We start from the raw sequence: 224,108 nt of genomic DNA, 5'->3' as shown, positions 1-224,108 counted from the left end.
GCATCTTCCCGAAGAGCTCCCACGTCTCGCCCCGCACCCGTTCGTCCTTCGCGAGGTCGTAGTTGAACATCAGCCGCCCCGCGACCCGATCGAGGTACTCGTCGTCCCAGTCGGGGACGCCGGCCGCGACCGTAGCGATCACCTCGTCGTCGACCGTCTCCCGCACGTCCCGGGGAACGTCACGCGTGCGGTCGACCCCGTCGTCCCCGCCGAGCGGGCCGTCGCCGCGCCGGCTGTCGTCGCTCGCGGTCATGACGGTCGGCTCTCGTCGTCGGGGTCGTACGCGTGGACGTCGCCCGACGCCGCTGGCGCGCCGACCGCGATGAGTTCGACCGCCGCGTCGGCCTCCGCCGGGTTGTACGCCCGCTGGGGACTGCCGGGGTCGACGGCGAACAGGCTCCCCGCGGGCACGACGTACTCCTCCTCGGGCGTCTCGACGTGGAGCGTCCCCGAGAGAACGAAGAACGCCTCCTCCTGCTCGTCGTGGTAGTGGTATGCCAGCGGCACCTGCTCGCCGGGCTCGGCCTCGAACCGGTTGATCGCCATCCGTTCGAGCCCCGCCCGCTCGGAGAGCCGCCGTAGCGTACACGGCCGGTCCGGGGTCGGCTCGACTGTCTCCGTCTCCACGACTCGGTAACCCATACGGTCTCACATCTCACGGGCGGACAAAAAAGCACGTTGACCTCGCTCGGCGACCGGGTGGAGGTGTCGGGACCGGTCGGCGTCGGTGGTCGGAGGCCGGTGCGTCCGCCGCACACGACGGTAATACTTAATCATCGACAGTGCATACTCCGTCGCATGGGTGGAACCGGCAGCGAGACCTGCGGGCGGTGCGCGATGACGTCCGTCGTGGACACGGCACAGACCGATCAGGACGACGACGAGCGGAGCGCGCGCGACCCGTTCGCACGCGGGCGCATCGAGGTGAGCGACGCCGAGGCACGCCGCGTGTCACCGGCCGCGTGGCTCGGGGGGATCAAGCGGAAGCTCGACGATGTCGCCACTCGACTCACCTACGGCGGACGCTGATCGACGCGGGTGCCGGCGCGGTCGTGCCAACGGCTACCGCGGTGAGTTTTTTACGCAGTAGCGACTGTGGGTTACGGTAAGGAATGGAAGAGAGCATCTCGGGGTTCAAACACCGTGGCTCGTGGGGGGATATCGTCGAGCACGGCGAGCGCATCACCAGTGCCCTGCGCGACGCCGGTGTCGACGGGGAGGCGTTCGAGGAGTGGGACGAATGGCGGCCGAAGTCCCACGAACGACTCTCCCAGGACGTCAACGAGAAGACGGCCGCACAGGCGAGTGTCGCCGAGGGCGAGGGGGAGAAGGCGGGGAAGAAGCCCGAGGAGGACCTCCAGAGCGCGGGTCGGAAACTCTCGGAGTCGTACGACAAGGTCGAGGAGGGCGACAACGAGGGGGCCGTCGAGCGGTGGCAGGACTCCATCGACTACGTCAAACGCGCCGCGGACTCGGCGAGTCGGAAAGCACTCCGCGCGGTCGAAGACACCGTCTACCGGAAGGTGATGACCCAACTCGCGCCGTACTACTTCGACAACGAACTCATCAGCGCCAACGTCCAGCGGGCCGCTCGCGGCACCGGGGAGGAGGACCAGTTCATCTTCGAGGTGAACGTCAACGACGACGACCTCAAGGGGGCTGTCTCCGACCGACTCTCGGAGTACGAGTCGGAGGTGGATCGCTGGCACATCGACACCCAGAAGGAAACCGCCACGGTCGAGGCCGCCGAAGGCGTCGAACCACCGCGAAACGACCCCGAATCGAAGTCGACCACCAACTGAGCCGCGGGCGTCCCCCGCGGCACCCGTTCGGTGGCGACCGCCACCGTTGGCCGTTGCCCCCGATTTATATTACCCGCGCTTCACTCAATACGTATGCCCGAACTGCTTCGTATCGACTCCGGCGAACTGACCACCGAAGAGATCCTCTCGGCGCTCCGGGAGGGACGGCGCGTCGTCGTCCAGACGGAGATGCTCGGTGGCACGTACGAGGTCACGCTCCGTCACGACGGCTCGACGTTCTACTGCGACACGCCGACGACGCTGCACAAACACGACGACGAGGACGGGATGCGGACGTGCATCACGAAGATGGGCTACGCCCGGACCGACGCGGCCGAGGACTGACCACCGCCCGCTCCCGGCTGTGCGGCGGCGTTGCACACCCGCTGGGGGACATTTAATCACGGCTCCCCTCGTTCCGGCCACATGGCAGACTCCCCAGACATGGCCAACCTGCTGGAGACGGACGACCCCGGGTTCCAGCACGTCCTGTCCTGTGTGTTCGGCATCCAGGACCACGAGAGCCGGACGTATCTCGTGCTCTTACGGAACCCCGGCAGCACCGTCGCCGAACTCGCCGACGTGCTCGACCGCGACCGGAGCAACGTCAACCGCTCGTTGACGACGCTGATGGAGAAGGGACTCGCCGAGCGCCAGCGTCGACTGCTCGACCCCGGCGGCTACGTCTACCAGTACACCGCGACGCCGCTGCCGGAGGCCAAGGAGATGCTCCACGAGGCGCTCGACGCGTGGGCCGAGACGGTCCACAGCCGCATCGACGACTTCGGCTCCGAACCGGCGGCGTGAGGGTCAGCCGCGGTAGGCGACCAGGTGATCGGTAAAGGGATTCACCACGTAGAGGTGGCCGCCCCCGACGGCCGGCGGCACCGTTTCCGTCGTCTGGTTCGGGAGGGTCCAGCGAACGCGGCTCCCGAGGCCGAACCCCGGGCGTTCGTGGGAGAGCGCGGCGGAGCGGTTTCCGAGCGCGACCACCGTCCCGTCGGCGGTCACGGGCGCGGCGCCGACCACGTCCGTCCGGAGGTCCCACCGCCAGCGTTCGTCCCCCGTGGCGGCGTCGAGCGCGACGAGGTCACCGTCGACGACGAACGCCACGTCGTCGGTCGCCGCCGGGGCCGACAGGCCCCCGACGGGCGCGCGCCACTCTTCTCTCCCCTGGGGCGTCAGCGCGACGGTCCAACTCTCACTGGAGTACCCGCGCGCGTACACCCGATCTCCGTGGACCGCCGGGGCCGACAGACAGTACGGGAGGTCGACCGTCCACCGGTCCGCCCCGGTGTCGACCGACAGCGCGCGCAGGCGATTCCGATCGGCGACGTAGACGGTCCCGTCGCCGACCGTGGGGGCGACGCCGACGCCGAACGGTTCGTGCATGTTGAACGTCTCGTAGCGCAGCGGCTCGAACCCCTCACGCCGCCACTCGATGTCGCCCTCGGCGGCCGAGAGCGCCAGACACTCCGTCGACGTCCGCAGGTACGCCGTCCCGTCCGCGACGCGGACGCTGTAGGCGTACCGGCCCGCGGGGGTGCGCTCCCAGCGCCGCTCGCCGGTCGCCGCGTCGTACCCGGCGACGCGTCCGCCGCGACCCTCGCGTCCGCCCTCGTACGTCGTGACGACGAGGACGTCGTCGGTCGCGGCGTAGGCCGGGGACCCGGCGACCTCGGGTGGCGCCACCCCGTTGGCGTCCCGCTCCCGGAGGCGGCTCTCCCACAGTTGGCTCCCGTCGGCGGCGTCGACCGCCCGGAACCGTCGGTCGGTGCCCACGTAGACGGTTCCGTCGACGACGACCGGCTGAGTGATCGGCCAGCCCCCGACGTCGGTCCGCCACGCTTCCGTCACCGCCTCCGGGAACGTCCCGTCGACGCTGGACGTGTTCCGTGGTCCGCCGCCGGCCATCGGCCAGTCCGCGTCGGGAAACGACCGATCGGCGGACTGTGCACAGCCGGCGAGGCCGGCCGTCGCGCCGAGCGCCGCGGCCGACCGGAGGACCGCGCGTCGCGTCGGCGTCGCCGTCGTCGGGCGGGTGGCGGGCATCGCTCCGGTTTGGGTCACCGCGGCCAAGTGTTTTCCCCCGCGGCCGGGACCGCCCTCCTTTTTACTCCACGGCGCAAGCCAACCGACAATGAGTCTGGAGTTGACCGGCGAGATCCCGACGGCACCCGACGACGCCGACGACGGCGTCTGGTTGGAGTGTATCGAGTGCGGCGAGACGTTCGCCCCCTTCGCCGACATCCGCTACACCTGTGACGACTGCGACGGCCTCCTCGAAGTGACGTACGCCGACCCGCCGACGTTCGACGACTTCGAGGGTCGCGGCGTCTGGCGCTACGCCGCTGCGCTCCCCTTCCAGGAGGGCGTCACTCTGCCCGAGGGGGCAACGCCGCTCCACCGCGTCCCCCGCTTGGAGAAAGCGATCGACGTCGACACGCTCAGAGTGAAACACGAGGGGATGAACCCGACGGGGAGCTTCAAAGACCGGGGGATGACCGTCGGCGTCCGCGTGGCGAAAGCGCTCGGCGTCGGGCGACTCGCCTGCGCCTCGACGGGCAACACGTCGGCGGCGCTCGCCGCCTACGGCGCGCGCGCGGGCCTCGAAACGCTCGTCCTCCTCCCCTCGGGGAAGGTCGCCGCGGGCAAGATCGCACAGGCGGCGCTCCACGACGCGCGCATCCTCGAAGTCGACGGCAACTTCGACGCCTGTCTCGACATCGTCCAAGAGCTCGCCGCCGCCGGTGAGGTGTACCTGCTGAACTCGCTGAACCCCTTCCGCCTGGAGGGACAGAAGACGATCGGGCTCGAGATCTTAGAGGAGTTCTCCGACGACTACGGGACGTACCCCGACCGGATCGTCCTCCCGGTGGGGAACGCGGGCAACACCGCCGCGCTGTACAAGGCGTTCCGCGAACTCGTCCAGTCGGGGGCGCTCGACGCCGACGACGTGCCGAAGCTGACGGGCGTGCAGGCCGAGGGTGCCGCGCCGATGGTCGAGGCGGTCGACGCCGGTGCCGACGAAGTCCGGCGCTGGGACGACGTCGAGACCATCGCCACGGCGATCCGCATCGGCAACCCGGTGAACGCGCCCAAGGCGCTCCCCGGCATCCGCAACACGGGCGGCACGGCCGTCTCGGTCTCCGACACGGAGATCACGGCCGCCCAGCGCGCGCTCGCCAAGGAGGGCGTGGGCGTCGAACCCGCCTCCGCCGCGAGCGTCGCCGGCCTGAAGAAGCTCCGCGACCGCGGCGACGTCGACGCCGACGAACGGGTTGTCTGTCTCACGACCGGCCACCTCCTCAAGGACCCGGACGCGGCGTTCGAGGCGGGCAACGAACCCGAACCCGTCGCCAACGACACCGATGCCGTCCTCGATCTCCTCGACCGATCCCCCGGACAGTCCCCCGGTCTGCTCCGCCGACTCCTGCCGTTCTGACCGCCCCGCGTTCTCTCGTCGCTTCCGACCGTCGGCTCGGACACTCGTTCACGTCGTCGTGAACGTGCGTGACGTCCGTCTGACGCACCCTTTTGATCGTCGCCCGAGTAGTCGGTACCGTGCCCCCGAGTCTTCCAACAGGAACCGTCAGCAGCACGTCGGCGGGCACGCGAACGTTTCCGCCGGAGTCGGATCGCGAGCGTGCTCCCGCCGCGTCGGCAGGTCCCAGTCGACACCCGCAGGTGCAACCGCTCCCGACGACGCCGAGACCGGACCTCGGACCTGCCACGGCCTCGCGACGCGACCACGACCACGTCACGGAACTGAAACAGGAGAACGAGGCGCTCCGCGAGTACATCGAGACGCAGGCCGCCGAACGGCAGGCGGTCATCGAGCGCTACGAACGACTCCTCGAACACCGCGAGGCCGAGGTCGAAGCCGAGACCACGGCCACGACACGGTCGACATCCACGCCGACGGCGGGCGACGATCCGCGCCTCGGGGTTCGGACGGCCCTCTCGTCGCTTCGGTCCCGGATCGCACGTCGTCTCGGACTCGACTGAGTACCGAAAGCGCCGTCCCCGCGGCGCTCCCCGCCGGGGCGACCGGCCCGTACACTCTTGACTGTGCACTCCTATCCCTCGACTATGCCTTGCTCGTCTAGGTCACGCACGGAACGCAAAGAGGCGACGAAAGGTGCGGCCGCGGGTGCGACGGTCGGCGCACTCGTCGGCTCGCCGCTCGGCCCGCTCGGTGCCGGCATCGGCGCGGGCTTCGGCGGTGCCTCCGGCTTCATCGCCGGCACCGCCAAGGGGAAAATGCGGTCGAAACTGAACCCCTGCCGCCGTTGACGCCGCCGGCTACTCCTCGTCGCCGTTGTCGAGGGTGATGTACTTCACCTCGGTGAGCCGCTCGTCGGCGAGCAACTGGTCGCGGACCGACTCGGGGACGGGGTCGTCGAGGTTGTAGACGGTGAGTGCGGCGTCCTCGCCGGGTGCGCGTCGCGCGTTGAACATCCCGGCGATGTTGATGTCGTTGTCGCCCAGGACCGTCCCGATGAAGCCGATGACGCCCGGCCGGTCGTAGTTGCGGGCGACGAGCATCCGGCCGTGGGGGATGGCGTCGACGCGGTAGCCGTCGAGGCGGACGATGCGCGGGTCGTCGCCCGCGAAGAGCGTCCCGCAGACGCCGAGCGAGTCCTCGTCGTTCTTCACGGTGACCGTGACGAGGCTCTGGAAGTCCTCCGACTGTCTGCTCTTGGTCTCGACCACGTCGATCCCGCGCTCTTCGGCGATCTTCGGCGCGTTGACCGCGTTGACCTGCCACTCCAGCGGCTCGAAAACGCCCTTGAGCGCCGAGGCGGTGACGAGTTCGACCTCCTCCTCGGCGATGTCGCCCTGGTAGCTGACCTCGACCTCCGAGATGCGCTGGTCGAACACCTGCGCCCCGACCTTCCCCGCCGTCTCGGCGAGTTCGATGTACGGCCGGATCCGCGGGAACGCGCTCCGGTCGACCGACGGGGCGTTCAGCGCGTTGATGACTGGTTCGTCGGCGAACGCCGCGAGCACCTGGTCGGCGATGCTCGTCGCGACGTTCTCCTGTGCGGCCTCGGTCGAGGCACCGAGGTGGGGGGTGACGATGACGTCCTCGACGGTCAACAGCGGGCTATCGGGCGAGAGCGGCTCCGCCTCGAAGACGTCGAGTGCGGCCCCTTCGAGCGTGCCGTTCTCGACGGCCGCCGCCAGCGCCGCCTCGTCGACGACGCCCCCGCGGGCGCAGTTGACGAGGTAGCCGCCGCCCATCAGCTCCAGTTCCTCGGTCGAGATGAGCCCTTCCGTCTCCGGCGTGAGCGGCGTGTGGACGGTGAGGAAATCGGCACGCTCGAGACACGTCTCGAACGCCACGAGTTCGGCTCCCAGGCGTTCGGCGCGCTCCTCGCCGATGTACGGGTCGTAGGCGACGAGATCCATGCCGAGCGAGTCGAGCCGCTTCGCGACCTCCTGGCCCACGCGGCCCAGGCCGACGATGCCGAGCGTCTTGCCGTTGAGCTCCGTCCCGAGGTACTCCCCTTTCGCCCACTCGCCCCCGCGGAGGCGAGCGTGCGCCTGCGGGATAGAGCGTGCGGTCGCAAAGGCCATCGCGACCGTGTGTTCCGCGGCGGCGCGGACGTTCCCCTCCGGCGCGTTCGCCACGACGACGCCGTGGTCGGTCGCGGCGTCGATGTCGATGTTGTCGACGCCGATGCCTGCCCGCCCGACGATGACCAGATCCCGTGCGGTCTCGAACACCTCGCGCGTCACCTGGGTCCCGGATCGGACCACGAGCGCGTTCGCGTCGGCGATCGCGTCGAGGAGGGCGTCGCCCTCCGAATCGTAGTCCGTTACGACGTCGTGGCCCGCGTCGCGCAGACGCTGTATGCCCGCGTCCGCGATCGGGTCCGTGACGAGTACCTTCATGAGCGTACGGTTCTTGGGCGCGCGTTTAAGCGTTATCTTCACCGGGCGATTCGCCCGGGACCAATGTGCTCACACGACGCACGAACCGGCGCGAACGGACGTTTCAGACCACTGAAACCGCGGTCCGGTTTTCGACTCATCCTCCGCAGACGGCCCCCTCGTCTGGAACGCGACCGGAGATGGGAAGCTTTCAAAGTCACGGCGTCGTTGATCGGGTATGAAACTGATCGCGTTCGACTTCGACGGGACGCTCTCGGACTCGGAGATGACGGTGCTGCTCGGCGACCGGGAGGGGGTCGCCGACGAGATGGCGGAGATCACGGAGCGGGCGATGAACGACGAGATCTCCTACGCGAAGAGCTTACGCGATCGCGCGTCGCTCCTCGAAGGGCTGGAAGAAGAACGCGCCGACGACGCGTACGGCGAGGTCGCGCTCCGACCCGGCGCGGCGGAGTTGCTCCGCCGCCTCGACGACTACGGCCACCACGTCGCGATCCTGACCGGGGGGTTCGAGCGCGGCGTCGAACGCGCACTCGACAAGGAGGGCGTTCGCGACGCGGTCGACACTATCGTCTCGAACCGGCTCCCGATCGAGGGCGGGCGACTCACCGGCGGGGTCGAGGGGCCGCTCATCGAGGGGACGAAAGACCACGAACTCGAACGGCTCGCTTCGGAACTCGGCGTCGCGTCGGACCAGACCGTCGCGATCGGCGACGGCGCGAATGACCTGCCGATGCTCGAAGTCGCCGGACTCGCCGTCGGTTACCTCCCGAAGCCGGCCGTCGAACCCCACTGCGATCTCGTCGTTCCGACGATGGAGCGCCTCGCGCAGGTCTTCGAAGAGCGCGGCCTGCTGCGGCCCACCGAGGAGTGAGCGGTCGCCGGCGTCGGCGGCGTCAGTCGCTCCGGCCGGCGTCGGCGGCGTCAGTCGCTCCGGCCGGCGTCGGCGGCGTCAGTCGCTCCGGCCGGCGTCGATTTCGCGGCTCAGCCGCTGCAGGTGGACGTAGCCGACGCCGCTGATGACGAGCAGGACCAGGGTCAAGACGGCGTAGCCGACGAGGAGCACGTCGAGGGGGACGGGTGGGGCGACGCCCGACTCGCCCGTGCTCGTCGCGGTCCACGTCCGCACCGAGAGGACGACGAGGCCGACGTAGCCCGCGGCGACCGAGACGACGAGCGCGATCGTCGGGATCTCGTTCAGGTCGAAGTCGGCGACTTCGATCCGCGGGAGGTCGCCGAAGACGCCGTGGCGCGACGCCCAGTCGTACAGCGGTTCGTGACCTCCGAGGCCGTCTTCGACCCGGATGAGGTGACGGTTGAGGTAGAGGATCTTCACCGTGGATTTCAGCCCGTCCATCGCCACCACGCCGTACAGCACCGGCGTGAGCGCGATGAACCGCAGGTCACCCGTGACGACCGCGTACCCGAACACGGCCGCAACCAGTAGGCCGCCGCGCGTGGCTCGCGTCATGCGTGCGGTTCGTTCCCGATCGACTTTCCGATGGAGGAGTTCGTACAGGCGAAGCCGAAGCTCCACCGCAGTCCCTGTCTTTCGACTCTCACCCGACATGATCACGCGTTCTCGTGGAGGGGTCGTTAAGTTCAGGGTCGGCTCTCGGCCGGTGAGAAGCCGCGTCGCCGCCGACGCCGGCGTCCCCGCGAGCCCTCGTGAAACCGGACACCGAGCCGGCAGTTCACGAGATCCGACGGGTTCGACACTCATATCTCCGTGTCAATGCTCAAGCCGGCTACCGCCTAACACCTGTTCGAGGAACCGTCAAACCCTCTCCCCCCATCACATCGCCGGGTTCAGCGGTCCCTCGATAGGGAACTCCCCCCCTTTTGTCCCGCGTGCCACCATCGGAGCGGACGCGACCGTCGTGCGGTCGATCGGTGTCGGTAGCCAGCCCCGTCGATCGGCACGCGCCGTGACGACGACACGAACCGAGGCCGGTCGACGTGTCTCGCCCGCGACGGCTCACCGGTTCAGCGTGTGGATCGCCTGCCCGAGCGCGTTCTCGCAGGCTTCCATCGTCGCCTCGGCGAGCGTCGGATGGGTGTGGATCGTCGCCGCGACGTCCTCCAGCGTGGCTCCCATCTCGATCGCGAGCGCGAGTTCGGCGACCAACTCGGAGGCCTCGGGGCCGACGATCTGCCCGCCGAGGACGAACCCCGTCCCCTCGTCGGCGACGACGCGGACGAACCCCTCCGTGTGGCCGGTTGTCAGCGCCCGCCCCGACGCGTTGAACGGCATCTGCCCGACGACGGGCTCGAAGCCAGCCTCCTCGGCCTCCGCCTCGGTCATGCCCACGGTGCCGATCTCGGGGTCGGTGAACACCGCCGCGGGGATCGCCTGGTAATCCAGCCCCACGGGTTCGCCCGCGGCGACCTCGGCGGCGACGATTCCCTCCTTCGAGCCGACGTGCGCCAACATCGGCTCGCCCGCGACGTCGCCGACGGCGAAGATCGACTCGACGTTCGTCCGCGCCTGGTCGTCGGTCGTGATGAAGCCGCGGTCGTCGGTCTCGACCCCCGCCGCGTCGAGGTCGAGCGTGTCCGAGACGGGCTCGCGCCCGACCGCGACGAGCACCTTGTCCGCGTCGTACTCGTGTCGGTCCCCGTCTTCGGTCTCGGTGGCGACGACGATGCCGCCGTCGTTGCCGTCGCGCCACTCCGCCGCGCCCTCGCCGAAGTGGAAGTCGACACCGAGTTCCTCCGCCCGCGTGCGGACGACGCGCGCCACGTCGTCCTCGTACCCCGGGAGGACGTCGTCGAGCATCTCGACCACCGTGACCTCGCTCCCGAGTTTGGCGAACACCGTCGACAGCTCCATGCCGATGTAGCCCGCGCCCACCACCACGAGTCGGTCCGGGACCGAGCCGAACGCGAGCGCGTCGCGCGAGGAGGCCACGGGGTCGTCGGCGTACGAGAACCCGGGGATCTCCATCGGTCGCGACCCCGTCGCGACGATGCAGTGCTCGAACTCGATGCTCTCCGACCCCTGCCCCTCGCCGCCGTGGGCGACCCGTACCCGGTTCGGGCCGTCGAACCGAGCCGTTCCCTCGACGAGGTTGACGCCGTTGGCCTTACAGAGCTTCTCGACGCCCCCCGTCAGCTGATCGACGACGCCGTCCTTCCAGTCGCGCATCCCGGCCATGTCGACAACCGGGTCGGCGTGGATCCCCATCTCCGCTGCGTTGCCGGCGTCGTGGGCCAGCCCCGACGCCGTGATGTACGCCTTCGACGGAATACAGCCGTGATTGAGGCAGGTCCCGCCGTACGCGTCACGCTCGACGAGCGTCGTGTCGAGCCCCTTCTGGGCGGCGCGGATCGCGGCGACGTAGCCGCCCGGTCCCGCGCCGATCACCAGAAGCTCCGTCCCTGTCGAGATGTCTCCGACGACCATGTGTCGGTTCTCACCGTCTGTGGTGTTAAATGGACACCACGCGGCAGAACGGGTCGTTCTCGTTCACGCTGGTCACTCGCTCCGATCGCTCACGAAGACCCCGCGCGAGTCGTTCACGACGTCCGCTCCCGCGCGCCGACCGCTCCGCCACCGACCGCGGTGCGGTGGCGCGTGCCGTCGCCGGCTCCGTCCGGCGACAAACGCGCGAGGGATGAGGACCGCGGTCGTGAGCGGAGCGAACGACGAGGACCGCAATCGGCTGGGGAGGACGTGGCCTCACCGCCCTGGTGGCCGCCCTCGCTCGCTGTCTCCCTCGTTCCACCCGACGCGAGCACGACCTACCCGACCGTCCACACCACACCGGGGCAGTCCGTCCTCCACCGTCGAGCGGTTCGGTCGCGCTCGCTCAGCGAACGCACTCGCTTACAGCGACACACCCGACTCACGACAACACACCCTGCCTACAACGACACACCCGCTCACACCAACAGCAGCCGGTGGTTCTCCGGAAACTCGACTCCTCGTCGGCGGCGTCGATGTCGTGGCCGCGTGAGTGTACTCGCCGGCGAGCGTCCGCCGCGGTCTTCGGTTCGAGCCAGTGCCTCTCCCGCACACGACCGCGAGAGCGCTATGATCCGAAGCGCCGAACGAGTGCTATGCACGAGGTCACTGTCACCCGAACGATCGACGCACCGACGGCTGCCGTCTGGGAGGTCCTCGACGACTTCGGCGGCGTCGCGACGTACAACCCCGGCGTCCTCGAGTCGGGAATCATCGCCGGTCCCGACACCGGCGAGGGTGCGACCCGCGAGTGTGTGCTCGACGGGAGTGGTCGCATCGAGGAGCGAATCGTCGACTACGAACCGAACACCTCCTACACCGTCGAGTTCATCGACATGGGTGACTTCCCGCTGAAAGAGAACGTCGTCACCATCTCCGTGGACGAACAGGTGGACACACAGACGGCAGTCACCATGGCGGCACGGTTCACGCCGAAGTTCGGCCCCCTGGGCTGGGTGATGGCGAAAGTGATGATGGAATCGAAGTTCGAGGAGACGTTCGGGGAGACGCTTGACGGACTCGCGTCGCACGTCGACTCTCGAGTCGCCCGCGGCGACCCGGCGTCGGAAGCCGCCTCGGACTGACTCGCTCCCGAGCTCACAACAGCAACAGCCGGGGGTTCTCCAGATACTCGATGAGCGTGTTGGCGAACCGTCCGGCGTCCGCCCCGTCGACGACGCGGTGGTCGATCGACAGCGACAGCGGGAGGGTGTGTCGTGCGACGACCTCCCCCTCTTCGACGACGGGCCGCTGTTCGATCGCGCCCAACCCCAAGATCGCGACCTCGGGGTAGTTGATGATCGGCGTGGCGTACTCGCCGCCGATGGCACCGAAGTTGGTGATGGTGAACGTGCTGCCCCGCATCTCCTCGCGGGCGATGCTCCGGTCGTGTGCTCGTTCGACGAGGCCGCCGAGCTCCGAGGCGATCTCCACCGCCCCTTTCCGGTCGACGTCCCGAACCACGGGCACCATCAGCCCCGCGTCGGTGGCGACGGCGACGCCGACGTGGTACTCCCTTTTACGGAGGATCTCCTCGTTCTCCTCGTCGAAGACGGCGTTCAGCTTCGGGTGCTCTTTCAGCGCCTTCACTACGGCCGTCATCACCAGCGGCGTGTAGGTGAGCGAGACGCCCCGCGCTTCGGCGTGCGGTTTCAACTCCGACCGGAGCGCGACGAGGTCGTCGACGACGGCGGTGTCGTGGTGGGTGACGTGCGGCGCGGTGAACTTCGAGCGCTGCATCTGCTCGCCGATGGTCCGGCGGATGCCGCGGTAGGGGACCCGCTCGTCCTCCTCCCCGTCGGTGACGGGTTCGGTCTCGACCGTCGCGGGCGGTCCAGCCACGGGCTCGCGACTCGCCGCCTCCCCATCCCCGGCCTCACCGATCTCACCCGCCGACACGGCGGCCGCGTCGGCTTCCTGTGCCGCCCGCTGGGCCTCGGCGTACGCCCGGACCGCGTCGGGCGTGACGAACGCCTCGCCGTCGCGCCGTTCGGTCGCGGGCACGTCGTCGATGTCGACCCCTTCGTCGGCCGCCAGCTTCCGGGTCGCGGGCGCGGCGAGCGTCCGGTCGCGGCCGGCCGCCTCGGTCGCCTGCGTCGGCGCCCCGCTCGCCGCGTCGTCGGCTTCGCCTCCCTCCGCCGCGTCGCCACTCGTCGCCGACGGCCCGCCGAAACTCACCGCGGCGGGCCCCTCGTCACGCTCGGCGGCGTCCGCGCTGGCTCCGGGCTCGGCTTCGGCCGCCGCCCGGACGTCCCCCTCGGTGATCCGCCCGCCCGGGCCGCTCCCGTCGATCGTCGCGAGATCGACGCCCTCCTCGCGGGCGAGCCGACGGACGCTCGGCGGGGCGAACACCCGCGCGTCGGGTTCGTGGTCTGCGTCGCCCTCGCTCTCCGCCCCGGCGGCGCTGTCGCCCGACGCCGCCGGCTCGGTCGCCGCTGGGGCGTCGCTCGGCCCTGTCGTGGTCTCGGGTTCGGACGCGGACGCGGACGCGGACTCGGGTTCGGCCTCCCCTTCGGCTCCGGCTTCGTCGGGGACGTCGAACGTGATGATGACGTCGCCGACCGGGACCATCTGGCCCGCTTCGGCGCGGAGCTCCGCCACGGTCCCGTCGTAGGGGGAGGGAACCTCGACGAGCGCCTTGTCCGTCTCCACCTCGGCGACGACCTGATCTTCGACCACGCCGTCGCCGGGCTTGACGTGCCACGCGACCAGTTCGCCCTCCGCCACGCCTTCGCCGACGTCGGGGAGTTTGAACTCGCGGATCATGGGTACTCCACGGCCTCCCGGATGCCGTCCTCGATGCGCGCGACCGAGGGGAGGTAGTAGTCCTCCAGGGCGTACAGCGGGTAGGGAACGTCGTACCCGGTCACGCGGACGACGGGCGCTTCCTGGTACAGCAGCGCCTCCTCCTGGATCGTCGCAGTGATCTCACCCGCGAGCCCGCCCGACCGGGGGGCCTCGTGGACGACGCACGCCCGCCCGGTCTTCGTGAACGAGTCGACGATAGCCTCCCGATCCAGCGGCGAGACAGTCCGGAGGTCGACCACCTCGACGTCGACCCCCTCCTCGGCGAGGTTCTCGGCGGCTTCGAGGGTTCGCGGCGTCATCGCGCCGTAGACGAAGACCGAGACGTCTTCGCCTTCCCTTCGAACCTGTGCCTCGCCGATCGGGACGGTGTGTTCGCCCTCCGGGACGTCACCCCTGAACGCGCGGTAGATGAGCTTCGGTTCGAGGAAGATCACGGGGTCCGGATCGCGGATGGCAGAGATGAGTAGCCCCTTGGTGTCGGCCGGCGTCGACGGGATGACGACCTTGAGCCCGGCCTCGTGCGCGTAGAACGCCTCCTTCGACTCGGAGTGGTGTTCGGGCGCGCGGATGCCGCCGCCGTAGGGCGCGCGAACGACGAGCGGACAGGTAAAACGACCGCGAGACCGCGTCCGGAGCCGGGCGGCGTGAGAGACGATCTGGTCGAACGCCGGGTACATGAAGCCGGAGAACTGGATCTCCGGGACGGGTTTGAGCCCGTAGGCGGCCATCCCGATGGCCGTGCCGACGATGCCCGACTCCGCGAGCGGGGTGTCGATGACCCGATCGCCGCCGAACTCGTCGTACAGCCCTTCGGTCGCGCGGAAGACGCCGCCGTTCTTCCCGACGTCCTCCCCGAGGACGATGACGTCGTCGTCGCGCTGCATTCCGGTGTGGAGACCGTCCCGTACCGCCTGGACCAGGGTGAGGTTCTGTGTTTGTGACGTGCTCATTGTGAGTTACTCGTTGCGGAACGCCTCGTCGCCGAGTCGCTCGCGCATGGCGGCGAACGCCTCGTGTTGCGCCTCGATGTCCGGGGTTCGCTCGGCGAAGGTGTGGTCGAACAGTTCCTCGGGGTCGGGCCGGGGGGTCGACTCCGCCGTCTCGATGGCGTCGGCCACCTCCTGCTGGACCTCGCGTTCGATCCGCTCGACGTCGTCGTCGTCGAGTCGGCCCGTCTCGCGGAGGAACGTCTCCAGCCGCGGGATGGGATCTTTCCGTTTCCACTGTTCGACCTCGTCGCTGTCGCGGTACACCGTCGGGTCGTCAGCGGTCGTGTGCGCGCCGAAGCGGTACTGAACCGCCTCGATGAGCGTCGGCCGGAGTTCGTCGGGTGTGTCGGCCTTGGCCTTCTCGACCGCGGCGCGCGTGACGTCGTACACCGCCAGCGGATCCATCCCATCGACCTGGATCCCCTGAAAGCCGTAGGCGTCGGCCCGCTGCGCGATCGTCTCGGCCGCCGTCTGTCGCTCCCGGGGGACGGAGATCGCCCACTGGTTGTTGTTGCAGAAGAACACGGTGGGGGTGTCGAACACGCCAGCGAAGTTCATCGCCTCGTGGGTGTCGCCCTCCGAGGAGCCCCCGTCACCGAAGTAGGTGATGAACGCCTTCCGCTCGCCTTTGTGTTTCGAAGCCCACGACGCGCCGACCGCGTGGAGGGTCTGGGTGGCGATCGGCACCGCGACGGGGAACGTGTTGACGTCCGGCGGCGCTTCGTTGCCGCGCTCGGTGCCCATCCAGTACAGCAAGATCCGGTCGAGCGGGAAGCCACGCGTGTGGAGCGCGGCGTGCTCGCGGTACGACGGGAAGAGCCAGTCCTCCTCGTCGAGCGCGTGGGCGCTCGCCACCTGTGCGCCCTCCTGTCCCGACAGCGGCGGATAGGTGCCCATCCGCCCCTGCCGCTGGAGGCTCACCGCACGGGTGTCGAAGTGCCGGGCGAGTTTCATCTCGCGGTACATCGACACCAGCGTCTCGTCGTCCACGTCGGGGACGTCGCCGACGACGCTGCCGTCCTCGTCGAGGACGCGGACCTGATCCCGTGGATCGCGCTGTAGCACGCTCACGGTGTGACCCTCCCGTGCATGAGCAGAGGGTCACCTCCCTGTCGTATAGTGTTTTCGTAGAACGGGATCGCCGGTCGCGTACCGAGGCGCTCGACGGTGCCAGCGGGCGGTTCGCCGGAGCCAGCGGTTCGTCCTTCGAACCGTCGGCCCGGCACGCACGGCGGGGGCGTGGCTCGCTCAGTCGGCGGCACGCGCGGCCCGTCGCGCCTCCTCGACCGTCCGGCCCTCGCGGACGAGCGCGTCGACGAACAGCTCCCCCGCTTTGTACGACGAGCGCACCATCGGCCCCGAGGCGCAGTAGAGGAAGCCGAGTTCGTCCTCGGCGACCCGCCGCCAGGTGTCGAACGCGTCGGGGTGGACGTAGTCGTAGACGTCGAGGTGTGACCGCGACGGCTGGAGGTACTGCCCGAGCGTGACGACGTCGACGTCGGCCTCCCGGAGGTCCGACAGCGTCTGGTACACCTCGTGGGCGTACTCGCCGAGGCCGAGCATGATCGACGTCTTGGTGTGGATGTCGGACTCGGCGGTGACCTGTTCGAGCACGGACAGCGACTGCTCGTAGCCCGCGCGGCGGTCACGGACGGGCCACTGCAGGCGTTCGACCGTCTCGATGTTGTGCGCGATCACGTCGGGGCGCGCGTCGATGATCTCCCGCACGAGTTCCGGTTCCCCTTGGAAGTCGGGGATCAGGACCTCGACGAGGATCGAGGGGTCGCGCTCTTTGATCGCGCGGATGGTCCGCGCGAAGTGCCCCGCGCCCTGGTCGGGGAGGTCGTCTCTATCCACGGAGGTGAGGACGACGTAGTCGAGGCCGATCTCGGCCACCGCCTCGGCGACGTTGTCGGGTTCGTCGGGGTCGAGCGCCTCCATCCCTCCGGTCTGGACGTCGCAGAAGTTACAGCCCCGCGAGCAGCGGTCGCCCATCAGCATGAACGTCGCCGTTCCCGGGCCGTCTTGTCCCGACCAGCACTCCCCGAGGTTCGGGCAATTGGCCTCCTCGCAGACGGTGTGGAGGTTTCTGTCCCTGAGTTCGCGCTTGATCTCGGTGAACCGCTGGCCCGACGGCGGTCGCATCTTCAGCCAGTCGGGTTTTCGACGGTGCCGGCGACTCCCGCTCATACCGGACGGTAGGCGGCTGTCGTGAAAAACGTGCGGTCGAGTACGGACCGACCGGGGCGTCCCCATCGTGACAGTACTGCCCGGGAGAGGGGCCGCGCGGTCGCCAGGGTGACGACGTCTCGCCCTCCCCGGCCGACTCGCTTCCGCCGGTCGCTCGTTCGCCGCACGTCGGCCGTATGTGACGCCGTGAGGTGCTGTTCGCGGCTCCGGCCGCGACCAGACACGAGCGACGCGGCCGCGTTCACCCGTCGATCGGACAGGTGTCGACGCCGAGCAGCGCGTTCAGCGGACACCGCTGGACCGCGCCGGTCACTGTCAGGATCGCCCCGACGACGAGGGCAGCGACGGCACCGAGCGTCCCGAGCGGCAGCAGTTGAACGAGTGCCGTGAGTCCAACGACAAGCAAGACCGGACCGATGATCAGGCGCGCGTTTCGATCGATTCCGCCGACGTTTTTATTCATCGTACTCACCGCGTTTCTCTACGGCGCGAAAGGTATTGTATCTTGTTCACAATCTCTCTTCTCAGGAACGGGCCGTTCGCACCGTCCGGACGGCGGTCACCGGAAGTTTTTGGTCGAGCGAGCGCCCCCCTCCGAGCATGACTGTCCCCGGGAACCGGCTGCGAGCGGGAGGACGCCACGGGTGAAAGTGGCCGAGGCCATCCCCGAGTTCGCCGACGCGTTCGGCTTCGAGGAGTTCAACCGGATGCAACGCGAGGCGCTCCCGGCGATCATGGAGCGCGACGAGAACGTGGTCGCCGCGGCCCCGACGGCGTCGGGGAAGACGGCGCTGGCGGAACTGGCGATGTGTAAGACCCTCGGGGAAGGAGGAACGGCGCTCTTTATCGCCCCCTTGCGCGCGCTGACGAACGAGAAGGAAGCCGAGTGGGAACGTTTCGAGGATCTCGGCTACTCGGTGTACGTCGTGACGGGCGAGCGCGACCTCAACCCTCGCCGCGCGGAGCGGGCGGACATCCTCGTGATGACGCCCGAGAAGACCGACTCGGCCACGAGGAAACACGACTCTCCCAGATACGGCTTCGTCACCGACGTGGACTGCGTCGTCATCGACGAGGTCCACCTCCTCGACTCCGACTCCAGAGGCGGGGTGCTCGAAGTGACCGTCTCCCGCCTTCGGCGGCTCTGTGACCCGCGAATCGTGGCGCTGTCGGCGACGATGCGCAACGTCGCCGACGTCGCCGCGTGGCTGGACGCGGTCGAAGAAACGACGTTCGAGTTCGGCGACGACTACCGCCCGGTGAAGCTCCACGCGGGAGTGAAGACGTACAGCCACGGCGAGAACAGCTTCGCCGACAAGTACCGTCGACTGTACAGAGCGTTCGACCTGGCCGAACCGCACATCCGCGAGGCGGGCCAGGCGCTCGTCTTCGTCTCCTCGCGGCAGGACACGGTGCAGGCCGCGGCGAAGGCGCGCGACGAGTTCGCCGAACGCGACGTGCCGATGGGTGCCCGCGGCGACTACGACTTCCACAACGAGGCGAAGGAGCTGTCGAACGATTCGTTGCGAAACTCCGTCGTCGACGGCATCGGGTTCCACCACGCGGGGCTCGGGAAGGAGGACCGCGATCGAGTGGAGAGATGGTTCCGCGAGGGGAAGATCCAACTGCTGTTCTCGACGTCGACGCTCGCGTGGGGTGTGAACCTCCCCGCCCGGTGCGTCGTCATCCGCGACACGAAGTACCACGACCCGCTGGAGGGCGACGTGGACATCTCCCCGCTGGACGTGATGCAGATGCTCGGTCGGGCCGGCCGGCCGGGCTACGACGACGTCGGCTACGGCTGGGTGGTGTGTGACCGCTCTGACGCCGACCGCTACCGGCGACTCATCAGCGATGGAAAAGACATCGAGTCCCACCTCGCCGCCGAGTTGGACTCACATCTCAACGCCGAGGTCGCGATGGGCACCATCGACGACCTCGACGACGTGCTCTCGTGGCTGGAGACGACGTTCTACTACGTGCGCGCGCAGTCCCGTCCCCAGGAGTACGCCTTCGACGGCCTCAGGGATCGAGTCCGGGAGACGCTCGAATCGCTCGTCGACCGCGGCTTCGTCTCGATGGACGGCCTGGGGGTCGAGCCCACCTCGCTCGGCCGGCTGGCGTCGAAGTACTACCTCGATCTCGCGACCGCGCGGCGCTTTCACGACCTCTCCGAGCGCGAGTACATCGACGCCGACGCCGTCCTCGAGAGCGTCGCGGGCGCGTCGGAGTTCCACTCCGTCTCCTGCCGCTCGGCCGAGACCGACGCGGTCGACTCCGTCCTCACGGGGATGGACAGCTCGCTCGACGGCGGCAACCGCAAGGTGCTCGCCATCTGCCGGGCGTCGATGACTGGCTCGACCCCGGCTGACCTCCGGAGCGACGCCTGGATCATCAGGCAGAACGCCCTCCGGCTGTTGGCGGCGCTCCGGGAGTTCCTCGACACCTTCTCGGGCCCGCGCGCGGCCAACCTCGCCCGCCGGGTCGAGGCGCGCGTCGAACACGGCGTCTCCCGCGACGCGGTCGGGCTCACCGCCGTCGACGGAATCGGCTCGCGTCGGGCGGGGCGGCTCTCGTCGGCCGGGCTGCGAACCCCGTCCGATCTCGTCGCGGCCGGCACGACGGCGCTGACCCGGGCGGACCTCTCTGAGGGGGTGGCCGAGCGGGTCGTCGAGTCGGCGCAGTCGCTGCCGGCGATCGAGATCGACTGGGGGCCGTTCCCCGAGACGGTCGAGCGCGGGACCAGCGCGGTCAGGGAAGTCTCCGTGCGAAACACCGGGGGGAGCGGCCGTACCGGGATCCGCGTCACGGTCAACGACGTGGAGATGACGACGAAGACGACGTACCTCTCGGACGCGACGCACGTCCCCGTCGGCGTCTTCGGCGCGACCGACGACGAACTCACCTTCCGCATCGAGGTGTCGTTCCCCGACCTCCCGCTGCTCCCGGTCCACGAGGAACGAACCGTCGCGGTCGTCGACTGACACCGGAGTCAGGGGTCGCCGTCGACCAGCCGCATCAGCGCTGCGCGCAACGCCGCAGGCCCCTCGACAACCTCGTCTGCGGCGGAGTGGTCGACGCCCCGGTTCTGCGGCGTCCGGTAGGCGATACAGTACGCTCCGGCCGCGACGGCCGCCGCGACGCCGTTGTACGAGTCCTCGACGACGACGCAGCGCTCGGGGTCGAGGCCGAGCTCGGCCGCGGCGTGTTCGTAGATGTGCGGCTCGGGCTTGCCGGGGTCGTCGATGTCGTCGGCGCTCAACACGAGGTCGAGCGGGTCGAGGTCGAACCGCTCACGGACGACCGCGATCCAGTCCTGTGGCGCGGAGGAGACGATCGCCAGTTTCGCGCGAGCGCGGAGGCCGTCGAACAGCTCCTCGGCACCCTCCATCAGCACGACGCCGTCGCCGTATACCACGTCCATCGCGTGTTCGTCGTACCGACCGACGAACTCCTCTTTCGAGACCGTCGTTCCGTATTCCGTCGAGAGGTAGTCGTACATCTCCCGGTAGTTCCGCCCGGTCACCTCCTCGCGCGTCGGCGTTCCCTCGGTCGCCTCGGCGAAGACCCACTCGTCTTCGAACGCGTGCCAGAACCGTTCGGAATCGACCAGTACACCGTCCATGTCGAAGAGTACAGCGTCCACAGTGCGTGTCGTGTCGGGCGGCCCGAGTGAAAGCTCTGCTGACGGGACCGCCACACGCATCCGAAACTGACATTCACGGATTCGTGAATAAATTACGGACATACCGTGAGTGATTTAAATTCCGCACGGAGACAGGTCGGTACGACCGACTGTCGGGGTCCCCGACTCGGGCGGTCCACCACACCACCATGATCAGTCGCACGTCCGTCGCGGTCGGACTCGTCGCCGTCGTCCTGCTCGCCAGCGCAGCGTTCAGCTTCCCGGGAGGTGCTTCGACCGACGCCGCGAACGGCTCGACACGAATCGACCAGGTCGAACCGACCGAAACAGAGACCGAGACCCCACCACCGACAGCGACGCCAACGGAGACAGAAACACCGACTGAGACGGAGACGGCGACACCGACGGAAACACCAACCGCGACACCGACCGAGACGGAGACAGCGACACCAACAGAGACGGAGACGGTGACACCAACAGAGACGGAGACGGTGACACCGACCGAGACAGAGACGGCGACACCAACAGAGACGGAGACGGTGACACCGACCGAGACAGAGACGGCGACACCAACAGAGACGGAGACGGTGACACCGACCGAGACAGAGACGGCGACACCGACCGGAACGGAGACAGCGACACCAACAGAGACGGAGACGGCGACACCGACCGGAACGGAAACAGCGACACCGACCGGAACGGAGACAGCGACACCAACAGAGACGGAGACGGCGACCCCGACCGGGACGGAGACAGCGACCCCGACAGGAACCACGACGCCGACATCGACCCCGACGGCAACGCCGACAGCGACGGAGACCGAGACAGTGACGCCGACGTCGGCGGTGGCGGGGACGGAGACTCCGACGAACGCCACTACGACGCCGACGCCGACGGACGGGTCGAACGGGACAACAACGGCGACCGAAACACCACAGCCCGAAGCTCCCGTCGGCGGTGGTGGTGGGAGTAGCGGTGGCGGAGGCGGCGGTGGAGGCGGAGGCGGCGGCAGTAGCGACGACGGGAGTGGTGGTGGCGGCAGTAGTGGCGGTGGGCTGTTCGGCTTCCTCGACAGCGGCTCGGGGACGGCCACCGCGTCCGCGACGCCCTCGCCGACCCCGGTCAACACCAGTTCCGTCCTGACGACCCGGTCGAACGCCTCGGACGCGGACGTGCTGGACGTCGACGACACGGTCGTGACCGACGTCTCCGTCCGGTCCGAACGCGTCGCGGTCGGCGAACCGACCGTCGTCGTCGTGACGGTACGGAACCCGACGACGACAGCGGACGATCACACGGTCGAACTCGAACTGTTCGAGCAGATCGTCAACTCCCGTGAGGTCAGGGTTCCGCCCCGGGGTGAGGTGCAGGTCGAGTTCACACACAACATCGTCGCGCCCGGAACGTATACGGCGCGCGTCGGTGCCGAGACTGCGACAGTCACGGTCGTCGAAGCCGACCGTGGGTCGGACACGCCCACGACGCCGACAGCGACGTCGACGACGTTTCCCGGGTTCGGCCTCTTCGTCGCGTTCCTTTCGGTTCTCGCCGGGGGACTCCTCCTCGCACGGCGTCGGGCCTGATCGCTCTCGACCGGATCGTCCGACGCCGGAGTCGGCGAGTCCCGTTCGGCGGATCGCGTGTTCCCGACCAGCGTATTTTTGTGACCACGAACGTACGTAGAAGCTGAATTGCTGGGCACACTACACATCGCACCGGGTCGGTGGCAGCGATGAGCCGACCCGCCGGACGGCCCCGATGAACGGTCGATCGCTCGTCGCGCTCTGTCTGGTGCTCTGTACGCTCACGGGAACGGTGACGGCACCGGTTGGAGCGCTCGAGACGGCGCACGCGCCGCCCGTCCCGTCGGACACCGAACGCACGACCCTCGCCCACGGCACGACGTGGCCCGTGGGAACGGCAGCGTCGACCCGCGCCGCCGGCGTCGGGGCGGCCGACCGGAACGTCTCGCTCACGACCCCCGGTCCGAACGTCTCGCTCACGGCGACGGGCGCGACGAACGGCACCGTCTCGGAGTACGAACTGTCGAGCCTCGACGGCGTGGGGAACCTCTCGATCGAGGTGACCGGCGTGGCGACGACCGAGGTCGACACGGTCTCGACACCGCTCACGCCGGGAGCCATCTGGGATCTGCGTATCGCCGGCGACGTCGAACCGGCGGGTCCGGACGGAACCGGCAACCCCGAGGTGTCGTTGACGGCCCGTCAGGGCTCGTGGAACACCGGCTACGCGTCGAACGACCTGCCGAACGGGACGCTCTTCGGCGACGACACTCACTCGGCGCACACGATCCGTTCGGTCCCGGCGAACGTGGAACTGCACCGGCTGACGATCCCCGAACTGTCGTCCGTCGACGGCGGCTGTGCCGACGTCTACGTGAACGAGGACGGACAGAACGGGGCGTACAGCGAGGGCATCCAGGTCGCGTCCGGCCTCTGCCCGACGGGGACGGGGTCGACGACCATCCAGTTCGACACCCCCTACACTACGACGTCCGACGGGGTGACGGTCGAGTTCGTCTCGACGATCGGCGGGCCGGTCCGCGCCCCGCTGGACGAGACTGCCGCCGACCGGGACGGCTACGAGAACAGCGAGCGCGGCGACGCGGGTGACTTCGTCGCGAACCTCACCGTCTCGACGGGCCTCCCGGCGAACGTGTCGCTCAGGGACTCCGCCGGCGACGTCGTCTCGTTCGGAACCTTCGACGACAACGAGACCGTGACGGAGACGGTCGACCTCCAGACGGGTGATTCGTTCAAGCCGTCGTTCGCGGCGAACGGTGCCGACCTCGTCGCCACCGTTCGGTACCAGGAGATCTCCCACAGCGCGAACCCGGCCGTCACGGTGAACGGCAACCGAACCGAGTACGCGGGGACGCTCGCCCCCGGCGAGACCGCGTCGCTCCCGGCGAACGCGGAGTGGCTCCGGCCCGGACGCAACACGGTCGCGGTCGAACTCGACACGGCGTCGACGTCTGACGAGCCCGAACCGGCCGTCGACCTCCGCTACCGACACGGTGCGCCCTCCTCTCCGGCACTGTCGCCCGCGACGCCGTCGACCCCGGCGGGGAGCGAGACGTCCCCCGAGCCGGACGACGCGGCCACTGCGGTCACGACCGGCGACCGTGGCACGCCCGAGCCCGGCGCGACCACCGCCGCCGACGCGCCCGGCGACGGGGTCGTCGTGACCGACGTCTCGTTCGAGAAACAGGAGATCCGCCCGTCGGAAGAGGCGGTGGTCCTGGTGACGGTGCAGAACCCGACCGACCGCCCGAGAACCGACACGGTCGAGCTCGAACTGTTCGGACAGCTGGTCAACTCACGGGAGGTCACCGTTCCAGCCGGGGGGGAGACGACGGTCCGGTTCGTCCACAACATCGTCGCGCCCGGGACGTACACGGCCCGGGTCGACACCGAGACCGCGACGGTCCGCGTCCGCGCCCCCCGGTCGACGACGGCGTCCACCAGTTCGAGTTCGACGTCGACGACGTTCCCCGGTTTCGGGCCCCCCGTCGCGCTCGTCGCGGCCGCCGTCGCGGCACTCCTGTTCGTCCGCCGGGACTGACACCCCTCACGGTACGAAAACCCTTGGCCGGAGGTTCATACCGGAGGGGGCAGCCACCCCGTCGCATGGACTCGACCCGTGTCTTCGCCGGCGACTGTACCACCACGTTCGAGGGCACCCGCGACCGCACGACCCGCGGCCACGTCGTCGTCGTGGTCAAGCCCGACCGCACCGTCCTCGTCCACGACGCCGACGGCTACCAGCCCGTGGCCTGGCTCACGCGACCGGATTCGCTCTCCGTCGAGGAGGACTCCTCGGGGTTCGGCCTCACCGCTCGAGCCGGCGAGCAGACCCTCCGCGTCGTCTCTCACGCGGTCGCCGGGCGCGCGGCATACCCGGTCACCGAGGCGGGCGTTCCCGTCGGCCACCACCCCGAGACGGGCGAACCGCTCGTCCGCGCCGGCGGGAGCGTCGTCGGCCTCGACTCGGGCGTTCGCTACCCGCTCGTCGCGGGCGCTCGAGTGCTGGCGGAGACGTGTGACGACTGCGGGCTCCCGCTGATGCGCGCCGAGCGCGGGGCGGTGTTCGAGGTGTGTGTCGACCGGTCGTGCGACCCGCTCGACGACGCGGTCCGCGCGCGGTTCGACGGCGTCTGGTCCTGTCCCGACTGCGGCTCGCCGCTCCGGATCATCAGGCGCTCGGGACGGCTGCTCGCCGGCTGTGACGACTACCCCGCCTGCGAGACGGCGTTCTCGCTCCCCGCGGGCGTCGTCGTCGACACCTGCGGCTGTGGGCTCCCCGTCTTCGAGACGGCGACCGGGCGGCGGTGTCTGGACGGGACCTGCGAGCCGTTCCGGGCGCGGGACGACCACCCCGACGAGGCCGTCGACCACGCTGGCGACGGGCACGGGAACGACGTGCTCGACGGTGACTCCCGCGACGCGGACACCGACAGCGACGGTCGCGGCTGACTGCACGCAACCGGTGGGCCTTTGACGTCCCACGCCGGCAAGCGGGTATGCAAGGGACGCTCGATCCCGGCGGGACGGTCGCCCTCGAGGGCAACGCTCGCCAGCGGTTTTACGACTCCCGCGGGTACGGCCGCCCGACCGGCGGCGACGGGCTCGAACTCGCCTCGGTCGAGGCCGCACACCTCCTTCAGCGCGGCGACCTCGACGGTGTCGTCGCCGACGGCGACGAACTCGGCTTCCGTGCGTTTCTCGCCCGGACCGGCGTCGTTCTCGAGTTCGTCGTCTACAAGGACCTCCGCGACCGCGGCTTCTACCTCTCTCCCGCGCGCGAGGACCACCCGGATGACGCGGACTTCGTCGTCTACCCCCGCGGCAGCGGCCCGTGGGACGACGAGGTGGCCTACCGCGTCCGCGTCGTCGGTGAGCGCGAGTCGCTCCCGGCGCGGGCGCTCGGCGACGTCACCCTCGCGATCGTCGACGAGGATGGCGACCTGACGTACTTCGAGACGGCGACGGACGTCCCCGGGGGAACGCTGGATGCCGACCCACCGACCGACCTGGAAGGGACGCTCCTGGCCGACCGCGTGCTCGTCTGGGAGCCACCCGAAGCGTTGTACGAGGGCCACTTCTACGGCCAGCGGCTCTACGGCCGCACCGCCGACGCCGGTCCCCTCCAGCTGTCGCTCGTCGAGGCGGCCTCGCTCGCGCGCCGTGGGTCGCTGACGGTGATGGACGCCGACGGCGACCGTGAGGTCGGCGAGGCGGGCGTTACCGCCCGGGGCCGCGACGTGGAGGGTGAGCGCTTCGACCGCCGCCTGCGGACGTACGCCGCGCTCCGCGGTGCCGGCGGCGTTCCGAAGTCCGGCTTCAAGTTCGGTGCGGACTTTCGCGTGTACGAGTCGTTCTCGACCGTCTCCGACCTCTCACACTCGGACTCGCTCGTCCGCGTGGTCCCGCGGGACCACACCACCTTCCCGCGCGACCTCTCGCTCGACGTCCGCCTCGCCGGCGGGGTCCGCAAGCGAATGGTTTTTGCGCTGACCGGCGCCAACGGTGGCATAGACTGGCTCTCCGTAGCCCGCTTGACCCCATGACCGACGACACACCGACGGACGCCGACGAGCACGACCCCCGAGCCGACAGCACGAGTCGCACCGATGGCGGCACGGCGACCGGTGCCGACGACGTGACGCTCGACCCATGGGGATCGTCGACGATCGCCGACTACCGCAAACTGTTCGAGGAGTTCGGCATCGAGGAGTTCGATTCTATCCTCGAAGCGGTGCCGAACCCCCACTACCTGATGCGCCGAGGGGTCATCTTCGGGCACCGCGACTACGGTCCCGTCGCGGAGGCGCTTCGGAACGGCGATCCCGTCGCCGTGCTCTCGGGGTTCATGCCGACGGGGGATCCGCACATCGGCCACAAGCTGGTGTTCGACGAGATCATCTGGCATCAAGAGCAGGGTGCGGACGCCTACGGCCTCATCGCCGACCTCGAAGCCCACGCCGCCCGGGGGCTCACCTGGGCGGAGATCGACGAACACGCCCGCGACTACCTGCTGTCGCTCCTCGCGCTCGGCTTCGATCCCGACGACGGAGTGCTCTACCGGCAGTCGGGCAACGAGGAAGTCCAGGACCTCGCGTTCGAACTCGGCTCCAAGGCGCGGTTCGCGGAGCTAGAGGGCATCTACGGCTTCGACGGCGAGACGTCGGTCTCGCACATGCAGAGCGTCGTGACGCAGATGGCCGACATCCTCTACCCGCAGATGGACGAGCCGAAGCCGACGGTCATCCCCGTCGGACCGGACCAGGACCCACACGTCCGCCTCGCGCGGGATCTGGCGGCGCGAATGCGTTTCTTCAAGATCACCGAGGCGTACTTCAGTCAGGAACTGGACGACGACGAGCGGGTCGTCGTCGCCGAGGCGTACGAGACGCTCGCCGACCGCGCGGACGACGACCAGGACGTCCGCTGCGTCCACGGCGCGCAGTACCTCCTCGACCCCCAGACGGTCGACTTCGACGCCGACCGGCCGACGGTCGACAGCCCCGCCGTCGGCGACGGCGTCCGCGCCAGCGCCGCGACGAAGCTCCAGAACGCCGGAATGGAACCGCTCCGCCCCCGCATTCGGTTCCTGTCGCGTGACGCCCCCGATCGGGCGTTCGAAGCGCTCGTCGAGCGGATCCCGGGCGAGAAGCGGCGCTACGACGAACACGTCGACGCGTTCGACCTCTCTTTCGAAGAAGCCGAAGAACTCGCCCGGCAGGTCGAAGTCGACACTGGCGGCTACGGCTTCTACCCGCCGTCGTCGATCTACCACCGGTTCATGACCGGTCTCACCGGCGGGAAGATGTCTTCGTCGATCCCCGCGAGCCACATCTCGCTGTTGGACGACCCCGAAGACGGCTACGCGAAGGTCAAATCGGCGACGACGGGCGGACGAGACACCGCCGAGGAACAGCGCGAACTCGGCGGCGAGGCGGACAAATGCCCCGTGTACGAACTGTACGCGTATCTCCTCTCCGGCGACGATGACGACTTCGCGAAGGAAGTGTACGACGAGTGCGTCGGCGGCGAACGGCTCTGTGGCGACTGCAAGGAGCAGGCGGCGCAGTTGATGAAGGAGTTCCTCGAAGACCACCAGGCGAATCGGGAGGAGGTCGCGCCGATGCTGGACGACCTCGACATCGAGTTGGAGTCGCCGCGGCGGACGGTCGCGGGCGAGGCCGACGACTGAGCGCTCACTCCTCGACGACCGTTCCCACCCCGTCCGCCGCGGCGCAGTCGAGGACGTGTTCGGCGGCCGCCGCGTCGAGCACCGCGCTCCCGACGCTGTCGACGACGAGTCGCTCGTCGTCGCGGTCGCGGCCAGCGCGCCCCTCGAACACCTCCGAGAGCGCGACGAGTTCGTCAGCCGTGAGCCGGCCCTGGAGATCACCCGTCTCGGCGACCTCCGCGGGCACGTCGGCGAAGACGCGCGCCGCCCGCTCGATCGTCGTCTCGTCGAGCTCGCACATCTCCTCGGTGTAGGCACCGACGGCGACCACGAGCGTCCCGGCCGCGAGCGCGCTCCCCGGAAAGACGGGGTCGGTCGCCGTCGTCGCCGTCACGACCACCGAGGCGTCCGCGACAGCCTCCTCGGCCGTGTCGACCGCGGTGGCATCTATCCCCTCGGCCCGGAGGTCGGCTGCGCACTCGGCCCGGGAGTCGGGCGTCGGGGAGTAGACTCGAACCCGTTCGAGATCGGTCGCGGCTGCGACCGCGCGCGTCTGCCACCGCGCCTGTGCGCCCGCCCCGACGACGCCCAGGCGGACCGGCCCCTCGGGCGCGAGTTCACGGGCGGCGAGCCCGCCGATACAGCCCGTCCGGGCGTTCGTGAGCCGGTTTCCGTCCATCGTCGCCAGCGCCTCGCCCGTCGCGGCGTCCGTGACGTGGACCTGCGCGCGGACGGTCGGCAGGCCCGCGTTCGCGTTGGACTCGTGGACCGTCGCGACTTTGGTGGTGAACGTCGACGCGCCGTGGATCGCCGCCGGCATCACGAGCGCCGTCCCTTCGGTCGCCCCGTCACCGACGGGGAAGTGGGGCCGTGGCGGTCGTTCGACGTCGCCGCGTCCCTGCTTCACGAACGCCCGCTCGACGACGGGAAGCAGGTCAGAAAGCGAGAGCACGCGCGCGACGTCCGCGTCGGTGAGGACACGCATGGACGGTCGGTCGCGTGGCGGGGTGGTGAACGTTTCTCTGACTCCTTGCTTCGGTCACCAGACCGCGCTGCTGCCGGAGCGGTGCGGCCGCGGACCTCCCCACCCGGCTCGGACACTCGGTCACTCCGTTCGCTCGTCTCCTCGTCTCTCGCGCCGGGGCTGGCGACACCTCCGCTCGCGGCTTCCCACTCGCTCTACTCGTTGGGAACGCGGCCGGAGCCGCGACCGCCGCGCCACCGCAGGGCCGGCGGGTACTCGGACGCACGGCTCGGCCGCTCCCGCACAACGTTCTTCACCTCTGCCACGCGACATCGACCGTGCACGTCGTCGTCTGCGGCGGTGGGATCGTCGGACTCGCCGCCGCGTACTACCTGGCCCGTCGCGGTGCGGCGGTCACCGTCTGCGAGGCGGGCTCGCTCGGCAGCGGCAACACGGACCGCTCCGCCGGCGGGATCCGCACGCAGTTCTCGACGCGCGTGAACGTGCGGCTGTCGCTCGCCTCGCTCGACGTGTGGGACTCCTTCGAAGAGCGGTTCGGGGTCGACATCGCCCACCGCCGCTCGGGCTACCTCTTCCTCGCGCGGCGCGAGGAGACCGCGGCGCGCTTCCGCGAGCAGGTGGCGATGCAGAACGACCTCGGCGTCCCGAGCGAGTATCTCTCGGCGGACGAGGCCCGCGAGTACTGCCCCGAACTCCACGCAGCGTCGTTCGTCGGCGCGACGTACTCGCCGACCGACGGCTTCGCGGATCCACACCTCGCGTTGCAGGGCTTCTCGCGGGCGGCCAGCGAGGCCGGGGCGGAGATCCGGACGAAGACGCCCGTGACGGGGGTGACGGTCGCGGACACCGGCGACCCGGTGCGGGCCGACGTCGCGGTCGATACGCCCGACGCGACGCTCGACGCGGACGTGTTCGTCAACGCCGCGGGGGCGTGGGCCCGACGCGTCGGCGCGATGCTCGGGCAGGATCTCCCGATCGCGCCGCGTCGTCGGCAGGTCGCGGTCGTCGCGCCCGAGACGCCCGTTCCGGAGTCGGTTCCGCTGACGATCGACCTCGACACTGGATCGTACTTCCGTCCCGAGCGCGAGGGGCAGGCGCTCGTCGGCGGCCACTTCGCGTCCACGGACCCCGATGTCGACCCCGACGACTACGACACGACGATGGACCTCGACTGGGCCGTGACTGCGGTCGAACACGCCGGCGAGACGGCGGGCCACTTCGGCCCCGAGAGCGGCATCGTCCGCGGCTGGGCGGGGCTGTACGCCGTCACGCCCGACCACCACCCAATCGTCGAACTGTCGCGCCCGGGGGTCGTGACCGCGGGCGGGTTCTCGGGCCACGGCTTCCAGCACTCGCCCGCCACCGGCAAACTCGTCACCGAACTCTGTTTCGACGGCACGGCGTCGCTGCTGGACGTCTCACGGCTCTCCGGCGCGCGGTTCGACTCCGGCCGCGACGGGGGCGACGACGAGCGGAACGTCGCCTGACATGCCTGCCTTCGGTCGGTACTGGCTGTCGCCGCCCCCGGGGTCGGGACGACCCGTACGCAGTGAGAACAGGCCTCGTGAGCCGTCTTCTCGGCCGGTGAGAACGACCGCGCGCTTCTACCGTGGTGTCGGTCCAACGGTCACCGGGTGACCGAGATGACACTCAAGGACATCGCGATCAGAACCGTCGAGACGGCCGCGCCCGAGGCGACCGTCGAGACGCTGGCACGGACCATGGACGACGCGGGCGTCGGGAGCGTCGTCGTCACCGAGGCGAACCGCGTGGTCGGCATCGTCACCGACCGCGACGTCGCGCTGACGCTGGCCCGCGACGTCGATCCGGCCGAGTTGACGGCCGCGGACGTGATGGCCGCCGAACCACTGACGCTGCCGTCCAGCGCCGGCGTGCTGGAACTCACCGAGGTGATGGCCACGGAGAGCGTTCGCCGGATCCCCGTCGTCGACGACAACAGCGTCATCGTCGGGATCGTCACGCTCGACGACGTCGTCCGACTCCTCTCGGTCGAACTGACGAACCTCGCGGCCGTCGTCGAGGCCGAATCTCCCTGATCGCGGCTCGACTCGCTGTTCGTGTTCTTCCGTGGCCGCGTCTCCTCTGAACCGACGGTACGACGTCGGCGTGCGAGCGGTCGCGTCGTGCTTTCGTCGTCCGTTGGTCGTTCGTTGGTCGTTCGTCATCCGGCCGTCGGACCGGACGTGGTGCCCGAGCGGTCCCCGGTGAGCGGCGAACCGCCTCGCGCCTCCCCGGCCGACTCCATCACTCGCTCCGGTACTCCATCACTCGTTCCGGTCGCTCGCTCCCGCGCGCATGAGCCATCACACGCACTCACAACGCTTTTGTCCGCGGGACCGACTCCCTCAACCATGGCTCCCGAACCCCACGCGCGGCGTCCCGCTCCCCAGCTACCGGCTCCGGGGTTCGGCTTCTTCTTCGCGGGCTGATCGTCGATCGTCGGCGAACCCCGACCGCGTCCGAGGGGACGCGGCGGGCGAAACCGACGCGCACGGCCCCGTCGACCGCCCCGCGGCGGTCACGACCCGCAACGGCTAACTGACGACCGGACGCTCCACCATCCAACGAAGACGCGACACATGACACGCACACTGCCGAAAGCCCAGCACGCGGTCCTCACGACCGCGTCGGCCGACGATGCACAGACGATCGACGAACTCGCGGCGGCGACAGGACTGAAGCCCGAAACCGTCACCGGGGCCGCCTTCGAGCTCGAAGACGAGGGGCTCGTCACCATCTCCGAGGAGGTCGTCGTCGACTACGCCGTGACCGAGGAGGGCACGCGCTACGTCGACGAGGGCCTCCCCGAGCTCAGACTCTACCGCGCCGCGGTCGACGCCGGCGCTCGCGACGATCCCGTCTCGATGGGCCAGGTCATCGGGGCCGCCGACCTCGACGGGAACGAGGTCGACGTGGCGCTCGCGAACCTCGCCCGGAAGGGGTACGGCTCCATCGACGCGGGACAGCTCTCGGCAAGCGACGCCAACCCCGACGCCGACCCCGAGGCGGCGGCGCTCGCGGCGCTCTCCGCCGGTGACGCGACCGACGGGATCGACGCGGCGGTGCTCGACCAGCTCGAATCCAGGAGCCTCGTCGACCGGACCGAACACACCGTTCGCTCGGTGCGGCTCACGGACGCCGGCGTCGACGCGCTGATGGTCGAGGGGGTCGCGGTCGCGGAGACGGTCGATCGGCTCACCCCCGAACTGCTCACCTCCGGCGAGTGGCGCGACGTCGAGTTCACCGCCTACAACGTCGAGGCGGACGCCCCCCGCGTGCAGGGCGGGAAGACGCACATCCTCAGACAGACCGCCGAACGAGTGAAGGACGTGCTCGTCGGCATGGGCTTCCAGGAGATGGACGGCCCCCACGCCGACGCCGAGTTCTGGATCAACGACTGCCTGTTCATGCCGCAGGACCACCCCGCCCGCACCCACTGGGACCAGTTCGCGCTGGACGTCCCGCCCATGCGGGACCTCCCCGAAGACCTGGTCGCCCGGGTCGAAGACGCCCACCGCAACGGTGAGGGGGAAGACGGCGACGGCTACCACTCGCCGTGGACCGAGGACGTGGCCCGAGAGGTCGATCTGCGGGGGCACACCACGTCGCTGTCGATGCGATATCTCTCGGGAGACGCCGTCGGCGACCTGGAGCCCCCACAACGATATTTCTCGGTCGAGAAAGTGTATCGGAACGATACGCTCGACCCCACGCACTTATTGGAGTTCTTCCAGATCGAGGGGTGGGTGATGGCCGAGGACCTCTCGGTACGCGACCTGATGGGGACGTTCACCGAGTTCTACAGCCAGTTCGGCATCACGGACATCCAGTTCAAGCCCCACTACAACCCGTACACGGAGCCGTCCTTCGAGCTCTTCGGCAAGCATCCCGAGACGGGCGAACTCATCGAGATCGGGAACTCAGGAATGTTCCGCGACGAAGTCCTCAGACCGCTGGGCGTCGAGTGTGACGTGATGGCGTGGGGGCTCGCCCTCGAACGGCTGTTGATGCTCATCTACGGCTTCGACGACATCCGCGACGTCCACGGGACGCTGTGTGATCTGGACCTGCTGCGGGAGACGGAGGTGCTGTACTGATGCCCGTCGTCGACGTCGACCCCGAGGAACTGCGGCGGCTCACGGGGAAGGACAAGTCCGACGAGGAGTTCAAGGAAGACCTGTTCGCGCTCGGGCTCGAGTACGAGGGCGAGACCGAGGACGGCGAGATGCAACTGGAGTTTGGACCGGACCGCCTCGACCGCCTCTCGGTAGAAGGGGTCGCCCGCTCGCTCCGCTACCAGTACGGCCTCGACCGCGGCGTCGCCGTCCCGAAAACGAACGACCCCGACTGGACGTTCGAGGTCGACGCGAGCGTCCCCGACGAGCGGCCGTACGTCACCGGCGCAGTCGTCCGAGGCGTCGACCTCGACGACGCCGGCCTCGACTCGCTCATCCAGCTCCAGGAGAAGCTCCACGCGACGATGGGTCGCAAGCGGGCGAAGGGTGCCATCGGTATCCACGACCTCGCGATGATCAAGGGAGAAGTCCTCTCGGAGGAGGGCGGCGACAACACGATCACCTACCGCGGGGTCGACCCCGACGGCGATCGGTTCGTGCCACTGGACGCCAACAGGGAGTTGACCCCTGCAGAGGTACTTCGAGAGCACCAGACGGGCAAGCAGTACGCCGACCTCGTCTCCGAGTACGACCGCTACCCCGCGATCTACGACGAACTGGGACTCTTCTCGTTCCCGCCCGTGATCAACGGCGCGCGGACGGAGGTCGACACCGACTCCCGGGAACTGCTGGTCGAACTCACGGGCACGGACCAGTGGACCATCGACCGGATGTGCGCGATCATCTGCTACGCGCTGTCGGCGCGCGGCGCGACGATCGAGGAGGTCACCGTCGAGTACGCCGACGGGACGACGGCACCGGACGACGGCTCACGGCTGGTGCGTCCCGACTTCTCGGTCGACGAGAAGACGGTGTCACACGACCGCATCGAGTCCGCCCTCGGGATCGACCTCGACCGCGAGGAGGTGGTCGACCTCTTCGAGCGCTCGGGGCTGGACGCGACGTACACCCTCGGGGAGACGGTCGAGTACGAGGTGGAGATCCCACCCTACCGCGTGGACGTGCTTCACCCCCTCGACCTCATCGACGACGTGGGCCGCGCCTACGGCTTCAACGACCTCGACCCCCGGTATCCGGACGTCTCGACCGTCGGCGGCCGCCACGAGCGGTCCCGCCTCGAAAACGCCGCCCGCACCTCCCTCGTGGGGCTGGGCTTCGAGGACCTCCTGAACTTCCACATGATCTCGGGCGCGGAGAACTACGACCGGATGCGACTCGACGAGGGCGAAGACGTCCTCGGTGGGCAGGCGGCGGTGACGATCACCGAACCCTACAGCGAGGACTACACCATGCTCCGGACGTGGGCGCTCCCCTCGCTCATGATGGTGCTGGAGAACAACACCCACCGGTCGTACCCCCAGGACCTCACGGAGATCGGCCTCGTCGCCCACAAAGACCCGCTGGAGTCGACGCACGTCCACGAGTCCAGACACGTCGCGGGCGTCCTCGCCCGACACGACGCGACGTACGAGGACGCCAAGGCACGGCTCGCCGCACTGTGTGGGGAGTTCGGCGCCGACCTCGAAACCCCGGCGACCGACCACCCGGCGTTCATCCCCGGCCGCGCCGCCGGGGTCGTCGTCGACGGGGAGCGCGTCGGCGTCGTCGGCGAGATCCACCCCGAAGTCCTCGTCGAACACGACCTGGAACTGCCGGTGGCGGCGTTCGAGTTCGCGCTGGACGCGCTCGAGTAGCGGCCCCCGCGGACCCGACTCGCGGGCCTGTCGCCCTGTCCGCGCTCCCGTGTCACGACAGAAGTTAAACCCATTGACACGAATGGTACGGACGGCGTACCCGACGACCGACACGGTCGCGGTGGATCGGTGCGCCCCCACGAGGTGAACACAATGGCAACATCGGACGAGGCACACACGGAACTCGTCAGGCGCTACCTGAACGCGTTCAACGACCGGGACCACGACACGCTCACGGAACTCCTCGCGGCGGATGTCGTCGAGCACGGGATCCACGACGAACTGCACGGCGTCGACGAGGTGATCGACTTCCTCGAGGCACACTTCGAGACGTTCCCGGACTACTCGGGAACCACCGACGCGATGATCGCCGAGGGCGACGCCGTCGCGGTGCGGTACCACGTCAGCGGGACGCACACGGACGAGTACCGAGATGTCGAGCCGACCGGCCACACGGTCGACTGGTCGGGGATGGCGATGTACCGGATCGAGGACGGCCGGATCGCGGAGATCTGGCTCGAAGAGGACCGGCTCGGGCTGCTCGAACAGCTCGAAGCCGTCGACCCGCCCGCGCACCTCCGCATCTGAGGGCGCCACTCGCGCGATTCCGGGGGATCAGGGAACGCGTCCCGTCTTCCCCTCGCATCCCCGATTCACACGAGTAATAATTTTACATAAAGATATTATATTGCACCATTTATAAAATATTTCAGAAATAGTTAGGAGGAAGGCCCGTGTACGTTCAGCTATGTCCCGTGACCTGCACTTCGACACGCGCTCTGTGACGCACGGCGAGGGGAGCACGCCGATGGTCGCCGAGGACGTCGTGGTCCCGATCCACCTCACTTCTACCTACGAGATCGACGGGATCGACCCCGACGCGAGTTTGGAGGATCTCGACCCCGACGCGGGCGAGTACCTCTACTCGCGGCTGTCGAACCCGACGCGGAACGCGCTCGAACACAGGCTGGCGACGCTCGAAGGCGGCCAGCACGCGATGGCCTTCGCGTCTGGAACCTCGGCGATCGTCTCGTCCATCCTGGCCTGCGTCGAACCCGGCGACCACGTCGTCGCGTTCGAGGACCTCTACGGCGGGACGAAGACGATGCTCTCGCGGCTGTTCGCGGAGCGTCTCGGCGTCGACGTCTCGTTCGTCGACGCCCGCGACCCCGCGAACGTCGCCGCCGCCCTCACGGAGGAGACGCGACTCGTCTGGATGGAGACGCCGACGAACCCGCTCATGCGGCTCTGTGACGTCGCGGCCATCGCGGACCTCGCTCACGACGCGGGCGCGGTGCTCGGGGTCGACAACACGTTCGCCAGCCCCGTCCTCCAGCGACCGCTCGAACTCGGTGCGGACCTGGTGGTCCACTCGACGACGAAGTATCTCAACGGCCACTCCGACTCGCTCGGCGGGGCCGTCGTCACCGACGACGCCTGCCTCGCCGAGGAGGTCGGCTTCCTCCAGCAGGTCGGCATGGGGAACGTCCTCTCGCCGTTCGACTCGTATCTCACGCTCCGTGGGATCAAGACCCTCTCCCTCCGGATGGAGCGTCACGAGGCCAACGCGCAGGAGGTCGCGGCGTACCTCGCCGACCACCCGCGCGTCGACCGGGTCCACTACCCGGGACTCCCCTCGCATCCCCAGCACGATCTCGCCGCGCGGCAGATGGACGGCTTCGGCGGGATGCTCTCGTTCGAACTCGACGCGGATCTCGACGGCGTCGCGACGTTCCTGGGCTCCCTGTCCGCGTTCCCGCTCGCGGTGAGCCTCGGCGGGGTCGAGAGCCTCATCGAACACCCGGCGACGATGACGCACTCGCCGCTCACCCCCGAGGACCGCGCCGCACTCGGCATCACTGACTCGCTGGTCCGCGTGTCGGTCGGCGTCGAGGCCGCCGCGGACCTGATCGCCGACCTCGACGCCGGGCTGGCCGCCCTCCGCTGACCCCTCCGGCACGGAGCAGTTCGACGGCGTCGTCCCCGAACTCCCGCGAGCGGGCACAACCGAGTTGTTTAACAGTCGCGCACGCGGTAGACCCACGCGAGAATGCCGAGCGGAGAATACGATCCGGACACCGTCGAGGCCGAGTGGCAAGACCAGTGGGTCCGCGAGGACACCTACGCCTACGACGGCGAGGCGGTAGACCCGGACACCGTGTTCTCCATCGACTCGCCGCCGCCGACGGTCTCGGGGAGCCTCCACTGGGGGCACGTCTACGGCTTCACGCTCCAGGACTTCGTCGCCCGGTTCAACCGAATGCGCGGCAAGGACGTCTTCTTCCCGTTCGGCTACGACGACAACGGCATCGCCTCCGAACGGCTGACCGAGGACGAACTCGACGTGCGCCACCAGGAGTACGACCGCCGCGAGTTCCAGCGGATGTGCCGCGAGGTCTGTCAGGAGTACGAGGCCGAGTTCACCGAGAAGATGCAGAGCCTGGGCATCTCGATCGACTGGGACGAGACGTACCAGACCATCTCGCCCGAGGTCCAGCGCATCTCCCAACTGTCCTTTCTCGACCTCTACGACCAGGGTCGCGAGTACCGCCAGCGCGCGCCCACGATCTGGTGCCCGGAGTGCGAGACGGCGATCTCGCAGGTCGAGACCGAGGACGACGAACAGGACAGCCACTTCCACGACATCGCGTTCGAGGTCGTCGAGGCGGGCGGGGGAGAGGAACTCCCCGAGACGTTCACGATCTCGACGACGCGGCCCGAACTCCTCCCCGCGTGCGTCTCGGTGTTCGTCCACCCCGACGACGACGCGAACCAGCATCTGGTGGGCAATCACGCCCGGATCCCCCTCTTCGGCCAGGAGGTCCCCATCCTCGCGGACGAGCGCGTCGACATGGAGACCGGGTCGGGGGTCGTGATGTGCTGTACGTTCGGCGACCAGACCGACATCGAGTGGTACCAGGCGCACGACCTCGACCTGCGGATCGCCATCGACGAGTCCGGCACGATGACCGACGAGGCCGGCGCGTACGCCGGCGCGTCCTCCGAGGAGGCCCGCGAGGCCATCGTCTCGGACTTAGACGACGCCGGCGCACTGCGCGACCGACGCGCGATCATCCACACGGTCAACGTCCACGAGCGCTGTGGGACGAGCGTCGAGTTCCTGGTCGCCGAGCAGTGGTACATCGAACTCCTCGACAAGAAAGAGGAGTACCTGGGGGCCGGACGGCAGATGGACTGGTACCCCGAGAAGATGTTCACCCGGTACAAGAACTGGATCGAGGGCCTCCAGTGGGACTGGTCGATCTCCCGACAGCGCTCGTCGGGGATCCCGTTCCCCGTCTGGTACTGCGCCGACTGTGACCACGCCGTGATGGCCGACCGCGAGCAACTCCCGGTGGATCCGCTCGAAGACGAGCCGCCGGTCGACGCCTGTCCGGACTGCGGGCACGACTCGTTCGTCCCCGAGGACGACGTCTTCGACACCTGGGCCACCTCGTCGCTCACACCCCTGATCAACGCCGGCTGGGAGTGGGACGACTCGGCGGGGGAGATGGCAGTCGAGCGCGAGGAGCTCTACCCCGTCAACCTCCGGCCGCAGGGCCACGACATCATCTCGTTTTGGCTCTTCCACACCGTCGTCAAGTGCTACGAACACACTGGCGAGGTGCCGTTCGACAGCGTGATGATCAACGGGATGGTGCTCGACGAGAACCGAGAGAAGATGTCCAAGTCGAAGGGCAACATCGTCGCGCCCGACGAGGTCGTCGAGAAGTTCCCGGTCGACGCCGCGCGTTACTGGGCCGCCGGCAGCGCCGTCGGCGACGACCTGCCGTACAAGGAGAAGGGGCTCCGGGCGGGCGAGAAGCTCCTGCGCAAGCTCTGGAACGCCTCGAAGCTCGTCGACTCGCTCACCCCCGCCGACCGGGTCGAGGTCGACCACGACGACCTCCAGGAACTCGACCGGTGGCTGTTGGCCTCGCTCGACGACGAGATCGAGTACGTCACGGAGAAGTTCGCGGCGTACGAGTTCTCGAAGGCGCGCGATCGGCTGCGGAGCTTCTTCTGGCACACGTTCTGTGACGACTACCTTGAGATCGCCAAACAGCGACTCCGCGAGGGCGAGGACGCGTCGGCGGCGTACACGCTCCAGGTGGCACACCGTCGGTTCCTCAAACTGTTCGCGCCGTTTCTCGCACACATCACCGAGGAGCTCTGGCGCGACATGTACGCGGACGAGAGCGTCCACCGCGCCGCGTGGCCGGACCCGCTCGGGCTCGACGCCGACGTCGCGGCCGGCGAGACGGCCCTGTCGGTCGTGAGCGCCCTGCGGCGGTACAAGTCCGACAACCAGCTGTCGATGAACGCGGCCCTCGACACGGTCCGGGTGTACGGGAACATCGCCGGCTTCGAGGGCGACGTCCGCCGCGTGATGCACGTCGACACGCTGGAGACGACCGACGAGGAACCGCCCATCGAGTCCGTCGTGACGGGCATCGACCTCGACTACTCGCTCGTCGGCCCGGAGTTCGGGAGCACGGTCCCGGAGATCGACGCCGCCATCGAGGCCGGCGACTACGAGATCGCGGACGGGACGCTCCGTGCGGCAGGCGTCGAACTCGCCCCGGAGATGTTCTCGGTCGAAGCGGAACGCCAGTACGCGGGCACGGGCGCGATGGTCGAGGCGGAGCACGCGGTCGTCATCGTCCAGGACTGACCGAACCGGGGCCCCGTTCACGGAGGGGAAGTCGACCGCGTCTCTCTGTTCGCCGATCGAGAAAGCACCCCCTACTTGAATCACCTTCCAGCGTCGGGAGAAGAGATACCCGTTCGCTCCGACTATGACTTGCTGTCCCGAACCCGTGGGACACATGAAGAGGACCCCTGTGCGGGCCACAGACCCTCTCTCTCAGGCATCCCCATTGGCCCGACATCCCCCCTTTCCCCTTTCCCTTCCGAACCCGTCGTCAGCGATCGGTTTCGCGCGCCACGCTTCACACACGTAGACGTCTAGACGTTCCTTCGCGCGTCGACAGAGTCACAGATCGGCGCCGACCGCGTCCGAGACGTGGTCGAAGCCGTCCCGCTCGAGCAGCCGCCGGAGACCGAGATTGATATCGCGGGCGACGGTCGGCCCCTCGTAGACGAGGGCGGTGTACAGCTGGACGAGGCTCGCTCCCGCACGGATCTTCGCGTACGCGCTCGCCGCGTCCGAGACCCCGCCGACGCCGACGACCGGAACGTCCGTCCGCCGGGCGACGCGCGAGACGAACGTCGTCGACGCGGACTCGATGGGACGGCCGGAGAGGCCACCACGCTCGGCCCGATGGGACGAGTGGAGGCTCGCCGGTCGCGACGTGGTCGTGTTCGTCGCGATGACGCCGTCGAGGGCGAGGTCGTCGACGACAGCGAGCGCCTCGTCGACCGCTCTTTCGGGGAGGTCCGGCGAGAGTTTCACCAGGAGCGGACGCGCACCGGCGTCGAGGAGCGCGCCGAGTATCTCCTCGAGTGCGTCGCGGTGCTGGAGTTCGCGGAGCCCGGGTGTGTTCGGGCTGGAGACGTTGACGACGGTGTAGTCGACGGCGTCACCGCACCGCTCGAACGTGTACAAGTAGTCGCTCGCGGCCTCCTCGAGCGGGGTCGACTTCGACTTCCCGATGTTGAGCCCGACCGGAACGTCGGGGAGGCGCGCGGCCGCGAGCCGCTCGCCGACGGCGTCGGCACCGTGGTTGTTGAACCCCATCCGGTTGACGATCGCGCGGTCCTCGCGGAGGCGGAACAGCCGGGGCTTCGGGTTCCCCGGCTGGCGTTCGGCGGTCACCCCGCCGATCTCGACGTGGCCGAACCCGAGCGCGGCGAGCATCGCCGGGACCTTGGCGTTCTTGTCGAAGCCGGCCGCGACCCCGATGGGGTTCGGGAACGACTGACCGAACGCCGTCACCGCGAGGCGGTCGTCGTCGACGCGCAACCGCGCACGCGTGGCGGACTCGATCGGCGTCCCCTGTGCGGCACGCAGGAGCGTCGTTCCCGTGGTGTGTGCCGTCTCCGCGGGTAGCGCGAACAGCCCGTGACGGACGAGTTCGTAGAGACTCATCGGTGTCGTTCCCTCGGTCGGTGGGTGTGACCACCCGATCTCGTTCCGTCGTGAGTGGATGTCACCACTGGTTCAGAAGTCGTGTTCGACGTCGTCCGGGTCCGCCTTCTGGATGATGATCTTCCCGTCTCGGACCCGCACGAACACCTCGTCGCCGATCTCCATGCCCGCAACCGTGAGTTCGTCCTCGTGGAGGTTGACGTGAACGTTGTGATATTCGCCGTTCTCGTCTTTGGCACCACTCGGACTGAGCTTCTTTTTCCGGACCATCGGGCGTGTCTACCCGATGCTTCGACATAGGATCTACATAAGTGTTGTCTACGTGGCGAGCGAACGGTCCCGACAGTTAGGAAAGTCACGCTGACGACGACGCTTGGCCGATACCTCCTCGGTTTCTGACGGGACGCCTCCGACGTCGTCCTGATCATCGACGGGCCCGCCCGGACTCGCGCGGACGCTGGTCGGTTCTTCCCCCGAGTGAGTCCGCCTCCCGGTTCCCACATTCCCCGCTTGCGCCGTCGAGGCGGAGCCGGGACTGGACCCCGGCGGACGATCACAGAGCAAGCGTCATATCCCTCGCGCGAACACTCACGTACGCGCGGCCACCACTCGGTCCGACCGCACGCGCGACGCGTGGAATGACCGACCGACCTCCAGCCGCGCGATAGTTCCTCCCCGAGCCGTCGGGTTTCCGTCGAGGCGGAGTCCCACTGGAGTCGTGTTCGCGGAGTTTCGGCTCCCGCGAGATCGTGCGAACACCTCCCACCCGCTTATGAGGGTGCCTCCCATGAAACCGCCTGACGAAGTCGCTCCGCTTCGACGGCCTTTTATGTGTACCCAGCCTCGGACGTAATGCGAAGAACGCACCCGGGAGCGCCCGGGTGTGTCACCCCATCCACCCGCGCTCACACGCTCGAGCCCGTCGCGGTTCGACGGCCTTAAGTGTCCCAGCGCGTTTCGATGGAACGCGAACGCGAAACGCAGACACCGCGACTGCGGGCCGTTCAACCCGGCCCGCGATCGCACTCGCGCTCGGACCTCCCAAACAGGTTCGACGGGTTTATACCCGTCCGCCTGTTTGATTCAGGTCCGAAAAACCCGTGAGGATTCCACCCCTGCGGTCCGCCGTAAGACGGAATCTGATGTTAGCCCTGGTAGTTCGGTGACACCCGGTCGGTCGTCGACCAGCGTGTGTCACTGGACGGACCTTGCAATGCAACGATATTGGTGATTCGTGCTCTGTATAGAGCACAGAATCCCGCCACCCCCTGTCCCCTCTCCCACGAGGCGACAGGAACATTCCGGTTGATCCTGCCGGAGGCCATTGCTATCGGGGTCCGATTTAGCCATGCTAGTTGTACGTTTACCGTAGCGAAAAGCTCCGTAACACGTGGCCAAACTACCCTGTGGAGGACCATAACCTCGGGAAACTGAGGCTAATAGTCCATACGACACACAAGTTGGAATACTGCGTGTCCGAAACGCTCCGGCGCCACAGGATGTGGCTGCGGCTGATTAGGTAGACGGTGGGGTAACGGCCCACCGTGCCGATAATCAGTACGGGTTGTGAGAGCAAGAGCCCGGAGACGGACTCTGAGACAAGAGTCCGGGCCCTACGGGGCGCAGCAGGCGCGAAACCTTTACACTGCACGCCAGTGCGATAAGGGGACCCCGAGTGCGAGGACATACTAGTCCTCGCTTTTCTGTACCGTAGGGAGGTACAGGAACAAGAGCTGGGCAAGACCGGTGCCAGCCGCCGCGGTAATACCGGCAGCTCAAGTGATGGCCGCTGTTATTGGGCCTAAAGCGTCCGTAGCTGGCCACGCAAGTCCGTCGGGAAATCCATCAGCTCAACTGATGGGCGTCCGGCGGAAACTGCGTGGCTTGGGACCGGAAGGCTCGAGGGGTACGTCCGGGGTAGGAGTGAAATCCCGTAATCCTGGACGGACCACCGATGGCGAAAGCACCTCGAGAAGACGGATCCGACAGTGAGGGACGAAAGCTGGGGTCTCGAACCGGATTAGATACCCGGGTAGTCCCAGCCGTAAACGATGCCAGTTAGGTGTGGCACAGGCTACGAGCCTGTGCTGTGCCGTAGGGAAGCCGTGAAACTGGCCGCCTGGGAAGTACGTCCGCAAGGATGAAACTTAAAGGAATTGGCGGGGGAGCACTACAACCGGAGGAGCCTGCGGTTTAATTGGACTCAACGCCGGACATTTCACCAGCTCCGACTACAGTGATGACGGTCAGGTTGATGACCTCGCCACGACGCTGTAGAGAGGAGGTGCATGGCCGCCGTCAGCTCGTACCGTGAGGCGTCCTGTTAAGTCAGGCAACGAGCGAGACCCGCACTCTTAATTGCCAGCATCAGGTTTCCTGGATGGGTACATTAAGAGGACTGCCGCTGCTAAAGCGGAGGAAGGAACGGGCAACGGTAGGTCAGTATGCCCCGAATGAGCTGGGCTACACGCGGGCTACAATGGCCAAGACAATGGGTTCCAACCTCGAAAGAGGACGGTAATCTCCGAAACTTGGTCGTAGTTCGGATTGTGGGCTGAAACTCGCCCACATGAAGCTGGATTCGGTAGTAATCGCGTTTCAGCAGAGCGCGGTGAATACGTCCCTGCTCCTTGCACACACCGCCCGTCAAAGCACCCGAGTGGGGTCCGGATGAGGCCTGGCTCCCAGGTCGAATCTGGGCTCCGCAAGGGGGCTTAAGTCGTAACAAGGTAGCCGTAGGGGAATCTGCGGCTGGATCACCTCCTAAAGACCGGGACTTCCCTGCACGGGAAGCCCACCTTCCGCATTGCAACACAGTCCACCCACCGACACACCACCCGACCACCGACCGGGCACTCTAGAACTACCAGGGCTAACCGGGCCCGTAGCTCAGTGGTAGAGCGCCTCCTTTGCAAGGAGGAAGCCCTGGGTTCAACTCCCAGCGGGTCCACTCCCGGGACGCACCAACGAACCGTGTTCCTTATAAGGAAGACGGCGATACGGTAAGTCCCGAACCGAACCGATGCACCAACCCGCGAAAGCGCGGCTGGGAAGGGTCGAACGCGCTCCGCCGTCACGGAGAGCGTGATGAGATCGTGTGTACGTGCAATCCAGGCGTCCACTGGACTCGTTCATCGAGTCACAAGTGCGCCCACATTATACTGATCAGACTTGACGTTCGATCGTGAAGTCAGATCCAACTGGCTACTGTACTGGCTGGTGAATGGCTCGGCTCGAGAGCCGACGACGGACGTGCCAAGCTGCGATAAGCTTCGGGAAGCCGCATGGAGGCGAAGAACCGAAGATCTCCGAATGGGAATCCCTTCCACAATTGCCTCGCGCAATAGGGAACGCCCCGAATTGAAACATCTTAGTAGGGGCAGGAAAAGAACGCAACCGCGATGTCGTTAGTAACGGCGAGTAAACGCGACACAGTCCAAACCGAATCCCTCACGGGACATGTGGTGTTCGGACTGACTTTCATCGCTGGAACCATCCCGAGAAATCTCCTGGAACGGAGTACGATACAGGGTGACAGTCCCGTATCGGGATCTACTACAGCGTGCGTCAGCTCCAGAGTAGCGGGGGTTGGATATCCCTCGTGAACACCTCAGGCATGACCTGAGAAGACTAAACACTCCTCGAGACCGATAGCGAACAAGTAGCGTGAGCGAACGCTGAAAAGCACCCCGAGAAGGGCGGTGCAATAGGGCCTGAACTCAGTCAGTGATAGAACGACGGGGCATACAAGGCCTCTCACCAAACGACCCACGCGCGAGCGTGCAGTAGAACGTGAGAGGAGCCGGTGTCGCGTCGTACGTTTTGAAAAACGAACCAGGGAGTGCAATTGTCTGGCGAGTCTAACACGAGAACCGTGGAAGGCACAGGGAAACCGATACGAGCGCAGTCTCTTCGAGACCAGGCTCACCGTGTTCAAGCGCGGGGAGTCAGACAGTTGCGACCCGAAACCGAGTGATCTACGCGGGGGCAGGGTGAAGCGTGGCGAAAGCCACGTGGAAGCCCGTTAGGGTTGGTGTCCTACAATACCCTCCCGTGACCCGCGCGTAGGGGTGAAAGGCCCATCGAACTCGGCAACAGCTGGTTCCAGTCGAAACATGTCGAAGCATGACCTCAGCAGAGATAGTACGCGGGGTAGAGCGACCGATTGGGAGACCCGCCTCCGAGAGGAGTCGGCCTCCCTGTCGAACTCCGAACCTGCGTACGTCGCAGAAGCTGGGAGTCCGGTACTCCGGGGTAAGCTTGGGTACCGTGAGGGAGACAACCCAGAGGTAGGTTAAGGACCCCAAATGTGGATTAAGTGCGACCGAAGATTGTCTCGAGCCCTAAACAGCCGGGAGGTGAGCTTAGAAGCAGCTACCCTCTAAGAAAAGCGTAACAGCTTACCGGCCGAGGTTCGGGGCGTCGAAAATGATCGGGGCTCAAATCCACTTCCGAGACCTACCAGTCCGAAAGGAATCTCGTAGACTGGCGTTCTGCACGGGCGGAAGCACGGGTGAGAACTCGTGTGGACCGTACAGAAACGAAAATCCTGGTCACAGTAGCAGCGAAAGTCGGGTGACAACCCCGACGGCCTCAAGAGCAAGGGTTCCTCGGCACTGCCAATCAGCCGAGGGTTAGTCGGTCCTAAGACTGACCGCAACTCGAATCAGTCAAATGGGAAACTGGTTAATATTCCAGTACCACCACCACTCAAAGTCGACGCTTTGGGAACCACCGAACCGGGCCTTCGCCCGGTCGAACCAGAGAAACTCGTGGAAGCCGTAATGGCACGAAGCGAGCGAATCCTGGGACAGCGCAAGTCGGTGTTACCCAGAGCCCGTGAAAAGACGAGGTGTGTGTCCGTACCGAGATCCGACACAGGTGCTCTCCCGGAGAAAGGGAAGGCCTGTCGGGAGCAACCGGCGTTAGGGAATTCGGCAATTTAGTCCCGTACGTTCGCAATAAGGGATGCCTGCCTCGGGAGAGGCAGGTCGCAGTGACTCGGACGCTCCGACTGTCTAGTAACAACACAGGTGACCGCAAATCCGCAAGGACTCGTACGGTCACTGAATCCTGCCCAGTGCGGGTATCTGAACACCAGGTACAACTGGACGAAGGACCCGTCAACGGCGGGGGTAACTATGACCCTCTTAAGGTAGCGTAGTACCTTGCCGCTTCAGTAGCGGCTTGCATGAATGGATCAACGAGAGCGTCGCTGTCCCAACGCTGGGCCCGGTGAACTGTACGTTCCAGTGCGGAGTCTGGAGACCCCCAAGGGGAAGCGAAGACCCTATAGAGCTTTACTGCAGGCTGTCGCTGAGACGTGGTCGCTGATGTGCAGGATAGGTAGGAGTCATTACACAGGTACCCGCGCTAGCGGGCCACCGAGACAACACTGAAATACTACCCGTCAGTGACTGCGACTCTCACTCCGGGAGGAGGACACCGGTAGCCGGGCAGTTTGACTGGGGCGGTACGCGCTCGAAAAGATATCGAGCGCGCCCGAAGATGTCCTCACGCGGGTCGGAAACCCGCAGAAGAGTGCAAGAGCAAAAGGACGTCTGACAGTGATCTTCCTAACGAGGATCGCTGACGCGAAAGCGTGGTCTAGCGAACCTACGAGGTTCATTCATGGGACCCGTAGATGACAGAAAAGCTACCTTAGGGATAACAGAGTCGTCACCGGCAAGAGCACATATCGACCCGGTGGCTTGCTACCTCGATGTCGGTTCCCTCCATCCTGCCCGTGCAGAAGCGGGCAAGGGTGAGGTTGTTCGCCTATTAAAGGAGGTCGTGAGCTGGGTTTAGACCGTCGTGAGACAGGTCGGCTGCTATCTATTGGGGGTGTGAAGACACCTGACGGGAACGCTCGTATAGTACGAGAGGAACTACGAGTGGTGGCCACTGGTGTACCGGTTGTCCGAGAGGGCAGTTGCCGGGCAGCCACGCCACACGGGGTAAGAGCTGAACGCATCTAAGCTCGAAACCCACCTGAAAAAGAGGTGTCACCGAGGTCACTCCTAGAAGAGGAGTTCGATAGACTCGGGGTGTACGCGACGAGGCAACGAGTCGTTCAGCCCGCGAGCACTAACAGACCGAGCCACAGTCATATCATACCGAATGTGGCCCGCACTGAGACTCGTTTGAACGAGTCCAGGCGCAAACTGGATTGCACGTTCCTACACACGATCAGACGACCCGAACGATCGACGTTCGGTCATACCGACAGTGGTCAGACGATGACGACGGTTCGATTCCGTCGGTCGGCGTTGAGGCGGCCAGAGCGGCGAGGCAACACCCGTACCCATCCCGAACACGGAAGTTAAGCTCGCCAGCGTATCAGCAAGTACTGGGGTGGGCGACCCCCTGGGAACAGTGATTCGCCGCCTCCCATTCATACTTCATACTTCATCCACTCTGCTTCAGTATCATCTATCAGTTTTCACCAGTCGTTCCCCCGTAGTCGAGACTCCGATCACGAGAGTAACGGGTCACCAGGCGACAGCGACCACGCGTTGGGGATCGGCTCGGCTCGGTTCTGGCTCGCACGGCGATCATCAGTCGTCGGTCGTCGCTCTGCAGTTATGAGCCGTCGCTCGGCGACGGGACACGGAAGAGTGCCACCCGAGAGCGCAGGGCCGATCAAGACCGGTTCGTTCTGACCGTCTCCGGCGAGGCACTCGGGACTCGCGGGGTTTTTGACTGCTTTTGGAATTTTGGGATTTTGAGGGTTTGTAGTTCCGGGGTTTTGGACATCCGAGACGCGCCCGGGGGGTGTCCGGCGTGTCAGTACGCACGAACGAGAGCGTCCCGATCCGCCGTGTCTGTCGCGGGCGCGCACTGGTTTTCACTCGGGGATACAGACTTTCACTCGGGGATACAGACTGATTCGAGAGAGTCACCGGACCGCGTTCGCGGTCCCGCCGGAGAGTTCCGGGACGGACTACTGTTCTGAGTTCAGCTCCGAGCGACAGCGACACCCTCCGTGAACCCTGGGGAACGGTGTGCTAGTCGGGCCGACTCGACGCAGTGACCGCGGTGTCTCTGTCCCGAGCGAAGCGTGAGGCTTAAGCGGTTCTCCGGAATAGTTCCGGTCGCGCCAAGGTGGCAGAGTCCGGCCTAACGCGTCCGCCTGCAGAGCGGATCATCGCCGGTTCAAATCCGGCCCTTGGCTTCTTTCGTCTGATATCCCCCGACCAGCCGACGCCATCCGTCGGGCGTTTCGAGAATAGGTCCTCGTACGCCCGCCGACCGCACGACACCTTTTGTACCGTGAGGCCGATGTCTCGCCAGACATGGCTCGGGCACCGATCACGGCGTCGTTGCACTCCGAGCGACACGACGGGGTGGCTGATGACTGACACCGACGGTGACGGCGACGGCGACCGCCTCCTGAACGTTCTCGGGGCCGTCCTCGCGCTGTTCATCGTCGTGGGCGTGGTCGGCGTCGTCCTCGCCGGCGTCAGCGGGCCGTCGTCCACCGGTGCCGACGCTCCGGACGCCGATTGGACGCTCGACCGGGTCAACGGTTCGCACGTCCGGATCGCCCACACTGGCGGCGACGCCGTCTCGGCGGCCGATCTCGTCGTGACCGTCGACGGCGTCCGCCGTCGTGTCGCGTGGGACGGCCTCGTCGCCGAGGGGGACACGGGAACCGTCCGCGCGGACAGCGGGATGATCGTCGAACTCTACTGGACGAACGACGTGGGCGAGCGGATCAAACTCCGGGGCTGGCGGGACACGTGACTGTGGACATCCGGGAACCGGCCCTCAGGACGTGAGCGAGTCGACGGCTTCGGCGGCGTCGTCGTCGCCGTCGAGCCACGTCTCGGCCCAGCGCTCGATCGCGTCGAACACCGGCGAGAGCGAGCACCCCTTCTCGGTCAGCGAGTAGTACGTCGCGACCGGGGCGTCCTCTTCGAGCCGACGGTCGACGAAGCCCATCTCCTGGAGGTCGTCGAGCACGCGCGAGAGGGTCCGTGCGCTCGATCCCGTCGAGCGCTTGAGTTCGTTGAACCGCTTTTCGCCCTCCTGGAGGTCGTGGAGGACGATGAGTCGCCACTGCGAGCCGATCTGTTCGAGCGAGTCGATGACGACGCACGCCTCCTCGCTGTAGCGCTCGTCGGGATCGGGGGTTCGATTCGTTGCCATACGCGACGTACGCGGGCGGGTGGTATAGTGGTTCGTTTTCGCATCAGCTATCGCTCTGTTACTGATGTTGTCACCTCGGCGGTCCTGACGTGGACCGGCGCGCCGGCTTTTTGTCCGTCTGGTCCTCCTTCCCGGTATGGCACACATCGACGCCAGCGTCCTCCTGCCGAACGATCGGGTCGAACAGATGGCGCTCGACGACGAACTGACGCAACTGCACCGTGGCGACCGCTACGCCGACGAGGGCGACACGTTCGAGGTCGACGGCGTCGAGTTCGTCGTGACGAGCGTCGACGAACGGACGCTGGGTGACCTCACCGACGCCGACGCTCGCGCGGAGGGATCGGCGGACCTGGCGGCGTACCGCCGCCGCCTCGAGGCGGTCCACGACTCGTTCGAGTGGGACGACGAGTCGCCCGTCGTCCGCCACCGGTTCGAGCGTCGTGACGACTCGGCGTGACGACGGCCGCCGGGGCCGTGGGTTGCGCTGGTCGTCCGCGAGAGTTCAGTAACCGTTATACACCGCGTGGTCTTTGCTCCGACTATGCAACGACGCGCCGCGGCAATCTACGTCGCGTTCTTCCTGGTCGTGGGGGCGGCGTCGTACTCGCTCATCGCGACCGCAGAGGAACCGACGATCGGTTTCGAGAACCCCGAATACTCCCTCTCACAGGGCGATACGTTCAGGCTCGGCGGCCAGCAGTACACCGCGACTGAGGTCGTCACCGAGGAAGAAGAAAGCGGCGGCGGCGGACACGGCGGTGGGGGCGGCGTCACGGTCACCCACTCCGCGACCATCGCCTGGACGAACCAATCCGCGCTGTACACCGAGACGTGGGACAACGACTCGACCGTGACCTACGAGGGTGACGACTGGCAGGTCGTCGTCCCCAACGAGTCGGATCCCTCGTCGTTCACGCTGCGTGAGTCCATCGACCGCTCTGGCATCCTCGCCAACGACACCGCTGCCGACAACGAGACCGTCACCCGGGACGGACAGGAGTTCGTCATCGTCACCGAAAACAACTCCTCGACGCTCGTGCCGGCGAACGAGTACTTCCCCACGCCCGCCGAGCAGCAGTACTCCGAGAGCGACTCGCTCCCGCTCGACGGTAACCAGACGCGGATCGACGTCGCGAGCGACGCGGTGACGCTCTCGTGGAACGCGCCGCAACAGAACACCGTCGAGGTCGGTAACCACGCGAACGTCACCCTGGACGGGCAGACGTACCTCGCGCACTTCCCGACCAACACGACGGTCGTCCTCACGCAGGACTTCGAGGGCTACAACGCGCAGACGAACGAGATCGACTCGTTCACCGAGCAGAAGAACGGGCTCTGGGGGATCACCATCCTCTCGGGCGTCTCCATCGTCTTCCTCATCGGTCTCGCGTTCCTGCCGTCGCGGTACTGACCCGTTCGACGCTCGGCGCGTCGACTCACGTTTCGCAGTTTTCGATCTCGCCACGGCAGCGTCGCTTCGGGACCCGCTGCGTGCTCTCGTCCACGACGCGGGGACGACCCACGCCGTTCCAGCGGTCTCCGACCCGTTCGAGCGTGTTCGCCGATCAGCAACAGAACATGAACGGGTAGATGAGCGCCACGCGGTCGCCGTCGTCCAGTTCGGTGTCGAGGCCGGCGAGGTTCTCGTTGAACCGCCCGTTGACACACACCCGGGCGTAACACCGCGTGTTCTCGCCCTCCGGGTTCTTACGCCACGTCCCCGGCACCTCGTCGACCTTCGCCCAGCCGCGGGCCGTGGCCGCGTCGTCAGTCTCGGCGATGAGGAGGTCGGAGACGTCGTACGCCTCGAAGAAGGCGTCGAGGAACTCCCGGAGCGTGTCGCCCTCGAAAGTAAAGGACAGTTCGGGTGTCCCGATGGCCGTCCGTACGTGGCCGGTACACCTGACGGTCACCGTCGTCTGCCGTGCCGCCGCTGTCTGCTCGGTGAGTGTCGTGCTCATACCCGAAGAACGCGGGGCACCGTCGTCAGTTCCGCTCCGAACATGTTCGTAGAACGGGCGGCCGACCGCGGCGTCGCCGGACTCGATCTTCCGTCCGCGGCTCCGGAACTCGACCGGACCGCACGGGGTCACTGGCTCGCTGACGGGCGATCACAGAAGACATATGACGGTCGCGGCACCGGCATCGGACGCATGAAGAAGGTCCTCGCGAGCATCGGTATCGGTAACGCGACGGTCGACACGGCCCTCCAGTCCACGACGGTCGAACCCGGCCAGTCGGTCGACGCGGAGATCCACATCGACGGCGGCTCGGTCGAGCAGACGGTCGAGCGCATCGAACTCGAACTCGAGACGCAGTACGCCACGGATGACGGCTACAAGACGGTGACGATCGACCGGCTCCACCTCTCGGACGGCCTCAGCATCGAGCCCGGACAGAGCGAGGTCCGGACGACGGCGGTCGAGATCCCGTACGCGACGCCCGTCACGCTCGGCCGCGTGGACGTATGGGTCGAGACCGAACTGGACATCTCGATGGCTGTCGACCCCGAGGACAAAGACTACCTCGACGTCCAGCCGACGCCGCGGATGCGTGCGCTCTTCGACGCGATGGAGGGGCTCGGCTTCTCGTTCCGCTCGGCGGAGTGCGAGGCCGACCCCTACGGTCGCTACAGTCCCGGTCCCTTCGTCCAGGAGTTCGAGTTCCGGCCCTCGGACGGGCCGTTCGCCGGGCGGGTCGACGAGGTCGAACTCGTCTGTCGTCCCAGCGCCGATGAACTCACCGTCTTCGTCGAGATCGACCGCCGGGGCGGGCTCCTGAGCGAACTCGCCGACACGGACGAGCGGAAGACCTCGGTCACGATCACCGACGCGGACGACGCGGCCCTCCGCGACCGCCTCGAAGACGCGATCGAACGGCACGCGTGATCGACACGCGGGCGATGGACGTGCGGCCCGCGTGAGCACACCCGGACCTGGACCGGCCCCAGGCACCGTCGAGCGGTCAGCTGACGAACAGCCGCCGCTGGGCGCGCTCGTGTTTCATCCCCATCACGTCGACGAGCGGCGCGAACGGGGCCATCGCCGCCGGGTCGCGGCCGGCGTACGCCTCACACACGTCGGCGATGACTGGACGAAGCTCGGTGAGGAGCCGCTGGGCGTCGGTGTGCGTCAGGCGGACGAGCCGCTGTGCCGCCCCCAGCAACCCGACGACGAACGAGTGACACGCGAGCAGACACGCCCGGTCGCGGGTGATCCCTTCCCGTCTGGCGACGAGCCCCAGCGCGACCGCGTGGTTCCCCGGCACCTCGCCCGCGACGACCCGGTCGTGGTACGCTTTCACCACCCGGTCGTCGGTCGTCTCCACCACGAGTTCGAGCAGGCGGCGGCCGGATTTCTCGGAGCTCTCGCGGAACTCCTTCGGGAGGGTGACCGACCGCTGGCGCTCGTCGACCGCGGCGAGTCGGTCGAGCGCGTCCTCATCGTCGGCGCGTTCCCACGCCGCCGCGAGCGCGACGACGTCGCAGGGGCCCACCTGTCGACGGAGGTAGTCGACCAGGAGGGCGTGGAGGTTGTCGGCGTCGTCGACGCGCTCGGCCGCGGCGAACTGTTCGAGGCCGTACGAGAGGGTGTACGTCCCGACGGGCAGGAACGAGTCCGCGAACTGGAACGCCGCGAGCGACGCATCGGCGTCGGTCCCGTCGGACGGCGTCGTTTCGACGTCCGTCTCGGCCTCAGCGTCACTCATCGTCGTCACCTCCGCCAGCGGCGCGCCGCACGCCGTCGACGGTGAGCCCGGCGTGATCGTGTGTGTGGTTGTGGCCGTCGCCGTGGGCGTGCGAGTGTGTCGACCCATCGCCGTGTCCGTGCGAGTGGTCGTTGTGGTGTGAGCCGTCGAACGTCGTCGGCTCGACCGGTTCGACCCGGACCTCGGCGGCCGCGGGTAGCCACGACTCCAGGAACGCTCGTCGGTGGTCGGCTTCGCCGGCCGCCGGGACGTACACCCGACCGTCGCGGACCACGAGGTCCCAGTGCTTGTTGCCGATCGCGTGTCCCCCGGCGACCATCCTCGCCGGTGTCGCCCCGGCGGGCAGTTCGACGACGAGCGCCTCGGTCGGCTCCAGTTCGACGACGAGGTGCCGTCCGTCGTCGGTCCGCAGCAGGTCACCGGGAGCGAGCACCGGGGCGTCCTCGACGACGACGCCGACCTCCTCACCGGTCGTCGTCCGGGTTCGGAAGCGCGAGCGCCGACGCTGGGTGTCGTCGACGACGACGCCGCCGTCGACCGCCGAGTCGGCGTCGCCGCCGGCTTCGGGTTCGACCGGGCCGCGTGCGACGAGCATCAGAACTTCCTCGCGTCGGGCGCGCTCGCCCCGACCAGCGCCCGTCGCGCACCGTCCCAGACGCTGGCGAAGCGGTCGGTTACGTCGCTCGCGCGGTCGCCGAGCACCCGGACGGCGACGCCGGCCTCCCGCGGGAGGACTGACGCGCCGCCGACGGCTCTGGGTTCGTCGTCGCTCGCGTCCTCGTTCGCGTCGCGTTGGACGCACGCGTGGAGGTCGTCGGCCAGGCCCCCGACGTCATCGTGGTCGGGTGCGACGACGTAACACGTCCCCACGACGCGGAACTCGCCGAACAGGCCCGGTCCTCGGAGGTGGTCGCCCCCGTCGAGCGCGAGCGTGTCGGCGAACAGCTCGCCGTCGGGTCCCCGCGCTTCGACGCTCGTGTGGAGGCGGTCGAACGCGAACGCCTCGTCCCGGGCGAGGCGGCCGGGCACGACGACGTCCCAGAGACAGATCGCGGCGTCGGTGCCGAGTTCGATATCGACGGTCCCCCAGAAGCGCGCGTCGCGGTGGAGGATGGTCGGGTCCGGCAGATACTCGAGGTAGCCACCGTCGTCGACGGTGACGGTCAGATGCGACGACCCGTAGTTGCGCTCCATCCGGAGCACCTTGGTGGCGCTCCCGGTCGAGACGTGCGCGCGGGCGTCGGGGCCGACCTCGATGCGTGCCTCGTAGCGGTCGCCCTGGGCGATGCCGCCCGTGGGGTCCTGGACGTACGCGGAGGCGATCTCGGGGAGGGACTCGTCGTGGTACAGCCCGCCGGTGAGGTGAAATGGGACGGTTGCGCGGTCGTACACCAGCCGTGACTGCCCGTCGCGCCCGCGGGCGAACTGCAGGTCGAGTTCGCCGCCCTTCCCCACCGCGCCGGCGGGCGACTGCGGGAGCGACTCCCTGGCGTACGTCTCGAACCCGGCCGGTGGGGTCGCCTCCTCCGCGGGTCCCGGCGTCGAGGCCGCCATCTACGCGAACAGCACCTCCCGCTCGACGTACTCGGCGACCGCTTCGATCCCCGTCTCGTCCTTGCAGTCGGTGAGGACGTACGGCCGTCCTCCCCTGACCTCCTCGGTGTCGCGTTCCATCACGTCGAGGTCCGCGCCGACGTGCGGCGCGAGGTCCGTCTTGTTGATGACGAGGAGATCACAGTCGACGACGCCGGGGCCGCGTTTTCGGGGGATATCGTCCCCCTCCGCCACGGAGATGACGTAGATGAAGTAGTCCGCGAGTTCGGGGTTGAACGTCGCCGCGAGGTTGTCGCCGCCGGACTCGAGGAGGACGAGGTCGAGATCCGGGTAGGCTTGGGCGTACTCGGTTACCTTGTCGAGGTTCATCGTGGGGTCTTCCCTGATTCCGGTGTGTGGACACGCGCCGGTCTCGACGCCCTGGACGAGATCGTCGGGGATCTCGCCGGCGAACGCCTCCTTGAGCACCGTGGCGTCCTCCTGGGTGAGGATGTCGTTGGCGATGAGCCCGAGCTGCCGGTCGCCGGTCTGGAGGTAGGGGACGAGCCGCTGGATGAGCGAGGTCTTGCCGGAGCCGACGGGACCGCCGATGCCGACGACCGGCACGTCGCGGTAGGTTCGGGGGCGGCCGGTGGTCTCGCTTTCCTCTTCGGTCCGGCTCACTCGCCCACCTCCAGCGGTTCGTCCCGTCGGATGGGATCGTGGATCGTGACCAGCTTCGTCCCGTCGGGGAACGTCGGCTCGACCTGGATCATGTCGATCATCTCCGGGACGCCCTCCATCACGTCCGCTCTCGAGAGGAGTCCGGTCGCCTCCGCGCGGATGTCCGCCACGGATTCACCCTCGCGACCCCGTTCGAACACCCAGTCGGAGATGTACGCGACTGCCTCGGGGTGGTTGAGTTTCAGCCCGCGCTCCTTGCGGCGACGGGCGAGCTCTGCGGCCATGAACACCGTCAGGCGTTCTCGATCTTTTGGGGTGAGTTGCATTGGTGTAGCGTGTCTGGGTGGATCAGAGTGTGTACCGCTGTGCGAGCGAGATCTCCTCGGCGGGATCGCAGGTGACGACCTCACCGTCGATCGTCACCTCGAACGTCTCGGAGTCGACCGCGACGCCCTCGGGGCAGTAGTCGTTGCGGACCATGCTGTCCTTCGCGAGGTTCCTGGTGCCCTTGACCGGAACCACTTCCTTCGTGAGGCCGTACTCCTCGCCGACCTCGTTCTCGAAGCCGGCCTGTGAGACGAACGCCAAGCTGAGCGCGTTCTTCGCCTTCCCGACCGCACCCGCGCGCGGTCGCTGCATGATCGGCTCGCAGGTCATCAACGAGCCGTTGGCCTCTCCCATCTTCGACAGCGCGGGGAAGCCGCCCTTCATGACGAGATCGGGTTTGATACCGAAGAACGCGGGATCCCACAGGCAGATGTCGGCGATTTTCCCCGTCTCCAGCGAGCCGACGTAGTCGTCGATCCCCGCCGTGATGGCGGGGTTGATGGTGTACTTCGCGATGTATCGCAGGATCCGCTCGTTGTCGTTTTCGGCCCCGTCGTCGCCGGGCAGGGGACCGCGCTGTTTCTTCATCTTATCGGCGGTTTGCCACGTTCGACAGACGAGCTCGGCCATCCGGCCCATCGCCTGCGAGTCGGTCGTCATCATGCTCACCGCACCCATGTCGTGGAGGACGTCCTCGGCGGCGAGCGTCTCGTGGCGAATGCGCGACTCGGCGAAGGAGACGTCCTCGGGGACGTCGGGGTTGAGGTGGTGACAGACCATCACCATGTCGAGGTGCTCGTCGAACGTGTTCGTCGTGAAGGGCATCGAGGGGTTCGTCGACGACGGCAGGGCGTTCGGTTCGCCGACGAGTTCGAGGATGTCCGGGGCGTGGCCGCCGCCCGCGCCTTCGATGTGGAACATGTGCATCGTCCGGCCGTCGATGGCGTCGAACGTGTCCTCGACGAACCCCGACTCGTTCAGCGTGTCGGTGTGGATACACGTCTGAACGTCCTCCTCGTCGGCGACTTCCAGACAGGTATCGATGACCGCCGGCGTCGACCCCCAGTCCTCGTGGAGTTTGAGCCCGCACGCCCCGGCTTCGACCTGCTCGTACAGTCCCCCTTTGGCCGAGGAGTTGCCCTTGCCGTAGAAGCCGACGTTGACCGGCCAGTCCTCGGCGGCCTGCAGGAAGCGTTCGATGTTCACGGGGCCGGTCGTGACGGTCGTCGCGCCGCCGCCGTAGCCGCCGCCGAGCATCGTCGTGATGCCCGAGGCGAGCGCGTGCTCTGCCAACTGCGCGCTGTTGAAGTGGACGTGGATGTCGAGCGCGCCCGCGGTGGCGATCAGCCCCTCGGCGGGGTACACGTCGGTCGAAGCGCCCACCACGAGGTCGGGGTCGACCCCGTCCATCGTGTTGGGGTTGCCGGCCTTGCCGACGCCGGCGATCAGGCCGTCTTTGATGCCGATGTCGCCCTTTATGATCCCCAGCATCGGGTCGATGACGGTCGCGTTCGTCAACACCCAGTCGAGCGCCCCCTCCTCGGCGGTGACACCGGGTGCCATGCCCATGCCGTCCCTGAGCGTCTTGCCGCCGCCGAACACCGCCTCGTCGCCCGGCGTTCCCAGGTCCGTCTGGACCTCGGCGATCAGGCTCGTGTCGCCGAGACGGACGCGGCTCCCTTCGGTGGGTCCGTACAGATCCGTGTACTGCTTCTTCGAGAGGTCGCGTGCCATCGACGCTACGCCCCCTCGAAGCCGCCGTCGCGGGCGCGTTCGAGCGCCTTCTCGGGAGCATCCCGGCTCGTGGCTCCGTTCGTGAGGTTGTTCAGCCCGCTGACTCTCCGTTTCCCCCCGAAGGTCACCAGATCGACCTCGACCTCGTCACCGGGTTCGAACCGCACGGCCGTGCCGGCGGGGATGTCGAGGCGCTTGCCGAACGCGTCCTCGCGAGGGAACGACAGCGCGCGGTTCGCCTCGAAGAAGTGAAAGTGCGAGCCGACCTGGATCGGCCGGTCGCCCGTGTTGGCCACGTCGACGGTGGCCGTCTCGCGTCCCTCGTTGATAACGACGCTCCCCTCGCCCGGGTCGACCTCGCCCGGTATCAACTTCTCACCGTTCATTCGATCCGTCCGTCGTCTTGTGTGGAATATTGGTGGTCATGCATCTGATGTACGTGTTCGCAGTCGCGTCCCCGAATAAACAGTGGTATTGTAATAAGCTATGCCTTCGGATGAGACATTTGCCGGACAAATCGGATCACATTCTCAGTTCTGTTCGGTCGAACACGTGATGAATCTGGACGCCGCGCTGGAGGATCAACAGTTCGGTGGCGGCAAGCGCCGGAACGCATCCGCCGGCCGGCCCGCGGCCGCCGAGCCCACCGGCACGCTCAGCCGTCGTTACGCCATCGCGGTCAGGTTCGAGAGCAACTCGCCCATCGGGAGCGACGCCGCGGACGAACCGCCGGTGCGCACCGTGACCGTCTCGTCGTCCCCGGCGTGGACGTCGAACAGATGTGCGAGCGTTCCGACCGTTCGCGCGGCGTGTGCGTCGGAGTGGGTCACCTGGATACTGACCCCGCCGACGGCGGCCACGCGACCGTTGCAGACGTGCAGGAATCGGTAGACGCGCTCGGACGAACTGTACTGCAACAGCGTCGAGAGGCTGTCGACGAGGATGCGCGGACCGTTGCCCGTTTCGGTGACCGCCGACAGCGTCCGACTCGTCGACATACCGACCCCGGTCAGATCGCCGGGGGACGCGACGTACCACGTCCGTCGATCGCCGCCGTCGGGACACGCGATCCGTTCACCGTCGACCCGCGACTGAACCGCGTCGATCACGTACCAGCGGCCGCCCAGGTCGGCGTTCCCCGCGTCGACCAGCCGCCGCTGGAGCCGTTCGGGGTCGGTGGCGGCCGACAGCACGACCGGGCACTCGTCGACCGGGAGCGCCGCCAACAGCGCGAGTGCGAGCCCACGTTTGCCGGCCAGCGAGGAGTCGCGGACGAGCACGTTCGACCCCGGTTCGAACGTCGAGACCGTCACTCCGTCCGTCAACTCGCGCGTGGACCGAGCAGGATCTCGTCCTCTGCTCATCTTGTTTCAACTGGCCCTCTACTAATATATAAGATGCGCACTGCTTATTCAGAACCGAAAATACGAACACAAAACCGGTCAGACGACGCTGTCTGCCCCCGCGTGGCTGTCGGCGGTCGTGCGCTCCTCCCGGCACCGGACTTTTCTCCTCCCGACCCAACCCACGGGCATGTCCACCGACGAGAACGTCCTCGGGACCGCATTGGAGCCCTGTAGCGTCGCGCCCGAGACGGGCTACCTCCGCGACGGCCACTGCCGGCACCTCGACGACGACCGCGGGCGACACGAGATGTGTGCCGTCGTCACCCAGGAGTTCCTCGAGTTCAGCCGCGAACGGGGCAACGACCTCGTCACGCCCCGCCCCGAGTTCGACTTCCCCGGTCTCCACCCGGGCGACCGGTGGTGCGTCTGTGTCGGCCGGTGGCTCGAAGCGTACGAGGCCGACTGCGCGCCGCCGCTCGTCCTCGAAGCGACCAGCACGGCCGTCCTCGACGACGTTCCGCTGGAGCTCCTCCGCGAGCACGCCGCCGACTGCGACGGCGACGACCACGACGACTGAGCCGGCGTCAGAGGATCGACGCGACCGCGACGACGGACGACGAGAGCATCAGCCCGGCGAGCACGAGCGCGACCAGCTGTTGTCGGTCCATAGCGGTCTTCGCGTCGCCGACGACTTGAAGCTGCGGTGTCGGTTCTCAGGGTTGAGTCCGGCGTACGCCGGGGCCGTCCGGTCCGCCCCCGCTCCGCACGCCGGATCGGAAAACGCCTCTCCGGTTCTTCCGCGGTCGGTTCAGTCGTCCGCCGGGGTCGCGCTCTCGCTTCTCCGCCCCTGCGTCGTCCCCGCGGTCGCGGTCATGAGTGAGCCGAGACGGTCGGGCATCATCGACAGCGCGCGGACGATGGCCGCGAGCGCGATGAAGATGCCCGTCAGGATGTGGGCGACGCCGCCGAGCTTCAGCCAGAGCAGGGTCGACGGCCACTGGTGGATGGTCGCGAGCTGTGCGTTGAGCGCGGCGTCGCCGGCGCGGTCGGGGCCGCCACCCGCGAGGCTGTGTCCCGTCTGGGTCGCGAAGAAGTCGTTCAACAGCGGGTGGAACTGCGTGAGTTCGAAGAACAGCGCGCTCCCGACGAGCAGGTAGCCGACGGCGGCGAACACCGCGCCGACCAGCAGCATCATCTTGATCTGCTTCATCTTCGCCGCGATCTCGTCTGGCTGTGGGGTTGCCTGTGCCATACCTCCGTAGACGGTCGGGACACATATCGTGGTACTGTGGTGCGGTACGCACCTCGCACAGCACCGCACGCGTTCATATAGCACGTTGTCTCACTCGTACCGGCGGAGCCGTTCGAGATCCGCCTCCAACTCCGCACGGAGCCGCGCCGCCAGCGCGGCGCGCGCGCGGTCGCTTTGTCCGCCGGCCCAGCGATGGAACGACCGCATGCTCGCGAGTTTGTACGCCACCCGGTAGAACGCGCGTCGGCGCTCCCACCCCGGCTCGAAGCCACGCACGTCGCGGTAGCCGGCGTACACGTGCGGCCGCAGTTCGTCCCGCACCGCGGGCGAGTCGAACTGGCCGAGCAGGAAGTTCTTCTCGAACTCGAAGAGGTCGTACTCGGCGTGGCCGGCGACGGCGAACCCCCAGTCGACGACGCCGACGAGGTCGCCTCCGCGGGCGAGGAGGTTCCCCGGCGCGTAGTCGAAGTGGAGACAGACCGGCGCCGGATCCAGGGAGGGGAACGACGCCGGCGTCAACACTCCCTCGAACGTCGCCGTCAGATCGGCGAACCGGCTCCCGTCGAGTTCCCCGACCCACGTATCGACGAGTTCCTCGAGGAACGCGGGCCACGACGGCCGGGGATCGACCGCCACGCCCCTGTCCGTGTCGGCTGCGACGAGCGGGCCGACGGCATCGAACCGGACCTCGTCGTGGAGTTCGGCCAGCGCGCGTCCGGCCGCCTCTATGAGTGCGACCTGCGTCTCGCGCGAGAGCGACGCGAACCGACCGTCGAGATCCGCGGCGTCGATGGCCGTCGTGACGTGGTACGACCTGCCCACTCGTCCGGAGGCGTCGCTCGCGAGCACCCGCGGGACGGGCACCGTCGTCTCCCGCCGGACGAGCCGCATCAGCGCCGGTTCGAGTGCGAACCGCCGCGCGTACCACGCCTCCCGGGGGAACGCGACGACGACCGCCCGGTCGCAGAGTTCGACGCGGTAGGTGTCCTTGCAGCCGCCGGCGAGCCGCTCGACGGCGTGGACCTCGCTGTCGGGGAACTCGCGAGCGACGACCGCGGCGACAGCGTCGGGGACGTTCACGCCCCTCGTAACGGGACCGCGTGTGAAACGCCTGTCGGGGACCGCCCGAATCGCTCGCCGCCCTCGGATCCGGGCCCCTCCGTGTGGTCGGAGCACCGCCCGACCGTGGATACAGCTATGTGACGGCCGGTGGTACTCATGGTATGGACTCCGCGGTGAGGCACCCCCGAACGCTCGCGGTGATCAGAGCCGTGCTCTACCTACTCGCTACCGCCGTCGCGGTCGGCTTGCTCCTCCTGGGGCTGTCGGTGCTCGGGGCCAGCGTCGTCGTCGCCGGTCTCGCGCTGCTCCTGACGGGCGACGCGCCGGCCGTCGGTCTCGCAGTGTTCGCCGTCGTCGGCGTACTCACGACGGGCGGGCTCGCGGTCGGCGTCGGCGTCGTTGCGCGCCGCCTCGATCGGCGCGTCACCGCGTCGGACCGCCGTCCCGATCCGCTGGACGAACTCGCCGCGGCGTACGTCGCCGGCGAGATCGACGAGCGGACGCTCGAACGCCGCGTCGAACGGGTTCTGGTGGGTGGATCGACCGGTGACGCCGACCGACCGACCGGCCGGCTCGCGCGGCCGCGGCACGCCGTCGGACTGGTCCGGGGGGGACTTCGTCGTCGCACGCGGGCGAGTCGACCCGACCGGGAGACGGAGTCGGAACTGGCCTGACGACGGCGCGCGCCTCGCCCGACGGTCCGTCGAGTACCTCCTGGCTATCCACGCCGACGCCGCTCACGCGATCGAGTCGGAGCCGGTCACCTCCACCCCGGTGGCGAACTCCTTCATCACCGTCCCCTCGACGCGGTGGAGCCGCTCGCTCAGCATCGATTTCGCGAGCCCCAGCCCCTCGGCGAGTTCGGTGAGCGTACACGTCCGCGGGGTGTCGTAGTAGCCCCGGTCGACGGCCGCGACGAGGAGTGCCCGCTGTTTCTCGCTCAGCAGATCGGCAGAGGCGGGCGACTGTCGCAGGGACTCGACCTCGTACGACATCCCAAACGACTCGAGCTGGGCGGTGAGCTCCGACAGCCGCCCGTGCGCGACGGTCAGCTCCAGGTTCGCCCGTCCGGCGGCGATCCGCAAGGGGAGTTCCAGCGGTACCATGGAGTTGCGGACGGCCATGAGCAAGAACGGCTGTGACGTCTCGAACTGGACGAGCGCCTCGTTCCCGGTCGCCTGTAACACCTCGACGACGTCGATCCCCTCGTGGTCCTTGATCGCGGCGAGGATCGCGGACAGCTCCCCCGACGTGATCTCGAGCAGTCCGACCCCGGTCTCGTCGGCCGGCACCGCGGCCAGCACCCGAAAGACGGCGTCGGGGTGAGCGGCTGACACCTCGCCGATCCACGTCCCCGACGGAAGGTCGACGATCAGTTTCGCGAGCGCCATACGCGAGGGTATGGACCGCCGCACACAGAACAGTACCGCCGGCCACCTTCGAGCGTGGACCGTCACCCATCGCGGGAAGCCGATCAGTCCACGGCCGCGACGCACCGCTCGATGTCCGCCAGCGACTTCATCTCCAGCACGTTGAACGGTGCGCCGACCGCCGCGGCGACGTCCCGAAACCCCGGGAGGGGGTTGTGGTCGTCGTCGCGGCCGTCGTTGTCGTGGAGGTGCGCGACGGCGATGCGGTCGCCGACGGCGTCGACGAACGCCCGGGGGTCGACGCCCGCGACCTTCGCGTGGCCGACGTCGAGGGTCACTTTCAGCACCGACGGGTCGGCGTCCACGTCGTCGAGGAGCGCCGCGAGTCGGTCGGGCGTCGCCGTGTGCCGGCGCTTCGAGGACGTGTCGCGCTGGTTCTCGACACAGAGGGGCACCCCGGCCGCGGCGGCGTGCGCCGCACAGGCACGGAGCGACCGGACCGCCTGCTCGCGGGAGCGCTCTTGGACGCGCTCGGGGTAGCGCGGCCGGGCCGCCCCACCGTGGACGACGACGGCTTCCGCACCCGCGGCGGCGGCGAAGTCGAGCGAGTCGCGGACGGCGTCGACCGTCGCCTCGCGGAGCCGATCGTTGAGGTTTCCGAGATCGCAGTCGCGGAACGGCGCGTGGAGCGTCACGGTCACGTCGGCTTCGGCCGCGACGTCGCGGACGCGGTCGGCCGTCGGCGCGTCGGGGTGGACGTCGAGGTAGCCCTGCCTGATCTCGACGTGTGAGAGCCCCTGCGTGGCGAGGAATTCGACGAACGCCTCGAACGACTGGTCGTATCGGAGGTCGAGCGCGGCACCGAATCTCATTCGTGTCCGGAGGGTGGTCGCGGGCGGGTAAAGCCGTTCGTCCCGTTCAGTCGGCGGCGTGTTCGGTCTCCGGTCGCGCCGCGTCCACCAGCGAATCGTCCGCGAGTCGCGGCACGACCGCGCGGCTGTCGAACGCGAGCGCGTACTCACAGACGTCCCGCCGGCGGAGTTCGTTCTTCTGGGCGTAGCCGGGTCCCTTGGCGACTTTCACCTGTCGGCGGAACACCTCGCGTTCGGCCGTCGCCAGCGGGATGCCGTCGAGCGCACGACTGATGAGCGTCGCCCCGACGTGGTCCTCGATCGCGACGTCACCGCGCGAGCCCGCGCTGACCAGATACGTGGTCCGGCCGTTCCCGCGGAGGTGGTCTGCGACCGCCCCCGCGTTCATCGTCGACCCGACGTACACCTCGCTCGCGGGGTCGACGACCGCGCGCAGGCGGGCCACGGTGCGCCCGCCGTTCGACGAGGTCATGCTCACCGGGCGCCCTTCGACGTCGAGGTCCTGGACGAAGCTCGGGGAGTTGAAGAAGTCGTAACCGGGCTCGGGCTCGTACGCCGGGGTCGTCGCCCCGCCGATCCGGGCTTCGGGCCGTTCGGCCTTGAACGCCGGCTCCTCGCCGCGTTCGTCCGTGATGTGGACGTAGTCGGCACCGTTCTCGAACAGTTCGATCACGGTGTTCGAGAAGTGGAGCACGTCGACGACGACGTAGTCCCCGGTGGGCGGCTCCGCCGGGATCTCCTCGCAGCGCTCGATGAGCCGGCCGTCGAGCCCGTTCGTGGGCGCGTCGCGGCTCACGGCTCGCCCCTGCGTGCGGCGGTCGGTGCCGGTCTCGCCTCTCCCCTGCGCCGCTGGACGGAGCGTTCGCCGCCGAACGGTGCTCGCTTGGATCGAACGTGGCGTCCCCTGGACCCCCACGAAAAACACGTTGACATCGGCTAGGTAGCTTACTCTCCGCCTGTGGCGAATAAACGTTTACTAGAACGGATCCATTGAGATATATACACAGTTTCCACGGCGACGGCGACTCACCGCGCGCAGGCGACGATGGAGTCGACGAGCGCGGCCTCCAGACCGGTCCTGCGAAAGCTGGGACATGGGTTGAGGTCGACCGCGTACCAGTCGTCGTCGACGCGGACGAGGTCGACGCCGACGGCGCGCATCCCGACGCGGTGCATGAGGTCGTGGATCCGGTCGACGTGGGCCGGCACGGGGTCGGCTTCGCCGAGCACCCGCTTCTCGCCGAACAGTTTCGACGTGGCGCGGAGGACGCGCGCGTGGACCTCGTCGCCATCGTCGACGACGTAGTACTTGTAGTCGACCGGCTCCGCCGGGAGGTACTCCTCGTAGAGGTCACCCTCGCCGTTGAGTTCGGGCGACATGTTCCAGTGGTAGAGGTTCTTGGCGACGTACTCGCCCGAGGGCTTCGACCGGGAGGCCGTGGGGACCGCAAAGCCGACGCTATCGAGCAGACAGAGCTGTGAGAAGCGCGAGACGCAGGCGGAGACGCCGGTCGCACTGTTCCACGTCGGAACGCCCGACCGCTCGGCCCGCAGGAGGGATTCGACCGACGCCGGCCGCGTCCGCTTGTTCACGAACAGCGACAGTGGGCCGAGGTGATCGTCGTGGACGGCTCGCTCGGCGTCGAAGAACGTGACCGCGTACCCCCGCTCGACGAGCCGTGCGGCGACGGTCGAGAACACGACGTGGTCGGGAGAACAGGTGATCCCGATCTGCCGGGGCGTCCCGTCCACCTCACCGTCGGTCCCGCCGCTCGCTCCGGCGTCACGATCGGTGGACGTCGGTCCACGCGTCGGTCGACGGCTCACACCGCAGTGTTCTCGCCGTACCCACTTCAACGCGCATGTCGGGCGTCGCGGTCCGCCTCGACGGCGTTCGGGGCCGCGATCCCGACACCGGACGCGTCGGACGCCCATCCGACGTTCCCCCGGTCCCGCTCGCCCGTCTTTCTCCCTTCCACTCCATCCGCGACGACCCCCTGTCTTCGGGTGGAGAACACCTCACGGGGCGGTGGGTGTGGACGCTGTCTCTCACTTTCACCCCGCTGTGCGGGCAGCGATCGCGACCGCGGGCGCGGTCGGACGGCGACGGTCGGTGGACGACGACGATCGATCGACGACGGGCCGCGATAGAGACAGGTAACTCGTCCCCTCGCGTTACGCCGTTCGGGCCGATATCGGACCGTATGGCCCCGCACAAGTCCCTCCTCGTGGCGATCCGACGCGACCGAGCACCCGACGTCGACAGGGACGTCTGGGAGCTGATCCCGAGCAGACAGTACACCGGACGCCACGCCGAGTCCGGAGGGCTCGCTCGCGGCGAACAGGAGGCGGCGCTCGCATCGGTCGAAGAACAGGCCGAGACCCGTGAACACGGGCGACACTGACGCCGGCGACCTCGGTGGACGCGTCGACGGCCGCCCGAGCGCTCCCATCGTCCACGAGGGGTTCGTCGGACGGACCGCTCAGTGTTCGGACTCGACCGGCGTCTCGTCGGCGGCCACGGTGTCCGTCTCGCCGGTCGTCTCGACCGGCCCTGTCTCGCTCGCGGTCGTTCCGTTCGCCTCCGTCTTCCGGGAGCGGCCGTTCGTGGACGCGCGCGGTTCGGGGCCGACCGCCCGCCGTCCCACGGGCGAGTGACCCGGTTCCGCACCGGCCCGCTGTGACTGGCCGATGAGTTCGTCGAGCAACAGCGCCTCCCGGTCGGTGACGTCGTACGCCTCGTCGACGGTCGCCCGCGCCTCGTCGAGCTCCCCGTGCAGGAGATGCCGACGGACCCGGATGTACGTCTCCAAGAACCGTTCCTCGTCGCCGTCACCGACGGCAAGGGCGTCGTCGAGTTCGGCTCCCAGGTCGTCGAATATCTCGCCGTAGCCGAGCACCGAAGGCTCGTGGTCGGGGTCGAGCAGCGAGAGGAGGAACTCGGAGGCGAACCGGTGGTACTCGGACTTCGACTCGAACGCGGTCGAATCCGTCACGAACGCTTCGATCCGAGCCACCAGCGCGTCCGGATACCGGACGGTCTCCTTCGCCATGTCCGTCCCCTTCGTATGACCGGTACTTAGTTTCCGAGGCCGCGTCAGACACGTATTCGACGGCTGTCACGTCCCTGCCCGGAGCCGCGGTGAAACAAAGGTATATGTGTTGACAGTCCTTGTCTCGTCGTATGGCTGACTCTACCAGTCCCGAGGAGCGTATCGACGAGACGACGACGTGGCCCGACCTGGCGATCAGCCTCTACGATCGGCTGACAGGCCGGGGTGCGGAGATTATCTACGAGTTCGAGGACATGGAGGTCGAGGTGCCGAGCGGGACCGGTTCGGACGCCGAACACGCTCACTGGCGGCTCGATGGGTCGGTCCGTGTCACCACCCGCGAACGTGAGTAACCCGACCGAGGCGGAGCCGAGAGCCCCGCTGTCGGTGGCGACCGACCTCACGCTCACGGTGAACGGGGCGGAGGCGGCGGTCCGGTCGACCGGCGAGCGGCTGTTCGTGGAGTTCCCGTCGCTGTCCGCCGCGCTGCGGGCGCTCGGTGGGATCCCCGGCGGCGAGGCCGACCGTCTGACCGACCTGCTGCGGACCACGGACCTCACCGTGGAGGTACGTGTCCGCGACCGGACCGTAGCGGTCGCCGGCGCGGAGGCACAGCCGGGGGTCGTCTCCCGTCGGCTCGGTGTCGCCCCGATCGAGTCGCGTCTCGGCGGCGTCCTCGGGGCCGTCGGCCGCGAGCTCGCGGCGGCCGTCGAGGCCGTCGACCGGACGTTCCGGTAGGCGGCCGGCCCGCGTCCGGCGACCGGGATCGACGACCGGCCGACCAGCCCCGCGCAGGTCGTGCCCGGAACACAAACACAAGTAGGCTCGGGAACCAAGCGCCCGTATGGACGGACAGGTGCCCGAGCTGGACCCGCCCGGACGGACGTGGCTGGACGTCGTCGAACAGGTCCTCGACGAGGAGATCGACCGCGAGGAGGCGATACGTCTCACGGCCAACGAGCTCACGCTCGACGTCCCGCTCTCGTACGGCGACGACCCGGAGCGTGCGACCTGGCGATTCAACGGGAGCGTCACCGTCACCGTCGACGGGATGCGCGGTCCGCTCGCCGACTGGCTCAAGCTGTGGCTCGGCGGACCGTCGAGCACGGACGACGAGTAGCCACGCCACGTCCGCTCCGAACCGTCGGTTCGGGCCCGTTCCGACCGAGATCCGCCGTCGGGCCGGCTTCGACGGCACGCGCCGCCACCGCCCGCCCGAACCACCGATACGACAGAACGCAGCTCCCGTTCGGCCCGAATCGGGCACGCCAAACGAGATAACTGTATGTATGTCGAATATCTGTGGGCAGCCCGTTTCGAAGTGGTCGACCGTCGGTTGAACGGCCGTTCGGCTGCCGATTCTTTCGCAAGTGTTATCCGGCCAGTGCTCCTCCATCGAGATGCAATGGCGAAAGGCACGGTTGATTTCTTCAACGACACTGGCGGCTACGGTTTCATCGACACTGAGGACTCGGATGACGACGTGTTCTTCCACATGGAAGACGTCGGCGGCCCGGACCTCGAAGAGGGACAGGAAGTCGAGTTCGAGATTCAGGACTCCCCCAAGGGTCCGCGCGCGGCGAATCTGACGCGGCTGTAAGACAGTTCAGTACGTCGCCGTTCGGCGACACAACGACTACCCGATTTTCTCGGAGCTACCCTCGAAAGCGGTGCGCCCGTCCCGTCGAACGCGTGGAGGTAGCCGCTCCTCACCGACGGGTGCGGCGTGTCGACGGCGGTCTCTCGGACGGGTCACGTCGCCGCTGCGGGGTCTAGCAGCGCGGTTTCGAAGGGTTCATTGAGGCGATTCGGGGGACCTTGTCGGACTCCGGGACCGTTCGACACTGCGACCGGCCGGAACGTCTCAGGCCATCGTCGCCTTGCGTTCGGCACTCACCTGCTGGATGCCGGCGTTGGCCGTACAGTTCGGGCACGCGTACACACGCCCGTTCTCGTCGCCGAACACCCGAACGAAGTCAGTCGACACGAACGTGTCGCAGTATGTGCAGTGACTCATGATGGATGGTGGCAGGGGTTCTGCCCTATTTGCATATGAGGGCTGAACGGATATATCTACACTACCCAACTAGTTGGGTGATTTTTGGGCCATCACGGTAACACTCATCGTGAGAGAAATTGACACGGCCCGATGGCGGAAAACGCGGGCAGAAGCGCCCGCGCGCTCGGGGGTGGCGGTCGACCCGGCGTCACGAGCCTCGGAGTGTCGTTCCCCACGACAGAGCCCGCCACTGACGCTTCGAATCCGAAGTTTATCGCCCCGTCAACTTTTGTTCCGTGCGTCCACACTGTGCGTATGCGTGACCTCGACGAGACCGACTTCGAAATCCTCAGGCTCCTCCTGGACGACGCGCGGCGACCGTACAGCGACCTCGCGGAGGCCGTCGACCTCTCCCCGCCGGCGGTCTCCGACCGCGTCGCTCGACTCCGCGACGTGGGAGTCATCCGTCGGTTCACGCTCGACGTCGACCGCACACAGCTCCACGGCGGGACGCCCGTCCTCGTCGACCTCGAGGTCGATCGCGCGACGACCGCGGTTTCGGCGGTCCGCCAGGCGCTCCTCGACAGCGGTTCGGTCGAGCACGTCTTCACGACCGCCGAGTCGCACCTGGTGTTTCAGGCCCGTGTCCCCGACAGCGACTTCGCCGCGTGGCTGTTCGACGTCGTCGACGAGGCGGCGATCGGGTCGTACGACGTGACGCTTCTCTCCGGCGTCGACTGGTCGCCCGACCTCGGCGGGACCGAGTTCGGACTCACCTGCGTCCAGTGCGGGAACACGGTCGACACGGAGGGCGTCTCGACCCGGATCGACGGCGACCTCTACCAGTTCTGCTGTCCCTCCTGTGAGACGCGTTTCCGCGAGAAGTACGCCGAACTCAAAGAGGGAGCCGGCTGACGGGTTCCGCTTTGTATTCGATCGTTCGGGCACTCATCTACTGAACGATCCAAAGGACAAACCGATTGAATACGGGGCACGTAGGGACAGGTAATGAGCCACCGACGCAGCCGACTCGAGATCGGGGGGATGAGCTGTGCGAACTGCGCGGCGACCATCACGGACGCGGTGGGGGCGCTCGACGGCGTCGAGGACGTGACGGTCAACGTCGCCACCGACGAGGGGAGCGTCGAGTACGACCCCGACCGGGCCTCGCTCGCGCGGATCTACGAGGCGGTCGAAGAGGCCGGCTACACGCCGGTCGCCGAGACGCTCTCTGTCGCCATCACGGACATGACGTGTACGAACTGCGCCGACACGGTGGGGGGCGCGCTCGAACGGACGCCGGGCGTCGTCGACGCGCAGGTGAACGCCGCGACCGACGAGGCGCGGATCACGTACAACCCGGTCGACGCCGACCGTCGCGACCTCTACGCGGCGATCGAGTCGGCCGGCTACACGCCCGTCCGCGAGGACGACGGAGCGGCGGGGGAGTCGGCCGAGGAACGACGCGACGCCGCACGCGACGAGGAGCGCCGCCGCCAGCTCCGACTGACCCTGTTCGGCGCGGCGCTGTCGGCTCCCCTCCTCGTCTTCCTGATCGAGCGGTTCCTCTTCGGCGGGGGCGTCCTCCCCGAGACCGTCTTCGGCCTCCCGTTCGGCTGGGTCGAGTTCCTCCTGGCGACGCCCGTCCAGCTGGTGCTCGGCCGGCCCTTCTACGAGAACTCGTACAAGGCGCTCGTGAAGAATCGGACGGCGAACATGGACGTGCTCATCGCGCTGGGGTCGTCGACGGCGTACCTCTACTCGGTCGTCGTCCTCCTGGGCGTCCTCGCGAGCGAGGGGCTGTACTTCGACACGGCCGCGCTCATCCTCGTGTTCATCACGCTGGGGAACTACCTCGAAGCCCGCTCGAAAAGCCAGGCGAGCGAGGCGCTCCGCACGCTGTTGGAGATGGAGGCCGACACCGCCACCCTGGTCGACGACGACGGAACCGAGCGCGAGGTCTCCTTAGAGGACGTCGAGGTCGGCGACCGGATGAAGGTCCGCCCCGGCGAGCAGATCCCCACGGACGGGGTCGTCGTCGAGGGCGAGAGCGCGGTCGACGAGTCGATGATTACCGGCGAGTCCGTCCCGGTCGAAAAGCGCGAGGGCGACGAGGTGGTCGGCTCGACGATCAACGAGAACGGGCTCCTCGTGGTCGAGGCGACGAAGGTCGGCTCCGAGACGGCGCTCCAAGGGATCGTCCGCACGGTCAAGGAGGCACAGAGCCGCCAGCCCGAGATCCAGAGCGTCGCCGACCGCATCTCGGCGTACTTCGTCCCCGCGGTCATCGTCAACGCGCTCGCGTGGGCGGTCGCGTGGTTCCTCTTCCCCGACGCACTGGCCGGCCTAGTGAACGCCCTGCCGCTGTGGGGGCTCGTCGGCGGCGGCCCGGCCGCGCTCTCCCCCTTCGAGTTCGCCGTCGTCGTGTTCGCCTCCGCCGTGCTCATCGCCTGCCCCTGCGCGCTCGGCCTCGCGACGCCCGCCGCGACGATGGTCGGGACGACGATCGGTGCCAGACACGGCGTCCTGTTCAAGGGTGGCGACATCCTCGAACGCGCGCGGGACGTCGACACGGTCGTCTTCGACAAGACGGGGACGCTCACGACGGGTGAGATGCGTCTCACCGACGTCGTCCCGCTGGGCCGCGCGGACGCCGACGCGGTCGCCGACGGCGGCCAGATCGCCGCCCGCCCCGAACCGAGCGAGCGGGAGGTGCTTCGACTCGCCGCGAGCGCCGAGTCGGGGAGCGAACATCCCTTGGCCCGCGCCATCGTCGCCGCGGCCGAGGAGCGCGGTCTCTCTCTGTCCGCTCCCGAGTCGTTCGAGAACGTCCCGGGTCACGGCGTCCGGGCGACGGTCGATGGGCGGGAGATCCTCGTCGGCAACCGAAAACTCGTCACCGACGCGGGCGTCGATCCCGCCCCGGCGACAGAAGCGATGGAGCAGTTCGAAACCGCGGGCAAGACGGCGATGTTGGTCGCGAGCGTGCCTGCTGGCACGAGCGTGCCCGCCGGCACGAGCGTGCCCACCGGCACGACGGACGGGGAACTCCTCGGCGTCGTCGCCACGGCGGACACGGTCAAGGAGACGGCGAAGGAGGCCGTCGCGGCCCTCCGCGACCGCGGCACCGACGTGATGTTGCTCACGGGCGACAACGAGCGCACCGCGCGCGCGGTCGCCGAGGCGGTCGGGATCGACCCCGAGAACGTCCGTGCGGAGGTGCTCCCCGACGAGAAGTCCGACGCCGTCGAGTCGATCCAGGAGTCGGGGCGGCGGGTGATGATGGTCGGAGACGGCGTCAACGACGCGCCCGCGCTCGCGGTGGCCTCGGTCGGCTGTGCCATCGGCTCGGGGACCGACGTCGCCATCGAGGCCGCCGACGTGACGCTGATGCGCGACGACCCGGTCGACGTGGTGAAGGCCATCCGGATCTCGGAGGGGACGCTCGCGAAGATCAAACAGAACCTCTTCTGGGCGCTCGGCTACAACACCGCGATGATTCCGCTCGCCTCTCTGGGGTTGCTCCAGCCCGTGCTCGCCGCCGGCGCGATGGCGGTGTCGAGCGTGTCGGTCCTGACGAACAGCCTCCTCTTTCGAAGGTATACGCCGGACCACGACTACCGGCTCCTCGGCTTCCTGCGGCGATAGGGCGGGCGTCGTCACGAGCGGCCGGCAGGCGATGGCCGCCGGCCGGCGGGTGGTCCGTCGGCGCGGTCAGGCCGCCGGCCGCTCCTCGTCGTCTTCGGTGCCGGTGAAGCGGTAGAACGGGACCGTCTCGTCGCCCCGAACGAGTTCTTCCTCGCCGATCGTGAGTCCGAACTCCGCGAGGCGTCGGGCGATCGCAGTCAGTTCGTCCGTGTTCTCGGCGACGACAGTGACGAGCAGGTTCTCCTCGCTCGTGGCGATCTCCTTGATTCCGACGACGCCGTCGACGCCGAGCGCCCGGGCGGCCAGTTCCTCGCGCTCCGGGATGGGCGCGGTACAGAACAACAGCACCGCCAGCGGGTAGCCCGCTCGCTCGTAGTCGACCGTCGCGTGGTAGCCGGTGACGATCCCTTCGGATTCGAGCCGCTGGATCCGCTTGCGAATCGTCGACGCGGAGACGTCCATCGCCTCGGCGATGTCGCCCGACGAGGCGTGACGCGCGTCGCGCTGGAGCGCGCCGATGATCGCCCGGTCGAGATCGTCGAGTCCCTCCAGAGTCGTGGACGCTCGTGGACGACCCGGACGCATCAACGTTGCCGTTCCACCGACCGACACGACGAGTCGCGCCCCCACCGCCGCGTTCGGTTCGACCGGGGCGAGCCGTGGGGGGCACTCGTCGTCGATCAGTTGCGGCGTCGGGCGAGGAAGCCGACGACGAGCAGCGCGAGGATAGCCACGCCGGGGCCGAAGCCGGGAACCGTGGTCGGTTCGGACGTCGGCGTCACCGTGGCGGTCGCCGTGGGTGTCGGGGTTGGCGTCGGTTCCGGCGTCGGGGTCGGCTCCTGGACCGTGATCTCACGGGTCGCCGTGTCGAGGTTGCCCGAGCCGTCGGTCACCTGGACCGAGAGCGTGTACGTCCCCGCGCGGTCGAACGCTTGTGAGAACGACACCGGTTCGCCCGCCGTCGTCCGGTGGACGACCGGCTCGGTCCCGTCCCAGAGCGTGACGATCAGGTGCTGGATGCGGTCGTTGTCGCTCGCCTCGACCGCGAAGGAGCCCGACCCGCCCGCCGTGAGGCCGTCGGGACTCTCGATCGACAGCTCCGGGTTCTGCGTGTCCGCCGGGACGTCCTCGAGTCGGAGCCGGACGTTCGAGACCTCGAAGTTGTCCTCGCGGCTCTCGATACGGATCGTGTTCGGACCGGGCCTGAGCGCCGTGGGCTCGAAGACGATCTCGTGTGTGCTCGTCGACCCGTCGGGGTCCGACTGGTCCAGCGTGCCGATCTGTTGGCCGTTGAGATACACCGGCTTCTCGATCTCCGATCCCTGGAGGACGAAGAACATCGTCGCGAACTCGGCCATCGTCTGGATCTCCCCGATGACGACGCTCCGCTCGAGCGTCTCGCCGTCGACGGTTTCGCTGAGCGCGCCGTTGATGTCGCCGCGCTCGACGAAGTCGTCTCCCAGGTGGTACGTCTCGCTGAACACGGTGAACAGCTGTCTGCCCGTCCGCAGGAGGGTGATGTCTATCTCGCGGCTCCCGGCTTCGACGACCCGCGACGTGCTCACGTAGCCCTCGCCCTCAGCGACGACCAGCACCTCGTCGGGCAAGGTGGCGTCCCGGAGGTTGATGAGATACTCGCCCGCACCGTTCGTCGTCGCCACGAGCCGGCCGTCCTTCGTCGGGATCGTCACCGTGGCGTCGGCGACCGCCTGCCCGCTCGCGGAGACGACCTGCCCACCGACGTAGTTGCTCCCGGTCTGTGTCACCTCGTCGGCGTCGCCCACCGCGGCGTTCGCCGGTGTCGCCGCCGAGACCACGAGCAGTACCATCACCGTCACGAGCGCCGCCCGTCCCCCGAACCTCCGTACGTTTAGCATCGATTACCAGTACACGCAGGAGGTCGCTCCACTTCAAAATACCGCCCGAATGGTACGTTTGCGAGCCGTGACTGTCGGATCGTCCACTCAGTCGCGAGGCCGACTCGCCCTCGGCCGACTCCCGCTGGACGTCGGCCCTACGGGTCGTCAGCTCTCGTCCTCACGCGCTCCCGAACAGATGGGTCCGGATGCCGCGCTGGGCCGCTGTACACGCCGCCGCCAACGAGGCACAGGCGTCGAGCACGGGGAACGTCGCCGACCGTTCGGCGTACAGATACTCGGCCAGGGTCCGGTGACTCAGCGCGACGGTGACGTCCATCGCCGTCGTTCGGTCGAGGTGCCGTTGTCGCCGCGCCGCGACGTCGTCGAGCGTCCCGTGGTGGTCGTCGAGCCGACCGTGCCACGCCACGAGCGTTCCGAACTCGCGGGTCGACAGCCGAACGTCGACGCGGTCGTCGAGCCACGCGCGGACCTCGTCGAGGTGCTCACACGCCGCGTCGAGCGACTGCCGCTCCCGGTCGAGCGCCCGCTCGGTGAGGGCCATCTCGTCGCGTCGCCGTGCCGACTCGTCGAGCACGGCCTGTTTGAGCCGCGACGGGAGCCCGCCATCTACGGTCGCGAGCGCGACGGCGACGTCCCGGCTGAACTCCGTCGCGATGGCTTCGTGGACCGTCGTGGGCGTTTCGAGCGCGTCGCCGCTCAGCGGACGGACGTGCTCTTCGAACGCGCGTCGGACCTGCCGGTGGCCCGCGGTCCGGTCCGCTCCCGTCGCGACGAAGCCGTCCACGGCTGTCCCCTGTCCCCCTGCTGGCGTGGCGGTGATCGAACGCACGTCGGACTCGAACCGGTCGAGCGCCCGCTGTTTCTCCCGCGTCCGCTCCAGTTCGTCCGCGACGCGCCGCCGTGCCCGTCCGACGGGACAGCAGTCGGTCACCTTCGACCCCCGTTCGAGGCCGCCGTGGGCTCTCGCTGTCGGTCGGTCGGTCCCCGTTCGTGCGCGCCAGCGTCGCAGACGACGAGGTCGTACACGGCGGTGTCGGGATCGTACCGCCGCAACCGTCCCCGGAACCGGGTCGCTAGTCGGGCGGCCACGACGGCGTGGTTCCGCGACCGGAAGCGTCGACCCGAAACCGGGAACGGTCGGACGCCCGTTCGCGCGCACCTGACGAGGTAGTCGCCGTTCGGCGACGCGATCGCGTCGATCGCGTGGCGAAGCCGGCGGAGGGTCCCGCGTCGCATCGGTCAGTCACCCACGGCCTCGACTCCGACGTCCCGGCGTCCATCTCGGCCGACGCGAGCGCGTTCACCACCCGAACGCGCGACGGTGTCTCGGTTCTGCATCGTCTTTTTAGGGCGGCCTAAAAAATATAATCGTTTTGGTTTAGGGTGGCCTAAACTTCGACGGGCTTTTGTATTGTTTAGGTGAGCCTAAAACATGCGACAGACCAGACGCGACCTGCTCAGGACGACCGGTGCCGCCCTCGCGGTGGGTGGCCTCGCCGGCTGTAACGCGGCGGACTCGACCACGACGGATACGGCGACGGACGACGCGTCGGGGGGATCGGCGGGCGGTTCCTCGACGCAGTCGTCGACCGAGACGCCGGAGTCAGCCCCGACGGCGAGCGCCACGACTGCCGTCGCCGCGGAGTGGAACGCGATGCGGGCCCGGCTGTACGACGCCGTCGCGCTCGGCACCGCCGGTTCGTACGCCGACGGAGCCGCCGCCGCCCGGGACGTGTTCGCGCGCTTCGAGGGGTCGTCGGGCGAGTGGGGCGCACACGAACAGCTGGAGGCGACGAACGAGCGGGTGTACGAGTCGTTCGAGTCGAACCTCGGCGAACTGGGCGAGGCACTGGGATCGGAGTCGCTCGCCGCCGCGCGCGACGCCGCGAGCGACGCGGACCAGCAGCTCCAATCCGCCATCCGCGGACAGACCGACGCGCGGACGGCGGCGGCATTCGATCTCCAGCTCCTGGGGAGCCGGGTGAAGAACGCGGCCGTGGTGGCTCCGGTCGACGCGAACGCCGCGGCCACCGTCGCCGAGCGAGCGATGGAATCGTTCGAGGCCAGCGAGGCGTACGAGATGATCGAGGAGGCGGACGCCGAGTCGTACGAGGCGTTCGAAGGCCGGATCGAGGCGGTCGTCGAGGCCGCCGGGTCGGACGACGTCGAGACCGTCCGCTCGGCGGCCGACGACGCCCTCGCGGCCGCCGTTGCGGGCTCGTACGCCGTCGTCGGCGCTCCCGCGGTCGCCGGGACGGGCCACCTGTCGACGTACCAGGCGGAGGCGTTCGACGCCGCGGCGCTCGCGAGTACGGGCGGCCCGTCGACCGAATTCGCTCACGCCGCCGCGCTCACGCTCTATCGGGCTCGCGTCGACGACGCCGGTTGGCTCTACGCCGCGGGTGAGGTCGAGGCGGCACGCTCGGCCGTTCAGTCTGTCTTCCAGCACTTCGAGGGCGCCCGGGCGCACGAGGCGCTCGAAGCGGCCAGCGAAGCGGCGTACACCGGCTTCGAGGACGAGGGACTCAGCGCACTCATCGAAGCGATCGACGCGGGCGACGACGCGGCCGTGGAGTCGGCCATCTCGACCATCCACGAGAGCCTCGTGACCGGCGTGATGGCGCTCGGTTCGGGTCCCGAACCGGCGGTCCTCGAAGCGGGCTACTTCCGCGCGCGGCTCGGTGACGCCCGCGAACTGTTCGAGACGGGCGACCTCTCGGGAGCACGGGCGGTCGCACAGGGACTGTTCGGGACGTTCGAGGCGAACGAGGCTGACTTCCACGAGACGCTCGAATCCACGTCGACGGAGCTGTACGAGACGTTCGAGGAAGAGCACCTCGTCGGTGCCATCGATGCCCTCGACGCCGGCGATGAGGACGCGGCCGACACGCACCTCGCCGGTGCGATGGACACCCTGCTGCAGTTCGAGACCCAGGCCGGAACCGTCGCTCACGTCTCCGGCGCGGAGGCCGGTGTCATGGCCGCCCGCGGCTTCGATGCGAGTGGACTCGCCGTGCTCGGCCGCACGGAGCGCGCAGGAACCGTCGTCGAAGGGGCCTTCGCGGGCTTCGAGGCCGGCGCGGGCGGCTTCCACGAGGCGCTCGAAGATGCCGACGAGGAACTGTACGAGACGTTCGAGACGGAACTGAGCGAGATTCGGGTCGCCGCCTCGGACGGCGGAGACGTGACTGCGGCCGCGCAGGCATTCGACGAACAGGCGGTCGCGGCGATGTACGCCGTCATCGGCGCGGCGGGCGGGTCGTTCGGCGAGTCGGCGGGGGCGCTCGCCCAGGGCGTCTTCGCCGACTTCGAGGAGGCGCGGGTGCACGACCTCCTCGAGGAGGCCGACGAGGGCGCGTACGAGACGTTCGAGGCGAGGCTGGAGACGTTCATCGAGTCACTGTCGACCCAGACGCTGTCGGCGTTCGCGGACTCGACCCTCCGTGCGCAGTTCGCCGTCGCCGGCGCGCTCGACGACGCGCCCGTGAGCGGGGCCGCGGGGTCCAACGAGGGCTCGGGCGGCGACGCCGACCTGCAAGGCGGCCCGAACGTCGTCGAAGGCGTCCCCGAGGACGCCGACCACGTAGTGGAGATGAACGCCGTCGCGTACGCCCCCCAGGAACTCACGATCTCGGTCGGAGAGACGGTCGCCTGGACGCACGCCGCCGGCGAACCACACTCGGTCACCGCCTACGAGGGGGATATCCCCGACGGCGCCGCGTACTGGGCGTCGGGCGGCTTCGACTCCCGGTCGGCGGCGGAGACGGGATGGGACGAGGGTCGCGGTGCGGTCCAGTCGGGCCAGTCGTACGTCCACACCTTCGAGACCGCCGGCACGCACGAGTACTTCTGTATCCCCCACGAGGCCGCCAGCATGGTCGGCACGGTCGTCGTCGAGGGGTGAGCGAGATGCGTGCCCGCACGTGGCTGATCGCGTCCCGGTACAGGTGCCCCGCGGACTACGGGATTCCCGTCCTGCCGGTCTGGGAACAGCGTCGTGACGAGGACGGACGGCTCTCGCTCGCCGCCGCCGGGGAAGAGCCGTTCGTCTCGGCCGCGAATCCGGTTACGGTCCGACGGTAGCGGCCGACGCTGGACCGCGGATCCAGACGCGGACCGGACGCGGATGCCAGCCGAACGGTCGCGACAGACTACGTGGGGGAGAACCGGACCGAGGTCAGGCCGACTCGGCGGTCGACCGTCCCTGCTCCCGTTCGCCGAAGTACTCGTCGAACAGCGCGACCACGCGCCCTTCGATCTCGTCACGGATCGTACGGACCGCGTCGAGATCCTGCCCGTCGGGGTCGGCGAGCGCCCAGTCCCGGACGTCGACGACGGCGTCGAGTTCGAGCGTCGAACAGCCCATCGTCGCCACGACGTCGCACGCCTCCAGCTCCGCCGTGGACACCTCGCGCGGCGTGCGGTCGGAGAGGTCGATATCGAGTTCTCGCATGACCACGACCACCCCGTCGTGGACGTGGTCGGCCGGATGCGTGCCGCCCGTAACGATCTCGACTCGGTCGCCGAGGCCGCGACGGTCGCGTTCGCGTTCGGCGAAGGCGGTCGACATCTGGCTCCGGCCGGCGTTCTGGACGCAGACGAACGCGAAGCTGACTGTCTCGTCGTTCATGCTGACGAGTCGAGGCGGGTCGTTGTTAGGTGTCGCTATGTGCTCTCCGTACCGCTCCGGAGCGCTCCCTCATCACCGGCGGGCGTCCAGCGGGTTCCGCAGCCGCCACACGTCGGTCGTAGGGTCGAGCCGGTGTGGCTCGGCACCCCGCTCGGTGAGGACGCCCGCGTGGTACAGCATCGCCTTCAGCTGAAAGACGGTCGGCGCGTGGTAGACGTTGCCGTCTTCGAGCGTCGCGCGGCGGAGGTCACCGTCGGCGTCGAGCACCCGCGAGCGCGCGTCGTCGGTCCCGCGGACGAACAGTTCGACGGTGAACGTCGGGTGCTGAACGTGGAGCCACTCGACGAGGTCGACGAGCGTGGGCTCGGCGATCCCGTCGTCGTGCATCGTCTGGAGTTCCTCGACGAGCAGTCGCGTCGCCGGATACGCCCAGACGACGCGCCGTGTGAGCAGCCCCCACTCGGGCGCGAGGTCGCAGAACCGCCGTCGCGACCGTTTCCACTCCTCGACGGCACCCAGCGCCGCGTCGACCGAGCCGTACCGGTCGAGCGCGAACCTGACGACTTCCTCACCGAGCGCGGTGAGCCGTACTCCGTCGGGGCGGTCGTCGACCAGCCCGAGAAACGCCGCCCCCCGGCGGGCGTCGTCGGTCGCTCGGACGACCCGGTCGGCGAGCACTGTCTCCGCGTCGCCGTCGTGGGATAGCGCCAGCGGGTACGCGAGGTAGTTCTTCGGGTGGTTCAGTCCGAACGACCTGTTCGCGACCCCCTGTGCGGTGGCCTGAAACCGGATGGCCGTCGCGTCGTCGGCGGTCCGGTTCCCGACGACGCGCGGCACCTCCAGCGCCTCGACGGCTCCGTCCGTCTCGACCCCGAGCACGCCGACGTTGAGTTCGCGAGCCAGCGTCCGTGCCGACGGCGAGATCGCTCGAACCGGTGCCGCGAGGTAGGCGGCGTTGGCCTCGTGGAGGCGGTCGTACGCCTGCACGACGCCGCGCTCGACGTCGACCGCACCCGACCTCGTCCGCCCTTTCGCCTCGACGGCGATCAGCGGGGGCTGGTCGCCGAACCGCTCGACCGCCAGGAGCTCCGACTCCAGCAGTCGGACGCCAACGAGATCCGGATAGCCCGATCCGACCCGGACGTGGTTGAACGGGGCGAGCCGTTCGTGAACGTCCGGGGGGATCGACTCGCCGGAGCGCCACTCGTCCATCGCGAACTGTGTGTCGACGACCGAGTACGTGTTCGGCTCGTCCGCGTCGGGGAAGAGGCGGCGCTTCGTGTGCGCGAGCACTCGCGGCTCCGAGAGCGACGCCGTACTGGACATGACCTGGTGTCTCACCCCGGGGTGATGAACGTTCGGCGCGAACCGCGGGTGGATCGGTCGAGCGAACCGACGCTCGTCACTAGTAACTGTCAGATGTCGTTGCTCGCTTTTCACCGGATAGACGGGCTCGATGGGGGGAGGTTGATCTCCGAGCGACCGCGGCCGCCGTCTAGGTCCTTCGAGGGATCACCGGTCACCGGCGGGCGAGTGAACTACCCTTCAGACCCCTGCCTCGTTCATGAACCGCCGGCAACTGGGGAGCGAGTAGTCCACGTCGAACGCGTCCCGGAGGAACTGCTGAACGAGTGCGGGCGTCCACTCGGCTTCGTCGTAGCCCGCCTCCGCAGGCGCTCCGTGGAGCGTCCGCTCCAGTTCGTTCTGTTGCTCGCTGGACAGTCGTCGCGGTCGTCCCGGCCGGCGCGCGTCCTCGACGGCCGCATCAAGCGGTTCGGCTTCGAGCCGTTTGAGCCAGTTGTAGATCGTCCGCCGCTGGACGCCGTACCACTCCGCCAGCTCCGTCTGTGTGACGCCGTTCTTGTACGCGATCGCGGCTAACAGTCGCTGCGTCGGCTTCTTTCCCTCTACCTCGTCGAGTGCCCGTTGCAGTTCCTCGATGCTGATCTCGTCGAGGTGATCCATCGAGCAGATCTACACTGTACGAGTAAATAGTTCTGTCGAACGTCGGTGTCCGAACTCTCGTCGGGCCCCGCGTCGTGCGACACTCGGGCGCGCTTTTGACAGGTAGCGACCCGTTTTCGAGTCGGACTTGCGACACGTTATCTTCTTATATGTCCCGGACGAGCCGGCCGTATGAATCTACTCAAGATACTCTCGGAAGCGATCGAAGGGTACCTGTCCGGCGGCGTCGACGAAGCGATCTCGGAGGGTATCGAGGAGACCGCGGAGGAAGCGACCGGCAGAGAGTTCTGACCGCTCGCGTCCGACGCCACACGGCTCCACCTGACGGCCCACGACCAGTATCCGCCCTCCAGGCGGTCGAGCGAAGCCGGTCGGTCGTCTAGCGTCTCGCGATCACAGTGTCTCGGCGAGCCCCTCGACGACCCGCTCACGTAACCGCGTCGCGACCTCACCGGCGTCGTGGGGGCTGAGATCCGCGAGGAAGAGGTACGTCTCCGTCGGGCACGTCGTGACGCCCTGCGACCGGAGCCCGTCGACCAGTTCCTCCGTCCACGGCCGGAGTCGCTCGATCCGGTCGCGGACCTTCGTCTCGTGTCCGAGCGTCGCGACCGTGTATCCCACGCGAAAGCCCGCCAAACCGTGGGTTTTCGACAGCCTTCGGGCCACGAGGCGGCTGTCGTACTCGGGGACCAGCTGCACGACCGACCCGTCGACGAAGTCGACGAACGCCTCGTCGACCAGAACCCACGCCCGGGAGTTGGCTTCGAGCAGGTCCGGAAGCGCCTCCACGTCGAACGACCCGCCGTTCGGGTTGTTCGGGTTGACGACGACTGCCAACGTCGTCTCCGACGGGAGTCCCAGCTCGCGCAGGTCGAACCGGAACCCCTCCTCGGGGCGGAGTCTCGTCTCCGTGTACCGTTCGGCGATCGGTAGCAGCGGGTCCTCACAGAGCAGGAGTTTGATCCCCTCGAACCCAGCGCCACCCTCCTCGATCGTCGAGGGTTCGTCCGTCCCCTCAACGACGACGGGTTCGGTAACGAGTGTTTCTCAGGTGATCTGTTCTGTCGGCCTCGTCGGGGCGAATCTTGGTATGGCTACGTGTCGTCCGTGTAACCATGCCGAAGACAGCTCCGTTCGAGGCGCACACCGAACGGTACGACAACTGGTTCGAGGAACACGAAGACGCGTATCAGTCGGAGATAGCGGCCTTGGGACGTCTCCTGGAGACGACCGGATACCGGGTCGAGATCGGCGTCGGAAGCGGGCGGTTCGCGGCCCCACTGGGCATGCAGGTCGGCATCGACCCGGCCCAGGAGATGCTCGGATACGCGCGCGCCCGGGGAATCGACGTGGTTCGCGGCGTCGCTGAACACCTCCCGTTCGCGGACGACAGCTTCGATACCGCACTGATCGTGACCACGATCTGTTTCGTCGACGACGTTCCTCGGACGCTCGCGGAGGCGGAACGGGTGCTCGGGCCGTCCGGCACGCTCGTGATCGGATACATCGACGAGGACAGCCCCGTCGGGCAGCGATATCTCGAAACGAAGGAGACGAACCCGTTCTACCGGGACGCGGTGTTCGTCTCGACGGAGGAACTCGTCGAGGCGCTCGAAGCCGCCGGTTTCACCGAGTTCGACTTCGTCCAGACGATCTACCACTGGGTCGACGAGATCGACGGCCCGGAACCCATCGCGGAGGGGTTCGGGGAGGGCTCGTTCGTCGGTCTCAAAGCGGCGAGATGACGCCGGCCTCGCCCGGGCGACTGAACGGCTGGACCTTCGTCGACGCACGTCACTGCGACGGCTCGACGGAGGAACTCCCGACTGGGGTCGGTCCCGGCAGCGCGGAACACGACCGACCGGATATGCTGATTCATTGATACGGGGTCGCTCGGTTGGATCGTCGCGGCGACTGTTGGAATCAGCCTCATCGCGTGGATCGGCGTCCTCACGCTCTTCGTCCGCGACGAACTGGTCGACCGCCTGTTGTTAGCGCTGATCGCACTGGCCGCGGGCGGACTCATCGGCGGTGCCCTCTTGCATCACCCGCCCAGGCGATCGGAGAGGCAGGGAGCGAAAACACGCTTTCGCTGTTCCTCTCGTTCATCGGTGGCTTCTGCTCGTTCTTCGGCCTCGAACAGTTCATCCACTGGTATCATCACCACGCCGCGACGCACGGACACGAGTCGTGTCAGAACAACAGTTCCACCTCACACGCCTCACCGGAATTCGACTGATCCACGTACAGAACTTTCACGCTAGATCTCTCCGGTGTATATCACCCTCCTGCGAAACGCTTACATTAGCACTTGCTAATATTAGAATCTACTAAGATGAGTCAGCAATCGTCCCCATCGACCCAGAACGAGAACGTTCAGTCCGACAGAGAGTGTTGTACTACTACACACCACTCACTGACGGAGTCGGAACTCGCCTCGGACGTACAGGTTCTCGCGGCCCTCGGAAACGACACGCGCTACGAGGCACTCAGACTCATCGCCGACGCGGACGGTGGCGTCTGCGTCTGTGAACTCGAACCTGCACTCGGCGTCAGTCAGAGCGCCATCAGTCAGGCGCTCTCACGGCTCTACACCGCCGGCCTCGTGTCTCGACGCAAAGACGGACGGTGGCGATACTACGCTGCGACTCCGCGAGCGACGACCCTCCTGAACACGCTCGATGAGACACGAGGTGAGCCGGATGCGTGAACCGTCTCCATCGGACTCGGTGACTGAGAGGCTAGCTCCTGACGAACAGCGGCGAGCAGTCCGACAACGATACGCGCGGATTGCGAGCGAATCGTCGAGTTGCTGTAGCGGATCAGATACCACTGCAGAGGAGGACCTGACGCAGCAACTCGGGTACTCCGAAGACGAGGAAGCCGCCGTTGCCGACGGCGCGAACTTGGGCCTCGGTTGTGGAAATCCGAACGGGATCGCCTCCCTGCAACCCGGCGAGACCGTCCTCGACCTCGGCTCCGGCGCGGGCTTCGACTGTTTTCTCGCTGCTCACGAAGTCGAAGAGACCGGACACGTCATCGGCGTCGATATGACGCCGGAGATGGTCGAGAAAGCCCGCGACAACGTCACGAAGAACGATGCGAACAACGTGGAGTTCCGACTCGGCGAGATTGAACACCTTCCAGTTGCTGACGGGACGGTCGACGTCATCATCTCGAACTGCGTGGTCAACCTCTCCCCGGACAAACAGCAGGTGTTCCACGAGGGCTATCGCGCGCTTCGTGCTGGTGGGCGACTCGCCATCTCGGACGTTGTCCTGACCGCCGAGTTGCCGGACGATGTCCACGCTGACCCCGAATCGGTTGCCTCCTGTATTGCGGGTGCGTCACCGATACCGGACGTGAAACGAATGCTCTCGAACGCCGGGTTCGAAGCGATTCGAATCGAATCGGACGAGGGGAGTGAGGAGTTCATCCGCGAGTGGGACGCGGAACGAGACGTGAGTGAATACGTGGTCTCAGCGACCATCGAAGCCGTCAAGCCGACCTGAATCCGTTTCCCGCTCCCCGGCGAACCGACATGGCTCGGTTCGACCGTGCAATCAGTCGCGCTCGCCGAAGTACTCGTCGAACGGTCGTATCAACTTTGACATCGATTCCACCAGACGGCGAAGACGTTCAGACACGACCCGCTCGAGAGGACTACCGATTTGGTAACTAAATCGTGCTAGCACGCGGCGACCGTTGTCGAGGTCGACGCGTCGGCTGTCTGGCTGTCGACTGTCTCGACGACAGCAACCTGTAACGGGAACGCAACACCGGCAAACGTCAGGACGAACGCGATCGTCAAGAGTGCGGTAAGCACGAGAACGACGAGACTCAGCAGGCCCATCGCCAGTGCAGGAGTCGGATGACTCACAAGCCAGCGGAGACCGTAGCGGAACGCACCGACCGGGCCGATTTCCCGTGCGAGCGCAACGAACGTCGGTGTCAGCCCGAGTGCGAGATAGAGGGCATGTCCGACGGTGCAGCCCTCGTGTTAGCGAATTCAGTCTCGAGTTACTTCATGCGTCACGACAAGGCGCCGACGCGACGGGAGTTGCGGTCGTTCGTCGCGGAGTACGACGCGTTCTTCGCCGACTCGTAGTGCGCAGGGTGCCAACTACTGGAGACCTTGTGGGCTGGCATGCGGGTGACACGACTGTCGTCGAGTGACGTTCCCGGCTTCTGCGCCTGTGCCTGAGTTACGCGAGCTCCGGGCCGCGTCTTTTCGACTTGACGTAATTCGACACGGACCGCCCGGGTTCGACTTGGTCGCAGGTGGATGACTGAGGCTCACTGGAATCGTTCAACCCTTCGAGTTCGTCGTGGCGCATGATGAATCCGAATTAAAATTTTGGTCCGATTACGCCGCTATCTTTCGATTAGATGCCACGGACCCGACGGGAATTCGTCATAGTGTCTGACGAAGCTGAATTAATCGCCGCGCTGTCTGGCGATTACGGTTTCAGGTTCGAGTCGTTGTTGACTCCGGTTTGCATCGACACAGAGCCATGGCACTCGAACCACTCGACCCAGAAACAGCCGTCGAACTGTACCTCGAAGACCGCAAGAGCGAACTAGCAAAAGCGACCCAGTACGCACACTCATCTAGACTGGGCCACTTCATTCGATGGTGTGACGAACAGGATATCGCTAAGCTGAACGAACTCACCGGACGGACGCTGCACCGCTACCGACTGTGGCGGCGTGTAGATGGCGACCTCGCACCACCGACTGAGAAGTCACAGATGGATACACTCCGCGTATTCATCCGTTGGTGTGGAACGATTGACGCGGTTCCGACCGACCTATGATCCAAAGTCGTCTCTCCAAGTTTGGCTGACGGGGAGAACTCTCGTGACGTGATGCTTGACTCCGAGGTCGCAGATGGGATTCTCGACTACCTCTCTACCTACGAGTATGCTTCTGAGCGGCACGCGACTTTTCTCCTGATTTGACATGCTTTGCTCAGGAGAGGTGCGATTCACGCGCTGGACGTGGACGACTACGACCCACAGGAGATGTCGCTAGATGTGCGGCACCGTCCCGAAACAGGAACACCAATCAAGAACAAATTCAACGGCGAACGGTTCATCGCGCTCTCGGCGGAGACGTGTTCTGTGCTGGACGCGTGGATTGCAGACCGTCGACCAGATCCGGTTGACGAGTACGGTCGGACCCCACTCGTGTCTACTGCCAAGGGTCGGGCGCATCTCACCACGATTCAGAGCTACGTTTACTCGATGACTCGACCCTGTGCGTTTACAGGCGAATGTCCACATGACCGAGATATTTCGGAGTGCAAAGCAGCAATTGATCGTAGTCAGTCGTTCGCCTGTCCGTCATCGGTGTCCCCCCACGCCGTTCGTTGTGGTGCCATTACCCACTGGGAGGGTGTCATAGAACGATTAGCACACCAAAGAGCAGGGTGAACGCTGAGGTGGATGAGTTCAGCGACCCTGCAAGATGATCCTTCGGTAGACTCGTTCTTCAATGCCGTGGAGACAGAGACGCTAGCGCTGTTCGAGCACCTCTCTTTCGAGTTTCTCGAAGAGTTCGACGTGTTCGCCCCGGCGAAGACGGGGCGAACACGAGACCACGAACCACCAGAACTGATGCGTGGCTTTCTCCACTGCTACTACAAGGACATCTACGGCATTCGTCCCGTTGAACGAGAGCTTCGGAACACGGTCGTCTGGCTGAGCTGTGGATTCGATCGACCGCCGTCGAGAGACGCGGTCGATCGCTTTCTCACCGATCTTGAACACGTCGTTGACAAGGTGTTCGACCACCTCGTCGAGCAGGCCGCCCGGCGCGGCCTGCTCGACTTGACCTACTGTATCGATTCAACAGACGTGAGGGCGATGCCCGCCGATCCAGACGCCTCAAAGTGCTACGATCCAACCGACGACGAGTACTACTACGGCTACGGCTGTACGATCGTCTCGACCGGGCAAAAGATCCCGATCGGAGCGGAGTTCACCGAGAGTAAGCAAGCGCCAGAAGAGACGGCGATGCGCGTCACGCGTGACGCGCTCGCCGTCGCCACACCGATCTGGATGGTCGGTGACAGCGCCTACGACACGCTCGACTGGCACGACCACCTGCTGACCGCAGGGGTCGTGCCAGTCGCTCCATACAACGCCCGGAACGCTGATGACCCGAAAGACATTGAGTACAGGGTCGAAGACCGCATCACCGAACACGGCGAGGACGTTCAGTTGAAGCAGTCCACGTTGGATGAGACGTACAACCGCCGTAGTGGAGTCGAACGAACCAACGAATCAGTGAAGGACTGCGGCCTCGGGCGAACGCACGCCCGAGGCCGCGTCCACGCACGGGCGCAGGTATTTCTCGCCCTGTGCCTTCGCCTCGTCGTCGCAATCACCAACTACGAACGTGGAGACAATCCGGGAAGTACCGTGATCACGGTGTGAGAACTCTTCTATGACACCCTCCACTGGTTGAACTCGGACGTGCCCGAGCCAGTGGTGAGCGCACGAGCGAACGTCTCCACGGCGGTTCTGGACGAACACTACGACCGGCGGACGGAACGAGAAAAGATGGAACAGCGGAGACGATACCTGGCACAGGTGTAATGCGAGTACCGTGATTTATTCCAAATAACGCGCAGACCACGTCTTCATCGTCGGGGATAACCACAGATAATGACTTTATTCAACGGCCTGTAAATTCGAGCAGTATCTCGGAAGTGCGAGTTATAAGACACCCTGGTGAGGATTGTTGTCGGATTTTGTTACTGATTAAAACTCAAGACCATCTTCGGTCGTCATTTCGATCGTTCCAGCTTCTCTTGACGTCTCTCGAACTCTTCATCGGTGAGGTTGCCACGAGCGTACGCCATGCGCAATTCCTCCATCGCCGGGTTTCGAGCGTCTTGAGCGCCGGTCACGCGCCGATAGACGAGATCTCCCCCACCAAGGAGGACGAGAAGGAAGACGAGCTGCATGACCATTCCGACGAGTGGCCACCAACCACCGACACTCTCGTACCCGTCCATCATGCCGCCGTATCCCATCATTCCGCCGAATCCCATCCCCATCGTGAGCAACGGGAAGATGATGATCGCCCCGAGGATCAGGAGAATGATAATTGTGGTGTCGAATTGGTTCGACGAAGACATCTGGAATCAGACCTCCGACCTGGCTCCGAGTTCGTCGGTGATGGTCGACAAGACGCGCTCGTACCGCTCGTGAACCTCGGTCGCGATCGAGTCGAGAACAGCGTTCTCGGCAATCCCGACCAACTGCTGCGGGTCGACCGCACTCACGACGACGCCGCCGTCGTCGGTCTCGTAAACGATGACGTTACACGGGAGGAGCGCCCCGAGTTCGATCTCCTCGGCCAGCCCCTCGTGTGCCAGTGCCGGATTGCATGCACCGAGGATTCGGTACTGCCGGCACTCCTTGCCGAGCTTCTCCTTGAGCGTCGCCTGCACATCGATGTCGCAGAGGACTCCGAAACCCTCGTCTTCGAGTGCGGCGACCGCAGCCTCGACGGTTTCGCCGAACGCTCCATTCACAGTAGTTTGTATTATATGTCCTATACTAAACACTACTGTATCTGAGGGTTTAATTTTGCGGGTTCTTCATGCAGTTGAGGGTCGATCCTCCAAAATAGATATTCTTGGCCTTTGACCGTCTGTCTCATCCTGTTTGTTCGAGCTTGGTTCGTCGCTGCTCGAACTCCTCTTCGGAGAGTTCTCCACGAGCGTAGCGCTCACGAAGGACCGACAGTGGCCGACCCTCTCGGCTGTCCGAGTTGCGCGTGAGGAGCGCGTAGGCGAGGTAGACGGGGATGGCGATCAGGAGGCCCATCCAGAGGAGGCCCCAGAGGCCCATCGTCCCACCGAAGAGCCCCCAGCCGCCACCCATCATCCCGCCACCGTAGCTCCCTCCACTGTGAGCAGCAGCGGTACCGCTCGCGCCCGCGAGCAGGGGGATGGCGAGTATCGTCATTCGACGCACGATCCGTCCGACAGCATCGGTGATCTGGTTCATGATTGGTGTGTTTGTGTAGTCGTGTGACGTTCAGTCATCCGCTCAGGGGTAGCCAGCGAACCGGGTTCAGCACCCCCGTCCCTGCCCGTACCTCCTGTGGTCGTCGTAGTCGCTGTCAGCCATGACATGGGCCATCTCGTCGATAGTCACGCCCATGTGCGATTCCATCCACTCAACGCTACCCGGTCCCATGTGGTCGGTCATATGCGTCTCCATCCAGGCCGCCCACTCTGCGGCGGTCCCGTCGTAGGGGGGAGCGTCCTCACCGGTCGGGTCGTCACCGTGTGCGCTGACCACGCTCGCGGTGAGCGCGAGTCCGACGATTGCGAGCACCACCAGCAGCCAGCGTCCGATTCTGATGTTGGTCATTGGCTTTCTCCTCGATTACCCATAGGACCCCTCAGGAGTTATCGGCGTGGGCGCGAACCTGCACAGGAGACCGTTCGAGAACGTGTATAACGCGATCTAATCGTTTTTCTCGAGAGAGATCGTTCATCGCCGGCGAATTCGATGGGCTCCGAGTTCGGCACCTCTACTCCCGGGGGGCGCTCGCGGTTTGGATTGTTAACCACAATCGAGTAAAATGGCCAACCTCACTCATGTCTTGCAGGAGCATACGCCCCGCGACTGCAAGCAGTAACGAGAGAGACGTCGCTCTCGTCAACGCGACCATGCCACTCCAGAACCTGCTCACACAGATCGAACACACACTCGCACCGGTTCGCCACGTGATGAAGCCGATTCTGTCGGATCCCTTCGTGATGGGCGTCTGGGCGCTGCTAGTCGTCGCGTCCGTCGGCACCCTCTGGTGGGATCTCCGCGAGCGAAACCAGGCGTTGCCGTCGCTGATGAAAGCGGTCTGGACACTGGTCGTCCTCTACTCCGGGCCGTTCGGACTCGCCGTCTACTGGTACTCCGGACGCACCCAGATCAGCAACGACTCGCTGTGGCGGCGGGGCTTCCGCTCGACCGCCCACTGCTACTCCGGCTGTGGAGCCGGTGAAGTCCTCGGATTCGTACTCCTCGCCGGGCTGCTCGCCTTGCAGAGTACGCTCCTCGTCACGGCGGGGACGTTCGCGCTCGCATACACGTTCGGCTACGCGCTCACCGTCGGCCCCCTCATGCAGGAGGGCGTCGGATTCGGCGAGGCGATGCTCGACGCCCTCTACAGCGAGACGCCGAGCATCACTGTCATGGAGATCGCCGCCATCGGGACGGACCTGCTGATCGCCAGTCAAGCCCATATCGGTGACCTGCTGTTCTGGGGCGCACTCGTGTTCTCACTATCGGTCGGTTTCGTCTTCGCGTTCCCCGTCAACGCCACGCTGGTCCACTTCGGCGTCAAGGAGGGCATGAAGAATCCCGCCGAGATGGGTCAAACCCAGCGCAGTGGACAGGCACGGGCCGCCGACTAAGCATGCTGTCGGCTCCGGGAGAGAATCGCCCCTGACGATTCGGTAGTCACCGAGAAATCCAAGCGACTACAGCCGCTATCGCGCCGGTCCGTTCACTCGACTGTTGCTCCGACTCCGTCGTGCTCGGAGTGTCGCTCGTTTCCTCGTTCTCTTCGCGGGCAAGCCGCGTCGCCTCGTACTCCGCGATGAGATGTGCGGCGTGGCGGCTGCACATGTCTTTCCGTACGATCTCTACCAGCTTAATTGTTTGACAATCGTTAGCAGATGGCTCACTCGTCTTGTGACAGGCTCTCGCTCGGGTAGATCCGATATGTTCGTCCCTGTTGTTCTCGGTACAGGAGCCCGCGTTTTTCGAGTTCACTCACAGTCTGGCTCACCTTGCTCTTCGAGAAGTCCGAGCGGTCCCGTAGTTCGATCTGCGTGATTCCGGGGGAGGTGAGAACCGGCTCGAGGATTCGTCGTTCGTCTTCCGGCAGGAGATCGAGGACGCGTTCGCGAGGCTGCTCCTCCGGGTTCTGTGTCCGCTTCGACGACTCGTCTGCGGCCTGACTGTCGAGTGTTCGTCCGTCAGAACCGATCGGCTCCCTCGGGAACTGGTCACTCCCACCCGAGACGCCGAGGCTGTCACGGACGGTAAGGTACAGGACGCCGACGATAGCGGCGACGAGCAGGGTTCCAAGGGCGTACCAGAGTGGATTGGTTCCGTGGACGGTCGCCATCGAGCCTCCCATCATCGTCCCCATACCGCCCAGGACACGCTGCTGTTGGTAGGCTTGCACCGTGAGTGCGCCACCGACGACGAGGACTACAACGACGAGAAGGCCCACGATCAGATCGGCCCGACGCCGGTTCATCGCCCACCCCTCGCTCCGACGTGTGTCTGGTTCATGCTCTGTCGTTATCCCGTCACCCTCCTACCAGTTTTGATTGTATGGAGCAAGAGTGCTGGTGGAGGTTGTGTGGAGAAGTTCTATGTGACCTGTTCAGTGATGCTCATGACCCTGTGACGACCGCACGTCAGATGTCTGTTCCTGACTCCCTGCAAACTCGGTCGGATGTTCCTCGAACGACCGCTTGCACTGGTTCGAACAGAAGTAGTACGTCTCGCCGTCGTGAGTGATGCTCGGACCGCTGTCGTCGGTCCGCATCCCGCAGACCGGGTCGCGGTACTGTCCAGGCGCCCCGAGCCCACGACGGTAGACGTAGAGGAGGAATCCGGAGAGTACGAACGCGACGAGGTTGAGGTAGAACGTGTAGTTGAGTTCGAAGTACGTCTGTTCACGCGCAGTCTGTCCACCAGCGAGGTCCGGAACGATTCCGAGGATGGTGAACAGTTCCTCCATGAGGAAGCCGGTGAACGCCATCGTCACAAAAAAGATACCGAGGATGTACAGCATCACCTCCCAGCCGTAGTACTTCCGGTAGACGTTGAGAACGGGGATGGTGATGAGGTCGGCGTAGACGAACGCGATGACGCCCGCGAAGCTGATACCGCCTCCCCAGAGCGCGACAGCGAAGGGAACGTTGCCCATACTTCCGACGAAGCTGATGACCGCAATCGACACACCTACCACGGCGTTCTCGGCACTCACGAGCACTCCATCCCCCTGGAGGAACAGCGCGTTCCACATCCACTGGGGGACGAACACGATGACGAATCCCGAGACGAGAAAGCCCGCGACGACGTCCTTCCAGATCATCGACCATTCCTTCCGGTACTGGTTGCCGAGCTTGTACCAGCCACCCCACGAGAGGAGTTCGTCACGCCACCCACCACTACTGGCGATTTCTTGCTGATAGGTTTCCATACAGCCCTGCGAGCAGAACTTCAGTGTCTCACCCCCGTCAGTCGTGAGTGAATACTCGTCTTTGCCTTCCATCCCGCAGGTCGGGTCCTCGGTGATTCCCCGGTCGTGGTCGCGTTCGTTCAGTTCCTGCCGTACCTGATCGAAGAGGTTCTCGGGGAGGGTCAGATGCACCAAGAGAGCCATCACGGCGATGAGGATGACGCCGCCGAGGAGTTCGGCAACCAGAAACTCCCAGCCGAGGAGGATGAAGATCATCAGTCCGAGTTCGACGATGAGGTTCGTCGAGGCGAACATGAACGCGAGGACGTTCACCGCGTGTGCGCCTTTCTTGAACAGTCCTTTCCCGATCGCGACGGCGCCGAAGCTACAGCCGCTACTCGCGGCACCGAACGCCGTCGCCTTCACGAGTCCACTAGGGTTCTCCTCCCCGAGGAGTTGGGCCATCCGGTCTTTCGAGACGTAGACTTGGACGAGGCTCGTGATCACCAGCCCCATGATGATCGCCCAGGCTGCCGTCCAGAGGAACCCGAAACCGATCCGCAGGGATTCGAGAATCCCGTCGAGGAGGGCGGCTTGCATATCTACATCATCACGGCCATCAGCTTTGTCAGTTGTTCTTCATTAAATGAGGCGACGTATCCTCCGAATCACTCATTCGAAGGTTTACTCCGGACACGATCTTGGTCTTCGGTCCTCAAATCACGACCCTTGTTATTGATTACCGAAGCTCACTGGCCCCAGCTGGCAGTCGCTACTGGTGATTCATACAGCTCAACCGTGCAGAGCGGAGTGCAGTGTCGCAATTTCGACTCGCATCTCATCCGAAACGTGTTGACGAGGAGATCCCGCTTTCGAATAGTAAGAGAAAGTCGATTGAACCAGTCGAGCGTATCTTCAGCCATGAGCACGGCGACCGAAAACCAGGACACGTACGAGATGGGACCAACCGCCGGTGTGATGCACCTCGACGCACTGGCGTTCGCGGGCGCTGCAGCAGTCGTCTCCGCCGTGGTGATGCTCCTGCTCGGCGTGTTCGGAGCGATCGGTGTCTACGGGAGTGCGGTGGTGGCGATGCAACAGTGGCATCTGTTCTTCGAACCGACCGTCGTCGGAACCGCTGCGGGAATGGCCGAAGCGGCCGTTGTCAGCTTCGTCCTCGTGTACGCCTTCGCACGACTGTACAACGTCTTCGCTCGGTAACAGCAGGTGAACGGAGAATCAATGTATCTCACCGACGAAGCCGAGATTGTCATCGATGCTTCTCCCGAGAACGTCTGGGAATACGTGACCGACCCCGTCCACTGGACAGCATCGAATCCCGAGGAACACTACGGGCTCGAATACGACACCTCTGATAACCGCCCGCGTGAAGGCGCAACGTTCCATCAGCGCGAAGAGGTCGCCGGGATGTACGCCAACCTGCACGGTCGGTTCCCCTACATCGACTATCCGAACGTGGCAGTATGGACCGGGACGGCCTACTACCCGTTCCTGCGCGGGCTCGTCACCGTTCGAATCCCTGAGGGTGGCACCATCCGACTGGAGGAGACTGAGGCCGGAACTCGGATGTCTCATGCCGTCTGGATGGACTTTCCGAATAACCGTTGGGGACACACGTTGAGATGGCTGTTCACGACCGTACTCGACGGGGAAACCGAGCTCTACGAACACACTAACAAGGAGCTCGTCTTCTTCAAAGAACGGGTAGAGTCCGAAGAATCCCCCCCGATGTCGTAAGCATCATCAGCGGATCGATATCACGACTCGAACGTCGGTGATGATCGGTACGGATGGTCAACCAGCTGTGAGCACGCCTCTCGGTATCGGGTCGACGAATTCGGAAGGTCAGTCGGGGGCCGCTCACCTGAACGTCACTTCAGCGACGTCTCGGACTGGACCGGACCCGTCCGGCGACGTGTAGTGGAGGTCTCCGCCGGGGTGTTCGAATACTCGGTCACCGTTGTCCTCGTGAAGCATTGCGGTCAACGTTTTCTCACCAGTTCCAGGCGGGGAAACTGGTATCTTGAGACCACCGTAGTGGCCCGGTTCGAGGTACTCGGAATGGCCGATGATATGGTGGTCACCTCCACCGTGCGTGTGGCTGTTTCCACTGTTCGCGTTGCCTTCGTGCCGCCCATGATGGATGACCACGTACCCTCCCGCCGGGAGATCGGCACGCGGAACGACGACGGTCGTCCGTTGGTTCGCTCGAACTCGACGGGTCTGTTTGTTGAACGTGATCCGAGGCGCTTCTGGGACGTGTTCGCGCTCCCGCTCGCGGCAGGGGTCCTCGCACCTGTCGGTATCCCCCTCTCCCCGGCAATCGGAGCGGTCTTCATGTCGCTGAGAACGGTGATCGTCGCGATCAACGCCCGGCGACTCCGCGGTGTCGACCTGTCCGTCTCGTCGGGATAGCGATCACCAGCACTCGTGGACGACGCCCTCGCGCCGGAGCAGGCGATCCGTTATCACGTACGAGGCCTCGAAGGGCCCGCGTCCTGCTGGGAGAGGAGTCTCTGTCGCCGTCTCCGGAGTCACGGTTGACGCCGACGTATCGAGGAAGTCGGACTCGTACTGGCCCGATACGGTCGCCGTGAACCCCTCGTTTTCGGCGTCCACGGAGACCGACTGGACGAAGACGGTGAACTCGTTGGTGCGTCCGATCTTGTTGGGACTGGCAGCGAGCGCATCGTTGTACTGGTAGGCTCTTTCGTATGCGCTCAGGAACCCCTCGATCGACTCGCTGGTGAGTTCCGTTGGACGGTCGGGATACGCCCGGGCGGACGTCGCCGCGTCGGTTGGTTTCGGTGGCGGCGTGGCCGTACAATCGGGAGTCGCGGTGTCGCTGTCACCTGTACCGGTGCTGTCGGTTGCTCCCGAGAGACACCCCACGAGGGTCGTCCCAGCGGGGGCAGCCAAGGCAATGAGGAGACGCCGTCTGGAGTGCATGGATGTGTGTGTTCACGAGAGGTGCTTACCATTTCAGGTGACTACAGCACCAGTTTGAGTTACGGCAGGAACCACAGTGGGCTTCGAAATCTCCCAAACCGGTCTTCCGTCTCGTTTGCAGCGATTGCGTGGACGACGTGAAGGAGAATACTGCATCCGGTCGAACGTGCAGCTGACACGCGTCGGGAACGTGATCCGGTTCTCAGTGCTCGTGACCGAGCATGGTGTTGACCTGCTCGTTCAGACGCTGGACCTTCGAGGCGACCTCTCCAGACATTTCACTCTGGGGGTCGGCCAGGCCGGGCTGGTCGTGGGGGTCGGGTTTACCGACGACGACGGTGCCGATCATCCCCAGCTGTTCGTGGGGTTCACAGTAGACGTCGTACACGCCTTCGGTCTCGAAGGTGTGTTCCCACGTCGCCCCCTCCTCTGTCAGGAGGCCGCTGTCGAACGGCTCGGCACCGTCGGGAACCCGCTGGGGCTTGTCGTTGTCCGGGTGGTACGCCGTCGCGGTGTGGGTCCCACTCTCGTTGACGAAGGTGACGGTCCCACCGGGTTCGACCCACGCGACGTGCGGGTGGAAGTGCTGACCACTCGATGTCGTCTGCATGTTCACCGTGGCGTGCTCGAATGGACCGCCTCCGCTGTGACCGCCTTCGGTGTGAGTTTCTTCGCCTTCGTGGTGCTCGGCCTCCTCGTGATGGTCCGTTGCGGTCTCCTCGTCGTGATGTTCTTCGTCCTCGTGGTGAGCCTCCGCTTCGCCGTGTCCTTCGGTCTCGTGGTGGCTGTCCTCTTCGTGACCGTGTCCACTCTCTGTGTGTTCCGCCTCCGAAGCCGCCGTCGCCGTCCCGTCTGCGGCCTGGTTGTTCGGTGCCGCACCTGTACATCCCGCGAGTATCGTGACAGCCGTCGTTCCGGCGGTTCCGAGGAACGTCCGACGGTCGAGATCTGCTTTGGACATCGTGCTCACCCTCCAGTTGGCGGTACGGAGGACAGTGATAAAGCCCCAAGAGCAGACTTTCCGGGTCGGAATATCTACCCACAGCATTTATATGTTGGTTTCGAACCCTCATGTGTGACCGAGGTTGCGTCCGCAGACGAGGACGAAGACGCCGAGGTGGTCCTCTTCGACCTGCTGGCGGACGAGTACGCTCGGACCATCCTGGTCGCAACCAGTCGTGAAGCCATGTCAGCGAAAACCCTGAGCGAACGACACGAGATGTCGCTCCCAACGGTGTACCGGCGCGTCGAACGACTCGAGGCGTTCGACTTCCTCGTCGAACGGACGGAGATCGACCCGAGCGGGGGTCACCACCACAGCGTCTACGAGGCGAACCTCGAGCACATCGACGTGGATCTGGTCGATGGTGATCTTGATGTGCAGGTTCGACTCCGTGAGGACGCTGCGGACCGGTTGACCCGGATGTGGAACGAGATGCGAGGTGGATGATGCACATCGAACTCGTCATCGCGAAGGCCGTCACGATGGCCATCGGCCTGCTCATCGCAGGCACTGCCTACCGTGGCTATCGACGCTCGGGAAGCGAGGCGATGCTGTATCTCGCGGTCGGGTTCGCGATTATCAGTCTCGGCGCCGTTATCGAAGGGATCCTCTTCGACGTGCTCCACTTCTCCATCTTCTGGGCGGGTACCGTGCAGACGAGTATCGTCGCCGTCGGGATGTTGGTCATCCTGTACTCGTTGTACGGACGGACGAACGGCTATTCGCCGGACGAACTCAGGCGGAGTGACAGGAGGGATGCTGGAGGTGAGAACGGTGGCTGACTTTCCGACACTCGTGCTCTCTGTCGTCAGAGTCGGCGTGTTCCTGCTGGGTGCCGGTGTCTCGTGGGTGAGTTATCAGGCCTATCGACGAACGGGAGAACGGTTCCTCCGGGATGCCACGCTCGGGTTCGCCGTCATCACGGTCGGTGTGTTCATCGAAGGTGTCCTGTTCAATTTCTTCGCCCTCGATCTGACCACTGTCCACATCATCGAGTCACTGGCAGTCGGACTCGGATTGCTCGTGCTCCACGTCTCCCTCCGACGGTGATGTGACCCGATCCGATTACGGTGCCCCGACGATACCGATGCACAGGTCAGCTGGGAAACCATTCGACGACTGCGATTCGTTCGGTGAGTTCTGGTCTGATCAGACTGACTCTATCTCCCTCGTAACGAATCCCGCGCGAATTCGCCATTCGCGGAGGGATGGTCCCCGAACAAACGGCAGGTAGTGCCGCATTTTGATCTTCAGGACGATAGTTCGTCATGTAGCATGACGAAACCGAACTAAAACTTCGAGCCAATTCCACCACCCTCCTGCGATTAGATGCCACGGACCCGACGGGAATTCGTCATACCGTATGACGATCCTGAATTAATCGCCGCGCAGTCCAGCGATTAGGATTCGCGGAGACGGGTCGTTGGTTCACACGATTTGCATCGACACAGAGCCATGGCACTCGAACCACTCCGACCCGACGAAGCAGTAGAATTGTATCTCGAAGATCGCAAGAGCGAGTTAGCGAAAGCGACCCAGTACGCACACTCGTCCCGACTCGGCCATTTCATTCGATGGTGTGCTGAACAGGACATCGACAACCTGAACGAGCTGACCGGACGGACCCTACACCGCTACCGATTGTGGCGGCGGGCAGACGGCGACCTTGCGCCTCCGAGTGAGAAATCACAGATGGACACGCTCAGAGTGTTCATTCGCTGGTGCGGAACTATCGATGCCGTTCCTGCCGATTTGTGGTCCAAGGTCGTCTCTCCGAGTCTTGCCGACGGCGAGAATTCACGGGACGTGATGTTGGACTCGAAAGTCGCTGACGGAATTGTTGAGTATCTCTCTACCTACGAGTACGCCTCAGAGCGCCATGTCACCTTTCTCCTCATTTGGCACGCTCTGCTTCGAAGAGGCGCGATTCACGCACTGGACGTGGACGATTACGATGCACAAGAGATGTCGCTATCTGTGCGGCATAGACCCGACACAGAAACGCTAATCAAGAACAAATTCAACGGCGAACGATTCATTGCCCTCTCAGCAGGCACTTGTTCAGTGCTGGACGCGTGGATTGCAGACCGGCGGCCAGACACTATCGACGAGTACGGTCGGAACCCTCTCGTTTCCACTGCACAAGGGAGGGCACATCTCACCACGATTCAGAGTTACGTCTACTCGATGACTCGGCCCTGTGAGTTCACTGGTGAGTGTCTACACAAACGAGACCTTTCTGAGTGTGAGACAGCCATTGACCGCAGTCAGTCGTTCGCCTGTCCGTCATCAGTGTCACCGCATGCTGTTCGTCGTGGTGCAATCACGCAGTGGTTGAACTCGGATGTCCCGGAGCCAGTGGTGAGTGCAAGAGCGAACGTGCCGACAGCGGTTCTGGACGAACACTACGACCGGCGGACCGAGCGTGAGAAGATGGAACCGCAGCGGAAGTACCTCAACCAGATTTAAAAATATCTTGCCGTGTTGAATAGCCTCTGAGTCATAGTCAGAGCGGCTCACAAAGCGGTTCTATGTTAGTGATGGCGAACATGAGGACGATTTCACGGAACTGCCGATACCAGCCAAGCGCTCGCACGGCGTCGCCGAGCGAGCGCTTCGTTGTCGAGTACGAGGTTTCGGCCATCCAGCGCTGAGAGTAGCCTTTTGTCCGGATGAACGCGTTATGACCTACCGTGAGCGGCTTCGATCCACGCTGTAAGATGAGTGGATCGACACCGAGTGCGTAGAACTCGTATTTCGTGATCCAGTTGTGGAAGGCTTTGTCAGCCGCCACGGACAGCAGGTCGTCCGCGTTCCGGCGGACGACCTGCGGCCCTGTCTTCGTATCGTGCTTCCACCGTGCCGAGATATGAACGTCGAGGACGGCAAGAGACTCTACATCGGTTAGCGTCGTCACTTTCAGTGTCTGGACGGTGCTGCCGGATCGTTGGCGGTAGTACGACGAGGCTGAGCGTCGGTCGAAAAATGTGCTGTCGAGAGCCGCGTGCCCAGAGTGCGGGTGTTGCTGCGCTGAAACGCGCAGCAACGCCCGCCACACCCACATCTTGAACCGATCGAACGACTTGTAGACCGTGCTGAACTCGGGCAGATCGTCCCGATCAAGCCCGAGTACATCACGTATCTCAGCCATGTACTCCAGCCGATTCGGCGTTTCACGGTAGCTATGGCCCTCTTCGAGCCGAAAGCAGTGTAGAACGACGTGGATCCAGCGGGCGAACCCGCCGCTGGCGGGCTCGCCCGCGTGCTTTCCTAAAGCTTGTTTGGCTAGGTGACGACACCGTTCAACGAAGTCGAGGAGGTCGACTTCCATAAGTCAGAATCGAATTCCTCGGCTTCACCCTTCTAAAGCAGCGATATCGACAGATTAGATCGCTATTCAACACCGCAAAATATCTGGCTCTGTTGGAACCCTTTATCCCTGATAGTTTATTCAGGGCGTGCTGAATACAGAGCGCGAACGCAGCACCGACCTCTATAGATTTACCATAGTGACTTACTCAGATCAGATAACTGTGTGTATCAAAACACTTCGTTGAGTATCTAAAAACCGCGAACAGCGCTGACAGGCGGTCCGTCCTCACTCGTGACTGAGAACGTGCCGCATGACCGTCGCCTCGGCCTTTCTGAGATGCTCGGCTGCGGTCCCTGGTGCGATGTCGAGAGTAGTTGCCACATCCTCTACAGTGCCGTCCCGTGGTGAGTTGTAGTAGCCGTGCTCGATGGCGGCGTCAACGGCCGCCCGCTGTCGGTCAGTGAGTTGCGGGCTACCTACCCGGGACCGTCGCCGATACGGCCCGACCGACCGAACGGTCGCATGCATGCCCGTTGGCAAGTTTTCGACGGCAGCGCTCACGTCCGCAGACGTCCCCACCACCGTCAGGTCAGTCGTCCCGTCCGGGTTGAACGTTATCGGCGGCACCACCACGAGTGACCCCCGGGCGAAGGCGTTGATGTAGCCTTCATCCGTCTCCCTCACTCGTTCGCGCACACAACAGTAGAAGACACCGTTCGAGACCGGAGTGAGGCTGTAGGAAACGGTCGCGTCCCGTGACTCCAGTTTCGCACGGAACGGGTCAGGATCACCACGGACCCGAAACACGAAGCTGTTCGTGTCGTCGAAGACCATGTTCCAGTGATGGAGTTCCGCGTACTCGATCCGATCGTGCTCCATCTCGAAGGCGTGCATCGGATGGCGTGCCTCCTGGGTGTGCTGGATGCGCAATCGGGCGTACTTCATCGATTGCTGGTTACAGTGGTATAAATAAAAATCTCACCTGTGAGGCAGCATCGAGTTCCGGGTCGAGGGCCGATGCTGACGTGTATGTTTCCGACACACATCGCGTTCGGGGTCGGGTTGTTATCGGCTGCCGGTGTCTACGTATTGATTCTCGGGACGCTGCTGGCCCACTACGAGTGGTGGCCGCCCGGGGACAGGACGCTGGCGTACTATTGCCACTGGACACTCGTAGCGATGTTCAACCTTTCGTTCATTGCCACCGCTGTCCTCGATTGGGGCGGGTGGGGACTCGCCAGTCCACTGACGCTCGGAGGCGGTGGGGTCCTCGCGGTTCTCGGAACGGCCGTGTTCGTGTGGGGAGCACGGACGATGCAGTCGGACGAGACGATGGGTGTAACTGGTGAACTCTACACCGATGGCCCGTATGCCTACACCCGGAATCCACAGTATCTCGGCATGGTCGTCGGCGTCACCGGATTCGCTCTCGTTGCTGATTCGGTGTTCGTCACCGCGCTCGCAGCGGCACACGTGGGCTGGGTACTGCTTTTGCCTCGTGCTGAGGAGCCACACCTTCGTGCGGAGTTCGGCGACACGTACGACCGATACGCCGCCCGTGTTCCGCGTTTTTTCGGCCTGCGAACGGTGCGGCAGGTCTTCGAGTCAAGCGAGGCATAGATCCCCTGTACGCTCTTGGGTAGAGGATTGTTGGTGAGTTCTCAGCAGTAGCTGGAAGTCGTAGCGGGCAAGGGTGGCGCGAACGCGCCACCCGACGAAAGCATGATTCCACTCAAGACGTTCGTCTCGGAGCGTCGCGCAGCGAATCTGCTGGAACAGGTTCGCTGGCGTGACGGCGTCTATTGCCCACGCTGCCGTTCCGAATCGGTGATTCGGTACGGCAGCTATCGGGTGTTTCAGCGGTACCTGTGTAAGAATTGCGACCGCACGTTCAACGATCAGACTGGCACCGTCTTCGAACACTCTGCGGTGGCCCTCAGAAAGTGGTTCTTCGCCATCTACACCTACATCCGCTTCAACACGAGTTTGAGACAGTTAGACGTCGAAATCGAGGTCTCGTACAAGACGGTCTACCGGCGCGTCCAGCGCTTCCTCCGAGCGCTGGACGCGCCTCGACTCCACCTCGAAGGCCCGGTCGAGATCGACGAGTTCTACGTGAAAGCCGGGCTCAAGGGCCGCGAGCGCGACCAGCCGTCGCGCTCGCGTGGCCTAGCCACGCGTGGGCGTGGAACACACGAAGACGACAAGCCACCTGTGTTCGTTCTTGTAGATCGTGGGAGCGGTGAGCGGTACGTCTGTCCGGCGAGAGCCGCCGACGAATCGACGATTTGACTCCTGCTGGCCGACCGCCAGCAGGAGTCGCTCACCGTCTACACCGACGGCTTTCGAGCCTACGAACCACTTGAGGACGACGACGTATTCGACCGCAAGTACGTCGTCCACGGCGACGGCGAATACGCCGACGGAGACATCCACGTGAATACCTGCGAGAGCCACGCGTCGCTTGCGCGACGGTGGCTCTCGCCCCATCGAGGTATCTCGAAAGATAGACTCACGCCGTATCTCAGAGCACTTCAGCTTCGTCGTCGCGTCTACCGAAAACCGGGCAAGGAGGCGCTCAAAACGATCCTTGAAACTGCGCTATGAGTCGCCAACAATCTACGCCACAAGAGCGTCCTACAATGCCCAGGCGAATAAATGGAGGAAAATTTCACGCAGAGAAACATAATTATTAATTAGCTAACAGTACCTCGACCAGGCTGAACAGCCGTTCCGTAATCCGTATGCTACGAACGCCCTATTCCGTACCCGCTGCTGCGCTGTCTATTCAGCAGTGACTGAACGAAAAACCGCTATTCAACAGGTTCGCACTGTTTACTAGGTTAGCCGACCACCGGCAAAATATTCGCCGTGGTATGTAGCGGTGTGGATAGAGGGTGTCATAGAACGATTAGCACACCAAAGAGCAGGGTGAACGCTGAGGTGGATGAGTTCAGCGACCCTGCAAGATGATCCTTCGGTAGACTCGTTCTTCAATGCCGTGGAGACAGAGACGCTAGCGCTGTTCGAGCACCTCTCTTTCGAGTTTCTCGAAGAGTTCGACGTGTTCGCCCGGCGAAGACGGGGCGAACACGAGACCACGAACCACCAGAACTGATGCGTGGCTTTCTCCACTGCTACTACAAGGACATCTACGGCATTCGTCCCGTTGAACGAGAGCTTCGGAACACGGTCGTCTGGCTGAGCTGTGGATTCGATCGACCGCCGTCGAGAGACGCGGTCGATCGCTTTCTCACCGATCTTGAACACGTCGTTGACAAGGTGTTCGACCACCTCGTCGAGCAGGCCGCCCGGCGCGGCCTGCTCGACTTGACCTACTGTATCGATTCAACAGACGTGAGGGCGATGCCCGCCGATCCAGACGCCTCAAAGTGCTACGATCCAACCGACGACGAGTACTACTACGGCTACGGCTGTACGATCGTCTCGACCGGGCAAAAGATCCCGATCGGAGCGGAGTTCACCGAGAGTAAGCAAGCGCCAGAAGAGACGGCGATGCGCGTCACGCGTGACGCGCTCGCCGTCGCCACACCGATCTGGATGGTCGGTGACAGCGCCTACGACACGCTCGACTGGCACGACCACCTGCTGACCGCAGGGGTCGTGCCAGTCGCTCCATACAACGCCCGGAACGCTGATGACCCGAAAGACATTGAGTACAGGGTCGAAGACCGCATCACCGAACACGGCGAGGACGTTCAGTTGAAGCAGTCCACGTTGGATGAGACGTACAACCGCCGTAGTGGAGTCGAACGAACCAACGAATCAGTGAAGGACTGCGGCCTCGGGCGAACGCACGCCCGAGGCCGCGTCCACGCACGGGCGCAGGTATTTCTCGCCCTGTGCCTTCGCCTCGTCGTCGCAATCACCAACTACGAACGTGGAGACAATCCGGGAAGTACCGTGATCACGGTGTGAGAACTCTTCTATGACACCCTCGTGTGGATATTCTATCTGAGCACAGGGACCCTCGGGACGGACAGCCTACGGTTCAGGCTGCCTTCGACACAACACCACTCTTGGGGGCCACTCCGGCGTGCGGGGGGCCAACCACGAAGATATCGCTCACAGCGAGGCCAGCCCGCTCAGAGTGGTCACGGAGGCTCGCTTCCGAATCTGCGTCGTACCGACACATCGTCGCGCCGATCGACCCATCCTCATTGAGGAATGTCTGCGAGCCGAGGTACGACATCGCTGTCCCCTCACTCCGCAGGGCCTCGATTGCCTTGCCCGAGCGTTCAACCGCCTGTTCCAGCTGCTCGTTATTGATCCCGGACTCGAACTCACGGAGTACGTCATAGTTAGTCATAGATTGTTCTGAGAATGAACGATACGGCGTTCCAGTTCCCAACGACTAGTACGACCTATAACATAATAAACATTCCTTATATATATCCTGACTGTCATGAAGGGCTGCGGCCAGCGGTGGGACTTCTGTTGGTACTCCTTCTGGGCGCCGACTTGTGCGATACGTCGGTTCCAGACAAGTATCTGATCCCGGCGACGAACAGCACTCTGAGAGGTCCACTGTCGGTGTCCAGAAGGGCGGTTGCTCATGCCCGGCGCCGAGGACACCTGTGCCGCCGCCGAGCGGTCGTCACGTTCATCGTCACGGGCGAGGAGGCGAAGATCCTCGTCATGCCCCACTCACCCCAGTTCGAGGACTGGTTCGTCGAACGCGGCGAGCCGGTGAATACGTACGAACTGCCCCCGGGCTCCGCGGAGGAGAACCAGGCGAAGGCGGCGGCCATCACGCCCGAACTCTGTGAGCGGTTCAACATTGAGATCACCGGCCCGCCGCCGGTCTGAATCGGGGCGCGTGCTGAATACACCCTCTGTATGTTGCACGCTGCTTCTGATAGAGAGTGGTGAGGTTTCTGTGGCCGTGCTGAATACAGGGCGCGAATGTAGCATCGGACCACCCTTCCAATTGGGGTGGTCGCATCGTTCGGCACAGGGGAGGGAAGATACAGTCAGCTGGAACACAAGCTACTTACAAACTATCCACAATGCGCGTATGTGACCTTTGAGCCCTCCAGACGAGCATTGCTCACCGGAGTTTCACTCTCGACTGCCGTAGGGTTAGCTGGCTGTTTGCAGGAGGAGTCTCGCTATCAGTCCGTGTTGATTAATAGGTCAAACAGGGCACTCTCCGGGGAGGTAAGCCTTTTAACAGAAAAAGGAGAGACAATCAGCAGTACTCGCTTTGAGCTTGATGTGGGCGGGTCTACGCAACAAATTGTTTCTACCGCTCCGCACAAAACTAAGATCGACCCCGACTCCGAATCTGCCGGAAGCTATTTTATTTGGCAGTTTCCGTCCTGTCTTTCGGCCTGGATACCCACACAAACGGTTACCCTCGAAGGGCCGGGCTCAGTCGGCATCGAGTACGGATGTAAGCTATCTCAAACATAGCACCGGTAGACTCGCAGACGTACCTACTGGCTGTTTCAGTAGACTTCGGTCTGAATTTGACGCGCGCTCAGTGCTGAACTCACTCTCTGTATGTTGCACGCTGCTTCTGACAGAGAGTGGTGAGGTCTCTGTGGCCGTGCTGAATACAGGGCGCGAATCTGCCACACGCTGATTCATACGAATACCGTAAATATAAACAGGCTTATACTAACGTACCACCTCTACTGCGCGATTATGAATTCACGAAGACGAGATAGTCGCGCAGATGATATGCGACGTGCTACCACGAGTCGACGAGCGCTACTCACAGCGAGCGGCGCCGTCGCAATCGGCGCGCTAAGTGGCTGTCTGAGTCAAGTCGCGTCGTTAGTCACGAACACGGGGTCGTCGCCTGCGGCGGTGTTCGCCGGGACGGACTGGAATGATGATGAGACGGTAGTTACGGGTATGGGTTGGGAGCTGGCTCCGGGGAGCCCGCACGTGGCTCGGCTGACTCCGACGCTTGCCGAGCGCGTAGAGTTGGAAGGGTGGGTTACGTCGTCTGCGGTGATGGCGCAGAACCACAATTCGTCGCGGAGTAACAGCCATAGTCTGCGGGGAGGCGATGGGGATTCGGATGCTGATGGTGTGGGAGACGGTGATGAGGACGATGAGCTTGTCGCGTACCTGGGTGGCAAGCCGGTTGTTGGTGAGCGATTTACCGTCTGCCTGCCGGATGCGGAGGTTCCGGGTGGGAACGGAAGCATTCGTGAGGCGGTGACGCCGGAGCGGCTCATCGCCTATCTGACGGGCGGTGATGGTGGTGGGATGCTCTCGAAGGCCTCGTCGAAGTCGCGTGATGTGGGGGGTGGTGGTGATTGTGATGATGATGACCCCCGCGGGTTCCCGGGTGCGGTGTGCGGGACGACGCCGCACTTTATCGCGGAGGTGACGGGGCCTGTGGCGACGGGCGGGAGTCTTGAGGCCGTTCGGGCTGACGATGGCACCGTTGTAGTGATTAATTCGCCACCGGAAGCTGATGGAGGCCCAGCGGCCGTGCGGGTCTCCGCGGAGGGTGGGTCGGATGGGCCTGAATCATCGACTGAAGCAATCTACCAAGCGTGGACTGGGTCGTCAAACAGCAGTGGGAGCGCGTCACCGGAAATCGTCGAGACACTCGTGGCGCAGGTGCTGGTCCAGCCGCCGAAGTGCCCGGTTCCGTTCCCGGCGTTGTTCTACGTGGGGCGTGCTGAGAGCGATGGACAGCTTCTCTACTCGGGTGGGTGGGTCATCGACGACGTTGCCCTGTACGAGAATTCAGCGACGGTTCTGACACTGGCTGGCTCGGCAAGAGTGGTCGGTATCGAGTGCTGTTTCGATTATGACAGTGATGGTGATGGGTTCGGGGACGTAGTGGCTCGGGCAGGGCTGAGTGAGCGGGAGCGACAAGGAGCACGGCCTGCTGCTGGCCCGGTCGAAGAGTTGGTCAAGTCTGGTGTGCTTTCGGAGTCGGTTGGAGAAGACATCCTCGCTCGAAAGCGGCCGGGACGAGAGCAGAACGGTGAGAGTCGTGGGGATGTGACGGGTGACGAATACGGGTTCGTGACGAACGTGCCCGTCGACGCACCAGTGCTACACTTGGTAAACGCTGCGAGTGCGTCCAATGGGGTGAAGTTCAAGGCGGGGGCTGAGCTGTCGAAGAGCGTGAACTGATTGTCCGTGTGGCACCGTGGCACTCCCGGTGTCGACCCAAGTTACTGGAACAGTCTCTCTGTGCTGCATACACTCTCTGTATCGGTCACGCCGTTACTGACAGAGTCTGAGTAGTACTCGGAGACACTGGTATCATGGAGGGCGCGGCTCGGTCAGGGGAAGACGCTCGCACCCGAAATCATCGTATCGAGACTCATAGAAGGCACATTGATCGAGAGATTGGAGACTACGGCTCGGGCGACGCTCCGACTCCGTCAGCGATCGCTTGGAGTTCGGCCTTCCGGAACGTGGAGTCGTCTGCCGTCTCCAGCGACTCCGCGATGCCGACTTGTGCCCGGATTTGCCGGCGCATCCGCGTTGTTGACGGACGCCCTGCCTCGTCGACAGTGATCGTGAGTGCCTCACAGATCGCCTGCAGTTCCTCCTTCGTGAACGATGCCTCGAACTCGCGTTCGAAGCGGCCTGTCGCCGATCGAATTGCGTTTCGAACCTCGTGGACGGTCGGACTCATAGCTTTCTACTCTCTTGTCGCCTCCGTCAAAGTTCCTACTCGAGAGGAATGAGACGTTTCAGACGATGGGGAGCGGATGCGAACTCTAACCACTGCTGGACTTCTTCTGGACGTTCAGCACACTGTTCTTGAGTAAGTTGTGAGCGCGAGAAGATGGAACAGCGTCGAAAGTACGTTGACCATCTTTAATCAGTCGTCGTCTCTCTTGGTTTCATCCTGATCGACTAGCGCTCATATCTGCGAGCGGACGTTAAATATATTCACCAGCATCTCGTGTTACTGTGTATGAACGCCTCCGACAACGAACGTGGCCCACCTTCCTCGGACTTCTCGAAAGACCTCGGTGAACGACTCGACAACGCTCCGGCAGACGAACGAGTGTACCGAACCGCACTCGAACTCTACACGCCGACCCGTGTTGTGGAGGTTGCGGAGCGAGCAGACTGCTCGAAGAACTCGGCCCGGCGGCACCTGCGACGACTCGCAGACATCGGCGTGTTGACGCGGGTGACCGAAAACCCGGAGACGTTCAAGCGGAACGAGTCGTACTTCGAGTGGCGGCGACTCAACCGTCTCTCAGAACTGGATGACGACGAGTACCGAGACCGACTCGGTGAACTCCTCTCCGAGGACGAAGTGTATCGGGAGACATACGACGTCGAGACACCGGATGAGATCGACCCGCTGGAGTACGGAGAGTATGGCGACGCCGAGAACGTCTGGCTGGACCTGAACAACTGGGCCGCGATCCGCAGGGAAATCCGTGATCTCCGGCGCTCCCGACAGGATAACCCCGTCGACGAAGGAGTCGCCTGACGGTGAACGGCCAGCACGACCGGACGCCGAACCGGGCGCTACTTCGTGAGCTTGCGTCGTTATTGGCGTCCGAGTCGTGGGTCGAGAATACGACAGTGTTCCCGGCGAATCGGCCTGATTCGATCGTCGTCTCCCTCGAACAGCAATACTACCCTCGAAAGTACGTCTCCGAAGCGTACATCGAGGTGCAGTCATACACGAACGGGGACTTCCACATCTCGTACGTCGAAGACCAGCACGGTGAAAAGTGGTTGTGTCGGTGGGATAGACACGACAGTGAGGACTACACGCGAGACCATTTTCACGCACCCCCGGAGGCTCGTCACGAAGACGGTGAGAATCGGGAGTACCCGACTTCGTTGTGGACGGTGATTTCTCAAGTGGTTGCACCGTGGGTGTACGAGCGAATGGGAGCGGTCTGGGACGAGTTCAGCACTTGAGCGGATCAGCAGTCTCTTGAACTGCGTTTGTGAGATATCCTCGAAACGCGTACAGGGAGGATACCGTGACGAACACGGAGTGAATTCGTCATTTGAAAGGCCCGTTTCCGCATTAGGCAGCAAATTTGACTGGTTTTACGCCCCTCAGCAGGAGAGTTCGTCATATTTCATGACGAAGCCGAATTAAAATCTGATTCAATTCCACCGCATTCTTGCGATTAGAATCTACGGACCCGACGGGATTTGAACCCGCGACATCTTGGTCCGGAACCAAGCACTCTGTCCACTGAGCTACGGGCCCTCACGCAGTCGTAGCCCGTAGCGACGTATAACGATTGCCATCCCCACAGCTTCGGGGACGAACGCCGGTTTCCGGTAGCGTCGACCGCCGCCGCACGGTGACCGCCCGCCAGCGCCGTCCGTCGACGGTGGGCCGTTCCGCCCATCGTGCGTTCGGTTCGCGCGGGCTGGCGCTCCGACGCGATCGAGGCGGAAGATCACACCGCACCACGGGAAAAGTAGAACGAACTCAGGGGGCCTTCCCGGTCTCGATAGTGAACGACGCCCGGGGGTACGCAACACAGGTGAGGGTGTACCCGTCGTCGAGTTCGCCGTCGTCGAGCATCTGCTGGTTGTCGTGGACGACGTACTCCTCCGAGGGCCCGTCCTGGATCTGTCCGGCACAGGAGACACACGAGCCCTGTCGACAGGCGTACGGGAGGTCCCAGCCGTGGTCCTCGCCGGATTCGAGGACGGTCTTGTTGTTGGCGATCTCGATGGTCTCACCCTCCTTGGTGAACTCGACCTCGAAGTACTCGACCTCGTCCTCGGGGATGTCGCCCGGGCCGCTCTCTTCGACCGTCTCCTCGCCACCCTCTTCGAGTTCGGCTCCCTCGGCCGTCGCCCCGGCGGCGACTGCGGCGGCGGCCCCACCGCCGATCGATCGGTTCATCGGCTCGGGGAAATCCGTCTTCGGCACCGTCTCCGCCCGACGGTCGAGGACCTCCTGGGAGATGTCCTGGGTCGACTGCCACCCCGTCCCCTTGGAGTAGTGCAGCGCCACGGCGATGAGCGTCAGAAGGACGCCCATGCTGAGCCCCACGGCGTTGATCTCGGCCATGCGCGCCGCTACGGATGCGGGGGTTAAGGGGATTGTGATTGGCCGTCCGCGGGCGGTTCGTTCCGCCGGTCGCGACGTGGTCGGCCGCTTCCGTCGGTTCGTGCGGCGACCGTTCCGCCGGTCTCGGCCGCGGCCGTCATCCCGTCACCGACTTCGAATTCGTCGAGCACCGACGAGAGCTCCGTCGCACTCGTCGCCAGCGAATCGGCGCTGTCAGACACCTCCGCGAGCGAGGCGGTCTGCTCCTCGGCGGCGGCCGAGACCGACTGTGCCTCCGCGGCGGTCTGCTGGCTGATGCTCGCCACCTCGTCGACCACGGCGACGACCTGCTCGGACGTGGCCGCCTGCTCGTCCGTCGCGTCGCTGATGGACTGGACGCCGGCGTTCGCCGCGGTGACGTCGTCGGCGATCTCGCTGAGGGCTTCGAGCGCCTCCTCGACGGTGTCGGCGCCGTCGGCGACCCGTTCGCGCATCTCGGTCATGTCGTCGACCGCGTGGCTCGTCGAGGACTGGACCTCGTCGACGAGGTCCGCGATCTCGGCGGTCGAGGCCGAGACCTCCTCGGCGAGCGCCTTGATTTCCTCTGCGACGACTGCGAAGCCGTCACCCGCGTCCCCCGCGGCGGCCGCCTCGATTGAGGCGTTGAGCGCGAGGAGGTTGGTCTGCTGAGCGACTCCTTCGATGAGTGACACTACCTCGCTGATGCGCTCCATCTCCTCGTCGAGCGAGGCAACCTCCGCGGCGGACCGCTCGCTCTGTTGCTCGATGCGCCGCATCTCGTCCATCGCGTCGTTCGCGTATTCCGCCCCCGATTCGGCGCGATCGGCTGCCGTCTTGGAGGTCTGAGCCACCTCTGCTGAGGAGGAGGCTATCTCCTCGACCGTCGCCGAGAGGTCGGTCATCTCGCTGGCGGCCTCGTCGAGGCCCTCCTCCTGTTCGACCGCGCCGTCGGAAATCTCTTGGACCGCGACGGCGACCTCGCCGCTGGCTTCGTTCACCTCGTCGGCGCTGGCGGTCACTTCCTCGCTCGCGCTCGCGACGTTGTCTGCGAAGTCCCGCACCTGCACGAGGGTAGACTCAACCGACTCGACCATCTGGTTGAAGCCCTCGCCGACCTTCCGCATCGCCTCGCTCTCGCTCTCGGGAGAGACGCGGACGGTCATGTCGCCTTCGGCGGCCTCCCGCATCGCAGCGTCGTACTCCTCGGCCTTGCCGTCGAGGTGGTCGGCGAGTTCGTTCGCCTCCTGTAACTGCTCGCGGATGGCGTCGCGCATCGACCCGAACGCTCCGTACAGTTGCCCGATCTCGTCGGAGCGGTCGGTCTCGACCGAGACGTCGAGGTTGCCGCCTTCGAGCTCTTGAGCGGTCGATTCGAGGTCTTTCAGCGCGCGCACCGTTCCGCGGCCGATCGTCAGTCCCATCGCGACGAAGCCAGCGGTGACGAGGCCGATCAGCAACAGGAGGTCTCGCTGGATGCTGCTGACGAGGCTGTACGCCGCGCCCACCGGCGCGTGCGACAGGACGACCCAGTCGGTTCCCTCGATGGGCGCGTACGCGACGAGGTATCCGTCCGCTTCGACCACGCCCGTCTCGCCGGCGAGTCCGCGCTGGAGCGCCTCGGCGTCGGGGCCACCGCGGTACTCACGGAGGGCGTTCTCGTCGTCCTCGGCGAACTCGACGACACCGTGGCTGTCGACGACCTGAGTGAAGCCGCCATCGATGGGGTTGTGGAAGTCGTCGGCGCGTTCGGCCGCGTCGACCGTGATGACGACTGCCCGGTCCGCCGACCCGGAACTGGCGAACGCGATGAGTTCCTCGTCACCTTGTTTGAACCCTTTCGAGACGAGCGTCTCCCCCTTGTCGGCCTCGGTCAACGACGACTCTATCCAGTTGACGCCCAGTTCGTCGAGGGTCGTCCCCTCCTGTACGTCGCCGGTGCTCTCCAGGACGGCCCCCGACTGTCGGTCGACGAGGTGGATCGACTGGATCGTCTCCGGCAACTGCTCCTGTTCTTCGGCCAACTGTGCGATCGCCGTCGACTCGTCACCTTCGACTCCCTCGAGGTCCGAGAGCAGCATGACGATGTTCTGGTTCTCTTCAACCCATTCGTCGAACGTGGCCGCCTGCAGTTCGGCGACCGTCCGCATCTCTGTCTGTGTGTCCTCTCGCAGCTCCGTTTCGACCATCCCCTGAATGAACAGTCCGGCCCCCGCGACCACGACGAGGATCACGAGCACCGTGACGGCGAACTGTCGCATGTAACTCTCCGCGAGCCACGACGGAAGTATCGACTGTACGTTCACGCACACTGAAACGCCGCACAGCCACCTCGGTGTAGTACCCAAGTGAGTCGTGTCGTGGTATCGTAACTGATACCCGACGGGTGTGACTCCCGCAAGACTCGGCGAGAGAGCCAGTCGCTCGTCTGTCGCACCCGGGATCGTCCTCGTCCGCCTCGCTCAGTCGAACAGCTCGGTCAGGACGGTTTCGAGGGCGATCCGGAGATGCTGGTGGAACGTCGACGCGGAGATGCCCATCGTCTCGGCGACGTCCTCGGCGGTCTGCCGGCGGGGGCGCTCGAAGTAGCCCCCGTGATACGCGGCCTGCAGCGCCGCGAGCTGTCGTTCGGTGAGCTGTGATTCGACCGTCTCGGCGACGGCCCGCGTCCGTTTCACCGGTCGAGCGACCTGTCGTTTGGACACGAGTCGCGCCGTGGGGAACGCGGTGCCGACCCCGTCGACGAGTCGCGCGACGTCGGCGGTCGGGGAGACATCGGCGACGACCCGAAGAGAGTCGTCCGTCGTCTCGGTCGTGTGGACCTTCGCGCCCGCATCCGCCAGGTGGCTGACGAGCGACCGGCACACCGTGACCGCGAGCACGCCGCCGTCGCCGCCGTCGTCCTCGTGGACGACAGTCGCGTCCGTGGCGGCGGGGTTCGACGTCACCGCCGCGACCGTCGCCGCGGGCGACACCCCGTCGAGCGTCGCGTACACCAGATACTGACCCTCGTTGATCGGGACCAGTCGGTCGAGGCGTGCGGCTCCACCCCCGTCGACGAGTCCGACGAGCGGGTCGTCGGCGTCGGTCGTCTCGAACACCAGCTCCACCACGCCGTCGGCTTGGAGGAGTCGCTCCGTCTCGACGGCGCGGATGCCGTAGCCCGCGGTCGACCCGACGTCCTCGAGCGCGCTCCGCTCGTCGTCGGTCAGGTAGCTCGCGGAGGTCGAACAGAGCGCGACGAGACCGTACGTCGTGTCCTGGTACGTCAGCGGGATGAACACGACGGAACGGATGGCCTCTGCGAGTTCGTGATCGAGGTCGACAGCCTCGCTGTCGACGTGTTGTACCTCGACCGTTCCGCCTTCGACGGCGCGCGCGACCGTCGTCGCCACCGGGAGGTGGTCGAACACGTACGTCGCCGCGTCGGCGTCGATCCCGCTCGCGTGTCGCACCGCGAACCGACCCGTCTCGTCGTAGTCGCCGCTGACGGCGAAGAGGTACGGCCCCTCGGCTGTGAGTCGCTCGCAGACGTCGCGTTCGATGTCCGCCCGAGAGGAGTCGTCGACCATCCGGCGGAGCACGTCGCGGAGGACCGCTTTCATCCGGTTGGCGGCCGCGAGCGTCTCGCGCTGTGCTTTCAGCTCGTTCTCGCGCGCCCGTCGCTCGGTCATGTCGCGGGTCACCTTCGCGAACCCCTGGTGTGTGCCGTCGTCGTCGTACACGGGCGTGACGACGACGTGGGCCCAGAACCGTCCGCCGTCGCGGCGGACGCGCCACCCCTCAGCTTCGGCGCTGCCGTCCGCCAACGCCCGTTCGAGGAGGTCGTCGGGGGCGCCGGCGTCGACCTCGTCGGCGGTGTGGAACAGCGAGATGTGTTCGCCGACGACCTCCTCCTGTGTGTACCCCTCGATCTCCTCGGCACCGTCGTTCCACGTGACCACCCGCCCCTCGGTGTCGAGCATGAAGACGGCGTACTCGGTGACCGCGCCGACGAGCGACTCGAACCGCTTCGCCTCCAGCAGTTCCCGCCGCCGCCGCTCGTCGTCCGTGATGTCCTGTGCGACGGAGATGAGTTCGCCCTCGTCGGTGTACGACAGCGAGTGGTTCGTCAACACCAGGTCGCCGTCCTTGCGCTGGAAGACGGTTCGGCCGGTCCACCCCCCGTCGGTCGCCGCCGGCAACTGCTCCTCGTACACCTGTTCTCTGTCCTGCTCGCGGTAGAGCAGTTCCCAGTGCTGGCCGAGCAACTCCTCGCGACCGTAGCCGACGAGGTCGGCGAACGCCCGGTTGGTGTAGACGAACCGACCCTCGTCGTCGAGGATACTGATCCCCTCGCGGGCGCGCTCGATCGCCTCGTAGCCGCGGAGCCGTTCCTCCTCGGCCCGGCGCTTGGCCACGTAGTTCCTGATGCGGTTCCCGAGCAGCGCGTACTGTTCGTGCCCCCGCTTCTGGAGGTAGTCCGTCACGCCCGCCGAGATGGCCTCCGCGGCGACGTCCTCGGAGCCACGGCCGGTGAAGAAGATGATCGGCAGATCCGGGTCGACCTCGCGGGCCTCCCGGAGGAAATCCAATCCCGACATCTGCGGCATCTCGTAGTCCGAGACGACGCAGTCGAACGCCTCCTCGCGGAGGCGCGTGAGCGCCCGCGCCGCGTCCGGTTCGCCCTCGACCGTAAACTCCTCGTGTTCCTCCTCGAGGTACGCCGCGGTCAACGAGGTGAACTCACGGTCGTCGTCGACGTGCAGTACCCGAACGGAGGCGGTCATCGGGTAGTATAGGATCTAACGTGTTGATAAACTCTCGTTGTCCAGTTGTGTACCGCTCACACCGGCCTGACGGGTCCGACACCGTCTCTCCGCCGAACAGTGTCACCCCCGCGTGAGCCGTCCTCGGCCTCGGACGTCGCCCGCCACTCCGCGTCGGGCCGTTCAGTCGCGGACGACCTCGTGCCGGCCGAAGCCGTACCGGAGCCGGTTCGCCAGCCGCCGGGCGAACCGCTCCTCGCGGCTGTCGAACCGCTCGGCGAGCGCCCCGTAGATGAGCGGCACGGGCACCTCCTGTTCGAGCGCTTCCTGGACTGTCCACGTCCCCGTCGACCCGCCCGCGACGTGGTCGGCGACGTCGCCGAGGTCAGTCCCCTCCTCGCGGAAGGCCTCCTCGCAGAGCTCAAGCAGCCACGACCGGATCACCGCGCCGTTGTTCCACGTCCGCGCGACCGATTCGAGATCGAGGTCGTACCGCCCCTCGAACAGGAGCTCGAACCCCTCGCCGTACGCCTGCATCAGCGCGTACTCGACGCCGTTGTGTACCATCTTCACGTAGTGGCCCGCCCCCGAGGGTCCCATCCGGGCGTGGCCGTCGGGACCGGTGGCGACGGCGTCGAAGACGGGCGTCAGCGCCTCGTAGGCCCACTCGGGGCCGCCGATCATGAGCGAGAAGCCCAACTCGGCCCCCGCGGGGCCGCCGCTCGTCCCGCAGTCGAGGTACGCCGCGTCGATCCCCTCGGAGCGCCGAACGGAGGCCTCAAAGTGGGAGTTTCCGCCGTCGACCACCACGTCGTCGGCCGCGAGGTGTGGGGCGAGTTCGTCGAGGGTCGCGTCCACCGCCTCGCCCGCGGGGACCATCAGCCAGACGCGGCGGTCGTCGCCGAGGCGGTCGAGTACGTCTACGGGACTGTCCGCGGGTTCGGCCCCCCGCTCGGCGGCCGTCGCCACCGCCTCGGGATCGAGGTCGAACGCGACCACGTCGTGGCCCGCGTCGAGTACTCTGTCGACGACGATCTGTCCCATCCGGCCGAGTCCGATGACACCCAGTTGCATACCTCCCCGTCCGACAGGGGAGGTGGTAGTGGTTGTGATTCCTCGACCCCGCCGCCGCTGCGTCGCGCGCCCCTCCCCACCACGGCCGACGCCACGCTTACCCCGTCGGAGCCCCTCCTTCCAGTATGCTCACCGACATCGCCCGGACGGACGTCCTGACGGCCGCGCCAGACTCTACCGTCGACGAGATCGTCGCCGCCATGCGGACGCGCGGGCGGTCGGTCGTCGTCGTGCTCGACGAACAGCACCCCCTCGGGCTCGTATCGGCCGCCGCCGTCGGCCTCGCCGTCGGCACCGACGACCTCGCCGCCCGGCCGGTGTCCGCGCTCGTCGACGAGCCGGTCACCATTCGCGAGCGCGCCTCCCGCGCGGGCCTGCTCTCGCGCTTCCGCGAGACCGGCACAGAACGGCTCGTCATCGTCGACGACGGCGACGAGTTCGTCGGGGTCGTCTCCCGCCGGGACCTGCTCGCGACGTACGCCGACGAGTTCGACGCGCTGTTCGCGCTGTTTTCGACCCCCTGACCGCCGCCGTTTTGCCCGCCCGCTCTCTCTCCCCCGCATGGACGAACGCATCACTGAGCACGCACGGACGCTCGTCGACTGGAGCGCCCGGGTCGAACGCGGTGACGACGTCGTCGTGAGCGTCGGCGCGGGCGCGCACGACCTCGCGGTCGCCGTCTGTGCCGAACTCGGCGCACGGGGCGCGAACGTCGTCACGACGTACGCGTCCGGGGAACTCGACCGCGCCTACCTCCGCGCACACGATGGCGAGTTCGCCGCCTCTGACGCGGAACGCGCGCTGTACGAGGAGAGCGACGTCGTGCTCCGCCTGGGCGGGCCGCTGAACACGACCGCCATGGCGGACGTGCCTGGCGAGACGCAGGCGGCGCGCGCCCGCGCTCACCAGGCCGCGCGCGAGGCCCGCCTCGACACCCGCTGGGTCTCGACCGTCCACCCGACGCGTGCGCTCGCCCAGCAGGCCGGGATGTCGTTCGAGGAGTACCGCGACTTCGCCTACGACGCAATCCTCCGCGACTGGGAGTCGCTCGCCGCGGAGATGGCCCGGCTGAAGGCGGTGCTCGACGACGGGAGTGAGGTCCGTCTCGTGACCGAGCGCGACGTCCAGCCCAGCACCGACCTCACGATGTCGATCGACGGCCGCGTCGCCGTCAACAGCGCCGCCTCGGTCGCCTACGACTCGCACAACCTCCCGTCGGGCGAGGTTTTTACCGCGCCGTACGCCACCGAGGGGGAGGCGTTCTTCGACGTCCCGATGACGCTCCAGGGCCGCCGCGTCCGCGACGTCTGGCTCTCGTTCGAGGCGGGCGAGGTGGTCGACTTCTCCGCGGGCACGAACGAAGACGTGCTCGCGGACCTCCTGGATACCGACCCCGGCGCGCGGCGGCTGGGCGAACTGGGGATCGGGATGAACCGCGGCATCGACCGCTTCACCGACAACGTGCTGTTCGACGAGAAGATGGGCGACACGGTCCACCTCGCGGTCGGGCGGGCGTACGAATCGAACTTCCCACCCGGACACGAGGACGAGGCGAACGACTCCGCGGTCCACGTCGACATGATCACGGACGTCTCGTCGGAGTCGACCATCGCGGTCGACGGCGAGGTGATCCAACGAAACGGCCGGTTCCGGTGGGAAGACGGGTTCGAGGCGGCCTGAGTCGCTCCCGCCGCGCGGAGGCGGGGCTCTCCGTCCGGGTGTTCGGAAGAACCGGGGGAGGGTCGTGGGGGGAAACGACCCGAAACCACGGGGCGTGTGACAGACCGAGGACCCCGAAGGCACCGGTGCTCATGCGGGGTGTGTAATGAGCTTTCTGTCCGTGTCGGACGGACGGCGTTCGAACGGCAGACGCCGTTCGGGGGCCGCCCGGTAGCTCACTCCGCGCCGACGACCCAGCGGTCCGAGAAGGCAGTGCCGCCCGACGAGTACGCGTACGCGTGGATGACGTCGCCGTCGGCGTAGCGGCCGCCGACCTCCTCGTTTTCCGCCTCGGCGAAGGCGAAGACGAACTGCACGTCGCCGCCGTCCGGGGCGTCGCCGCCGCCGAGGTCGCGGTCGATGTGGCCCTCGACCTCCATCGCCTGCTTGGCGAACCCCATCGCGTCCATCCCGGTGCCCGAGGCGAACATCCGGCGGCCCTTTTCGCCCTCGACGACGAGGACGACGCCGTCGTCGACCTCCTCGCCGTAGTTCGCGAGCTTTCCCTCGCTGTCCAGATACTCGTGTGTGAGAAAGAGCGCGACATCGTCGAGGCGGTCGCCCGCGAGGAACTCGTCGAGTTTGCTCATACCTCGGGTGGGCGGGCCAGGCTGAAAAGCCCGTCTGACTAGGCGTCGTCGTCGCGTTCGAGCCGTTCGGCGATCGCGCTGAGCGAGTCGCGCGGCGTCTCGGTCGCCGAGTACACCGCCCGAACACCCGGCACGCGGAGGCCGTACAGCGTCCCCGCCTCGATCTCGTCGAGTTCGACCGCATCGTCGGGGTCGCGACCGACGGCCGACGCCCACTCGACGAGACGGTTCTCCCCGTCGCGCTCGCGGGCCATCCGGCGGTTGTCGTGGGCGCTCCGGATCACGAGTCCCTTCGTGTCGCTCGTCACGGGCGCGTGGCGCTCGTCGCCGTCGAGGACGAGCCGGACGATCTCGCCCGCCTCGGCCGCGACGTCCGCGGGGAGTCGGAGACACGGCCGGCGGGTGCCGCCGCTCCGTCGGAGGTGTGTCCGGTACGTCGTGACGGACGGATGATCGCTGGGGACGCGCTCCGGCACGCCCTTACTCGTCGTCGTTCGCGCCGAACGCGGCGGCGACGTCGCCGGAGCCGGCGACGACCTTCGCGTTGACCTGCACCGTCTCGTCGGAGATCTGTCGGCCACGGACGGTGATCCGCTTGCGCTCGCCGTCGCGGGTCGGCTTGTGGCCGACGCCGCCCGTCGAGAGGATCTCCGTCAGGCTCGGCCCGGAGACGTCCGCACGCATCGGTCGGCCGGCCGCGTCGGAGCCGCCGGTGAGTTCGAGCGTGAAGCCGTCGAGTCCGACGGCCCCGCCGTCGACCTCGTCGCCGAGGTCGCGTCCGAGAAACCGGTTCGCGTCCTGTCCCGATACCTCTGTCTGGTAGGTCGCGCCGGAGTCGGGGTCCGCGACGACCACCTGGAAGTCTGCCATGCGTGGGACTCTGCCGGCGGCCGATAAAAAGCGCGTCGAAACGAGCGCCGGCAGTGACGAACGCTAACACGGCGGATTGACCCCCGGACAGATATCGTTATCTCGTCTCACGAATACTGTCTCTCATGAGTTACTGGATTCGGAGAACGGTTCGTTCGCCCCGCGGCGCGGACCGTGCGGACCGTGGGGGTGAAGTCGTCGACATCGCGCGCACGCCGCCCGGAGGACGCCGGTGAACTACCGGAGCATCGCGGACCTGGACGCCGACATCAAGCGGTGGCTCCCCGCGCTCCCGCGGGACATCGACCTCGTCGTCGGCGTCCCCCGAAGCGGACTCCTGGCCGGGACGATCCTCTCGTTGCACCTCAACGTGCCGCTGACCGATCTCGACGGCTTCCTCGAGTCACGCGTCCTCGCGACCGGTGCCCGGTTCGACGCCGACCCCGACGGGGTACCGAACCGGGTGCTCGTGCTGGACGACAGTGTCCTGACCGGCTCCGCGATGACCGAGGCACGGGCGCGGATCGACGCGGCGACGCTCCCCGCGACGACGGAGATCGTCTTCGGCGCAGTGTACGTCAGCCCACAGGGGAAACAGCACGTCGACACCTACGCGGACGTCGTCGCGGAACCCCGCGTCTTCGGGTGGAACCTGATGCACCACCCGGGCGTCGTCCCGAAGAGCTGCTTCGACCTCGACGGCGTGCTCTGTCGGGACCCCACGCCGAAGGAGAACGACGACGGCGCGCGCTACCGCGAGTTCGTCTCGACGGTCGACCCGCTCGTCGTCCCGTCGAAGCCGATCGGGTGGATCGTCACCGCGCGGCTGGAGAAGTACCGCCCGGAGACCGAGGCGTGGCTGGCGCGACACGGTATCGAGTACGGCGAGTTGATCATGCTCGACCTCCCGGACAAGGAGACGCGACAGCGGCTCGGTGCCCACGCCGCGTACAAGGCGGCGGTGTACAACGAGTGTGACGCGGTGTTGTTCGTCGAGAGCGATCACGAGCAGGCGCTGGAGATCGCCCGCCGCACCGACCGCTCGGTGTACAGCGTCGAGCACGACCAGATGATTCGCCAGGACCGCCTCACCGTCGCCCGCCGCGAGAGCCAGTGGCACCTCAAGCGGTTCCGCTCGGACCCACTGGGCGTCCTAGGGCGGGCGGGCGCGTACGTCACGACCAGGCTCGCCCGGCTCTCGTCGTAACCTGGGTGGGGTTCTCGAGCCCGAGTCCGGTCTCGGTCCCTGGTCCCGGCCTTCGGCCGCGTCGTCACCTCTCACCGAACCGTCTCCTCATCCATCTACCGTTCGGAGGCGGCTCACGTCCCCTCCATCGCTCGCCCCGACCGCTGCTCGGCTTCGAGCACCCACACCCGCGGGTCCGATCGGACGTCGACGTCCGTGAGCAGGTCGGGCCGGTACGCGTTGTCGGCCATCGACTCCCGGGCCGCGTCCCACGCCGACGGCGTGATCCGGCTGAGCGGCCCCCGAACGATCGCGCTTCGCCACCGGCTGTCCGACTCGACGTCGAACACCAGAAAGCTCGCCTCGTCCGCCTCCTCGGCGTAGCGGACCTTCCGCCCCGTCTCCGAGTGGCCCACGAGCAGGAAGTAGAGCCGGTCTTCCCCGTCGTAGCCGAACGAGAGCGGAATCCCGTACGGAACGCCCCCGTTCGCCATCGAGAGGACGCCAATCCCCCGCTCCGTCAGCAACTGGTCGATCTCCGATTCAGGCATCATATGTCCCTGGAGAACACTCGCGTCTGGTGACATACGAACTCGTTTCGACGGGACGAACAAAAGACGGGCCGGTGATTCCAGCGCGGCGGGAAGCGGAACCGACGCCGGACGAACCTGCGTCCAAAGACGGACGAAGGCGGACGAAGACGGACGAAGATGAAAAGCGAAACGGGGGAGACGGAGACGAGACGAAGTGAACGGTCCGCGGTCACCGACCCCGGGCGGCGATCTGGCGCGACGACGGTCGCGTCGGCGGGTCGCTTACTCGACGTCGATGTGGTGGCTGTCGTCGTCCGCGACGGACTCCTTGGGGAGCGTCACGGTGAGGACGCCGTTCGTGTACGACGCGGCGGCCTCGGCCTCGCGGACCGCCGCGGGGAGCGAGACGGTCCGGCGGACGGAGTGGCGGCGTCGTTCGCGGCGGACGTAGTTCTCGGACTCGTGTTCGGCGTCGACATCGCGGTCGGCACGGATCGTCAGCGCCCCGCCCGCGATCGAGAGGTCGATCTCCGCTTTCTCGAAGCCGGGGAGGTCAGCCGTGACGACGATCTCGTCGTCGTGGTCGGCCACGTCGATCCGCATCCCGCCCTGGCTCATCACGGCCGGGAGCGACGTGCCGGACTCCAGCGCGGGTGTCGACTCCGCGAACTGGGAGAACTGGCGGTTCATTTCCTCGAACTGGCGGTTCATGCGCTCGAACATCGATCGGAAGTCGAACGCGTCGTCACCGAAGTTGGTACCTCGCATCACTGTGGATCGAACGCTAAGACGCCGTCTGAAATATTAAAGATTGTAGGACATGTGATGGGTATTCGCACGCTAGACGGTCGCTACTTCGGCTTTCCGGACGAATAGCGGTGTCGGGTGTCTGTCACCGATCGTCGAGCCGATCGGGCGGCCGGACGCCGCGCCCGGCCCGACACCCGCCGGCGTCGGCTCGACGACCCGCCGACCGGTCCGGCTTCGGGATGCGCTCCACCCGCCACGCGGCGGCGTCAGCTGATGTCGATCGTGTGGGTATCGTCCTCGGCTTCGACCGTCTCGCGCGGGAGCGTCACGGTGAGGACGCCGTTGCGGTACTCGGCGGTCGCGGCGTCCTCGTCGACTGCGTCCGGGAGCCGTACGGTCCGCGACAGTCGCCGGTGGGTCCGCTCGCGGCGGACGTACCGGGCGTCCTCGCGCGCTTCGACTTCCTCCTCGTGGTCGGCCTCGACGGTGAGGTCGCGCTCGGACAGGGAGATGGTGACCTCTTCGGTCTCGAAGCCGGGGAGGTCGGCCGTGACGACGATCTCCGTGTCCGTCTCCGCGACGTCGACGGCCACCTCGTGGAGCCGCGGGCTCACCCCCACGTCGCCGAAGCTCCGGTTCATGCGCTCGAAGAACCGTTCGATATCCTCGAATGGGTTCGGTCTGTCGGGCATCACATCTGTCGGTACGTGGGCGACGGATTTGAGCGTTACCCGGGTTCGACCGTCGGGCAGAGCCGTGTCACGCCCACCCGGCCGATCACGGTCGGCGCACGAGAGTGAACGATCAGCGACCGACCTCACCGCCTTGGCGCTCACGCGCTCGTCTCGCCTGCGTCGCATCCCCGTCGGCTGCGCTGCTGACGGCACTTCAGCGTTCGCTCCGGTATCCGTCCGCTGACCAGACACCGATCGACGAGTCGATCCCGGGTCACACGCAGGACCCGTCCGCCCCGCTCAGACGACGTGGCGCGAGTCGTACGAGCCGAGCGTTCGGACCCACCCTTTCGCGGCGATCTCCTCGACCGCCGCGAGCGCCTCGGCCGTGCGCTCCTCGTAGAGGCCCGCCTCGAAGTCGATGTGGAACAGGTAGTCGCCCAGCCGGTTCCCCGACGGCCGCGACTCGATGCGCGAGAGGTTGATATCGCGCTCGGCGAACGCCTCCAGCAGTTCGAGCAGGAGGCCGGGGTAGTTGGCGTTCGGGTAGACGACGATGGAGCTCTTGCCGCCGGCCTCGGACCGCTCGGACTGCGGCGCGACGACCAGGAAGCGCGTCGCGTTCGACGAGCGGTCCTGGATGTCCTCGGCCAGGATCTGGAGTTCGCCGCCCGCGTTGTCCGGATGCCCGATGCCCGCGACCGTCGGGTCCTCCCGCGCCCGCTCGACGCCGCGGGCGGTCGAGGCCACCGCTTCGAGGCTGACGTCGGGGTACTCCGTCTCCAGGTAGGTGCGACACTGCGCCAGCGCCTGCGAGTGGCTCGCCACGACCGAGAAGTCGGGCCCCTGCGCCAACAGCGCGTGGCGAATCGGCGTGACGATCTCCTGTGTCACAGCGACCTCGTACTCCGCCAGGGCGTCGAGACTCTCGGTGACCGAACCCTCGATGCTGTTCTCGATCGGGACGACGCCGCGCTCGTATGTCCCGTCGGCGACCGCCTCGACGATGGACGTGACCGATTCGGTGAACTCGATCTCGTCGGCGACCGCCCGCGCGGCCCGGTGGGAGTACGTCCCCGCGGGACCGAGGGTGATGGCTCTCATGATCGCTCATTTCTCGGGTCGGTGGCAAAAGGCCGTCGGGTGATGCCCGTTCCGTTCTGTTCCGTTCGGCCGTGACCCCTCAGCAGTCGTGTCCACCGGCATCCAGCCGGGTCCACCGATTTCGGTGCTCCGCTGCTCACCCCTGCCACGCCGACAGCGCTCGATACTCGTCGGCCACCTCCGACACCTCGTCGGCGTCGAGGACGGCGCGCTCGGTCACGACGCCCGTCACGAACGCCGCGGGCGTGTGGTCGAACGTCGGGTTCTCCACGTCGATCGCGGCGTCGCCGTCGTACACCGCTTCGCCGGGGCCGGTCTCGCCGGCGACGGTCGCCGCCGTCGCGATCTTGTCCGCCGCCGCGACGGCGTCGACGGGGACGCCCTCGTTCGCGGCCGCGATGGCCGCCCCGCGGGTGCCGGTCTTGTTGAGAACGCTCCCGTCGGGCAAGAGGGTGTCCGCGCCGACGACCACCCTGTCGATCGCCCGCTCGGCGAGCACGTGCGCGACCGCCGCGTCGGTGACGACCGTCACGGCGACGCCCTCGCTGGCGAGCCGTTCGGCGACGCCGACGCCCTCGCGGGCGGGGCGTGATTCCGCCACGTAGACGCGGTTCGGCCCGGAGGAGGTCGACGAGAGCGCCCGCTCGACGGTCCCGGAGCGCGAGAGCGTGAGCACGGTCTCGCCGGCGACCCGCTCCGCGGCCGCCGCCGCCGCCTCCCGGTCGGCGTCGAGCGCGCGTCCGATGCCGGCGTGGGCGGCGCGTTCGACCGCGGCCGCCGTCTCCTCGTCGGCGTCGCTCATCGCGCGGTTCACCCGGTTCGCCAGGGCGGCCATGCTCGGCCGCGCGTCGAGTAACTCCCGTGCGGTCGCCGCCACCGCGTCCCAGCCGTCCGGTCCCTCGGGCTCGCAGTCGGTCCCGCGCCCGGCCGCTCGGCGTCCCGCCTCGTCTCGGAGCACCTCCAGCGCCCGCAGTGAGAGCCACGCCGAGCCGTGTTCCGTGTCGGCCGCCACCGATCCGACGGTCGGCCGCACGCGGTCGTAGGCGGTCCACAGTTCGGGGACGGTCTCCCCGCGCAGGATCACCGTCGGTGGCACCCACGTCGTCGCTCGCACCTCCTCGTTCGGGTCGACCGCCCGCTCCGTGCAGTCGAACAGGAACGGGTGGACGACCCAGTGGATCCCGAGCGTCCCGTCGGTGAACGCGACGGGATCCCCGCGCCGCACGAGCGTCACGGCGTCGCCCAGCCCGGTCTCCTCGTCGATCTCCCACCGGGCCGCCGCGTCGGGGTCGCCCTCGGCGTAGCCCGAGACGCCACCCCACAGCCCGGCGTAGGTGCCCACCTCGTCGCTCCGCCGGAGGAGCAACACCTCGCCCCCGTTGCGGAGAAAGACCGTCACGACGTGGCGCTCTCGGACTTCGGTTCCTGTTTCTGGTTCGTCGTCGCCGGCTCGGTCGTCTCGGCCGTCGCGTTCGTCGACCGCCCCCGTGTCCCCCGCTGTCGTCATGCGTGTCACAGCACGCGGGCCACCCGGATAACTCCCGGTCCGGTCGTCGTGTGAGCGATAGCGCGTCCGGTCGTCAAGCGGGCGCCAGGGTGGTTCCGCCACCTCCTCCCCAGCCGATTCGCTCCATCGCTCCCTGCGATCGCTCGGTCGCTCATCCCTCGCGCGGTCACCCGCTCACTCCGTTCGCTCGCTCCTCGCGCGCCACCGCACCGCAGGCGAGAGCCGGCCGTCGGGTGGACTCGTTTCACCCCGCTCCCAGGGCGATTCACTGCAGACCGTCCGTCGGTGAACGATCTCCGCACCCCGCCCGCCGGACGGTTCCACGCAGCGACGGCCGCTCTCGTCTCACTCCGTCTCGGCGCAGAGTTCGACGAAGTTCCGGAGGATCCGAAGCCCCGTCTCGCCGGACTTCTCGGGGTGAAACTGCGTCCCGAAGACGTTCCCCTCGCGATTGGTCACGACGGCGGGGAACGTCACCCCGTAGTCGGTGGTGGCGACCACGCTCTCGGGGTCGTCGGGCGCGGCGTAGTACGAGTGGACGAAGTAGGCGTACCCCCCGTCGACCCCCTCGACGATCGGGTGCTCTCTCCGAACTTGGAGTTCGTTCCAGCCCATGTGCGGTACCTTCTGCCCTTCGTCGAACCGGACGTTCCGGCCGGGGACGAAGTCCAGCCCCTCGACTTCGCCCTCGCCGGCGTGGTCGGCTTCCTCGCTCGACGTCAGGAGCATCTGCATCCCGAGACAGATACCGAAGACGGGCGTCCCGGCGTCGGCGGCGTCGGCGAGTGCCTCGCGGAACGGCCCCGCGTTCTCCATCCCCTCGCTGAACGCGCCGACTCCCGGGAGGACGATGCCGTCGGCATCGTCGAACGTCGCCGGGTCCGCGGAGATCGTCACGTCGGCCCCCGCGCGTTCGAGCCCGCGCATCGCCGAGCGGAGGTTCCCGAGGCCGTAGTCGACGATGACCACGGACGCGAGGGTCTCGTCGGCTCCGGCGGCTTCCGATGTGCTCATACGAGCCGTTCGACAGTCGCGCTCAAGTGCGTTTCCGTTCCCGCGACGCTCACGGCCGAACACGCTCGAACGCCGCCTCGGGCGACTGGCCGCAGATCGCGGACCGCGACTCGCGCGCCACCGGCGACGGTCGGCGTCCTGCTCCGATGTCTGACCCTCTCCGGACAACGATTATCTCCCTCCGGAGCCTTCCTCGGCCATGCGCCTGCGCCCATCCGGAACGTCGTCGTCGCTGGCCGTCGCAGGCCTCGTCGCGGTCAACCTCGTCCCCCTCGTCGGCGTCGCCTTCTTGGGGTGGAGCCTCTCGACGATCCTCGTCATCTACTGGTTCGAAAGCGGGGTCATCGGCGCGTTGAACGTCCCGAAGATCCTGCTCGCGTCCGGGTCGGCGGTTCCCGACGGCTTCACCGCAACGGTCAACGGCCGGCAGGTCGACCTCTCCGGCCCCGCGGAGCCGGTCGAGGGCCTCCACCTCTACCCCGAAAACGGCTCCGTCGCCGGCTTCTTCGTCATGCACTACGGGATCTTCTGGCTCGTCCACGGCGCCTTCGTCTTCACGCTGTTCGCGCCCGCACCCGGCTCCGGCGGGCTCGCCCTCGCGACGATCCTCGCCGGGGTGCTCGGGATGGTGGTGAGCCACGCCGGGTCGTTCCTCGTGAACTTCGTCGGGAACGAGGAGTACCGCGCCACCTCGCCCGGCGTCCAGATGAAAGAGCCCTACCGCCGGGTGGTCGTCCTCCACCTCACCATCGTCTTCGGCGCGTTCGTTGTCACGGCGGTCGGCGCGCCGGTCGCCGCGCTCGTCCTGCTCGTCGGGCTGAAGACGGTGACCGACCTCTACGCCCACCTCACAGAGCACGACCGCGCGGCCGAGCGTCGGCGCGAACGGACCGCGGTCGACGACCGTCGGGGCGAGCGAATCGACGCGGGCTGACTCCCGACGTGGGCTGACCCCCGACCTGGATCAGAAGTCGCCGAGGCTCGCCTGCCCCCCGCCGTCGGACCCGTCGACGTCGACGCCGCCCAACCGTGCGGCCGCGGCGATCGTCTCGAAGAAGCCCTCGCGCTGACTCCGGTCGTACAGCGTCGCTGCGGGGTGGACCGACACGAGGAGGCGGAGCGAGGTGTCGTCGACTCGGAGGTCGTGGACGCTCCCGGCCTCCTTCGTCACGGCGACCGACCGGCCGAGCAGGTGCTGTGAGGGCACCTTCCCGAGGGTGACGACCACGTCGGGGTCGACCGTCCGCAGTTCGGCTTCGAGGAAGCCGCGGCAGTTCGCCAACTCCTCGGTCGTCGGGTCGCGGTTGTCGGGCGGGCGACAGCGCACGCAGTTGGTGATACGGACGCTGCTCCGAGCGAGACCGGCGTCGCGGAGCGCCTCGTCGAGGACGCTCCCCGACCGGCCGACGAACGGTTCGCCCTCCTCGTCCTCGGTCGCGCCGGGGCCCTCGCCGACGAACACTACGTCGGCGTCGTCGGGACCGACCCCGTTGACGATTCGGCTCCGGGAGTCGACGAGGTCGGGGCAGCGCTCGCACGCCGTGACGCACCGCCCGTCGAACTCGACACCGGGCTCTGTGTCCATGCCGGACCGCGGTCCTACGCGCACTTAACCCCGACCGTTGTGGCCGAGCAGTCGCGCGGATCGCTCACCCACTTCGCTCGTGCCACCGTCGCGCCCCCCGTGCGGCCAGTCGCGCGACGCGAAGCGGTTCGGGCCGCCCACCTTCGGGGGTGAACGCCCGGACGAGACGGGCGGCCTCGTCGTCGTCACACCCGACCGCGCGGACGAAGACGGTCTCGTCGTTCACGTCGACGCGACGGCGCGGCGGGAGGGCCCGGTACGTCCCGAGCCGTCGGTCGAGCGCGTCGCCGTCGAACGCCTCGCGGAGGGCGGGTTCGAGGCCGGCGCTCTCCTCGAAGGAGACCGAGAGCACCGGACGCTCCGTGAGGTCGGCGAGCCGCGAGAGATCGACGACGTTGAACCAGGCGGGTGCCACGCCCGAGACGAGGAGGTAGCGGGCGTCCTCGCGGTCGAGATCGGCGACGATCGACTCGATGGCGGTCGTCGCGTCGGTTCCACCGACGGTACAGGCGGCGAAGGAGAAGTCGTCGGCGACCCGGTCGGCGCGCACGACTGCGCCACAGAGCACGCTCGGGTCGCCCTCGCGCGCCCCGTCGGACGCGGCGACGCCGACCGCGCGGACGCCGGGCTTCACCGGCCGTTCATTCGTCCGTCTCTTTGATGTCTTTGAGCCGATCGAGCAGTTCGTCGTTCGACGCCCCGATGTCGAACTCCACGGTTCCATCGTGGACGTGTCTCGCGGTCTGTTCGGCGTCTTCCTCGTCGTAGTCCGCTTCGATCTCCTGGTTTTCCTGTTCGGACTCGTCGTAGCTTCCGAACCCCATCTCGTCTCGAACATACGGAGTACCGCGTGAAAAACCATACGGGCGTTTTCACACGGTGACCTCCTGGTTTTTAACCGTCGGGCGGCGTACGGCCGGGTATGAACGACGACGTGGTCACGGTCACAGCCGAGGCCGACCAGTTCACCTGCAACGCCTATCTCGTCGGTGGCGAGACGCCGACGCTGGTCGACGCGGGGACGATGCCGGGCGTCGCCGACGTCGTCGCCGCCCACACCGAGACGCTCGACCGGGTGGTGCTCACCCACCAGCACTCCGATCACGTCGGCCGGCTCGACGAGGTGCTGGACGCGTTCGACGCCGACCTGTACGCCTACGCCGACCACCCCCGCCGAACCCACGAACTCGAAGACGGCGACACGCTTGCCATGGGCGACGACGAGTACGACGTGGTGTACACGCCCGGCCACGCCGCCGACCACGTCTCGCTCCTCTCGCACGAACGGCTGTTCAGCGGCGACGTCGTCGTCTACGACGACGGCGCGTACGACGACGGGAGCTTCGGCCGAACGGACATGGCGGGCCAGTCACGCGAACGACTCATCCAGAGCCTCCGGACGCTGCTGGAGCTGTTGCCCGACTCGGTCACGGCGATGTACGCCGGTCACGGCGACGTCTTCTACGCCGACGACGACACCGTCCGGGGAGTGATCGAGCGGGCGCTGTCGCGCGCGGAACTGCGCCAGCCGAAGTACCCCGAGTAGCCGACATACGACGGCCCGGTCGAACCCCGAAAGAGAACCAGCGACGGGCCGCGTGCGTCCGCGCGCGGCCGCTCAGGCCGCGCGCCGTTCTTTCGACTTCGGTCGCAGGTTCTTGTAGCCGCACTTGCGGCAACTCGTCGCCCGCTGGGGGTTCCGTGCGTTACACCGCATACAGATCTGCTTGCTCAGCGTCCGTTCCTCGGCCGCGTCGAAACTCGCCATGCACGCGGCTACACGACTCGGCGTCATAACGCTTGCGAGACGGCGACGGACGACGGAGAAGACGGGGTCAGGCCTCGGCCTGCCGGAGCGCGGCCTCGATCTCCTCGCGCTGGGTGACGCCGACGAACCGGTCGACGACGCCGTCGTCGTTCTCCACGACGAGCGTCGGAAGCGAGCGGACGGAGTACTCGTTGGCGACGTCCTGCTTCTCGTCGACGTCGACCTTCTCGAGTTCGAGGCCGTCGCCCCACTCCGAGACGATCTCCTCGAGAATGGAGTCCTGCTGCTTGCACGGCCCACACCAGTCGGCGTAAAAGTCCTTGAGTCGAACGCTCATTGCGTCACGTCGATTGCCGATTCGACCGCATAAGGATTTCCCACCGCGAGCGGCGCCGGTCGCGAACGAAACGTTTAGGCGGTCGACCGTCACAGGTGAGAGTATGAGCAGCGGCCAAAACAGCGGCGGCCTGATGTCGAGCGCGGGGCTCGTCCGCTACTTCGACGCGGAGGACCGCAACGCGATCCGTATCGACCCGAAGACCGTCGTCGCGTTCGGACTCCTCTTCGGCGTCCTCGTGATGGTGCTGAACGTCGTCGCGCTGTAGCGACCGCGTCACTCCCGTTCGATCCCCGTCGTCCCGGTTCGTTCTCTTCACCGATACGGCTGCGTGCGACTGGACGATTGCCCACCGTTCGACGCGTGACGCGCCCTTTTTATGAATCCGCCACCGAGCGGTTCTATATGTTACACGCGGGCGTCATCGCCGTTCAGGGCGACGTCTCGGAACACGCGGACGCGATCGAACGCGCCGCGGCGGCCCACGGCACCGAGGCGACGGTCTCCGAGATCAGGCAGTCGGGAACCGTCCCCGACTGCGACGTGTTGCTCATGCCCGGCGGCGAGTCGACGACCATCTCCCGACTCCTCCACCAGGAGGGAATCGCGGCCGAGATCGAACGGCACGTCGCCGCCGGCAAACCCGTCCTGGCGACGTGTGCGGGGCTCATCGTCGCCTCGCGCGACGCGAAGGACGACCGGGTCGAGCCGCTCGATCTCCTCGACGTGACCGTCGACCGCAACGCCTTCGGCCGCCAGATCGACAGCTTCGAGGCACCGATCGACGTCGACGGGCTCGACGACCCGTTCCCCGCGGTGTTCATCCGCGCGCCCCTCATCGACGACGTCGGTCCCGACGTCGAGGTGCTCGCCGAGTGGGACGGTCGCCCGGTCGCCGTCCGCGACGGCCCCGTCGTCGGGACGTCGTTCCACCCCGAACTCACCGACGACGTTCGCCTCCACCGGCTGGCCTTCTTCGAGTCGACCCCGGCGGAGCTGTCCGACTGAACGCCCGATCGAAGACGCAGGCTTTTCGCTTCTCGGCGGGTTCGGTCCGTGCATGAGCGACGACGCTGACCCTGCCGGTGACTCCGCTGTCGACGCCGACGGTGGGGAGACGCCCGACGCCGCGGACCACGATACCGCGGACGTCCTCGACTCCCTGTTCGCGACGATCGAGGCCCGCAAGCGCGACCTCCCCGAGGGGTCGTACACCGCCTCACTGTTCACCCACGAGAAGGGGGAGAACGCTGTCTTGGAGAAGCTCGGCGAGGAGTCGACCGAGATCGTGCTGGCGGCGAAGGACGACGACGACGCGGAGCTGTTGCACGAGTCGGCCGACTTCGTCTACCACCTGCTGGTGCTGTTGTCGACGAAAGAGCTTGACGTGGACGACCTCCGCGACGAACTCGAAGCGCGCTTCTGACCCACCCCTACCGAAGCGCGATGTCGAGGTTGCCGGCGGCGTCGTCGATCACGGCTTCCTGGTGCGGCTGTAGCTCCTGGTAGCCGAGTTCGCCGAAGATCGGCATGAACGGGTCCTCGACGTCGCTCGTCTCCCCACGGAGTTCCTCGATTATCGCCAGTCCGGAAAACGGCGCGTAGGCGCTCGAATAGCCGCCCTCGTGGGCGGCGACGAGCCGCCCGTCGCAGTGCTCTTCGGCCGCGTCGAGCAGCAGTCCGGTCAGCTCCCGGTAGCCGTCGGAGTGGAGCATCATGCGCCCCAGCGGGTCGATCGCGCCGCTGTCGACGCCCGCCCCGAGGTAGACGAGGTCCGGTTCGAACGCGTCCAGCGCGGGCAACACGACCCGTTCGAACGTCGTCTCGTACGCGCCGACGCCCGATCCGGGCGGCAGCGGGACGTTGACGGTGTAGCCGTGGCCGTCACCCTCGCCGACCTCGTCGACCGCGCCCTCCCCGGGCGGGTAGAAGTTGTCCTGGTGGATCGAGATCGGCAGGACGCTCGGGTCGTCCCAGAACGCCTTCTGCGTGCCGTTGCCGTGGTGGACGTCGAAGTCGACGACGGCGATCCGGTCGATGTCGTGTTCGGCCTGGGCGTGCATCGCGGCGACCGCGATGTTCCCGAACAGACAGAACCCGCGCCCCACGTCGGCCTCGGCGTGGTGGCCCGGCGGGCGGACGAGCGCGTAGGCGTTGTCGACCGCTCCTTCGACGACGGCGTCCGTCGCCGCTATCACCCCGCCGGCCGCCAGCCGAGCGATCTCGTAACTGTCCGGACCGAACGGCGTGAGTTCACCCGCGTCGCCGCCGGTCCCCTCGCTCTGCTCGGCGACCTCGTCGACGTAGTCGGGCGTGTGGAACCGGAGCAGTTCCTCACGGGTCGCCGGCCGCGGATCGATCGAGACGAGGCTGTCGAGCACGCCGCTCACGTCGAGGAGGTTGTGCAACCGGCGCTTCGGTTCCGGGTTCTCGGCGTGCGTGTCGGGCTGGATCGGCCCCCCGGCCGGGAGAAACGCCGCGGCACTACCCGTGTCGTGCCACATATACCACTCGTCCCAGACGAGTCCGGTGCTCATCGCCACCACCCCGCCGGAGCGATCTCGCTGCCGGGGTTCCCGTTCGCTGCCGTCGTCGACGGTGTCAGATCCCTCGTCATTAATCAAGATGATTCTCGGCTCTGCGGATTAAGTATTGGGGCTCACCCGGTCGGCCGACGGTGAAGCCGCTCGTCCCCGTCGTCAGGCCGTTTCCATCGAGAACGCCGTCCGCCAGGTCACGGTATAAAAAAGCCGTCGGTCAGGGCGCCCGCGAGCGACGTGCGGTGGACCGACTCACCGGAACCGTACGCCGAGATCGTGCATCCCGTCGTTGTGCTGGGCGACGTTGATCAGAAGCGGCGTCAGCGCTTCGATCTCGGGGGCGTTGGCGATCCCGCCGGCGTCGAGCGCCCGCAGTCCCTCGATCTCCTCGGCGAGCCGCGTCACGATGTCGTTCGCGTCGGGGTCGTCGCCCACGACGAGCGTGTCGACCCCCAGCTCCGCGTCGAGGTCCGCGAGGCGGCCGGCCGCGAGGTTGTGGAACGCGCCCACGACGTGGACGCCCTCGGGGGCGGCGTCGGCGACCAGTTTGGTGACCGAGCCGGCACCGGGGCGGTGGTAGTGGAAGCCGTCGTCGTCGCGCTTGATCCCCGTCGCGGGGGAGACGAGGATGTCGCCCTCCGACAGCGAGTCCGCGACCGCGGAGACGGTGTCACCGGCGTGATACGGCGGCACCGCGAGCACGACGACGCGGGCGCGGTCGGCGGCCATCTCGTTCGCGAAGCCCTTCATATTCGATTCGACGCCGCGGCTGTCCAGTTCGGTCAGGTACTCTTCGACCTTCTCGCGGGCACGGTCGGGATCGCGCGAACCGACCAGGATCTCGTGGTCCGTATCGTAGGCCCAGCGGAGCGCGAGCCCCTGCCCGATGTCGCCTGTTCCGCCGAGGAGTGCGATGCGCATACTCCAACGCGGAACGGACGGGAGGTAAGCGTTGCGTGACCGGCGGACACTGCCGCGCTCGCGACGCTCGGAGTCAGTCGCGGTTCGGCTCGTCGGCGTCGGTTCGTCCGCCGTCGTTCGCCTCGCTCTCGCTGCGCCCGAGCAGCCGCCCGAGTTGGAAGCGCTCGAACCCCTCGCGGTAGACGAGCCAGTACGCGACGACCGGCGCGGCCACCAGCGTGAGGCCGAGGGCGTACGTCTGTGTGACCGCGTCGGGCGGGAGCAGTCCGGCGGCGAGCGACACGCCCAGGAGGTCGAGGGCGAGCATCGTGACGACGTACGTCGGGAAGCGACCCATTGTCCAGTCTCGTCGCCCACCTCGCCCGCCGTGGGCAAAGCTCCGTCGCCGTGTCCGCGTGGGTGTGCGTGGCTGTCGCTCACCGGCGGTCGCTGTTCTTTCAACTTCCGACGCCGGCGTCAGCCGTCGCCGAAGAGGGCGGGGAGGTCGTTGACCGTCTCGACCACCGCGTCGGCCCCCGCGGCGACGAACTTCTCGCGGCCCTCACTGCCTCGGAGCCCGCCGGTGAGCACCCCGATACCGTGGTACTCCCGGGCCGGATCCGTCTCCGCCGCCCGAACCGCGGTGCGGACGTCGTCGAGCGTGTCGCCCGCGAACGCGACGCGATCGGCGTCGAACCGCTCGGCGAGCGTCACGAGCGCACCCGGGTGCGGTTTGCCCTCGTTCCAGTCGTCCATGGTGAAACGGTGACGGTCGTCGAGCGCGAGGCCGACCCGCGACAGCGCGATGTCGGCCTCCGCCGCCGGCCGCCCGGTCAGGATGCCGAGGTCGGAGGTCGCACCGAGCGTCTCCAGGGTCCGGCCGGCGACGAGCACCGGCTCGTCGTGGATGTAGCCCGGGGCGTCGAACGGCGGCTCGTCACCTTCGAGGTCGCGGTACAGGTCCGCACCGAGATACAGTGCTTGAAAAACGGCTCGTAACCGCTGTGGCTCCCACGCGTCGCGGACCCGACCGTGCGCGGCGGGATCCAACGTCCGTTCGACGACCGACTCGGCGGCGGTGAGGCCGCCGCCGGCGTCGGCGATCGCGTCGGTGAACGCTCCGACGTCGCCGTCGTACCCCTCGCGCCCGGCGAGGACGAAGAGGGCCGCGGCGTACGTGAGCTCCCAGTCGTTGTTGAAGCCGCCCGCGTCCTTGAACGCCTGTACCGCGTCGGATCCGACGGAGGCGTCGTACACCCGTTCGACGGACTCGACGATGGCGCGTCGGTACGAGTCGGCGACGTCGACCAGGACGCCGTCGATGTCGAGGACGACCGCGTCGACGTACATACGTTCGCTGGCGCGCGCGGAGGCTTTGTTTGTTCGGGTTCGCGGTCGATCGGTCCGCCGGAGTGTGAGCGGTCGCCGTCGGGTCGCGTCCCACGAGGCCGCCCCGAAACGCGACCCCGACGACGGCCGACGCTCGGGTCTCTGACGCGCGTCTGACGGCCGTCGCACGCAGAGTTATACCGCCGGAGTGACTGGATTGATCCGATGTCAGTCCACGCACGAACACTCGTCGTTTCGGGCGTTCGACGGGTCGCCTCCCCCGCGGGAGCCGCACTCTTCGCGACGTTCGTCCTCACGCTCGCGGCGTTCAACGCGGCGATGAACACCGTCCTCACGACGGCCGCCGGAACACCGATCCCGACGGGCGGTGCGGTCGCCGAGTACGGTGTCTCCCTGCCGGTCCCTCCCGCGCTGGCCACCCTCCTCGCCCTGTTCGCCCTCCTCGTCGGCGCGTTCGCCATCGTCGCTGGTACCCGGGCCTTCCTCGGGCACTCGGTGTCCCGGTGGTCCGACCCCGTCGAGTGTCTCACCCACCGCGTCGTCCCCGCTACCGTCTCCGTCCTCGTCGGCAGCGTCGTCGTCGTCGCGGCCGTGACGGTCGGAACCGCGTTCCTCGTCGTCCCCGGTGTCGTTCTCGCCGGACACCTCCTGTTGGTCCCGAGCGTGCTCTCGGCCGAGGACGTCGGGGTCCTCGCCGCGCTCCAGGAGAGTTGGCAACGAACCGCCGGGAGCCGCGTCGAACTGGCGGCCGCGGCGCTCGCGGTCGTCGTCCCCGCCGCGGTCGTCGTCGTCGGCGCGAGCCTCTCGTATCTGCTCCCCGCGACCGTCGAGTTCGGCCTCGGCGTTCTCGTCGGTGCCGCTGTGCTGTCGACCTGGCTCGGCGTCGCCACGGAGGCGTACCAGCGACTCGGCACGCAGTCGAGCCCCGCTGCTCACAGCAGCCGGAGCGGCCGTGCGAGCCGCGCCCTCTGAGAAGAAATACCAGTTCTATTATTATAGTCAGACGCCCGTCTGACGGCTTCAGAAGCTGTTTGAAAGCAAAATTCGCTCCGTTAACTTTAACAACTGACAGCTTGAGTGTGAGGTATGCAACGACGCCAGGTACTCGCTGCGCTCGGTGTCCTCCTCCCCGCCGGCTGTCTGGGAGCGAAGCAATCAGACTCCTCGGGTGGGGTCCGCACCGAAGGCGGTTCGTCGGGAACCGCCAGGCCGACAGACACGCCGACTCCGACCCCCGAACCGACGCCTGAACCAACGGAGACGCCGGAACCCGGGCCGTCAGACGAGAAGATCGAGGCGGGCGACGAGGCCATCTCGCAGGTCCAGTCCGAGTTCGCCGCCGCCGTCGAAGCCTACACTGGCGACGACGACGACGCCCTGACCGAGGTGTCGGTCACGGGCACCGACTTCGACGTCCGGAGCGTCCTGCTCGCGCTCGACACCGTCCAGCGTGAACTGGTCACCGCCGAGTCCGCGGCTGTGACCGACGAGCAGCGCGAGACCGTCGCCGACCTGCAGGTCGCCGAGCAGTTCCTCACGCAGTCGGCGCTCGTCCACTCGTACTTCGTCGAGAGCGCCGACCGCCTCGACGCGACCCACAGCGCCTTGTCCGCGGACGTCGACGACATCGACGACGTCGAGGACGAACTCGAGGACGCCGACTCGCGCTTCGAGTCGACGCTCGACCGCGGGAGCGAGGGCGTCTCGACGATCAAAAACGACATCGAACCCGACCCGGTTGCCGCCGCCGAACCGTTCGACGACGAGACGTACGACGACACCGTCTCCATGTTCGAGTCCGTCCGCTCGGCGTTCGACGACGCCGCGTCGGGCCTCAACCGAATGATCCAGGGGCTCGACGAACTCTCCGAGGCCCAGGACGACCAGGACGACGGCGACGACAGCGACGCCGAGGACAAGGCCGACGAGGCGCGCGAACTGTTCGACGAGGCGTACGACTTCTTCGACGACGCCGCCGACACCGCCGGCGACCTCGACGCCGACGATCTGGAAGACCTCCTCGAAGACCTTCGCGCCGTCGCCGACGACCGGTACACCGAAGCCGACGACCTCTACGACGACGTCTCCTAACCCACGCCGTCACCTCCGCCCATCCGCGTGCTTTTGATCGCGGCCGTCCAACTCACCGTATGGAGAGCCCGGACAGGCCCATCTCGGTCGACACCGCGGCCGACCTCGACGCGCTCGTCGACGAACACCCGCTCGTCCTCCTGGAGTTCTACACCGCCGGCTGTGCGATGTGCCAGGCGCTCGAACCGGTGCTGGGGACCGTCGCCCGCGCGAGCGACGTCGTGGTCGCGACGTGCAACCCCCAGACCGATCTCTCGCTCGCCGAACGGTTCCAACTCGGGAGCGTCCCGACGCTCGTCCTGCTCGAAGACGGCGTGGAGGTCGGTCGACTCGCCGACGGCTTCCAGGGGGTCGAGGCCATCCTCGCGTTCGTCGAGGACGCACGGTCGACTTCCCGAGAGTAGTTCTCATATTTGATATCTGGGGGGGAGGGTTGAAGTGCGAGCCGTGGCGAGGGTCGCGTATGAACACGCTCACGCTCCGCGACCGGGTCGTCTTCGCGCTGTTGGCGACGGGCACCGTCGCGTTGTCGCTGGCGTCGACGACGGCGCTGACTCCCTGAGTTCCCTTTTCGACGCGCTCCGCTCACTCGTCGCTCGCGGCGTTCCGCTGGGGATTCAGCGGGGAGATCGGTTGTTTCGCGCAACCGTTCTCGTTTGCGTCTCGGTCCGGCGTGATGATCGAGGCGAAAAACGGGTCGACAGACCCACACCTGAAGGGAATCCGAGGCCGGCCGAGACGACCCGGTTCGGTCGGCGGACCGAATCGGGTTCTCCACGGGTTCGGGCCCGGACTGGTCGGACGCCTCCGCTGTCGTGGTTTTGGCGGTCGACACGAGCGGTACGCGATGTGTCTAGGACCAAGACTTTTCGACCGTGGCCGAGAGAGCGGTTCATGGCCTTGACCATCGACTGCGTGGTGGCTCGGGCGATCGGTGTCGCGGGTGGACTGGCTTTCGTCGCTCCCGCCGTCGGCATGTGGGTGGTGCTGGGGGCTGTGACGGCCAACGTTCCGCTCCCCCCGGGCGTCGAGCAGTTCGTCGAATCGGTGATCCCCGTGCTCCAGCCCCCGGTCCCCGGGTTCTCCGAGCCCACGCTCTCGCTGGGGATGCTCGTCCTGGCCGGCTTCTTCCTGATCAGTCTCTTCCTGGTGGGCTTGTTCGTGACCCTGGGTGCGCTGTTGAAGCCGGATTACACCCTGAACGTTCGGGGCGGGAGCGCCCGGGGAGGGCGCCCCTGACCCCGTTGCGAACCACCGATCCAGGACCGGGCGTCGAACAGCGCGAGCGGACGGCACGCTCGGCTTTCCGGAGGTGCCCGTGAGGCGTCGAGAACCGACGTCCATCGACGCCGCGACTTCCTCGGCCGTGGTCGTGCGCGACCAGACGAAGAATTCCGACCGGGAGGCCGCCTCCAGTGCCTCCCGTCGACGGTCGGACCGCCGAGTACCCCGTCGGGCCGTCGGAACATCCCTCGGAATCTCCCCCGACTCGTCGCCGCCGGCGACGGCCTCCGATCACTCTTCGGCCGGCGGCAGTCCGTTCTCGTCGATCACGTTGCCTGCGTCGTCGACGGTGACGACGCCGCGGTTGTTCACGGCGTACGGGTCGAGACCGATCTCCTCCATGAACTGTTTGTAGAGCCGTTCGGCGGTCTCGGCGTCCTTCTGTCTGTCCGAGGCCCGGTCACAGAGCGCGACGAGGTCCTCGGGCACGTCGTTCTCGTGGACGATCCAGTGGTTGATCAGGTCCGAGAGCCGTCGGATGGGCGAAGTGAAGTGGCCGTAGATGTCGAAGTTGAGCGCGTGGTGGCCGCCGAAGGGGTCGTTCATGTACTTCGCGCGGGGCATCACGCGCAGGACGGCACGCTGGATCTTGTTGAGCGCTCTCGGGGGTGCCTCTTCGAGCGCCGCGTTGACCGCCTTCCGGGGGTCGTCGAACGCCGCCCCCGGGATGGAGACGCCATCGAGGTCCATGATCTTCGTCAGCGCCTTGTCCCACTGGTCGGGGGTGGGCTGGGGGTGGACGCGGTACATCGCCTCGACGCCGCGACCCCACATGAGTTCGTGTGTGACGGCCTTGTTCGCCTTCAGCATGCACTCCTCGATGATGGTGTGGGCGCGGTCGCGGCTCGGGTTCAGTACCAGGGAGCCGTCCTCCTTGCGCTGTTCGTGCATCTTGTCGGCGAGTTCGAAGGCGAGGACGTTCTCCTCGTGGAGCGGGGCCTCGGCGTCGTCGAGGCGGTTCTCACACTGCGTGTAGGTGAGTCGCTCGTTCGAGTTGATCACCGACTTGTAGATGTCGACCGACTCGAACGAGAGCGTCTCGCGGTCGATGTGCATCTCGACGGTGTGTGCCAGTCTGTCCTCGTTCGGGACGAGCGAGCAGACTGTTTCGGCGAGCGTCGGCGGCAGCATGTGGACGGTGTAGGCGGGCAGGTAGACGGTGTTGCCGCGCTTGACCGCCTCGGCCCACATCGCCGACTCGGGGTGGACGTAGTGGGAGACGTCGGCGATGTGGACCCACAGGGTGTACTCCTCGTCGCCCTCCTCGATCGAGATGGCGTCGTCGAAGTCCTGAGCGTCCGCGGGGTCGGTCGTCCACGTCGTCAGCTCCCGGAGGTCCTGGCGCTGGTCGACCTCCGCCTGGATCTCCGACTGGACGTCCTCGGTCCGTTCTTCGGCCTCGCGGAGGACCTCGCGGGGGAAGCCGTCGCGGAGATCGAACTCCTCGAAGAGTTCCTCCCGCTTGTTCTTGAGGTGGCGGGCGACCTCGGCGTCGATCTCGACCGGGCCCTGCCCCTCGGCGGTCCCGGCGTACGCCTGATCTTCGTTCGACATGCAGTGAGGTAGCAGAGAGAGGTAGTTAGTCGTGTCGGGGCGGGCCTATCCGCCGACGAGCGCCCCGTCACCGGTGACGGGTGCGCGGAGGCGCTCGCCCGACGCCGTGGGGCGAGCGCGCCCCGAGAGCGCGACCTGCCCGTCGAACCCGTCGGCCAGCGAGAAGACGGAGACGCGATGGGCCCGAACGGCGGCGCCGCCGAAGCCACGGACGATGTGCCACAGCACGAACAGGCCGAGGAGATAAGCGAGGGGACCGATGACGGCCAGCGGGAGAAACGCCACGCGGACGGCCGACTACCGCTCGCGTTCTTCGGGTGAGCCGTACCGTTCCTCGACGGCACCGAAGTAGCGGTCGAGGAACTCCTCGCGCGTGAGTCCGTCCTGTTCGATCCCGAGGAGGAGCGATTCGAGGTCTTCACGAGGCTGGTGACAGAGTTCCCGATAGCAGTCCTTACAGAGGTGCTCGAACTCCTTGCCGTGTCGGTCCCATCGGTTGCCCTCCTTGTCGTACTCGCGTGCGTCCGCACGGAGCACCGACTCGCCACACGCGATGCAGACCACCGTTTTTCGGTCCCGGTTGGTCCGGGAGCGCCACATACTGGGTCACATGTCCGGGGGTTACTTAGCGTTTGTTGGCCGCGTCTGACGCGGAGCACACGTCTCGGGTGGGTTCGGACCCCTCGGCGGCGGACTCGGCGTCGCCCGTGGGTCGGACGCACCGCATCGGTCGTTTTATCGGCGCGGGGGGTCGACCATCGGACATGCAAGTCAAGTCCCGCCACCACCTGCGCAGCGACGAGATCCGCGACCTACGCGAGACCATCGAGCGCCGCACGGGCGTGGACCTCGACGGCGACACGTTCGAGAAGGTCGACCTCGCCGGGAGCGCGTTCGACGTCGTGCTCGTCGACGGATCACCCGCCGTGATGTACGTCGACGACGAGCCGTTCCTCACCGTCACCGGCGCGAACGCACACCCGCCCACCGAACACGTCGTCACCGTCGACGCCGGCGCGGTCTCGTTCGTCTCCGGCGGCGCGGACGTGATGCGGCCCGGCATCGTCGACGCGGACGAGGCCATCGACGGGGGCGACCTGGTCTCGATCGCCGAGGAGACCCACGGGAAAGTGCTGGCCATCGGTCGCGCCCTGGTTCCGGGGTCGGAGATGCTCGGGGACAGCGGCAAGGTCGTCGAGAGCGTCCACCACGTCGGCGACGACCTGTTCGAACTGTCGATCTAGACCGAGACGGACGTTCGGAGATCGGCGGCGTTCCTCGCCCGATTCACCGGGGACGACGAGATCGGTCTGATTCACCGGGGACGACGAGATCGGTCTGATTCACCGGGGACGACGAGATCGGTCTGATTCACCGGGGACGACGAGATCGGTCTGATTCACCGGGGACGACGAGATCGGTCTGATTCACCGGGGACGACGAGATCGGTCTGATTCACCGGGGACGACGAGATCGGTCTGATTCACCGGGGACGACGAGATCGGTCTGATTCACCGGGGACGACGAGATCGGTCTGATTCACCGGGGACGACGAGATCGGTCGAGACGCGTGCGGCGAGGCAGCCGCCAGGGCGGTGACGCCACACCCTCCCCAGCCGATTCGCTCACTCGCTCACTTCGTTCGCTCGTTCACTCATCCCTCGCGCGCCTGGGCGCGGTCGGAGCCGCGCCAGCACACGCCAACCGCCTCATTGCTCGTCGTCCCTCGGCGCGCGCTGACGCGCCTCACACCGGACGCACCCTGTCGATATATCCCGCCGGCCGGCCATGTCATCGTATGTACAGTCGAATACTGTTTCCGACCGACGGAAGCGACGTGGCCGCCGAGGCGCTGGCGTACGCCGTCGACGTCGCGGCCGGACACGACGCGACGCTCCACGTGCTCAACGTCGCGGACACGAACCAAGACAGCCTCACCCGGATCGGCGGGCAGGTCGTCGACGTGCTCGAGAGCGAGGGGCAGGAGATCGTCGACGAGGCGGCCGCCCGGGCGGCCGAACGAGACGTCGCGACCGTCTCGGCGGTGCTCCAGGGGGACCCCGTGAAGACCATCGTCGACTACGCGGACGAGTACGCGATCGATCTCGTGGTCATGCCGACCCACGGCCGACGTGGGCTCTCACGCGTCCTCCTCGGGAGCGTCACAGAGCGAGTGATCGGTGCCGTCGAGGCGCCCGTGGTGGCCGTCACGCCCGACGAGGACCGGGAGTTCGTCTACCCGCCGCGGGCGCTTCTCGTCCCCACGGACGGCAGTCCCGCGGCGGGGTTGGCGCTCCGGTCGGCGATCGACGTCGCACGCGAGACCGGCGCGGAGCTACACCTCCTGCACGTCGTCGAGACGGCGAGCCTCGGGTTCGACGTCCGCTCGGTCGTCGCGAGCGACCAACTCGACGCGAGGGCGGAGGAGATCATGACCGAAGCGGTCGACGCAGCGGAGACGGCCGGGATCGACTCGGTGACCCGCTCGGTCGCACACGGCCGGCCCTACCGGGAGATCCGCTCGTACGTCGGGGACCACGACATCGACCTCGTGGCCGTCGGGGTCCACGGCGAGACCGACTTCAGCCGGGCCGTGCTCGGGGGAGTGACCACCAAGATCCTCCGGAGCTCGTCCGTGCCCGTGCTGTTGCGTCGGGAGGCGGAGCCGGACGACGCGGCGTAACACGACGCACGCGTGCCGTCGGTCGTAGTGACCGGGGTCGATAGTACCCGCAGCGTCGGGTGTGGTCGGTCGCTCCGTCGGAGGCGGCCAGCAGTCGAGACGAGTTCCGTCCTAACGAGAACCACCGGACTGCGTCGCCTGCTCCAGCCAGTACCCCGCTTTCACAGCCACACGACGGGCGACCCGTCGTGACGGGATGTGCGACGCGGCTGGGGGTGTCAGATCACGATTCTTGGCCCAAGCGTCACCAGCGCCACCCCGGCCGCCACGAGAACCGCCCCGACGACGATTCCACGCGTGACCCGTTCGAGGTCCCGGAGGAGGAAGTACGCGAAGACAGTGGTGAACAGCGGTGCGGTCGACGCTAGTGATTCGACGATAGCCACCCGCCCCGCCGGAAGCGCGAGCGCGCCGAACACCGAAAGCAGGGCGACGGCGGTGAGCCCGCCGCTGACAGCGAAGTACCCGTACGACCGACGGTCAGCCGAACGGAAGCCAACGGTTCCTCGGACGGCGGCGTAACCGAGGAAGACGAGCAGCGCACCCGCCTCGTTGAGCGCGACCGCCTGGAGCACATCCGCCCCACCCGTTCCCAGCCCGAACCGCCGGAGGACGTTCCCGAAGGCGAAGAACACACCCGAAGCGAGCGGGTAAAGCAGGTCCCAAGGGTCCCACCCGGCGAGGTCCCCGCCTTTTGAGAGACTGAGTACGACCAAGCCGACGACCAGGACGACGACACCGACGCCCGTTTCGAGCGAGACGGGTTCTCCGAGCAGGCCGAAGGCGAACGCAGTCGCAAACAGGGGCCGAGCGCTCACGACGGCGCTGTTGATGCTCGCGCCAACCCGGTCGACGCCGACGAAGATCGCCAGACGACCCAGGGCCGTCCCCGTCGCCCCTGCAAAGAGGAACAGACCCGCAACGGCCAGGTCGAGCCCCGCGAGAAGATCGGTTCCGCGGAGCGTGAGCAGGGCGGCGAGGAACAACGAGAGGTCGACGACCACCACCACCAACGACGCCTGCAAGGCAGTGCCGCCGAGCGACATCCCTCGCTTGTCGAGCACCGGGGTGAACCCCCAGATAACGGCCGGAACGAGCGCAAGGAGGTACACCGTGGTGTCGGGCGCGAGGCTCATACCCGACCTGCGGACGATTCGGATATGAACCCGTCTCTTCGAGTGACCGGGGCGGGCAGCGAACCCGCTCCGGCTGAGTGTCACCCCCATGGGTGCTCCTGCAGGCACGACGGCGGGGATCGACCGCTCCGGAGGAACGGCGTACCAGAGCCACACACGGTCGACACCCGAGATCAGCCACCCACAGGCCACCGAGTCGACCGCTGTCATGCGAGTGTCTGACGTAGAACTAAGCCCCCGGACACCGCTGTACCCATCATGGGAATCATGAATAAGCTGCTGAGTGGGGGGCAAACCCACAGCACGGACGACTACGTCACCCTCGACCTGGACGACTTCGACACGGCCCGCGGCGAGGCCCGGACCCAGGTCCACATCGCCGAGATCGGCGGCCAACCCGACGTCATCGCCATCAAGGACGCCGTCTACGACGGCGACATCGTCATCGCCGACGTCACGCGCCTGCGGATCAACGACAGCACGATGGAACACATCATCGACGACCTCCAGCAGGTCGCCCGCGAAGTCGACGGCGACATCGTCCAGAAGGGCGACGACCAGATCATCATCGTCCCGCAGGGCTGTGGCATCTCCCGCCGCAAACTCGCCTGAGTCCACGCTGACCCCGAACTGAGGCCACACCTCGATTCCTCGTTTCGCTCGCCGGGAGCGACCGCACTCCGGAGCCCTCCCCAGTGTTACACCGTGCGGACGCGGCGGTCCAGCGGAGTCGGACGCGCCGATCTCCGCGACGCGCCGGGCGGCGAGCATCCGCCGCAACCGATGGGTATTCCCCCACTGATTCCTTACGCCGACCCAGATGAGCAAGGACTTTATCGAGGTTCGCGGTGCGGAGGAACACAACCTGAAGGACCTCGACGTCCAGATCCCCCGCGAGCAGTTCACGGTCGTCACGGGTCTGTCGGGATCGGGGAAATCGTCGCTCGCGTTCGAGACGATCTACGCCGAAGGCCAGCGGCGGTACATCGAGTCGCTGTCGGCGTACGCCCGGAACTTCCTCGGGCAGATGGACAAGCCGCAGGTCGAATCCGTGGAGGGCCTCTCGCCCGCGATCTCGATCGACCAGAAGAACGCGGCGAACAACCCCCGTTCGACCGTCGGGACGGTCACGGAACTCCACGACTACCTCCGGCTGCTGTATGCCCGGGTCGGAACACCACACTGCCCCGAGTGTGGCCGCGAGGTAGGCGAGCAGTCGGCGTCGAACATGGTGTCTCGGGTGCTGTCGCTCCCCGAGGGGACCAGGGCGAAGCTCTGTGCGCCCGTGGTGCGCGACCAGAAGGGGGCGTTCAAGGACCTCTTCGACGACCTCGTCTCGGCGGGCTACTCGCGGGTCGAGGTCGACGGCGAGGCGTACGACCTCGCGTACGACAAGCCCGACCTCGACGAGAACTACGACCACACGGTCGACGTGGTGGTCGACCGCGTGAAGGTCTCCCCCGAGGCGCGCTCGCGCATCACGGACTCGGTCGAGACGGCGTTGGAGGAGGCCGACGGCGTCCTGAAAGTCATCCTCCCCGACCCGCCCGAGGGCGTCCAGTTGGGCGTCGAGAGCCGCTCGACGGGTGATCTCGCGGGCGAGGGCGACGCCAGGCTCGTGGTGGAGTTCTCCGAATCGCTCGCCTGCACCCACTGCGGGATCGACTTCTCGGAGATCGAGACCCGTTCCTTCTCGTTCAACTCTCCGCATGGGGCGTGTCCCGAGTGTGAGGGCATCGGCAACACGAAGGAGGTCGACGAGGACCTCGTCGTCGTCGACCCCTCACAGCCGATCAAACACGTGTTCGAGCCGTGGAGCTACAACCGGTCGTACTACCAGACGCGGCTCGACTCGGTCGCCAAGCACTTCGAGGTCTCCGTGTCGACGCCGTTCGAGGAGCTCGACCCCGACGTCCAGCGGCAGTTCCTCTACGGCACCGACCGCGAAGTGGTGTTCGAGCGCCACACGCGAAACGGCACCCGCCGCAAGACCAAGCGCTTCGAGGGCGTCATCCCCAACCTCGAACGCCGCCACGTCGAGACGGACTCGGAGTCGACGCGCGACCACATCGAGAAGTACATGGCCGTCACCACCTGTCCCGCGTGCGACGGCACGCGCCTGAAACCGCAGTCGCGCTCCGTACTCGTCCAGGACACGTCGATAACGGAGGTAAACCGGATGAGCATCGGCGACGCGCTGGCGCACTTCGAGGGGCTCGAAGCGGAGATGGGCGACCGCGACCGCACCATCGCCGAGGAGATCCTCAAGGAGATCCGCGCCCGCCTCGGCTTCATGTGCGAAGTGGGGCTGGAGTATCTCACGCTGGACCGCGAGGCGTCGACGCTCTCCGGCGGAGAGAGCCAGCGCATCCGCCTGGCGACGCAGGTCGGCTCCGGGCTGGTCGGCGTCCTCTACGTGCTCGACGAGCCGTCGATCGGCCTCCACCAGCGCGACAACGACCGCCTGCTCAACACGCTCGAAGGGCTCCGGGATCTCGGAAACACCCTCATCGTCGTCGAACACGACGAGGCGACGATGCACCGCGCCGACAACATCATCGACATGGGGCCCGGGCCGGGCAAGCGCGGCGGGGAGGTGGTCGCCCAGGGGGACTTCGACGAGATCTGTGCCGCCGCCGACTCCGTGACAGCGGAGTACCTCTCGGGACGGAAGCAGATCCCCGTGCCCGACGAGCGTCGCGACGCCGCGGGGACGCTCTCCATCCGCGGCGCGCGCCAGCACAACCTGAAGGAGCTCGACGTCGACCTGCCCCTGGGAACGTTCACGGCGGTCACCGGGGTATCGGGCTCGGGCAAGTCCACGCTGATCCACGACATCCTCTACAAGGGGCTCGCCCGCCGGATGAACGACAACACCTCGGTCGACCCCGGCGACCACGACGCCATCGAGGGGGTCGACGAGATCGAGACCGTCCGGCTCATCGACCAGTCGCCGATCGGCCGGACGCCCAGATCCAACCCCGCGACGTATACAGGCGTGTTCGACTACGTCCGCGAACTGTTCGCCGAGACCAAACTGTCGAAGCAGCGCGGCTACAAGAAGGGCCGCTTCTCGTTCAACGTCAAGGGCGGGCGCTGTGAGGCCTGTGGGGGGCAGGGCACCGTCAAGATCGAGATGAACTTCCTCTCGGACGTCTACGTCCCCTGTGACGAGTGCGACGGCGACCGGTACAACGACGAGACCCTCGACGTGACGTACAAGGGGAAGACCATCGCCGACGTGCTGGGGATGGAAGTCGACGAGGCACACGACTTCTTCGAGGCCAACTCCCAGATCCGCCGCCGCCTGAAGCTTCTGAAGGACGTCGGACTGGGGTACATGCGGCTCGGCCAGCCCTCGACGACGCTCTCCGGTGGTGAGGCCCAGCGGGTAAAACTCGCCGAGGAGCTCGGCAAACGAGACTCGGGTAACACGCTCTACCTGCTCGACGAACCCACTACTGGCCTCCACAAGGAGGACGAGCGGAAGCTCATCGAGGTGCTCCACCGGCTGGTGGACAACGGCAACACCGTGGTCGTAATCGAACACGAACTCGACCTGGTGAAGAACGCCGACCGCATCGTCGACCTCGGGCCCGAAGGCGGCGAGAACGGCGGCGAGGTCGTCGCCGAGGGCACCCCGGAGGCGGTGGCGCGGACCGACGCCTCCCACACGGGCCGGTATCTCCGCGACCTCCTGCCCGACGTCGACCGCGAGGGGCCGCGGTCGGACCGCGGTGCGCGGAAGGCGAAGGCGGCGAGCGACGACGACTGACACCGACACTCTTCGTGCGCGGCGAACTCACCCGAACACCGTTCGCACCGCGTCGGCCATCGCGTTCACCCGCGCGCCGTGTTCGTACTCGTGGCGGACTCCGTTCGTCACGTACGCCATCGCCAGCCCCTCTTCGTCGCCCCACCCGACGATGCTCCCGAGGCCGCCGTGACCGAACACCCGGCGTGGGGAGAGCGACCCGTACTTGTCCCAGGCCGTCCCGCCGAGCCCGAAGCCCAGCGCGTACCGCCCGGGGACGCCCATGGTCCCGTCGCGTTCGACCTCGACCTGACACCCGGTCGCTTCGGTTACGGTCCCCTCGGAGAGGAGTCGAACCCCGTCGAGTTCGCCCCCGTTGGCGAGACAGGCGTAAAAACGCGCCATGTCCCGTGCGGTGCCGATGCCCGTCGCGGCCGGGATCACGGCGCGCTGGATCGCCTCGCGGTTGAACAGCGCGGCGGCGTCCTTCGTGGTCGTGTCGAGCCCCACGCCCGACTCGCGGCAGGCGTCGTACGGTTCGAAGCCGACGAGCGTCGCGACGTCGTCGGCCGCCACGTCGTCGGGGAGGCCGATTGTCGTCTCGTCCATCCCCAGGGGTTCGAAGACGTGCTCGCGGGCGTACTCCTGTACCTCGGTTCCCGCGATCCGGCGGACGAGTTCGCCGACGAGAAAGCCGTACGACAGCGAGTGGTACGCCGCGGTCTGCCCCGGCTCGAAGACGAGGTCGGCGTCTTCCATCGCCGCCACGGCGGCGTCCCAGTCGACCCACTCCTCGGGGCGTGCTTCGAGCCCCGTCGTGGGGAGACCCGCCTGGTGGCTGAGGACGTGTCGGACGGTCACGTCCGCCTTCGGACCTCCCGACGCGAACGCGGGCCAGTGATCGACCACGGGGTCGTCGTAGTCGACCGCGCCTCGGTCGCGGAGGTGGTGGAGACAGACGCCCGCGTACGGCTTCGTACACGAAAACAGGAGGTGTCGCTGGCTGGCCGTCGTCGCGTCCCCGTCGGGGCCGGTCGTCCCGCCGGCGACGTCGACGACGAGGTCGGTCCCGTCGTACACCGCTAGCTGTGCGCCGTGGTGGAGGCCGGCGTTGAGGTGGGCGTCGAACAGCTGGTGGAGACGCTCGGGACCGCTCGCGTCGAACGGGCTGGCTGACATGTGGTGTGAGACCGGACCGAGCGCGAAATACGTTGGGGGCGTCGCGGGACCGACACGGTCAGGGCGATGGCACCGCAAGGGCCGACGATGCACTCCCAACGCCACGAACTGCTCCAGTCGATCCGTCGCTGGCTGCGAGCCGTCGCGTTCCTGCTCGGTCTCGGCCTCGTCGTGCTCGCGAACGTCGGGCACGTCGTCTCCGACTACCGCGGCGGCCTCGTCTTCCTCCTCGGCGGGGTGGCCGGCGGTACGGTCGCCCTCGTCGCCGGCACGACGCTCTTCGGCGACCTCGCCGTCTCCGGGGGCGGTGGCCCGACAGACGATGCCGCCGACTGATTCGACCGGGCCGCGCTGAGCCGCCGCCACACCGTCGTCGCTGAACCACCAGCCGCGTCGTCGTCGGTTTGCCCCTCGGGCGCGTACCGTTACGCATGGACCGCCTGTACGCCGCGCTCCCCGACGCCGTCGCGGTCGTCGATGTCGACGCCGGGGACGCGGTGGTTCGCCGTCGACGCACGATGCCCGAGCGGTCGCTCCAGTGCGTCGCCGCCTCGCCCACGGATCCCGACGTCGTCTGTTGTGGCACGGCCGACCACGGACTGTTCCGGTCGATCGACGCCGGCGAGCGCTGGGACCGCGCGGCGGGAATCGAACACGACCGCGTCACGAGCGTCACCTGCGCGGCCACCGCGAACGGCGACGGGGGACGGGCTGGGGGAGACGCGAGACAGGCCGAGAGACGTCGCGTGGTGGGCGGGCACGGAGCCGAGTCGGGTGTACGCCTCGTCCGACGGCGCGACCTGGCACGAACGCGACGGGCTGACGGCGCTGCCGTCATCGCCGTCGTGGGCGTTCCCGCCGCGACCCGGCACCCACCACGTCCGCTGGATCGAGGTCGATCCCCACGACCCCCGACGCCTCTACGTCGCCGTCGAAGCGGGAGCGCTCGTCGGGACGCACGACGCGGGCGAGACGTGGACGGACCGCGTGCCCGGCTCACGGATCGACACGCACTCGATGGCGACTCACGCCGACGCCCCTGGGCGGGCGTACTGCGCGGCGGGCGACGGCTACGCGGAGACGGTCGACGGCGGCGAGACCTGGGCCCTCTTACAGGAGGGGCTGGCTCACCACTACTGCTGGAGCGTCGTCGTCGATCCCGCGGACCCCGACCACCGGCTGGTGTCGGCCGCCCGGGGGGCGATGACGGCACACCGGGCCGCGTCGGCCGACAGCTACGTGTACCGGAAACGCGGCGAGACGGCGTGGGAGCGCGTCACCAGACTCCCGACGGGTGCGGGCGTCACCCGGTACGTCCTCGGCGTCGGGACCGAGGGGTTGTACGCGCTGTCGAACCGGGGGTTGTTCCGGTCCGCCGGGGGAGAGATCTGGGAACGACTCCCGTTGTCGGTGCCCGACGGCGCGGCGGCGGCCGGTCTCGCGGTCGTCGGGCGATAACGCGACGACCGGCGGGCCGTGACCGCGCGGTTCGAGAAGATATTTACTCGCGGTCCCGATAGGTATCACCGATGTACGACTTCGTCGTGGTGGGAGTCGGTCCCGCCGGTGCCCGGTTCGCCCGTCGGGCCGCCGCGGCCGGCTACGACGTCCTCGCACTGGAGAAAGGGGAGGTGGGGACGCCGCTCGCGTGTTCGGGGCACGTCTCGACGGACGTCTGGGAGTACGTCCCCGAGCGAGCGAAGGACGAACTGTTCCAGAACCGGATCTACGGCGCGAACTTCCACGTCGGCGGCCCCGACACGGGAGCGCACCGCTTTTACAAGCGTGAGGAGATCTCGAACGTCATCGACCGCGTCGAACTCGACCGGACGCTCGCGGATCTCGCACGGGAGGCGGGCGCGGACGTCCGCGAACGCCACACGGTCACGGGCCTCGACGAACGGGGCGATCGGGTCGTCGTGACGGTTAAGGCCGACGGGGAGACCTGGGCGGTCGAGACGAAGATGGTCGCCGGCTGTGACGGGCCCGTCTCGCGGGTGCGGCGCTCGCTTGACCTGCCCGAACCCGCCGAGACACTCCACGGCGTGCTCGCCTTCTCCGACGAGGTCGACCACGGCGACTACGTCGACGTCCACCTCACGGTGCCGCGCTTTTTCGCGTGGCGCATCCCGCGGGGAGAGGCGGGCGTCGAGTACGGCCTCGCCGCGCCGCCGGGCGCGTCGGTGAACGAGATGTTCGACGTCCTGACTCACGCGTACGACGTCGACACCGACCACTTCTGTTCCGGAGGGATCCCCATCGGCCCGCCCGAACGCGTGACGACCGACCGGGCGTTCCTGATCGGGGACGCCGCCGCCCAGACCAAGCCGTTCACCGGCGGCGGCATCCTCTACGGGATGTCGGCCGCGGACCACGCGATGCGGACGATCGACCCCGACGCGCCCGAGACGCTCGACGCGTACGAGTCGGCGTGGCGCGCCGACCTCTCGCGGGAGATCAGTCTCGGCCACTGGGTCCGGCGGTGTTACTCGTTGCCCGAACCGGTCCAGAAGCTGGGATTACGGGCGCTCTCGGGCGAGATCGGCGTCCACATGGACCGCCCCTCGACGCTCTTTTCCAGGGAAGGGTTGCGGAAGCTCGTGAGCCGCTGAACGGGTTCAGCAACCGCGCGCGGCGACCGATCGACCCGAGGCGACCGTCCGCTTCGGTCGACGGAGCGCTCCGTCGGGAACGGGTCCCGCGTTCGTTCGGGCACCGGCGGAGCCGCGTCGACAGGAGCCACACCCCCCACGGGACCGTGGCGGCGTCTCACTCCGCGGCCTCGCCTTCGGGATACCGCGGCAGTCGACCCGACAGGTCGCTCCCCTCGACGAACGGCAGCGTGGCGAGCCCGGCGGCGACCTCCTCGCCGTCGACCCGGACCGAGAGGGTTACGCCGTCGTCGACGCGGGCGGGGAGGTCGAAGTCGACGAACGCGAGCGCGATCGGGCGGTCGAGCGAGGGGCTCTCGACGGCGCGGGTCACCTCGCCCACCGCCGCGTCGCCCGCGAACACCGCCGCGTCGCCCTCGGGCAGTTCGTCCGGGAGGAGGCCGACGAGCCGCTGGCTCGGCTCCCCCCGGTTTTCGACCTTCGAGACGATCTCCTGGCCGACGTAACAGCCTTTCTCGAAGTCCAGTCCCGACCGCGCGCCGACGACGTTCGGGATCCGGCCCCGGAGTTCGGTGTCGAACAGCGGCGTCCCCGCCTCGGTCGTGAGCGTCTCCCACGTCCGGTAGCCGACGGGGACGGCGTTCAGTCCGCGAACGAGGAGCGTGTCGAACACCTCCTCGGCCTCGTCGGCGGGGCAGACGATCTCGTACCCCTCTTCGCCCGTGGGGGCGTCCGCGGCGACGACCGTGACGCCGACGTCGGCCATCGACCCACGGACGAAACGAAGGTGCGGTTCGGGCGCGCTCGCGTGGTTGAGTACGGACGCGACCTTCTCGGTCGACTTCGGGCCGTGGACGCCGAAGACGCCGAACTCGGCGGAGGCGTCGCGGAGTTCGACGTCCTGGATGAACACCTTCTCGCGCCAGTCGTTTAGCAACGGTTCGAGCCGCGACGGCGGGGTGAAAAGCAGGAGGCGCTCGCCCGCGTTGTAGACGAACAGTTCGGTCTCGATCCGCCCCTGCGGGTCGAGCAACAGCGCGTAACAGCCCTTCCCATCGGAATCGGGGACGCGGTTCGATACGGCGTTGTCGACGAAGTCGACGCGGTCGTCCCCCTCGACGACGGTCACGCCGTACCCCATCTCGATGACGCCGACGCCGTTTCTGACGGCGCGGTGGGTGCGTTCCGGCCGACCGTAGTGGTCGACGACGTTGACCCCACCACGCTCGGTGAACGTCGCGCCATGTGTCTCGTGGAGGTCGCCTACGAGCGTCATACCGCTCGGGAGGGACGCGGAGGGGAAAACGGTAGGGAATCGTGGCCGAGCGTCTCGACGCCCGGGGCGGGCGGCGCGCCGTCAGTGGTCAAAAGCCGAGTCGCTCGCGGATCTTGCCGAGGAAACCGCGGTCGTCGTCCGGCGTCTCGCCGGGGTCGGGAACGACGCGGTCGGCCGGCATGATGCGGACGCGGTCGTCGTCGCCCTCTGCGGTGATGAGATCGTCCGCCTTCAGCCGGTCGAGCGCCTCGCCGATGGTGTCGATGTCGGCGTCGACGGCGGCCCGGAGCTCGTAGACGGTCATCCCCTCCGAGGCTCGGTCCACGAGGGCGTCGAGGACGGCGACGTCGATGTCCTTTCGCTTCCGGAACTCCCGACGCGCTCTCATACCTGTTGCATCGGGCGCGGATGGTTTATACTGTTGGCTGTCCGCGCCGCTCGACTCGCCTCTCGGGCCGACGCGCGTCAGCCGGGCGTCCGACGATGGAGTGGCGCCGAACCCGACGTAAACCGCGTCAGACGCCCGTCCGACGCCGGAGGTAGTTTTTTGCCGCCGACTCGGGTAGGGAACGGTAATGGGACTCAGGTGCCTGCTCGGACACGACTTCGGCCCGTCCGGCGTCGTTCGCGAGCACGAGGAGGATGGGAGCGAGATGGTGGTGACCGAACGCGAGATTCGGCGCTGCCGACGGTGCGGCGAGGAACAGGTGTTGTCGGAGAGTACCGAGGTCAGAGCCATCCGCACGGAGGCCGACGTGGGGATGGAACCGGACCGACGGGACGCCGAGGCGGTCGCGCCCGCGAGCAGCACCCAGGGTGCGACCGTGGGCGACACGGAGTCGGCTCCGGATACGACCGCGTTGCGAGAGGCCGCCGAGGGGGTCGCCGCCCCGGGCGACGACACCGGGGGGTCGTCGCCCGACGCGGCCGAGGACGCCGAATCGAATACGACGCTCATCGATCGAGCCGAAGCGGGCTTCGACGAGCCGACGGACCCCGACGAGGAGGACGCGGTCATCCTCGACGACGGGGACGAGCCGACAGCGCGCGGCCACGGCGAGTGGCCCGGCGGCGACGGTGGCTCCGGCCCCGGCCCGGCCGAGCCGGCCCCGGACGCCCGCCCCGGTGAGACGGGCGACGAAACCACCGACACCGGTGGCTCGCCGACCGACGACGACCCGACGATCGACACGCCCGACGAGGACGCGGCGCGGTCCGTCGCCGAGACCGCGGCCGAGGAGGATGCCGAACTCATCGGCGGTGGTCCCGACGACGGCGAGACGGAGCCCGACGACCCCGCGACCGGCGACGACAGCCCGGACGCCGGGGGGGCGTGGCCCGAACACGACGGCACCGACGAGGGCTTCGCGGCGACGGGTGCCACGGATGGCGGGCCGGGGATCGCGTACGGAAACGAGATCACGCCCCAGTCGACGAACGGCCAGAGCCAGTCTCGGACCGGCACCGACGACGGCTACGAGACGTCCTACCTCGACAACACCGTCGAGGAGCGCACCGGCGACGGGACGATCGTCAGCGCGGGGACCGCCGACGCGTCGGAGCCGGCCCCGGGCGTCGAGACGGAGTACTACTGTCCGAACTGCGGCCACGCCCGGCCGCCCGACTCGTCGCTCCGCTCCGGCGACATCTGTCCGGAGTGCCAGCAGGGCTACATCGCAGAGCGGGAGCGCTGACGGTCGCACCGCCGCCGAGTGACGAAACAGGTAAACCGTCCCCTGTCAAACGACGGAGCATGAAGGAGTACAAGATGCGTCGGGGGCAGACGCTCGAGGAGAACGCCCCGGACCTCAAAGCGACGATCGAGGGCTACTTCGGTCCCGTGACGGGCACCGATGAGTGGAACGGCAACGAACTGTACGTCGTCGACGAGCCGGACAACCCGGTGTTCAAGCGGATCGTCGCCGGCGCGGCGAAGTACAGCGGCAAGAAGGACCAACTCGCCGTCCACTTCGAGGAGCACGAGGCGGCGGCCATCTTGGAGAAGGGGCTCGAAGACCACGCACAGGACGCCGTCTCCGCGAAGAACGATTTCCTGCTCGAAGTGACGGGACGCGACGCGAAGTCCCGCCGCGACTCGATGAAACGAGCCGTCGAGGACGACGCACCGGACTACTGAACGCCCGCATTCGCAACGAGGTCGGCGCCAGCGCGCACCCAGCCGCTCCGACCGCCGCCCTGTGGACCGGTTCGGATAACTATTACTTCGCAAACGAGTAAATCCCCGTCGAATTTAATACTCAGGGAGGAGAATCGCACGGTGGGTATGACCCTCGACACCGTCCTGGTGGCCGTCGGGCCGTCCGACGCCGACCGATACGAGCGACTCGGCGAAGAGGCGATCGACATCTGCGGGCCGGCAGACGCGACCGTCGTCCTCGCACACGTCTTCACCGAAGAGCAGTTCGCGGAGACGCTGGACAGACTGGAGATCGAGCCGAACGCCGAGGAGGCGACACCGGGCAACGCCGCACGCCGGCACACGACGACCCGCGCACTCGGGAAGATGCTCGACGAGGCGGGCCTGGCCTACGAGGTCCGCGGCGGGGTCGGCGACCACGGCGAGGAGATCGTCTCGATCGCCACCGACACCAACGCCGACCTCGTCATCGTCGGCGGTCGCAAGCGATCGCCGGCCGGCAAGGCCGTCTTCGGGAGCACCGCACAGGAAGTGATGCTCGACGCGCCGTGTCCGGTAACGTTCGTCCGCGCGGACACGAAGTGAGCGCGGTCGGCCCTCACAGCAGGGTACAGGCCCGAAACGGCAGCCACCACGTCAGGGGTCTGTCCGGAGTCGTCGGCCGATCGGTTCCCGGATTCGATAGTCGGAACCACCCTGATTAAGTGCTCGGCGCGTGCCACTCGATACAATGACGTACTACGTTGGTGTCGACCTGGGGGCGACAAACGTCAGGGCGGTCGTCGCGGATTCGGAGGGGCGACTCATCGGGACCGCAAAGCGTGGCACGCCGCGCGGGCCGACGGGCATCGCCGTCACGGAGGCCGTTCTCGAAGTCGCCCGGGGTGCCTGTGACGACGCCGGCGTCGACCCCGAAGCCGTCGCCGCGGCGGGTGTCGGTTCGATCGGCCCGCTCGACCTCGCCGAAGGGGCCGTCGAGAACCCCGCGAACCTCCCCGATACGATCGACCGCATCCCGCTGACCGGCCCCCTCTCCGTGTTGCTCGACACCGACCGCATCTACCTCCACAACGACACGGCCGCGGGCGTCATCGGCGAACGCTTCCACTCGGAGCGAAACCCCGACGACGTCGTCTACATCACCGTCTCGACCGGCATCGGGGCCGGCGTCTGTATCGACGGACACGTCCTCTCGGGCTGGGACGGCAACGCCGGCGAGGTCGGCCACATGACCGTCGATCCCCACGGGTTCATGACGTGTGGCTGTGGCCACGACGGCCACTGGGAGGGCTACTGCTCGGGGAAGAACATCCCCCGGTACGCGTACGAACTATATCAGGAGGATCCGACGGTCGAGACGGCCCTGCCCGTCGACGACCCCGAGTTCTCCGCCGTCGACGTGTTCGAACACGCCGAGGACGACGAGTTCGCCGACTACGTGATCGACCAACTCTGTCACTGGAACGCGATGGGCGTCGCAAACGTCATCCACGCGTACGCCCCCATCGTCATCTACATCGGCGGGGCCGTCGCGCTCCGCAACCCCGACCTCGTGGTCGACCCGATCCGCGAGCGCGTCGAGGAGATGGTGATGGTCAACGTCCCCGACATCCAGCTCACGTCGCTCGGGGACGAGGTCGTCGTGAAGGGGGCGGTCGCGAGCGCGATGACCGGTGGGACTGGCGACCGTGCCAGACTGTAGGTCTGGCAGGCTCGTGCGTGTTTCCGCAGGCGGGATCGACGACCGCACACGGCTGTGAGGCCGCGCGGAATCGACGGTCGCCCCGCACGATCGCGGGGAGCGCTGTGTCCCGCGGTGGCGCGTGACGTCGCCGACCGGAGTCGGCGACTCACGCGCGAGGGACGAGTGAGCAAGTCGGCTGGGGAGGGTGTGGTATACCCGCGCTAGTGGCTGCTCTTGTCGTCTACCGTTCCTCCTCTGGGATGGACGGGTCGCCACGAACTCGAGACGGAGGGTACTCCCCAGCGACGTCAGCCGAGACGAGCCACGGCTTATGAGCCTCCGTCTCCAACCCCGGTCGTGCGCAGGCGCGACGTGCTCCGCGGGACGGCGGTCGGTCTCGGCGTCGGGAGCGCCGGGTTCGTCGCCACCCGAGCCGCGAGCGCCCACGAGGGAGGCGGCGACGGCGACGGCACGGTCGGCGGCGAGGCGAGCGAGGGGTACGACCCGCTCGGCGTGGTTGACGTCCCCGGCGCACGCGAGGCGGTCGTCGGCGACGGTCGGATCGCGTACGTCGCCACCGGGGACGGCTACGCGACCGTCGATCTCTCCGATCCGACCGAGCCGCGGATGCTGGCGCGCCGGACCGACCTCCGATCCGCGGAGGAGGACGGGCCGCTCGTGAACGTTCAGGACGTGAAAGTCGACGGCGACACGCTCGTCGTCGCCGGGCCCGCCCACCCCCGCCGGAACGCGCTCGCCGGAGTGGCCGTCGTCGACGTCTCCGAGCCCGCCGATCCCCGCGAGCGCGGCTTCTTCCCGACCGACTTCCCCGTCCACAACTGCGACGTCGCCGACGGGCGGGCGTACCTCACCGGCAACGACGGCGACCGCAACGCGCTCGTGATCGTCGACGTCGCTCGGGACTCCCCCGTCGAACTCGGTTCGTGGTCGTTGCTCAACGAGGACACCGCCTGGGGGTCGGTCGAATCGGCCCGCCGGACGCTCCACGACGTGACCGTCCACGACGGCGTCGCCGTCTGTGCGTGCTGGGACGCCGGCACCTGGCTGGTCGACGTCTCGGAGCCGGCCGACACGACGGTGGTCGGGCGTGTCGAGGCACCCACTCCTGGCGGCCTCCCGGCGGAGGGGCCCGCACCGGCGGTCACGGGACCGGGAAACCACCACTACGCGACGCTGGACGGGTCGGGGACGCTCCTCGCGGTCGGCAAGGAGAGCTTCGGGGTCAGCGTCGACGACGACGGCGACGGCTACCGGGACCGGACCGTCGGCGGCCCGAGCGGCGTCGACCTCTGGGACGTCTCGGAGCCGGCCGCCCCGGTCAGGGAGGCGGCGGTTCTCCCGCCGACCAGCGACGACCCGACGCGGCGGGGAACCTGGACGACGGCGCACAATCTCGACCTCCGAGGGGGGACGCTGTACACCTCGTGGTACCGGGGCGGGGTGAAGCGGCACGACGTGACCGACCCCGCGAGTCCGGTCGAGGAGTCGTGGTGGCACGCGCCCCGGGAGGCGAGTTTCTGGACCGCGCAGGCGGTCACGACGGGGTCGGACGGCTTCTTCGTCGCGGCGAGCCGCGGTGTCGACCCCGTCCCCGGCCGGCTCTACACGTTCCCCGACCGGCAGGGGTCGCAGTCGGCGCCTCCGTCGCTCGGGACTTCGTCCACGGAGACCCCCTCGGCGCCGACCGCCGACTCGAGCGTCACGCTGCCCGGGTTCCGTCCGCCGACTGGCCTCGCGGCGTTCGGCCTCGGTGGCTGGTGGCTGTGGCGGCGCAGCCACGACTGACCGGCGGTCGTCGGTTCGGCGGGCGGTGTATCGTGCGGGTTCGATTGCATCTTTCGTGTCCTTTGGCTTGTGAAACCGTAACCTACGCATAGCTGGACACCCAAACACCGGCAATGAGCGACGAACCGCTGAAAGAGCGCATCGAGACGTGGATGGTCGGGCAGATGCCGATCATCCAGATGCACGGCGGCGAGAGCGTCGTCCGCGAGGCCAACCCCGAGACAGGCGAGGTCGTCGTCGAACTCGGGGGGACGTGCTCACACTGCGGGATCAGCAACATCACGGCCCAGAACATCAAAGCCGACCTCATCCGCGACTTCGACGACGTCGACGACGTCGTCGTTCGGGTGCCCGACACGGGCGAGATGACCTCCGACACCGTCGAGGGCGGGCGCGGCGGCGAACTCCAGTTCTCGACCGAGGGCTCGGACCACTTCTGAGCGGGGCGGACCGTCGGGTCTGATCGACCCCGTCTCGCGCTAGTCCCGACCGTCGCCCCACCGGCACGTACTTGTCGCCGCCTCACGGGAGTTGACACGTATGTACGTCGACATCGGGAACGCACTGGAGACGACGCCCGGCGTCTCTCGCGACTCGCTCGAACGGCTCGACGACCACGTGGCGGCGGCACACGAACGCATCGAGGAGGGTCGAACGAACGCCGAACACGGCTACGCGGCGCTGAACCTCCCGGAGACGACCGACACGAACGCGATCCACCGCGCCGTCGAACCGTTCGAGGAGGCCGAGGCGTTCCTCAACGTCGGCATCGGCGGGAGCGCCCTCGGCGCGGCGACCATCTCGGCGGCGCTCGACTCCGACGTGGAGGCGTACTACCTCGACAACGTCGACCCGGTCCACACCGCGGCGGTGATCGACTCGCTCCCGCTCGACCGGACCGTCGTGAACGTCGTCTCGCGGTCGGGCACCACGGCCGAGACGCTCTCGACGTTCCTCGTCGTCCGCGAGGCGATGGATTCAGCGGGGGTGGACTGGACCGACCGGACACTCGTCACGACGGGCGAGGAGGGGAACCTCCGCCGGCTCGCCGAGAAACACGACCTGCCGTCGCTCCCGGTTCCCGACGGGGTCCCGGGGCGCTTCTCGGCGCTGTCGACCGTCGGACTGGCCGCAGCCGCCGTCCAGGGCCACGACCTGGAGGCGCTTCTCGCCGGCGGTGCCGACGCCGCCGAGTCGCTATCGGGGTCGCTGTTCGACTCGCCCGCGTACGCCTACGGTGGCGTCTCCTACGCCCTCGCGGAGCGTGGGGCGCTCACGAACGCGATGATGCCGTACGCCGAATCCCTCGAATACTTCGCCGAGTGGTTCGCCCAGCTGTGGGCCGAATCCCTGGGAAAGGACGGACTGGGACAGACGCCCGCCCGCGCCCTCGGTGCGACCGACCAGCACTCCCAGCTCCAACTGTACCGCGCCGGGCCCCGCGACAAGATGGTGACGCTCGTCCGGCCCCGCGAGTACGCCGACCGGGAAATCCCCGAGACCGATCTGGAGGGGCTGTCGTATCTCGGCGGGTCGTCGCTCGGCGAACTCCTCGACGCGGAGTTCGAAGCGACGGAGGCGTCGCTCGCCGCCGCGGGCGTCCCCAACGTCAGAATCGAGATCGACCACGTCGACGAGTACGCTCTCGGGGAGCTGTTGTACGGAATGGAGGCCGCCTGTGTCCTCTACGGGGAACTCGCCGCGGTGTCGACGTTCACCCAGCCCGCCGTCGAGTGGGGCAAACGCGCCGCCCGGGGACTCCTCGGCGGCGGCGAGTTCGCGGAAGCCGACGCGGTGGCGGACAAGACGCGGCTCGAGATCGACTGACGCCGGAGTGGCCGGGGGTGGCTGATCGCCGCCGTGTTCGAGCCGTTGGGGGAGACAGTGTACGCCATCGAGGCTCGAAACCGGAGGCTTGAATCCCACGTAGCCCGAATCTCCGGCCGATGGAATCGACCACGCGGAGCACACAGGAGGCCATCACGGGACGCCTCGCCAGCCTCGGACAGGCGGTGCTCGCGGTGTTCGCGGCCTTCCTCGTCGCGAGCGCGGTTGTCCCGCCGACCTCGGCGTTGCTCGTCGACGCGGGCGTGTTCGCACAGGAGAGCCTCGCACTCAACGTCGTCCGAACGGTCCTCCAGTTCGTCGGGTTCGTGATCGCGATCATCGGCTTCCTCGCGATCACGGACACGTGGCACCTCCTCCACACCCGCCGGCTCACGGCTCGAACCCTGTTACTCAGCGCCGGAGCCGTCGTCGTCCTCCTCGCGGCGCAGTTCGGCGCAGGTTTTCTCCTACAGGCGCTTGGTATCTCCTTCGGCGAGAACCAGGTCATCACGCAGGGCCGGGAGGCACCGGTGTACTTCCTCTACATGATCCCCGTGTCGCTGTTGCTCGTCGGCCCGATCGAGGAACTGCTCTTTCGCGGCGTCGTCCAGGGCGTGCTCCGGCGGTCGTTCGGCGTCCGCGCCGGGATCGTCGTCGCCAGCGGGCTCTTCGGCCTGGTGCACTGGATCGCCGTCTCCGGCGGGCCGACGGAGAAACTCGCGTACGTCGCCATCGCCGGAACGCTGGGGATCGTCCTCGGCGTGCTGTACGAGCGGACCGAGACGATCGCCGCCCCGGCGCTCGCTCACGGCGTCTACAACTCGGTGCTGTTCGTCATCCAGTACGTCGGCGCGACCGGTGCGGTGTGAGCGACGGGCGGGTGTGGCCGTCGCTGTCCGCTCGGCATCGAACGAGCCGAACACGACGGATCCGGACGCCGAACCCGGAACTACGACGGGTTCTTGCGCGTCAGTTCCGTCCCACAGATGGGACAGCGGTCGTGGTGTTCGTCGTACTCTCGACCACAGCCCTGGCACTGAAAGCGCCACTGGCGCTGCTCTGTGATCCCGTCCTGGGCGATCACCTCGCAGGTGACGGCGAGGTGATCGGCGACGTTTTGCATCGCGTAGTCGTCGGTGACGAGCGTCGCGTCGAGTTCGAACGCCGCGGCGATCAGCCGCGTGTCCGTCTCCGAGAGCACGCCGTCGTCGCCCGTCTCCCGGGCGGCCCGCCGGACCTTCGCGACGCTCTGGTCCGTCGGGATGTGGATGTGCATGCCCGCGCCCTCCATCGCCTCGAACCGCAGCGACGACTCGGCTTCGAGCTCCGCACGCACGGCCGGGATCGACGCGGTCCGGTCGTCCGTGTGGTAGTCGTTGATGAACGCCGACGAATCCAACAGTCGCATCGGGCGTTCTCTACTGGTTGACGACGATGTAGTCCTTGACGGCCTGGACGCTTCCGACCGGAACGTGGATGAGGTTCTCGTCGTCGGTCTCGAAGTCGCCCGAGACCTCGAGGTTCGGGTCGACCAGCAGGTCGTTCAGTTCGCCCGTCTTGAGATCCATCGTGATGTTGTACAGCGTGCCGAGTTCGGTTCCGTCCGAACCCATGACCGCCTTCCCCGAGAGGTTCTCCGCGAGTACCATACGCCCGCTACTATCGCCCGGCGATATAAACGCCACGGGGGTGGCTGACGGGCGTCAGACGGCGAGACGACGGCGTGCGCGCGGAGCCGTCGACCGGACGCCGACAGGGGCCAGCACACCGGGACCGAGGGCACGAACGGGCCCCGGTTCGCCCGCGCGTCGGTCGGGCGCGGTGGCCGGAGCCGCCCCGAACGGCCCCGTCGTCGGGGCCGTCGGGCGGGCGTGCGCCCGCGTTCGGCGTGACGATGGACTTAACTCTCCCCCCCGGCACCTCCCTCATACGGAACTTCTTCCGGGGTGACTCTCATGTCCGAATCCGACACCAAACCCACAGACACACTCCGCACCCCCATCGTCGCCGTGTTAGGCCACGTCGACCACGGCAAGACGAGCCTACTCGACACGATCCGCGGGTCGGCCGTCTCCGAGGGCGAGGCGGGGGCGATCACGCAGCACATCGGCGCGACGGCCGTCCCGCTCGAAACCATCTCGGGGATGGCCGGCAGCCTGGTGAACCCCGAGGACTTCGACCTGCCCGGACTCCTCTTCATCGACACCCCGGGCCACCACTCGTTCAGCACCCTTCGGTCCAGGGGTGGGGCGCTCGCCGACATCGCCATCCTCGTCGTCGACGTCAACGACGGCTTCCAGCCCCAGACCGTCGAAGCGATCGACATCCTCAAGCGGACGGGGACGCCGTTCGTCGTCGCCGCGAACAAGATCGACACGACGCCGGGGTGGAACCCCCAGGAGAACGCCCCCATCCAGCAGACGTACGAAGCTCAGTCGTCTCGCGCGCGCTCGATGCTCGACGAGAACCTCTACGAGATAATCGGCGACCTCTCCGACAACGGCTTTTCGGCCGATCTGTACTGGCGCGTCCAGAACTTCCAGAAGAACGTCGGCGTCGTCCCCGCCTCCGCGATGACTGCCGAGGGCGTCCCGGACTTGCTGGCCGTCCTGATGGGACTCTCCCAGCGGTACATGAAAGAGGAGATGCAGATCGACGTCGGCGGCCCCGGCGCGGGGACGGTGCTCGAAGTGAAAGACGAGCGGGGCTTCGGCACCACCCTCGACGTGGTGCTGTACGACGGCACCGTTCGCGAGGGCGAGACGATCGTCGTCGGCGGGACGAACGAACCCATCGTCACCGAAGTCCGGGCCCTCCTCAGACCCAGACCGAACGCCGAGATCCGCACCGAAAAGCGGTTCGAGCGCGTCGACGAAGTGACGGCGGCGTCCGGTGTCAAGATCGCCGCTCCCGACCTCGAAGACGCGATGGCCGGCGCGCCGGTCCGGGTGGTGCGCGACCGACACGTCGACGACGTCGTCGCCGAGGTCGAGCGCGAACTCGCCGAGATCGAGGTCGAGACCGCCGAGGAGGGCGTCGTGGTCAAGGCCGACACGCTCGGGAGCTTAGAGGCGATGGCGAACGCGCTCGACGAAGCCGAGGTGCCCATCCTCCGCGCCGAGGTGGGGGACGTCGCCCCCCGGGACGTGGCCGTCGCCTCGACCGCCAACGAGCCCAAACACAAGGTGATCCTCGCGTTCAACGTCGACGTGCTCAAGAACGCCCGGGCGGAACTCGACGTGAGTGACGTCCGCCTGTTCGACGACGACGTGATCTATCAGCTCGTCGAGGAGTACGAGGAGTACGTCGACGAGATGCAGCGCGCCCAGCAGGAGACGATCCTCGACAAGATCGTCCGTCCGTCTCGGTTCCGCGTGCTCGAAGACCACGTCTTCCGGCAGTCGAACCCGGCGGTCGTCGGCGTCGAGGTGATGTCTGGCACGTTGAAGAACAACCAGTATGTCGTCAAGTGGGACGGCGCCAAGCCGACACGGGTCGGCCAACTGAACGGCATCCAAGAACAGGGCGACGACGTGAGCGAGGCCCGCGCCGGCAAACGCGTGAGCGTCGCCATCGACGGGCCGACAGTGGGGAGACAGATCGACGAGGGCGACGAACTCTGGATCGACCTCCCCGAGAAACACGCGAAGATCCTCGAACAGGAACTCTCGAACGAGATCCCGGCGGACGAACTCGAAGCCCTGCAGTCGTATCTCGACAAACACCGCCGACGGGACCCCTTCTGGGGGAAGTGACGCCGTCTCCGGCGGCCCCGAGACCACCGGAGCGACCGACGCAACCCTCCTGTCTCCGCGTCAGACGCCCACCGATTTGGTCACCTGTAAGTTACGAGGACATTTTTCGACTGTTCGTATGAACCCGTGTGGATTCACGAGTGGACTTTGAACGAACCCTCCAGAAAATTTTTAGTCGAAACTCACGCTAGTAAGGAACGAGGTGAGACGGTATGAGCACGCAAACTACCCACGGACGCCGTAGCGTGGACGACCGCCGCTTCTCCCGGTACGATCTGTTCCTCGCGCTGTTGCCGTTGCCCGTGCTTTTCGGGCTGGTCGGGGCGACGGCCACCGCGGCGCCGTTATCGGCCGGTGCCGGCCTCGGTTCGGTCCCCTCCGTCCTCTTGCTCGCCTACGGCCTGTTCGTTGACGGCCCGTCGGCCCCCGGCGACGACTGAACCGGTCGTCGACGGTTCCGACGGTGGCCGCGCCCGGCGTGGACGCGTCGCTTGAGGCTCGCTAGGTTCTGGCGACCGACGGGACGGAACCGAACGGAGAGGAACGGAGCTATCGCGCGGTCGGCGTCAGATCGTCGCCGACGGTCGACATCACCTGGAACGCCGCGCTCGCGGCGAGTCCGCGGGCGACTTCGGTGCAGTCCTCCGCCGAGAGCCCCGTCTCCAGGTCGTCGGCGTCGGGCGTGAGTCCGGCGCTGACCGGGTGGCCGACCGGCGGGTGGACCGCGACGGTGGCTCGCGGCCCGCCGGAGCCGTGCGACAGTTCCGACCCGATGGCGTAGCTGTCGGGCAGGTACGTCCGCGTCTCCGCGACGATACCGGAGACGGCCTGTCGGAGCCGCCGTACTTCCGCGGGGGAGAGGTCGTCGACGTCGGACGAGGGTTGCCCTGCACCGACCACGCCCGGGGCACCCGCGTAGGGGTTGTTTCCGTTCATCAGACACCCACAGTACGGAAAGCGGCCGCAAAAAGCCGTCGGAGACGGTGATATACGCGATCGAGTTGACATTACAGGATCGGCTCACTCTCGCCGTAGGCGGCGAGGACCACCGCCGTTGTGTACGAGTCGCCGTCGTCGGGCACGTCGGCGGTGGCGACCGTCACCTCGGTGGTGTCGAACGTCCACTCGCGCAGTCGCCGGCCCTCGGCGAGGCCGCGCTCGACGGTCTCACGAACCGTCTCGGGGTCGTCGCCCGACGCCTCGTAAAACAGCCCCGGCCCGGGGCCGGTGGACCACCCGACGCCCGCACAGACCCGCGCCGCGGTGCCCGCCGCGGCCGTCGCGCGCGACTCGACGACCGTGAGGCGGTTGCCCGCCGGTCCGAGGTCGGGCGCGGTCTCGACCGGCGTGACCGTCGCGCCCGCGGGGATCACCGAGGAGACGCGGACGAGGTTGTAGTTGTGGACGTTGGCCGCGGCGAGGGCAGCGTCGTAGGAGGCCATCGCCGTCGCGGCCGTGGCGACGCCGCGGACGACGTGGATGGTGCTCATCGGTTCGAGTAGCGTGACGCGGGGAATAATGGGTTCCGATACGGACGCGTGGACGACGTTCCGGTTCGGACGCCGCCCCCGACCTGCGCCCGGCGTCAGTACTGGTAGTCGAGGCCGGGGATCTCGACGCTGTCGTCCTCGCTGAGCTTCTGTTTGGCGTCGACGAAGTCGGCGTGACTGACCGCCGTCCGACCGTCGCGGATGGCGAACATCCCCGCCTCGGTGGCGAGCGAGGCGATGTCGGCCCCGCTGTATCCCTCGAGGTCGCTCGCGATGGCCGTCGTGTCGACGTCTTCGGCGAGCCGCATGTCGCGGGTGTGGATGTCGAGGATGCGTGTGCGCCCCTCGGCGTTGGGGTGGGGCACTTCGATGAGGCGGTCGAACCGCCCGGGGCGGAGGATCGCCTCGTCGAGCATGTCGAAGCGGTTGGTGGCGGCGATGATCCGGATCTCGCCGCGCTCGTCGAAGCCGTCCATCTCGTTCAACAGCTGCATCATCGTCCGTTGGACCTCCGCGTCTCCGGAGGTCTTCGAGTCCGTCCGCTTCGAGGCGACGGCGTCGATCTCGTCGATGAAGATGACGGCCGGTTCGCGCTCGTGGGCGAGTTCGAAGAGGTCACGCACGAGTCTGGAGCCCTCGCCGATGAACTTCCGGACGAGTTCGGAGCCGGCCATCTTGATGAACGTCGCGTCGGTGTGATTCGCGACGGCCTTCGCCAGCATCGTCTTGCCCGTCCCCGGCGGTCCGTGGAGGAGCACGCCCGCGGGCGGGTCGATGCCGACGTCGCGGAACATCTCCGGGTTCTCGAGGGGGTCCTCGACGGCCTCGCGGACCTCCCGCACCTGGTCGTCGATCCCGCCGATGTCGTCGTAGGTGACGTCCGGGGAGGCGTCGACCTCCATCGCCTGCGCGCGGGCGTCTGTCTCGTCGGCCAGGCGGGTCTGGATGGCGAACGAGTCGTTGATGGCGACGCGGTCGCCGGCCTCGACCTCGCCTTCGAGCCGCGGCGACACCTCCGTGAGCACCTCCTGGTTGTTGCCGTGTTGTTTGATGATGACGCCGTCTTCGGTCCGTTCCTCGACCGTGGCGATGTACAGCGACGAGGATTTGAGGGTGTCGTTGCGGCGCTTGAGCTGGTCGACCTCCTCTTTCAACGCCGTGGTCTCTCCTTCGGCTTCGTCGAGGCGCTCGTCGAGTTCCTGGTTGACCGAGCGCATGCGTTCGTAGTGTTGTCTGATCGCCGAGAGCCGTTCCCCATCGGACATCTCCGGGTCCAGATCGAGGTGCGGACGCTCGGGTAGCGACGGGCTCCGTGACATTAGTTGCCGTTCCTATGAACGCGGTGTAAATGTGCCTTTGGGTCGCGGGAAACTTTCGTGGAGCGAGACACGTCCGCGCTCTCCTGTCGCCGTGGCCCTCAGAGCAGCGCGGCCACCTCGTCGAGGTAGTCGCCGTACACCGCCAGCGCGGACTCGATCGGGTCGGGTTCTGTGAGGTCGACGCCCGCGGTGCGGAGCACCTTGAGCGGGTACTCCCGGCCGCCCATCCGCAGCGCCTCGCGGTAGTCGTCGGCCGCGGGTTCGCCCTCGTCGAGCACCCGCTCGACGATGGCGACCGCAGCCGAGATACCGGTCGCGTACTGGTACACGTAGAAGTTATAGTAGAAGTGCGGGATGCGCATCCACTCGCGCTCGATGCGCTCGTCGGCGACCGCGGGTTCGTAGAACTCCCGCTTCAGTTCGCCGTACAGCGAGTCGAGGCGGTCGGGGGTGAGCGCGCCGTCCTCCTCGACGACCTCGTGGATCCGCAACTCGAAGTCGGCGAACATCGTCTGTCGGTAGAGCGTCGACCGGAACCGTTCGAGGTACTGGTCGAGGACGTGCATCCGGAACTCGTCGTCGTCGACGGTGTCGAGGAGGTGGTGCGTCAGCAGCGTCTCGTTCACCGTCGAGGCCACCTCGGCAGTAAAAATGTCGTAGCTCGCGTACTGCCACGGCTGGCTCTCGTTGGCGAGTTCGGAGTGCATCGAGTGGCCGAGTTCGTGCGCCAGCGTGAACATCGACTCGACGTCGTCCTGGTAGTTCATCAAAATATACGGCTGGGTGTCGTACGTCCCCGCCGAGAACGCGCCCGAGCGCTTGCCCCTGTTCTCGTAAACGTCGACCCACCGCGAGTCGAGCCCCTCGGCCATCCGTTCTCGGTACTCCGTTCCGAGCGGGGCGACCGCGTCCGTGATGTACTCGACCGCCTGATCGTACTCGACGGTGGGCGACTCCTCGCCCGTGAGCGAGACGTACAGGTCCCACATTCGCAGGTCGTCGAGGTCGTGGGCGTCGCGCTTCAGTTCGGCGTGGTAGTGGAGGTGATGCAGGTGCTTGCGGACCGTCTCCAGCAAGGTGTCGTACACCTCGACGGGGACGTTCGGGCCGTTCAGCGCGGCCTCGCGGGCGGTGTCGTATCCGCGGACGTTCGCCATCTTGACGTCCTTCGTGACGCTGTTTTTCAGCGCCGACCCGACCGTGTTTCTGACGTCCACCCACCGGTCGTAGAACTCCTCGTGGACCCGCCGCCGGAAGTATCGGTCGGGGTGTTTCTGGAGCTTCGTGAAGTTCGCCTGGGTGATCTCGACGGCATCCCCGTCGGGGTCCTCGACCGTCGGGAACTCCATGTCGGCGTTGGTGAGCATCGTGTAGACGTCGCTCGCCGCGCCGGTCACCTCCGAGAGGTCCGCCAGGAGCTCCTCCACCTCGGTCGAGCGCGTGTGCGGCTTCATCCGGAGCACGTCGTCGAGGTAGTGGTCGTACGGCTCCAGGCCGGGCTCCTCGTCGACCAGGTCGGCCACCTCGTCGCGCGAGAGCGCCTGGAGCTCGGGCTCGATGTACGAGACGGCGCTCTGTGCCTCCGCCGAGAGCGACTGGGCGCGGGCCGACAGCGCCTGGAACTCCTGGTTGCGGGTGTCTTCCGCGGAGCGGAGGTTGGCGTACGAGACCACCTTCGAGAGCTCGCGCATCACCGCCTCCTCGCGTTCGAGCGCCGCGAGGAGCGTCTCGCCGTCCTCCGTCACCCGGCTCTCGTACTCACGGAGGTCGGGGATGCGCTCTTTCACCTCGGCGAACGCCGCCTCCCACTCCTCGTCCGAGGCGTAGATGGAGTCGAGGTCCCACTTGTACTCGGCCGCGATCTCTGATCGTTCGGGAACCGAACTCATGCGCGGACGGAAGGTGCGGGCGAGCCTAAGGGTTGTCCCCGCGGCATCCGGTGGGAAAGACACACGGGCGTCGAACACCCACTCCGGGCGATGACCGACCCGATCGCCGTCTGCCCCGACCACGGCCCCCACGCGACGGCCGTCTGCCCGCGCTGTGGGGCCCGGGGGGAGCGACTCCTCGGCGGCCGCCGCAGACGCCGGCTCTCGACGTTCTGCTCGGGCGCGCTCAGGCATTTCCCCGACGACGCCGGCATCACGCTCGACGAGGCGGGCTGGACCCCGCTCGACGCCTTGGTCGACGCCGTCGATCGCCAGTACGACTGGGCCGGCGACCGCGAGGTCAGGGCGGTCGTCGCCACCGACCCCAAGGGCCGGTTCGAGACCCGCGACGCCGGCGACGGCGCCAAGATCCGCGCGGCGTACGGCCACTCGGTCGACGTCGATCTCGACCGCGACCGCGAGGGGGACCCGGACGACGGCGTCCCGGAGACGCTCTACCACGGCACGGCAGCCCGGAACCTCGACGCGATCTCCGACGAGGGGCTGCGGCCGATGGGTCGGCAGGAAGTCCACCTCTCGGGCGACTCCGAGACCGCCGCGTCGGTCGGCCGCCGTCACGCCGACGCCGAGTCGGTCGTGCTCGCCGTCGACGCGGACGGGCTGGCCGCCGCCGGATTCGAGATCAGGACGCGCGGACGCGAGACCTACACGGTCGCCCGCGTCCCACCCCGGTTCCTGTCGCGCGCCGGAACGACGTGACCGCGCGGGCCGAGTGTGCGACGGGATCGCACGACGGGAGGCGGAGCCCCCGTCTTTTTGCCCTGGGCCGACGATTCGCCGTTTATGAAGGTACTCTTGGGAATCGGCGGGACGGACGACTCGCTGGCGGCGCTGGAGCAGACCGTCGACCGGGCGGTCGAGGCCGGCGACGACCTCACGATCGGCGTGGTCGACAACCCGGCCACGGAGCTGTCTCGCGAGGAGGTCGAATCCCGCGTGCGAACGGTCGTCGACGAGGCCGAACTGGACGCCGAGGTGCGCCACCTCGACGGCGATCCCGGGAGCGCGCTCGTCCGCCTCAGCGAGGAGGAGGGGTTCGACAAGATCGTGATCGGCGGCGGCCAGCGGAGCCCGATGGGCAAGATCAAGATCGGCGGCATCGCCGAGTTCGTCCTCCTGAACGCACACGTGACGGTCTCACTGGTCCGATAATGAGCGACAGAGTCTACCCGGACGAGCCGTCGGGACCGTTCGAGGCACCGCCGCTCGGCTTCGAGGACGGCGAGGGCCGCGAGATCGAGATCAGACCGTACGACGGGAGCGACGAGGAGCGGGAAGCGCTCGTCGAGATGTACGAGGCGTTCGACCCCGCCGACCGCGCCCAGGGCATCCCGCCGGGCAAGGAAAAACGGATCCGCGAGTGGCTCTCGAACATCCTCGACGGGGACTGTCTGAACGTGATCGCGTGGGACGGCGACACCGCCGCCGGGCACGCCACGCTCGTCCCCGACGGCGACGCGTACGAACTCGCCATCTTCGTGCTCCAGGCGTACCAGCGGTCGGGCATCGGGACACGGCTGATGCACGCCCTGCTCGGCTACGGCTCCGCGGAGGGCGTCGAGCAGGTGTGGCTCACGGTCGAGCGGTGGAACCACCCGGCGGTGAACCTCTACCAGTCGGTCGGGTTCGAGACGAGCGACACCGAGAGCTTCGAGCTCGAGATGGCCATCCGGGTGTAACCGGCGGTCAGACCGGACTGCCGCCCACGGGCCGGGTCGTCACGCGGGCTCACTCGGCCGCCGCGAGGTCCAACTCCGCGAGCAGCCGCTGGATCTCGTCGATCTTCGCCGCCTGTTCCTCGTTGGCGGCGGCGACGTCCGTGATCCGCTCGGCGACCCGCTCGGCCTACGCTGCGGTCTGATCGACCGTGGCAGCACTTCTTCGGTGTAGGCGGCCTGCTGGTCGGTCGCGTCGGCGACCTCCTCCGCACCCATCGCGGCCTCCTCGACCGCCGCGCTGAGGTTCGAAACCTCGCTTGTGACCTCGCCCATGCTGTCGGACTGCTCGTTCGCGAGGTCGCTGATCTCCTGTGAGCTCCAGGCGACCTGGTTGGATGCCTCCATGAGTTCCCGGAGCGCGCTCGCGAGTTCCGCCACCGTCTCCGACGTGCCGATATCGCTGTCGTCGATGACGTCCGCGTCGGACCGCTGCTGGCTCTCGATTGAGGGTGTTCGTCAGTCCCGGAGGAGTGACGATAAATAACGGTTACGAAGAAATTTCTCTTTTTTGAGAACACGTGCCGTCGATATCGCAGTCCGACAGTCGGGGTCGGAGAAACGCGTTCCGGAGCGCCACCGGGACCGCAACACATCTACCCCTGGTCGCCTTTCACCGGCTCATGACCGAGGATCGACAGGCCACGTTCGGGGCCGACGGGAGCCTCGACACGGAGACGCCACCCGAGGCGCGCGAGGGGACGACCGACCGCGGGGAGCCGAAGGGCGAACACGAGACCGACGGCGGCTACAACCGGTACGACGTCTCCAGCCTCCTCCAGAAGGCGGTGCGTCGCTCCGACGAGCGCGTGGCCGCGTGGGCGGCGTGGGAACTCGCCCGGTCGGGGTACGCGTGGAACCTCTGGGATCGGCTGAACCTGTACGTCGTCGAGGACCTCCGCGCCGGCCAAGACGTGGCGCTCCTCGTCGAGCGCTACGAGGAACTCGCCACCGACCGTTGGGAACCCGATTCGTGGAAGGGGCGGCTCTGTGCCATCCACGCCGCGCTGGCCTGTGCTCGCGCTCGCTCGTCGCGCGAGGCCGCCAACGCGGACGAGTGCTTCGGACGGATCGCCGACCGCCGCGCCGACGCCACCAGCGACGGGGTGGAGCCGCCCGTCGACTTTCCCGTGGGCGACCTCGGTCCCGACGGGGAGTTCGACGTGATCTTCGACCAGCACACGGGCGAGGGCGCTCGGCGGGGCCGGGGGACGCGCTTTTTCAAGACGCGCGGCGCGCGGGTCGGTCCCGACGAGGACGGCGAGGAGAGCCGCCGCTGGCAGCGGCTGGCGATGGTGCTCTCGGACGTCGACTACTCCGAGGCCGAACTCGACCACGCGCTCGCGCCGGTCTCCGGCGAGGAGCCGTGGGACGAACCGGGCGACGGCGACCTTCGCGACTGACCGACGCGCCGGCGGTCACCAGCTCTGCAGCCCGGCCTCGAAGAGGTAGACGACAAGCCAGTTGGCGAATAAGAGCGTCGCGTACGCGACCGCCGGGACGGCGACCGAGCCGGTCCGCTCGTCCGTGGCGGCGGCGACGCCGAGCACCGCGAGGCGCGTGAGCGCGAACAGGCCGCCAGCGACCGATCCGACCGCGGCGACGCCCGAGAGGACGACGAGCGCGACGGGGACTAATACCACCCGTCCTGTCAGATGGCGGGAGCCGTGCCAATTGCTAACGTTCATTACTGTCGAGGGACAACAGCCGCGAGACATCGCAGATGACCGAGAACCGACCGTCGTGTCCCGTCGAGACGCTGTCGCTGTCGCGCGAGGAACAGTGGACGCTCCACCACGTCCTGCTCGACCGACTCGGGTTCGGACGCGACGTGACGGCGACCGCGGCGACCGGGGTCGACCGTGCGCCCGCGGGCGCGGCGGTCCGCCGGGCGTTCGAGACGCTCGACGCCGGAGAGCGGCGCTACACCCTCGCGGAGCTCGAAGCGATGCAGGGCGTGGTGGCGACGTACCACCACAGCCCGACGTGGTGGGAGGTCGAACGACCGCGGCTCGAACGGCTGTTACACCAGGTCTCGACGCGGATCGAGCGGAGCCGCGGCTCGTGTCGTGCGGACGACTGCTGTCGCTCGTAGCGGCCGCCGCGGCGCGCCGGGCCCCTCGGTCGGGAAAGCCACCGTGGACGTGGCTGTACACGTGCATCCGCATCGGCGGGCCGTGCCGCCGCGGCGCGCCGGGCGGACGGCGATCGGCAAGGCGATGTTGGTACTCACAGCAAAGTGTGTTGGCACGTCACACAATGACGTCGTCTCGTACGAGGTCGCTCACCGCGAGGCCGTCCATCGGCACGAGAGTAGTGGTTTTCTTCGCGCGACAGCCGGACTCGGACTCCGGGACGGGGAGACTCGGACTCCGAAGCTCAGTCGGCGGCCTGTTGACTCCGGACGCAGTAGTCGCGGGTGACGTCGACGAGCGTCTTACGATAGTCGCTCTCGGTCGGGTCGGCCGCGAGCGACGCGAAGTGCGATTTGAACGTCTCGAGTTCGACCCCCGGCGCGTCGTCGTCGGCGGCGTGTGCGAGGTCGTAGAGGCGGTGGTCGGGGTCGAGGAGACTGTGACGTTCACAGAGCGCGAGGGCGAACGCGGCGTTGACGGCGGTGATGTCGGGATCGGACCCCGGGGAGATCCGTCGGGAGTCGGGACGGGGCGCGACGGGACGGTCCGAGAGTGCCGCCGCCAACTGCGACTCGAAGAAGAGCACGAGCTTCTCGGCGGGCGCGACCGAGAGCGTGAGGTCGTCGGCGTAGATGTCCTTCATGTGGTTGGCGATCTGGTAGCAGTGGGCGAGCTTGTGGCGCTCGACCGACCGGCCGGCGAGCGCGAGAAAGAGCGCTTCCTCGGTGGGCTGGGTGTGTGAGGGGTGAGACTCCTCGTAGCGCGCCATGTGCGCGAGTTCGTGCAGGGCGAGTTCGCGGGCCATCGCGCTGGTCGCCGCCTGCTGTGAGATGTTGAGCACGTGATGGTCGGGGTAGTGGCCCGCCCAGGTCCGCTCGTCGGGGTCAGAACGGACGTGGACGCGCACCGGGAGATCGAGCGAGAACTCGGTCTCGAACAGGTCGGCTGCACTCAGAAACGGATCCGGCGGTCCGGATCCAAGCACTCGAATATCCATGCGTGAACGTACCACGATCTGCGGAAGTATGATTCTTCTGCCGGCGACGAGGCGTGGCGGCGACGGGAACGCGGCGGCGGGAGAACGTGTGAAACACCCACATACGACGGGAAGAGCGGCCCCAGACCGGCGATTTCGCCTCCGGCAAAACACTACCCTTTTGTCCCTCCTATCGGTATGAGCCTGTAATGGGCCGACGAAAGAAGATCGTACAAGAGTGCGAGAAACTGATGGACAAACCGGAGCAGATCCGGAACATCGCCATCGCTGCGCACGTCGACCACGGGAAGACGACGCTCTCCGACAACCTCCTCGCGGGCGCCGGCATGATCTCCGACGAGACGGCCGGCCAGCAGCTCGCGATGGACACGAAGGAAGACGAACAGGAACGCGGCATCACCATCGACGCGGCGAACGTCTCGATGACCCACGAGTGGGAGGGTGAGAACCACCTCATCAACCTCATCGACACGCCGGGCCACGTGGACTTCGGTGGCGACGTGACACGCGCGATGCGCGCCGTCGACGGCGCGCTCGTCGTCGTCGACGCGGTCGAGGGCGCGATGCCGCAGACCGAAACCGTGGTGCGGCAGGCGCTTCGCGAGGGCGTCAAGCCGGCGCTGTTCATCAACAAGGTCGACCGCCTCATCAACGAGCTCCAGGAGGGGCCCCAGGAGATGCAAGAGCGGCTCCTCGACGTCATCGCCGACGTCAACGAGCTCATCCGCGGGATGACCCAGGACTACGAGGACCGCGACTGGACCGTCTCGGTGGAGGACGGCACCGTCGCGTTCGGCTCCGCGCTGTACAAGTGGGGCGTCTCCGCGCCGTCGATGGCCGAGACCGGCATCGGCTTCGCCGAGATCATCGAGATGGAGCGCGACGACAAGCGCCAGGAGCTCCACGAGCAGTCGCCGCTCTCTGACGTCGTGCTCGACATGGTCGCCGAGCACTTCCCCAACCCGCTCGAGGCACAGCCGCGCCGTATCCCGACCATCTGGCGCGGTGACTCCGAGTCGGAACTCGCGATCCAGATGCGCGACGTCGACGACGACGGCGACGTCGTCTTCATGGCGACGGACATCTCGATGGACCCCCACGCGGGCGAGATCGCCACGGGACGCGTCTTCTCCGGGACGATCCGCAAGGGCCAGGAGCTGTACGTCTCCGGCACCGCGGGCAAGAACCGCGTGCAAAGCGTCGGCGTGTTCATGGGCGGCGAGCGCGAGGAACTCGACCGCGGCGTCCCCGCCGGGAACATCGCAGCCGTCACCGGCCTCCGCGACGCCATCGCTGGCTCCACGGTTTCGAGCGTGGAGATGACGCCGTTCGAGTCGATCGAGCACATCTCCGAGCCGGTCATCACGAAGAGCGTGGAGGCGACCCGGATGGACGACCTGCCGAAGCTGATCCAGACACTCCAGCAGGTCGCCAAGGAGGACCCCACCATCAGGGTCGAGATCAACGAGGACACCGGCGAGCACCTCATCTCCGGACAGGGTGAACTCCACTTGGAGGTCATCACCCAGCGCATCCAGAAGAACCAGGGAATCCCGGTCAACACTGGTGAGCCGATCGTCGTCTACCGCGAAGCGCCGACTGGCGAGTCCCGCGAGGTCGAGGGTGTCTCGCCGAACCGCCACAACAAGTTCTACATCACCGTCGAGCCCCTCGCCGACGAGATCGTCGAGGCGATCAAGCTCGGCGACGTGGCGATGGACATGCCCGAACTGGAGCGCCGCGAGGCGCTGCAGGAACTCGGCATGGACAAGGACTCGTCCCAGGAGGTCGAGCACATGTTCGGGACGAACATCCTCATCGACGACACGAAGGGGATCCAGCACCTCAACGAGACGATGGAGCTCGTCATCGAGGGGATGGAAGAGGCGCTCGAGGACGGCCCGCTCGCCGGCGAGCCCGTCCAGGGTGCGCTCCTCCGGCTTCACGACGCCCGCCTCCACGAGGACACCATCCACCGCGGGCCGGCGCAGGTCATCCCCGCCGTCCGCGAGGCCGTCCACCGCTCGCTCATCGACGGCGAGATTCGCCTCCTCGAGCCGATCCAGGACGTCCGCATCGACGTCCCCTCGGAGTACATGGGCTCGGCGTCCGGTGAGATCCAGGGCCGCCGCGGCCGCGTCGACGACATGTACCAGGAGGGCGATCTCATGGTCATCGAGGGCATCGCGCCGGTCGAGGAGATGATCGGCTTCTCCAGCGACATCCGCTCCGCGACGGAGGGTCGCGCGTCGTGGAACACGGAGAACGCCGGCTTCCGCGTGCTCGCGGACAACCTCCAGACGGAGAAGATCACCGAGATCCGCGAGCGCAAGGGGATGAAGCTCGAACTGCCGCCGTCGGTCGACTACATCTAACGCCCACGCGGCTTCCGCCGCAGTGTGACGGACCGCCCCGGTTCCGTCGTCGGCCCGCTTCGCGTTCGATCGTGGGCGGACTCTCTCCTGATACTCTCGGGGATCGTGCTTTTGACATCGAACATCACGCCGCTCGTCGTCGGCGGACGACCGCCGCTCGGCGTCACGCTCTCGGCGCTCGGTCGTCTGTCTCGGGCTGGCGGTCTCGGGGTCTCTGCTCCACCGGAGTGATTTTCGACCGCGAACGCGGTCCGCATCTCCGTGTGGAACCTCCTCGGCGTCGTCGTCCTGGGGAGCGTGCTGTGGATGCACAGCGCCTCCCGGGGGTCCTCGGGGTGACGGGCGTCGGCGGTGGCGAACTGATACTGTCGGCTGTACGTCCACAGCGCGTTTCGGCCACCTGGGTGCCGAATAGTTTGAAACGGTTACAGCCGACAGTATGACCGCCCGCTTACGGTCTCATGACGGTTCGCAACCGACGGAGGCTTATATCGGGACCAAGAACACCTCGTTACCATGCGAACGGGTACGTACTCCCCGAGACGCATCGGCACGGAGCGACGACCAGCGGGCTCCCTGCCGGGGACAACAGGAGGGAGTCGTACCCTCCCGCCGAGGGGGGTGAGCCGATGACGGACGCCGCCCGGAACGACGCGGCTCGGGAGGAGGCGGGCGTCGCCGACGCGGACGCCGAGGCCCGACAGGAGACCGACGGGGGCGAACGGCCGCAGGCGCACACGGTCCGGTTGGAACTCGCCGACGAACCGGGGCAGTTGCTCGCCGCGCTCAAACCCATCGCGGAGAACGGCGGCAACCTCCTGTCGATCTTCCACGAACGTGGGAACATCACCCCGCGCGGGCGGATCCCCGTCGAGGTCGATCTCGAGTGCCCGCCGGACCGGTTCGAGGGGATCGTCGACGCGCTCCGGACGGAGGGCATCACCGTCATCCAGGCGGGTGCGGAGCGGTACGGCGAGGAGCTGAACATCCTGCTCGTCGGACATCTGGTCGACACCGACCTCTCCGACACGCTCCACCGGATCGAGCGGTCGACGGAGGCGTCGCTGTCGGATCTGTCGCTGTCGGCCCCCGAAGGGACCGACCAGCCGTCGAGCGCGCGGCTCCGGCTGGCGACCCGGCCGGGCGAGACGGAGAACGCGCTCGCGTTGGTCCGGGAGATCGCCGCCGACAAGGAACTCCACGTCATCGAGCCGCTGACGGAGGGCTCGAAATGATGCGGCTCGCGGTGCTCGGCGCGGGCGCGGTCGGCGGCAACGTCGTCGATCTCGCCGCCGCGTACGGGCACAGGGTGGTCGCGTTCGCGGACTCGTCGTCGGCGGCCGTCGACGGCGACGGGATCGACGGCGCGGCGGCGCTCGACCGGAAGGAACTGGAGGGCGTCGTCGGCGACGGCGATCCGGCGGACGCGCTCGCGGCCGACTACGACGTGCTCGTCGAGGCGACGCCGACGACGCTCGGGGACGCCGACCCCGGCTTCTCACACGTCCGAACGGCGCTCGAACGGGACCGCCACGTCGTGCTCGCGAACAAGGGGCCGGTCGCGGAACGCTACCGCGATCTCAGGCGGACCGAGGCGGACAGCGACGGGCGGGTGTTGTTCGAGGCGACCGTCGGCGGGGCGATGCCGGTGCTGTCGACCATCGACGACTACGGTCCCGGCCACATCGCCGCCGCACGCGGCGTGTTGAACGGGACGGCGAACTTCGTTCTCTCGCGGATGGCCGCCGAAGGCCTGGGGTACGAGCACGTCCTCGCGGAGGCACAGGACCTCGGTGTCGCCGAGGCCGACCCGTCGTTCGACGTCGAGGGGACCGACGCGGCGCTGAAATGTGTCATCCTCGCGAACGTGCTGAGCGAGGCGCGCGGCGGCGAGGAGTTCACGCTGGCGGACGCCGACGTGGAGGGGATCAAGGCGATTCCCGGCAGCGCGCTCGACCTCGCGACGGAGGACGGTCGGACGATCCGGCTCATCGCGGAGGCGACGCCGGAGCGGGTTCGGGTCGGCCCGCGGCTCGTCCCACAGCACGGCGCGCTCGCCGTGACGGGCACGCAGAACATCGTCCAGCTGGAAACCCGACACGCCGGCCAGCTGAACGTCAGCGGGCGCGGTGCCGGCGGGCCGGAGACCGCCACCGCGGTACTCGCTGACGTCGGACGGCTCGAACGGTAAGCCGGCGGCACCGGCATCGTCACGGCCGCCGTCCATGGCGGCGGCTCCACGTTCGGTTCCTCTCGCTCGTTCGTCGGACAGTCGGCCGTCCGTCAGTGTCGACGCGACCCGGCGCATCGGCGCGCGAACGAGACAGAACGAGACCGAGCCGTGGGGGAAGCGTGTCGACCGCAGTGGGTCGATTTTTACCTGCCACCGGACCGCCGCTGTGACGTATGCGGACGGGGCACAAACCGCCTGACAGCGCCGTATTCGGCCGTGTAGCGTATCGAAATCGTTTTAGGTGTTACAGGCAAAAGTCCCCCACAGAGCGCCTTAGCGCGTGACTTCACCATGAGTGACAAACCGCATCAGAACCTGGCCATCATCGGCCACGTTGACCACGGAAAGAGTACGCTGGTCGGCCGCCTCCTGTTCGAGACAGGCTCCGTACCCGAGCACGTCATCGAGCAGTACCGAGAGGAAGCCGAAGAGAAGGGCAAGGGCGGCTTCGAGTTCGCCTACGTGATGGACAACCTCGCCGAGGAGCGCGAGCGCGGGGTCACCATCGACATCGCCCACCAAGAGTTCGACACCGACGAGTACTACTTCACCATCGTCGACTGTCCGGGCCACCGTGACTTCGTGAAGAACATGATCACGGGTGCCTCGCAGGCCGACAACGCCGTGCTCGTCGTCGCCGCCGACGACGGCGTCGCGCCGCAGACCCGCGAGCACGTCTTCCTCGCACGCACGCTGGGGATCAACGAGCTCATCATCGGCGTCAACAAGATGGACGTCGTCGACTACAGCGAGGACACCTACAACGACGTAAAGGAGGAGGTCCAGAAGCTCCTCAAGCAGGTCCGCTTCAAGTCCGACGACGCCACGTTCGTCCCCATCTCGGCGTTCGAGGGCGACAACGTCGCCGAGAAGTCCGGCACGATGGACTGGTACGACGGGCCGACCCTGCTCGAAGCCCTCAACGACCTGCCGGCGCCGGAGCCGCCGACGGACGCGCCGCTCCGTCTCCCCATCCAGGACGTCTACACCATCTCCGGCATCGGGACGGTCCCGGTCGGTCGGATCGAGACGGGGATCATGCAGCCCGGCGACAACGTCTCCTTCCAGCCATCTGACGTGGGTGGTGAAGTGAAAACGGTCGAGATGCACCACGAAGAGGTGCCCCAGGCCGGTCCCGGCGACAACGTCGGCTTCAACGTCCGCGGCGTCGGCAAGGACGATATCCGCCGTGGCGACGTCTGCGGCCCCGCCGACGACCCGCCGACGGTCGCCGAGACGTTCAAGGCCCAGATCGTCGTGATGCAGCACCCCTCGGTCATCACCGCGGGCTACACGCCGGTGTTCCACGCCCACACCGCGCAGGTCGCGTGTACCATCGAGGCCATCGACCAGAAGATCAACCCCAAGACGGGCGAGGTCGCCGAGGAGAACCCCGACTTCATCAAGTCGGGTGACGCCGCGGTCGTCACCGTGCGCCCCCAGAAGCCGCTCTCGATCGAGCCCTCGGGCGAGATTCCCGAGCTCGGGAGCTTCGCCATCCGCGACATGGGCCAGACCATCGCCGCCGGCAAGGTGCTCGAGGTCAACGAGCGATAACAGATGCAGCAGGCACGCGTCCGACTCGCCGGTACGAGTCCCGAGGACCTCGACAACATCTGCGGCGACGTCCGCGAGATCGCCAACAAGACCGGGGTCAACCTCAGCGGGCCGATCCCGCTGCCGACGAAGACACTGGAGGTTCCCACTCGGAAGTCCCCCGACGGCGAGGGGACGGCGACCTGGGAGCACTGGGAGATGCGCGTCCACAAGCGTCTGATCGATATCGACGCCGACGAACGCGCGCTGCGTCAGCTGATGCGCATCCAGGTCCCCAACGACGTCTCGATCGAGATCGTCCTCGAGGACTGAGACGGTCGGACCGCAACCCGTGTGCCGGTCGCTGCCGGCACCGACGTGCGATCCGACCGGCTGGCAGAGTCGCGACGCGGCGCTAAGGTGCGCCGTCTGCCGCTCTTCAGTTTCGCGTTCGACGTCGAGACGACGCAGAAACAGAAGGTACAAGTCGACCCACCGACTGCGTGGGAATGCGGGCTCGTAGATCAGTGGCAGATCGCTTCCTTCGCAAGGAAGAGGCCCCGGGTTCAAATCCCGGCGAGTCCACTTCTTCACTCACTTCGTTCGCTCAGTCGTGGACTCGCCGTAGTCCCACTCGCTCGCTGCGCTCGCTCGCGGGACTCCCGGCGAGTCCACTACTGTTCCTCAGTTATACTCAGGGTTCACGACCGCAAGGTAGGGACTCTGATTCGGCCGGATTCGCCATTTCTGGGCTTGAGAACGCTCCCTCGCAGAAGGGAGTTCATCAGGAAAACAAGCGCGGGTCGCCGTTTGCTTGCGATCCTGTGAGGGAACGGAGGTGGTCGACGTGATCGTCCGTCTGGACGGCATCGACCGCGACCCACCCATCTGTGAGTTCTGCGGCTGTGCAATCGACTATCCTTGGAAGCGCTGCGCGGCGCTCGAGGACGGGAGGTGTCAGCCGTGACGCGAAAACCACCCGTGAGGGCCTTCAACTGTTCCAAGGCATCTGCCCTCACCGGCTTTTCGCTCCAATTTATTGGCGCGCACCGACCAACCAGGGGGACCACGCGGGTTCCCCAGGAGGTGGTCGGCCGTGTGTAACGTCTGTGCCGGGCCAATTGAGCGTTACGCCGCCAATTCACCGACCATTGAAGTGGGGTGGTCGGCGTGACGGACCCGGACGACCTCTTCGACCAACTCGATGCAGCTGAAGCCGTCACAAGCGACGACAGAGACACTATCGAATCCTCGGTCGACCAACCCGAGGCAGACGCTCTCAGGAAGGATGCAGGGTCAGACCAGGTCAAGCCGGAACCTGAGACCACTGATTCGTCGACCAATCGGGACACGGGCGAGCTCACCACCGCCGACGCACAGTCAAGCCAGCGGACGAACGGACGCTGCTCTGTCGGACCGACCTTCTCGCGTACGTCGACTCATGTTGCAGAGTGCCGATTCTGTCGGCTCCGCCTCGACGACAAGTTCGACGCAAGCGCTCACGAAGGGACCTGTCCATCCGAGCGCGTCGCACACTGCCGCTACTGCAAGCATCCCATCACCCGAAGGGCAGACCTCGAAGCTCACCTGAACGGCTGTGAGGCGTACCAGACAGCTCAGAAGCGAGCACAGCATCGAGAGCAGACGAGCGAGCCAGTCGAGGACGAATCCTTCAACGACCAGGAGGTCGAACGTGAAGCTGAAGACGAGGAAGAAGAGGCGTCGAGGCTCTTTATCGATCCACAGCCGCACGAGTTCCACGCGTATCTCAAATGGGACTGTTCGCACCTCGACAACCCGCTTCGGTCCTACTTCGGTCTCAACTCCCTGCAGAAGGAGCACGACTTCGAGAAACACGGTCGTCTCCGTACCGATGTCGAGATCGACGGTGACGACTGGGCTGTTGAATTCGGATTCAAAGGGTGCGGTATCGCGCCTCGCGACGATCCAAGCTTCCGTCTCGACGAGGTCCGCGAGTATCTCGTGTACGTCTACCCGAACGCGTACTCCTCGTGGTCGGACGCGAAGAAAGAGGCGCGTAAGCGGGCGTACTTCCGTATCTCCCCGCGGTGGCCTAACATCGAGACGGTCGAGGGTGCTCGATCCATGTCGAACCCGTGCGATATCGAGGGATACGATATCGAGATGGAGGGGGCGAACTGGGACTTCGAGCAGTACCCCCACATCCTGCAGCGTGCGTTAGCATCGCTGGCTGACAGGCAAGGGTTCCGCTTCAACAGTCCCACCCCGATCTACCCGGAAGATTTCGCACCCGAAGCAGCACATTCGTCCTCGAATATCGTCGACGCAGAGCTGTACGTTCGAGTCACAGATGGAAAGACGGGCAGGGTCATCGCCTACGATGGGACGATTCACCGGATCTCGCTGCTGCTGTCCGGTGACCGCGAGGGGTATGCCAAGACGATCCGAGACGACAGAGAGTGCCCTGGACACTACCACACGGCGACGATCGGATCGATGCGAGCACGTGATCTCATCGGCGGTCACACCCTTGCGAAAGAGATCAAGCACTACTACATGCGGAATCCCGATGCGGTGGAGGGAACGGAGCTTGAGAATCCAAAGATTGGCGTCTCGTTCCAGAATTCGATCCACGACGAGACGTTGTACTGGGACGATCTCGACCAACTCGAGCGCGAGCTGGACGAGACGCTGCTGAACGTTCTCGAGTGGTCGGACATCCCGGTCCGACCAGACTCGCAGTTCTACGTGGCTGACGACTACTTCGAAGTCGAAGGCTCCAGCCGATGGCGGAAGCTCCTCCGTGACCGGCTACCCAGGATCGAAGAGAAGCAGGACGCTCAGGTGTTCGGTATCGCGAGCCAGATGAACGAGACGGACGCGGAACTCGTCGACACACTCCTGACAGACGGAGGAACGACATCGCCGAAAGACCTTGCGCAGGCTATCGGTGTTCACATCGATACGGTCTACCGAGCGCTAAAACGGCTCGGGCCGGTCGTTGAGCACACCTACGGCGAAGTGCAGATCGCCTCGAAGTACATTGCCCAGGAGGTGACCGGGTATATCGACTCGGTCAAAGACAGCATCCACGAGGGGCTTGAGGGAGCCTTGGATGGGCTGTTCCGTGCCGAGACGTACGGTGAGCGAGATGATCCGTGGACGCGGTGGCTCGACCGGTACGGTGGCAGCATTCGGCAAACCGAGGGAGCAGATCCGGACCGGTTAGACGTCGGATTCAGGCCGGCAGACTTCCGCGAGGCGCGCAGACTGCTTCGAGAAGGCGCTGCACGCTGGGCCGAAGTAACGGGAGAGAGGATCCGTCGCTTCGGGTTCGAATTCGCGCCTGTCGTGAAGCTCGTTGACGGCACGATGTACGCACCGAAGAACTTCGCTGACGCGCTCGGAAAGCCCGGATAGCGAAGTGACTGGTGAGAGGCATCACTATCCAACACTCCATTTAGCGGTTCTTTTTGCTTGTTTTTGGCTCAGGTAGTGGGTACTCACCGGTGGTTCATGAGCACTGAATAGCTGCTGCGAACGTGTCCGTCTGCAACTTCGGCACGGGGTACCCACTTCTCCGTTAGGGGTGTGGCTAAGGAGCCACTTGCAGAAAGTACCACCTCGCTTCGCTCGGCGGATTCCAGCAGAAGCAAAGGGGTTGTCGGCGCGCCTGACTCGGCGCGCCTTGTAGCTCAGATCGAATCCCAGTTTTTCGCCACGTCTTCGGTTGAGGTGACCGCTATGACTCGGAAACCCATCTGACGTAGTCGATTACGCTTCTTGTCGTCGTCTTCTTTGACGTAATCCTTCTGATGATCTGGGCCGTCGACGAATACAGCAATCGACGAGCCAGAGCGCTCATAGAAGAAGTCCGGCTTTGCGACTGGCTCGTCGCCGTCGTATATGGTGTGCTGAGCCGCGTCAGGTAGTTCGAACCCTCCGTCCCGAATCTCCTGCAGTACCTCGCGCTCGAACCCCGAGTCACACGCAGCCAGGAGGGCGTCGAAGTCTTTCTCTACTGCAGGCTCCGTCGCTACCGCCTCAAGATCGGCTACGGTCATCGACTCCAACCAAGAGCCGACCAAGGTGCGGTCCAGAAGTTCATGTTCCATCTGGTTATAGAACGAGAGAAGGCATTCGTAACAGGCCCGCTCACATCCCTCGTCATCGGGGTCTCCATGGAGGACCGTCTGAGCCTCACGGAAGGCCTGCCGCATCCGGGCCTCTTCCATTAGGGAGTGCAACGCACCCGCCCCGCCTTCGCTTGTCTCGTAGATGACGATAGTAAGCAAGCCGTGGTCGGTCGCTGGTTTCACGAAGGTTTCCAGTTCTTCCTCATCGAGGTCGAAGGCCCTGAGGATACCTTGGTAGACCGACTCTTTGAGCGTCGTGTAGAATTCCTCGGTCCGGTCATGATCGATACCAGCAGGTAGCGGTGAGGTCAGAGTGATTGTATCGTGACCTCCCTCGGTGTAGAGCTCGATGTCACGTCGGATGACTTCGCTTGTCGCGTTCGCGTAGCAGTTACCCTCGTCACCGACGTGCTTCTCGATCTGGTCCTCACTCGTCAACCAGCGATTGCACTCCATGCAGAGGGCGAATCCGTTGAGTCCGTCATCGTCAGAGTCACGAAGGCCGCTGTTGACGATGACGATGTTCGCGTTCGCCTCGTACGTCACTCGTGCTTCCAGTCCATCGCTGCCAGTGAGGCTGTACTCCTCGACGCGGTCGGTCTGCTCGTAGTAGCTATCGATGTTGTACCCCTGCCGTCGGCGTTCCTCCTCGTCGCTCGTGATGTACTCCTCCGGCCGTGCGTGCTGATCGGGGAATTCCATCGCATCCGGATTCGAGTGTGTTCCGTCGAACGACGAGCCACACGCAACGCACGCGGCCGCTTCCCTGGCTTCGTCACCCATCAGAATTGCCTCACACTCCGAGCAAATGCGCATGTGCTTGGTGACCGGTTCCGCGTTCTCCGTCCGTGGACGGGCGTAGCGGACTGCGAACCGTTCACCGTCATAGTACACGTGGTTCCCAGGTGCGAATTCCTTAATTGCCCGCGTCTGGTCTCGCTGGATATCATCCTCGCGTGAAGTGAACGTCAACGTCGTGCTGTGACGGGGGAAGCCGTAATTCGGCAGGAATCCTTGTGAGCGGAGATACTGGTAGGTGTAGAAGCTCTTGTCGCCAGCCCGCATGTCGTTCAGACGTTCCTCGATGGCGTCACGCTCGCGCTTGTCCTGGTACGAACCACTCTCAGTACCGAGGAGGTTGTTGAGCCGACGGCGTTCCCTCCATAATCTCGTGTACTCTCGCCGCCACGGATCGAACGCACTGTCGAAGTTCTCAACGAACTCGTTCACGCGGTCTTCGATGAAGTCGTCGGTCAGCCACTCCCCGACTTCAGTATTCTCTCGTTCACGCGCGAACGCATCCTTCACGGCCTGGATGATCTCACTCCGATTGGTGTCCACCTCCCGCTGGAGGTCTGCCCGATAGTCGGGTTTGACCTCGTAGTTGTTGTCCTCTGGTTCGATAGAGAGAATCTGTTCAGGTGCCCCGAAGAGCTTCAAATTCACCGTCTCCAAGATGAGTGCGTTGATATGGGAGACGATGAGGTCCTGGTTGTTCAGCAGGAAAGTCGGCGGATTGATCTTCCCTGAAATAATCCGTTCGGGGTGTCGGTAGAAGTACTGGTCGTGTGAGCCACGGCCGAATCCCCGACCGCAGAAGGTTGTGACGAGCGAAGGCTGATTCTGGCGACCGGCTCGACCCGAGCGCTGCGCGTAGTTGCTCGGGTTCGGGGGGACGTTCCGCATGTAGACGTTGGATAGGTCACCGATGTCGATCCCTAGTTCCATCGTCGGCGTGCAGACGATGGTATTGATATCCTCACCTTCTCGGAACTTCGACTCCAGTTCTTTCCGTTGCTCTCCCTCGACTTGCCCGCTGTGTTCTCCGGCGAGGATGTCCACAGCTTCATCGAACGTCTCGGTGTAGAGATCGTAGAAGTACGAGTGCTCAAGCTCGGTCTCTTCCGGGGTCATCGACCCGCAGCTGTAGTTCAGGCAGACGTTGAGTTCGGACCTCGTAGTCGGTGTCCCACACTTCGGGCAGACGCGAACATCGCTGGAGTCGGCCTCAGTAACTCTGACCGCGCTGTGATTGAGCATATACACCTTTCCGGTGTACTGGAGCGAATGCTGATTTAGCAGCTTAAGGATCTCCTTGTCACTGATGACGTCTACGACAGCGGTGATGATCTCAGCGGCAGTGTCGGTGTCAACGTTGAGAGCCCGCGTCGTCCACTTGACGTGTCGTGAACGCGGATGCGTGAGTCGGCGAACACGGTTCGGACCGTCCGTGTTTGCGGTGTCGCTGTACCCTACTGGGAAGTTGAAATACTCCTGTCCGTGGAAGTGAACCTCGTCGTCGAGTTTACTGATAACCTCCCGCCGGAAATTGGTATAGGTCAGCGTACTCTCGTGGTCGACGGCGTTGCTCCGTCGAAAGATATCCAGCACCCCGTGGACATACTCTTCCCGCACGGCTGGGTCGGCTGTCTCGAGTTTCGAGATGCCCTCCCAGACCTCGTCATGTTGGGCGAGGCGGTCGAGGTTTTCGTATTCGATGTCCAGTAGACCGACGTCTTCGAGACTCTGCTGCGTCCGCTGCTGGCCGCGGCCGAGTTCGAGTATCGCGTTGAATAGCAGGTAGTTGCTGTATCGCTCGCGCTGGTCGGCAGATGGACCGAACATTCCAGTGTCAATGGCCGGTGGTAATGAGTCGTAGTCCTCCAGCACGTCGAAGATTCGATCACCCAGACTGGTCAGTCCGATGGATCCCCGATGCTCACGGAGTGCTGTGTAGAGCGCTCGGCGAAACCGAACACGCTGGTACAGATTGTTGAGGTGTGCTGCCTGGAGGGCAGTATCCTGGCGATTGTCGGAGAACGCGATCGTCTTCTGTTGGTCCTCCGGAAGGTTCCGCATCGTATTCCCGACAAGCACGTCAGTCGCCGTCGAACGGCCGACCGTGCCGAAGGTGAACAGCTTGTTGAATTCGTTCTTCACACGGCGAGTGTAGTGGACGCCGCAGTTCGGACAGAACAGGAACGGTGACTCGACGATAGTGACGTCGACACCCTGGCCCGCGAACATGCCATCCTCGAACTGCCCTTCTTCCGGGCGACCCTGCGTAAGTCGGTTATTATCCGGGAAATATGTCGCTTTACTGGGCTCAGCCTCTCTATACGTGTCTTTGAGCAGTCCCTCTTCGGTCAACCACTCGTCCGGGAGAGAGGTCCCGTCTGAGTCCCAATCGCCTTGCATCAGGTATACCGCTCGCTCGTCCTCCTCCGTGTCGACGAAGTTGCTCAGAGTTCCCTGCGATACGTGGCCGTCTTCGTCAATGGTTACAGTGTAAAACTCCTGTCCGCAGCCACGACAGAACGATAGCGGATATGCGTCACGCCGACGATCTTCTTCTTCCGCACACACCCGACACTCCACGTCCCCAGCGTCACTGAGGTGGGGTGTTTCCGAGTCGAATGCGTCCTCTGAGATACACGCGACGAGACCACTCCCTTGACTGAAGAACGAGTGAAGCTTGGGAACGAAAATCGGTTGCTGCTCTCCCTGAACCGCGGTTGTGCCGACCGTTCCGACGAGCAACGCCGCCTGGAGCTCCCGTTCGATCGCCTCGCGAGACTCATCCGGGCGGTGCTCCTTCTGATAGCGAGCGACGAGGTCCTCCACCTCCCCGGCTTCATCGCCGGCGAATATCTGTTGGCTCTGGTTGCTGAGTTCTGTGTCGAGGAATTCGATAGCGGGATGGCCTGCCAGCACACTCCCGAGGGATTCCTCGTCTTCAGTCTCAGCGGGTATCAGCGAGCGATCCAGTAGCTTCTCCGTGAGATCAAGCGCGGAGTCGAGAGTCCCGCTGAACCCCTCAATATCCGATGCGGTGACTTTCACTGTGGGTGGGAGCTCCTCATCAGCCGTGAGCCCGAGCGGATAGTGTGACTCGCGGACGACGTTTTCTGAGTCGACGGGGGCACCGAACATCCGGCCGGTGAAGTCGGCGATCTCCTCGTTTGCGTCGATGCCTTCTTCGCTCTGAACGGTCGCAGAGGTTCCAATACAGGTGAGGTCGCCGATGCTCCCCGTGTTCTGTTTCAGTCGGCGGATGAGTGCGGCGACGTCAGCTCCCTGCTGCCCGGTGTAGGTGTGGATCTCGTCGAGGACGAGATACTGCAAAGCTCCTTCGTGCATCTCCGGGAAGAGCTTCTTGTCGTCATGCCTGGTAAGGATGAGGTCGAGCATGACGTAGTTCGTCATCAGGATGTCCGGGGGATCGTTCTGCATCTCTTCCCGAGAGACGACCTCGGAGTCGTACGCCTCCTCGCGGCCGAACTGCCGGAGGAACTCGGCCTCGCTGTCAGGATTGTGCGGGGTATCGCCCGTGTAGAGTCCGAGACGGAGACCAGTGCCGTCGAGACGTTCGGCGAAGTCCTCGTATTGGGAGTTGGCAAGTGCATTCATCGGGTAGACGATGACTGCCTTGACTCCGTCCTCGCCGCGTTCCTGGGCTTCGAGGCAGTGGCTTACGATCGGGATACCGAATGCGAAGCTCTTCCCCGACCCCGTGCCCGTGGAGACGATGGTGTTGTTCCCTGCCTGAATGGAGTGGATCGCCTCAGTCTGGTGCTTGTAGGGTTCGATGGGTTTCCCTTCTCGCCCAGTGAAGATGTCTAAAACTCCCTCGTGGAGTTCACCATCGGCAACGAACTGTTCGAGTGTATCGCCGTGTTCGAATCGCTGGTTCAGTTGGACAAATGGCTCCTTCCAAAGCACTTTGCCCGTTCGAACGCGGTCTTCGATCCAGGACTCGATAATGCTGTCATCTACGTTCTGGAACGTCTCAACATACGACTGATATGAGGATTGGACCTGTTCAAGAGCCTCAAAAGGATTGAGAACTGTGGACATACCCTAGAATGAATGCACAGTCTGAAAAAGTTCACCCGCAGTGCTCCTGTCTAGGATTCGATTTGACACTCGATAGTTGAGCCTCAGAGTGTGCGTTCATGAACCCTCTACATCGGACGTTGGTGGGGACAGAGCTATCCGAACACGGATGGATCACTCATCAACAAACGGTATAACCTTACGCGAGGTATATCAACATTCGATGACCCACCTGGTTAACGCGGTTGGAGGGGGAGACTTAGGCGTGGAAGTTGACCTTCCGTCTATTGCCAAGCGTAATGATATACTCAATATACAATACGACCCAGAGGTAGCCTCTAATCTATGTTTTCAGTTGAGTGAAGAGGGCCCAACCATAATTCTCTACAGGACAGGTGCATTCTCGATCGCAGGAGCAAATAGTATTCAAGACTTACGGCAAGCGTTCCAGAGACTAAGAGAATATATCGCGAAGTTAATTATATATCCAGAAAACAGTGATTTTGAGGTTCGTTATCTGGTATTCAAATCTGAGTTAGGATACGAAATAGATCTCAATGAGCTATATGAGCATCTGAATCCAGGTTCCGTGGAGTATGAGCCGGAGCAGTTTCCCCAGTTAAAATATGACCCCGAGAATCATAGAGGTGTATTTATGATTTCTAGAACAGGCAGCATCATATATACTGGAGACCGGTCGCGTAAAAATGCTAAAGATGCAATAGACGAACTCAGATCTCAGCTTCGTCGCTTCGGGTGAATGTTCGTGAATAAATATTAATATAATGACAAAACAGAATCTGGCTAATAGAGGCAACTCTCCATGGAATTAGTGAACGCTGTTGGAGGAGGGAATCTATACATAGAACTGGATCTGGCACAACTTCAGAAGGAACTGGAATGTCATAAGACAACTTATGATCCAGAGTATCATCCTGCACTAAAATTATTGTTTGACCCAGATGGGGCCACCGTCCTATTGTTTAGAACAGGAAAATACAACATTGCGGGAGCTAGTTCAATTGAGGAGCTACAAAAGACCAGTGACCGGTTGAAAAGTGAAATGAATAATGTCCTACAAGACTGGACGATTGACCAGAAGGATTGCTTTGAAATACGAAACCTAGTCTTTGTAGAGCAACTTCCCTCTGAATTTGAGCTCAGTGTTTTACTTGATAGACTACAATGTGGGGAAACAAAATATAACCCGGAACAATCACAGTGTATTTTCTATAAACCGGCCTATGCAAGTGGCACATTTATGATCTTTAGAACCGGGAAAATAATACTAACTGGAGAGTCTAGTACCGCGAATGCCGACAAATCGATGGAGAATTTAGTAAGTGAACTACCTCTTAGCTAATTGAATGTCAATTTTTGTTCTATTTCGTGATATTTTTCTTTAATATCGTCTCGGGTTTTGAAGTATCCATGGTTTTTCTCATCCCGTTTTTTAATCTGGGTGAATGAATCAAATATTTTTGTGAAATCATCTTCACAAATATCGTAAATATGACACATAATCGCCTCGATCTCAATCCTAATTTCCTCTCTCTGCCTCCCAGCCGGCTTATTGTACTCAACAATGTCATCCATATTTTTGTCCGAAATGACATTCAAGTCATGTGCGTTAAAAACCAGTTGAGTGGCAAGTTCTTGTAACTTTTTTCCTACTGGCCTTTCCTGATAATAAATATTTTCGAAGCGCTCCGGTGATGGGATAGGAAGTTGTTTCGTGATAAATTGACTCAGATTATTCCCCCCCAACTTTTGTCTAGCTACATAGTCGAGCACAAAGCTGTTAAACGAACACATGAGGAGGAGTGCATCCTCAATTTCAGCATTTATAATGTGGGTCATGGAGTTCCCGGTGGCGACTTTTGGCAATATTGTTGAAATAACCGTTCTTTCGTTGGTTGGATTAGTGATCTTACGTAGAGCTAAATGCCAGTCTTCACCACTTTTTGTCTCATAGCTGTCGAGCGGGATCCAGTATCGAGGGACTACGAATATATCTGGGTCGTCCTTCACGTCCCGAGGCAATCTTTGGGGCTTTGCACTATCTAAGTCGCCTGACTCTACTCCATAATATGTAGCAAATCGATGGTCGTATTGATGCATATACTTAGATTCGTAAAATCGAATGTATTTTTCATTTTCATGAGTTCTAATGACTGTCTGTTGATCTACTATATCTAACTCGTCCTTTGTTTTGAATAGACCAGAGTCATCTGACTGGTGAAACATCCGTTGAGTTTCAACCCCCCAGGGGTTTTCCTCCTCTGCGGTTTGATCAATGAATGACCCAACATTTCCATATATTTTGACAGTTGTTTCGGCTTCGTCTTTGTTTCTAAATATTGGGCACGTCTTTGTATTAGGATTTAAAGCTACTATCTCTTCTCTAGTCATATTTATTTTACTGGCTTCCTCACCCAACTCTTGAGTTGTATGTAAGTAGAAACTCAGCTCGAATTCTTCAATATTTTCTCTTTTCCCACAGATTGTTAAAAGGCTAAACTTATACCTGCTATCGACCTCTGGGAAGAGTCCACGTCGGTTTTCAAAATCGTGCAGACTAACTAATCGGTCACCGTCTAGTAACTTCTGGAAATACTCTTGAGTATCAGAACTAGTTACCAGAGAAGTAGGAACTATAATTCCAGATCGGCCGTAGCCACTGATATAATCCGTTGCTAATTCCGCAAATGGTGCATATGTATTTATCATCCCATGGCTCGTTGTAGGATATCTTCCACTTTCTTTAATGAAAGACACACGACTTTCAATATTCGATTTAGCACTCTTGTATTCGCTAAAGAGTTTTGGATCCGTTTCTTTTAGCTCTTGGATCATTTTTTGACGCTTTGACCGTGTTCCTGCGGTAGCAATCTCTGGCTTTCTAACTCCAAAGAATTCACCTACTCGCATTTCTAAAGATTCCCACGGAGGATTTCCAATCATGCAATCAAACCCTCCATCTGAGAAAACGGCCGGGAATTCTAACGGCCAATGAAAGAACGATTCTTCATCTGCAATTTTCGATGCTCTAACTTGAAGCCCCTGTAACCCAGTCAGTTCATCAATTGGCTTATCAGATGGCTCAGGTGGATCAAGGCGAATATGCTCGATAGTGTTGGGTGTTGGGTATTCATCCGCTGACCCATCAAGGGGCCAATAAAAAGCGGAAGTCCACACATCATGGGCTAACTTTTCTCGTTGAAAGGTGTCCTCGTTACGGAATTCTCGATAGATTCGCTCTTTTTCTTGTACGTCTTCTATTTTTATCTCGTCCGCTTGCTCGAGCTGTTCTGCAAGACTAACATAATCGTCATCTACCTCTCCCCATTGACGATCCAACCGGACCTGCTGTTGCTGATCATCAACGTTGTCATTTTCCTTTCTAACTCTCCTGCGAATTTCGTTACCTTTGTGCCAATCTCGTCCGCTCGAAGTGTCATACGCATCAACGGGAACCCCCTGGCTCATCAACTCAGGGGTCGTTCCGATTAATGAGTTACCTTGCTTGATTCGATGATCAAGGAAACTCAAAGGTTTATCTTCAACTGCCGAATTGATCCATAAGCTGACTTTCGCTAACTCAACGGCCATCGGATTCAGGTCTACACCATAGAGAGGGTGTCATAGAACGATTAGCACACCAAAGAGCAGGGTGAACGCTGAGGTGGATGAGTTCAGCGACCCTGCAAGATGATCCTTCGGTAGACTCGTTCTTCAATGCCGTGGAGACAGAGACGCTAGCGCTGTTCGAGCACCTCTCTTTCGAGTTTCTCGAAGAGTTCGACGTGTTCGCCCCGGCGAAGACGGGGCGAACACGAGACCACGAACCACCAGAACTGATGCGTGGCTTTCTCCACTGCTACTACAAGGACATCTACGGCATTCGTCCCGTTGAACGAGAGCTTCGGAACACGGTCGTCTGGCTGAGCTGTGGATTCGATCGACCGCCGTCGAGAGACGCGGTCGATCGCTTTCTCACCGATCTTGAACACGTCGTTGACAAGGTGTTCGACCACCTCGTCGAGCAGGCCGCCCGGCGCGGCCTGCTCGACTTGACCTACTGTATCGATTCAACAGACGTGAGGGCGATGCCCGCCGATCCAGACGCCTCAAAGTGCTACGATCCAACCGACGACGAGTACTACTACGGCTACGGCTGTACGATCGTCTCGACCGGGCAAAAGATCCCGATCGGAGCGGAGTTCACCGAGAGTAAGCAAGCGCCAGAAGAGACGGCGATGCGCGTCACGCGTGACGCGCTCGCCGTCGCCACACCGATCTGGATGGTCGGTGACAGCGCCTACGACACGCTCGACTGGCACGACCACCTGCTGACCGCAGGGGTCGTGCCAGTCGCTCCATACAACGCCCGGAACGCTGATGACCCGAAAGACATTGAGTACAGGGTCGAAGACCGCATCACCGAACACGGCGAGGACGTTCAGTTGAAGCAGTCCACGTTGGATGAGACGTACAACCGCCGTAGTGGAGTCGAACGAACCAACGAATCAGTGAAGGACTGCGGCCTCGGGCGAACGCACGCCCGAGGCCGCGTCCACGCACGGGCGCAGGTATTTCTCGCCCTGTGCCTTCGCCTCGTCGTCGCAATCACCAACTACGAACGTGGAGACAATCCGGGAAGTACCGTGATCACGGTGTGAGAACTCTTCTATGACACCCTCCATAGAGACAATGTTGTACCACTGAGCGACGTGCCTGCCTAATGGTCCGTTCGTCTGGATATAGGGAGTCAGACTGAATTTCTGCGAGCTTCTGGCCAAGGAAATTATTGGCAGCAATGAGAAATGCACCACTCCCACAGGCAGGATCGCAAACAGTGATATCCAACAACTGTTGCTTTTGCACTTTGCTAGACGCGTCTTCGTCAACCCGGTCCTCCACCACTGGCTTAAGTGAACTCTGAATGAGCTCATCGACAAGGCCAGGGTCTGTATAGTAGCTCCCAGTGCCTTTGCGGTCCATTCCGCGGTCATCAAGGTAGAATGAGTCCGGAGAAATTGTCCGGTCGTCCAGTTGAATGACGGTCTCAGCTAATTGTGGTGTAAACTCCAGCAGACTCTCATACACAGCACCGATCTCTTCGACACCTAAATCAGCGTACGATATTCGTTGGCGATAGCCGTCCTGTTCTATGTGAGTAAGGTCATAGACTGCACTCAAGAGACTCTTGTTCGCACATTCGGCATCTAGAATGTATTCTATATTCTCGTCGTCAAACAGGTCGCCGTTGTAGCCAGGGACTCCCAGTACTCTATCACCCTCGCCGACCAACTCAAACGTCGCTTTTAGCCCTTCCCAAATGTCCGTGTTGCGATCGTTCTGATCACGTTTTTCTGCCCTTTCTCGGAGCTTAGTTACACTGTACTCGGTCGTATACAGACTATCACGCTGAGACATCATGCCCCTCTGTTCGGCAAACATCAAGAATAGCAGCCGGTAAACGACGTAGAGTAAATCCTGGTAGTAGTCCTCCGCAGCATCCTGTCCGCCTTCCTCCAGCGCCGTTTCGATTTCCGAGGTAAGAAATCCATTCCCGAGCGTTTCGAGTGCACTGACAACGTTATCCTGAAGATCTTGACCAACCTTCACGCCTGTCGAGAGCGCGACCTGGTAGAGCTGCTCCAGTGGAGTTTCAATAGCGTCCTCTTCATCGTCTTCAAATACAGGTTCGATGAACCGGGAGGCGTGACATAGGCGGTAGAGCGCCCGGAAATCCCCATAGTTGCGGTTGGTGAACATGTTCTCGAGGTCGAATTCGACGTACCCCCGCGTGTACGTGTGGTAGTAGTCTCGGAGAACACGCAGCGTCAGCCCGTTCGTGACGACTGCCCAGTCTCAGTACTTCACGAAACTTCCTCGGCTAACCACCTCTGAAGCTTAAGTTCCGTGTCGAATCGACTCCACTATCGATCTTGACGAGGGGGTCACCGGAAGATCAAGAGAAGATCGTCGCTGTCGGCGGCGATCCGCCGCCGACGCGACAGCCTTGCCACTCACCGCAGGGGCGTACTCGATCGGTCGTTACCGGACGAACCGGTCGTCCGGCGGTCGGTTTGCGGGGACGGCCCGACGCGTCGCGAGGGCCGTCCACGCTGCCCGTCGGATCATGTTGGTGAACTCCTTATACGACCACTCCCAGAGGCGACGCCCGCCTCGGCGGGGCGTCGCCACATACTCCCAGTGCAGATACCGCCACACGTTCTGTAACAGCAAACTCACTACGACGTACAGCAGCCGTACCGCCGGATCCTGTGTCGTAGTCGTCGCAATCGTTTGCTCGGAGAGTCGGTAGCTGGCCTCGATACCGAAGCGTTTCGCGTAGTGGTATCGAGCGTCGCGAGGAGAATTGATGAACGGCGCGTCAGCGGCGTAGCCGTGACGCGCCACGCCATGTTCGTCGTATCGTCCGTTCTGGTAGGTACAGTCGATGTAGACGGGAAACTCGACGGTCCAGCTGTGACCGTCGAGTTTCGCCGTCATGTCGTGGTGAATCACGCGACTCCAGCCCTCGGAGAGTTCTTGCTTGATCGACTGACCCCACCGGATAATCGGGATGACGTACGCGTGGTTGTGCGCCTGCAGCAGCGTGAGACACTTGCTGTCGTAGAATTCTCGATCGAGGTAGACGGCCTTGACGCCGAGGTCAAGGCCGTCAAGGATACCGAGAAACTCGGCGAGGACGCTGCTGGCGGTGTCGCCGTCGACAAGACGGCGCACCGCCAGCGTGTAGCGTTTGTTCTTCACGCGTGCGTACAGCGTCGCGTACGCGTGGAATGCGGTTGTTCCACGCTTGGCTTCCGAGTGGTAGAGGCCCTCTGTGCCGTCTTCGTCACCGTAGTAGGGACGCAGGTGGAGGTCAGCGACGACCTCCACCTGCTTGGGAAGGGCATCGAGAATATCTCGCTGGAGGAGTGTGTTTCCGACTCGTTCGAGCTGTTCCAGCTCGAACTTCGTCCGAAGATGATAGAGGACGGCGTTGGCACGAGGGGAGTTAGCACTATTCTCACAAAGTGTCGAGATTGAGGTCCCGTCGGCGCACGCGCCGACGAGGACCTCACAGATCTCTTCCGACGTTATCTGAGCGTTCTCACCGAGAGTGATCGAAACTTCCTCGTCAAGGGTGTTGACGAGGAAGTTAAGAATCTGGTCCTCATGGAGTCTACTGTCTGCTTGCTGGGTTCTAAGCACACCTTCCGCAAGCAGACGTCTCAACTAACCGGCTTCGTGAAGTACTGAGTCTTGGTTGTCGCTCGCGTTCAGGAACTCCTGAAGTGTGTCGTGTGGGCTCTTTGCACCACGCGGAGCGTCTTCTGGTTTCTCGTCGAGTTGCTGCCCGGGTGGGACCGTGTGCAGAACGGGAGCGAGGTGTCCTTCCATCTCGCCGTAGTTCGAGATCCCCTCGTCAGGCCAGCCCTTATGCGAGAGGTTCGTTTCGAGGCCCCCTGCTTCCAAATTCTCCCGCTGGAAGACGGGCTCGAAGCCGAGTTCGCGGAAGAGTCTGAGAATCCACTTGTTACGAGCGTCCGAGATATCCATCCCGAACAGCTCGTTGTTCATCGTGAGCTCGTCCCAGCGTTCACGGAGAGCATTCCACGCTTCGCCGATCTCGTTTTCCAGCTCGGACTCCGAAGGAGGCGTCTCCTCCGGGAGGGCGAAGGTTTCTGGCCGAACTGCGGATTCTTCTGTCTGGCGCTGGCGCAGCTTACTCACCAACTGTTCTGTGAGGAGGCCACCACTGGTGGTGATGAACGTCGTCGACCCTGTCTTCGGGATGTGTTCGGCGTCCATTTCAGCGTCGGCAGATGATGCTTGGCCACTCATGATTAGGCACTCGGGTAGTAGACGGTGACAGTCAGCAGGTCGGTACTCGCGGTTTCCACGTCGTCGATGCCGGTGGCCCATCCGCCGGCTCCCGACTCCTTGAGACGCTCACGCATCTCCGTTCGTTGGTCCACAATCTGGTCCCGACGTTGCTCTGCCAAGTCGTCGATGGCGTCGTCGAGACCGTCGTGCTCGATAGCGCTTCGAAGGTCAGTCTGCTTCTCCTGTTGGGAGCGCTGTACCGGTTTGGCCTCGCTGTCCTCTAGCCTCCCAACCAAATCTTGATCCAAGGGACTGTTCCCGTATACCGGAAGTCCGACTTGAATCAACTCTTCCATGATCGTCGGATTCGGGTCGGTGTCGGCCACGTAACGGACGAGGGCCGTGTACACTGCCGTCGGTTGGTCGACCTCGATGGTGCCGCGGGTGGCCGTCCGACCGTAGCGGTCCTCGTCGGTCAGTGCAGTTTCCTTGACTGCCTCGATCAAACGCTGGACAAGCGGGTGGGCGATGTCCAGCATCTCGGTGTCGGAGGACTGAGATGCCTTACCAGGGTCGAAGGTGACGTTCTCGTACTCCGTCATAATATCCGGGCCACGGAGGCGGGGGGATGTCATCTCGATGTCGAGGTACCCCTGGACGTTTATCTCGTAGTCGCAGTTGAACAGATTGAGTGCGCTTTTGACGAACTCCTCTAGTGTTCCGGAACCACCGATACGCTGGTGGGTCTCTTCCTGTCGCTTCTGGACTTCATCGAGCCCGACTTCGGTATGGCCGTAGAACGACTCGGACCTAATGCGGTCCAAGGTGTCGTCGTCGAAGGCGTTCACTGAGTCGCTGCGAGCCGTGGTGGTGTTGCTCCCGAACTCCTCAAGCGTAGCTTGGGGAACACCGGCGTCGATTCCTTCGTCCTCCAACAGACTGAGAATCCCCTCGTCGTCGCCGAAGTACGGTGGAGAGAAACCGTAGTCCTCTCTGATCTGATTTGCCTTCCTGACGAGAGTCTCGAGGACGGCGACGTCCATTTTATCTTCGACGACCATCGTCCGGATGACGACCTCGTCTTCCTTCTGCCCGTAGCGGTCTATGCGACCGTTCCGCTGCTCTAGACGGTTCGGGTTCCACGGCAGTTCGTAGTGGATGATCTGGTTCGAGGCGTGCTGAAGGTTCATCCCTTCGCTGATAACGTCAGTCGCGATGAGGACTGCCCGGCTCGACTCCTCAAACTCAGCGAAGCGTTCCTTGCGTTGTGCTTCGTTCAGCGAGCCGTGGAGTGTGAAGACGTCAGTCTCGTCGTTCGTCGACTCCTGAATCTGTGATTCGAGGTATTCCAGCGTGTCGACGTACTTTGTGAAGAGGATGACCCGTGGGTACTGGAAACGATTCGGGAGGGTCTCGTCGAGAAGCTTCTGAAGCTTCGAGTCGCGTGTCTTGGTGATGCGCTCCGCCTTCTCCAGTACGTCATCGAGTGCGTCCAGCTCACGCCGAATAGCTCCACGATCGCCTGCGACTACCCGTTCGACCCGCTCACCGACTTCTTCCTCACTATACTCCTCGCCAGGGTCGTTGTCAAGCGCATTGGCCTGCGCCATCGACTCGGAGATCCCAGCTGTCTCTTGGATAGTGTCCTCCTCGTCGAGTTCGTCGAGCCGCTCCTCGAGCTTGTCTTGGCGATTCTTCAGCGACTGACGTAGTGCTTCAGGACTGCTGAGGGCGCGCTTGAGGAAATGGATGACAGACCAACGGGCAAGTGTCTCACTCTTGGCTCCCGACGACTTCGCCGTCGACATCAGGAGGTCTCCGTACTCACGCACAGCGTCGTACGTCTCTGTCTCCCAGTTCGTGGGCGTGACCCGGACCTCATCCTGATCGCGCTCCGGGAAGGGACTATCACCCTCCGCGTCCGCAAACCATTGTTTGACGTCGTCACGGCGACGCTGAACGACGTGCTGCTGTGCAATCTGTCGATTAATGTCCGGATCGTGCCGAGGGCCCGATACCGCCCCGACATCGAGCATCCGGAGGAGGCTCGCGAAGGAGTCAGAGTAACCGTTGTGCGGTGTTGCCGTCAGGAGAAGACAGTGCTCGGCGTGCTCGGTGATCTCCGTCGCGAAGTCCCATCGCTGCATATCCACCGTTTCATTCGGGGAGGATTCGTGGGGCTTCGCGGCCTGGTGTGCCTCGTCGATGATGACGAGGTCCCAGTCCTGACTGAGGATCTCGTTGCGGATGCTGTTCTGCTTCGCATAGTCGATGCTGACGATGAGCTTGGAGTGGTGCTCCCACGGGCTAGTGCCCGGTGGGATCTCCTTCTCCATCGCTTTCCGGTGGCGACGACTGATGATGTCCGCATCGATGTGGAAGAAGTAATTCATCGCCTCCCGCCACTGCTCACGTAGGTTGGCAGGGGTGATGATCAGGATACGCTCGGCTTGGTTACGGGCCATGAGCTCACTCGTGATCAACCCTGCTTCGATGGTCTTCCCGAGACCGACGTCATCGGCCAGGAGCATCCGAACGCGCGGCATGTCTAATGCCATCACAACGGGAGTGAGCTGATACTCCGTTGGGATCACACGAGAGCGTTGGAGGCTCACCAGAGGGGCAGTCCCATGTAGCATTGAGAGCCGATACGAGCGGTTGAGGAGCCGCTGGAACTCAGGACTACCAATCTGCTCTGGATTCGGAGGGTCGAGGCTCCCCTCAACGATGTTTTCTACTGGGGCGTAGAACCGATGTCGGTCGGCAAGGTTCCCGTCAAGTGGGGTCGCCGTGACGACGTTCCCCTCTTTGGAATCTACCCGCCAGAGACGGTTTCTATTGTCGATAACGGATCCTGCTTGGATATTTTGTGGAAGGTGAGAGCTCATAATGGAGGCCTGAGCGGATGACCAGACCTGTTCCTGATAGTCACTTATCTCTATTGGTGAGGATATCGTCGATGAGCACTCCCTTGGTTCGTTTTAGACGTTCATCGCCTCTCCAATCCGGGCCTCCGTCGGCTCCGCGAGGTACGGCTCAATTGCAGAGTAGTCGGACCAGCCGCCAACACTCATCATGGTTCGAACGTCGACTTGTCGCTCGACGAGGTGATACGTTGCCCACGAGCGTCTGAGGTCGTGCGAGGATACTGACTGCCAGCGCGGTTCACCGGTGTTGTCTGCGACCGCGTGAGCAGCTTCTTTCACCCAGCGTCGTACCGAGGGCGTGCTCACGTCCACCCATGACTCGGAGGAGTCCAACCCACGTTCTCGGCTGTACTTGTGGATGTCTTCAGCGACTCTGTCAGGCATCCATGCGTCACGGATCTTGCGTCCTCCACCGCTGGTGTTCTTGCCGCGGACCTCGAACAGCCAAATGTCTCCGTCTTCAGAGTAGCGGAGATGTCCGTCGCTGGGATAGTTCACCTCGGAGGCTCGTAGCCCACAGCGGCCCATCAGCTGCACAGCAATTTCACGCTCCCAACCATCCTCGCCGGCCGATCTTTCGAGACGAGTCAACTCTTCCGGGGAGAGCCAGCACTTAGTGATGTCGTCGGCGTCGTCAACGCGAACCATAATCGAGTTTCGCAGAGAATGCGTCTAGTTCTTTCGGTCAGCAGGGTCAAATATCGGATTCAGCTGAGGGAATCCGGCTGGTCGTAATCGGGTTGTACGATAAGTCGATTATCTATCTCTTACACTCGACTTGGCACAGGATTATAGTAGGGATAGGTTGTCATCCCATCATATGAATGCTAGAGAATTTGAATATGAGGGATATCTTGTATTTACTCCTACGCTGATACGGAGGAGAAAAACTCTGTTGGACGTTTCTCAACCCGATGACAAACCTCCTACCTTAGATGACCTGGATGAACTTCCTGGATTTGAAAAGGGTACCCCAGACGAGCCAGGAGAAGGTATTGAGTGGGTCGATTTACGAGATTACCGAGTTCCTGTCGAGGTACGTGAAATTAATAAAGGAACCGAGACCTCTCTGGAGTTTGGAAAATACAAATCGGAAATTTTCACCCCCGAAGAAGTCTATGTTGATGATGAAATAAGAGAAGGACATGTCCGAGACGTTGTCTCGGCAGATATATTCGCTACTTCGCAGGACTATTTACTTCTTAGAGGTAGGAAATCTGCAGTAAATCAAGCGATTAATTACATTCAGGCCAAAAGACACGGCCTCTTAATCGAGTACGTGGATATCTCTCCTAGATTTTTATCAGAATTGTATAAGAGTCCAGATCAGATTATAGGACATACCCCTCTCAAGCTCAAAAAAATCCGTTCCGTTCAATTTGAGGGTGAAAGCGAATTGTCAAGCATCGAGCTGTCTGTCGGGCCGTACAATGCCGATGTCCGCGACCAGTCTAATGATATTGGGAATCGGTATCCAACTTCGCTAGTGGCAATCTTTGAATTTTTTGACGTCGATGTTTTTGTTGAGCTGAAAAATAATCGGATTCACGCCCGCACATCGAAGGGGGACCTTTCAGAACACCCACCAATTACGAGAATGGTATACTCTACGGAACTCTCTAAGATCATTGGTAGAGCGGCACTCGAGCACTCGATGTACAACGAGGAATAACAATGGGATCGGATCTACTTGAGAGGCTCATTCTCTTCTGTTATTCGCCACCTTGGCCGGTCATTGGTGTCGCCCTAGGCGTTATCGGTGGGTTGGTCGCGTTACTCATGTGGACAACGTCATACAATCCACGGAGCATCGGAACTTGGTCATTAATTGTGCCAGGCTTATTAGGGATAGTAATTTTCATGTTCTCTTTCATTGTCCCACGGAGACTGAGTGGTATGAAAATATCATGTATACAAACCCAACCGAAAAATTCTGTAGAGAACCATCATAAGAACCGTTTTAGAATTAGTGGGGGAATTGGTCATATCGAAACGTATATCGATGTACCTAGTTGGGCAGCTCGATTTGAGATACATATTCAAACTAATTCTGACATTGAAGTCATACCTTTTGAAAACAAACCTAATACCGTTCACTTCGAAGACAATACACTGAAATCAGACCAAAACATGGATGGCTTCCCTGTCAAGCTCAAACTATCTGGTGAAGCAAGTGAGCTCGCTGAAGGGGAATACGTACTAGAGTTCGTAGATTTGAGGACCAATAATACGATTAAGCGAATCACACTCAAATGTAGTCCAGAACCTCCAGACCACTTTGATGAAGATGATTTGGACGACGACGAGCTAGATGCGTGGTTATAAAACGGATTACTTCAGCTTCAAATATGCTAATCACTCTATTTTTGTAAAAGCAGGTTAATGTCGCATTGATTTCAATTCACACGGAGAGACGGAATAATTGATGTCCCGGACTACTGACTTTCGCCCGTGATACGATCAACCGACTCAGGAAGGCCACTGATTTCCTCATTCTCTATCCATAGCGTCTCTATGCCATGTCGTCGGAGGTACTCGATGTAGCCCGAATACTGGTCTGCTGGAGGCTGGCTAAATGCAAGACTAGCTAACAACGTCCGGTCATTCCAGCCTCGACGGACAACCTCACGGTAGCAATTTTCATGTAATTGACCGAGTGCTTTCCGAAGCTGGTGACTGTCGTTGCTTCCATTGACTGACTTCACCTCCACCAGAAGAACTTGGTTATCACGCATCGCGAGGATGTCGGTCTCATCTGTCTCGTGACAGTCCCAATTCTCTGCTATCAACCGGTCTCTCAGAATCTCTACAGTCTGCTCATGGGTATTGGTCGCCTTGGCCTGTTTCTTTTTACTGGACTCATAAGAGATGGTTTCCTCGGATTCTGGCACATTGCGACTCCTCGGCCGTATGTCCCGAAGAGTCCCTGGTGCGAGATCATCTGTCGGTTCCTCTTCGAGAGAGGGCTCGATTGATGATTCCCCGAGGTCAATTCTTCGCAAATAAAAATCAAACTCTCTCTTGCTTTTGGTTGGCCTATAATTGTGTTCGAAATCCACCACTTCGACCTGGCCAATATACCGATGCTTAACTGGATTCTCAGAGACTTTTTCAAATAGGTATATCGGCCAATTACTATCTTGTGACTCGATTAGCGCTCCATTCCCTCGGTTAGGTACCTGATCTCCTTTGGGGTTGTCAAAATTTTTCTCACCGACATATCGCATCGGATCTGACTTGAGATCATCGCCATACTCACTGTCAGGAGATGAAAACAGCCGAATGTACCTGTTATCATCCCTGTCGTAGAGTATCTCAATTCCTTTTGTTCTGCCTTTGTTGAACTCCGAGCGTATTCTTGAGGCAGAATACACCCCTCCCGGTTCGAGCGCGTGATGCTTCCGTAGATTTAGCGTGGGTTCTTCGGTAGGGCTGGTACGTACGCTCTCGAAATCAACCTCTGTAGGTGATTGTTCAAGAAGTGTTGAATCGCCCCTGAAACGTTCGAGACTTGCCTGTGGAAAGATCTTATTTTGTCCCGTTCGCAGTGAATCTGGGATCTTGGCTAATTCTATTGGGAGAGCAGAATCGTACCACGCAACTGATCGAATGTTCTGATGAGGTGGATCAAGAGTTGTCTCTGAGATGTATGTGGCTGGGCCAACTACACCTACGCCAATTACCTCACCCACTGGTTTGGGTGCATATTGCCTTGTTTTGCGGTCGACTAACGGCAGCTTCAGACGCTCTCACGGGAAGATTCCGTCACGCTAACCCGTAATTGGACGCCGTCTGGCGATATGGCATCGCTCAGACGGCTAGCACGGATGTGTCGAGATCTTGCCAAACAGCACGTTGACGACCCGGAAGTACCCGCCGCGCCGGACGGCGCGGGCGGGTACGCGAAATGGGTGCAGATCGCCTTGATTCTGTACCGCGTCGAGTTGGAGAAGAGCCTCCGTGAGACTGAAGACTATCTTAACGAGATGCCCGGTGTCCTCGCCGTGTTCGAACTTGACGAGGCACCGCACTACAGTTCGTTCTGCCGGTGGGAACAAGAGTACCGGATGCGTGACCTGCGCCGCCTGCTCCGCGCTTCGGCGGAGCAGGCGGGCTGGAGTGGTGAAGCCGCGATTGACGCGAGTGGCTTCCAGCGCGATCAAACCAGCTACCACTACCGCGACCGCGCGAATTACTCGTTCCAGTCGATGAAGACGACGATCTTGATCGACGTGAACTCGCTGGCGATCAAGGACGTTCATTTCACGACGAAGAAAGCCTGGGACGGCCACATCGGGATGCAGGTCTTCCGCCGGAACGCGGAAGACCTGCGTGTGTTGTCTGCTGATGCGAACTATTCGTGGAGCGACCTCCGCGAGGAGTGTCGCTCCAACTCAACGCGACCGTTGATCAAGCACAGGGAGCAGACACCGTTGCAGAAGGCCCACAACGCCCGGATGAACGAGGACTACAACCAACGCTGGATGAGCGAGACAGGTTTCTCGCAGTTGAAGGAAGACGACGGCGAGAAGCTCCGCTCCCGGAGCTGGCATGGCCAGTTCCGGGAGCTGACTCGCAAGTGCATCGTGCATAACCTGACGCAGGCGGCGAGTTAGGGCTCGCCGTCTGCTCCCCTTCTCCGGACGTATCCGGGAGAGGCATCGCCGCCGTCACCGGAACAATGGAGCAAGGTACCATAGTTTTGACTCATCAGCAACCGCTGTGAGTGACAGCTACTGCATCTTCTGAGGGCGAGAAGCCGTCTTTAGCGCCGTAAAATTGTAGATCAGCAACCCCACCCCGACGCTGTCTTGCGTTCAACAAGGCAGTGCATATGCAATGACGTGGTCTCCCTCAGTCATTGCTTCATCGACTGGTCCGGTGGTAGCACCCACAAATTTCGATAACTGCGAGTTCGGACTAGAATCCTTTTCAACGATTTCTTGGTCATCAAGCTCCCGAAAATCGCCAACAGACCATCCGATACTGATAATTGGGCCATCCAGCCAAGCATTTCTCAATGTCCCATCATCCCCGGCGTTTATTTTCCACCAAGTTGAATTTTCACTATCCATACAGTATTGTAAGAGATAGTAGCCATATGTTTTGGGGCTTCAACCGATCCTATAGCCGGTCTCTGACTCTCAAAAAATCAAGTCAACTGTAGGGCAGGTCGATAGAGGAGACCTTCGACACTCGTCTCCAACAGTATAGTGATAGACTACCTCGAGGGCTTGAGTAATGTCCGAAAAACCAGATACGATAAGAGCAACCTAGATATTATATTATTCATGTATGTACAAGGAGCATGAAGGATGCAGATATTGAGCGTGCTCGTGAACTCGCCGAGTGCGCGAAACACGAGTCTGTAACACCTGAGCGCTTAATGGAAACCGATCTTGGACTGGGGCGCAAACGGCTGCACGACAATCCAGTCTATAGATACCTTTCACCTGAAGAACAACCTCATTTTCTGTTTCACGCATCAAAACAGGTGCCAGAGTTCAATGGTCCTGGCGCACCAGAAGCGCTTGAGCGATCTCGCAGACACCGCGTCGTTCACGTCATATCGGATTCACGCTGGCTAATGATTGCTGGGAACAAGACAGGTGATCAAGTACAGGAGTTCCCACTCTCCGCAATCCAAGCGTCCAATTTCGATGTGTCCAACGGGATTTCGAGCAACTTGTCGAACAATCGATTCGTGATTGAATTGCCATCGTTACACTGCACAATCCCGCTCTCAAACGATTACAGTGAGGACGATCTGGACGCGCTGAGTCTGTATCTTCGTGATGAATTTGGTGTTGCTCGCGGTGGTGTTGAGGTAGACTCCGACGAGGCGGGCTATACCATCGCCGGTGAAGACTCCATTAAGTACGATGCTCAGGATGTGCGAACTCGGATTGATCGCCTTCCAAATGATGCCCATGACGAAGCTGACGCACTCGCAGCAGAAGCGAACTCGGTAGATGAATTGGTTGTCGGTCTCGATGAACTATTGGAAAATTATAACGAAGAGAGCCAAACACTGGATGACGTCGTCGCTGGTTCATCCAGCATCGAACAGGTCCGCCAAAGCGTCGAAACCCCGGCCGAGCAAGCTACACGCCAAGCAAAGGAGGCTGCTGATAAGCATCTCCAGTCAGCTCGGACTGCGCTCCGCGATGCCAACCCAGAGGAGATCGGAAATTGGGGACTTAATGTTAGTCGGGCGAGCATCCCATTGGCTGTCGCCGCACCCGGATCGACACCGCTCTGGATTGCTGCGACACTTGTTCTTGGTGGTGCCGCAGGTCTTCACTCAAGTGGTATCGAAGGATCGCCCCTCAAAGATGTCGACCCTTCGGAACTCTCTGAACATGTCTTGGCGATGGCTGACGCCAATAAAGACTTGGATAACATCAATGGGGAACTTGCAGGATCACTACTTGGCGCGTTCACCTATCTCGGGGGGAAGATGGCTCCAGAGGAATTTGTAAAGTGGATCGACGCTGCAGATCCTGAAGCAATTCTCGCCGGCGCAAACGCGGGTGCGGCATACGCAAATCGGAGTGATGTTGACGGTTCAGGCAAACACGGCGCGATCGCGGGTGGTGGCCTCGGCTTGCTGGGAAGCTACTCGGGGATGGACATAGAGGGAGACGGAAAGACTGATGGAGACACCGCGAGCGAAATTGCGGCATATCTCGAGGAACTCGATAAAAAGGGCCTGCAGCTCGATGAGTGAGCCTTCTTCAGGGTAACCGGAGATACGTTTGAACCCAATATCTTGACGGGAAGAGAAAGAGTGACACTTGACCGAAGAAGAAATTCAATATAACCTGATGACTAAGTATTCTACTGATTCGGAGGATACGGAGACGTCCGACGACCGGTACTCGAAAGTAGTCAAAATTAGCGTCACTGATTGGCTGATGGATGCGTTGAATCAGATCATCCAAAAATCGGGGATTGATGCACGCGATGCGATAAGAAAGCCGTTGGAGTATGCGGTGATTGAGTGGCACCGGGAGTTTGAGCAAAAGAATCAGGGCTTTGAGATACCGGGTGAGCGTGTCTGGAAGTCAGACTTCCGATGTCGAATGTGCAAGTCGGCAAATAAATTCCTGTTCCGTAAAATCGAGAGTTCTGATGAGGCTACGACAATTCTGTGTCTCAACTGTGAATATAACGCTCCAGAAGAAGAGTTCACCCGATTAAGCCGTGCCAGTGATATCCAGGAAATGGAGCCCTATACTTTAGAGAAAGAGGGCAAGAAACTGCGCCACAGACATGAGGGAAAATTCCGAACGCCGATGCGGTTTAGATGTACAGAATGTAGCGAACTCGATCTGATTCTGCCCAACCCAGAAAGGATTGAAGCTTTGATTTGTTCTCGATGTGGGAACAAAGGAGATGTACTCACGCAGGTGAACGGTCCTGTAGCGAAATCCTTCGAAAAATATCCCCCCGGGAAGTACCACACAGAACCGGAGCCGGAGAATATCGGACGTGGTGTTAGTCGAGGTAGATACGATGATCTCGAAAAAACCTACAAAGATAGTCACGAGCGGTAGCGGTGCTCGATTTCAAGCTACTGCGTCCTACTATCGTGTGACTGAAGCACTTGCTCAATACTGCTGAGAACAGCCGTCATAATACCTAGTGGATGACTTGGAAATCCGGATAGTGCTTCATTTGAACGTTCGTCGGGAGGATGGTAAAAATGGGGCTGAATTGTCCCAGCGGCGTCATAATGATCCCAGCGGCAACTCCAATTAGAATCTTCGCTCGCTTCTAGACACCTGACCGCAAAGTCACCCTTCTTGAACCACCACACTTCAACTTCGAACGAACGTGGTGACATGGAGGATACTGATTCATCTATCCCCGCACGGATTAACCGTGGTTGATGGTCGTGTGGCTCAAACTTCGTCCAAGAAATTGCTGGTTCACTTTCGAGGAGTTGTCTGATGATCCGTAGCGTCACTCTATCAGGGAGATAATCCCGTTCTAAATCCACCTCGTTCCCGGTGACGATCTTTGGTAGTTCAGCCATATTCTCTACACCGGAAGAAGATGGCCGTTGTTTGATGCGATATGAAACGCGATTTTGTATAGCTGGATGTCCCGATCGATGCTTTGCCATTCGCTGAGTGATCTCAAACGGTCGAAGGTGGATTGGTCGGTATATTGGTCGAACAGACCAATGTTGGAGGGATCAGTAGCGTCAAATTGTTCCTCGAACTCCGCTCTTCGTGATTCGAGCTCCTCCACACGTTCCAGTATCTCTTCTCTAGAGAGTTCCTGGGCGATCTGACTAGCATCGAGCCACTCGAAGTATGCCTCATTCCGCCGATATCGGGCCAACTTTAGCTTGGGATCTCGCTGGACGAGACCCATCTCGACCAGTCGATCGAGATGCTTCTTTGCTGAATTCTCGGAACAATCCGCAACGTCCGCAATTTCTGGGTAGTGAGTATATTCGGCTAATCCAAGCACGGCGTAGTAAACACGCGCAAAAGTATCCTTCCGGCCCTTCCAGCGTTGCTTTGCTCTCTTGAGCGCCTCCTCTGTGGGGGCTGGATCAAAATCGGTCATACCCGACCAATTCCTTCAAGACCAATATAATTAGAGGTTCCTCAGATAGTTGGGTTCACCAATCTATTTTACAGTCGCACCCTATCGGCTATTCGTGCAGCAAACAACCGTTTCCTGCCGTATACCGCGGCAGATGAACGAGGCACTGGAAACCGCGTCCGAAGCGGAAGGGACGTTTCGGTCGGAGCTGATTCGACGTGCTCTCAAGCACTACATGCAAGAAAATCCCGACCAACTCGAGGCGTTCACTACGGAGGATCGTTCTCCTCCACAAGAGACAGCCTCTCAACCTCGGACATCCGCGACCAGGGATGGTCCCGTGTACGATCCATCACAGGACCTCTGACCACAGTGCTGTAGCTGCACACGACAGAAGACGACGCGCCGCGACCAATCGAGCAAAGGTTCCAATTGGTACCTGGGCACCTTCGCTCGAAGCACGGCACGACGGTGACGGGATTGTTGGCAAGGCCGCGAATCCCTACTTGGACTTCGGTCCGATGGGGCATAAGTTTTCGTCGGCCTTCTCAGCGGTCTCGTTGTCGTCGGTGTACCCGGCCGGTAACAGGGTACGACCGACCCACACAAATGCCGACCGATCACAACGTCTGCGGACAACGAATCGCTTACAACCGCGCCACGCACGGTGCTCTCTCGGAAAGAGAAACCGAGGTCTACGAGAGCGCAAATAAGGAAGTCGAGGACATACTGGCACTCCTCGCCGAAATTCAGAACGCACGAACCAGTGCCGAAGGTGAGATAACGAGGCCCCTCACGCGTCGAGAGATCGGCACTATCTTTGAGGTCAGCTCTCAGCTTCATGGATCCTCAACCATCTTAGAAGCCTTCGAGGAGGGCTTATGAGCGAGTCGGACAGCCGGCGAAGTACCTTTCCCGAAGCGGCACAACCTGAGCGTCGGGGTTCTATGAGCGATGGACTCACACCTACGACGCCTGCCGAGGCCGTGGAGTGGTACCTCGCTGAGCGGGAACCCGAACTCTCGGAGAAGTCACAACAGAATCAACGATATCGGCTCGAGCAGTTCCTCGAATTCTGTGATGAGTACGATGTCGAGGATATGAACGCCATCACGGGTCGGGACATCCACCGCTATCGTGTCTGGGCGAGCAAGAGGGTGAAGACTGTCACCCTCCGAGGCTACCTCCAGACCTTCCGCGTCTTCCTTGAGTTCTGCGCGGCCATCGATGCCGTCGAGCCGGGGATGCGCGAGCGCGTTCAGATACCGAAAGTCGACCCTGAAGACGAGGCACGTAACGAACATCTTGGGGCCGACCGAGCAGAACCGATACTCGAACATCTCAAACGGTTCGGCTACGCCAGTCGAGAGCACGTCGTTACTGCGATCCTCTGGCATACTGGAATCCGACTGGGAACGCTCCGGTCATTCGATGTCGAGGACCTCGATCGAGACGGTCGGTGTCTCAAGGTCCGTCATCGTCCGGAGTCCGGCACGCCGCTGAAGAACAAAAAGAGGGCTGAGCGCTTGATCGCGGTCAGCTCCTACTACTGCAGCGTGATCGAGGACTACATCCAACACAACCGCGAGGACGTGACGGATGACCACGGTCGGAAGCCGCTGATCACCAGCTCACGAGGGCGACTCAGTGAGGGCTCGATTCGCGAAACGATCTACCGTGTGACCCAGCCGTGTGAGATCGGTGAGTGTCCTCACGACAAGGACCCGAAGACCTGCGAATACCGTGACCACAGCCAGCGCGCTGGCTGTCCATCCTCGCGGTCTCCGCACGGCATTCGGCGCGGATCGATCACCAATCACCTACGGACTGGGTCGGCACAGGAGGTCGTCTCTGACCGGGCGAACGTCTCCGGTGACATACTGGATCAGCACTACGACGAGCGAACCGAACGCGAGAAGATGGAAATCCGCCGCGAGTTCATCGAGGGCGTGTAGCCAATGATGGACTCCACTCCACGACGACGCGGTGTGCGTTTTACCCGAGCCTCGGCAGGCATCCGTATTGACATAGCCCCGGCGAGTCCGTCAGACGTCTTATCAATCGAGAGTACCTTTTCCGGTGGGTCTCTCCGACGACAGTCGGACGTGGTCGCCGATCCGCCCAGACGACGCGTGGCACGCTTTCGCCTGGATCGATCGGTCACGTGGCGTAACAGTCACACGTCACCGGCCCGTACCACGAACATGGTTCTCCCTCTCGCGATGGGATGGCGGCACCTCCTCTTCGCCAACTACCCCGTGGATCCGGCGGTCGTCGACGCGCACCTCCCCGATCCGCTCGCCGTCGACACCTTCGACGGCGACGCGTGGCTCTCGGTCGTCCCGTTCACGAACGTCGACGTTCGCCCGAAGGGGCTCCCGGCCGCCGTCGGCGTCGACCTGCCGGAACTCAACCTCCGGACGTACGTCACCTGCGACGGCGAACCGGGCGTCTACTTCTTCAGTCTCGACGCGCAGGGCGTTTCGTCCGTGATCGGCGCGCGGCTCTTTCATCACCTGCCGTACTACTACGCCCGGGTTCGGCTGGAGAGCGACGGCGAGGGCGGCGTCCGCTTCGAGAGCCGGCGGCTCCACCCCGGCGACCGGCCGGCCCACTACCGAGCGACCTACCGCCCGAGCGGGGACGCGTTCGAGTCGGGCGAGGACCCGCTGGCGGCGTTTCTGACGGAACGGTACCGCTTTTACACGGAGGCCGGAGACGGAGCGCTCCGTTACACGAACGTCGCTCACGAGCCGTGGACCCTGTACCCGGCGACCGTCACGACCGAGGCGAACACGCTGTTCGCGGCGAACGGCTTCGCCGAACCCGAGGCGGAGCCGGTCTGCTACTACGGTCCGGGCGTCGACGTCACCGCCTCGCGGAGCGACCAGTGGATCCACCGGGAGCGAGAGGAGTCGCCCGTCGTGGAGGAGACTGCATGACCGAGGACGTCCCGAGCGACGAGGGCGAGGCCGGCACGGTCGATCTCGCGGCGGCGGTCGAGGACGGTCCGGTGCTGTTCTTCGACGGCGTCTGCAACCTCTGTAACGGGGCCGTCCAGTTCGTGATCGACCGCGATCCCCGCGGACGGATCCGCTTTGCCTCCCTGCAGTCCGATGTCGGACGGGCGGTCCTCGACCGGCTCGATCTCCCGCAGGACGACCTGGAGACGGTCGTCCTCGTCGAGGGCACGCGGGCGTACACGAAGTCCGCGGCGGCCATCCGCGTCTGCGAACTGCTCGGCGGTGTCTACGGGGTTGCGCGCGTGGGCTGGCTCCTCCCTCGCCGGGTCCGCGACTGGCTGTACGACCGGGTCGCCGAACGCCGATACGACTGGTTCGGACGGAAAGACCAGTGTATGGTGCCGACGCCGGAACTCCGCTCGCGGTTCGTGGAGTGACTCCCGAGAGCGTGACCGCCGCGAGGGGAGTCAGTTGCCGCCCCAGTCGTTGACCGCCGCGTAGACCCCGACGACGACGAGGAGCACGGCAAGCGAGACGCCCATCTCCACCCTGGGGAGTCCGGTCTCGCGTCGGTCGAGAGCGCCGTGGAACCAACAGAGGTTCGCGAGACGACTCCGGTGGAACGCGAACCAGACGTCAGCGACGCCGTCGAAGCCAACCGCCCGGACCATCCAGTGTGCGTCTGGGACCAGCGCCCACACGCCGCTTGCGAACATGGCGAGGAACTCCCGTCGTGGATGCCAGTCGACGAGGAGGAGGGCGAGGAGGCCACCGGTGAGACCGACGGCGAAGTGGACCAGTGCGTCCATCACCGAGCAGTCGAGAGCGCTTCGTGATCAACGCACCGCCTCGAGCACCGGAGACCACGGCGCTCGGTGGCGACGATCCGCTCGAGAAGGGCGGCGAGCATCCGGGGTCGGGATCGCGGCCTCACTGCGTCCGCGCGACGTAGAGCGTCTCCCGTGGGAGCGTCACTCGCTCGACCGGCACGGCGGGCTGATCGCCGCCCAGCGTGGTGAAGCAGAACTCGGCACCGGCGGCGTGGGCCACGTCGCGGGCGGGGCGGTGAAGCTCCGGCGGCAGGTTGAGCGCGTACACCGCGTCGACGTCGTAGAGCGAGCCGGGCGCTCGGGCCGCGCGGGCGACGATGTCGTCCGCGACGAACCCGACTCCCACCGGGACGGATCGTGGCTGGACGTCCGTCGCGGTCACCGTCTTGCCGGCGGCGACGAGCGCCCGTGCCACGTCGGTCCGTCGGCCGATCCCGACCTCGACGAGACTGTCGTAGCGGGCGAGGTAGTCCACGAGCGATGGCTGCGTCGAGCGATCCACGGCGGGATGTTTATGACTGGCCCCCGCTTAACTCCGTGCATGCTCGTCGACATCGTGCCGATCGGGGACCTTCCCGCCCAAGTCAAACGGGAGGCTTCTGCTGCGCTTCGATCCGTCTACGACTGCGACGTGACCGTCCACGAGGAACAGTCGATCCCCGACGGCGCGTACGATCGCAGTCGGAACCAGTACCGCGCCGAGGAGTTCATCGAACTCGCCTCGCGCACTGGGTCCGCCGAGAAGAACATCGGCATCACCACACAGGACCTGTACTACCGCCGCCGTAACTACGTCTTCGGCCTCGCGTACCTCAACGGAAACGGCTCTGTCATCTCGACGGCGCGCTTGCAGACCTCCTCCGACGGGGGCATCTCGACGAAGCCCTCCAGCGAGGTGTTCGCCGACCGCGTCCGCAAGGAGGTCGTCCACGAGATCGGTCACACGCTCGGGCTCGAACACTGTGACAACTCCAAATGCGTCATGTCCTTCTCGCCGACGGTCCGCGAAGTCGACGTCAAAGAGGAGAACCTCTGCGGCACCTGTTCCCGACTCGTCCGCTGAGGATCGCTCGCGTTTCCCTCCAGTGAGCCGCACCTTCGGATCTCCATCCGCACCCGCCGCGGTGGCGCGTTTCCAATCCTCTCCCGGCCCTCACCGGCCGAATCCTCACTCACCGGGAACCGGCGACAGGTAGTTTACCGATCGTGGAGTATCTCAATCCATGACGTTCCTCGTTGCGGTCGACGGATCCGACGCGAGCGACCACGCGCTCGCGTACGCCACGGATCTCGCGGCCCGACTCGACAGCGACCTGCTCGTGGTGCAGGCGGTCGAACCGGCCGTCGTCGACACCGGCGGCGACGAACCGACGAGCTTCGACGACGCGGCCGGCCGGCTCATCGCCGAGGCCGTCGAGGGCGCAGAGGCGGACGCCGAACGCGTCCTCGCCGACGCCGCCGACTACGCGCGCGACGCCGGCGTCGCCGTCGAGACCGAACTGCTGTACGGCCCGCCGCTCCAGGTCATCCCCGACCTCACCGAGCGCGAGGAGATAGAGGGGCTCTTCGTGGGCCATCGCGGACTCTCCGGGCGGTACGAGGGGCTCGTCGGGAGCGTCGCGAAGGGGCTCGTCGAGCGGTCGACGGTGCCCGTGACGGTCGTCCGGTGAGCGTGCCGGCCGGCCGTGGCCCATGGCCCGTGGACCCGAGCGCGCCGCTACCTTGTAGTACACTCGGTCCCTGTTCTCACGTGACATGCGACTCCTCGTCGCCATCGACGGGACAGACGCCGGTGCCGACGCACTCGACTACGCGCTCGACATGGCCGTCCGACTCGGCGCGTCGCTCCTGTTGACGTACGTCGTCGAGCCGGCGGCCCACGTGACGGGCGGCGACGGGTCGAAACCGCCACACGACGGAGAACGCGACGACGGCGCCCGATTCGTCCGAGAGGCGATCGAGGACTCCCGAACGACCGGCGACGACCTGCTCCACGAGGCGGCCAACCGGGCGGCCGTCGTCGACGTCGACGCCGACACGCACGTGGCCACCGGCGACCCGGTCGAGGTGCTTCCGGCGCTCGCCGACGAGACGTCGGTCGATGCCATCGTCGTCGGGCACCGGCGCGCCGCCGACCGGGAGGCGGTCGGCGACAGCGTCGCGAAGGGACTCATCGAGCGCTCGCCGGTGCCCGTGACGGTCGTCACATGAACGCGCTCGAACTCGACGGCTCCGCCGGCGGCGGGCAACTCCTCCGGACGGCCCTGACGCTCGCCAGCCTCACCGGTCGACCGTTCGAGATGACGGGCGTCCGCGCCGACCGGCCGTCGCCTGGCCTGCGACCACAACACCTCGCCTGCGTCGAGGCGGCCGCGGAACTCACCGACGCGACGGTCGACGGCGACGCAGTCGGGTCGGAGACGCTCTCGTTCGCGCCGACCCGGTCGCCGGCCGGCGACGTGGCGGTCGACGTCGGCACCGCCGGCAGCGTCGCGCTCGTCTTCGACACCGTCGTCCCGCTCGCGACCGGGATCGACGCGCCGATCTCCGTCACGGCGTCGGGCGGGACCGACGTGAAGTGGGCACCGACGCTCGACTACCTGCGCCGGGTCAAACTGCCGTTGCTCGCACGGTACGGTCTCGCGGCCGACGTCGCCCTCCGGCGTCGCGGCTTCTACCCCGTCGGGGGCGGCCGCGCCACGCTCCACGTCGCCCCCTCGCCGCTCCGCCCGCTCGCCGTCGACTCGCGCGGCGACCTCGTCGCGAGCGCACACGCCGTCGCCGCGACCGACCTCGCGGACGACGTTCCCGACCGCGCGCTCGGCCGCGTCCGTGACCGGCTCTCGCTTCCCGTCGCCGAGACCACCGCGACCGTCGCCGAGACCGACTGCCCCGGCTTCGCGTTGCTCCTGTCGGTCGCCGGGGGGACGCGTGCGGGGTTCGACGCTCTCGGTGAGCGCGGTGTCCCCGCCGAGGACGTCGCCGACGGCGCGGTCGACGCGTGCGACCAGTGGCTCGACGGCCCGGGTGTCGTCGACGCTCACCTCGCCGACCAGCTCGTCGTCCCGCTGGCGCTCGCCGGTGGCTCCGTCCGGCTCCCGCGGCTCACGGCGCACGTCCGGACGAACCGAGAGCTCGTCGAGACGTTCGGCTACGACCTGGCCGTCGACGAGGCGGCCGACGAGGGCGTCGTCCTGTCGGGCTGAACACGAGGACGAGAGGCCTCTGCGTCGGTCGATCCGGTGTGGCTCGCGAACTCAGGGCGCGTACGTCCCGGTGAGCCGTGCGGCCGCGAGGACGTGCCCCTCGATCGCGGCTTCGAGGTCGGCTTTCGTCGCCCCGGACCCGAGGTCGACCGTCGTGTCGAGCGCGTACGCGACGAAGCGGTAGGTGTGCTCGCGGTCCGGCGGATTCGGCCCGCCGTAGCCGACTTCGCCGTAGTCGTTCGTCCCCTCGCGTCCCCCCACGCCCGTCGGGTCGAAGCCGACGGGGACCTCGGTCCGGTCGGCGGGGAGGTTCCACACCACCCAGTGATCCCACACCTTCCCCGCGGGTTCGACCGCGTCGGGGTCGTCGACGACGAGTGCCAGCGCCTCCGCCTCTTCGGGAGGGCTCTCGATCGCCAACGGCGGGTTCAGGTTCTCCGCGCGGTAGCCGTACCGCTCGGGGATCGCGTCACCGTCGTCGAACGCGTCGCTGGTGAGTCGCATCACACGCTCGTGTATGGAGAGTGACACCATCAGCGTTCCGCCCGGCTCGGTGCCCGGCCCTGATGCGGGTGGAGAGAGCGATCAGGGGGCGTAGTAGTACTCGCCCGCCCGCTTCTGTTTCCGGTCCAGCTGCGAGTCGGGTTTGTTGATCCGCGGCCGGCCGGTGCGCTCGTCGCGGCGGAACGTGATGTCGAGGTCCGAGAGGAAGTCGTTCATGCCCTCGCGCATCTCCTGGGGGGTGCCGGCGTGGCCCTCGACGGCGGGTTCGCCGTCGAACACCATCAGGCGGTCGGCGAGCAGGTCGATCATGTAGATGTCGTGGTCGATGACCATCACGGTCGCGTCGTGGTTCTCGGCGTACCGTCGGATCGCCGTGGTCGCCCGCACCCGCTGTTCGACGTCCAGATGGGCAGACGGCTCGTCCAGCACGTAGAGGTCGGCGTCTTCGGAAAGGGTCGCGGCGATCGCCACCCGCTGGCGCTCCCCGCCCGACAGGTCCGTGAGCTGTTGCTCCATGATCCGCTCTAGCTGGAGTGGCCCCGCGATCTCCGTGTCCCACAGTGAGGTGCCGAAGTCTGAGGTAATCGAAGAGAGGAAGGCGTCGACACGCATCGGCTGGTCGATATCGATGTACTGCGGCTTGTACGCGATGTCGAGCCTGAAGTCGAGTTCGCCGGCGTCGGGCTCCAGTTGCCCGGCGAACAGCTTCGCGAGGGTTGACTTGCCGATCCCGTTCGGCCCGACGATCCCGAGCACTTCCGAGTGGTAGATCGTGCCGCCCTCCACCGTGAGCGAGAACTCCCCGTCGCCGTAGGACTTCTCCAGGGCGGGGTACTCGACGAGCGGCGCGCTCTTGGTGGTCTCGCGGGGGGCGTGCTCCTCGAACGTGATCGCGTTCGGGCGGATGCGCATGTTCTCGTTCGAGAGGTAGCCCTTGAGGTACTCGTTGATCCCGTTTCGAACGCTCTTGGGGTCGGTGATGACGCCGAACGCGCCCGGTCGGCCGTAGCCGACGTGCAGCGAGTCGGCGAGCAGGTCGAGCACGGCCAGGTCGTGTTCGACGACCAGCACGGCGCGGTCGTCGTCGTCGGCGAGTTCCTGCACGAGCCGCGCCGCGGTGACGCGCTGGCCGATGTCCAGGTAGGGGGTGATCTCGTCGAGGAAGTAGAAGTCGCGGTCGCGTGCGATCGTCGCCGCGAGCGCGACCCGCTGGAGCTCTCCCCCAGAGAGGGTGTCGATCGGTTGGTCGATGACGGGCCGGATCCCCAACCTGGAGACGAGGTCGTCGAGGACGCCCCGCTCGTCGGTCGCCGCGAGGAGTTCGCTGGTCTTCCCGTCGAACTGCTTGGGGATCTGGTCGACGTACTGTGGCTTGCGGGCGACGGTGACCTCGTCGTCGAGCAGCGCCTCGATGTAGTTCTGCAGGCCCGAGCCGCGGTAGCGGTCGAGCACCGCCTCCCACCCCGGCTCTTCTCCATACTCACCGAGGTTCGGGACGAGCTCGTCCGCGAGGATGTGCACGGCGGTGGACTTCCCGATGCCGTTGGGGCCGAGGATGCCCGTCACGGAGCCGGCGTCGGGGATCGGCAGACCGTAGAGCGCGAAGGCGTTCTCGCCGTAGCGGTGGACGGGATCTTCCTCCAACTCGGTCGGGAGGTTGATGATCTCGATGGCGTCGAACGGGCACTTCTCGACACAGATGCCGCAGGTCTCGCCCAGACAGATCTCCTCCGAGATCCGGACCTGGTCGGGGTCGCCCTCGTACGGTTCGTCTTCCTCGTAGTGTTCGCCGCGGGTGACGATACAGTCCTTCCCCGTTCTGTTCGGGGGGCAGTACTTCGCACACTCGTAGTTGCAGCGATCCGGCTGACAGCGGTCGAGGTCGACGACCGCGATGCTGTCGTCGGCCATCAGAGGGTCACGCCCGCGGTGAGCATGATCGCGAAGGTGATGAACCACAGCGTGAACGTCATGAAGCCGACGTAGAGGTAGTCCTTCGCCCCGAAGTCGGCGACGTCGATCCCGACGACCCGCAGGAGGGGGAACTGCAGAGCGATGAAGCCGGCGAGGATCCCCACCGTCAGCCGGTCGGAGGCCGCCGCGGGATCCGTCCCGACGACGAAGCCCGACGCGACCGCCGCCGCGATGCCCGCCAGACAGGCGAGCGTGGTGACGGTCACTCCCCGGAGGTGTTTGGAGAGGCCGGTCTGCGTTTCGGTAGCCATACGTGCCCGTGCGAGAGCGTGCGTCAAAAGCCGTTCGTTCCGTGCGCCCGCGTCACGGCCGTCTATCAACCTTTATGCCCGTGGCGCGTCTCGAACGACTTAATGGCTGGATCCGAAGAGGAGAGTCTCGACGACCTCCCCCCGAGCGCGAAACTCGTCTTCAAGGTACTCGAATACAACGGCCCACTCACCCAGAAGGGGATCGTCGAGGAGTCGATGCTGTCGGCGCGGACGGTACGGTACGCCCTCGAACGGCTGGAGGGGATCGGCGTCGTCGACGAGGACGTCTACTTCGCCGACGCCCGGCAGAACCTCTACCAACTCAACGAGACGGCCGACGAGCTGAAGAACGGCGAAGAAGCCGACGCGGAAGCCTGCGCCGCCGAGTAGCGGTCACGTTCTGTTCGATCCGCCGAGTCACCGAACTCCCTAACCCGCCGAGTCGCCGAACTCTCGACCCGTCGAGTCGCCGAACTCCCTAACCCGCCGAGTCGCCGAACTCTCGACCCGTCGAGTCGCCGAACTCCCTAACCCGCCGAGTCGCCGAACTCTCCCGTCTCCCGCCAGACGCTCACGCCTGGGGACGGTGGGTAAAACGATCGTCGTACCCTCGGGTAGCTACTTGCTCGGTCCGGACGGCGGCGTCGATATGGCCGATCAATCCGCCCACCGCACCGGTCACCTCCGACGCCTCCTCTCCGACCCACGCCGGCTGGTGGTCGTCGTGGCCGGCGTCGCGCTCCTCGTCCGACTGGTCGGTCTGGGAGGCCGGACCGCACACTTCGACGAGGGCCGCGTCGCGTACTGGGCGCTCCGCTACCTGGAGACGGGATCGATCTCCTACCGCTACATCGTCCACGGGCCGCTGGTCCAGTACGCCGACGCGGCCCTGTTCGGCCTGCTCGGGCCGAGCGACGCCGTGGCCCGACTCCCCGTCGCCGTCGTCGGGGGGCTCCTCCCGCTCGCGGCGCTCCTGTTCCGCGAGCGACTCCGCGATGTGGAACTCGTCGCGCTCGCCGTCTTCCTCGCGTTCAATCCCGTCCTCCTCTACTACTCGCGATTCCTCCGGAGCACGCTCCTCGTGGCGGCCTTCTCGTTCGTCGCCTTCGGCTGTCTCGTCCGGGCCGCGGACACGCGCCGCGTCAGCTACGTCTACGCCGCCGCCCTCTTCGTCGCGCTCGGCTTCGCCGCCAAGGAGAACGCCCTCGTCTATCTCCTGGTCTGGGTCGGGGCGACCGCACTGCTCGTCGACCACGAACTCTTCCGCCCACACGCCCCCGAGACCGGCATCGACGTCGTCCGTCGGCACGGACGGGCCGCACTCGCCGCCGTCCGGAGTCCGACACCGCGCCACCGCCGTCTCGCGGCCCACGCCGTCGGCGTCGTGGGCGTCTGGCTCCTCGTCACGCTCTTCTTCTTCGCCCCGCGGACCGGCGTCGGTGCCGAGGCGGCCGGCCTGTGGGACGCGCTGCGACGCCCGCGGCTGTTCCCGTCCGTGGTCGACGCGGCGACGACGGACGTTAGGAACGGGCTGTCGTACTGGTTCGGCGGGACGACGGAACCGGGCTGTCACAAAGACAGCGTCGTGACCGCCTACGGCTGTTTCCTCGGGCGCTTTCTCGAAACGCTCGCGCTGGGGGCCGGTGCCCTCTCGACGTTCGCACTCGGGGGGCTTCTCGTCGAACGCTACGCGACGCCGGACCCACGGCCACTGGTTCTCTTCGCCTCGTACTGGGGGCTCGTCAGCGTCGTGGGCTACCCGCTCGGCACCGACATCTACGGCGCGTGGATCACGGTGAACGCGCTGGTCCCGCTGGCCGTCCCGGCGGCCGTCGGCGTCGGGGTCGTCTATCGCCGCGGCCGGGCGGCCCTCGCCTCGGGCGACCGCCGGCGAGCGAGCGTCGTCGCGTGCGCGCTCCTCCTCGTCGCCGGCCAGGTCGGGGCGACCGCCGCCACGACGGTCTATGTCCAGCCCCAGTCGGCGGACAACCCGCTGGTGCAGTACGCACAGCCGACCGACGACGTTCGACCGACGGTCGACTCGCTCCCGACCGGGGACGACGGCCCCACCCCCGACGTCGTCTTCTACGGCGAGACGTTCGTCGCCGACGCGAGCGAGAGCGCGATCCCGCCCGCCTGTGCCGACATGGGGACGACCCTGCCGCTCCAGTGGTATTTCGCCCGGGCCGATCTAGACGCAGCCTGCGCGGTCAACCGGACAGCGCTCGCGGCGCTCCCCGGCGACGACAGGCCCGCGCTGATCGTCGCGGCGGCGGACGACGCCGGGCCGCTCTCCGCCACGCTCGACGGCTACGACACGCGAACCGTCTTCCTCCGGGCGTCCGGACGGGAGACGACGCTCTTCGTCGGCCGCCGTGGAAACGTCTCGGCGGGATCGGGGACGGGGATGGAAACAGGGTCGGTGGAGAGAGCGGTCGAACTCAGGCCGGAACCACGGTGATCCGCTGTTTCCGGTCGATCGCGGCCTCCAGTTCGTCGGCGATGGCGCTCCCGCGGGAGACTTGCACGTCGCCGCCTCTCCCGACAGTGGCGGTGAAGAGGTACTCGCCGTCGGCGCGCACCTCGACCGTCTCGCCGACGTGGTCGTCCATCCGGATGACGACGTGCCGCGAGGTGACCTCGGGCGTGACGATCTCGCCGTCGACGCCTCCCGGCGCACCCGACCCGCCCGCGCCGGACGCCGACCCCGTCGACGCGCCGGCGGGCTTCTCGTCGTGGGTCCGAACGTCGATGTCGATCCCCAGCCGGTCCTCCACGTCGGAGATGCGGCCGCCGCCCTTCCCGATGACGTAGGAGATGTCGTCGTCGTCGACGTAGACGACGGCCTTGTTCTGTCCCTGCAGTTGGACGTCGACGTGGCCGCGGGCGATCGAGCGGATCTCGCGTTCGATCTCCTGGCGGGCGAGGCGGTCGACGCCGGACTCGTCTGCCTCTCTTTCGGAGAGCGGAACGGTGACGACCTGCCGGTTGAACGTGTAGATCTCGTACTCCGGGCGACCCGTCTCGAAGTCCGCCACCTGGATGACCGGTCGGGCGAGGTCCTCGGCGGTGAGTCCCTCGGGCACCTTGACCTCGGTCGTGACGTCGTACACCGTGTCGACGCGGCCCGCCTCGATGTAGACCACCGTGTCGACGACCTGCGGGATCATCCCGAGTTCGACCCTGCCGACGAGACGCTGGAGGGCGTCGATCCCGCGGGTCGCGTGGACGACGCCGACCATCCCGACGCCCGCGAGCCGCATGTCGGCGAAGACCGAGAAGTCGTTCGTCTTGCGCACCTCGTCGTAGATGGTGTAGTCCGGCCGCACCAGGAGGAGGGAGTCGGCGGTCTTCTCCATCTGTCCGTCGAGGGCGGTGTACTGCGTGATCTCGGGGCCGACCTGGAGGTCGCGCGGTTTCTCCATCGTCTTCACCGCGTAGTCGGAGTCGTTGAGGAACTCCGCGACCGCCTGGGCGAACGTCGACTTTCCGGCCCCCGGCGACCCCGAGATGAGGACGCCGCGCTGGCGTTCTTTGAGTCGAGAGCGGAGTTCGTCGGCGAACTCGTAGTCGTCGAGGTCCGTCTTGGCGATCGGTCGCACGGCGGTGATCTCGATGCCGTCCGCGAACGGGGGATGGGCGACGGCGATGCGGTAGTCGCGGAACTGGACGATGCGCATCCCCGGCTCGTCGAGTTCGATGAACCCCTCCGGAGAGGAACGCGCGGAGCTGACGATGTCGTCGGCCCACTCCCGCATGGTCGCCTCGTCGGTCACCTCCTCGCGGATGGCCTCGTAGTGCATCTCGCCGAGCGCACCGCGTTTGGCCTTGGGGCGGGTCCCCGTCTTCAGGTGGACCGACATCGTCTCGTCGTCGAAGAACTCCTCGATGATTAGTCCGCCCGAGCCTCTGACCCGGGCCTCGACGAACTCGACGCCGATCCCCTTCGCCCGGGCGACCTCCGCCTGGACGGCGTCGCTCGTCAACAGCGTCGCCTGGTGGTCGTCCGCCAGGTCGCGGATGAGCGCGTCGATGTCGCCCTCGCCCGAGGCCCGCTGTTCCTGGGCGCTGGGGCGACGGCCGACGTACTCGAGGTGGAGTTCGCCCTCCTCGGCGAGCGTGGCGAGGCGCTGGAGTTCGCCGAGTCCCTCCCATCCGGTGTCGCGGCCGTCGTTGGCCTGCGACTCGAGTTCGCCGACGACCGCCTCGGGGACGAAGACGGTCGCCCCCTCGTACGAGCCGTCGTCGACCCGCTCGGAGACGCGGCCGTCGATGACCGCGCTCGTGTCCGGCAGTATCTTCATACGCGTGGTAGAGGCGGCGTCGGGATAAGGGTGTTCAAGCGGGCACACAACGGCCGGTCTGCCGCCGGCTCGGGTCGCGTCGACGACGGCCGCCAGCCGGTGTCCCCGGATCAAGTGGCCCGTGGTCGCACCCCGCCGGGACACGGTGTGGTCGCCGGCCCGGGGGGGCAGCGCTCGCCTCGAATATCCGTTTTGATTCTCGGGCACGAACGCATTTACCCCTGGTGGATGACATACACAGAGATGTCTGACCGGCGGGAGAACGCCGTTGACGGGATCGACTCGATCCGGATCCTCTACGTGGACGACGAGGAGGAGTTCGCGGCGCTCGCCGCGGAGTTCCTCCAGCGTGAGGACGACCGCTTCGAGATCGTGACCGAGTCGGGCGCGGGCGACGCGCTCGAGCGACTCGCCTCGGCTTCGTTCGACTGCGTCGTCTCGGACTACGACATGCCAGGGATGGACGGTCTCGAGTTCCTCGCGGCGGCGCGCGAGCGGCGTCCCGGCCTCCCGTTCGTGCTCGTCACCGGGAAGGGCAGCGAGGAGATCGCGAGCGAAGCGATCTCGGCGGGCGTCACCGACTACCTCCAGAAGGGTGGGGGGAGAGAACAGTACACGATCCTGTCGAACCGGATCCGGAACGCGGTCGCGGGCTACCGCGCCGAGCGCGAGGCGGCACACCACCGTCGGGTGAGCGAACTCGTTCGGGACGTGACGCGCGCGCTCGTCGGTGCGACCGACCGCGACGGGATCGAACGGGCCGTCTGTGACCGCATCGCCGACTCCGATCCGTATCTCTTCGCGTGGATCGGCGTCGACGACGGGGCGGGCACCAGGATCCAGCCCCGGACCTCGGCCGGCGTCGACGACGGCTATCTCGACGAGCTGACCGTCACGGTCGACGACACACCGACGGGCCGGGGCCCGGCAGGCACCGCACTCCGCGAGGGGACGGTGAGCGTCGCCCAGGACGTCCGGCAGGACCCGTCGTTTACGCCGTGGCGCGACCGAGCGCTCGAACGGGGCTTCCGGTCGGTCGCGGGCATCCCGCTGACACACGACGGGACGGTCCACGGCGTGTTGACCGTCTACGCCGCCCACGCCGACGCGTTCGACGACACCGAGCGCGCCCTCCTCGGGGAACTCGGCGACGCCATCGGCCACGCGATGGAGGCGATCCGGATCCGCGAGCGGTTCGAACGCCAGTACCGCGACCTCTTCCAGACAGCCCCCGTCATGTACGCGCTCACGCGCGACGAGGGCGGCTCACCGATCGTCAGCGGCTGCAACCAGCGGTTCCTCGACCGGCTGGGGTACGACCGTGAGGCGGTCGTCGGCTCCCCGCTCTCGGCGCTGTACACGGCCGATTCGGCGTCGGAACTGCTCGACGAAGGAGGGTACGAACGCGCCCTCGACGGCGAGTTCTCCCAGGAGGAACGACAGCTGCTGACGGCCGACGGCGAGATTGTCGAGACGTTGCTCCGCGCCGTGCCCCGGTACGACGTCGCGGGCGAGACAGTCGGCACGCTCACGCTGTTCGTCGACGTCACCGACCAGCGGCAGGCGGGGCGGGTCGTGACGCAGGCCGAGGCGATGGAGGCGTCGATCGACGGGATGGCGATCGTCGGTCCCGACGGCACGTTCGACTACCTCAACGACGCCCACGCGCGGCTGTACGGCTACGACGACGCGGACGAACTCGTCGGTGGATCGTGGCAACGCCTCTACGAGGCCGACGAGCGCGAGCGGTTCGAGACGGAGGTCATCCCCGAACTCCGGCGGACCGGCCACTGGCGCGGCGAGGCGGTGGGACGGCGCGCCGACGGGACGGCGTTCCCCCAGGAGGTCTCGCTGACGGAACTGAACGGCGAAGAGTTCGTCTGCGTCGTGCGTGACGTCACGGAGCGCCGGGAGGCCGAACGGGAGATCGAACGGCGGAACCGTCGGCTCGACGAGTTCGCCTCCGTGGTCTCTCACGACCTCCGGGGACCGCTCGGCATCGCCAAGGGGAACGTCGAACTCGCCCGGACGACCGACGGGGACGCGACCGACCGCCTCGACGCGGCCGACGCGGCGCTCGACCGGATGGACCGCATCATCGACGACGTCCTGTCGCTCGCGCGGGGGGACGGCGGAGCCGACGACACCGTCGTCGTCTCGCTCGAACGCACCGTGGCGGACTGCTGGCAGGGGGTCGACGGCGAGGTCAGCGTGACCGCCGACGTTCGGTTCGTGGCCGACCGGAGCCGGCTCCAGCGACTGCTGGAGAACCTCTTTCGGAACGCTGTGGAACACGGTTCCACAGGCAACCGGACTGCACGACAGTCCGGTGACGCCGTCGAGCGTGGCTCGACGAGCCCTCGTTCGCAGGCTCACGAGGACAGCGTGGAACACAGTCCCGCGAGCAGTCGGCCGGAGGCCGACGACGGGCCGAGGCCCAGCCGGAACGGATCGGTTTCCGGCGCAGGCGACCGACCGGGCCACGAACGGTCGAGCGGACGGAGCCGGCCGGCGAACACCGCCACGAACGGCGCGGCGACCGAGCGGCGACCGGACGACGTCGAGATCCGGGTCGGATCGCTGGCCGACGAGCCGGGCTTCTTCGTCGAGGACGACGGCCCCGGCGTGCCACCGGACGTTCGGGAGGACGTGTTCGAGGTGGGCTACTCCACGTCCGCGTCGGGGACGGGACTGGGACTCGCGATCGTCGAACGGATCGCCGAGGAACACGGCTGGGACTGTCGGCTCACGACGGGGCGGGACGGCGGCGCACGGTTCGAGTTCGCCGGTGTCGACCCCGCCGCGGCGCGTGCGACCGACGCCACCGACCACGGCTGACTCCTCCGGCCGATCACGGCTGACTCCCCCGGCCGACCACGGTCGACGTGGACCGGCTCTCACCGCCGGGCCAGCGGGGTTTTTGATCGACCGCCGAGGAGTGGGTCGTATGCAGACACCGGCCGACGGGATCGGCGATCTCACCCGTGATCTCGTCTCGATCCCGAGCCACGAGGACGAAACCGACGCCGGCGACGCCATCGAACGGTGGCTCCGTGTGGAGACCGACGCCGACGTGACGCGGGACGACGCGGGCAACGTGATCGCCCGCCGGGGGACGGGCGAGCCGTCGCTCGCGCTCGTGGGACACCACGACGTCGTCCCGCCCGCCGAGACGCAGACGGCGGGCGACGGCTACGTGGTCGAAGAGCGCGACGGCCGACTCCACGGCCGCGGGACGGCCGACATGAAGGGCGCGGTCGCGGCGGCGATGTGTGCGTTCCGCGACGCCGCGATCGACTGCGAACTCGTGTTCGTCTCGTTCGTCGGCGAGGAACAGGGCGGCATCGGCGCGCGCGCGGCGATCGACGCGGACTTTTCACCCGACTACGCGGTCGTCGGCGAGGGATCGACCGGCTACTCCGCGCCGGGCGTCACCGACGTCGCCGTCGCCCACAAGGGGCGGCGGGGGAGCACGCTCGTCGCCGGCGGCGAGGCGGCCCACGCGAGCGAGGTCGAGGCGGGAACGAACGCCGTCTACCGGGCGTGCGACGCCGTCGACGTCGTCCGTGAACTCACCTTCCCCACGACTGAGGTGCTCGGCCACGAACTGGAGGGGAGCGTCGCCGTCACCGAGATCGACGGCGGGACAGCCTGGAACGTCATCCCCGAGCGGTGTACGGTGACCGTCGACGAGCGGACCGTCCCCGACGAGCGCGCCCCGCTCGAGCGGGTGACGGAACTCGACGGCGTGACGTGGCGCGTCGATCAGGACCTCCCGCCGATGGCCTGCGACGACCCGGGGTTCGCGGATCTCGTGCTCGACGCGGCGACCGACGCTCAGGAGGCGACGCCGGAACACGTCGTGAAGCCGCACGCGACCGACGCGGGGTGGCTCGCGGCGGCGGGGACGACCTGCGTGGTCTGCGGTGCCGCCGAACCGGGTGAGGCACACACGGAGACGGAGTCGGTGAGCCTCGCCGTCGTCGAGCGGTGTTACCGGATCTACCGCGGGGTGGCGGAGTCCATCGGGCCGGCCGACCGGCTCGACAATTCATAAGCCCGCACGCCCTGGCTCCGGTATGGCGACCGATTCCGCTGCGGCCGAAGCCCCCGACGCGTACGACGAACTCCTCTCGAAGATACGGCGGATCAACAACGTCGAGGCCGCGTCGATGCTGCTCTCATGGGACCAGCAGGTGATGATGCCCGAGGGTGGTACCCCGGCGCGCTCACAACAGCTGTCGGCGCTGTCGGCGGTCCAACACGACCTGCTCACCGACGACGGGGTCGGCGACCGCCTGGCCGACCTCGAAGCGCGCGACCTCGACCCCGAGCGGGCGGCAGT

Annotated in this window: 224 protein-coding genes, 4 tRNA genes, 3 rRNA genes and 6 pseudogenes (2 of these 237 cut by a window edge); 126 read left to right on the top strand and 111 right to left on the bottom strand. The window is 65.4% G+C overall.

All coding sequences use genetic code 11. From position 1 onward, the window contains the following. Both NKJ07_RS15335 and NKJ07_RS15330 read right to left on the bottom strand, forming a co-directional pair. Positions 1-253, bottom strand: the beginning of a protein-coding gene (locus NKJ07_RS15335) for a DUF8052 family protein (RefSeq protein WP_318567665.1). Its footprint begins 449 nt before the window's first position; the window shows 253 of its 702 coding nt (coding positions 1-253); its start codon is at positions 251-253; the stop codon falls past the left edge of the window. Continuing rightward, positions 250-642 carry a cupin domain-containing protein gene (locus tag NKJ07_RS15330; RefSeq protein ID WP_318567664.1) on the bottom strand — a complete coding sequence of 131 codons (393 nt, stop codon included), beginning with the start codon at positions 640-642 and terminating at the stop codon, positions 250-252. The genes NKJ07_RS15335 and NKJ07_RS15330 overlap by 4 nt, the downstream gene beginning before the upstream one ends. A 156-nt stretch (positions 643-798) precedes the next feature. Here NKJ07_RS15330 and NKJ07_RS15325 point away from each other — a divergent pair, with 156 nt between their 5' ends. The 4 genes from NKJ07_RS15325 (at position 799) to NKJ07_RS15310 (ending at position 2,609) form a co-directional block, all read left to right on the top strand. After that, positions 799-1,029 carry a DUF8007 family protein gene (locus NKJ07_RS15325; RefSeq protein WP_318567663.1) on the top strand — a complete coding sequence of 77 codons (231 nt, stop codon included), beginning with the start codon at positions 799-801 and terminating at the stop codon, positions 1,027-1,029. Positions 1,030-1,112: 83 nt separating this feature from the next. Then, positions 1,113-1,802: a DUF5828 family protein gene (locus NKJ07_RS15320; protein WP_318567662.1), complete on the top strand. Its 690-nt coding sequence runs from the start codon at positions 1,113-1,115 to the stop codon at positions 1,800-1,802. 93 nt (positions 1,803-1,895) lie between these two features. Then, on the top strand, positions 1,896-2,147 hold the full coding sequence (locus tag NKJ07_RS15315; protein WP_318567661.1) for a DUF8001 family protein: 252 nt from the start codon (positions 1,896-1,898) through the stop codon (positions 2,145-2,147). Between the two features lie 81 nt (positions 2,148-2,228). Further along, complete coding sequence (locus NKJ07_RS15310) at positions 2,229-2,609, top strand: helix-turn-helix domain-containing protein (RefSeq protein ID WP_318567660.1); 381 nt, start codon at positions 2,229-2,231, stop codon at positions 2,607-2,609. Positions 2,610-2,612: 3 nt separating this feature from the next. Here NKJ07_RS15310 and NKJ07_RS15305 read toward each other — a convergent pair whose 3' ends face one another. Then, on the bottom strand, positions 2,613-3,854 hold the full coding sequence (locus NKJ07_RS15305) for a PQQ-binding-like beta-propeller repeat protein (protein ID WP_318567659.1): 1,242 nt from the start codon (positions 3,852-3,854) through the stop codon (positions 2,613-2,615). Positions 3,855-3,942: 88 nt separating this feature from the next. On the opposite strand from NKJ07_RS15305, the gene thrC reads away from it, so the two are divergent. The 3 genes from thrC to NKJ07_RS15290 all read left to right on the top strand — a co-directional run bounded on the left by thrC (position 3,943) and on the right by NKJ07_RS15290 (position 6,098). Further along, entirely contained in the window at positions 3,943-5,247 is a 1,305-nt protein-coding gene (gene thrC, locus NKJ07_RS15300) for a threonine synthase (RefSeq protein WP_318567658.1), read from the top strand. Positions 5,248-5,489: 242 nt separating this feature from the next. Then, positions 5,490-5,810: a hypothetical protein gene (locus NKJ07_RS15295; protein ID WP_318567657.1), complete on the top strand. Its 321-nt coding sequence runs from the start codon at positions 5,490-5,492 to the stop codon at positions 5,808-5,810. Between the two features lie 84 nt (positions 5,811-5,894). After that, positions 5,895-6,098 (top strand): glycine zipper domain-containing protein, encoded by a 204-nt coding sequence (locus tag NKJ07_RS15290; RefSeq protein ID WP_318567656.1) that lies wholly within the window; start codon positions 5,895-5,897, stop codon positions 6,096-6,098. Positions 6,099-6,107: 9 nt separating this feature from the next. Here NKJ07_RS15290 and serA read toward each other — a convergent pair whose 3' ends face one another. Continuing rightward, positions 6,108-7,703: a phosphoglycerate dehydrogenase gene (gene serA / locus NKJ07_RS15285; protein WP_318567655.1), complete on the bottom strand. Its 1,596-nt coding sequence runs from the start codon at positions 7,701-7,703 to the stop codon at positions 6,108-6,110. Positions 7,704-7,920: 217 nt separating this feature from the next. On the opposite strand from serA, the gene serB reads away from it, so the two are divergent. Beyond that, positions 7,921-8,577, top strand: coding sequence for a phosphoserine phosphatase SerB (gene serB / locus NKJ07_RS15280; RefSeq protein WP_318567654.1), 657 nt, complete (start codon positions 7,921-7,923; stop codon positions 8,575-8,577). 78 nt (positions 8,578-8,655) lie between these two features. On the opposite strand, the gene NKJ07_RS15275 is transcribed toward serB, so the two are convergent. Then, entirely contained in the window at positions 8,656-9,174 is a 519-nt protein-coding gene (locus tag NKJ07_RS15275; RefSeq protein ID WP_318567653.1) for a hypothetical protein, read from the bottom strand. Positions 9,175-9,681: 507 nt separating this feature from the next. Beyond that, entirely contained in the window at positions 9,682-11,109 is a 1,428-nt protein-coding gene (lpdA, locus tag NKJ07_RS15270) for a dihydrolipoyl dehydrogenase (RefSeq protein WP_318567652.1), read from the bottom strand. Positions 11,110-11,765: 656 nt separating this feature from the next. Here lpdA and NKJ07_RS15265 point away from each other — a divergent pair. Next, the gene (locus NKJ07_RS15265; RefSeq protein WP_318567651.1) at positions 11,766-12,254 is read left to right on the top strand and encodes an SRPBCC family protein; all 489 of its coding nucleotides are present in this window, start codon (positions 11,766-11,768) and stop codon (positions 12,252-12,254) included. A gap of 13 nt (positions 12,255-12,267) precedes the next feature. On the opposite strand, the gene NKJ07_RS15260 is transcribed toward NKJ07_RS15265, so the two are convergent. The 5 genes from NKJ07_RS15260 to NKJ07_RS15240 all read right to left on the bottom strand — a co-directional run bounded on the left by NKJ07_RS15260 (position 12,268) and on the right by NKJ07_RS15240 (position 17,619). Further along, the gene (locus NKJ07_RS15260; protein WP_318567650.1) at positions 12,268-13,935 is read right to left on the bottom strand and encodes a dihydrolipoamide acetyltransferase family protein; all 1,668 of its coding nucleotides are present in this window, start codon (positions 13,933-13,935) and stop codon (positions 12,268-12,270) included. Next, entirely contained in the window at positions 13,932-14,927 is a 996-nt protein-coding gene (locus tag NKJ07_RS15255; RefSeq protein WP_318567649.1) for an alpha-ketoacid dehydrogenase subunit beta, read from the bottom strand. The genes NKJ07_RS15260 and NKJ07_RS15255 overlap by 4 nt, the downstream gene beginning before the upstream one ends. Positions 14,928-14,933: 6 nt before the next feature. Further along, entirely contained in the window at positions 14,934-16,037 is a 1,104-nt protein-coding gene (pdhA, locus tag NKJ07_RS15250; RefSeq protein ID WP_318567648.1) for a pyruvate dehydrogenase (acetyl-transferring) E1 component subunit alpha, read from the bottom strand. Between the two features lie 177 nt (positions 16,038-16,214). After that, a complete protein-coding gene (lipA, locus tag NKJ07_RS15245; protein WP_318570470.1) occupies positions 16,215-17,111 on the bottom strand; it encodes a lipoyl synthase in 897 nt (298 codons plus the stop codon). Positions 17,112-17,397: 286 nt separating this feature from the next. Continuing rightward, positions 17,398-17,619 (bottom strand): YgaP family membrane protein, encoded by a 222-nt coding sequence (locus NKJ07_RS15240; RefSeq protein WP_318567647.1) that lies wholly within the window; start codon positions 17,617-17,619, stop codon positions 17,398-17,400. A 181-nt stretch (positions 17,620-17,800) separates the two neighbouring features. On the opposite strand from NKJ07_RS15240, the gene NKJ07_RS15235 reads away from it, so the two are divergent. Continuing rightward, a complete protein-coding gene (locus tag NKJ07_RS15235; RefSeq protein WP_318567646.1) occupies positions 17,801-20,140 on the top strand; it encodes a DEAD/DEAH box helicase in 2,340 nt (779 codons plus the stop codon). A gap of 8 nt (positions 20,141-20,148) precedes the next feature. Here the strand turns inward: NKJ07_RS15235 and NKJ07_RS15230 are convergent, their stop codons facing one another. Continuing rightward, positions 20,149-20,781, bottom strand: a complete 633-nt coding sequence (locus NKJ07_RS15230) for an HAD family hydrolase (RefSeq protein ID WP_318570469.1) — start codon at positions 20,779-20,781, stop codon at positions 20,149-20,151. A gap of 209 nt (positions 20,782-20,990) precedes the next feature. Between NKJ07_RS15230 and NKJ07_RS15225 the strand changes: the two genes are divergently transcribed. The 5 genes and pseudogenes from NKJ07_RS15225 (at position 20,991) to NKJ07_RS15205 (ending at position 28,038) form a co-directional block, all read left to right on the top strand. Beyond that, entirely contained in the window at positions 20,991-22,385 is a 1,395-nt protein-coding gene (locus NKJ07_RS15225; RefSeq protein ID WP_318567645.1) for a hypothetical protein, read from the top strand. A gap of 175 nt (positions 22,386-22,560) precedes the next feature. Beyond that, positions 22,561-24,387: a PGF-CTERM sorting domain-containing protein gene (locus NKJ07_RS15220; protein WP_318567644.1), complete on the top strand. Its 1,827-nt coding sequence runs from the start codon at positions 22,561-22,563 to the stop codon at positions 24,385-24,387. Between the two features lie 65 nt (positions 24,388-24,452). Next, positions 24,453-25,175, top strand: a pseudogene (locus NKJ07_RS15215) (Sjogren's syndrome/scleroderma autoantigen 1 family protein); the annotation flags it as partial. Between the two features lie 170 nt (positions 25,176-25,345). Continuing rightward, the gene (gene endA, locus NKJ07_RS15210) at positions 25,346-26,392 is read left to right on the top strand and encodes a tRNA-intron lyase (RefSeq protein ID WP_318567643.1); all 1,047 of its coding nucleotides are present in this window, start codon (positions 25,346-25,348) and stop codon (positions 26,390-26,392) included. Then, positions 26,389-28,038 (top strand): tryptophan--tRNA ligase, encoded by a 1,650-nt coding sequence (locus NKJ07_RS15205; protein WP_318567642.1) that lies wholly within the window; start codon positions 26,389-26,391, stop codon positions 28,036-28,038. The genes endA and NKJ07_RS15205 overlap by 4 nt, the downstream gene beginning before the upstream one ends. A 4-nt stretch (positions 28,039-28,042) precedes the next feature. Here NKJ07_RS15205 and NKJ07_RS15200 read toward each other — a convergent pair whose 3' ends face one another. Further along, on the bottom strand, positions 28,043-29,002 hold the full coding sequence (locus tag NKJ07_RS15200; protein ID WP_318567641.1) for an ornithine cyclodeaminase family protein: 960 nt from the start codon (positions 29,000-29,002) through the stop codon (positions 28,043-28,045). A gap of 317 nt (positions 29,003-29,319) precedes the next feature. Here NKJ07_RS15200 and NKJ07_RS15195 point away from each other — a divergent pair, with 317 nt between their 5' ends. The 7 genes from NKJ07_RS15195 (at position 29,320) to NKJ07_RS15165 (ending at position 39,528) form a co-directional block, all read left to right on the top strand. After that, on the top strand, positions 29,320-30,489 hold the full coding sequence (locus NKJ07_RS15195; RefSeq protein ID WP_318567640.1) for an NAD(P)/FAD-dependent oxidoreductase: 1,170 nt from the start codon (positions 29,320-29,322) through the stop codon (positions 30,487-30,489). Between the two features lie 156 nt (positions 30,490-30,645). Then, the gene (locus NKJ07_RS15190; RefSeq protein WP_318567639.1) at positions 30,646-31,059 is read left to right on the top strand and encodes a CBS domain-containing protein; all 414 of its coding nucleotides are present in this window, start codon (positions 30,646-30,648) and stop codon (positions 31,057-31,059) included. A gap of 543 nt (positions 31,060-31,602) precedes the next feature. Continuing rightward, positions 31,603-33,120, top strand: coding sequence for a phenylalanine--tRNA ligase subunit alpha (pheS, locus tag NKJ07_RS15185; RefSeq protein WP_318567638.1), 1,518 nt, complete (start codon positions 31,603-31,605; stop codon positions 33,118-33,120). Further along, positions 33,120-34,853 (top strand): phenylalanine--tRNA ligase subunit beta, encoded by a 1,734-nt coding sequence (gene pheT / locus NKJ07_RS15180; RefSeq protein WP_318567637.1) that lies wholly within the window; start codon positions 33,120-33,122, stop codon positions 34,851-34,853. The genes pheS and pheT overlap by 1 nt, the downstream gene beginning before the upstream one ends. A 153-nt stretch (positions 34,854-35,006) precedes the next feature. Further along, the gene (locus NKJ07_RS15175; protein WP_318567636.1) at positions 35,007-35,441 is read left to right on the top strand and encodes an ester cyclase; all 435 of its coding nucleotides are present in this window, start codon (positions 35,007-35,009) and stop codon (positions 35,439-35,441) included. A gap of 160 nt (positions 35,442-35,601) precedes the next feature. Continuing rightward, the gene (locus NKJ07_RS15170; RefSeq protein WP_318567635.1) at positions 35,602-36,801 is read left to right on the top strand and encodes a trans-sulfuration enzyme family protein; all 1,200 of its coding nucleotides are present in this window, start codon (positions 35,602-35,604) and stop codon (positions 36,799-36,801) included. 102 nt (positions 36,802-36,903) lie between these two features. Beyond that, entirely contained in the window at positions 36,904-39,528 is a 2,625-nt protein-coding gene (locus NKJ07_RS15165) for a valine--tRNA ligase (RefSeq protein ID WP_318567634.1), read from the top strand. A 321-nt stretch (positions 39,529-39,849) separates the two neighbouring features. On the opposite strand, the gene NKJ07_RS15160 is transcribed toward NKJ07_RS15165, so the two are convergent. Beyond that, entirely contained in the window at positions 39,850-40,905 is a 1,056-nt protein-coding gene (locus NKJ07_RS15160; protein ID WP_318567633.1) for a quinone-dependent dihydroorotate dehydrogenase, read from the bottom strand. A gap of 72 nt (positions 40,906-40,977) precedes the next feature. Beyond that, positions 40,978-41,175, bottom strand: a complete 198-nt coding sequence (locus NKJ07_RS15155; RefSeq protein ID WP_152039355.1) for a hypothetical protein — start codon at positions 41,173-41,175, stop codon at positions 40,978-40,980. A gap of 1,028 nt (positions 41,176-42,203) precedes the next feature. Here NKJ07_RS15155 and NKJ07_RS15150 point away from each other — a divergent pair. From NKJ07_RS15150 to NKJ07_RS15125, 6 genes are all read left to right on the top strand, one after another. Further along, positions 42,204-43,670, top strand: a 16S ribosomal RNA gene (locus tag NKJ07_RS15150). A gap of 113 nt (positions 43,671-43,783) precedes the next feature. Next, positions 43,784-43,855, top strand: a tRNA-Ala gene (locus NKJ07_RS15145). A 245-nt stretch (positions 43,856-44,100) separates the two neighbouring features. After that, a 23S ribosomal RNA gene (locus tag NKJ07_RS15140) occupies positions 44,101-47,016 on the top strand. 159 nt (positions 47,017-47,175) lie between these two features. Continuing rightward, positions 47,176-47,297: ribosomal RNA gene (gene rrf, locus NKJ07_RS15135) — 5S ribosomal RNA — on the top strand. Together the 16S, 23S and 5S rRNA genes with 1 tRNA gene alongside form the textbook arrangement of a ribosomal RNA operon. A 706-nt stretch (positions 47,298-48,003) precedes the next feature. Next, a tRNA-Cys gene (locus NKJ07_RS15130) sits at positions 48,004-48,079 on the top strand. Between the two features lie 179 nt (positions 48,080-48,258). Further along, positions 48,259-48,651, top strand: a complete 393-nt coding sequence (locus tag NKJ07_RS15125; protein WP_318567632.1) for a type IV pilin domain-containing protein — start codon at positions 48,259-48,261, stop codon at positions 48,649-48,651. Between the two features lie 24 nt (positions 48,652-48,675). Here NKJ07_RS15125 and NKJ07_RS15120 read toward each other — a convergent pair whose 3' ends face one another. Beyond that, on the bottom strand, positions 48,676-49,056 hold the full coding sequence (locus NKJ07_RS15120) for a winged helix-turn-helix transcriptional regulator (protein ID WP_318567631.1): 381 nt from the start codon (positions 49,054-49,056) through the stop codon (positions 48,676-48,678). A 136-nt stretch (positions 49,057-49,192) separates the two neighbouring features. Between NKJ07_RS15120 and NKJ07_RS15115 the strand changes: the two genes are divergently transcribed. Together NKJ07_RS15115 and NKJ07_RS15110 are read left to right on the top strand one after the other, a co-directional pair. After that, positions 49,193-49,516 carry an ASCH domain-containing protein gene (locus NKJ07_RS15115; protein WP_318567630.1) on the top strand — a complete coding sequence of 108 codons (324 nt, stop codon included), beginning with the start codon at positions 49,193-49,195 and terminating at the stop codon, positions 49,514-49,516. An 84-nt stretch (positions 49,517-49,600) separates the two neighbouring features. Then, positions 49,601-50,470 (top strand): hypothetical protein, encoded by an 870-nt coding sequence (locus tag NKJ07_RS15110; RefSeq protein ID WP_318567629.1) that lies wholly within the window; start codon positions 49,601-49,603, stop codon positions 50,468-50,470. Positions 50,471-50,624: 154 nt separating this feature from the next. Here the strand turns inward: NKJ07_RS15110 and NKJ07_RS15105 are convergent, their stop codons facing one another. After that, the gene (locus NKJ07_RS15105) at positions 50,625-51,020 is read right to left on the bottom strand and encodes a MoaD/ThiS family protein (protein ID WP_318567628.1); all 396 of its coding nucleotides are present in this window, start codon (positions 51,018-51,020) and stop codon (positions 50,625-50,627) included. Between the two features lie 192 nt (positions 51,021-51,212). On the opposite strand from NKJ07_RS15105, the gene NKJ07_RS15100 reads away from it, so the two are divergent. After that, a complete protein-coding gene (locus NKJ07_RS15100) occupies positions 51,213-51,947 on the top strand; it encodes a sporulation protein (protein WP_318567627.1) in 735 nt (244 codons plus the stop codon). 76 nt (positions 51,948-52,023) lie between these two features. On the opposite strand, the gene NKJ07_RS15095 is transcribed toward NKJ07_RS15100, so the two are convergent. The 8 genes from NKJ07_RS15095 to NKJ07_RS15060 form a co-directional block, all read right to left on the bottom strand. Then, positions 52,024-52,767, bottom strand: a complete 744-nt coding sequence (locus tag NKJ07_RS15095) for an urease accessory protein UreF (RefSeq protein WP_318567626.1) — start codon at positions 52,765-52,767, stop codon at positions 52,024-52,026. Further along, entirely contained in the window at positions 52,760-53,362 is a 603-nt protein-coding gene (locus NKJ07_RS15090; protein WP_318567625.1) for an urease accessory protein UreE, read from the bottom strand. The genes NKJ07_RS15095 and NKJ07_RS15090 overlap by 8 nt, the downstream gene beginning before the upstream one ends. Continuing rightward, positions 53,362-54,321 (bottom strand): urease accessory protein UreD, encoded by a 960-nt coding sequence (locus NKJ07_RS15085; protein WP_318567624.1) that lies wholly within the window; start codon positions 54,319-54,321, stop codon positions 53,362-53,364. Before NKJ07_RS15085 ends, NKJ07_RS15090 begins: the two co-directional genes overlap by 1 nt. Then, positions 54,322-54,984 carry an urease accessory protein UreG gene (gene ureG / locus NKJ07_RS15080; RefSeq protein WP_318567623.1) on the bottom strand — a complete coding sequence of 221 codons (663 nt, stop codon included), beginning with the start codon at positions 54,982-54,984 and terminating at the stop codon, positions 54,322-54,324. After that, complete coding sequence (locus NKJ07_RS15075; RefSeq protein WP_318567622.1) at positions 54,981-55,310, bottom strand: urease subunit gamma; 330 nt, start codon at positions 55,308-55,310, stop codon at positions 54,981-54,983. Before NKJ07_RS15075 ends, ureG begins: the two co-directional genes overlap by 4 nt. Before the next feature lie 22 nt (positions 55,311-55,332). Next, entirely contained in the window at positions 55,333-57,045 is a 1,713-nt protein-coding gene (ureC, locus tag NKJ07_RS15070) for an urease subunit alpha (protein ID WP_318567621.1), read from the bottom strand. 5 nt (positions 57,046-57,050) lie between these two features. Further along, on the bottom strand, positions 57,051-57,431 hold the full coding sequence (locus NKJ07_RS15065; RefSeq protein WP_318567620.1) for an urease subunit beta: 381 nt from the start codon (positions 57,429-57,431) through the stop codon (positions 57,051-57,053). Positions 57,432-57,710: 279 nt separating this feature from the next. After that, positions 57,711-58,409, bottom strand: coding sequence for a DUF7504 family protein (locus NKJ07_RS15060; protein ID WP_318567619.1), 699 nt, complete (start codon positions 58,407-58,409; stop codon positions 57,711-57,713). 169 nt (positions 58,410-58,578) lie between these two features. Here NKJ07_RS15060 and NKJ07_RS15055 point away from each other — a divergent pair, with 169 nt between their 5' ends. Next, positions 58,579-58,968, top strand: a complete 390-nt coding sequence (locus NKJ07_RS15055) for a DUF2237 family protein (RefSeq protein WP_318567618.1) — start codon at positions 58,579-58,581, stop codon at positions 58,966-58,968. A gap of 231 nt (positions 58,969-59,199) precedes the next feature. Here NKJ07_RS15055 and NKJ07_RS15050 read toward each other — a convergent pair whose 3' ends face one another. Both NKJ07_RS15050 and NKJ07_RS15045 read right to left on the bottom strand, forming a co-directional pair. After that, positions 59,200-59,643 carry a hypothetical protein gene (locus NKJ07_RS15050; RefSeq protein WP_318567617.1) on the bottom strand — a complete coding sequence of 148 codons (444 nt, stop codon included), beginning with the start codon at positions 59,641-59,643 and terminating at the stop codon, positions 59,200-59,202. A 90-nt stretch (positions 59,644-59,733) separates the two neighbouring features. Then, positions 59,734-60,723, bottom strand: coding sequence for a phosphotransferase family protein (locus NKJ07_RS15045; protein ID WP_318567616.1), 990 nt, complete (start codon positions 60,721-60,723; stop codon positions 59,734-59,736). A gap of 143 nt (positions 60,724-60,866) precedes the next feature. Between NKJ07_RS15045 and NKJ07_RS15040 the strand changes: the two genes are divergently transcribed. Further along, positions 60,867-61,379 carry an SHOCT domain-containing protein gene (locus NKJ07_RS15040; protein ID WP_318567615.1) on the top strand — a complete coding sequence of 171 codons (513 nt, stop codon included), beginning with the start codon at positions 60,867-60,869 and terminating at the stop codon, positions 61,377-61,379. 63 nt (positions 61,380-61,442) lie between these two features. Here the strand turns inward: NKJ07_RS15040 and NKJ07_RS15035 are convergent, their stop codons facing one another. From NKJ07_RS15035 to NKJ07_RS15020, 4 genes are all read right to left on the bottom strand, one after another. Then, positions 61,443-62,096, bottom strand: coding sequence for a helix-turn-helix domain-containing protein (locus tag NKJ07_RS15035; protein ID WP_318567614.1), 654 nt, complete (start codon positions 62,094-62,096; stop codon positions 61,443-61,445). Positions 62,097-62,179: 83 nt separating this feature from the next. Further along, the gene (locus NKJ07_RS15030) at positions 62,180-62,947 is read right to left on the bottom strand and encodes a sugar phosphate isomerase/epimerase family protein (RefSeq protein WP_318567613.1); all 768 of its coding nucleotides are present in this window, start codon (positions 62,945-62,947) and stop codon (positions 62,180-62,182) included. 46 nt (positions 62,948-62,993) lie between these two features. Then, entirely contained in the window at positions 62,994-63,743 is a 750-nt protein-coding gene (locus NKJ07_RS15025) for a 2-phosphosulfolactate phosphatase (protein WP_425504769.1), read from the bottom strand. A gap of 230 nt (positions 63,744-63,973) precedes the next feature. Beyond that, the gene (locus tag NKJ07_RS15020; protein WP_318567611.1) at positions 63,974-64,774 is read right to left on the bottom strand and encodes an ATP-grasp domain-containing protein; all 801 of its coding nucleotides are present in this window, start codon (positions 64,772-64,774) and stop codon (positions 63,974-63,976) included. A gap of 377 nt (positions 64,775-65,151) precedes the next feature. On the opposite strand from NKJ07_RS15020, the gene NKJ07_RS15015 reads away from it, so the two are divergent. Next, positions 65,152-65,352 carry a hypothetical protein gene (locus tag NKJ07_RS15015; RefSeq protein ID WP_318567610.1) on the top strand — a complete coding sequence of 67 codons (201 nt, stop codon included), beginning with the start codon at positions 65,152-65,154 and terminating at the stop codon, positions 65,350-65,352. A 78-nt stretch (positions 65,353-65,430) separates the two neighbouring features. On the opposite strand, the gene NKJ07_RS15010 is transcribed toward NKJ07_RS15015, so the two are convergent. Further along, complete coding sequence (locus NKJ07_RS15010) at positions 65,431-66,000, bottom strand: hypothetical protein (RefSeq protein ID WP_318567609.1); 570 nt, start codon at positions 65,998-66,000, stop codon at positions 65,431-65,433. Positions 66,001-66,131: 131 nt separating this feature from the next. On the opposite strand from NKJ07_RS15010, the gene NKJ07_RS15005 reads away from it, so the two are divergent. The 4 genes from NKJ07_RS15005 to NKJ07_RS14990 all read left to right on the top strand — a co-directional run bounded on the left by NKJ07_RS15005 (position 66,132) and on the right by NKJ07_RS14990 (position 67,600). Then, positions 66,132-66,353 (top strand): hypothetical protein, encoded by a 222-nt coding sequence (locus NKJ07_RS15005; RefSeq protein WP_318567608.1) that lies wholly within the window; start codon positions 66,132-66,134, stop codon positions 66,351-66,353. After that, on the top strand, positions 66,346-66,738 hold the full coding sequence (locus NKJ07_RS15000; RefSeq protein ID WP_318567607.1) for a peptide ABC transporter ATP-binding protein: 393 nt from the start codon (positions 66,346-66,348) through the stop codon (positions 66,736-66,738). Before NKJ07_RS15005 ends, NKJ07_RS15000 begins: the two co-directional genes overlap by 8 nt. Positions 66,739-66,844: 106 nt before the next feature. Beyond that, a complete protein-coding gene (locus tag NKJ07_RS14995) occupies positions 66,845-67,120 on the top strand; it encodes a hypothetical protein (RefSeq protein WP_318567606.1) in 276 nt (91 codons plus the stop codon). A 285-nt stretch (positions 67,121-67,405) separates the two neighbouring features. Then, positions 67,406-67,600: a cold-shock protein gene (locus tag NKJ07_RS14990; protein WP_318567605.1), complete on the top strand. Its 195-nt coding sequence runs from the start codon at positions 67,406-67,408 to the stop codon at positions 67,598-67,600. A 264-nt stretch (positions 67,601-67,864) separates the two neighbouring features. Here NKJ07_RS14990 and NKJ07_RS14985 read toward each other — a convergent pair whose 3' ends face one another. After that, on the bottom strand, positions 67,865-68,017 hold the full coding sequence (locus NKJ07_RS14985) for a DUF7563 family protein (protein WP_318567604.1): 153 nt from the start codon (positions 68,015-68,017) through the stop codon (positions 67,865-67,867). A 297-nt stretch (positions 68,018-68,314) separates the two neighbouring features. On the opposite strand from NKJ07_RS14985, the gene NKJ07_RS14980 reads away from it, so the two are divergent. Continuing rightward, positions 68,315-68,914, top strand: a complete 600-nt coding sequence (locus NKJ07_RS14980; RefSeq protein ID WP_318567603.1) for an AsnC family transcriptional regulator — start codon at positions 68,315-68,317, stop codon at positions 68,912-68,914. Between the two features lie 93 nt (positions 68,915-69,007). After that, complete coding sequence (locus tag NKJ07_RS14975) at positions 69,008-71,647, top strand: heavy metal translocating P-type ATPase (protein ID WP_318567602.1); 2,640 nt, start codon at positions 69,008-69,010, stop codon at positions 71,645-71,647. Positions 71,648-71,713: 66 nt separating this feature from the next. Here NKJ07_RS14975 and NKJ07_RS14970 read toward each other — a convergent pair whose 3' ends face one another. The 4 genes from NKJ07_RS14970 to NKJ07_RS14955 all read right to left on the bottom strand — a co-directional run bounded on the left by NKJ07_RS14970 (position 71,714) and on the right by NKJ07_RS14955 (position 74,763). Further along, the gene (locus NKJ07_RS14970) at positions 71,714-72,232 is read right to left on the bottom strand and encodes an Lrp/AsnC family transcriptional regulator (protein WP_318567601.1); all 519 of its coding nucleotides are present in this window, start codon (positions 72,230-72,232) and stop codon (positions 71,714-71,716) included. A gap of 95 nt (positions 72,233-72,327) precedes the next feature. Beyond that, on the bottom strand, positions 72,328-73,476 hold the full coding sequence (locus NKJ07_RS14965; RefSeq protein ID WP_318567600.1) for a PGF-CTERM sorting domain-containing protein: 1,149 nt from the start codon (positions 73,474-73,476) through the stop codon (positions 72,328-72,330). Between the two features lie 208 nt (positions 73,477-73,684). Then, a complete protein-coding gene (locus NKJ07_RS14960; protein ID WP_318567599.1) occupies positions 73,685-74,458 on the bottom strand; it encodes a DUF7260 family protein in 774 nt (257 codons plus the stop codon). Then, positions 74,455-74,763, bottom strand: a complete 309-nt coding sequence (locus NKJ07_RS14955) for a DUF7552 domain-containing protein (protein WP_318567598.1) — start codon at positions 74,761-74,763, stop codon at positions 74,455-74,457. Before NKJ07_RS14955 ends, NKJ07_RS14960 begins: the two co-directional genes overlap by 4 nt. Positions 74,764-74,959: 196 nt before the next feature. On the opposite strand from NKJ07_RS14955, the gene NKJ07_RS14950 reads away from it, so the two are divergent. Together NKJ07_RS14950 and NKJ07_RS14945 are read left to right on the top strand one after the other, a co-directional pair. Next, positions 74,960-77,431: a DUF5059 domain-containing protein gene (locus NKJ07_RS14950; protein WP_318567597.1), complete on the top strand. Its 2,472-nt coding sequence runs from the start codon at positions 74,960-74,962 to the stop codon at positions 77,429-77,431. 5 nt (positions 77,432-77,436) lie between these two features. Continuing rightward, complete coding sequence (locus NKJ07_RS14945; RefSeq protein WP_318567596.1) at positions 77,437-77,610, top strand: hypothetical protein; 174 nt, start codon at positions 77,437-77,439, stop codon at positions 77,608-77,610. 94 nt (positions 77,611-77,704) lie between these two features. On the opposite strand, the gene NKJ07_RS14940 is transcribed toward NKJ07_RS14945, so the two are convergent. The 4 genes and pseudogenes from NKJ07_RS14940 to NKJ07_RS14925 all read right to left on the bottom strand — a co-directional run bounded on the left by NKJ07_RS14940 (position 77,705) and on the right by NKJ07_RS14925 (position 80,959). Beyond that, positions 77,705-78,157 carry a low molecular weight phosphatase family protein gene (locus NKJ07_RS14940; protein WP_318567595.1) on the bottom strand — a complete coding sequence of 151 codons (453 nt, stop codon included), beginning with the start codon at positions 78,155-78,157 and terminating at the stop codon, positions 77,705-77,707. A 72-nt stretch (positions 78,158-78,229) separates the two neighbouring features. Next, positions 78,230-79,483 carry a hypothetical protein gene (locus NKJ07_RS14935; RefSeq protein ID WP_318567594.1) on the bottom strand — a complete coding sequence of 418 codons (1,254 nt, stop codon included), beginning with the start codon at positions 79,481-79,483 and terminating at the stop codon, positions 78,230-78,232. Between the two features lie 222 nt (positions 79,484-79,705). Further along, positions 79,706-80,122, bottom strand: a pseudogene (locus tag NKJ07_RS14930) (helix-turn-helix domain-containing protein); the annotation flags it as partial. Between the two features lie 393 nt (positions 80,123-80,515). Then, a complete protein-coding gene (locus tag NKJ07_RS14925; RefSeq protein WP_318567593.1) occupies positions 80,516-80,959 on the bottom strand; it encodes an aminotransferase class I/II-fold pyridoxal phosphate-dependent enzyme in 444 nt (147 codons plus the stop codon). A gap of 278 nt (positions 80,960-81,237) precedes the next feature. Here NKJ07_RS14925 and NKJ07_RS14920 point away from each other — a divergent pair, with 278 nt between their 5' ends. The 3 genes from NKJ07_RS14920 (at position 81,238) to arsM (ending at position 83,634) form a co-directional block, all read left to right on the top strand. Further along, positions 81,238-81,867: a class I SAM-dependent methyltransferase gene (locus NKJ07_RS14920; protein WP_318567592.1), complete on the top strand. Its 630-nt coding sequence runs from the start codon at positions 81,238-81,240 to the stop codon at positions 81,865-81,867. 590 nt (positions 81,868-82,457) lie between these two features. After that, positions 82,458-82,832, top strand: a complete 375-nt coding sequence (locus tag NKJ07_RS14915) for an ArsR/SmtB family transcription factor (RefSeq protein WP_318567591.1) — start codon at positions 82,458-82,460, stop codon at positions 82,830-82,832. Beyond that, positions 82,825-83,634 carry an arsenite methyltransferase gene (gene arsM, locus NKJ07_RS14910; RefSeq protein ID WP_318570468.1) on the top strand — a complete coding sequence of 270 codons (810 nt, stop codon included), beginning with the start codon at positions 82,825-82,827 and terminating at the stop codon, positions 83,632-83,634. Before NKJ07_RS14915 ends, arsM begins: the two co-directional genes overlap by 8 nt. 176 nt (positions 83,635-83,810) lie before the next feature. Here arsM and NKJ07_RS14905 read toward each other — a convergent pair whose 3' ends face one another. Next, positions 83,811-83,975, bottom strand: coding sequence for a hypothetical protein (locus tag NKJ07_RS14905; RefSeq protein WP_318567590.1), 165 nt, complete (start codon positions 83,973-83,975; stop codon positions 83,811-83,813). A 123-nt stretch (positions 83,976-84,098) separates the two neighbouring features. Between NKJ07_RS14905 and NKJ07_RS14900 the strand changes: the two genes are divergently transcribed. The 4 genes and pseudogenes from NKJ07_RS14900 to NKJ07_RS24445 form a co-directional block, all read left to right on the top strand. After that, positions 84,099-84,230 (top strand): hypothetical protein, encoded by a 132-nt coding sequence (locus NKJ07_RS14900; protein ID WP_318567589.1) that lies wholly within the window; start codon positions 84,099-84,101, stop codon positions 84,228-84,230. A gap of 406 nt (positions 84,231-84,636) precedes the next feature. After that, positions 84,637-84,939, top strand: coding sequence for a hypothetical protein (locus tag NKJ07_RS14895; RefSeq protein WP_318567588.1), 303 nt, complete (start codon positions 84,637-84,639; stop codon positions 84,937-84,939). Between the two features lie 630 nt (positions 84,940-85,569). Continuing rightward, positions 85,570-86,562 (top strand): transposase, encoded by a 993-nt coding sequence (locus NKJ07_RS14890; protein WP_318566693.1) that lies wholly within the window; start codon positions 85,570-85,572, stop codon positions 86,560-86,562. Between the two features lie 21 nt (positions 86,563-86,583). After that, a pseudogene (locus NKJ07_RS24445) lies at positions 86,584-86,724 on the top strand (tyrosine-type recombinase/integrase); the annotation flags it as partial. A 191-nt stretch (positions 86,725-86,915) separates the two neighbouring features. Here the strand turns inward: NKJ07_RS24445 and NKJ07_RS14885 are convergent. The 4 genes from NKJ07_RS14885 to NKJ07_RS14870 form a co-directional block, all read right to left on the bottom strand. Continuing rightward, positions 86,916-87,269 (bottom strand): SHOCT domain-containing protein, encoded by a 354-nt coding sequence (locus NKJ07_RS14885; RefSeq protein ID WP_318567587.1) that lies wholly within the window; start codon positions 87,267-87,269, stop codon positions 86,916-86,918. A 6-nt stretch (positions 87,270-87,275) separates the two neighbouring features. Further along, entirely contained in the window at positions 87,276-87,692 is a 417-nt protein-coding gene (locus tag NKJ07_RS14880; RefSeq protein ID WP_318570467.1) for a DUF302 domain-containing protein, read from the bottom strand. A 100-nt stretch (positions 87,693-87,792) separates the two neighbouring features. Beyond that, positions 87,793-88,146, bottom strand: coding sequence for an SHOCT domain-containing protein (locus tag NKJ07_RS14875; protein WP_425504666.1), 354 nt, complete (start codon positions 88,144-88,146; stop codon positions 87,793-87,795). Positions 88,147-88,212: 66 nt separating this feature from the next. Further along, positions 88,213-88,515, bottom strand: a complete 303-nt coding sequence (locus NKJ07_RS14870) for a hypothetical protein (protein WP_318567585.1) — start codon at positions 88,513-88,515, stop codon at positions 88,213-88,215. A 302-nt stretch (positions 88,516-88,817) separates the two neighbouring features. Here NKJ07_RS14870 and NKJ07_RS14865 point away from each other — a divergent pair, with 302 nt between their 5' ends. Next, the gene (locus NKJ07_RS14865) at positions 88,818-89,561 is read left to right on the top strand and encodes a DUF4396 domain-containing protein (RefSeq protein WP_318567584.1); all 744 of its coding nucleotides are present in this window, start codon (positions 88,818-88,820) and stop codon (positions 89,559-89,561) included. A gap of 269 nt (positions 89,562-89,830) precedes the next feature. Here NKJ07_RS14865 and NKJ07_RS14860 read toward each other — a convergent pair whose 3' ends face one another. Continuing rightward, complete coding sequence (locus NKJ07_RS14860) at positions 89,831-90,415, bottom strand: helix-turn-helix transcriptional regulator (protein WP_318567583.1); 585 nt, start codon at positions 90,413-90,415, stop codon at positions 89,831-89,833. 129 nt (positions 90,416-90,544) lie between these two features. Then, positions 90,545-91,948, bottom strand: coding sequence for a permease (locus NKJ07_RS14855; protein ID WP_318567582.1), 1,404 nt, complete (start codon positions 91,946-91,948; stop codon positions 90,545-90,547). A gap of 321 nt (positions 91,949-92,269) precedes the next feature. Here NKJ07_RS14855 and NKJ07_RS14850 point away from each other — a divergent pair, with 321 nt between their 5' ends. After that, positions 92,270-92,569 carry a hypothetical protein gene (locus tag NKJ07_RS14850; RefSeq protein WP_318567581.1) on the top strand — a complete coding sequence of 100 codons (300 nt, stop codon included), beginning with the start codon at positions 92,270-92,272 and terminating at the stop codon, positions 92,567-92,569. Positions 92,570-92,590: 21 nt separating this feature from the next. Continuing rightward, positions 92,591-93,106: an SRPBCC family protein gene (locus NKJ07_RS14845; RefSeq protein ID WP_318567580.1), complete on the top strand. Its 516-nt coding sequence runs from the start codon at positions 92,591-92,593 to the stop codon at positions 93,104-93,106. Between the two features lie 123 nt (positions 93,107-93,229). On the opposite strand, the gene NKJ07_RS24440 is transcribed toward NKJ07_RS14845, so the two are convergent. The 3 genes from NKJ07_RS24440 to NKJ07_RS14830 all read right to left on the bottom strand — a co-directional run bounded on the left by NKJ07_RS24440 (position 93,230) and on the right by NKJ07_RS14830 (position 95,279). Continuing rightward, the gene (locus NKJ07_RS24440) at positions 93,230-93,520 is read right to left on the bottom strand and encodes a DUF7282 domain-containing protein (RefSeq protein WP_425504665.1); all 291 of its coding nucleotides are present in this window, start codon (positions 93,518-93,520) and stop codon (positions 93,230-93,232) included. Positions 93,521-93,787: 267 nt separating this feature from the next. Then, positions 93,788-94,318, bottom strand: coding sequence for a hypothetical protein (locus NKJ07_RS14835; protein ID WP_318567579.1), 531 nt, complete (start codon positions 94,316-94,318; stop codon positions 93,788-93,790). Between the two features lie 202 nt (positions 94,319-94,520). Continuing rightward, positions 94,521-95,279, bottom strand: a complete 759-nt coding sequence (locus tag NKJ07_RS14830; protein ID WP_318567578.1) for a cupredoxin domain-containing protein — start codon at positions 95,277-95,279, stop codon at positions 94,521-94,523. A gap of 114 nt (positions 95,280-95,393) precedes the next feature. Here NKJ07_RS14830 and NKJ07_RS14825 point away from each other — a divergent pair, with 114 nt between their 5' ends. The 4 genes from NKJ07_RS14825 to NKJ07_RS14810 all read left to right on the top strand — a co-directional run bounded on the left by NKJ07_RS14825 (position 95,394) and on the right by NKJ07_RS14810 (position 97,790). After that, positions 95,394-95,768 carry a helix-turn-helix domain-containing protein gene (locus NKJ07_RS14825; RefSeq protein WP_318567577.1) on the top strand — a complete coding sequence of 125 codons (375 nt, stop codon included), beginning with the start codon at positions 95,394-95,396 and terminating at the stop codon, positions 95,766-95,768. Then, a complete protein-coding gene (locus NKJ07_RS14820; protein ID WP_318567576.1) occupies positions 95,765-96,103 on the top strand; it encodes a DUF7521 family protein in 339 nt (112 codons plus the stop codon). The genes NKJ07_RS14825 and NKJ07_RS14820 overlap by 4 nt, the downstream gene beginning before the upstream one ends. Then, on the top strand, positions 96,096-96,371 hold the full coding sequence (locus NKJ07_RS14815; protein WP_318567575.1) for a DUF7521 family protein: 276 nt from the start codon (positions 96,096-96,098) through the stop codon (positions 96,369-96,371). The genes NKJ07_RS14820 and NKJ07_RS14815 overlap by 8 nt, the downstream gene beginning before the upstream one ends. A 405-nt stretch (positions 96,372-96,776) precedes the next feature. Further along, on the top strand, positions 96,777-97,790 hold the full coding sequence (locus tag NKJ07_RS14810; RefSeq protein WP_318567574.1) for a tyrosine-type recombinase/integrase: 1,014 nt from the start codon (positions 96,777-96,779) through the stop codon (positions 97,788-97,790). Positions 97,791-97,827: 37 nt separating this feature from the next. Here the strand turns inward: NKJ07_RS14810 and NKJ07_RS14805 are convergent, their stop codons facing one another. Together NKJ07_RS14805 and NKJ07_RS14800 are read right to left on the bottom strand one after the other, a co-directional pair. Continuing rightward, a complete protein-coding gene (locus NKJ07_RS14805) occupies positions 97,828-98,652 on the bottom strand; it encodes an IS5 family transposase (protein ID WP_318567573.1) in 825 nt (274 codons plus the stop codon). A gap of 267 nt (positions 98,653-98,919) precedes the next feature. Further along, positions 98,920-99,579, bottom strand: coding sequence for a helix-turn-helix domain-containing protein (locus tag NKJ07_RS14800; RefSeq protein WP_318567572.1), 660 nt, complete (start codon positions 99,577-99,579; stop codon positions 98,920-98,922). 84 nt (positions 99,580-99,663) lie between these two features. Between NKJ07_RS14800 and NKJ07_RS14795 the strand changes: the two genes are divergently transcribed. From NKJ07_RS14795 to NKJ07_RS14785, 3 genes and pseudogenes are all read left to right on the top strand, one after another. Beyond that, a complete protein-coding gene (locus NKJ07_RS14795; RefSeq protein ID WP_318567571.1) occupies positions 99,664-100,254 on the top strand; it encodes a methyltransferase family protein in 591 nt (196 codons plus the stop codon). A gap of 102 nt (positions 100,255-100,356) precedes the next feature. After that, positions 100,357-101,241 (top strand): annotated as a pseudogene (locus NKJ07_RS14790) (IS1595 family transposase). 340 nt (positions 101,242-101,581) lie between these two features. Next, positions 101,582-102,573, top strand: a pseudogene (locus NKJ07_RS14785) (transposase). 73 nt (positions 102,574-102,646) lie between these two features. Here the strand turns inward: NKJ07_RS14785 and NKJ07_RS14780 are convergent. Then, positions 102,647-102,964: a nickel-binding protein gene (locus NKJ07_RS14780; protein WP_318567570.1), complete on the bottom strand. Its 318-nt coding sequence runs from the start codon at positions 102,962-102,964 to the stop codon at positions 102,647-102,649. A 329-nt stretch (positions 102,965-103,293) separates the two neighbouring features. Here NKJ07_RS14780 and NKJ07_RS14775 point away from each other — a divergent pair, with 329 nt between their 5' ends. Together NKJ07_RS14775 and NKJ07_RS14770 are read left to right on the top strand one after the other, a co-directional pair. Continuing rightward, positions 103,294-103,464 (top strand): hypothetical protein, encoded by a 171-nt coding sequence (locus tag NKJ07_RS14775; protein WP_318567569.1) that lies wholly within the window; start codon positions 103,294-103,296, stop codon positions 103,462-103,464. A gap of 1,233 nt (positions 103,465-104,697) precedes the next feature. Next, entirely contained in the window at positions 104,698-105,762 is a 1,065-nt protein-coding gene (locus tag NKJ07_RS14770) for a hypothetical protein (RefSeq protein ID WP_318567568.1), read from the top strand. Between the two features lie 226 nt (positions 105,763-105,988). Here NKJ07_RS14770 and NKJ07_RS14765 read toward each other — a convergent pair whose 3' ends face one another. Further along, positions 105,989-106,273 carry a hypothetical protein gene (locus NKJ07_RS14765; RefSeq protein WP_318567567.1) on the bottom strand — a complete coding sequence of 95 codons (285 nt, stop codon included), beginning with the start codon at positions 106,271-106,273 and terminating at the stop codon, positions 105,989-105,991. Between the two features lie 285 nt (positions 106,274-106,558). Here NKJ07_RS14765 and NKJ07_RS14760 point away from each other — a divergent pair, with 285 nt between their 5' ends. Together NKJ07_RS14760 and NKJ07_RS14755 are read left to right on the top strand one after the other, a co-directional pair. Then, complete coding sequence (locus tag NKJ07_RS14760) at positions 106,559-107,089, top strand: DUF7342 family protein (protein ID WP_318567566.1); 531 nt, start codon at positions 106,559-106,561, stop codon at positions 107,087-107,089. Positions 107,090-107,091: 2 nt separating this feature from the next. Next, positions 107,092-107,529 (top strand): toxin-antitoxin system TumE family protein, encoded by a 438-nt coding sequence (locus NKJ07_RS14755; protein ID WP_318567565.1) that lies wholly within the window; start codon positions 107,092-107,094, stop codon positions 107,527-107,529. A 228-nt stretch (positions 107,530-107,757) separates the two neighbouring features. On the opposite strand, the gene NKJ07_RS14750 is transcribed toward NKJ07_RS14755, so the two are convergent. The 5 genes from NKJ07_RS14750 to gnd all read right to left on the bottom strand — a co-directional run bounded on the left by NKJ07_RS14750 (position 107,758) and on the right by gnd (position 114,468). Continuing rightward, a tRNA-Arg gene (locus NKJ07_RS14750) sits at positions 107,758-107,830 on the bottom strand. Between the two features lie 228 nt (positions 107,831-108,058). Beyond that, positions 108,059-108,649, bottom strand: coding sequence for a 2Fe-2S iron-sulfur cluster-binding protein (locus NKJ07_RS14745; protein ID WP_318567564.1), 591 nt, complete (start codon positions 108,647-108,649; stop codon positions 108,059-108,061). 23 nt (positions 108,650-108,672) lie between these two features. Beyond that, positions 108,673-110,907 carry a methyl-accepting chemotaxis protein gene (locus NKJ07_RS14740; RefSeq protein WP_318567563.1) on the bottom strand — a complete coding sequence of 745 codons (2,235 nt, stop codon included), beginning with the start codon at positions 110,905-110,907 and terminating at the stop codon, positions 108,673-108,675. 201 nt (positions 110,908-111,108) lie between these two features. Next, entirely contained in the window at positions 111,109-113,415 is a 2,307-nt protein-coding gene (locus NKJ07_RS14735) for a PAS domain S-box protein (protein ID WP_318567562.1), read from the bottom strand. 162 nt (positions 113,416-113,577) lie between these two features. Next, complete coding sequence (gnd, locus tag NKJ07_RS14730; RefSeq protein ID WP_318567561.1) at positions 113,578-114,468, bottom strand: phosphogluconate dehydrogenase (NAD(+)-dependent, decarboxylating); 891 nt, start codon at positions 114,466-114,468, stop codon at positions 113,578-113,580. A gap of 125 nt (positions 114,469-114,593) precedes the next feature. Between gnd and NKJ07_RS14725 the strand changes: the two genes are divergently transcribed. Together NKJ07_RS14725 and NKJ07_RS14720 are read left to right on the top strand one after the other, a co-directional pair. Further along, positions 114,594-114,992, top strand: coding sequence for a CBS domain-containing protein (locus NKJ07_RS14725; protein ID WP_318567560.1), 399 nt, complete (start codon positions 114,594-114,596; stop codon positions 114,990-114,992). A 37-nt stretch (positions 114,993-115,029) separates the two neighbouring features. Further along, the gene (locus NKJ07_RS14720) at positions 115,030-116,148 is read left to right on the top strand and encodes an aminopeptidase (RefSeq protein ID WP_318567559.1); all 1,119 of its coding nucleotides are present in this window, start codon (positions 115,030-115,032) and stop codon (positions 116,146-116,148) included. Positions 116,149-116,363: 215 nt separating this feature from the next. On the opposite strand, the gene NKJ07_RS14715 is transcribed toward NKJ07_RS14720, so the two are convergent. The 3 genes from NKJ07_RS14715 to NKJ07_RS14705 are packed head-to-tail and all read right to left on the bottom strand — an operon-like array spanning position 116,364 to position 117,647. Then, positions 116,364-116,777: a DUF5807 family protein gene (locus NKJ07_RS14715; protein ID WP_318567558.1), complete on the bottom strand. Its 414-nt coding sequence runs from the start codon at positions 116,775-116,777 to the stop codon at positions 116,364-116,366. 38 nt (positions 116,778-116,815) lie between these two features. Beyond that, positions 116,816-117,253, bottom strand: coding sequence for a DUF7112 family protein (locus NKJ07_RS14710; protein WP_318567557.1), 438 nt, complete (start codon positions 117,251-117,253; stop codon positions 116,816-116,818). Between the two features lie 4 nt (positions 117,254-117,257). Next, on the bottom strand, positions 117,258-117,647 hold the full coding sequence (locus NKJ07_RS14705) for a 30S ribosomal protein S6e (protein ID WP_318567556.1): 390 nt from the start codon (positions 117,645-117,647) through the stop codon (positions 117,258-117,260). A gap of 232 nt (positions 117,648-117,879) precedes the next feature. Here NKJ07_RS14705 and NKJ07_RS14700 point away from each other — a divergent pair, with 232 nt between their 5' ends. Next, positions 117,880-118,854 (top strand): phosphoribosyltransferase family protein, encoded by a 975-nt coding sequence (locus NKJ07_RS14700; RefSeq protein ID WP_318567555.1) that lies wholly within the window; start codon positions 117,880-117,882, stop codon positions 118,852-118,854. A gap of 113 nt (positions 118,855-118,967) precedes the next feature. Here NKJ07_RS14700 and NKJ07_RS14695 read toward each other — a convergent pair whose 3' ends face one another. The 6 genes from NKJ07_RS14695 to hisH all read right to left on the bottom strand — a co-directional run bounded on the left by NKJ07_RS14695 (position 118,968) and on the right by hisH (position 124,415). Further along, the gene (locus NKJ07_RS14695; protein WP_318567554.1) at positions 118,968-119,420 is read right to left on the bottom strand and encodes a pyridoxamine 5'-phosphate oxidase family protein; all 453 of its coding nucleotides are present in this window, start codon (positions 119,418-119,420) and stop codon (positions 118,968-118,970) included. Between the two features lie 228 nt (positions 119,421-119,648). After that, positions 119,649-120,137 (bottom strand): archaeal heat shock protein Hsp14, encoded by a 489-nt coding sequence (hsp14, locus tag NKJ07_RS14690; protein ID WP_318567553.1) that lies wholly within the window; start codon positions 120,135-120,137, stop codon positions 119,649-119,651. 245 nt (positions 120,138-120,382) lie between these two features. Beyond that, positions 120,383-120,808 (bottom strand): Hsp20/alpha crystallin family protein, encoded by a 426-nt coding sequence (locus tag NKJ07_RS14685; RefSeq protein WP_318567552.1) that lies wholly within the window; start codon positions 120,806-120,808, stop codon positions 120,383-120,385. Positions 120,809-121,090: 282 nt separating this feature from the next. After that, positions 121,091-121,894 carry a prephenate dehydratase gene (pheA, locus tag NKJ07_RS14680; RefSeq protein ID WP_318567551.1) on the bottom strand — a complete coding sequence of 268 codons (804 nt, stop codon included), beginning with the start codon at positions 121,892-121,894 and terminating at the stop codon, positions 121,091-121,093. A gap of 136 nt (positions 121,895-122,030) precedes the next feature. Continuing rightward, the gene (locus NKJ07_RS14675) at positions 122,031-123,401 is read right to left on the bottom strand and encodes an eIF2B alpha/beta/delta subunit family protein (RefSeq protein ID WP_318567550.1); all 1,371 of its coding nucleotides are present in this window, start codon (positions 123,399-123,401) and stop codon (positions 122,031-122,033) included. Between the two features lie 345 nt (positions 123,402-123,746). Further along, positions 123,747-124,415, bottom strand: a complete 669-nt coding sequence (gene hisH, locus NKJ07_RS14670; RefSeq protein ID WP_318567549.1) for an imidazole glycerol phosphate synthase subunit HisH — start codon at positions 124,413-124,415, stop codon at positions 123,747-123,749. Positions 124,416-124,614: 199 nt separating this feature from the next. On the opposite strand from hisH, the gene NKJ07_RS14665 reads away from it, so the two are divergent. Next, entirely contained in the window at positions 124,615-125,349 is a 735-nt protein-coding gene (locus tag NKJ07_RS14665) for a DUF6498-containing protein (protein WP_318567548.1), read from the top strand. A gap of 30 nt (positions 125,350-125,379) precedes the next feature. Here NKJ07_RS14665 and NKJ07_RS14660 read toward each other — a convergent pair whose 3' ends face one another. The 3 genes from NKJ07_RS14660 to NKJ07_RS14650 all read right to left on the bottom strand — a co-directional run bounded on the left by NKJ07_RS14660 (position 125,380) and on the right by NKJ07_RS14650 (position 126,824). Next, positions 125,380-126,000, bottom strand: a complete 621-nt coding sequence (locus tag NKJ07_RS14660; RefSeq protein ID WP_318567547.1) for a uracil-DNA glycosylase — start codon at positions 125,998-126,000, stop codon at positions 125,380-125,382. A 64-nt stretch (positions 126,001-126,064) separates the two neighbouring features. Continuing rightward, a complete protein-coding gene (locus NKJ07_RS14655) occupies positions 126,065-126,634 on the bottom strand; it encodes an endonuclease dU (RefSeq protein ID WP_318567546.1) in 570 nt (189 codons plus the stop codon). A gap of 7 nt (positions 126,635-126,641) precedes the next feature. Continuing rightward, positions 126,642-126,824, bottom strand: a complete 183-nt coding sequence (locus NKJ07_RS14650; protein ID WP_318567545.1) for a DUF5786 family protein — start codon at positions 126,822-126,824, stop codon at positions 126,642-126,644. 98 nt (positions 126,825-126,922) lie between these two features. Here NKJ07_RS14650 and NKJ07_RS14645 point away from each other — a divergent pair, with 98 nt between their 5' ends. Beyond that, positions 126,923-127,546: an MBL fold metallo-hydrolase gene (locus NKJ07_RS14645; protein ID WP_318567544.1), complete on the top strand. Its 624-nt coding sequence runs from the start codon at positions 126,923-126,925 to the stop codon at positions 127,544-127,546. A 72-nt stretch (positions 127,547-127,618) separates the two neighbouring features. Here NKJ07_RS14645 and NKJ07_RS14640 read toward each other — a convergent pair whose 3' ends face one another. Continuing rightward, the gene (locus tag NKJ07_RS14640) at positions 127,619-127,768 is read right to left on the bottom strand and encodes a 50S ribosomal protein L40e (protein ID WP_136590726.1); all 150 of its coding nucleotides are present in this window, start codon (positions 127,766-127,768) and stop codon (positions 127,619-127,621) included. A gap of 67 nt (positions 127,769-127,835) precedes the next feature. After that, positions 127,836-128,105, bottom strand: coding sequence for a thioredoxin family protein (locus NKJ07_RS14635; protein ID WP_318567543.1), 270 nt, complete (start codon positions 128,103-128,105; stop codon positions 127,836-127,838). A gap of 103 nt (positions 128,106-128,208) precedes the next feature. On the opposite strand from NKJ07_RS14635, the gene NKJ07_RS14630 reads away from it, so the two are divergent. From NKJ07_RS14630 to hisE, 3 genes are all read left to right on the top strand, one after another. After that, a complete protein-coding gene (locus NKJ07_RS14630) occupies positions 128,209-128,373 on the top strand; it encodes a preprotein translocase subunit Sec61beta (protein ID WP_103424023.1) in 165 nt (54 codons plus the stop codon). A gap of 137 nt (positions 128,374-128,510) precedes the next feature. Beyond that, positions 128,511-129,113 carry a pyridoxal 5'-phosphate synthase glutaminase subunit PdxT gene (pdxT, locus tag NKJ07_RS14625; protein WP_318567542.1) on the top strand — a complete coding sequence of 201 codons (603 nt, stop codon included), beginning with the start codon at positions 128,511-128,513 and terminating at the stop codon, positions 129,111-129,113. Positions 129,114-129,165: 52 nt separating this feature from the next. Next, positions 129,166-129,531: a phosphoribosyl-ATP diphosphatase gene (gene hisE / locus NKJ07_RS14620; RefSeq protein WP_318567541.1), complete on the top strand. Its 366-nt coding sequence runs from the start codon at positions 129,166-129,168 to the stop codon at positions 129,529-129,531. Between the two features lie 7 nt (positions 129,532-129,538). On the opposite strand, the gene NKJ07_RS14615 is transcribed toward hisE, so the two are convergent. The 4 genes from NKJ07_RS14615 to NKJ07_RS14600 all read right to left on the bottom strand — a co-directional run bounded on the left by NKJ07_RS14615 (position 129,539) and on the right by NKJ07_RS14600 (position 132,895). After that, positions 129,539-130,642, bottom strand: coding sequence for a class II histone deacetylase (locus NKJ07_RS14615; protein ID WP_318567540.1), 1,104 nt, complete (start codon positions 130,640-130,642; stop codon positions 129,539-129,541). A gap of 255 nt (positions 130,643-130,897) precedes the next feature. Then, positions 130,898-131,566 (bottom strand): NADPH-dependent F420 reductase, encoded by a 669-nt coding sequence (gene npdG, locus NKJ07_RS14610; protein WP_318567539.1) that lies wholly within the window; start codon positions 131,564-131,566, stop codon positions 130,898-130,900. Positions 131,567-131,639: 73 nt separating this feature from the next. Next, on the bottom strand, positions 131,640-131,903 hold the full coding sequence (locus tag NKJ07_RS14605; RefSeq protein ID WP_318567538.1) for a DUF7534 family protein: 264 nt from the start codon (positions 131,901-131,903) through the stop codon (positions 131,640-131,642). A 119-nt stretch (positions 131,904-132,022) separates the two neighbouring features. Beyond that, positions 132,023-132,895 carry a TIGR01548 family HAD-type hydrolase gene (locus tag NKJ07_RS14600; RefSeq protein ID WP_318567537.1) on the bottom strand — a complete coding sequence of 291 codons (873 nt, stop codon included), beginning with the start codon at positions 132,893-132,895 and terminating at the stop codon, positions 132,023-132,025. Between the two features lie 204 nt (positions 132,896-133,099). Here NKJ07_RS14600 and NKJ07_RS14595 point away from each other — a divergent pair, with 204 nt between their 5' ends. From NKJ07_RS14595 to NKJ07_RS14580, 4 genes are all read left to right on the top strand, one after another. Further along, positions 133,100-133,867, top strand: coding sequence for a hypothetical protein (locus tag NKJ07_RS14595; RefSeq protein WP_318567536.1), 768 nt, complete (start codon positions 133,100-133,102; stop codon positions 133,865-133,867). 114 nt (positions 133,868-133,981) lie between these two features. Beyond that, entirely contained in the window at positions 133,982-134,986 is a 1,005-nt protein-coding gene (locus NKJ07_RS14590; RefSeq protein WP_318567535.1) for a hypothetical protein, read from the top strand. A 59-nt stretch (positions 134,987-135,045) separates the two neighbouring features. Continuing rightward, positions 135,046-135,390, top strand: coding sequence for a thioredoxin family protein (locus tag NKJ07_RS14585; protein ID WP_318567534.1), 345 nt, complete (start codon positions 135,046-135,048; stop codon positions 135,388-135,390). Positions 135,391-135,880: 490 nt separating this feature from the next. Next, positions 135,881-136,225, top strand: coding sequence for a hypothetical protein (locus tag NKJ07_RS14580; protein WP_318567533.1), 345 nt, complete (start codon positions 135,881-135,883; stop codon positions 136,223-136,225). A 276-nt stretch (positions 136,226-136,501) separates the two neighbouring features. Here NKJ07_RS14580 and NKJ07_RS14575 read toward each other — a convergent pair whose 3' ends face one another. The 3 genes from NKJ07_RS14575 to NKJ07_RS14565 are packed head-to-tail and all read right to left on the bottom strand — an operon-like array spanning position 136,502 to position 138,424. Next, a complete protein-coding gene (locus NKJ07_RS14575; protein WP_318567532.1) occupies positions 136,502-137,824 on the bottom strand; it encodes a ribonuclease catalytic domain-containing protein in 1,323 nt (440 codons plus the stop codon). Between the two features lie 45 nt (positions 137,825-137,869). Further along, positions 137,870-138,109 carry a hypothetical protein gene (locus NKJ07_RS14570; RefSeq protein ID WP_318567531.1) on the bottom strand — a complete coding sequence of 80 codons (240 nt, stop codon included), beginning with the start codon at positions 138,107-138,109 and terminating at the stop codon, positions 137,870-137,872. Between the two features lie 12 nt (positions 138,110-138,121). After that, positions 138,122-138,424, bottom strand: a complete 303-nt coding sequence (locus NKJ07_RS14565) for a DUF7562 family protein (RefSeq protein WP_318567530.1) — start codon at positions 138,422-138,424, stop codon at positions 138,122-138,124. Positions 138,425-138,588: 164 nt separating this feature from the next. On the opposite strand from NKJ07_RS14565, the gene NKJ07_RS14560 reads away from it, so the two are divergent. Together NKJ07_RS14560 and NKJ07_RS14555 are read left to right on the top strand one after the other, a co-directional pair. Further along, complete coding sequence (locus NKJ07_RS14560) at positions 138,589-139,068, top strand: RNA-binding protein (protein WP_318567529.1); 480 nt, start codon at positions 138,589-138,591, stop codon at positions 139,066-139,068. A 554-nt stretch (positions 139,069-139,622) separates the two neighbouring features. After that, positions 139,623-140,507, top strand: a complete 885-nt coding sequence (locus NKJ07_RS14555; RefSeq protein ID WP_318567528.1) for a universal stress protein — start codon at positions 139,623-139,625, stop codon at positions 140,505-140,507. Positions 140,508-140,725: 218 nt separating this feature from the next. Here the strand turns inward: NKJ07_RS14555 and NKJ07_RS14550 are convergent, their stop codons facing one another. Then, positions 140,726-141,643 carry a DMT family transporter gene (locus tag NKJ07_RS14550; protein ID WP_318567527.1) on the bottom strand — a complete coding sequence of 306 codons (918 nt, stop codon included), beginning with the start codon at positions 141,641-141,643 and terminating at the stop codon, positions 140,726-140,728. A 258-nt stretch (positions 141,644-141,901) separates the two neighbouring features. Between NKJ07_RS14550 and NKJ07_RS14545 the strand changes: the two genes are divergently transcribed. Both NKJ07_RS14545 and uvrA read left to right on the top strand, forming a co-directional pair. Next, positions 141,902-142,255, top strand: a complete 354-nt coding sequence (locus NKJ07_RS14545) for a cell division protein SepF (RefSeq protein ID WP_318567526.1) — start codon at positions 141,902-141,904, stop codon at positions 142,253-142,255. A gap of 208 nt (positions 142,256-142,463) precedes the next feature. After that, on the top strand, positions 142,464-145,418 hold the full coding sequence (uvrA, locus tag NKJ07_RS14540) for an excinuclease ABC subunit UvrA (protein ID WP_318567525.1): 2,955 nt from the start codon (positions 142,464-142,466) through the stop codon (positions 145,416-145,418). Positions 145,419-145,445: 27 nt separating this feature from the next. Here uvrA and NKJ07_RS14535 read toward each other — a convergent pair whose 3' ends face one another. After that, positions 145,446-146,576 (bottom strand): serine hydrolase domain-containing protein, encoded by a 1,131-nt coding sequence (locus NKJ07_RS14535; RefSeq protein WP_318567524.1) that lies wholly within the window; start codon positions 146,574-146,576, stop codon positions 145,446-145,448. 66 nt (positions 146,577-146,642) lie between these two features. Between NKJ07_RS14535 and NKJ07_RS14530 the strand changes: the two genes are divergently transcribed. After that, positions 146,643-146,912, top strand: a complete 270-nt coding sequence (locus tag NKJ07_RS14530) for a hypothetical protein (protein WP_318567523.1) — start codon at positions 146,643-146,645, stop codon at positions 146,910-146,912. Positions 146,913-147,001: 89 nt separating this feature from the next. Here the strand turns inward: NKJ07_RS14530 and NKJ07_RS14525 are convergent, their stop codons facing one another. Continuing rightward, the gene (locus NKJ07_RS14525; protein ID WP_318567522.1) at positions 147,002-147,232 is read right to left on the bottom strand and encodes a hypothetical protein; all 231 of its coding nucleotides are present in this window, start codon (positions 147,230-147,232) and stop codon (positions 147,002-147,004) included. Between the two features lie 118 nt (positions 147,233-147,350). On the opposite strand from NKJ07_RS14525, the gene NKJ07_RS14520 reads away from it, so the two are divergent. Next, complete coding sequence (locus tag NKJ07_RS14520; protein WP_318567521.1) at positions 147,351-148,034, top strand: WD40/YVTN/BNR-like repeat-containing protein; 684 nt, start codon at positions 147,351-147,353, stop codon at positions 148,032-148,034. Positions 148,035-148,105: 71 nt separating this feature from the next. Further along, entirely contained in the window at positions 148,106-149,188 is a 1,083-nt protein-coding gene (locus NKJ07_RS14515; RefSeq protein ID WP_318567520.1) for a geranylgeranyl reductase family protein, read from the top strand. A 157-nt stretch (positions 149,189-149,345) separates the two neighbouring features. Here NKJ07_RS14515 and ygfZ read toward each other — a convergent pair whose 3' ends face one another. Both ygfZ and NKJ07_RS14505 read right to left on the bottom strand, forming a co-directional pair. Continuing rightward, positions 149,346-150,464 carry a CAF17-like 4Fe-4S cluster assembly/insertion protein YgfZ gene (gene ygfZ, locus NKJ07_RS14510; RefSeq protein ID WP_318567519.1) on the bottom strand — a complete coding sequence of 373 codons (1,119 nt, stop codon included), beginning with the start codon at positions 150,462-150,464 and terminating at the stop codon, positions 149,346-149,348. An 88-nt stretch (positions 150,465-150,552) separates the two neighbouring features. After that, on the bottom strand, positions 150,553-150,852 hold the full coding sequence (locus NKJ07_RS14505) for a DUF6432 family protein (RefSeq protein WP_318567518.1): 300 nt from the start codon (positions 150,850-150,852) through the stop codon (positions 150,553-150,555). A gap of 187 nt (positions 150,853-151,039) precedes the next feature. Between NKJ07_RS14505 and NKJ07_RS14500 the strand changes: the two genes are divergently transcribed. From NKJ07_RS14500 to NKJ07_RS14465, 8 genes are all read left to right on the top strand, one after another. After that, the gene (locus tag NKJ07_RS14500; RefSeq protein ID WP_318567517.1) at positions 151,040-152,158 is read left to right on the top strand and encodes a zinc ribbon domain-containing protein; all 1,119 of its coding nucleotides are present in this window, start codon (positions 151,040-151,042) and stop codon (positions 152,156-152,158) included. A gap of 59 nt (positions 152,159-152,217) precedes the next feature. Further along, positions 152,218-152,601 (top strand): DUF5611 family protein, encoded by a 384-nt coding sequence (locus NKJ07_RS14495; protein WP_318567516.1) that lies wholly within the window; start codon positions 152,218-152,220, stop codon positions 152,599-152,601. 147 nt (positions 152,602-152,748) lie between these two features. Further along, positions 152,749-153,207 carry a universal stress protein gene (locus NKJ07_RS14490; RefSeq protein WP_318567515.1) on the top strand — a complete coding sequence of 153 codons (459 nt, stop codon included), beginning with the start codon at positions 152,749-152,751 and terminating at the stop codon, positions 153,205-153,207. Positions 153,208-153,352: 145 nt separating this feature from the next. After that, positions 153,353-154,324: an ROK family protein gene (locus NKJ07_RS14485; RefSeq protein WP_318567514.1), complete on the top strand. Its 972-nt coding sequence runs from the start codon at positions 153,353-153,355 to the stop codon at positions 154,322-154,324. Between the two features lie 339 nt (positions 154,325-154,663). Next, positions 154,664-156,112: an LVIVD repeat-containing protein gene (locus NKJ07_RS14480; protein ID WP_318567513.1), complete on the top strand. Its 1,449-nt coding sequence runs from the start codon at positions 154,664-154,666 to the stop codon at positions 156,110-156,112. A gap of 113 nt (positions 156,113-156,225) precedes the next feature. Further along, positions 156,226-156,552 carry a NifU family protein gene (locus tag NKJ07_RS14475; protein ID WP_318567512.1) on the top strand — a complete coding sequence of 109 codons (327 nt, stop codon included), beginning with the start codon at positions 156,226-156,228 and terminating at the stop codon, positions 156,550-156,552. Between the two features lie 100 nt (positions 156,553-156,652). After that, complete coding sequence (locus NKJ07_RS14470) at positions 156,653-157,939, top strand: glucose-6-phosphate isomerase (protein WP_318567511.1); 1,287 nt, start codon at positions 156,653-156,655, stop codon at positions 157,937-157,939. Between the two features lie 119 nt (positions 157,940-158,058). After that, positions 158,059-158,808 carry a CPBP family intramembrane glutamic endopeptidase gene (locus NKJ07_RS14465; protein WP_318567510.1) on the top strand — a complete coding sequence of 250 codons (750 nt, stop codon included), beginning with the start codon at positions 158,059-158,061 and terminating at the stop codon, positions 158,806-158,808. Between the two features lie 80 nt (positions 158,809-158,888). Here NKJ07_RS14465 and NKJ07_RS14460 read toward each other — a convergent pair whose 3' ends face one another. After that, positions 158,889-159,347: an NOB1 family endonuclease gene (locus NKJ07_RS14460; RefSeq protein WP_318567509.1), complete on the bottom strand. Its 459-nt coding sequence runs from the start codon at positions 159,345-159,347 to the stop codon at positions 158,889-158,891. Positions 159,348-159,357: 10 nt separating this feature from the next. Further along, positions 159,358-159,588, bottom strand: coding sequence for a PRC-barrel domain-containing protein (locus NKJ07_RS14455; RefSeq protein ID WP_318567508.1), 231 nt, complete (start codon positions 159,586-159,588; stop codon positions 159,358-159,360). Between the two features lie 306 nt (positions 159,589-159,894). Here NKJ07_RS14455 and infB point away from each other — a divergent pair, with 306 nt between their 5' ends. After that, a complete protein-coding gene (gene infB / locus NKJ07_RS14450; protein ID WP_318567507.1) occupies positions 159,895-161,694 on the top strand; it encodes a translation initiation factor IF-2 in 1,800 nt (599 codons plus the stop codon). A gap of 212 nt (positions 161,695-161,906) precedes the next feature. Further along, complete coding sequence (locus tag NKJ07_RS14445; protein ID WP_318567506.1) at positions 161,907-162,134, top strand: DUF8015 family protein; 228 nt, start codon at positions 161,907-161,909, stop codon at positions 162,132-162,134. A gap of 109 nt (positions 162,135-162,243) precedes the next feature. Here the strand turns inward: NKJ07_RS14445 and NKJ07_RS14440 are convergent, their stop codons facing one another. The 4 genes from NKJ07_RS14440 to pepF form a co-directional block, all read right to left on the bottom strand. After that, positions 162,244-162,630 (bottom strand): DUF5811 family protein, encoded by a 387-nt coding sequence (locus tag NKJ07_RS14440; RefSeq protein WP_318567505.1) that lies wholly within the window; start codon positions 162,628-162,630, stop codon positions 162,244-162,246. A 71-nt stretch (positions 162,631-162,701) separates the two neighbouring features. Next, complete coding sequence (locus NKJ07_RS14435) at positions 162,702-163,184, bottom strand: pyruvoyl-dependent arginine decarboxylase (RefSeq protein WP_318567504.1); 483 nt, start codon at positions 163,182-163,184, stop codon at positions 162,702-162,704. 95 nt (positions 163,185-163,279) lie between these two features. Continuing rightward, positions 163,280-164,503 (bottom strand): proteasome-activating nucleotidase Pan2, encoded by a 1,224-nt coding sequence (gene pan2 / locus NKJ07_RS14430; RefSeq protein WP_318567503.1) that lies wholly within the window; start codon positions 164,501-164,503, stop codon positions 163,280-163,282. Positions 164,504-164,601: 98 nt separating this feature from the next. Further along, positions 164,602-166,392, bottom strand: coding sequence for an oligoendopeptidase F (gene pepF, locus NKJ07_RS14425; protein WP_318567502.1), 1,791 nt, complete (start codon positions 166,390-166,392; stop codon positions 164,602-164,604). 90 nt (positions 166,393-166,482) lie between these two features. Between pepF and NKJ07_RS14420 the strand changes: the two genes are divergently transcribed. The 3 genes from NKJ07_RS14420 to NKJ07_RS14410 all read left to right on the top strand — a co-directional run bounded on the left by NKJ07_RS14420 (position 166,483) and on the right by NKJ07_RS14410 (position 168,131). Beyond that, a complete protein-coding gene (locus NKJ07_RS14420; RefSeq protein ID WP_318567501.1) occupies positions 166,483-167,151 on the top strand; it encodes an RNA 2'-phosphotransferase in 669 nt (222 codons plus the stop codon). Positions 167,152-167,235: 84 nt separating this feature from the next. Next, a complete protein-coding gene (locus NKJ07_RS14415) occupies positions 167,236-167,604 on the top strand; it encodes a universal stress protein (protein ID WP_318567500.1) in 369 nt (122 codons plus the stop codon). Then, entirely contained in the window at positions 167,604-168,131 is a 528-nt protein-coding gene (locus NKJ07_RS14410; RefSeq protein ID WP_318567499.1) for a GNAT family N-acetyltransferase, read from the top strand. Before NKJ07_RS14415 ends, NKJ07_RS14410 begins: the two co-directional genes overlap by 1 nt. 39 nt (positions 168,132-168,170) lie before the next feature. Here the strand turns inward: NKJ07_RS14410 and NKJ07_RS14405 are convergent, their stop codons facing one another. Continuing rightward, the gene (locus NKJ07_RS14405) at positions 168,171-168,548 is read right to left on the bottom strand and encodes a hypothetical protein (RefSeq protein WP_318567498.1); all 378 of its coding nucleotides are present in this window, start codon (positions 168,546-168,548) and stop codon (positions 168,171-168,173) included. 242 nt (positions 168,549-168,790) lie between these two features. Between NKJ07_RS14405 and NKJ07_RS14400 the strand changes: the two genes are divergently transcribed. Continuing rightward, entirely contained in the window at positions 168,791-169,570 is a 780-nt protein-coding gene (locus NKJ07_RS14400) for a hypothetical protein (RefSeq protein WP_318567497.1), read from the top strand. 15 nt (positions 169,571-169,585) lie between these two features. On the opposite strand, the gene NKJ07_RS14395 is transcribed toward NKJ07_RS14400, so the two are convergent. Beyond that, positions 169,586-169,810, bottom strand: a complete 225-nt coding sequence (locus NKJ07_RS14395; RefSeq protein ID WP_318567496.1) for a hypothetical protein — start codon at positions 169,808-169,810, stop codon at positions 169,586-169,588. Between the two features lie 80 nt (positions 169,811-169,890). Here NKJ07_RS14395 and NKJ07_RS14390 point away from each other — a divergent pair, with 80 nt between their 5' ends. Beyond that, entirely contained in the window at positions 169,891-170,262 is a 372-nt protein-coding gene (locus NKJ07_RS14390) for a DUF7853 family protein (RefSeq protein WP_318567495.1), read from the top strand. A gap of 284 nt (positions 170,263-170,546) precedes the next feature. Here NKJ07_RS14390 and NKJ07_RS14385 read toward each other — a convergent pair whose 3' ends face one another. Then, positions 170,547-171,299 (bottom strand): DUF5781 family protein, encoded by a 753-nt coding sequence (locus tag NKJ07_RS14385; protein WP_318567494.1) that lies wholly within the window; start codon positions 171,297-171,299, stop codon positions 170,547-170,549. Positions 171,300-171,487: 188 nt separating this feature from the next. On the opposite strand from NKJ07_RS14385, the gene NKJ07_RS14380 reads away from it, so the two are divergent. From NKJ07_RS14380 to NKJ07_RS14345, 8 genes are all read left to right on the top strand, one after another. After that, positions 171,488-173,674: an elongation factor EF-2 gene (locus NKJ07_RS14380; protein WP_318567493.1), complete on the top strand. Its 2,187-nt coding sequence runs from the start codon at positions 171,488-171,490 to the stop codon at positions 173,672-173,674. Positions 173,675-174,303: 629 nt separating this feature from the next. Continuing rightward, positions 174,304-174,909: an amino acid-binding protein gene (locus NKJ07_RS14375; protein WP_318567492.1), complete on the top strand. Its 606-nt coding sequence runs from the start codon at positions 174,304-174,306 to the stop codon at positions 174,907-174,909. Further along, a complete protein-coding gene (locus NKJ07_RS14370) occupies positions 174,909-175,865 on the top strand; it encodes a homoserine dehydrogenase (protein WP_318570466.1) in 957 nt (318 codons plus the stop codon). Before NKJ07_RS14375 ends, NKJ07_RS14370 begins: the two co-directional genes overlap by 1 nt. Before the next feature lie 333 nt (positions 175,866-176,198). Continuing rightward, positions 176,199-177,464 (top strand): translation elongation factor EF-1 subunit alpha, encoded by a 1,266-nt coding sequence (tuf, locus tag NKJ07_RS14365; RefSeq protein WP_318567491.1) that lies wholly within the window; start codon positions 176,199-176,201, stop codon positions 177,462-177,464. A gap of 3 nt (positions 177,465-177,467) precedes the next feature. Continuing rightward, entirely contained in the window at positions 177,468-177,776 is a 309-nt protein-coding gene (gene rpsJ, locus NKJ07_RS14360; protein WP_318567490.1) for a 30S ribosomal protein S10, read from the top strand. 180 nt (positions 177,777-177,956) lie between these two features. Beyond that, positions 177,957-178,028 (top strand) — tRNA-Ala (locus NKJ07_RS14355). Positions 178,029-178,257: 229 nt separating this feature from the next. Next, positions 178,258-178,410 carry a hypothetical protein gene (locus NKJ07_RS14350; RefSeq protein WP_318567489.1) on the top strand — a complete coding sequence of 51 codons (153 nt, stop codon included), beginning with the start codon at positions 178,258-178,260 and terminating at the stop codon, positions 178,408-178,410. A gap of 203 nt (positions 178,411-178,613) precedes the next feature. Beyond that, a complete protein-coding gene (locus tag NKJ07_RS14345; protein ID WP_318567488.1) occupies positions 178,614-180,845 on the top strand; it encodes a DUF7845 domain-containing protein in 2,232 nt (743 codons plus the stop codon). A gap of 275 nt (positions 180,846-181,120) precedes the next feature. Here the strand turns inward: NKJ07_RS14345 and NKJ07_RS14340 are convergent, their stop codons facing one another. Next, on the bottom strand, positions 181,121-186,418 hold the full coding sequence (locus tag NKJ07_RS14340) for a DEAD/DEAH box helicase (protein ID WP_318567487.1): 5,298 nt from the start codon (positions 186,416-186,418) through the stop codon (positions 181,121-181,123). A gap of 202 nt (positions 186,419-186,620) precedes the next feature. Here NKJ07_RS14340 and NKJ07_RS14335 point away from each other — a divergent pair, with 202 nt between their 5' ends. Both NKJ07_RS14335 and NKJ07_RS14330 read left to right on the top strand, forming a co-directional pair. Then, positions 186,621-187,157, top strand: a complete 537-nt coding sequence (locus NKJ07_RS14335; RefSeq protein ID WP_318567486.1) for a hypothetical protein — start codon at positions 186,621-186,623, stop codon at positions 187,155-187,157. Between the two features lie 63 nt (positions 187,158-187,220). Beyond that, entirely contained in the window at positions 187,221-187,760 is a 540-nt protein-coding gene (locus NKJ07_RS14330) for a hypothetical protein (protein ID WP_318567485.1), read from the top strand. Here NKJ07_RS14330 and NKJ07_RS14325 read toward each other — a convergent pair. Then, positions 187,757-190,021, bottom strand: a pseudogene (locus tag NKJ07_RS14325) (Eco57I restriction-modification methylase domain-containing protein); the annotation flags it as partial. The gene NKJ07_RS14330 and the pseudogene NKJ07_RS14325 overlap by 4 nt on opposite strands. 65 nt (positions 190,022-190,086) lie before the next feature. Between NKJ07_RS14325 and NKJ07_RS14320 the strand changes: the two are divergent. Continuing rightward, positions 190,087-191,079, top strand: coding sequence for a transposase (locus tag NKJ07_RS14320; protein ID WP_318566693.1), 993 nt, complete (start codon positions 190,087-190,089; stop codon positions 191,077-191,079). On the opposite strand, the gene NKJ07_RS14315 is transcribed toward NKJ07_RS14320, so the two are convergent. The 5 genes from NKJ07_RS14315 to NKJ07_RS14295 form a co-directional block, all read right to left on the bottom strand. Continuing rightward, positions 191,069-192,178: an N-6 DNA methylase gene (locus tag NKJ07_RS14315; protein WP_318567483.1), complete on the bottom strand. Its 1,110-nt coding sequence runs from the start codon at positions 192,176-192,178 to the stop codon at positions 191,069-191,071. The two genes, NKJ07_RS14320 and NKJ07_RS14315, sit on opposite strands and share 11 nt — an antisense overlap. Positions 192,179-192,460: 282 nt before the next feature. Then, positions 192,461-193,627, bottom strand: a complete 1,167-nt coding sequence (locus NKJ07_RS14310; RefSeq protein WP_318567202.1) for an ISH3 family transposase — start codon at positions 193,625-193,627, stop codon at positions 192,461-192,463. A gap of 24 nt (positions 193,628-193,651) precedes the next feature. Next, entirely contained in the window at positions 193,652-194,227 is a 576-nt protein-coding gene (locus tag NKJ07_RS14305) for a hypothetical protein (protein ID WP_318567482.1), read from the bottom strand. Positions 194,228-194,262: 35 nt separating this feature from the next. Beyond that, positions 194,263-196,773, bottom strand: a complete 2,511-nt coding sequence (locus NKJ07_RS14300; protein WP_318567481.1) for a helicase-related protein — start codon at positions 196,771-196,773, stop codon at positions 194,263-194,265. A gap of 450 nt (positions 196,774-197,223) precedes the next feature. After that, positions 197,224-197,817 carry a site-specific integrase gene (locus NKJ07_RS14295; RefSeq protein WP_318567480.1) on the bottom strand — a complete coding sequence of 198 codons (594 nt, stop codon included), beginning with the start codon at positions 197,815-197,817 and terminating at the stop codon, positions 197,224-197,226. A 172-nt stretch (positions 197,818-197,989) separates the two neighbouring features. Between NKJ07_RS14295 and NKJ07_RS14290 the strand changes: the two genes are divergently transcribed. After that, positions 197,990-198,841: a hypothetical protein gene (locus NKJ07_RS14290; protein WP_318567479.1), complete on the top strand. Its 852-nt coding sequence runs from the start codon at positions 197,990-197,992 to the stop codon at positions 198,839-198,841. Between the two features lie 2 nt (positions 198,842-198,843). Next, the gene (locus NKJ07_RS14285) at positions 198,844-199,494 is read left to right on the top strand and encodes a hypothetical protein (RefSeq protein ID WP_318567478.1); all 651 of its coding nucleotides are present in this window, start codon (positions 198,844-198,846) and stop codon (positions 199,492-199,494) included. 110 nt (positions 199,495-199,604) lie between these two features. Here NKJ07_RS14285 and NKJ07_RS14280 read toward each other — a convergent pair whose 3' ends face one another. Next, positions 199,605-200,861, bottom strand: coding sequence for a hypothetical protein (locus tag NKJ07_RS14280; protein WP_318567477.1), 1,257 nt, complete (start codon positions 200,859-200,861; stop codon positions 199,605-199,607). Positions 200,862-200,969: 108 nt separating this feature from the next. On the opposite strand from NKJ07_RS14280, the gene NKJ07_RS14275 reads away from it, so the two are divergent. Then, entirely contained in the window at positions 200,970-201,785 is an 816-nt protein-coding gene (locus NKJ07_RS14275; protein WP_318566907.1) for an IS5 family transposase, read from the top strand. Between the two features lie 201 nt (positions 201,786-201,986). On the opposite strand, the gene NKJ07_RS14270 is transcribed toward NKJ07_RS14275, so the two are convergent. Further along, positions 201,987-202,244 (bottom strand): hypothetical protein, encoded by a 258-nt coding sequence (locus tag NKJ07_RS14270; RefSeq protein ID WP_318567476.1) that lies wholly within the window; start codon positions 202,242-202,244, stop codon positions 201,987-201,989. A gap of 233 nt (positions 202,245-202,477) precedes the next feature. Between NKJ07_RS14270 and NKJ07_RS14265 the strand changes: the two genes are divergently transcribed. Together NKJ07_RS14265 and NKJ07_RS14260 are read left to right on the top strand one after the other, a co-directional pair. After that, complete coding sequence (locus NKJ07_RS14265; protein ID WP_318567475.1) at positions 202,478-203,899, top strand: hypothetical protein; 1,422 nt, start codon at positions 202,478-202,480, stop codon at positions 203,897-203,899. A 67-nt stretch (positions 203,900-203,966) separates the two neighbouring features. Beyond that, positions 203,967-204,728 carry a hypothetical protein gene (locus NKJ07_RS14260; RefSeq protein ID WP_318567474.1) on the top strand — a complete coding sequence of 254 codons (762 nt, stop codon included), beginning with the start codon at positions 203,967-203,969 and terminating at the stop codon, positions 204,726-204,728. Positions 204,729-205,215: 487 nt separating this feature from the next. On the opposite strand, the gene NKJ07_RS14255 is transcribed toward NKJ07_RS14260, so the two are convergent. Continuing rightward, positions 205,216-205,752, bottom strand: a complete 537-nt coding sequence (locus NKJ07_RS14255) for a DUF7342 family protein (protein WP_318567473.1) — start codon at positions 205,750-205,752, stop codon at positions 205,216-205,218. 588 nt (positions 205,753-206,340) lie between these two features. Between NKJ07_RS14255 and NKJ07_RS14250 the strand changes: the two genes are divergently transcribed. The 4 genes from NKJ07_RS14250 (at position 206,341) to NKJ07_RS14235 (ending at position 209,131) form a co-directional block, all read left to right on the top strand. After that, positions 206,341-206,616: a hypothetical protein gene (locus NKJ07_RS14250; RefSeq protein WP_318567472.1), complete on the top strand. Its 276-nt coding sequence runs from the start codon at positions 206,341-206,343 to the stop codon at positions 206,614-206,616. A gap of 62 nt (positions 206,617-206,678) precedes the next feature. Next, positions 206,679-207,686, top strand: a complete 1,008-nt coding sequence (locus tag NKJ07_RS14245; protein WP_318567471.1) for a tyrosine-type recombinase/integrase — start codon at positions 206,679-206,681, stop codon at positions 207,684-207,686. Between the two features lie 249 nt (positions 207,687-207,935). Then, positions 207,936-208,673: a YqjF family protein gene (locus NKJ07_RS14240; RefSeq protein ID WP_318567470.1), complete on the top strand. Its 738-nt coding sequence runs from the start codon at positions 207,936-207,938 to the stop codon at positions 208,671-208,673. Continuing rightward, positions 208,670-209,131, top strand: a complete 462-nt coding sequence (locus tag NKJ07_RS14235; protein ID WP_318567469.1) for a thiol-disulfide oxidoreductase DCC family protein — start codon at positions 208,670-208,672, stop codon at positions 209,129-209,131. Before NKJ07_RS14240 ends, NKJ07_RS14235 begins: the two co-directional genes overlap by 4 nt. Positions 209,132-209,161: 30 nt before the next feature. Here NKJ07_RS14235 and NKJ07_RS14230 read toward each other — a convergent pair whose 3' ends face one another. Beyond that, positions 209,162-209,503 carry a hypothetical protein gene (locus NKJ07_RS14230; protein WP_318567468.1) on the bottom strand — a complete coding sequence of 114 codons (342 nt, stop codon included), beginning with the start codon at positions 209,501-209,503 and terminating at the stop codon, positions 209,162-209,164. A gap of 121 nt (positions 209,504-209,624) precedes the next feature. Continuing rightward, complete coding sequence (locus NKJ07_RS14225; RefSeq protein WP_318567467.1) at positions 209,625-210,026, bottom strand: UPF0146 family protein; 402 nt, start codon at positions 210,024-210,026, stop codon at positions 209,625-209,627. 39 nt (positions 210,027-210,065) lie between these two features. On the opposite strand from NKJ07_RS14225, the gene NKJ07_RS14220 reads away from it, so the two are divergent. The 4 genes from NKJ07_RS14220 to rtcA all read left to right on the top strand — a co-directional run bounded on the left by NKJ07_RS14220 (position 210,066) and on the right by rtcA (position 212,730). Then, on the top strand, positions 210,066-210,587 hold the full coding sequence (locus NKJ07_RS14220) for an archaemetzincin family Zn-dependent metalloprotease (protein WP_318567466.1): 522 nt from the start codon (positions 210,066-210,068) through the stop codon (positions 210,585-210,587). 160 nt (positions 210,588-210,747) lie between these two features. Then, on the top strand, positions 210,748-211,194 hold the full coding sequence (locus NKJ07_RS14215) for a universal stress protein (protein WP_318567465.1): 447 nt from the start codon (positions 210,748-210,750) through the stop codon (positions 211,192-211,194). A gap of 85 nt (positions 211,195-211,279) precedes the next feature. Beyond that, positions 211,280-211,735 (top strand): universal stress protein, encoded by a 456-nt coding sequence (locus tag NKJ07_RS14210; RefSeq protein WP_318567464.1) that lies wholly within the window; start codon positions 211,280-211,282, stop codon positions 211,733-211,735. Continuing rightward, positions 211,732-212,730 carry an RNA 3'-terminal phosphate cyclase gene (gene rtcA, locus NKJ07_RS14205; RefSeq protein WP_318567463.1) on the top strand — a complete coding sequence of 333 codons (999 nt, stop codon included), beginning with the start codon at positions 211,732-211,734 and terminating at the stop codon, positions 212,728-212,730. The genes NKJ07_RS14210 and rtcA overlap by 4 nt, the downstream gene beginning before the upstream one ends. Positions 212,731-212,781: 51 nt before the next feature. On the opposite strand, the gene NKJ07_RS14200 is transcribed toward rtcA, so the two are convergent. The 3 genes from NKJ07_RS14200 to NKJ07_RS14190 all read right to left on the bottom strand — a co-directional run bounded on the left by NKJ07_RS14200 (position 212,782) and on the right by NKJ07_RS14190 (position 215,459). Then, positions 212,782-213,234: a YbhB/YbcL family Raf kinase inhibitor-like protein gene (locus tag NKJ07_RS14200; RefSeq protein ID WP_425504662.1), complete on the bottom strand. Its 453-nt coding sequence runs from the start codon at positions 213,232-213,234 to the stop codon at positions 212,782-212,784. A gap of 81 nt (positions 213,235-213,315) precedes the next feature. Next, positions 213,316-215,145: a ribosome biogenesis/translation initiation ATPase RLI gene (locus NKJ07_RS14195; protein WP_318567461.1), complete on the bottom strand. Its 1,830-nt coding sequence runs from the start codon at positions 215,143-215,145 to the stop codon at positions 213,316-213,318. Beyond that, positions 215,145-215,459: an EMC6-like membrane protein gene (locus tag NKJ07_RS14190; protein WP_318567460.1), complete on the bottom strand. Its 315-nt coding sequence runs from the start codon at positions 215,457-215,459 to the stop codon at positions 215,145-215,147. Before NKJ07_RS14190 ends, NKJ07_RS14195 begins: the two co-directional genes overlap by 1 nt. Before the next feature lie 102 nt (positions 215,460-215,561). On the opposite strand from NKJ07_RS14190, the gene NKJ07_RS14185 reads away from it, so the two are divergent. Together NKJ07_RS14185 and NKJ07_RS14180 are read left to right on the top strand one after the other, a co-directional pair. Next, on the top strand, positions 215,562-215,849 hold the full coding sequence (locus tag NKJ07_RS14185; RefSeq protein WP_318567459.1) for a MarR family transcriptional regulator: 288 nt from the start codon (positions 215,562-215,564) through the stop codon (positions 215,847-215,849). Between the two features lie 259 nt (positions 215,850-216,108). Continuing rightward, positions 216,109-217,920: a flippase activity-associated protein Agl23 gene (locus tag NKJ07_RS14180; RefSeq protein ID WP_318567458.1), complete on the top strand. Its 1,812-nt coding sequence runs from the start codon at positions 216,109-216,111 to the stop codon at positions 217,918-217,920. Here the strand turns inward: NKJ07_RS14180 and NKJ07_RS14175 are convergent. After that, entirely contained in the window at positions 217,901-219,763 is a 1,863-nt protein-coding gene (locus NKJ07_RS14175; protein ID WP_318567457.1) for a PINc/VapC family ATPase, read from the bottom strand. The genes NKJ07_RS14180 and NKJ07_RS14175 overlap by 20 nt on opposite strands. A gap of 243 nt (positions 219,764-220,006) precedes the next feature. Between NKJ07_RS14175 and NKJ07_RS14170 the strand changes: the two genes are divergently transcribed. The 3 genes from NKJ07_RS14170 to NKJ07_RS14160 all read left to right on the top strand — a co-directional run. Continuing rightward, positions 220,007-222,601, top strand: a complete 2,595-nt coding sequence (locus NKJ07_RS14170; protein ID WP_318567456.1) for a hybrid sensor histidine kinase/response regulator — start codon at positions 220,007-220,009, stop codon at positions 222,599-222,601. A 109-nt stretch (positions 222,602-222,710) separates the two neighbouring features. After that, entirely contained in the window at positions 222,711-223,820 is a 1,110-nt protein-coding gene (locus NKJ07_RS14165; protein WP_318567455.1) for a M20 family metallopeptidase, read from the top strand. A gap of 22 nt (positions 223,821-223,842) precedes the next feature. After that, on the top strand, positions 223,843-224,108 hold the start of the coding sequence (locus tag NKJ07_RS14160; RefSeq protein ID WP_318567454.1) for a carboxypeptidase M32. It continues 1,261 nt past the right edge of the window; only the first 266 of its 1,527 coding nucleotides appear in the window; the start codon lies at positions 223,843-223,845; its stop codon lies off the right edge, out of view.

The sequence above is a fragment of the Salinigranum marinum genome (genome assembly GCF_024228675.1).
Lineage (GTDB): Archaea > Halobacteriota > Halobacteria > Halobacteriales > Haloferacaceae > Salinigranum > Salinigranum marinum.
This window is presented reverse-complemented; position numbering and strand designations above follow the sequence as displayed.

Coding starts and splice junctions, on each gene's coding strand:
- NKJ07_RS15330 (WP_318567664.1), bottom strand. CDS start 642: ATGGGTTACCGAGTCGTGGAGACGGAGACAGTCGAGCCGACCCCGGAC.
- NKJ07_RS15325 (WP_318567663.1), top strand. CDS start 799: ATGGGTGGAACCGGCAGCGAGACCTGCGGGCGGTGCGCGATGACGTCC.
- NKJ07_RS15320 (WP_318567662.1), top strand. CDS start 1,113: ATGGAAGAGAGCATCTCGGGGTTCAAACACCGTGGCTCGTGGGGGGAT.
- NKJ07_RS15315 (WP_318567661.1), top strand. CDS start 1,896: ATGCCCGAACTGCTTCGTATCGACTCCGGCGAACTGACCACCGAAGAG.
- NKJ07_RS15310 (WP_318567660.1), top strand. CDS start 2,229: ATGGCAGACTCCCCAGACATGGCCAACCTGCTGGAGACGGACGACCCC.
- NKJ07_RS15305 (WP_318567659.1), bottom strand. CDS start 3,854: ATGCCCGCCACCCGCCCGACGACGGCGACGCCGACGCGACGCGCGGTC.
- thrC (WP_318567658.1), top strand. CDS start 3,943: ATGAGTCTGGAGTTGACCGGCGAGATCCCGACGGCACCCGACGACGCC.
- NKJ07_RS15290 (WP_318567656.1), top strand. CDS start 5,895: ATGCCTTGCTCGTCTAGGTCACGCACGGAACGCAAAGAGGCGACGAAA.
- serA (WP_318567655.1), bottom strand. CDS start 7,703: ATGAAGGTACTCGTCACGGACCCGATCGCGGACGCGGGCATACAGCGT.
- serB (WP_318567654.1), top strand. CDS start 7,921: ATGAAACTGATCGCGTTCGACTTCGACGGGACGCTCTCGGACTCGGAG.
- NKJ07_RS15275 (WP_318567653.1), bottom strand. CDS start 9,174: ATGACGCGAGCCACGCGCGGCGGCCTACTGGTTGCGGCCGTGTTCGGG.
- lpdA (WP_318567652.1), bottom strand. CDS start 11,109: ATGGTCGTCGGAGACATCTCGACAGGGACGGAGCTTCTGGTGATCGGC.
- NKJ07_RS15265 (WP_318567651.1), top strand. CDS start 11,766: ATGCACGAGGTCACTGTCACCCGAACGATCGACGCACCGACGGCTGCC.
- NKJ07_RS15260 (WP_318567650.1), bottom strand. CDS start 13,935: ATGATCCGCGAGTTCAAACTCCCCGACGTCGGCGAAGGCGTGGCGGAG.
- NKJ07_RS15255 (WP_318567649.1), bottom strand. CDS start 14,927: ATGAGCACGTCACAAACACAGAACCTCACCCTGGTCCAGGCGGTACGG.
- lipA (WP_318570470.1), bottom strand. CDS start 17,111: ATGCGACCGCCGTCGGGCCAGCGGTTCACCGAGATCAAGCGCGAACTC.
- NKJ07_RS15240 (WP_318567647.1), bottom strand. CDS start 17,619: ATGAATAAAAACGTCGGCGGAATCGATCGAAACGCGCGCCTGATCATC.
- NKJ07_RS15230 (WP_318570469.1), bottom strand. CDS start 20,781: ATGGACGGTGTACTGGTCGATTCCGAACGGTTCTGGCACGCGTTCGAA.
- NKJ07_RS15225 (WP_318567645.1), top strand. CDS start 20,991: ATGATCAGTCGCACGTCCGTCGCGGTCGGACTCGTCGCCGTCGTCCTG.
- NKJ07_RS15220 (WP_318567644.1), top strand. CDS start 22,561: ATGAACGGTCGATCGCTCGTCGCGCTCTGTCTGGTGCTCTGTACGCTC.
- endA (WP_318567643.1), top strand. CDS start 25,346: ATGCAAGGGACGCTCGATCCCGGCGGGACGGTCGCCCTCGAGGGCAAC.
- NKJ07_RS15205 (WP_318567642.1), top strand. CDS start 26,389: ATGACCGACGACACACCGACGGACGCCGACGAGCACGACCCCCGAGCC.
- NKJ07_RS15200 (WP_318567641.1), bottom strand. CDS start 29,002: ATGCGTGTCCTCACCGACGCGGACGTCGCGCGCGTGCTCTCGCTTTCT.
- NKJ07_RS15190 (WP_318567639.1), top strand. CDS start 30,646: ATGACACTCAAGGACATCGCGATCAGAACCGTCGAGACGGCCGCGCCC.
- pheS (WP_318567638.1), top strand. CDS start 31,603: ATGACACGCACACTGCCGAAAGCCCAGCACGCGGTCCTCACGACCGCG.
- pheT (WP_318567637.1), top strand. CDS start 33,120: ATGCCCGTCGTCGACGTCGACCCCGAGGAACTGCGGCGGCTCACGGGG.
- NKJ07_RS15175 (WP_318567636.1), top strand. CDS start 35,007: ATGGCAACATCGGACGAGGCACACACGGAACTCGTCAGGCGCTACCTG.
- NKJ07_RS15170 (WP_318567635.1), top strand. CDS start 35,602: ATGTCCCGTGACCTGCACTTCGACACGCGCTCTGTGACGCACGGCGAG.
- NKJ07_RS15165 (WP_318567634.1), top strand. CDS start 36,904: ATGCCGAGCGGAGAATACGATCCGGACACCGTCGAGGCCGAGTGGCAA.
- NKJ07_RS15160 (WP_318567633.1), bottom strand. CDS start 40,905: ATGAGTCTCTACGAACTCGTCCGTCACGGGCTGTTCGCGCTACCCGCG.
- NKJ07_RS15155 (WP_152039355.1), bottom strand. CDS start 41,175: ATGGTCCGGAAAAAGAAGCTCAGTCCGAGTGGTGCCAAAGACGAGAAC.
- NKJ07_RS15125 (WP_318567632.1), top strand. CDS start 48,259: ATGACTGACACCGACGGTGACGGCGACGGCGACCGCCTCCTGAACGTT.
- NKJ07_RS15120 (WP_318567631.1), bottom strand. CDS start 49,056: ATGGCAACGAATCGAACCCCCGATCCCGACGAGCGCTACAGCGAGGAG.
- NKJ07_RS15115 (WP_318567630.1), top strand. CDS start 49,193: ATGGCACACATCGACGCCAGCGTCCTCCTGCCGAACGATCGGGTCGAA.
- NKJ07_RS15110 (WP_318567629.1), top strand. CDS start 49,601: ATGCAACGACGCGCCGCGGCAATCTACGTCGCGTTCTTCCTGGTCGTG.
- NKJ07_RS15105 (WP_318567628.1), bottom strand. CDS start 51,020: ATGAGCACGACACTCACCGAGCAGACAGCGGCGGCACGGCAGACGACG.
- NKJ07_RS15100 (WP_318567627.1), top strand. CDS start 51,213: ATGAAGAAGGTCCTCGCGAGCATCGGTATCGGTAACGCGACGGTCGAC.
- NKJ07_RS15095 (WP_318567626.1), bottom strand. CDS start 52,767: ATGAGTGACGCTGAGGCCGAGACGGACGTCGAAACGACGCCGTCCGAC.
- NKJ07_RS15090 (WP_318567625.1), bottom strand. CDS start 53,362: ATGCTCGTCGCACGCGGCCCGGTCGAACCCGAAGCCGGCGGCGACGCC.
- NKJ07_RS15085 (WP_318567624.1), bottom strand. CDS start 54,321: ATGGCGGCCTCGACGCCGGGACCCGCGGAGGAGGCGACCCCACCGGCC.
- NKJ07_RS15075 (WP_318567622.1), bottom strand. CDS start 55,310: ATGCAACTCACCCCAAAAGATCGAGAACGCCTGACGGTGTTCATGGCC.
- ureC (WP_318567621.1), bottom strand. CDS start 57,045: ATGGCACGCGACCTCTCGAAGAAGCAGTACACGGATCTGTACGGACCC.
- NKJ07_RS15065 (WP_318567620.1), bottom strand. CDS start 57,431: ATGAACGGTGAGAAGTTGATACCGGGCGAGGTCGACCCGGGCGAGGGG.
- NKJ07_RS15060 (WP_318567619.1), bottom strand. CDS start 58,409: ATGAGCAGAGGACGAGATCCTGCTCGGTCCACGCGCGAGTTGACGGAC.
- NKJ07_RS15055 (WP_318567618.1), top strand. CDS start 58,579: ATGTCCACCGACGAGAACGTCCTCGGGACCGCATTGGAGCCCTGTAGC.
- NKJ07_RS15050 (WP_318567617.1), bottom strand. CDS start 59,643: ATGGCACAGGCAACCCCACAGCCAGACGAGATCGCGGCGAAGATGAAG.
- NKJ07_RS15040 (WP_318567615.1), top strand. CDS start 60,867: ATGGACTCCGCGGTGAGGCACCCCCGAACGCTCGCGGTGATCAGAGCC.
- NKJ07_RS15035 (WP_318567614.1), bottom strand. CDS start 62,096: ATGGCGCTCGCGAAACTGATCGTCGACCTTCCGTCGGGGACGTGGATC.
- NKJ07_RS15030 (WP_318567613.1), bottom strand. CDS start 62,947: ATGAGATTCGGTGCCGCGCTCGACCTCCGATACGACCAGTCGTTCGAG.
- NKJ07_RS15015 (WP_318567610.1), top strand. CDS start 65,152: ATGGCCCCGCACAAGTCCCTCCTCGTGGCGATCCGACGCGACCGAGCA.
- NKJ07_RS15010 (WP_318567609.1), bottom strand. CDS start 66,000: ATGGCGAAGGAGACCGTCCGGTATCCGGACGCGCTGGTGGCTCGGATC.
- NKJ07_RS15005 (WP_318567608.1), top strand. CDS start 66,132: ATGGCTGACTCTACCAGTCCCGAGGAGCGTATCGACGAGACGACGACG.
- NKJ07_RS14995 (WP_318567606.1), top strand. CDS start 66,845: ATGGACGGACAGGTGCCCGAGCTGGACCCGCCCGGACGGACGTGGCTG.
- NKJ07_RS14990 (WP_318567605.1), top strand. CDS start 67,406: ATGGCGAAAGGCACGGTTGATTTCTTCAACGACACTGGCGGCTACGGT.
- NKJ07_RS14985 (WP_318567604.1), bottom strand. CDS start 68,017: ATGAGTCACTGCACATACTGCGACACGTTCGTGTCGACTGACTTCGTT.
- NKJ07_RS14980 (WP_318567603.1), top strand. CDS start 68,315: ATGCGTGACCTCGACGAGACCGACTTCGAAATCCTCAGGCTCCTCCTG.
- NKJ07_RS14975 (WP_318567602.1), top strand. CDS start 69,008: ATGAGCCACCGACGCAGCCGACTCGAGATCGGGGGGATGAGCTGTGCG.
- NKJ07_RS14970 (WP_318567601.1), bottom strand. CDS start 72,232: ATGCGTCCGGGTCGTCCACGAGCGTCCACGACTCTGGAGGGACTCGAC.
- NKJ07_RS14965 (WP_318567600.1), bottom strand. CDS start 73,476: ATGGTACTGCTCGTGGTCTCGGCGGCGACACCGGCGAACGCCGCGGTG.
- NKJ07_RS14955 (WP_318567598.1), bottom strand. CDS start 74,763: ATGCGACGCGGGACCCTCCGCCGGCTTCGCCACGCGATCGACGCGATC.
- NKJ07_RS14950 (WP_318567597.1), top strand. CDS start 74,960: ATGCGACAGACCAGACGCGACCTGCTCAGGACGACCGGTGCCGCCCTC.
- NKJ07_RS14945 (WP_318567596.1), top strand. CDS start 77,437: ATGCGTGCCCGCACGTGGCTGATCGCGTCCCGGTACAGGTGCCCCGCG.
- NKJ07_RS14940 (WP_318567595.1), bottom strand. CDS start 78,157: ATGAACGACGAGACAGTCAGCTTCGCGTTCGTCTGCGTCCAGAACGCC.
- NKJ07_RS14935 (WP_318567594.1), bottom strand. CDS start 79,483: ATGTCCAGTACGGCGTCGCTCTCGGAGCCGCGAGTGCTCGCGCACACG.
- NKJ07_RS14920 (WP_318567592.1), top strand. CDS start 81,238: ATGCCGAAGACAGCTCCGTTCGAGGCGCACACCGAACGGTACGACAAC.
- NKJ07_RS14915 (WP_318567591.1), top strand. CDS start 82,458: ATGAGTCAGCAATCGTCCCCATCGACCCAGAACGAGAACGTTCAGTCC.
- arsM (WP_318570468.1), top strand. CDS start 82,825: ATGCGTGAACCGTCTCCATCGGACTCGGTGACTGAGAGGCTAGCTCCT.
- NKJ07_RS14905 (WP_318567590.1), bottom strand. CDS start 83,975: ATGGGCCTGCTGAGTCTCGTCGTTCTCGTGCTTACCGCACTCTTGACG.
- NKJ07_RS14900 (WP_318567589.1), top strand. CDS start 84,099: ATGTCCGACGGTGCAGCCCTCGTGTTAGCGAATTCAGTCTCGAGTTAC.
- NKJ07_RS14895 (WP_318567588.1), top strand. CDS start 84,637: ATGGCACTCGAACCACTCGACCCAGAAACAGCCGTCGAACTGTACCTC.
- NKJ07_RS14890 (WP_318566693.1), top strand. CDS start 85,570: ATGAGTTCAGCGACCCTGCAAGATGATCCTTCGGTAGACTCGTTCTTC.
- NKJ07_RS14885 (WP_318567587.1), bottom strand. CDS start 87,269: ATGTCTTCGTCGAACCAATTCGACACCACAATTATCATTCTCCTGATC.
- NKJ07_RS14875 (WP_425504666.1), bottom strand. CDS start 88,146: ATGAACCAGATCACCGATGCTGTCGGACGGATCGTGCGTCGAATGACG.
- NKJ07_RS14870 (WP_318567585.1), bottom strand. CDS start 88,515: ATGACCAACATCAGAATCGGACGCTGGCTGCTGGTGGTGCTCGCAATC.
- NKJ07_RS14865 (WP_318567584.1), top strand. CDS start 88,818: ATGCCACTCCAGAACCTGCTCACACAGATCGAACACACACTCGCACCG.
- NKJ07_RS14860 (WP_318567583.1), bottom strand. CDS start 90,415: ATGAACCGGCGTCGGGCCGATCTGATCGTGGGCCTTCTCGTCGTTGTA.
- NKJ07_RS14855 (WP_318567582.1), bottom strand. CDS start 91,948: ATGCAAGCCGCCCTCCTCGACGGGATTCTCGAATCCCTGCGGATCGGT.
- NKJ07_RS14850 (WP_318567581.1), top strand. CDS start 92,270: ATGAGCACGGCGACCGAAAACCAGGACACGTACGAGATGGGACCAACC.
- NKJ07_RS14845 (WP_318567580.1), top strand. CDS start 92,591: ATGTATCTCACCGACGAAGCCGAGATTGTCATCGATGCTTCTCCCGAG.
- NKJ07_RS14835 (WP_318567579.1), bottom strand. CDS start 94,318: ATGCACTCCAGACGGCGTCTCCTCATTGCCTTGGCTGCCCCCGCTGGG.
- NKJ07_RS14830 (WP_318567578.1), bottom strand. CDS start 95,279: ATGTCCAAAGCAGATCTCGACCGTCGGACGTTCCTCGGAACCGCCGGA.
- NKJ07_RS14820 (WP_318567576.1), top strand. CDS start 95,765: ATGATGCACATCGAACTCGTCATCGCGAAGGCCGTCACGATGGCCATC.
- NKJ07_RS14810 (WP_318567574.1), top strand. CDS start 96,777: ATGGCACTCGAACCACTCCGACCCGACGAAGCAGTAGAATTGTATCTC.
- NKJ07_RS14805 (WP_318567573.1), bottom strand. CDS start 98,652: ATGGAAGTCGACCTCCTCGACTTCGTTGAACGGTGTCGTCACCTAGCC.
- NKJ07_RS14800 (WP_318567572.1), bottom strand. CDS start 99,579: ATGAAGTACGCCCGATTGCGCATCCAGCACACCCAGGAGGCACGCCAT.
- NKJ07_RS14795 (WP_318567571.1), top strand. CDS start 99,664: ATGTTTCCGACACACATCGCGTTCGGGGTCGGGTTGTTATCGGCTGCC.
- NKJ07_RS14780 (WP_318567570.1), bottom strand. CDS start 102,964: ATGACTAACTATGACGTACTCCGTGAGTTCGAGTCCGGGATCAATAAC.
- NKJ07_RS14775 (WP_318567569.1), top strand. CDS start 103,294: ATGCCCCACTCACCCCAGTTCGAGGACTGGTTCGTCGAACGCGGCGAG.
- NKJ07_RS14765 (WP_318567567.1), bottom strand. CDS start 106,273: ATGAGTCCGACCGTCCACGAGGTTCGAAACGCAATTCGATCGGCGACA.
- NKJ07_RS14760 (WP_318567566.1), top strand. CDS start 106,559: ATGAACGCCTCCGACAACGAACGTGGCCCACCTTCCTCGGACTTCTCG.
- NKJ07_RS14745 (WP_318567564.1), bottom strand. CDS start 108,649: ATGGCCGAGATCAACGCCGTGGGGCTCAGCATGGGCGTCCTTCTGACG.
- NKJ07_RS14740 (WP_318567563.1), bottom strand. CDS start 110,907: ATGCGACAGTTCGCCGTCACGGTGCTCGTGATCCTCGTCGTGGTCGCG.
- NKJ07_RS14735 (WP_318567562.1), bottom strand. CDS start 113,415: ATGACCGCCTCCGTTCGGGTACTGCACGTCGACGACGACCGTGAGTTC.
- gnd (WP_318567561.1), bottom strand. CDS start 114,468: ATGCAACTGGGTGTCATCGGACTCGGCCGGATGGGACAGATCGTCGTC.
- NKJ07_RS14725 (WP_318567560.1), top strand. CDS start 114,594: ATGCTCACCGACATCGCCCGGACGGACGTCCTGACGGCCGCGCCAGAC.
- NKJ07_RS14720 (WP_318567559.1), top strand. CDS start 115,030: ATGGACGAACGCATCACTGAGCACGCACGGACGCTCGTCGACTGGAGC.
- NKJ07_RS14715 (WP_318567558.1), bottom strand. CDS start 116,777: ATGAGCAAACTCGACGAGTTCCTCGCGGGCGACCGCCTCGACGATGTC.
- NKJ07_RS14705 (WP_318567556.1), bottom strand. CDS start 117,647: ATGGCAGACTTCCAGGTGGTCGTCGCGGACCCCGACTCCGGCGCGACC.
- NKJ07_RS14695 (WP_318567554.1), bottom strand. CDS start 119,420: ATGTCACCAGACGCGAGTGTTCTCCAGGGACATATGATGCCTGAATCG.
- NKJ07_RS14685 (WP_318567552.1), bottom strand. CDS start 120,808: ATGCCCGACAGACCGAACCCATTCGAGGATATCGAACGGTTCTTCGAG.
- pheA (WP_318567551.1), bottom strand. CDS start 121,894: ATGAGAGCCATCACCCTCGGTCCCGCGGGGACGTACTCCCACCGGGCC.
- NKJ07_RS14675 (WP_318567550.1), bottom strand. CDS start 123,401: ATGACGACAGCGGGGGACACGGGGGCGGTCGACGAACGCGACGGCCGA.
- hisH (WP_318567549.1), bottom strand. CDS start 124,415: ATGAGCACATCGGAAGCCGCCGGAGCCGACGAGACCCTCGCGTCCGTG.
- NKJ07_RS14665 (WP_318567548.1), top strand. CDS start 124,615: ATGCGCCTGCGCCCATCCGGAACGTCGTCGTCGCTGGCCGTCGCAGGC.
- NKJ07_RS14660 (WP_318567547.1), bottom strand. CDS start 126,000: ATGGACACAGAGCCCGGTGTCGAGTTCGACGGGCGGTGCGTCACGGCG.
- NKJ07_RS14650 (WP_318567545.1), bottom strand. CDS start 126,824: ATGGGGTTCGGAAGCTACGACGAGTCCGAACAGGAAAACCAGGAGATC.
- NKJ07_RS14645 (WP_318567544.1), top strand. CDS start 126,923: ATGAACGACGACGTGGTCACGGTCACAGCCGAGGCCGACCAGTTCACC.
- NKJ07_RS14640 (WP_136590726.1), bottom strand. CDS start 127,768: ATGGCGAGTTTCGACGCGGCCGAGGAACGGACGCTGAGCAAGCAGATC.
- NKJ07_RS14635 (WP_318567543.1), bottom strand. CDS start 128,105: ATGAGCGTTCGACTCAAGGACTTTTACGCCGACTGGTGTGGGCCGTGC.
- NKJ07_RS14630 (WP_103424023.1), top strand. CDS start 128,209: ATGAGCAGCGGCCAAAACAGCGGCGGCCTGATGTCGAGCGCGGGGCTC.
- pdxT (WP_318567542.1), top strand. CDS start 128,511: ATGTTACACGCGGGCGTCATCGCCGTTCAGGGCGACGTCTCGGAACAC.
- hisE (WP_318567541.1), top strand. CDS start 129,166: ATGAGCGACGACGCTGACCCTGCCGGTGACTCCGCTGTCGACGCCGAC.
- NKJ07_RS14615 (WP_318567540.1), bottom strand. CDS start 130,642: ATGAGCACCGGACTCGTCTGGGACGAGTGGTATATGTGGCACGACACG.
- npdG (WP_318567539.1), bottom strand. CDS start 131,566: ATGCGCATCGCACTCCTCGGCGGAACAGGCGACATCGGGCAGGGGCTC.
- NKJ07_RS14605 (WP_318567538.1), bottom strand. CDS start 131,903: ATGGGTCGCTTCCCGACGTACGTCGTCACGATGCTCGCCCTCGACCTC.
- NKJ07_RS14600 (WP_318567537.1), bottom strand. CDS start 132,895: ATGTACGTCGACGCGGTCGTCCTCGACATCGACGGCGTCCTGGTCGAC.
- NKJ07_RS14595 (WP_318567536.1), top strand. CDS start 133,100: ATGTCAGTCCACGCACGAACACTCGTCGTTTCGGGCGTTCGACGGGTC.
- NKJ07_RS14590 (WP_318567535.1), top strand. CDS start 133,982: ATGCAACGACGCCAGGTACTCGCTGCGCTCGGTGTCCTCCTCCCCGCC.
- NKJ07_RS14585 (WP_318567534.1), top strand. CDS start 135,046: ATGGAGAGCCCGGACAGGCCCATCTCGGTCGACACCGCGGCCGACCTC.
- NKJ07_RS14580 (WP_318567533.1), top strand. CDS start 135,881: ATGGCCTTGACCATCGACTGCGTGGTGGCTCGGGCGATCGGTGTCGCG.
- NKJ07_RS14575 (WP_318567532.1), bottom strand. CDS start 137,824: ATGTCGAACGAAGATCAGGCGTACGCCGGGACCGCCGAGGGGCAGGGC.
- NKJ07_RS14565 (WP_318567530.1), bottom strand. CDS start 138,424: ATGTGGCGCTCCCGGACCAACCGGGACCGAAAAACGGTGGTCTGCATC.
- NKJ07_RS14560 (WP_318567529.1), top strand. CDS start 138,589: ATGCAAGTCAAGTCCCGCCACCACCTGCGCAGCGACGAGATCCGCGAC.
- NKJ07_RS14555 (WP_318567528.1), top strand. CDS start 139,623: ATGTACAGTCGAATACTGTTTCCGACCGACGGAAGCGACGTGGCCGCC.
- NKJ07_RS14550 (WP_318567527.1), bottom strand. CDS start 141,643: ATGAGCCTCGCGCCCGACACCACGGTGTACCTCCTTGCGCTCGTTCCG.
- NKJ07_RS14545 (WP_318567526.1), top strand. CDS start 141,902: ATGGGAATCATGAATAAGCTGCTGAGTGGGGGGCAAACCCACAGCACG.
- uvrA (WP_318567525.1), top strand. CDS start 142,464: ATGAGCAAGGACTTTATCGAGGTTCGCGGTGCGGAGGAACACAACCTG.
- NKJ07_RS14535 (WP_318567524.1), bottom strand. CDS start 146,576: ATGTCAGCCAGCCCGTTCGACGCGAGCGGTCCCGAGCGTCTCCACCAG.
- NKJ07_RS14530 (WP_318567523.1), top strand. CDS start 146,643: ATGGCACCGCAAGGGCCGACGATGCACTCCCAACGCCACGAACTGCTC.
- NKJ07_RS14515 (WP_318567520.1), top strand. CDS start 148,106: ATGTACGACTTCGTCGTGGTGGGAGTCGGTCCCGCCGGTGCCCGGTTC.
- ygfZ (WP_318567519.1), bottom strand. CDS start 150,464: ATGACGCTCGTAGGCGACCTCCACGAGACACATGGCGCGACGTTCACC.
- NKJ07_RS14505 (WP_318567518.1), bottom strand. CDS start 150,852: ATGAGAGCGCGTCGGGAGTTCCGGAAGCGAAAGGACATCGACGTCGCC.
- NKJ07_RS14500 (WP_318567517.1), top strand. CDS start 151,040: ATGGGACTCAGGTGCCTGCTCGGACACGACTTCGGCCCGTCCGGCGTC.
- NKJ07_RS14495 (WP_318567516.1), top strand. CDS start 152,218: ATGAAGGAGTACAAGATGCGTCGGGGGCAGACGCTCGAGGAGAACGCC.
- NKJ07_RS14490 (WP_318567515.1), top strand. CDS start 152,749: ATGACCCTCGACACCGTCCTGGTGGCCGTCGGGCCGTCCGACGCCGAC.
- NKJ07_RS14485 (WP_318567514.1), top strand. CDS start 153,353: ATGACGTACTACGTTGGTGTCGACCTGGGGGCGACAAACGTCAGGGCG.
- NKJ07_RS14475 (WP_318567512.1), top strand. CDS start 156,226: ATGAGCGACGAACCGCTGAAAGAGCGCATCGAGACGTGGATGGTCGGG.
- NKJ07_RS14470 (WP_318567511.1), top strand. CDS start 156,653: ATGTACGTCGACATCGGGAACGCACTGGAGACGACGCCCGGCGTCTCT.
- NKJ07_RS14465 (WP_318567510.1), top strand. CDS start 158,059: ATGGAATCGACCACGCGGAGCACACAGGAGGCCATCACGGGACGCCTC.
- NKJ07_RS14460 (WP_318567509.1), bottom strand. CDS start 159,347: ATGCGACTGTTGGATTCGTCGGCGTTCATCAACGACTACCACACGGAC.
- NKJ07_RS14455 (WP_318567508.1), bottom strand. CDS start 159,588: ATGGTACTCGCGGAGAACCTCTCGGGGAAGGCGGTCATGGGTTCGGAC.
- infB (WP_318567507.1), top strand. CDS start 159,895: ATGTCCGAATCCGACACCAAACCCACAGACACACTCCGCACCCCCATC.
- NKJ07_RS14445 (WP_318567506.1), top strand. CDS start 161,907: ATGAGCACGCAAACTACCCACGGACGCCGTAGCGTGGACGACCGCCGC.
- NKJ07_RS14440 (WP_318567505.1), bottom strand. CDS start 162,630: ATGAACGGAAACAACCCCTACGCGGGTGCCCCGGGCGTGGTCGGTGCA.
- NKJ07_RS14435 (WP_318567504.1), bottom strand. CDS start 163,184: ATGAGCACCATCCACGTCGTCCGCGGCGTCGCCACGGCCGCGACGGCG.
- pan2 (WP_318567503.1), bottom strand. CDS start 164,503: ATGTCACGGAGCCCGTCGCTACCCGAGCGTCCGCACCTCGATCTGGAC.
- pepF (WP_318567502.1), bottom strand. CDS start 166,392: ATGAGTTCGGTTCCCGAACGATCAGAGATCGCGGCCGAGTACAAGTGG.
- NKJ07_RS14420 (WP_318567501.1), top strand. CDS start 166,483: ATGACCGACCCGATCGCCGTCTGCCCCGACCACGGCCCCCACGCGACG.
- NKJ07_RS14415 (WP_318567500.1), top strand. CDS start 167,236: ATGAAGGTACTCTTGGGAATCGGCGGGACGGACGACTCGCTGGCGGCG.
- NKJ07_RS14410 (WP_318567499.1), top strand. CDS start 167,604: ATGAGCGACAGAGTCTACCCGGACGAGCCGTCGGGACCGTTCGAGGCA.
- NKJ07_RS14400 (WP_318567497.1), top strand. CDS start 168,791: ATGACCGAGGATCGACAGGCCACGTTCGGGGCCGACGGGAGCCTCGAC.
- NKJ07_RS14390 (WP_318567495.1), top strand. CDS start 169,891: ATGACCGAGAACCGACCGTCGTGTCCCGTCGAGACGCTGTCGCTGTCG.
- NKJ07_RS14385 (WP_318567494.1), bottom strand. CDS start 171,299: ATGGATATTCGAGTGCTTGGATCCGGACCGCCGGATCCGTTTCTGAGT.
- NKJ07_RS14380 (WP_318567493.1), top strand. CDS start 171,488: ATGGGCCGACGAAAGAAGATCGTACAAGAGTGCGAGAAACTGATGGAC.
- NKJ07_RS14375 (WP_318567492.1), top strand. CDS start 174,304: ATGACGGACGCCGCCCGGAACGACGCGGCTCGGGAGGAGGCGGGCGTC.
- NKJ07_RS14370 (WP_318570466.1), top strand. CDS start 174,909: ATGCGGCTCGCGGTGCTCGGCGCGGGCGCGGTCGGCGGCAACGTCGTC.
- tuf (WP_318567491.1), top strand. CDS start 176,199: ATGAGTGACAAACCGCATCAGAACCTGGCCATCATCGGCCACGTTGAC.
- rpsJ (WP_318567490.1), top strand. CDS start 177,468: ATGCAGCAGGCACGCGTCCGACTCGCCGGTACGAGTCCCGAGGACCTC.
- NKJ07_RS14340 (WP_318567487.1), bottom strand. CDS start 186,418: ATGTCCACAGTTCTCAATCCTTTTGAGGCTCTTGAACAGGTCCAATCC.
- NKJ07_RS14335 (WP_318567486.1), top strand. CDS start 186,621: ATGACCCACCTGGTTAACGCGGTTGGAGGGGGAGACTTAGGCGTGGAA.
- NKJ07_RS14330 (WP_318567485.1), top strand. CDS start 187,221: ATGGAATTAGTGAACGCTGTTGGAGGAGGGAATCTATACATAGAACTG.
- NKJ07_RS14320 (WP_318566693.1), top strand. CDS start 190,087: ATGAGTTCAGCGACCCTGCAAGATGATCCTTCGGTAGACTCGTTCTTC.
- NKJ07_RS14315 (WP_318567483.1), bottom strand. CDS start 192,178: ATGTTCACCAACCGCAACTATGGGGATTTCCGGGCGCTCTACCGCCTA.
- NKJ07_RS14305 (WP_318567482.1), bottom strand. CDS start 194,227: ATGGACGCCGAACACATCCCGAAGACAGGGTCGACGACGTTCATCACC.
- NKJ07_RS14300 (WP_318567481.1), bottom strand. CDS start 196,773: ATGCTCCTGGCCGATGACGTCGGTCTCGGGAAGACCATCGAAGCAGGG.
- NKJ07_RS14295 (WP_318567480.1), bottom strand. CDS start 197,817: ATGGTTCGCGTTGACGACGCCGACGACATCACTAAGTGCTGGCTCTCC.
- NKJ07_RS14290 (WP_318567479.1), top strand. CDS start 197,990: ATGAATGCTAGAGAATTTGAATATGAGGGATATCTTGTATTTACTCCT.
- NKJ07_RS14285 (WP_318567478.1), top strand. CDS start 198,844: ATGGGATCGGATCTACTTGAGAGGCTCATTCTCTTCTGTTATTCGCCA.
- NKJ07_RS14275 (WP_318566907.1), top strand. CDS start 200,970: ATGGCATCGCTCAGACGGCTAGCACGGATGTGTCGAGATCTTGCCAAA.
- NKJ07_RS14270 (WP_318567476.1), bottom strand. CDS start 202,244: ATGGATAGTGAAAATTCAACTTGGTGGAAAATAAACGCCGGGGATGAT.
- NKJ07_RS14265 (WP_318567475.1), top strand. CDS start 202,478: ATGAAGGATGCAGATATTGAGCGTGCTCGTGAACTCGCCGAGTGCGCG.
- NKJ07_RS14255 (WP_318567473.1), bottom strand. CDS start 205,752: ATGACCGATTTTGATCCAGCCCCCACAGAGGAGGCGCTCAAGAGAGCA.
- NKJ07_RS14250 (WP_318567472.1), top strand. CDS start 206,341: ATGCCGACCGATCACAACGTCTGCGGACAACGAATCGCTTACAACCGC.
- NKJ07_RS14245 (WP_318567471.1), top strand. CDS start 206,679: ATGAGCGATGGACTCACACCTACGACGCCTGCCGAGGCCGTGGAGTGG.
- NKJ07_RS14240 (WP_318567470.1), top strand. CDS start 207,936: ATGGTTCTCCCTCTCGCGATGGGATGGCGGCACCTCCTCTTCGCCAAC.
- NKJ07_RS14235 (WP_318567469.1), top strand. CDS start 208,670: ATGACCGAGGACGTCCCGAGCGACGAGGGCGAGGCCGGCACGGTCGAT.
- NKJ07_RS14230 (WP_318567468.1), bottom strand. CDS start 209,503: ATGGACGCACTGGTCCACTTCGCCGTCGGTCTCACCGGTGGCCTCCTC.
- NKJ07_RS14220 (WP_318567466.1), top strand. CDS start 210,066: ATGCTCGTCGACATCGTGCCGATCGGGGACCTTCCCGCCCAAGTCAAA.
- NKJ07_RS14215 (WP_318567465.1), top strand. CDS start 210,748: ATGACGTTCCTCGTTGCGGTCGACGGATCCGACGCGAGCGACCACGCG.
- NKJ07_RS14210 (WP_318567464.1), top strand. CDS start 211,280: ATGCGACTCCTCGTCGCCATCGACGGGACAGACGCCGGTGCCGACGCA.
- rtcA (WP_318567463.1), top strand. CDS start 211,732: ATGAACGCGCTCGAACTCGACGGCTCCGCCGGCGGCGGGCAACTCCTC.
- NKJ07_RS14200 (WP_425504662.1), bottom strand. CDS start 213,234: ATGCGACTCACCAGCGACGCGTTCGACGACGGTGACGCGATCCCCGAG.
- NKJ07_RS14195 (WP_318567461.1), bottom strand. CDS start 215,145: ATGGCCGACGACAGCATCGCGGTCGTCGACCTCGACCGCTGTCAGCCG.
- NKJ07_RS14190 (WP_318567460.1), bottom strand. CDS start 215,459: ATGGCTACCGAAACGCAGACCGGCCTCTCCAAACACCTCCGGGGAGTG.
- NKJ07_RS14185 (WP_318567459.1), top strand. CDS start 215,562: ATGGCTGGATCCGAAGAGGAGAGTCTCGACGACCTCCCCCCGAGCGCG.
- NKJ07_RS14180 (WP_318567458.1), top strand. CDS start 216,109: ATGGCCGATCAATCCGCCCACCGCACCGGTCACCTCCGACGCCTCCTC.
- NKJ07_RS14175 (WP_318567457.1), bottom strand. CDS start 219,763: ATGAAGATACTGCCGGACACGAGCGCGGTCATCGACGGCCGCGTCTCC.
- NKJ07_RS14170 (WP_318567456.1), top strand. CDS start 220,007: ATGTCTGACCGGCGGGAGAACGCCGTTGACGGGATCGACTCGATCCGG.
- NKJ07_RS14165 (WP_318567455.1), top strand. CDS start 222,711: ATGCAGACACCGGCCGACGGGATCGGCGATCTCACCCGTGATCTCGTC.